Annotated in this window: 210 protein-coding genes, 2 tRNA genes, 32 pseudogenes and 1 riboswitch (2 of these 245 cut by a window edge); of the genes and pseudogenes, 146 read left to right on the top strand and 98 right to left on the bottom strand. The window is 37.8% G+C overall.

All coding sequences use genetic code 11. The features are described 5' to 3' along the window. The 17 genes and pseudogenes from N4G44_RS15790 to N4G44_RS15710 all read left to right on the top strand — a co-directional run. On the top strand, positions 1-356 hold the 3' portion of the coding sequence (locus N4G44_RS15790) for an EpsG family protein (RefSeq protein WP_474928243.1). The gene continues 91 nt to the left of window position 1, outside the view; the window shows 356 of its 447 coding nt (coding positions 92-447); its start codon lies off the left edge, out of view; the stop codon is at positions 354-356. Beyond that, a complete protein-coding gene (locus tag N4G44_RS15785; RefSeq protein WP_474928242.1) occupies positions 353-1,006 on the top strand; it encodes an EpsG family protein in 654 nt (217 codons plus the stop codon). The genes N4G44_RS15790 and N4G44_RS15785 overlap by 4 nt, the downstream gene beginning before the upstream one ends. A gap of 49 nt (positions 1,007-1,055) precedes the next feature. After that, a complete protein-coding gene (locus N4G44_RS15780) occupies positions 1,056-1,979 on the top strand; it encodes a hypothetical protein (protein WP_474928241.1) in 924 nt (307 codons plus the stop codon). Then, positions 1,979-2,380, top strand: coding sequence for a hypothetical protein (locus N4G44_RS15775; RefSeq protein ID WP_474928240.1), 402 nt, complete (start codon positions 1,979-1,981; stop codon positions 2,378-2,380). The genes N4G44_RS15780 and N4G44_RS15775 overlap by 1 nt, the downstream gene beginning before the upstream one ends. A gap of 1 nt (position 2,381) precedes the next feature. Continuing rightward, a complete protein-coding gene (locus tag N4G44_RS15770; RefSeq protein ID WP_474928239.1) occupies positions 2,382-2,930 on the top strand; it encodes a serine O-acetyltransferase in 549 nt (182 codons plus the stop codon). Beyond that, a pseudogene (locus tag N4G44_RS15765) lies at positions 2,930-3,795 on the top strand (glycosyltransferase family A protein). The gene N4G44_RS15770 and the pseudogene N4G44_RS15765 overlap by 1 nt, the downstream one beginning before the upstream one ends. Then, positions 3,795-4,871 carry a glycosyltransferase gene (locus tag N4G44_RS15760; RefSeq protein ID WP_474928238.1) on the top strand — a complete coding sequence of 359 codons (1,077 nt, stop codon included), beginning with the start codon at positions 3,795-3,797 and terminating at the stop codon, positions 4,869-4,871. Before N4G44_RS15765 ends, N4G44_RS15760 begins: the two are co-directional and overlap by 1 nt. Before the next feature lie 6 nt (positions 4,872-4,877). Then, on the top strand, positions 4,878-5,408 hold the full coding sequence (locus N4G44_RS15755; protein ID WP_474928237.1) for a hypothetical protein: 531 nt from the start codon (positions 4,878-4,880) through the stop codon (positions 5,406-5,408). An 852-nt stretch (positions 5,409-6,260) separates the two neighbouring features. Next, positions 6,261-7,118, top strand: coding sequence for a glycosyltransferase (locus tag N4G44_RS15750; protein ID WP_474928236.1), 858 nt, complete (start codon positions 6,261-6,263; stop codon positions 7,116-7,118). Position 7,119: 1 nt separating this feature from the next. After that, positions 7,120-8,016 carry an NAD-dependent epimerase/dehydratase family protein gene (locus N4G44_RS15745; RefSeq protein WP_474928235.1) on the top strand — a complete coding sequence of 299 codons (897 nt, stop codon included), beginning with the start codon at positions 7,120-7,122 and terminating at the stop codon, positions 8,014-8,016. Continuing rightward, positions 8,016-8,633 (top strand): MraY family glycosyltransferase, encoded by a 618-nt coding sequence (locus N4G44_RS15740; protein WP_474928234.1) that lies wholly within the window; start codon positions 8,016-8,018, stop codon positions 8,631-8,633. The genes N4G44_RS15745 and N4G44_RS15740 overlap by 1 nt, the downstream gene beginning before the upstream one ends. 23 nt (positions 8,634-8,656) lie before the next feature. Next, positions 8,657-8,977: a hypothetical protein gene (locus N4G44_RS15735; RefSeq protein WP_474928233.1), complete on the top strand. Its 321-nt coding sequence runs from the start codon at positions 8,657-8,659 to the stop codon at positions 8,975-8,977. Positions 8,978-8,989: 12 nt separating this feature from the next. Continuing rightward, the gene (rfbC, locus tag N4G44_RS15730; protein ID WP_474928232.1) at positions 8,990-9,535 is read left to right on the top strand and encodes a dTDP-4-dehydrorhamnose 3,5-epimerase; all 546 of its coding nucleotides are present in this window, start codon (positions 8,990-8,992) and stop codon (positions 9,533-9,535) included. 94 nt (positions 9,536-9,629) lie between these two features. After that, the gene (gene rimO, locus N4G44_RS15725) at positions 9,630-10,931 is read left to right on the top strand and encodes a 30S ribosomal protein S12 methylthiotransferase RimO (RefSeq protein WP_474928231.1); all 1,302 of its coding nucleotides are present in this window, start codon (positions 9,630-9,632) and stop codon (positions 10,929-10,931) included. A gap of 339 nt (positions 10,932-11,270) precedes the next feature. Further along, positions 11,271-11,921 (top strand): hypothetical protein, encoded by a 651-nt coding sequence (locus tag N4G44_RS15720; RefSeq protein WP_474928230.1) that lies wholly within the window; start codon positions 11,271-11,273, stop codon positions 11,919-11,921. A 46-nt stretch (positions 11,922-11,967) separates the two neighbouring features. Then, positions 11,968-12,696, top strand: coding sequence for a hypothetical protein (locus N4G44_RS15715; RefSeq protein ID WP_474928229.1), 729 nt, complete (start codon positions 11,968-11,970; stop codon positions 12,694-12,696). A 567-nt stretch (positions 12,697-13,263) separates the two neighbouring features. Continuing rightward, positions 13,264-13,635 carry a septal ring lytic transglycosylase RlpA family protein gene (locus N4G44_RS15710; protein ID WP_040997902.1) on the top strand — a complete coding sequence of 124 codons (372 nt, stop codon included), beginning with the start codon at positions 13,264-13,266 and terminating at the stop codon, positions 13,633-13,635. Positions 13,636-13,696: 61 nt separating this feature from the next. Here the strand turns inward: N4G44_RS15710 and N4G44_RS15705 are convergent, their stop codons facing one another. From N4G44_RS15705 to N4G44_RS15685, 5 genes and pseudogenes are all read right to left on the bottom strand, one after another. After that, positions 13,697-14,461 (bottom strand): exodeoxyribonuclease III, encoded by a 765-nt coding sequence (locus N4G44_RS15705; protein ID WP_474928228.1) that lies wholly within the window; start codon positions 14,459-14,461, stop codon positions 13,697-13,699. After that, on the bottom strand, positions 14,458-14,751 hold the full coding sequence (locus tag N4G44_RS15700; RefSeq protein WP_474928227.1) for a YciI family protein: 294 nt from the start codon (positions 14,749-14,751) through the stop codon (positions 14,458-14,460). Before N4G44_RS15700 ends, N4G44_RS15705 begins: the two co-directional genes overlap by 4 nt. A 109-nt stretch (positions 14,752-14,860) precedes the next feature. Continuing rightward, positions 14,861-16,404, bottom strand: a pseudogene (porX, locus tag N4G44_RS15695) (T9SS response regulator signal transducer PorX). 132 nt (positions 16,405-16,536) lie between these two features. Beyond that, positions 16,537-17,376, bottom strand: a complete 840-nt coding sequence (locus N4G44_RS15690; protein WP_474928226.1) for a S41 family peptidase — start codon at positions 17,374-17,376, stop codon at positions 16,537-16,539. A gap of 71 nt (positions 17,377-17,447) precedes the next feature. Then, positions 17,448-18,050 carry a hypothetical protein gene (locus N4G44_RS15685; protein ID WP_474928225.1) on the bottom strand — a complete coding sequence of 201 codons (603 nt, stop codon included), beginning with the start codon at positions 18,048-18,050 and terminating at the stop codon, positions 17,448-17,450. A gap of 344 nt (positions 18,051-18,394) precedes the next feature. On the opposite strand from N4G44_RS15685, the gene N4G44_RS15680 reads away from it, so the two are divergent. From N4G44_RS15680 to N4G44_RS15645, 8 genes are all read left to right on the top strand, one after another. Next, on the top strand, positions 18,395-19,621 hold the full coding sequence (locus tag N4G44_RS15680) for an HD domain-containing protein (RefSeq protein WP_474928352.1): 1,227 nt from the start codon (positions 18,395-18,397) through the stop codon (positions 19,619-19,621). Positions 19,622-19,693: 72 nt separating this feature from the next. Then, positions 19,694-20,725 carry a UDP-3-O-(3-hydroxymyristoyl)glucosamine N-acyltransferase gene (lpxD, locus tag N4G44_RS15675; protein WP_048502352.1) on the top strand — a complete coding sequence of 344 codons (1,032 nt, stop codon included), beginning with the start codon at positions 19,694-19,696 and terminating at the stop codon, positions 20,723-20,725. Further along, entirely contained in the window at positions 20,718-22,115 is a 1,398-nt protein-coding gene (locus N4G44_RS15670) for a bifunctional UDP-3-O-[3-hydroxymyristoyl] N-acetylglucosamine deacetylase/3-hydroxyacyl-ACP dehydratase (protein WP_040997891.1), read from the top strand. Before lpxD ends, N4G44_RS15670 begins: the two co-directional genes overlap by 8 nt. After that, a complete protein-coding gene (gene lpxA / locus N4G44_RS15665; RefSeq protein ID WP_474928224.1) occupies positions 22,116-22,910 on the top strand; it encodes an acyl-ACP--UDP-N-acetylglucosamine O-acyltransferase in 795 nt (264 codons plus the stop codon). 86 nt (positions 22,911-22,996) lie between these two features. Continuing rightward, positions 22,997-23,560 (top strand): elongation factor P, encoded by a 564-nt coding sequence (gene efp, locus N4G44_RS15660; RefSeq protein ID WP_474928223.1) that lies wholly within the window; start codon positions 22,997-22,999, stop codon positions 23,558-23,560. Positions 23,561-23,630: 70 nt separating this feature from the next. Further along, positions 23,631-24,533 carry a UDP-3-O-(3-hydroxymyristoyl)glucosamine N-acyltransferase gene (locus N4G44_RS15655; protein WP_474928222.1) on the top strand — a complete coding sequence of 301 codons (903 nt, stop codon included), beginning with the start codon at positions 23,631-23,633 and terminating at the stop codon, positions 24,531-24,533. Between the two features lie 91 nt (positions 24,534-24,624). Continuing rightward, positions 24,625-25,497, top strand: coding sequence for a succinate--CoA ligase subunit alpha (gene sucD, locus N4G44_RS15650; RefSeq protein ID WP_040997883.1), 873 nt, complete (start codon positions 24,625-24,627; stop codon positions 25,495-25,497). 20 nt (positions 25,498-25,517) lie between these two features. Continuing rightward, positions 25,518-26,186: a porin family protein gene (locus N4G44_RS15645; RefSeq protein ID WP_474928221.1), complete on the top strand. Its 669-nt coding sequence runs from the start codon at positions 25,518-25,520 to the stop codon at positions 26,184-26,186. 298 nt (positions 26,187-26,484) lie between these two features. Here N4G44_RS15645 and N4G44_RS15640 read toward each other — a convergent pair. From N4G44_RS15640 to N4G44_RS15630, 3 genes and pseudogenes are all read right to left on the bottom strand, one after another. Then, positions 26,485-27,794 (bottom strand): annotated as a pseudogene (locus tag N4G44_RS15640) (ABC transporter permease). Between the two features lie 5 nt (positions 27,795-27,799). Beyond that, positions 27,800-28,711: an ABC transporter ATP-binding protein gene (locus N4G44_RS15635; protein WP_474928220.1), complete on the bottom strand. Its 912-nt coding sequence runs from the start codon at positions 28,709-28,711 to the stop codon at positions 27,800-27,802. 104 nt (positions 28,712-28,815) lie between these two features. Further along, on the bottom strand, positions 28,816-29,166 hold the full coding sequence (locus N4G44_RS15630; RefSeq protein WP_474928219.1) for a T9SS type A sorting domain-containing protein: 351 nt from the start codon (positions 29,164-29,166) through the stop codon (positions 28,816-28,818). A gap of 118 nt (positions 29,167-29,284) precedes the next feature. Between N4G44_RS15630 and hemB the strand changes: the two genes are divergently transcribed. Beyond that, positions 29,285-30,274: a porphobilinogen synthase gene (gene hemB, locus N4G44_RS15625; RefSeq protein ID WP_474928218.1), complete on the top strand. Its 990-nt coding sequence runs from the start codon at positions 29,285-29,287 to the stop codon at positions 30,272-30,274. An 85-nt stretch (positions 30,275-30,359) separates the two neighbouring features. On the opposite strand, the gene N4G44_RS15620 is transcribed toward hemB, so the two are convergent. Both N4G44_RS15620 and N4G44_RS15615 read right to left on the bottom strand, forming a co-directional pair. Further along, the gene (locus N4G44_RS15620; RefSeq protein ID WP_474928217.1) at positions 30,360-31,088 is read right to left on the bottom strand and encodes a hypothetical protein; all 729 of its coding nucleotides are present in this window, start codon (positions 31,086-31,088) and stop codon (positions 30,360-30,362) included. Positions 31,089-31,236: 148 nt separating this feature from the next. Beyond that, complete coding sequence (locus N4G44_RS15615) at positions 31,237-31,536, bottom strand: TM2 domain-containing protein (protein WP_474928216.1); 300 nt, start codon at positions 31,534-31,536, stop codon at positions 31,237-31,239. 393 nt (positions 31,537-31,929) lie between these two features. Here N4G44_RS15615 and lptB point away from each other — a divergent pair. Then, positions 31,930-32,654: pseudogene (gene lptB / locus N4G44_RS15610) on the top strand (LPS export ABC transporter ATP-binding protein); the annotation flags it as partial. A 510-nt stretch (positions 32,655-33,164) separates the two neighbouring features. Continuing rightward, a complete protein-coding gene (locus tag N4G44_RS15605; protein WP_474928351.1) occupies positions 33,165-34,892 on the top strand; it encodes an ABC transporter ATP-binding protein in 1,728 nt (575 codons plus the stop codon). A gap of 189 nt (positions 34,893-35,081) precedes the next feature. On the opposite strand, the gene N4G44_RS15600 is transcribed toward N4G44_RS15605, so the two are convergent. Together N4G44_RS15600 and N4G44_RS15595 are read right to left on the bottom strand one after the other, a co-directional pair. Continuing rightward, positions 35,082-35,546, bottom strand: a complete 465-nt coding sequence (locus tag N4G44_RS15600; RefSeq protein ID WP_474928215.1) for a carboxymuconolactone decarboxylase family protein — start codon at positions 35,544-35,546, stop codon at positions 35,082-35,084. A gap of 77 nt (positions 35,547-35,623) precedes the next feature. Further along, a complete protein-coding gene (locus N4G44_RS15595; protein WP_474928214.1) occupies positions 35,624-36,193 on the bottom strand; it encodes a Crp/Fnr family transcriptional regulator in 570 nt (189 codons plus the stop codon). Between the two features lie 91 nt (positions 36,194-36,284). Between N4G44_RS15595 and N4G44_RS15590 the strand changes: the two genes are divergently transcribed. After that, on the top strand, positions 36,285-37,238 hold the full coding sequence (locus N4G44_RS15590) for a helix-turn-helix transcriptional regulator (RefSeq protein ID WP_474928213.1): 954 nt from the start codon (positions 36,285-36,287) through the stop codon (positions 37,236-37,238). Positions 37,239-37,516: 278 nt separating this feature from the next. Here the strand turns inward: N4G44_RS15590 and N4G44_RS15585 are convergent. After that, a pseudogene (locus tag N4G44_RS15585) lies at positions 37,517-37,993 on the bottom strand (DinB family protein); the annotation flags it as partial. Positions 37,994-38,178: 185 nt separating this feature from the next. On the opposite strand from N4G44_RS15585, the gene N4G44_RS15580 reads away from it, so the two are divergent. The 6 genes and pseudogenes from N4G44_RS15580 to N4G44_RS15555 all read left to right on the top strand — a co-directional run bounded on the left by N4G44_RS15580 (position 38,179) and on the right by N4G44_RS15555 (position 45,468). Next, on the top strand, positions 38,179-38,763 hold the full coding sequence (locus tag N4G44_RS15580; protein WP_474928212.1) for a hypothetical protein: 585 nt from the start codon (positions 38,179-38,181) through the stop codon (positions 38,761-38,763). A 243-nt stretch (positions 38,764-39,006) separates the two neighbouring features. Continuing rightward, a complete protein-coding gene (locus N4G44_RS15575) occupies positions 39,007-41,427 on the top strand; it encodes a TonB-dependent receptor plug domain-containing protein (protein WP_474928211.1) in 2,421 nt (806 codons plus the stop codon). 316 nt (positions 41,428-41,743) lie between these two features. Continuing rightward, a pseudogene (locus N4G44_RS15570) lies at positions 41,744-42,312 on the top strand (cob(I)yrinic acid a,c-diamide adenosyltransferase). Next, positions 42,302-42,931: a thiamine diphosphokinase gene (locus N4G44_RS15565; protein WP_474928210.1), complete on the top strand. Its 630-nt coding sequence runs from the start codon at positions 42,302-42,304 to the stop codon at positions 42,929-42,931. The pseudogene N4G44_RS15570 and the gene N4G44_RS15565 overlap by 11 nt, the downstream one beginning before the upstream one ends. 156 nt (positions 42,932-43,087) lie before the next feature. Continuing rightward, positions 43,088-43,966 (top strand): tyrosine-protein phosphatase, encoded by an 879-nt coding sequence (locus tag N4G44_RS15560; protein WP_474928209.1) that lies wholly within the window; start codon positions 43,088-43,090, stop codon positions 43,964-43,966. Between the two features lie 107 nt (positions 43,967-44,073). After that, entirely contained in the window at positions 44,074-45,468 is a 1,395-nt protein-coding gene (locus N4G44_RS15555; protein ID WP_474928208.1) for a type III PLP-dependent enzyme domain-containing protein, read from the top strand. 177 nt (positions 45,469-45,645) lie between these two features. On the opposite strand, the gene N4G44_RS15550 is transcribed toward N4G44_RS15555, so the two are convergent. Next, entirely contained in the window at positions 45,646-46,305 is a 660-nt protein-coding gene (locus N4G44_RS15550; protein ID WP_474928206.1) for an HAD family hydrolase, read from the bottom strand. A gap of 223 nt (positions 46,306-46,528) precedes the next feature. Between N4G44_RS15550 and speB the strand changes: the two genes are divergently transcribed. The 4 genes and pseudogenes from speB to N4G44_RS15530 all read left to right on the top strand — a co-directional run bounded on the left by speB (position 46,529) and on the right by N4G44_RS15530 (position 50,468). Continuing rightward, positions 46,529-47,386: an agmatinase gene (gene speB / locus N4G44_RS15545; protein WP_073060898.1), complete on the top strand. Its 858-nt coding sequence runs from the start codon at positions 46,529-46,531 to the stop codon at positions 47,384-47,386. Between the two features lie 68 nt (positions 47,387-47,454). Next, positions 47,455-48,314, top strand: a pseudogene (locus N4G44_RS15540) (bifunctional helix-turn-helix domain-containing protein/methylated-DNA--[protein]-cysteine S-methyltransferase). Positions 48,315-48,461: 147 nt separating this feature from the next. Continuing rightward, entirely contained in the window at positions 48,462-49,751 is a 1,290-nt protein-coding gene (locus N4G44_RS15535) for a toxin-antitoxin system YwqK family antitoxin (RefSeq protein WP_474928204.1), read from the top strand. Positions 49,752-49,859: 108 nt separating this feature from the next. After that, positions 49,860-50,468, top strand: coding sequence for an alpha-ketoglutarate-dependent dioxygenase AlkB family protein (locus N4G44_RS15530; RefSeq protein ID WP_474928350.1), 609 nt, complete (start codon positions 49,860-49,862; stop codon positions 50,466-50,468). A 243-nt stretch (positions 50,469-50,711) separates the two neighbouring features. On the opposite strand, the gene N4G44_RS15525 is transcribed toward N4G44_RS15530, so the two are convergent. The 3 genes and pseudogenes from N4G44_RS15525 to N4G44_RS15515 all read right to left on the bottom strand — a co-directional run bounded on the left by N4G44_RS15525 (position 50,712) and on the right by N4G44_RS15515 (position 53,723). Then, entirely contained in the window at positions 50,712-52,571 is a 1,860-nt protein-coding gene (locus N4G44_RS15525) for a CocE/NonD family hydrolase (RefSeq protein ID WP_474928203.1), read from the bottom strand. A gap of 243 nt (positions 52,572-52,814) precedes the next feature. Further along, positions 52,815-53,234, bottom strand: a complete 420-nt coding sequence (locus N4G44_RS15520; protein WP_474928201.1) for an SH3 domain-containing protein — start codon at positions 53,232-53,234, stop codon at positions 52,815-52,817. 7 nt (positions 53,235-53,241) lie between these two features. Beyond that, positions 53,242-53,723, bottom strand: a pseudogene (locus N4G44_RS15515) (BON domain-containing protein). Positions 53,724-53,945: 222 nt separating this feature from the next. On the opposite strand from N4G44_RS15515, the gene N4G44_RS15510 reads away from it, so the two are divergent. The 3 genes from N4G44_RS15510 to N4G44_RS15500 all read left to right on the top strand — a co-directional run bounded on the left by N4G44_RS15510 (position 53,946) and on the right by N4G44_RS15500 (position 56,533). Further along, complete coding sequence (locus tag N4G44_RS15510; protein ID WP_474928199.1) at positions 53,946-55,196, top strand: dicarboxylate/amino acid:cation symporter; 1,251 nt, start codon at positions 53,946-53,948, stop codon at positions 55,194-55,196. Continuing rightward, a complete protein-coding gene (locus tag N4G44_RS15505; protein WP_474928198.1) occupies positions 55,196-55,894 on the top strand; it encodes a phytanoyl-CoA dioxygenase family protein in 699 nt (232 codons plus the stop codon). The genes N4G44_RS15510 and N4G44_RS15505 overlap by 1 nt, the downstream gene beginning before the upstream one ends. A gap of 300 nt (positions 55,895-56,194) precedes the next feature. After that, complete coding sequence (locus N4G44_RS15500) at positions 56,195-56,533, top strand: hypothetical protein (protein WP_474928195.1); 339 nt, start codon at positions 56,195-56,197, stop codon at positions 56,531-56,533. Positions 56,534-56,695: 162 nt separating this feature from the next. Here the strand turns inward: N4G44_RS15500 and N4G44_RS15495 are convergent, their stop codons facing one another. From N4G44_RS15495 to N4G44_RS15485, 3 genes are read right to left on the bottom strand one after another with little or no spacing between them, the layout of a single operon-like run. Continuing rightward, the gene (locus N4G44_RS15495) at positions 56,696-58,228 is read right to left on the bottom strand and encodes a discoidin domain-containing protein (RefSeq protein WP_474928194.1); all 1,533 of its coding nucleotides are present in this window, start codon (positions 58,226-58,228) and stop codon (positions 56,696-56,698) included. Beyond that, the gene (locus N4G44_RS15490; protein ID WP_474928192.1) at positions 58,207-58,722 is read right to left on the bottom strand and encodes a glycoside hydrolase domain-containing protein; all 516 of its coding nucleotides are present in this window, start codon (positions 58,720-58,722) and stop codon (positions 58,207-58,209) included. The genes N4G44_RS15495 and N4G44_RS15490 overlap by 22 nt, the downstream gene beginning before the upstream one ends. Positions 58,723-58,766: 44 nt before the next feature. After that, on the bottom strand, positions 58,767-59,495 hold the full coding sequence (locus tag N4G44_RS15485; protein WP_474928189.1) for a hypothetical protein: 729 nt from the start codon (positions 59,493-59,495) through the stop codon (positions 58,767-58,769). A gap of 102 nt (positions 59,496-59,597) precedes the next feature. Between N4G44_RS15485 and N4G44_RS15480 the strand changes: the two genes are divergently transcribed. Further along, positions 59,598-61,940, top strand: a complete 2,343-nt coding sequence (locus N4G44_RS15480) for a TonB-dependent receptor domain-containing protein (RefSeq protein ID WP_474928187.1) — start codon at positions 59,598-59,600, stop codon at positions 61,938-61,940. A 273-nt stretch (positions 61,941-62,213) separates the two neighbouring features. On the opposite strand, the gene N4G44_RS15475 is transcribed toward N4G44_RS15480, so the two are convergent. Further along, positions 62,214-62,669, bottom strand: a complete 456-nt coding sequence (locus N4G44_RS15475; protein WP_474928186.1) for a hypothetical protein — start codon at positions 62,667-62,669, stop codon at positions 62,214-62,216. Positions 62,670-62,825: 156 nt separating this feature from the next. On the opposite strand from N4G44_RS15475, the pseudogene N4G44_RS15470 reads away from it, so the two are divergent. From N4G44_RS15470 to N4G44_RS15455, 4 genes and pseudogenes are all read left to right on the top strand, one after another. After that, positions 62,826-63,923: pseudogene (locus N4G44_RS15470) on the top strand (Mrp/NBP35 family ATP-binding protein); the annotation flags it as partial. 58 nt (positions 63,924-63,981) lie between these two features. Continuing rightward, positions 63,982-64,230 (top strand): NifU family protein, encoded by a 249-nt coding sequence (locus N4G44_RS15465; protein WP_002977212.1) that lies wholly within the window; start codon positions 63,982-63,984, stop codon positions 64,228-64,230. A gap of 153 nt (positions 64,231-64,383) precedes the next feature. After that, positions 64,384-64,950, top strand: a complete 567-nt coding sequence (locus tag N4G44_RS15460) for an NfeD family protein (protein WP_474928183.1) — start codon at positions 64,384-64,386, stop codon at positions 64,948-64,950. Positions 64,951-64,985: 35 nt separating this feature from the next. After that, a pseudogene (locus N4G44_RS15455) lies at positions 64,986-66,562 on the top strand (flotillin family protein). A gap of 138 nt (positions 66,563-66,700) precedes the next feature. Here N4G44_RS15455 and N4G44_RS15450 read toward each other — a convergent pair. The 6 genes and pseudogenes from N4G44_RS15450 to ppk1 all read right to left on the bottom strand — a co-directional run bounded on the left by N4G44_RS15450 (position 66,701) and on the right by ppk1 (position 73,927). Further along, positions 66,701-69,106, bottom strand: a complete 2,406-nt coding sequence (locus N4G44_RS15450) for a choice-of-anchor I family protein (RefSeq protein WP_474928349.1) — start codon at positions 69,104-69,106, stop codon at positions 66,701-66,703. A 444-nt stretch (positions 69,107-69,550) separates the two neighbouring features. Continuing rightward, positions 69,551-69,739 carry a hypothetical protein gene (locus N4G44_RS15445; protein ID WP_474928180.1) on the bottom strand — a complete coding sequence of 63 codons (189 nt, stop codon included), beginning with the start codon at positions 69,737-69,739 and terminating at the stop codon, positions 69,551-69,553. 271 nt (positions 69,740-70,010) lie between these two features. Then, positions 70,011-70,166 (bottom strand): hypothetical protein, encoded by a 156-nt coding sequence (locus tag N4G44_RS15440; RefSeq protein WP_155859154.1) that lies wholly within the window; start codon positions 70,164-70,166, stop codon positions 70,011-70,013. Continuing rightward, positions 70,163-70,816 (bottom strand): NAD-dependent epimerase/dehydratase family protein, encoded by a 654-nt coding sequence (locus N4G44_RS15435; RefSeq protein ID WP_474928177.1) that lies wholly within the window; start codon positions 70,814-70,816, stop codon positions 70,163-70,165. Before N4G44_RS15435 ends, N4G44_RS15440 begins: the two co-directional genes overlap by 4 nt. A 164-nt stretch (positions 70,817-70,980) precedes the next feature. Next, positions 70,981-71,858: pseudogene (locus N4G44_RS15430) on the bottom strand (Ppx/GppA phosphatase family protein); the annotation flags it as partial. Then, a complete protein-coding gene (gene ppk1 / locus N4G44_RS15425; protein ID WP_474928176.1) occupies positions 71,855-73,927 on the bottom strand; it encodes a polyphosphate kinase 1 in 2,073 nt (690 codons plus the stop codon). The pseudogene N4G44_RS15430 and the gene ppk1, both read right to left, overlap by 4 nt. 255 nt (positions 73,928-74,182) lie before the next feature. Here ppk1 and dnaK point away from each other — a divergent pair, with 255 nt between their 5' ends. From dnaK to N4G44_RS15360, 13 genes and pseudogenes are all read left to right on the top strand, one after another. Continuing rightward, complete coding sequence (dnaK, locus tag N4G44_RS15420) at positions 74,183-76,081, top strand: molecular chaperone DnaK (protein WP_474928174.1); 1,899 nt, start codon at positions 74,183-74,185, stop codon at positions 76,079-76,081. Between the two features lie 178 nt (positions 76,082-76,259). Beyond that, positions 76,260-76,367 (top strand): annotated as a pseudogene (locus N4G44_RS15415) (tail fiber domain-containing protein); the annotation flags it as partial. A gap of 630 nt (positions 76,368-76,997) precedes the next feature. Continuing rightward, positions 76,998-78,101, top strand: a complete 1,104-nt coding sequence (locus N4G44_RS15410; protein ID WP_474928172.1) for a tetratricopeptide repeat protein — start codon at positions 76,998-77,000, stop codon at positions 78,099-78,101. After that, positions 78,095-78,463 carry a helix-turn-helix transcriptional regulator gene (locus N4G44_RS15405; RefSeq protein ID WP_474928170.1) on the top strand — a complete coding sequence of 123 codons (369 nt, stop codon included), beginning with the start codon at positions 78,095-78,097 and terminating at the stop codon, positions 78,461-78,463. Before N4G44_RS15410 ends, N4G44_RS15405 begins: the two co-directional genes overlap by 7 nt. A gap of 460 nt (positions 78,464-78,923) precedes the next feature. Then, positions 78,924-79,298 (top strand): helix-turn-helix transcriptional regulator, encoded by a 375-nt coding sequence (locus N4G44_RS15400; protein ID WP_474928169.1) that lies wholly within the window; start codon positions 78,924-78,926, stop codon positions 79,296-79,298. Positions 79,299-79,622: 324 nt separating this feature from the next. Continuing rightward, entirely contained in the window at positions 79,623-80,288 is a 666-nt protein-coding gene (locus N4G44_RS15395; RefSeq protein WP_474928168.1) for a hypothetical protein, read from the top strand. A gap of 15 nt (positions 80,289-80,303) precedes the next feature. Beyond that, on the top strand, positions 80,304-81,074 hold the full coding sequence (locus N4G44_RS15390; RefSeq protein WP_474928166.1) for a hypothetical protein: 771 nt from the start codon (positions 80,304-80,306) through the stop codon (positions 81,072-81,074). Between the two features lie 5 nt (positions 81,075-81,079). Then, positions 81,080-81,385, top strand: coding sequence for a hypothetical protein (locus N4G44_RS15385; RefSeq protein WP_474928165.1), 306 nt, complete (start codon positions 81,080-81,082; stop codon positions 81,383-81,385). A 5-nt stretch (positions 81,386-81,390) separates the two neighbouring features. Then, positions 81,391-81,891, top strand: coding sequence for a hypothetical protein (locus N4G44_RS15380; protein ID WP_474928163.1), 501 nt, complete (start codon positions 81,391-81,393; stop codon positions 81,889-81,891). Between the two features lie 310 nt (positions 81,892-82,201). Then, positions 82,202-83,401, top strand: a complete 1,200-nt coding sequence (locus N4G44_RS15375) for a hypothetical protein (RefSeq protein ID WP_474928161.1) — start codon at positions 82,202-82,204, stop codon at positions 83,399-83,401. 53 nt (positions 83,402-83,454) lie between these two features. After that, positions 83,455-84,426, top strand: coding sequence for a hypothetical protein (locus tag N4G44_RS15370; protein WP_474928159.1), 972 nt, complete (start codon positions 83,455-83,457; stop codon positions 84,424-84,426). Between the two features lie 247 nt (positions 84,427-84,673). Next, on the top strand, positions 84,674-85,015 hold the full coding sequence (locus N4G44_RS15365; protein ID WP_474928157.1) for a hypothetical protein: 342 nt from the start codon (positions 84,674-84,676) through the stop codon (positions 85,013-85,015). A 49-nt stretch (positions 85,016-85,064) separates the two neighbouring features. Next, positions 85,065-85,424 carry a helix-turn-helix domain-containing protein gene (locus N4G44_RS15360; protein ID WP_474928156.1) on the top strand — a complete coding sequence of 120 codons (360 nt, stop codon included), beginning with the start codon at positions 85,065-85,067 and terminating at the stop codon, positions 85,422-85,424. Positions 85,425-85,477: 53 nt separating this feature from the next. On the opposite strand, the gene N4G44_RS15355 is transcribed toward N4G44_RS15360, so the two are convergent. The 9 genes from N4G44_RS15355 to N4G44_RS15315 form a co-directional block, all read right to left on the bottom strand. Beyond that, positions 85,478-85,837, bottom strand: a complete 360-nt coding sequence (locus tag N4G44_RS15355; RefSeq protein WP_474928154.1) for a prevent-host-death protein — start codon at positions 85,835-85,837, stop codon at positions 85,478-85,480. 337 nt (positions 85,838-86,174) lie between these two features. Next, the gene (locus N4G44_RS15350) at positions 86,175-87,641 is read right to left on the bottom strand and encodes a thiol-activated cytolysin family protein (RefSeq protein WP_474928153.1); all 1,467 of its coding nucleotides are present in this window, start codon (positions 87,639-87,641) and stop codon (positions 86,175-86,177) included. 2 nt (positions 87,642-87,643) lie between these two features. Further along, the gene (locus N4G44_RS15345) at positions 87,644-88,075 is read right to left on the bottom strand and encodes a thiol-activated cytolysin family protein (protein WP_474928151.1); all 432 of its coding nucleotides are present in this window, start codon (positions 88,073-88,075) and stop codon (positions 87,644-87,646) included. Further along, positions 88,027-88,713 (bottom strand): hypothetical protein, encoded by a 687-nt coding sequence (locus N4G44_RS15340; RefSeq protein ID WP_474928149.1) that lies wholly within the window; start codon positions 88,711-88,713, stop codon positions 88,027-88,029. The genes N4G44_RS15345 and N4G44_RS15340 overlap by 49 nt, the downstream gene beginning before the upstream one ends. A gap of 272 nt (positions 88,714-88,985) precedes the next feature. Further along, positions 88,986-89,585, bottom strand: coding sequence for a hypothetical protein (locus N4G44_RS15335; RefSeq protein WP_474928147.1), 600 nt, complete (start codon positions 89,583-89,585; stop codon positions 88,986-88,988). Positions 89,586-89,776: 191 nt separating this feature from the next. After that, the gene (locus N4G44_RS15330; RefSeq protein ID WP_474928145.1) at positions 89,777-90,172 is read right to left on the bottom strand and encodes a DUF7674 family protein; all 396 of its coding nucleotides are present in this window, start codon (positions 90,170-90,172) and stop codon (positions 89,777-89,779) included. A 48-nt stretch (positions 90,173-90,220) separates the two neighbouring features. After that, a complete protein-coding gene (locus N4G44_RS15325) occupies positions 90,221-90,352 on the bottom strand; it encodes a hypothetical protein (protein ID WP_474928143.1) in 132 nt (43 codons plus the stop codon). A gap of 79 nt (positions 90,353-90,431) precedes the next feature. Beyond that, a complete protein-coding gene (locus N4G44_RS15320) occupies positions 90,432-90,788 on the bottom strand; it encodes a DUF7674 family protein (RefSeq protein ID WP_474928142.1) in 357 nt (118 codons plus the stop codon). Positions 90,789-91,312: 524 nt separating this feature from the next. Continuing rightward, a complete protein-coding gene (locus N4G44_RS15315; protein WP_474928140.1) occupies positions 91,313-92,251 on the bottom strand; it encodes an AraC family transcriptional regulator in 939 nt (312 codons plus the stop codon). Between the two features lie 256 nt (positions 92,252-92,507). Between N4G44_RS15315 and N4G44_RS15310 the strand changes: the two genes are divergently transcribed. Next, positions 92,508-93,521 (top strand): nucleoid-associated protein, encoded by a 1,014-nt coding sequence (locus tag N4G44_RS15310; protein ID WP_040998481.1) that lies wholly within the window; start codon positions 92,508-92,510, stop codon positions 93,519-93,521. A gap of 130 nt (positions 93,522-93,651) precedes the next feature. Continuing rightward, entirely contained in the window at positions 93,652-94,542 is an 891-nt protein-coding gene (locus tag N4G44_RS15305) for a hypothetical protein (protein WP_474928138.1), read from the top strand. Between the two features lie 72 nt (positions 94,543-94,614). On the opposite strand, the gene N4G44_RS15300 is transcribed toward N4G44_RS15305, so the two are convergent. From N4G44_RS15300 to N4G44_RS15280, 5 genes and pseudogenes are all read right to left on the bottom strand, one after another. Next, on the bottom strand, positions 94,615-95,367 hold the full coding sequence (locus tag N4G44_RS15300; protein WP_474928136.1) for a succinate dehydrogenase/fumarate reductase iron-sulfur subunit: 753 nt from the start codon (positions 95,365-95,367) through the stop codon (positions 94,615-94,617). A 110-nt stretch (positions 95,368-95,477) separates the two neighbouring features. Continuing rightward, positions 95,478-97,393: pseudogene (locus tag N4G44_RS15295) on the bottom strand (fumarate reductase/succinate dehydrogenase flavoprotein subunit). A gap of 11 nt (positions 97,394-97,404) precedes the next feature. Further along, positions 97,405-97,845: pseudogene (locus tag N4G44_RS15290) on the bottom strand (succinate dehydrogenase cytochrome b subunit); the annotation flags it as partial. Positions 97,846-98,328: 483 nt separating this feature from the next. Continuing rightward, positions 98,329-98,685 (bottom strand): annotated as a pseudogene (locus N4G44_RS15285) (porin); the annotation flags it as partial. A gap of 420 nt (positions 98,686-99,105) precedes the next feature. Then, positions 99,106-100,154, bottom strand: a pseudogene (locus tag N4G44_RS15280) (linear amide C-N hydrolase). Between the two features lie 357 nt (positions 100,155-100,511). On the opposite strand from N4G44_RS15280, the gene N4G44_RS15275 reads away from it, so the two are divergent. The 4 genes and pseudogenes from N4G44_RS15275 (at position 100,512) to N4G44_RS15260 (ending at position 104,321) form a co-directional block, all read left to right on the top strand. Then, entirely contained in the window at positions 100,512-102,701 is a 2,190-nt protein-coding gene (locus N4G44_RS15275) for an ATP-binding protein (RefSeq protein ID WP_474928135.1), read from the top strand. A gap of 27 nt (positions 102,702-102,728) precedes the next feature. Next, positions 102,729-103,085, top strand: coding sequence for a hypothetical protein (locus N4G44_RS15270; RefSeq protein ID WP_474928133.1), 357 nt, complete (start codon positions 102,729-102,731; stop codon positions 103,083-103,085). Then, positions 103,082-103,279: a hypothetical protein gene (locus tag N4G44_RS15265; RefSeq protein WP_474928131.1), complete on the top strand. Its 198-nt coding sequence runs from the start codon at positions 103,082-103,084 to the stop codon at positions 103,277-103,279. The genes N4G44_RS15270 and N4G44_RS15265 overlap by 4 nt, the downstream gene beginning before the upstream one ends. A gap of 116 nt (positions 103,280-103,395) precedes the next feature. Then, positions 103,396-104,321 (top strand): annotated as a pseudogene (locus N4G44_RS15260) (malate dehydrogenase). A 265-nt stretch (positions 104,322-104,586) separates the two neighbouring features. Here N4G44_RS15260 and N4G44_RS15255 read toward each other — a convergent pair. The 9 genes from N4G44_RS15255 to N4G44_RS15215 all read right to left on the bottom strand — a co-directional run bounded on the left by N4G44_RS15255 (position 104,587) and on the right by N4G44_RS15215 (position 111,056). Next, a complete protein-coding gene (locus N4G44_RS15255; protein ID WP_474928128.1) occupies positions 104,587-105,525 on the bottom strand; it encodes an RDD family protein in 939 nt (312 codons plus the stop codon). Positions 105,526-105,627: 102 nt separating this feature from the next. Beyond that, positions 105,628-106,446 (bottom strand): alpha/beta fold hydrolase, encoded by an 819-nt coding sequence (locus tag N4G44_RS15250; protein ID WP_474928126.1) that lies wholly within the window; start codon positions 106,444-106,446, stop codon positions 105,628-105,630. Between the two features lie 223 nt (positions 106,447-106,669). Next, positions 106,670-107,182, bottom strand: a complete 513-nt coding sequence (locus tag N4G44_RS15245) for a hypothetical protein (protein ID WP_474928124.1) — start codon at positions 107,180-107,182, stop codon at positions 106,670-106,672. 25 nt (positions 107,183-107,207) lie between these two features. Next, positions 107,208-107,576: a hypothetical protein gene (locus tag N4G44_RS15240; RefSeq protein WP_474928122.1), complete on the bottom strand. Its 369-nt coding sequence runs from the start codon at positions 107,574-107,576 to the stop codon at positions 107,208-107,210. Between the two features lie 263 nt (positions 107,577-107,839). Further along, positions 107,840-108,577 (bottom strand): SDR family oxidoreductase, encoded by a 738-nt coding sequence (locus tag N4G44_RS15235; RefSeq protein WP_474928120.1) that lies wholly within the window; start codon positions 108,575-108,577, stop codon positions 107,840-107,842. A gap of 78 nt (positions 108,578-108,655) precedes the next feature. Further along, positions 108,656-109,252: a TetR/AcrR family transcriptional regulator gene (locus N4G44_RS15230; protein WP_474928118.1), complete on the bottom strand. Its 597-nt coding sequence runs from the start codon at positions 109,250-109,252 to the stop codon at positions 108,656-108,658. A 68-nt stretch (positions 109,253-109,320) separates the two neighbouring features. Further along, positions 109,321-109,854, bottom strand: coding sequence for a GNAT family N-acetyltransferase (locus N4G44_RS15225; protein ID WP_474928116.1), 534 nt, complete (start codon positions 109,852-109,854; stop codon positions 109,321-109,323). 23 nt (positions 109,855-109,877) lie between these two features. After that, entirely contained in the window at positions 109,878-110,270 is a 393-nt protein-coding gene (locus tag N4G44_RS15220; RefSeq protein WP_474928114.1) for a VOC family protein, read from the bottom strand. Positions 110,271-110,330: 60 nt separating this feature from the next. Further along, the gene (locus N4G44_RS15215) at positions 110,331-111,056 is read right to left on the bottom strand and encodes a hypothetical protein (RefSeq protein ID WP_474928112.1); all 726 of its coding nucleotides are present in this window, start codon (positions 111,054-111,056) and stop codon (positions 110,331-110,333) included. A gap of 103 nt (positions 111,057-111,159) precedes the next feature. Between N4G44_RS15215 and pafA the strand changes: the two genes are divergently transcribed. Next, entirely contained in the window at positions 111,160-112,806 is a 1,647-nt protein-coding gene (gene pafA / locus N4G44_RS15210) for an alkaline phosphatase PafA (protein ID WP_474928111.1), read from the top strand. A 53-nt stretch (positions 112,807-112,859) separates the two neighbouring features. On the opposite strand, the gene N4G44_RS15205 is transcribed toward pafA, so the two are convergent. Beyond that, on the bottom strand, positions 112,860-113,990 hold the full coding sequence (locus tag N4G44_RS15205) for a tetratricopeptide repeat protein (RefSeq protein ID WP_474928109.1): 1,131 nt from the start codon (positions 113,988-113,990) through the stop codon (positions 112,860-112,862). After that, positions 113,987-115,639, bottom strand: a complete 1,653-nt coding sequence (locus tag N4G44_RS15200; RefSeq protein ID WP_474928107.1) for a helix-turn-helix domain-containing protein — start codon at positions 115,637-115,639, stop codon at positions 113,987-113,989. The genes N4G44_RS15205 and N4G44_RS15200 overlap by 4 nt, the downstream gene beginning before the upstream one ends. Before the next feature lie 149 nt (positions 115,640-115,788). On the opposite strand from N4G44_RS15200, the gene N4G44_RS15195 reads away from it, so the two are divergent. Further along, complete coding sequence (locus N4G44_RS15195) at positions 115,789-117,105, top strand: T9SS type A sorting domain-containing protein (protein ID WP_474928106.1); 1,317 nt, start codon at positions 115,789-115,791, stop codon at positions 117,103-117,105. 73 nt (positions 117,106-117,178) lie between these two features. Here N4G44_RS15195 and N4G44_RS15190 read toward each other — a convergent pair whose 3' ends face one another. The 5 genes from N4G44_RS15190 to N4G44_RS15170 all read right to left on the bottom strand — a co-directional run bounded on the left by N4G44_RS15190 (position 117,179) and on the right by N4G44_RS15170 (position 120,277). Further along, positions 117,179-117,493 carry a barstar family protein gene (locus tag N4G44_RS15190; protein WP_474928104.1) on the bottom strand — a complete coding sequence of 105 codons (315 nt, stop codon included), beginning with the start codon at positions 117,491-117,493 and terminating at the stop codon, positions 117,179-117,181. A 43-nt stretch (positions 117,494-117,536) separates the two neighbouring features. Next, a complete protein-coding gene (locus N4G44_RS15185; RefSeq protein ID WP_474928101.1) occupies positions 117,537-118,049 on the bottom strand; it encodes a ribonuclease domain-containing protein in 513 nt (170 codons plus the stop codon). Between the two features lie 27 nt (positions 118,050-118,076). Continuing rightward, complete coding sequence (nadE, locus tag N4G44_RS15180; RefSeq protein ID WP_474928098.1) at positions 118,077-118,871, bottom strand: NAD(+) synthase; 795 nt, start codon at positions 118,869-118,871, stop codon at positions 118,077-118,079. A 219-nt stretch (positions 118,872-119,090) separates the two neighbouring features. Next, on the bottom strand, positions 119,091-119,627 hold the full coding sequence (locus N4G44_RS15175; RefSeq protein WP_474928097.1) for a GNAT family N-acetyltransferase: 537 nt from the start codon (positions 119,625-119,627) through the stop codon (positions 119,091-119,093). Positions 119,628-119,635: 8 nt separating this feature from the next. Next, a complete protein-coding gene (locus N4G44_RS15170) occupies positions 119,636-120,277 on the bottom strand; it encodes a leucine-rich repeat domain-containing protein (protein WP_474928095.1) in 642 nt (213 codons plus the stop codon). A gap of 52 nt (positions 120,278-120,329) precedes the next feature. Between N4G44_RS15170 and gldB the strand changes: the two genes are divergently transcribed. The 10 genes and pseudogenes from gldB to N4G44_RS15120 all read left to right on the top strand — a co-directional run bounded on the left by gldB (position 120,330) and on the right by N4G44_RS15120 (position 127,684). Next, a complete protein-coding gene (gene gldB / locus N4G44_RS15165) occupies positions 120,330-121,313 on the top strand; it encodes a gliding motility lipoprotein GldB (protein ID WP_474928093.1) in 984 nt (327 codons plus the stop codon). A gap of 142 nt (positions 121,314-121,455) precedes the next feature. Then, the gene (gene gldC, locus N4G44_RS15160) at positions 121,456-121,782 is read left to right on the top strand and encodes a gliding motility protein GldC (protein WP_474928092.1); all 327 of its coding nucleotides are present in this window, start codon (positions 121,456-121,458) and stop codon (positions 121,780-121,782) included. A 25-nt stretch (positions 121,783-121,807) separates the two neighbouring features. Further along, a complete protein-coding gene (locus tag N4G44_RS15155) occupies positions 121,808-122,368 on the top strand; it encodes a hypothetical protein (protein WP_474928089.1) in 561 nt (186 codons plus the stop codon). Positions 122,369-122,381: 13 nt separating this feature from the next. After that, positions 122,382-123,520 (top strand): annotated as a pseudogene (locus tag N4G44_RS15150) (cystathionine gamma-synthase). 20 nt (positions 123,521-123,540) lie between these two features. Then, positions 123,541-124,023, top strand: coding sequence for a nuclear transport factor 2 family protein (locus N4G44_RS15145; protein ID WP_474928087.1), 483 nt, complete (start codon positions 123,541-123,543; stop codon positions 124,021-124,023). A 5-nt stretch (positions 124,024-124,028) separates the two neighbouring features. Then, positions 124,029-124,481, top strand: a complete 453-nt coding sequence (locus tag N4G44_RS15140; protein ID WP_474928085.1) for an N-acetyltransferase family protein — start codon at positions 124,029-124,031, stop codon at positions 124,479-124,481. A gap of 45 nt (positions 124,482-124,526) precedes the next feature. Further along, positions 124,527-125,033, top strand: a complete 507-nt coding sequence (locus tag N4G44_RS15135; protein ID WP_474928083.1) for a DinB family protein — start codon at positions 124,527-124,529, stop codon at positions 125,031-125,033. Positions 125,034-125,226: 193 nt separating this feature from the next. Further along, a complete protein-coding gene (locus tag N4G44_RS15130) occupies positions 125,227-125,775 on the top strand; it encodes an L-threonylcarbamoyladenylate synthase (protein WP_474928081.1) in 549 nt (182 codons plus the stop codon). 105 nt (positions 125,776-125,880) lie between these two features. Next, entirely contained in the window at positions 125,881-126,225 is a 345-nt protein-coding gene (locus N4G44_RS15125; protein WP_474928079.1) for a nuclear transport factor 2 family protein, read from the top strand. A 40-nt stretch (positions 126,226-126,265) separates the two neighbouring features. Continuing rightward, the gene (locus N4G44_RS15120) at positions 126,266-127,684 is read left to right on the top strand and encodes a CCA tRNA nucleotidyltransferase (RefSeq protein ID WP_474928077.1); all 1,419 of its coding nucleotides are present in this window, start codon (positions 126,266-126,268) and stop codon (positions 127,682-127,684) included. 165 nt (positions 127,685-127,849) lie between these two features. Here N4G44_RS15120 and N4G44_RS15115 read toward each other — a convergent pair whose 3' ends face one another. The 4 genes and pseudogenes from N4G44_RS15115 to cdd all read right to left on the bottom strand — a co-directional run bounded on the left by N4G44_RS15115 (position 127,850) and on the right by cdd (position 131,619). Next, on the bottom strand, positions 127,850-128,893 hold the full coding sequence (locus N4G44_RS15115; protein ID WP_474928076.1) for a YncE family protein: 1,044 nt from the start codon (positions 128,891-128,893) through the stop codon (positions 127,850-127,852). Positions 128,894-128,906: 13 nt separating this feature from the next. After that, positions 128,907-129,476 carry a TonB-dependent receptor domain-containing protein gene (locus N4G44_RS15110; RefSeq protein ID WP_474928348.1) on the bottom strand — a complete coding sequence of 190 codons (570 nt, stop codon included), beginning with the start codon at positions 129,474-129,476 and terminating at the stop codon, positions 128,907-128,909. Then, entirely contained in the window at positions 129,455-130,765 is a 1,311-nt protein-coding gene (locus N4G44_RS15105) for a TonB-dependent receptor (RefSeq protein ID WP_474928075.1), read from the bottom strand. Before N4G44_RS15105 ends, N4G44_RS15110 begins: the two co-directional genes overlap by 22 nt. 31 nt (positions 130,766-130,796) lie before the next feature. After that, positions 130,797-130,972, bottom strand: a riboswitch (cobalamin riboswitch). A gap of 165 nt (positions 130,973-131,137) precedes the next feature. Further along, positions 131,138-131,619: pseudogene (gene cdd / locus N4G44_RS15100) on the bottom strand (cytidine deaminase). 103 nt (positions 131,620-131,722) lie between these two features. Here cdd and N4G44_RS15095 point away from each other — a divergent pair. The 17 genes and pseudogenes from N4G44_RS15095 to N4G44_RS15015 all read left to right on the top strand — a co-directional run bounded on the left by N4G44_RS15095 (position 131,723) and on the right by N4G44_RS15015 (position 145,819). Next, positions 131,723-132,773, top strand: a pseudogene (locus N4G44_RS15095) (NADH:flavin oxidoreductase/NADH oxidase). An 8-nt stretch (positions 132,774-132,781) separates the two neighbouring features. After that, positions 132,782-133,078, top strand: coding sequence for a DUF2752 domain-containing protein (locus N4G44_RS15090; protein WP_474928073.1), 297 nt, complete (start codon positions 132,782-132,784; stop codon positions 133,076-133,078). 176 nt (positions 133,079-133,254) lie between these two features. Then, positions 133,255-133,659 (top strand): type VI secretion system tube protein TssD, encoded by a 405-nt coding sequence (gene tssD, locus N4G44_RS15085; protein WP_048502252.1) that lies wholly within the window; start codon positions 133,255-133,257, stop codon positions 133,657-133,659. Positions 133,660-133,817: 158 nt separating this feature from the next. Continuing rightward, positions 133,818-135,749, top strand: a complete 1,932-nt coding sequence (locus N4G44_RS15080; protein WP_474928071.1) for a type VI secretion system Vgr family protein — start codon at positions 133,818-133,820, stop codon at positions 135,747-135,749. 1 nt (position 135,750) lies between these two features. Continuing rightward, positions 135,751-135,921 carry a hypothetical protein gene (locus N4G44_RS15075; RefSeq protein WP_155859170.1) on the top strand — a complete coding sequence of 57 codons (171 nt, stop codon included), beginning with the start codon at positions 135,751-135,753 and terminating at the stop codon, positions 135,919-135,921. A 64-nt stretch (positions 135,922-135,985) separates the two neighbouring features. Then, complete coding sequence (locus N4G44_RS15070) at positions 135,986-136,960, top strand: DUF2931 family protein (RefSeq protein ID WP_474928069.1); 975 nt, start codon at positions 135,986-135,988, stop codon at positions 136,958-136,960. A 53-nt stretch (positions 136,961-137,013) separates the two neighbouring features. Then, positions 137,014-137,379, top strand: a complete 366-nt coding sequence (locus N4G44_RS15065; protein WP_474928068.1) for a hypothetical protein — start codon at positions 137,014-137,016, stop codon at positions 137,377-137,379. Between the two features lie 53 nt (positions 137,380-137,432). Beyond that, entirely contained in the window at positions 137,433-138,434 is a 1,002-nt protein-coding gene (locus tag N4G44_RS15060) for a T6SS phospholipase effector Tle1-like catalytic domain-containing protein (protein WP_474928066.1), read from the top strand. A 53-nt stretch (positions 138,435-138,487) separates the two neighbouring features. Further along, positions 138,488-138,850 carry a LysM peptidoglycan-binding domain-containing protein gene (locus N4G44_RS15055; protein WP_474928064.1) on the top strand — a complete coding sequence of 121 codons (363 nt, stop codon included), beginning with the start codon at positions 138,488-138,490 and terminating at the stop codon, positions 138,848-138,850. Positions 138,851-139,029: 179 nt separating this feature from the next. Next, the gene (locus N4G44_RS15050) at positions 139,030-139,527 is read left to right on the top strand and encodes a hypothetical protein (RefSeq protein WP_474928063.1); all 498 of its coding nucleotides are present in this window, start codon (positions 139,030-139,032) and stop codon (positions 139,525-139,527) included. A gap of 16 nt (positions 139,528-139,543) precedes the next feature. Next, on the top strand, positions 139,544-140,584 hold the full coding sequence (locus N4G44_RS15045) for a hypothetical protein (RefSeq protein ID WP_474928061.1): 1,041 nt from the start codon (positions 139,544-139,546) through the stop codon (positions 140,582-140,584). Positions 140,585-140,586: 2 nt separating this feature from the next. Continuing rightward, positions 140,587-141,075 (top strand): DUF4280 domain-containing protein, encoded by a 489-nt coding sequence (locus N4G44_RS15040; protein WP_474928059.1) that lies wholly within the window; start codon positions 140,587-140,589, stop codon positions 141,073-141,075. Positions 141,076-141,139: 64 nt separating this feature from the next. Next, on the top strand, positions 141,140-142,996 hold the full coding sequence (locus N4G44_RS15035) for an OmpA family protein (RefSeq protein WP_474928056.1): 1,857 nt from the start codon (positions 141,140-141,142) through the stop codon (positions 142,994-142,996). A gap of 14 nt (positions 142,997-143,010) precedes the next feature. Continuing rightward, on the top strand, positions 143,011-143,748 hold the full coding sequence (locus tag N4G44_RS15030) for a hypothetical protein (protein ID WP_474928055.1): 738 nt from the start codon (positions 143,011-143,013) through the stop codon (positions 143,746-143,748). An 8-nt stretch (positions 143,749-143,756) separates the two neighbouring features. Continuing rightward, positions 143,757-144,572 carry a hypothetical protein gene (locus N4G44_RS15025; protein WP_474928054.1) on the top strand — a complete coding sequence of 272 codons (816 nt, stop codon included), beginning with the start codon at positions 143,757-143,759 and terminating at the stop codon, positions 144,570-144,572. A gap of 377 nt (positions 144,573-144,949) precedes the next feature. After that, positions 144,950-145,234 (top strand): hypothetical protein, encoded by a 285-nt coding sequence (locus N4G44_RS15020; RefSeq protein WP_474928053.1) that lies wholly within the window; start codon positions 144,950-144,952, stop codon positions 145,232-145,234. A 57-nt stretch (positions 145,235-145,291) separates the two neighbouring features. After that, positions 145,292-145,819, top strand: a complete 528-nt coding sequence (locus N4G44_RS15015; RefSeq protein ID WP_474928050.1) for a hypothetical protein — start codon at positions 145,292-145,294, stop codon at positions 145,817-145,819. Between the two features lie 206 nt (positions 145,820-146,025). Here the strand turns inward: N4G44_RS15015 and N4G44_RS15010 are convergent, their stop codons facing one another. The 3 genes from N4G44_RS15010 to N4G44_RS15000 form a co-directional block, all read right to left on the bottom strand. Continuing rightward, entirely contained in the window at positions 146,026-147,552 is a 1,527-nt protein-coding gene (locus tag N4G44_RS15010; protein WP_474928046.1) for an endonuclease, read from the bottom strand. Between the two features lie 245 nt (positions 147,553-147,797). Further along, entirely contained in the window at positions 147,798-148,325 is a 528-nt protein-coding gene (locus tag N4G44_RS15005; RefSeq protein ID WP_040998582.1) for a DUF4136 domain-containing protein, read from the bottom strand. 1 nt (position 148,326) lies between these two features. Next, the gene (locus N4G44_RS15000; RefSeq protein ID WP_048502239.1) at positions 148,327-148,509 is read right to left on the bottom strand and encodes a DUF5522 domain-containing protein; all 183 of its coding nucleotides are present in this window, start codon (positions 148,507-148,509) and stop codon (positions 148,327-148,329) included. 41 nt (positions 148,510-148,550) lie between these two features. Here N4G44_RS15000 and N4G44_RS14995 point away from each other — a divergent pair, with 41 nt between their 5' ends. The 7 genes and pseudogenes from N4G44_RS14995 (at position 148,551) to N4G44_RS14965 (ending at position 155,384) form a co-directional block, all read left to right on the top strand. Continuing rightward, entirely contained in the window at positions 148,551-148,886 is a 336-nt protein-coding gene (locus N4G44_RS14995; protein ID WP_474928041.1) for a hypothetical protein, read from the top strand. Between the two features lie 351 nt (positions 148,887-149,237). Continuing rightward, positions 149,238-150,148, top strand: a pseudogene (locus N4G44_RS14990) (1-aminocyclopropane-1-carboxylate deaminase/D-cysteine desulfhydrase). Between the two features lie 16 nt (positions 150,149-150,164). Further along, positions 150,165-151,225, top strand: a pseudogene (locus tag N4G44_RS14985) (glucosaminidase domain-containing protein). An 88-nt stretch (positions 151,226-151,313) separates the two neighbouring features. Beyond that, complete coding sequence (gene hemL / locus N4G44_RS14980; RefSeq protein ID WP_474928039.1) at positions 151,314-152,597, top strand: glutamate-1-semialdehyde 2,1-aminomutase; 1,284 nt, start codon at positions 151,314-151,316, stop codon at positions 152,595-152,597. 346 nt (positions 152,598-152,943) lie between these two features. Continuing rightward, positions 152,944-154,276: pseudogene (locus N4G44_RS14975) on the top strand (amidohydrolase). A gap of 269 nt (positions 154,277-154,545) precedes the next feature. Continuing rightward, on the top strand, positions 154,546-155,208 hold the full coding sequence (locus tag N4G44_RS14970) for an AraC family ligand binding domain-containing protein (RefSeq protein WP_474928038.1): 663 nt from the start codon (positions 154,546-154,548) through the stop codon (positions 155,206-155,208). After that, positions 155,193-155,384: a helix-turn-helix domain-containing protein gene (locus tag N4G44_RS14965; protein WP_474928347.1), complete on the top strand. Its 192-nt coding sequence runs from the start codon at positions 155,193-155,195 to the stop codon at positions 155,382-155,384. Before N4G44_RS14970 ends, N4G44_RS14965 begins: the two co-directional genes overlap by 16 nt. A 68-nt stretch (positions 155,385-155,452) precedes the next feature. Here N4G44_RS14965 and N4G44_RS14960 read toward each other — a convergent pair whose 3' ends face one another. Further along, the gene (locus N4G44_RS14960; protein WP_474928036.1) at positions 155,453-156,676 is read right to left on the bottom strand and encodes a hypothetical protein; all 1,224 of its coding nucleotides are present in this window, start codon (positions 156,674-156,676) and stop codon (positions 155,453-155,455) included. A 38-nt stretch (positions 156,677-156,714) separates the two neighbouring features. Beyond that, positions 156,715-159,192, bottom strand: coding sequence for a TonB-dependent receptor plug domain-containing protein (locus tag N4G44_RS14955; RefSeq protein WP_474928035.1), 2,478 nt, complete (start codon positions 159,190-159,192; stop codon positions 156,715-156,717). Positions 159,193-159,541: 349 nt separating this feature from the next. Here N4G44_RS14955 and N4G44_RS14950 point away from each other — a divergent pair, with 349 nt between their 5' ends. The 11 genes and pseudogenes from N4G44_RS14950 (at position 159,542) to N4G44_RS14900 (ending at position 170,440) form a co-directional block, all read left to right on the top strand. Then, positions 159,542-160,219, top strand: a complete 678-nt coding sequence (locus tag N4G44_RS14950; protein ID WP_027379708.1) for a response regulator transcription factor — start codon at positions 159,542-159,544, stop codon at positions 160,217-160,219. A 46-nt stretch (positions 160,220-160,265) separates the two neighbouring features. Beyond that, positions 160,266-161,296, top strand: a pseudogene (locus N4G44_RS14945) (sensor histidine kinase). A gap of 133 nt (positions 161,297-161,429) precedes the next feature. Further along, positions 161,430-162,029: an IS1096 element passenger TnpR family protein gene (locus N4G44_RS14940; RefSeq protein ID WP_474928032.1), complete on the top strand. Its 600-nt coding sequence runs from the start codon at positions 161,430-161,432 to the stop codon at positions 162,027-162,029. A 371-nt stretch (positions 162,030-162,400) separates the two neighbouring features. Next, on the top strand, positions 162,401-163,747 hold the full coding sequence (locus N4G44_RS14935; RefSeq protein ID WP_474928030.1) for an alpha-amylase family glycosyl hydrolase: 1,347 nt from the start codon (positions 162,401-162,403) through the stop codon (positions 163,745-163,747). A 180-nt stretch (positions 163,748-163,927) separates the two neighbouring features. After that, the gene (locus N4G44_RS14930; protein WP_474928028.1) at positions 163,928-164,362 is read left to right on the top strand and encodes a hypothetical protein; all 435 of its coding nucleotides are present in this window, start codon (positions 163,928-163,930) and stop codon (positions 164,360-164,362) included. A 259-nt stretch (positions 164,363-164,621) separates the two neighbouring features. Beyond that, positions 164,622-165,370: pseudogene (locus N4G44_RS14925) on the top strand (SDR family NAD(P)-dependent oxidoreductase). 121 nt (positions 165,371-165,491) lie between these two features. Then, the gene (locus N4G44_RS14920; RefSeq protein ID WP_474928025.1) at positions 165,492-166,286 is read left to right on the top strand and encodes a thymidylate synthase; all 795 of its coding nucleotides are present in this window, start codon (positions 165,492-165,494) and stop codon (positions 166,284-166,286) included. A gap of 83 nt (positions 166,287-166,369) precedes the next feature. Beyond that, a pseudogene (locus N4G44_RS14915) lies at positions 166,370-167,109 on the top strand (serine hydrolase domain-containing protein). Between the two features lie 79 nt (positions 167,110-167,188). Further along, a complete protein-coding gene (locus N4G44_RS14910) occupies positions 167,189-167,686 on the top strand; it encodes a hypothetical protein (protein ID WP_474928023.1) in 498 nt (165 codons plus the stop codon). A 1-nt stretch (position 167,687) separates the two neighbouring features. Continuing rightward, entirely contained in the window at positions 167,688-167,918 is a 231-nt protein-coding gene (locus N4G44_RS14905) for a hypothetical protein (protein ID WP_474928022.1), read from the top strand. An 11-nt stretch (positions 167,919-167,929) separates the two neighbouring features. Beyond that, positions 167,930-170,440 carry a M1 family metallopeptidase gene (locus N4G44_RS14900; protein WP_474928021.1) on the top strand — a complete coding sequence of 837 codons (2,511 nt, stop codon included), beginning with the start codon at positions 167,930-167,932 and terminating at the stop codon, positions 170,438-170,440. A 62-nt stretch (positions 170,441-170,502) separates the two neighbouring features. On the opposite strand, the gene N4G44_RS14895 is transcribed toward N4G44_RS14900, so the two are convergent. The 3 genes from N4G44_RS14895 to N4G44_RS14885 form a co-directional block, all read right to left on the bottom strand. Then, entirely contained in the window at positions 170,503-170,856 is a 354-nt protein-coding gene (locus tag N4G44_RS14895) for a cupin domain-containing protein (RefSeq protein WP_474928019.1), read from the bottom strand. 18 nt (positions 170,857-170,874) lie between these two features. After that, entirely contained in the window at positions 170,875-171,294 is a 420-nt protein-coding gene (locus N4G44_RS14890) for a DoxX family membrane protein (RefSeq protein ID WP_474928017.1), read from the bottom strand. 152 nt (positions 171,295-171,446) lie between these two features. After that, positions 171,447-172,238 carry a helix-turn-helix domain-containing protein gene (locus tag N4G44_RS14885; protein WP_474928016.1) on the bottom strand — a complete coding sequence of 264 codons (792 nt, stop codon included), beginning with the start codon at positions 172,236-172,238 and terminating at the stop codon, positions 171,447-171,449. 398 nt (positions 172,239-172,636) lie between these two features. On the opposite strand from N4G44_RS14885, the pseudogene N4G44_RS14880 reads away from it, so the two are divergent. Then, positions 172,637-173,964: pseudogene (locus N4G44_RS14880) on the top strand (hydroxymethylglutaryl-CoA synthase family protein). Positions 173,965-174,084: 120 nt separating this feature from the next. Further along, the gene (locus N4G44_RS14875; RefSeq protein ID WP_474928014.1) at positions 174,085-175,119 is read left to right on the top strand and encodes a hypothetical protein; all 1,035 of its coding nucleotides are present in this window, start codon (positions 174,085-174,087) and stop codon (positions 175,117-175,119) included. 222 nt (positions 175,120-175,341) lie between these two features. On the opposite strand, the gene N4G44_RS14870 is transcribed toward N4G44_RS14875, so the two are convergent. The 3 genes from N4G44_RS14870 to N4G44_RS14860 are packed head-to-tail and all read right to left on the bottom strand — an operon-like array spanning position 175,342 to position 177,227. Beyond that, complete coding sequence (locus N4G44_RS14870; protein ID WP_474928012.1) at positions 175,342-176,289, bottom strand: alpha/beta hydrolase; 948 nt, start codon at positions 176,287-176,289, stop codon at positions 175,342-175,344. A 13-nt stretch (positions 176,290-176,302) separates the two neighbouring features. Further along, entirely contained in the window at positions 176,303-176,515 is a 213-nt protein-coding gene (locus tag N4G44_RS14865) for a helix-turn-helix transcriptional regulator (protein ID WP_474928010.1), read from the bottom strand. 19 nt (positions 176,516-176,534) lie between these two features. Continuing rightward, a complete protein-coding gene (locus N4G44_RS14860) occupies positions 176,535-177,227 on the bottom strand; it encodes an AraC family transcriptional regulator (protein ID WP_474928008.1) in 693 nt (230 codons plus the stop codon). 178 nt (positions 177,228-177,405) lie between these two features. Between N4G44_RS14860 and N4G44_RS14855 the strand changes: the two genes are divergently transcribed. The 3 genes from N4G44_RS14855 to N4G44_RS14845 all read left to right on the top strand — a co-directional run bounded on the left by N4G44_RS14855 (position 177,406) and on the right by N4G44_RS14845 (position 180,975). After that, positions 177,406-178,935, top strand: coding sequence for an aldehyde dehydrogenase family protein (locus N4G44_RS14855; RefSeq protein ID WP_474928007.1), 1,530 nt, complete (start codon positions 177,406-177,408; stop codon positions 178,933-178,935). A gap of 507 nt (positions 178,936-179,442) precedes the next feature. After that, a complete protein-coding gene (adhP, locus tag N4G44_RS14850; RefSeq protein WP_474928005.1) occupies positions 179,443-180,477 on the top strand; it encodes an alcohol dehydrogenase AdhP in 1,035 nt (344 codons plus the stop codon). Between the two features lie 114 nt (positions 180,478-180,591). Continuing rightward, a complete protein-coding gene (locus tag N4G44_RS14845) occupies positions 180,592-180,975 on the top strand; it encodes a DUF779 domain-containing protein (RefSeq protein WP_474928003.1) in 384 nt (127 codons plus the stop codon). A 30-nt stretch (positions 180,976-181,005) separates the two neighbouring features. Here N4G44_RS14845 and N4G44_RS14840 read toward each other — a convergent pair. Beyond that, positions 181,006-182,204 (bottom strand): annotated as a pseudogene (locus N4G44_RS14840) (dicarboxylate/amino acid:cation symporter). Positions 182,205-182,297: 93 nt separating this feature from the next. On the opposite strand from N4G44_RS14840, the gene N4G44_RS14835 reads away from it, so the two are divergent. From N4G44_RS14835 to N4G44_RS14820, 4 genes are read left to right on the top strand one after another with little or no spacing between them, the layout of a single operon-like run. Further along, positions 182,298-183,215 (top strand): DnaJ C-terminal domain-containing protein, encoded by a 918-nt coding sequence (locus tag N4G44_RS14835; RefSeq protein ID WP_474928001.1) that lies wholly within the window; start codon positions 182,298-182,300, stop codon positions 183,213-183,215. A gap of 3 nt (positions 183,216-183,218) precedes the next feature. Further along, positions 183,219-183,521 carry a chaperone modulator CbpM gene (locus tag N4G44_RS14830; RefSeq protein WP_474928000.1) on the top strand — a complete coding sequence of 101 codons (303 nt, stop codon included), beginning with the start codon at positions 183,219-183,221 and terminating at the stop codon, positions 183,519-183,521. Between the two features lie 44 nt (positions 183,522-183,565). Beyond that, positions 183,566-183,847 carry a hypothetical protein gene (locus N4G44_RS14825; RefSeq protein ID WP_474927998.1) on the top strand — a complete coding sequence of 94 codons (282 nt, stop codon included), beginning with the start codon at positions 183,566-183,568 and terminating at the stop codon, positions 183,845-183,847. Next, positions 183,844-184,092, top strand: coding sequence for a hypothetical protein (locus N4G44_RS14820; RefSeq protein WP_474927996.1), 249 nt, complete (start codon positions 183,844-183,846; stop codon positions 184,090-184,092). Before N4G44_RS14825 ends, N4G44_RS14820 begins: the two co-directional genes overlap by 4 nt. A 190-nt stretch (positions 184,093-184,282) precedes the next feature. Here the strand turns inward: N4G44_RS14820 and N4G44_RS14815 are convergent, their stop codons facing one another. Together N4G44_RS14815 and N4G44_RS14810 are read right to left on the bottom strand one after the other, a co-directional pair. Then, positions 184,283-185,266, bottom strand: coding sequence for a PLP-dependent cysteine synthase family protein (locus N4G44_RS14815; protein WP_369840361.1), 984 nt, complete (start codon positions 185,264-185,266; stop codon positions 184,283-184,285). Between the two features lie 134 nt (positions 185,267-185,400). Beyond that, positions 185,401-186,630, bottom strand: coding sequence for an ABC transporter permease (locus N4G44_RS14810; RefSeq protein WP_474927994.1), 1,230 nt, complete (start codon positions 186,628-186,630; stop codon positions 185,401-185,403). A gap of 4 nt (positions 186,631-186,634) precedes the next feature. Between N4G44_RS14810 and N4G44_RS14805 the strand changes: the two genes are divergently transcribed. Next, positions 186,635-187,831 carry an exo-beta-N-acetylmuramidase NamZ family protein gene (locus tag N4G44_RS14805; protein ID WP_474927993.1) on the top strand — a complete coding sequence of 399 codons (1,197 nt, stop codon included), beginning with the start codon at positions 186,635-186,637 and terminating at the stop codon, positions 187,829-187,831. A 106-nt stretch (positions 187,832-187,937) separates the two neighbouring features. Here the strand turns inward: N4G44_RS14805 and N4G44_RS14800 are convergent, their stop codons facing one another. From N4G44_RS14800 to N4G44_RS14780, 5 genes are all read right to left on the bottom strand, one after another. Further along, a complete protein-coding gene (locus N4G44_RS14800; RefSeq protein ID WP_474927992.1) occupies positions 187,938-188,081 on the bottom strand; it encodes a hypothetical protein in 144 nt (47 codons plus the stop codon). 66 nt (positions 188,082-188,147) lie between these two features. Further along, a complete protein-coding gene (locus N4G44_RS14795; RefSeq protein ID WP_474927991.1) occupies positions 188,148-188,771 on the bottom strand; it encodes a DUF3575 domain-containing protein in 624 nt (207 codons plus the stop codon). After that, entirely contained in the window at positions 188,771-189,868 is a 1,098-nt protein-coding gene (locus N4G44_RS14790) for a thioredoxin family protein (RefSeq protein ID WP_474928346.1), read from the bottom strand. Before N4G44_RS14790 ends, N4G44_RS14795 begins: the two co-directional genes overlap by 1 nt. 257 nt (positions 189,869-190,125) lie before the next feature. Next, positions 190,126-190,198: transfer RNA gene (locus tag N4G44_RS14785), tRNA-Phe, on the bottom strand. Positions 190,199-190,343: 145 nt separating this feature from the next. Next, positions 190,344-190,709, bottom strand: coding sequence for a winged helix-turn-helix transcriptional regulator (locus N4G44_RS14780; RefSeq protein ID WP_474927989.1), 366 nt, complete (start codon positions 190,707-190,709; stop codon positions 190,344-190,346). 125 nt (positions 190,710-190,834) lie between these two features. On the opposite strand from N4G44_RS14780, the gene N4G44_RS14775 reads away from it, so the two are divergent. Both N4G44_RS14775 and N4G44_RS14770 read left to right on the top strand, forming a co-directional pair. After that, the gene (locus N4G44_RS14775) at positions 190,835-191,782 is read left to right on the top strand and encodes an alpha/beta hydrolase (protein ID WP_474927988.1); all 948 of its coding nucleotides are present in this window, start codon (positions 190,835-190,837) and stop codon (positions 191,780-191,782) included. A 10-nt stretch (positions 191,783-191,792) separates the two neighbouring features. Then, a complete protein-coding gene (locus N4G44_RS14770) occupies positions 191,793-192,359 on the top strand; it encodes a cysteine hydrolase family protein (RefSeq protein ID WP_474927987.1) in 567 nt (188 codons plus the stop codon). A 17-nt stretch (positions 192,360-192,376) separates the two neighbouring features. On the opposite strand, the gene N4G44_RS14765 is transcribed toward N4G44_RS14770, so the two are convergent. Both N4G44_RS14765 and N4G44_RS14760 read right to left on the bottom strand, forming a co-directional pair. Then, a complete protein-coding gene (locus tag N4G44_RS14765) occupies positions 192,377-193,504 on the bottom strand; it encodes a helix-turn-helix domain-containing protein (protein ID WP_474927985.1) in 1,128 nt (375 codons plus the stop codon). Continuing rightward, complete coding sequence (locus N4G44_RS14760; RefSeq protein WP_474927983.1) at positions 193,501-193,905, bottom strand: helix-turn-helix domain-containing protein; 405 nt, start codon at positions 193,903-193,905, stop codon at positions 193,501-193,503. The genes N4G44_RS14765 and N4G44_RS14760 overlap by 4 nt, the downstream gene beginning before the upstream one ends. Before the next feature lie 886 nt (positions 193,906-194,791). Between N4G44_RS14760 and N4G44_RS14755 the strand changes: the two genes are divergently transcribed. Further along, entirely contained in the window at positions 194,792-194,938 is a 147-nt protein-coding gene (locus N4G44_RS14755) for a hypothetical protein (RefSeq protein ID WP_474927981.1), read from the top strand. A 26-nt stretch (positions 194,939-194,964) separates the two neighbouring features. Further along, entirely contained in the window at positions 194,965-195,867 is a 903-nt protein-coding gene (locus N4G44_RS14750; protein WP_474927979.1) for a hypothetical protein, read from the top strand. Between the two features lie 249 nt (positions 195,868-196,116). On the opposite strand, the gene N4G44_RS14745 is transcribed toward N4G44_RS14750, so the two are convergent. The 3 genes from N4G44_RS14745 to N4G44_RS14735 all read right to left on the bottom strand — a co-directional run bounded on the left by N4G44_RS14745 (position 196,117) and on the right by N4G44_RS14735 (position 199,399). Continuing rightward, a tRNA-Phe gene (locus N4G44_RS14745) sits at positions 196,117-196,189 on the bottom strand. A 107-nt stretch (positions 196,190-196,296) separates the two neighbouring features. Continuing rightward, a complete protein-coding gene (locus N4G44_RS14740) occupies positions 196,297-198,138 on the bottom strand; it encodes a lysophospholipid acyltransferase family protein (RefSeq protein ID WP_474927977.1) in 1,842 nt (613 codons plus the stop codon). A 22-nt stretch (positions 198,139-198,160) separates the two neighbouring features. Beyond that, a complete protein-coding gene (locus N4G44_RS14735) occupies positions 198,161-199,399 on the bottom strand; it encodes an aspartate kinase (RefSeq protein ID WP_474927976.1) in 1,239 nt (412 codons plus the stop codon). A gap of 325 nt (positions 199,400-199,724) precedes the next feature. On the opposite strand from N4G44_RS14735, the gene fbp reads away from it, so the two are divergent. Further along, complete coding sequence (gene fbp / locus N4G44_RS14730) at positions 199,725-200,741, top strand: class 1 fructose-bisphosphatase (protein WP_040998657.1); 1,017 nt, start codon at positions 199,725-199,727, stop codon at positions 200,739-200,741. Next, entirely contained in the window at positions 200,741-201,745 is a 1,005-nt protein-coding gene (locus N4G44_RS14725) for an o-succinylbenzoate synthase (protein ID WP_474927975.1), read from the top strand. Before fbp ends, N4G44_RS14725 begins: the two co-directional genes overlap by 1 nt. Positions 201,746-201,754: 9 nt before the next feature. On the opposite strand, the gene N4G44_RS14720 is transcribed toward N4G44_RS14725, so the two are convergent. The 3 genes from N4G44_RS14720 to N4G44_RS14710 form a co-directional block, all read right to left on the bottom strand. Further along, the gene (locus N4G44_RS14720) at positions 201,755-201,913 is read right to left on the bottom strand and encodes a hypothetical protein (protein ID WP_474927974.1); all 159 of its coding nucleotides are present in this window, start codon (positions 201,911-201,913) and stop codon (positions 201,755-201,757) included. Between the two features lie 458 nt (positions 201,914-202,371). Beyond that, positions 202,372-203,172, bottom strand: coding sequence for an alpha/beta hydrolase (locus tag N4G44_RS14715; RefSeq protein WP_474927972.1), 801 nt, complete (start codon positions 203,170-203,172; stop codon positions 202,372-202,374). A 146-nt stretch (positions 203,173-203,318) separates the two neighbouring features. Then, the gene (locus tag N4G44_RS14710; RefSeq protein ID WP_474927971.1) at positions 203,319-203,501 is read right to left on the bottom strand and encodes a hypothetical protein; all 183 of its coding nucleotides are present in this window, start codon (positions 203,499-203,501) and stop codon (positions 203,319-203,321) included. Positions 203,502-203,633: 132 nt separating this feature from the next. Here N4G44_RS14710 and N4G44_RS14705 point away from each other — a divergent pair. The 3 genes and pseudogenes from N4G44_RS14705 (at position 203,634) to N4G44_RS14695 (ending at position 208,844) form a co-directional block, all read left to right on the top strand. Then, a pseudogene (locus N4G44_RS14705) lies at positions 203,634-205,321 on the top strand (glutamine--tRNA ligase/YqeY domain fusion protein). A 262-nt stretch (positions 205,322-205,583) separates the two neighbouring features. Then, positions 205,584-206,780 carry an MFS transporter gene (locus N4G44_RS14700; RefSeq protein ID WP_474928345.1) on the top strand — a complete coding sequence of 399 codons (1,197 nt, stop codon included), beginning with the start codon at positions 205,584-205,586 and terminating at the stop codon, positions 206,778-206,780. Between the two features lie 156 nt (positions 206,781-206,936). Next, positions 206,937-208,844: a TonB-dependent receptor gene (locus N4G44_RS14695; protein ID WP_474927969.1), complete on the top strand. Its 1,908-nt coding sequence runs from the start codon at positions 206,937-206,939 to the stop codon at positions 208,842-208,844. A gap of 30 nt (positions 208,845-208,874) precedes the next feature. On the opposite strand, the pseudogene N4G44_RS14690 reads toward N4G44_RS14695, so the two are convergent. After that, positions 208,875-209,836: pseudogene (locus N4G44_RS14690) on the bottom strand (YpdA family putative bacillithiol disulfide reductase). 116 nt (positions 209,837-209,952) lie between these two features. On the opposite strand from N4G44_RS14690, the gene N4G44_RS14685 reads away from it, so the two are divergent. Then, positions 209,953-210,597 carry a hypothetical protein gene (locus tag N4G44_RS14685; RefSeq protein WP_474927968.1) on the top strand — a complete coding sequence of 215 codons (645 nt, stop codon included), beginning with the start codon at positions 209,953-209,955 and terminating at the stop codon, positions 210,595-210,597. A 150-nt stretch (positions 210,598-210,747) separates the two neighbouring features. Here N4G44_RS14685 and N4G44_RS14680 read toward each other — a convergent pair whose 3' ends face one another. The 8 genes and pseudogenes from N4G44_RS14680 to N4G44_RS14645 form a co-directional block, all read right to left on the bottom strand. Beyond that, a complete protein-coding gene (locus tag N4G44_RS14680; RefSeq protein WP_474927966.1) occupies positions 210,748-212,055 on the bottom strand; it encodes a glycosyltransferase family 4 protein in 1,308 nt (435 codons plus the stop codon). Positions 212,056-212,061: 6 nt separating this feature from the next. After that, positions 212,062-214,607 (bottom strand): annotated as a pseudogene (locus N4G44_RS14675) (YfhO family protein). Positions 214,608-214,937: 330 nt separating this feature from the next. Beyond that, positions 214,938-215,987, bottom strand: a complete 1,050-nt coding sequence (locus N4G44_RS14670) for a DUF6263 family protein (RefSeq protein ID WP_474927964.1) — start codon at positions 215,985-215,987, stop codon at positions 214,938-214,940. Between the two features lie 93 nt (positions 215,988-216,080). Beyond that, a complete protein-coding gene (gene rlmB, locus N4G44_RS14665) occupies positions 216,081-216,830 on the bottom strand; it encodes a 23S rRNA (guanosine(2251)-2'-O)-methyltransferase RlmB (RefSeq protein ID WP_474927963.1) in 750 nt (249 codons plus the stop codon). A 70-nt stretch (positions 216,831-216,900) separates the two neighbouring features. Then, a complete protein-coding gene (locus tag N4G44_RS14660; RefSeq protein ID WP_474927961.1) occupies positions 216,901-217,293 on the bottom strand; it encodes a four helix bundle protein in 393 nt (130 codons plus the stop codon). Positions 217,294-217,323: 30 nt separating this feature from the next. Then, a complete protein-coding gene (locus tag N4G44_RS14655; RefSeq protein ID WP_474927959.1) occupies positions 217,324-217,797 on the bottom strand; it encodes a DinB family protein in 474 nt (157 codons plus the stop codon). Between the two features lie 395 nt (positions 217,798-218,192). Then, positions 218,193-218,279, bottom strand: coding sequence for a hypothetical protein (locus tag N4G44_RS14650; protein ID WP_474928344.1), 87 nt, complete (start codon positions 218,277-218,279; stop codon positions 218,193-218,195). Further along, positions 218,246-219,529 carry a peptide-N-glycosidase F-related protein gene (locus tag N4G44_RS14645; protein WP_474927956.1) on the bottom strand — a complete coding sequence of 428 codons (1,284 nt, stop codon included), beginning with the start codon at positions 219,527-219,529 and terminating at the stop codon, positions 218,246-218,248. The genes N4G44_RS14650 and N4G44_RS14645 overlap by 34 nt, the downstream gene beginning before the upstream one ends. Positions 219,530-219,663: 134 nt before the next feature. On the opposite strand from N4G44_RS14645, the gene N4G44_RS14640 reads away from it, so the two are divergent. The 13 genes and pseudogenes from N4G44_RS14640 (at position 219,664) to N4G44_RS14580 (ending at position 229,949) form a co-directional block, all read left to right on the top strand. Then, the gene (locus tag N4G44_RS14640; RefSeq protein WP_474927955.1) at positions 219,664-220,959 is read left to right on the top strand and encodes a hypothetical protein; all 1,296 of its coding nucleotides are present in this window, start codon (positions 219,664-219,666) and stop codon (positions 220,957-220,959) included. Positions 220,960-221,191: 232 nt separating this feature from the next. Next, positions 221,192-222,196 carry an AAA family ATPase gene (locus tag N4G44_RS14635; protein ID WP_073060603.1) on the top strand — a complete coding sequence of 335 codons (1,005 nt, stop codon included), beginning with the start codon at positions 221,192-221,194 and terminating at the stop codon, positions 222,194-222,196. Next, on the top strand, positions 222,196-222,654 hold the full coding sequence (locus N4G44_RS14630; RefSeq protein ID WP_073060600.1) for a GNAT family N-acetyltransferase: 459 nt from the start codon (positions 222,196-222,198) through the stop codon (positions 222,652-222,654). The genes N4G44_RS14635 and N4G44_RS14630 overlap by 1 nt, the downstream gene beginning before the upstream one ends. 63 nt (positions 222,655-222,717) lie before the next feature. Continuing rightward, positions 222,718-223,581 (top strand): DUF58 domain-containing protein, encoded by an 864-nt coding sequence (locus tag N4G44_RS14625; protein ID WP_265129890.1) that lies wholly within the window; start codon positions 222,718-222,720, stop codon positions 223,579-223,581. 46 nt (positions 223,582-223,627) lie between these two features. Next, a complete protein-coding gene (locus N4G44_RS14620; RefSeq protein WP_474927952.1) occupies positions 223,628-224,524 on the top strand; it encodes a BatD family protein in 897 nt (298 codons plus the stop codon). Continuing rightward, positions 224,517-225,509 (top strand): VWA domain-containing protein, encoded by a 993-nt coding sequence (locus N4G44_RS14615; protein WP_474927950.1) that lies wholly within the window; start codon positions 224,517-224,519, stop codon positions 225,507-225,509. Before N4G44_RS14620 ends, N4G44_RS14615 begins: the two co-directional genes overlap by 8 nt. Continuing rightward, complete coding sequence (locus tag N4G44_RS14610; RefSeq protein ID WP_474927949.1) at positions 225,509-226,516, top strand: vWA domain-containing protein; 1,008 nt, start codon at positions 225,509-225,511, stop codon at positions 226,514-226,516. The genes N4G44_RS14615 and N4G44_RS14610 overlap by 1 nt, the downstream gene beginning before the upstream one ends. A 158-nt stretch (positions 226,517-226,674) precedes the next feature. Then, entirely contained in the window at positions 226,675-227,367 is a 693-nt protein-coding gene (locus N4G44_RS14605; RefSeq protein ID WP_474927948.1) for a tetratricopeptide repeat protein, read from the top strand. Then, on the top strand, positions 227,367-227,696 hold the full coding sequence (locus N4G44_RS14600) for a hypothetical protein (protein ID WP_474927947.1): 330 nt from the start codon (positions 227,367-227,369) through the stop codon (positions 227,694-227,696). Before N4G44_RS14605 ends, N4G44_RS14600 begins: the two co-directional genes overlap by 1 nt. Before the next feature lie 38 nt (positions 227,697-227,734). Further along, positions 227,735-228,394, top strand: a complete 660-nt coding sequence (locus N4G44_RS14595) for a hypothetical protein (protein WP_474927945.1) — start codon at positions 227,735-227,737, stop codon at positions 228,392-228,394. Further along, on the top strand, positions 228,391-229,104 hold the full coding sequence (locus N4G44_RS14590) for a hypothetical protein (RefSeq protein WP_474927944.1): 714 nt from the start codon (positions 228,391-228,393) through the stop codon (positions 229,102-229,104). The genes N4G44_RS14595 and N4G44_RS14590 overlap by 4 nt, the downstream gene beginning before the upstream one ends. Positions 229,105-229,147: 43 nt before the next feature. Next, positions 229,148-229,749, top strand: a pseudogene (locus tag N4G44_RS14585) (MarC family protein). Positions 229,750-229,754: 5 nt separating this feature from the next. Next, complete coding sequence (locus tag N4G44_RS14580; protein ID WP_111960738.1) at positions 229,755-229,949, top strand: hypothetical protein; 195 nt, start codon at positions 229,755-229,757, stop codon at positions 229,947-229,949. Between the two features lie 12 nt (positions 229,950-229,961). Here N4G44_RS14580 and N4G44_RS14575 read toward each other — a convergent pair whose 3' ends face one another. Next, on the bottom strand, positions 229,962-230,686 hold the 3' portion of the coding sequence (locus N4G44_RS14575) for a chorismate-binding protein (protein WP_474927941.1). The gene runs 433 nt beyond the window's last position; 725 of the gene's 1,158 nt are visible here — the last part of the coding sequence; its start codon lies off the right edge, out of view; it ends in the stop codon at positions 229,962-229,964.

Raw genomic sequence — 230,686 nt, 5'->3', positions numbered from 1 at the left:
TTTTTTTTATAATTCTCGGAATATTTGCTGGTTCAAGATTTAATATCGGAGGTTCGGATTACATGGTCTATGAACTAATGTATGAAAATACTGATAAAGATTTTTCAGATGTTTTTTCGCCGGATTATTTCCTATTGATGGCAACGGAAAAAGGTTATATTGTTTTAATGTCAGTTTTTAACTATCTGGGTGCTGACTTTAATACATTTTTACTTTTTCTGGGAATAACATGTAGTATAGGACTCTACTTTATTTTCATCCGTTATTCCAACATATATGGAGTACTGTTAATGATTTTTTTGCTAAAGGATTTCTTTATTATTTCTTTACGGCACAGAGGCAAATTATTGCAATGATAATTTGTTGGCTCGCTATTAAGTTTGTAATAGAAAGAAAGTTTTTGAAATTTTTCTTAATGGTTATTCTTGCCTCTCTTTTTCATACGAGTGCTATAATGTTTCTGGTCATTTATTTTTTCTGTAATATAAAGATTGACAACAAAAAAGTAATTATTCTACTCATTATTTCCATTGCTTTAGGAGCACTTAAAATAGGTACATTGATAGGTATGCAAATTTCTAGTTTTTTACCTTTTGGTGCCGAAAAACTTACGGATTATCTGGAAGAAGAAGGAGCTGTAGGTGCAAATATTCTTAATTTTGTAGAAATCATTCCGGTTTTATTTATAATATTAATGAACAGACACAGAATAGAGAGTAAAATAAAATATTTCAATCTGTTTTTCAATTTATATGTTTTTTTTGTAATGATTACTTTTGCCTTCTATGACTTTGCGTTCATAGCTCGTTTAAAAGGATATTTTGTAATAGGATATATTGTAATACTTTCCTCATTATTATATATTCCTAATAAAAAAACAATAAGTATAGGAATATTGTTGATTTTAGCATTTTATTGTTTTGCTGTATATGCAAGAGAATTGCTTGTGTTTGATAACGGAGAAGGCTATCTTCCATATAAATCATATTTTTTTAAAGATTCTTAATATGACATATAGACGTTTTTCCCTGTTTTTTTTCTTAATCTGTTTTATCTTGTCATGTGCACAAGATAAGATCATTAATATTAATACATTTAATGTAAAAGGAGATGATCAAATAGATGATACTGCTGGCTTTGATACGGCCATAGAGTATATCAGCAAAAATGGAGGGACTCTTTATATTTCTAAAGGAAATTATTATCTGGATAATAAAAAAAGAACAAGAAAAGGAGTGTATGACCATAGTTATATATTTCTGATAAATCAAAGCTTTAATATTAAATTGGATAAAGAAGCAGTATTGCATTATGCCAATGACTTCAAAGGTTTCAGATTCAGATCAACTCAGGACCCCACTAGTAAAACCGTAAATAAGTTCAATGTTGAGATTGATGGTGGAATTGTAGATGCAGCCTTAAATTACAAAACAAAAGTTAAAAATAATCCGGACATGTGGGCTTTTGTAGGTGAAACATTAGACAGATTTAAGGTCACAAATATGATCATTAGGAATCATTATGGAACTTCGGGCATCGGTGCATATTCCAATAACTATACAGATATATCCGACAATACCTTTGAAAATGTTACTGGAAACCCTTATGATTATGTTGATAATCATGGTAATGGAATGTATTTAAATGGTGTTAAAAGTTATCTGATAAAAAATAATATAGTGATTAATAATATTCTTGAGACGCGAAGACTTGGAACGGTAGGGATCTGTATTGAAGGTAGTAAATCAGGAAATGGAACAATAACTAATAATACTGTTACAGGGTATGACAGAGCTATTCATGTAGAACTTGTTGATGGTACCGCAACAATTTATAAAAACTACCTGATAGGAAATTCTTCCGGTGTTGTTTTGTGGAATAATAATGGCCATATGCAAATCGTGGATTCTAATATAATTACCAATAAACAGCTGGATAAAAAAATAAGCCTATTCTTTATACTTCAGCTCCTATACTAATGCTTGGTTATGAAACAAATACGGGAACAATTATTAAGAATAATGTGATAACCATAGAGAAAGATTATTTTATTCCTCAGAATATATTACAAATTACAAGTAGTAATGTAAATGTGACAAACAATACTTTTTCAGATTTTTCAAAAAGCCTTTCATTATCTGTTGCGCAAGGTAGAGGTAATAAAGAAAGAGTTAAAGGAATAGTATTTACTTCAAATAAAGTATTAGGAAAAAGACTGGATGTTTATGATGGAAGTAATATAGATATTTCTGGGAATAACCTAGATATAAGTGAAATGGTATTGTCGTTTGATAACTCAGCAAACGTTTATAAGAAAAATATTGTTCCTAATGAGAAATTGAACAAAAATGTAGAAATATTAGGTAAATATTCAAAATAACATGAAGTTAAAGCAAATAATTAAATATATTAAGTCTGATCTTTACCGGTACACGGCAAGCGGATCTTTAAAATCTTTTATTATCCAGTATATGGTTAATAGAGGATTTAATTATTGTGTATGGCTCAGATTGTCACAACATCATAATCCCTTTTTCCATAAAATTTGTTTTGTTGTTCTAAATATTAAAAGAATTAAATACAGAATAGATATAAGCCATAAAACTCAAATAGGATATGGTCTTTATTTAGGACATTCCGGACCATTAGTTATTAATCCAACTACAATTATAGGGAATAACGTAAACTTATCACAATATACAAGTATTGGAGCAAATAACGGAAATGCTGCTGTGATTGGAGATAATGTATATATTGGTCCTAATGTTTGTATAATCGAAAATGTTAAAATTGGTAAAAATTCAACTATTGGTGCGGGAAGTGTAGTGACAAAAGATATTCCTGAAAATGCCACTGCTGTAGGAAATTATGCTAAAGTTTTAAACTATAACAACCCCGGAGAATATATTAAAAATAAATTTGTCGTATAATGTTATTAACTATTTTTACTCCAACATATAATAGAGGATATTTGCTTCAACGCTTATATGAGAGTTTATGCCAGCAAAAACTACAGAATTTTGAATGGGTGATTGTAGATGATGGTTCTTCGGATAATACCGAAAGTATTGTAGAAGAGTTTCAGAGAAAAGGGAGATTTCAATCCATTATCATAAACAAATTAATTCAGGCAAACATATTGCTATTAACCAAGGGGCTCTATTAGCTAAAGGTAAATTGTTCTTTATAGTTGATAGTGATGATTATTTAACAGAAGATGCTACCACTGTAATTGCTGATAAATACAAGCTTATTGAGAACAATGAGCTTTACGCAGGATTATCTGGCAGAAGAGGGTACTCTAAAACCCAGTATATCGGAACACAAAATGGTTATGATGATATTCATGCCAATGCTTTGGATTTTAGATTTAGAATGAAAATACAAGGGGATATGGCAGAAATTATCAGGACAGATGTATTGAGAAAGTATCCTTTTCCCTATATTGATGGTGAAAAGTTTTGTACAGAAGGTGTACTTTGGTACAATGTAGCATTACAATACAAATTCTTATGGTTTTCTGATATTATTTATATAGGAGAGTACCTTGAAGGAGGGCTCACAGATAATAATTTTAAAATAAGGAAGAATTCTCCAGAATATACATTGCTTTTTTATTCGGATTTTTCAAAAATGCCTATTCCGTTTATCCAAAAAATAAAAGCCAATATTAATTATTGGAGGTTTGCCAGGTTTTCCCAGAAATCTTTTTCTTATAAGTGGAAAAAAGTTAATCCATTATTTTCCTTAATAGGATTTCCTATGAGTTTATACTTTTTGATAAAAGAATCCTAATGAAAATTTTACACATAATAGACGGTTTAGGTACCGGAGGTGCGGAAAAACTATTAACAGAAATAGTTCCAGGTCTTGTAGAGGAGGGCTGTCAAGTTGATGTTTTATTACTCAATGGAGAAATAACCCCTTTTTATAAGAAGCTGGAAGACGGAGGATACTGCAATATATTTTCTTTAGGGAATAGGTTTTATCATCCATTATATGCCATAAAAATTATTCCATATCTCTCAAAATATGATGTGGTGCACGTCCACCTGTTCCCAGCTCAATATTTTGCGGCTATCGCAAAAATGATAGGAAATAAAAATGTTAAGCTCATTTTTACTGAACATAGTACTTCGAACAATAGGATAGAGAATAATAAATTCAAAAGAATTGAAAAATTCATATATAGTTTTTATAATAAAATTATTTGCATTACTCAGGGAGTTAAAAGCAAACTAATTGAAAAACTGGATATTCCTGAAGAAAAACTTGTGGTAATTGAAAATGGTATCAATATACAGGATATTAAAAATGCGCCAAAGGCAAACAGAATAGATTTTGGATATTCGGAGAATGACAGATTATTGATAATGGTTGCAAGTTTTCGTCCAAATAAGGATCAGGATACTCTTATCAGAACGCTATCATTATTGCCGGATAATTATAAACTGATTTTAGTTGGAGACGGTGGCGACAGGAGAGAGATTGTTAAAGGTTTGGCAAAAGATCTTAAAGTAGAAATTAGAATTAATTTTTTGGGAATAAGAGCAGATGTTTATTCACTGTTGAAAATGTGTGATATTGCCATTTTAAGCTCTCATGCAGAAGGTTTTGGTCTGGCTGCTGTAGAAAGTATGGTTTGTGGTATTCCTTTGATTGCATCCAATGTAGATGGTTTAGCCCAGGTTGTAAATGGAGGAGGAATACTATTTGAAAAAGGAAATGAAGAAGATCTAAAGTCAAAAATTATTTCCTTGGAAGATAAAGATTATTACAGTAAAGTTGCAGAGAGAGGTTTTGCTAAAGCATATGAGTTTGATATAAAAAAAATGATTCAAAGTACTCTTGAACTTTATTCGAGTTTATAGTCTGAAATGGAAATAGGAAAATCAAAAAAACTGTATGATACATTATTGTATCTCATCCCGGGGATTTTTGCCTTGGCATCTGTCCTGATTGTTAATCCTCCGATGATTTATGATGATTTACACCGTTTTTATGGTTTTTACAACGGGGTTAAAGAAATGCCGATCCGTGAATTTTGGAATGTCCTCAAGGATCTACCTGATTATATTTTACCAATTTATATATATATATTTTCTAAGCTAGGTATTCCCGTTAATTTTTTATTAGGTGCAATTACATACTCTACCGTTTTTATTATACTTAAAATAAGTGATCAGATACTAAACAAAACAGGTAAAAATACAATATGGGCTCAAATATTTATTATCACAGCTATTAGCATTTCGGGCCTATTATCCGGCGTTAGAAATCTGCATAGTATTGCTTTACTGTATAGCGCGATATATTTATTGGTTCACCAAAAATATTTAAAATCAGGTTTTATTTTTTTAGTCTCTGTGCTAGTCCATTTCAGTACTTTTTTTATCTTCCCGTTTTAGCACTATTAAAGCTCAGATTAAGAAGAATTCATTTATTGTGGTGGATTTCTTTTATTGGATTTCTTTTGCCTATTATCTGTCTCCCGTTTCAATCCGAAAAATTTACAAACTATAGTTCAATCCCTATAATTGGCAAACTACAACATTATACCTTTCAGAAGGATTATTATTTTAAATTGTCAATAAATAATATCAAAATTATATTAGTTAGCTTTTATAAGTTGAGCTGGTATTTATTTACATTGATTTTTTTATATTATCAGTTGAAAAATAAAAAAGAAAATATTTGGCTGAAGATTTTGTTTATTCTCTCCGCTGTAATGAACTTTACATTTATTTATTTGACTTTTTTTGAACGGGTTTCCTTTTTTGTTAAAATCTTGTTTGTGATTTGTTTGCTTCAGGAAAATATGATTAATTTTAAAATAAAAAAGGGAATTTTTATTTATTTTTTAGTCCTGTTTTTTTTTCAAGTACTGCTTTATATAGAAGGTTTGTATGATTTAATATAATATATAAAATATAATTAAAATTGAAGAAGTTTTAATTTCAGAATAAAAATACAATGAATAAAAAAATTTTACACGTAATAACAGTTTCTTTTGTTATTAATCATTTTTTTGGAAAACAATTTAAATATCTCCGTACAAAAACAAATAACGACTATTTTCTTGGATGTACACCATCTGATGAATTCTTTCAATTAGCGGATCCTCTCAAATACAAACCATTTTCTGTAGACGTCACAAGGAATATTAGTCCGATAACAGATTTAAAAGCAATTTATAAAATCTATAAATTCATCAAAAAGAATAAAATAGATACTGTCGTAGGACACACTCCCAAGGGGGGATGGTAGCGATGATCGCTGCTTTTTTTGCAGGAGTTCAGGATAGAGTTTATTTTAGACATGGTATTATTTATGAAACTAGTACAGGATTTAAAAGACTGTTGCTCAAGAATATTGATAGACTTTCAGGAAATTTAGCAAGTAAAGTTGTCTGTGTAAGCCATTCTGTAAAGAAAATTAGTGAAGAAGATCATTTAAATGCTCCATCTAAAAATATCATTTTGGGGATAGGAACCTGTAATGGAATAGATACTGAAAATAAATTTAATCCTGAGAAGCAAAATAATAGTTTAGTTGCAGATATTAAACAAGAGTTGGGAATCACTGATAAAGATTTTGTAATCGGTTATGTTGGAAGGCTGGTTAAAGATAAGGGAATTAATGAACTCATTGATGCCTGGAAGATATTAAGGGAGAAGCATCAGCACTTAAAACTTCTTTTAGTAGGACCTATTGAGGAAAGAGATGCCATCAGCGAAGAATCAAAAAGAATTATAAAGAGTGACATCAATATCATAAATACAGGATTTGTATTGAATGCAGCTCCATATTTTAATATAATGGATATTTTTGTATTACCAACTTACCGTGAAGGTTTTCCTACAGTATCTTTGGAAGCTTCCTCAATGAAATTACCTGTTTTAATTACCAAAGCGACAGGGTGTGAAGAATCCATTATTGAAAATCAAACTGGACTTTTTATAGAAAACGATCCTGCAGATATCATAGAAAAAATAGAATTTTATATTGAAAATTCTGAAGTAAAACGCCAGCATGGAGATAATGGAAGGGATTTTGTTAGACAAAATTTTGAAGAAACAAAAATTTGGGATCATATTCATACAAATTTAGGCTATTAAGATGAATGTAATTATTACTGGAATTTCCGGCTTTGTAGGCCAAAATTTATCCACATATTTAGAAGAGAACAACTGTAATATCACAGGCTTGTCGTTAAGAAATAATTGGAAACTAACCGCAAATATGGATGCCTTAATCCATCTGGCAGGAAAAGCTCATGACACAGCCAATACTTCGGAAGATGAAGAGTATTTTAAAATAAATACAGAATTAACGAAGAAGTTATTTGATGAATTTTTGAAATCTGATATTAAAGACTTTATATACTTTAGTAGTGTAAAGGCTTCGGCAGATACTGTTGAAGGAATTCTTGATGAAGATCATATATCCAATCCTCTGACGCCTTATGGAAAATCAAAACTTTTAGCAGAACAATATTTATTATCTAAAGAATTACCTGAAGGCAAAAGATTATTTATTATTCGTCCTTGTATGATTCATGGTCCTGGAAATAAAGGAAATTTAAATCTTTTGTATAAGATTGTTGAGAAAGGAATTCCATGGCCTTTAGCTTCTTTTCATAATCAACGTTCGTTTTTAAGTATAGATAATCTTAATTTTTTAATACTCCAAATTATTGAAAATAAAAATATTAAGTCAGGAATCTATAACTTTGCCGACGATGAATTTATTTCTACAAATCAGCTCATAAAAATTATAAGTAAGGTTTCTGGGATAAAATGTAGATTATGGAATGTACCAGCAGGATTGATCTCCTCTGTTGCAAAATTGGGGGACAAAATAAAAATGCCCCTAAATTCAGAAAGATTAAAGAAATTAACAGAAAGCTATGCAGTTTCTAATAAAAAAATAAAAAACGCATTAAATATAATTCACCTTCCGGTTTCAGCTGAAGAAGGATTAATAAAAACAATCAAAAGTTTTCAATCTAAATAATGGAATACATTTTTGTCACTGTCATTTTATTTATTTCAATACTGCTATATTTCAGAATTGCAGATAAATATAATATAATAGATAAACCTAACCACAGAAGTGCTCATACGCAAATTACATTAAGAGGGGGAGGCATTATTTTTCCTATTGCATTTATTGTTTTCTGCTGTTTTAATCTACAAATGGCTGTTGAACATTATTGGTCTTTCGGTTTGGGACTCCTCGCAATTTGTTCCATCAGTTTTATTGATGATATCAAAACTTTATCTAATAAAATCAGACTTTCTGTTCATTTGATTTCAGTAATACTACTTCTATACTTTACAGAAGCTTTTGTTTTGGTACCGTTTTGGGTTTGGCCAATTTTATTTGTCATTATAATTGGGACACTCAATGCTTATAACTTTATGGATGGGATTAATGGTATGACAGGAGTGTATAGTCTTGTTACCCTCTTATCCTTAGCTTATATCAATAAAGATATTGCTCAGTTTACAGATGAAAGCTTTATCATTTACCCAATTATCGCATGTGTCATTTTTCTCTTTTTAACTTTAGAAAAAAAGCAAAATGTTTTGCGGGGGATGTTGGTAGTATGGGAATTGGTTTTTGGGTAATCGGTCTTATAACTCTTCTTATTATGAGAAGCGGTGAGTACAAATATATTTTGCTACTTTCAATTTACGGGATGGAGGTTGTGCTTACTATTATTGAGCGAATATTATTAAAAGAAAATATATTTGAAGCACACAGAAGACATTTATACCAGCTTTTTGCTAACGAAAGAAAAGTGTCGCACTTAATAATTAGTTCTGTTTATGCAGTTTGTCAATTATTCGTTAATATATTTTTAATTCATTCACAACTTCCTGTTTGGGCAATTATTTTAATTATATTTATTCCTTCAGGCGGAATTTATTTAGTATTAAAATGGAAATTGAAAAAGGAGCATAATTTATAGAAAATACAAAAAATGAAAATAAAAGAAACCCCACTTAAAGATTGCTATATTATAGAACCAATAATACTTGAAGACGAAAGAGGCTATTTTTTCGAAAAGTTCAATGAGAAAAAATTTGAAGAACTGACCGGGATGAATGGACATTTTGTTCAGGATAATATTTCAAAATCTTCATATGGTGTACTTCGTGGAGTTCATCTTCAGAAAGGAGAACATGCCCAGGCTAAACTGGTATCGTGTCTGGAAGGGAAAGTTTTTGACGTAGCGGTTGATTTAAGAAAAGATTCACCAACATTCGGACAATGGTTCGGAGTTGAATTGACGCCCGAAAATAAACTTCAGCTTTATGTTCCCCGTGGTTTTGGACATGGTTTTTCTGTTTTAAGTGAAACAGCAATTTTTTCGTATAAATGTGATAACTTTTATAATAAAGATTCTGAAGGAAGTGTAATCTGGAACGATCCTGATTTAAATATTGATTGGAAACTTCCGGTCGATGTGATTCGACTTTCTGAAAAAGACAAGTCATTGCCTAAATTTTCTGAACAAAATTTTTAAATAATATATTGAAAACCACTTTCCTGAAGTGGTTTTTATTTTTTGAGTCTACTCTTTTATTATTTTGTATCTTTGCACACTCAAAATCAAAACGATGCGCACAAAATCTGTAGGGAAGAAGAAAATCAATGTTGTTACTCTTGGATGTTCCAAGAATGTATACGATTCTGAAGTATTAATGAGCCAGCTTAAAGCCAATGGAAAAGAAGTGGTTCATGAAGACCGCGGGGATATTGTAGTCATTAATACTTGTGGGTTTATAGACAATGCCAAAGAAGAATCTATCAATACGATCCTTGATTATGTAGACGCCAAAAACAGAGGTGAGGTCGAAAAAGTTTTTGTGACAGGCTGTCTTTCTGAGAGATACAAACCGGATCTTATTAAAGAAATCCCGGATGTTGACCAGTATTTTGGAACAAGAGACCTTCCGGTTCTTCTTAAACATCTTGGAGCAGACTATAAGCATGAACTGGTAGGAGAGAGGCTAACTACTACTCCAAAACATTACGCATACCTTAAAATTTCAGAAGGTTGCGACCGTCCTTGTTCTTTTTGCGCTATACCTTTAATGAGAGGTGGTCATGTTTCTACCCCTATTGAAAAGCTGGTTTTGGAAGCTCAAAAACTGGCAAAAAAAGGAACCAAGGAAATTATCCTTATTGCCCAGGACCTTACTTACTATGGTCTTGATCTTTATAAAAAACGAGCTCTCGGAGAACTGCTAAAAGAACTTGTAAAAGTTGAAGGTATAGAGTGGATCCGTCTACATTATGCTTTCCCAAGCGGTTTCCCTGAAGATGTTCTCGATATTATCCGTGAAGAACCGAAAGTATGTAATTATATTGATATTCCTCTTCAGCATATCAATTCAGATCTTTTAAAATCCATGAAACGTGGAACTACTCATGAAAAAACGAATGCATTGTTAGCTAAGTTTAGAGAAAAAGTTCCGGATATGGCTGTTAGAACTACTTTGATTGTTGGGTATCCGGGAGAAACCGAAGAAAGATTCCAGGAATTAAAGGATTGGGTAAGAGAGCAAAAATTTGATAGATTAGGATGTTTTACTTATTCTCATGAAGAAAATACAGGAGCTTACGTACTGGAAGATGATATACCGCAGGAGGTAAAAGAAGCAAGAGTGGAAGAAATCATGGAACTTCAGTCACAGATTTCCTGGGAAAAGAATCAGGAGAAGATCGGGAAAGTATTCAGATGTATTTTTGACAGAAAAGAAGGCAATTATTTTGTTGGAAGAACAGAATATGACTCACCCGATGTAGATAATACGGTTCTGGTTTCAGCAGCAGAAACATACATTTCTATAGGTGAATTTGCTGATGTTAAAATAACCTCGGCAGAAGAATTTGATTTGTATGGAGAACTGATCTGATAATCCGTATTTTACATCCAATATCTGATCAGGTGATTTTTGCTAATATTACTAAAATTTAACAGTATTTATTTAGATTGTGAATTTTAAATAGTATTGATTTTCAGTGTATTGTGTTTTTTATCGATAAATGTCAATTATTTTTTTTATATAAAATGAATAAATTTCAAAATTATATCTTAAATTTGCGCAATAAGCAATGTTTTAAAATCAAATGCTTCAATAAGTTGCCTTTCTGACAAGTTAAATGTCTAACCTTAAAGATGAGCACAAGTTGGGATGCATTTTCCGTTTTGGAAATATTGATGGAAAATAGTGTAATTTAAATCTTAAAAACTTATGAAAAAATTTTTATTAACAGCGACAATGCTCGTTGGCCTTTCGGCAGTTTCCAAGGCTCAGACAACGGGTCGTGTAGGTATTAACACAACTACACCAGCCGCAACACTAGATGTAGTAGCTAATACTACTGACAATGCTAGACCTGACGCCTTACTAGTCCCTCGTTTGTCAAGAGCTCAGTTAGCAGCTAAAGATGCAGCATATACGACTGCTCAAAATGGTGCCCTTACATTTGTTAATACTCTGGATGGTTCTGCAGCTGGTAAAACAGTGAATGTAACTGCAACAGGATTCTATTACTATGACGCACCAAACTCTGTTTGGGTTGCTGTAGGAGGAGGTGCTGCTGCCCCAACTCAGAAGTATGAAGCAATTAGAGGAACAGTTACTACAGTTACTACAGGAGCCTATACTGTTGCAGCAAACGATTATTTAATTGTAACAGCTGTTGCGGCAGGATTTGCTAATATTACTTTTCCTCCATTGACGGCTGCAGATGCAGGACGTACAGTGCTTGTATTTAACAATAACCCTTCAACTCAAGCAAATACTATTACTGGTATAGTAGGACAGGCTGGTAATAACTTTCTTAGAGGTAGAACATCAGTGGTTTGGACTGGAACAATTTGGGTAAGTGTTGGATTATAATATAAAATTCTGAGAAGAATAATTAATTTTTAAATTTTGTACAACGATGAAAAATATATTTAGCCTTTTACTATTAGCTGGACTTGGAACAGTCAGTTATGCTCAGGTTCTTACTAACCAGCCAACAAATGCTACCATTACAAACTCTAACGTTTTATTAGATGGAAGTACAAACTTCAGTACTGAATCTGGTGCTCAGCCATATGTTGGTAAAGGAGTTATTATTCCAAGTGTAGACTTGGTTAACTTCCAGTTTGATCTTACATTGGCGGATAGTGTTACTTTCCCAACTTACTTCGACGGTATGATTGTATATAACAATGCTACAGGAAATACCCTTACAACAGGTAACAGATCTTCAACAGCAACAGCCGTAACTCCTGGATATTACTATTTCTATAATCCAAATGGTGCATCAAACGGTAATGTAACTGCTGGAGTTTGGAGACCACTAGGTGGAGGTAGTGCTAAATTTGACGTAACCTCTGCTGAAACAGCTACGAATACATTAGTAGCAAGCAAGCAGGTTTATGCTATCAAAGGAACATTTGCCGCTACAGGAAGCTCGACAGCTGTAAATATTCCAGCACCGACTGGTATGACAGCTTTATACGGTATTACTATTTATAAAGCAGGTACAAACACTGTATATGACAGAAGTTTATACTCTTATACAATTGCTACTACTGCTGGAAATGCAATTACAGGTTCTCCAAGTATGTCAGTAGTATATCCTGCTGGAACATATGACTATGTAATAGAATATTTAAAATAAGATTAATACTTATTAATATACTATAAAACCAATGAGCAATCATTGGTTTTGTTTTTATATATACTTTGATTCGGGTTGTAAGAAAATCTTGCTTGTTGGTATTTAATTTGATATAATAACTGAAACATGCAAGAAAGTGATAGAAGAATAATAATTAAAAGAATTATCTGATAGTAAAGTCACTGTTAAAATAAATAGGTGTGATTTACTTTATAACTCAAAATAGCCTCTGTTAAAAGTGTTTCATATTACTGATATCTTAAATTATTTTAGTCTTCTACCTATCTAAAGCTATAGAACTATAATTTTTGTAAAAATATAAAACATTGAATTACAGTAATATACAATAATTGAATTTTGAATTTTATTGGCAAAAAGTTAAATACGTTAACTTTTAGGTATTTTTTTTAACGTTTTTTAACAGTGGTGTTTAAAACGCCTGATAATAGGCAGTTACAAGCCTAGTTAACATATTATTTACTTTTTGTTAACGGTTTTTAACATATGGAGTAGGGACTTTACAACATTCCTTATACTTTTGCTCCGTCAAAACCAATAAAATTCAAGATGATGAAAAGATTCATTCTCGTAATCATAATGATGATTTCAACCCTAGGTGTTTATTCTTTTACAGGTAACACCTTAGATGCGAAGAAAACAAGTTATGCATCGTACTACCACGATAAATTTAACGGTAGAAAAACAGCAAGCGGAGAAATTTTTAGTAATTCAAAGTTTACCGCTGCAAACAGAACGCTTCCGTTTGGAACCAATATTAGAGTTACCAATCTGAACAATGGAAAACAGGTGATAGTGAAGATTAATGATAGAGGACCTTTCCATGCATCAAGAGCATTAGATATTTCTAAAGCTGCGTTCGATGAAATCGGAGATACCAGTCGTGGTACCATTCCGGTTGAATATGAAATTGTCGACTAAATTTATGATTTAAATTTAAAAAGCCAGCTGATTCAGCTGGCTTTTACTTTTATATAGTCATTTAGACATTTAATTCCAATAAAGCAGGACAATGGTCTGAATGTACAGCTTCTTTTAATATAACAGCTCTTGAAAGCTTATCTTTTAAAGTATAAGTCGTAAAATTATAATCAAGTCTCCAGCCCTTATTTTTAGCTCTGGAATTTTGCCTGTAACTCCACCATGTATAATTATCAGGTTCACTATTGAAAAAACGGAAACTGTCGATCAGCTCGCATTCTTCAATAAAGTTAGTCATCCACTCCCTTTCCATCGGTAGAAAACCGGAAACGTTCTTTAAACGGACCGGATCATGGATATCAATTGCCTGATGGCAAATATTAAAATCCCCCGAAATAATAAGATTAGGAATAGTTTTTCTTAGTTCTTTTATATAAGCCAGGAAATCATGGCAGAACTGCATTTTGAATTCTAACCTATCGATATTGCTTGCAGAAGGAACATAAACCGAAATGACAGAGTATCCGTCAAAATCCGCACGGATGATTCTACCTTCATTATCATAGCTTTCAATACCGCAGCCGTATTCAACATGATCAGGTTTGATTTTTGACGCAATTCCGACACCGCTGTAGCCTTTTCTTACTGCAGAATGCCAATAACTATAGTAACCAACTTTTTCAAGACTTTCAATATCTATCTGATCGTTACCGGCTTTGCTTTCCTGAATACAGATAATATCCGGATCAGCAATCTTCAGCCAGCCCAGGAAATCCTTTGTAAAGGCAGCCCTGATTCCGTTAACGTTGTACGTGATTAACTTCATGGGTTTTTAATGAAAAATTTAAAGTGTTCGTTATATTTTGTGGGGAAAAATTCCGTGATATCATAATCTGCTATTTCATGAATATAAAATGGATCTTCTTTAATGATCTCCTGAACTTTATTTTTAGAATAGACATCCGCAAGTATGATTCCTCCTGTTCTTGGCTCTTTTCTGCCGGAAGCAATGAAATTTCCGGAACGGTAATATTTTTCAAGAAAATCGTTGTGCTCGGGGATAAAACGTTCTACATTTTCCAGAGAGGTTTTATAGGTCAGTGAAATAATAAACATTGTTTTTTTGCTAAGATATGAACTCTTCAAGACTATTAAAAGGAGTTGAAATAAGAAGCGGCAAAAATCATTCGATTTTTGCCGCCTTAAACCCAAAATTTTAAATAAACTACTTGGGTTCTAAAATACTGATAGGAATAATACATTCTTCCAGTGAAATGCCTCCATGCTGGTAGGTCTCTTTATAATAATTCACAAAGTGATTATAATTTTTCGGATAAGCCAGGAAAATATTGTTTTTGGCAAAAATATATTTTGAGCTTAAGTTTCCTTTAGGCAGGAACAGTTTTTCAGGGTTAGTCACAGCCCATACATCGCTGTCATCATAGGTTAAGCTCTTTCCTGTTTTGTAACGGATGTTGGTGGAGGTTTCACGGTCACCAACCACTTTGCTTGGTTTTTTAACATATACTGTTCCATGGTCCGTAGTAATTACGAGCTTATAACCATTTTCTGCTGCTGCTTTGATGATCTTAAGCAATGATGAATTCTCAAACCAGTTTAAGGTAAGGGATCTGAACGTTTTATCATCACGGATCAGCTGGTCTACGATATGATTATCTGTTTTGGCATGCGAGAGGATATCAATAAAGTTATAGACAATGACCAAAAGGTCGTTGTTTTTGTGCTGGTTGAAATCATCATAGATTTTTCGTTCAAAATCAGCATTCAGAACTTTAAGGTATTTCATAGATTTAGACCCTAAGCCGATTCTTTTCATCTGGTCTTCAAGGAAGTCTCGCTCAAATTCATTTTTATTTCCTTCCTCATTATCATTGAACCATTTATCCGGAAAGCGTTTCTCTATTTCAGATGGCATCAGTCCTGCGAAGAAAGAGTTTCTTGCATACTGGGTTGCGGTAGGGAGAATACTGTAATAATAATCCTCCGAAATTTTATTGTAGTATTTGGTGAATAGCGGCTCAATTACCTTCCATTGGTCAAAACGGAGATTATCTACCATAAGAAGGAGAACTTTTTCCTTTTCTACTTCCGGTTTTACTTTTTCTTTAAAAAGTGTGTGGCTCATCAAAGGTTTATCAGAGTCGGTAAGCCAGCCTTCGTAATTTTTTTCAATGAATTTGGCAAACTGGATATTGGCTTCTTCTTTCTGTGACTGCAGCAGATCGGAAAATTCATTATCCTCCACCTTATCAAATTTAATCTCCCAGCTTAATATCTTCTTATAATACTCTGCCCATTCCTGGTAAGTTCGGATATAAGAAAGCTCCATAGACAGGTTTCTGAATTCCTGCTGGTACTGAAGTATTGTTTTCTGCTCCACAAGATTATCCTCCTGCAGATTCTTCTTTAATGATAATAAAATCTGGTTAGGATTTACAGGTTTTAAAATGTAGTCCGCAATCTGTGATCCGATGGCTTCTTCCATAATATGTTCCTCCTCACTTTTTGTTACCATTACGATCTTTAAAGAGTTGTCTTTCTCTTTGATCATGGGAATGGCTTCCAGTCCCGAAATACCGGGCATATTTTCATCAATAAGCGTTAATGCAAACTTCTCCGAATCCATCAGTTCCAGAGCTTCATTCACATTGTTAACAGGGGTTACCTGATAACCTTTTTTTCTAAGAATACGATATGGGGTTTGAGTAAATCTATTTCATCATCTATCCATAATATCTTTTCCGACATAATTTATTTTTTTACATGGTTATTGCATCAAAATGTTGACCAATTCTTTTTAAATTCTCACAAATTAGAGATACCAAAAGTTAAATATTAGTTAAATGAAAACGCTGTCATTACTACTGATATTCAATTTCTTTAAAAACCGGTCTTTATATATTCTAAAGCCCTTTCCAGAACTTCATCTTTTTTGTTTTGTATCCCTTTTACAGTGGGTTTTATGATAATGTCCGGGATAATTCCTATCCTCTGCGTTTCCTTTCCGTCCGGATAATAGGCTCCGAGTCCTGTAAAGCACGTATCCAGATCAGCAATTTTAAACCGGATAACATCACCGTTGGCGCCAGAAGTATTACTTCCGATTACTTTGGCCTTCGGATGCTGCTTAAACATCATTGTTGTTGTTTCTGCCTGGCTTTGCGTATTCCCGTCTACCAGAACGATAACATTTCCTTTATAGTAATCCGGGTTCTTTTTGCCGATATTGTTTTTTAAGCTATAAAATTTACTCAAATAATCTGTCTCGGGGAAATTAAATTGATAATAAATTGTTTTTTCAGGAAGAATCAGTCTGCTCAAAGGAAAAATGGTCTGTTTAGGGTAGTTTCTGAGGTCAAAAATGATGGATGTTGTGAATCTTAAATCCCTATACATATCGTCCACATCGTTTTTTTCAAGAATGCCCATATTAACGTAGCCAATCTTTTTATCCACATCTAAAAATCTCCATTTGTCCGGAACAGCCGGCTTTTCTCCTGTTATATCTGTAAGGAGATAAGTTTTTGCTGTCAACGCCAGATTTTGTCCGTCACGCTCTATTTTAAGCGTGATAGAATCACTATTGCTGAACAGAAAAAGATTTTTCACTTTCGTGATCTTTCCCCAGGAATTGGAAGCGGGAACATATCGGGCAAAGCTATTAACCAGCTGAGGGATAGTCTTTCCATTTATATCATAAATAACGTCACCGGTGTTCAATGGTATTTCCTCATTGAATTTATTTCTTTTGATCTTCGTTACAACCAGTTTTCCTTCCGCATAGATATATTCTACAGGAACTTTTTTCTTCCATATTGATTGGTATTAATCAAAGGCGAATATAGAAAGGCATGGGAGTCATCAGTTTTTGTGACCAGTTCTGCAAGGGTCAGGTGATAGCTTTCATCATTGTCGATGATGAGGAATTTGGGAATCATCTCCGTTAATACATCATTCCAGTTCTCGTCGGTCAGATACTTGTAGGGAAAGAAATATTCTACAAAATTCCAGTATCTGAAAAGCTCCAAAAGCCCCGTCTTTTTTGAAATGAATTTTGAGCCGTAAGAGTTTTCATTCCTGAAGAAAACCTTTTTTCCGCCTCTTCCGAAATAGTGGCTGCTTCCTAAATTTCTATTGTTCTGGATAAATAGGAGCTGTTCGGTAACTGTTTTACTGAATATTTGTTCATTACTGATCCAGCCCGGGTCAAAGTTTCTCAGAAAATATATCTTCGTTTTATCTTCTTTCAGGCATTTTTTGCATTCTTCCACTTTTCCAAGACTGCCGATCCATTGGGAATATAATTCGTTCAGCTGGCTCTTATCTCGTATGTTTTCAAGCTCATCAATCTTTTGAAAAAGCTGCTGATCCCAATCAAAATTACCTTTGGCCACATGAGGATGATAATATTTCAAAAATCCCCACACCCTGCACAATGATTCAAGCTTTTGTACTTCTGATAGAGTCTGGGCGGAAAAAAGTAAACTGAAAAAAAATAAAATAAAAAGAGAAACTTTTCTCATTTAAAATGAAGGGTTATTAATAGATCAAAGATATATTTTTAAAACAGAATATGCAGAAAACATCTGTGCAAATCCTTACAATCTTTGTTTAAAAATAAAACATAGATTCATCAGAAAAATTTTATCTCTTTTAGCGAGCAGGAATTCTTTAACACCAATTTAATGACGCTTACAATTTAAAATTCCTAACTTTGTTTACTAATATTGAAGTTTCAATGCAGAATAAGCTAAAGATCATCAACGACCCCGTTCATGGTTTCATCAGAATCCCACATGAAATTTTATTTGACGTTATCGAACATCCTTACTTTCAAAGATTGCGGAGGATAGGGCAAACCGGTCTTCTGAATCTTATCTTCCCAGGAGCAACCCATACAAGGTTCCATCATGCACTGGGAGCGATGCACCTGATGTTTACAGCATTGGAAACCTTACGTCAGAAAGGTGTAAAAATTACAGAGGAAGAAGAAAAAGGGGCAATGCTTGCCATCCTGATGCACGATATTGGGCACGGACCGTTTTCTCATGCATTGGAAAATATGCTGATGGATGACTGGCACCATGAAAAGCTGTCTTTATTATTAATGAATAAGCTGAATAAGGAATTTGACGGTCAGCTTTCCGTAGCCATTGAAATGTTTCAGGGGAAATACCACAGGAAATTTTTCAATCAGCTTATCTCTTCCCAGCTTGATGTAGACAGGCTTGATTACCTGAACAGAGACAGCTTCTTTACCGGCGTCTCAGAAGGGAATATCAATACACAAAGGATTATTTCCATGATGAATGTTTGCAGCGAAGGCGAATTGGTAATCGATGCCAAAGGGGTATATTCCATTGAAAATTTCCTTACCGCCAGAATGTTTATGTACTGGCAGGTATATTATCATAAAACTTCGGCGCTGGCAGAATTTCTTTTGGTTAAAATCCTGGAAAGGGCCAAATATCTCATTTCTGAAGGGATGGACCTGCCCGCAGGAGAAAACCTGAAATATTTCCTGAATCGCGGTAAAAGCTCAGCGACCGATGAAGATATTTACAGATTTACACAACTTGACGATAATGATATAATTCATGCGATGAAATCATGGCAGGATTCTGAAGACTTTATTCTTTCCTATTGGTGCAAATGTGTCATCCAGAGAAACCTGCCTAAAACGGTTATCTCAACTCATCCTTTTAAGCGAAAATTCATTGAGGAAAAAATAAAAAATACCAATGAATTTTTCGGAATCAATAATGGAAAGGAGCTTGTACATGAGATTAAAAGAAAATTACTGCCTTATGATACCAAAAAACAGCCTATTTATCTGCTTCAGAAAAATGGTAAAAAAATAAGGCTGGAAGAGTCGCAGGACCAGCTGTTATCCGGGCTAATGGTACATAAGACGGCCAGGTATATTCTTACCTATCCGAGAGATATTTCTCAGATAATATCTTAAATAATCTTAAAATTCACGTTCCGAAAATCAAAAAATGTTTGCGAATTACAGAATTTCTTATCTTTGCAGAATATGGAATTTACAGCTTCGCAAATTGCAAGTTTTATTGACGGACAGATAATAGGCGACGAAAGTACGGTTATTACAGGGGTTTCACCAATTGAAAATGGTGAATCAGGACATCTTTCTTTTATAGCACAGGATCGATTTTCACATTTTTTAGATACCTCAAAATGCTCCGTTATTATTGTTTCGGAAAAACTTATAGATAAAGTTAATTATAATCCTACCTTAATTGTTGTAAAGGATGCTTACCTTTCTTTCCAGATTTTAATGAATCTGTACCAGGAAATGCAGGGGAGAAAAGAAGGAATCGAAAACGGTTCTTCTATTCATGATACTGCTGTGGTTGGTGACAAGGTGTACATCGGGGCATTTACTTATGTCTCGGAGAAAGCCAAAATCGGGGAAGGTTCACAAATTTATCCACATGTATATATCGGTAAAGGAGTTAAGATCGGTAAAAACTGTAAAATTGACAGTGGGGCCCGCATCTACGATTACTGTATCATCGGGGATAACTGTGTGATCCATTCCAATACGGTTGTAGGAGGTGACGGATTCGGTTTCCAGCCTACTGCAGAAGGATTTAAAAAGATTCCTCAGCTTGGAAACGTAATTATAGAAGATGATGTTGAGATTGGCTCAAATTGCAGCATCGACAGAGCTACCATCGGTTCCACCATTATCGGGAAAGGAACCAAGATCGATAATCTGATCCAGATTGCCCATAACGTAAAAATCGGTCAGAACAACGTTATTGCAGCACAGGCAGGAATTGCAGGATCTACTACTATCGGAGACTGGAACCAGATTGGCGGACAGGTAGGAGTGGTAGGCCATATCAAAATTGGTAATCAGGTGAAAATTCAGGCTCAGAGCGGCGTGAATTCCAGCGTTAATGATAAAGAAACATTGTACGGATCTCCTGCAATAAGCTATAATGACTATCTTAGAAACTATGTACATTTCAGGAATTTTACTGAAATTGTAAAGAGAATAAATAATCTTGAGGAGATCTCAAAAGATAAAACTAATGAGTGATATGCAAAAAACGCTCCAGAAAGAAGTAACACTTTCCGGAATTGGCCTTCATACAGGTAAAGAAGTAAAACTTACCATCAAACCAGCAAAAGAAAATACAGGATTTGTGTTCGTAAGAACAGATCTTGAGGGTCATCCCCAGGTAGAAGCTGATGTTAATTATGTAGTAGCAACAGAAAGAGGAACAACATTAGAGAAATTAGGCGTAAAAATCACTACCTGTGAGCACCTGTTGGCAGCGTTGGTAGGATGCGATATCGATAATGCCATCCTGGAAATGGATGCCTCTGAGCCCCCAATTTTAGACGGATCCTCAAAGTTTTTTGTTGAGGCTATTGAAAGTGTGGGAATCGCAGAGCAGGGAGTCGCCAGAGAATATCTGGTCATAAAAGAAGTGCTTAGCTATACAGATCCGGCTTCCGGATCGGAAATTACAATCATTCCATCAGATACTTACGAAGTAACGACTATGGTGGATTTTGGAACCAAAGTATTGGGAACCCAGAATGCCACTCTTAAAAATATTTCAGAATTTAAAGACGAAATCTCTTCTGCCAGAACGTTCAGCTTCCTGCACGAACTGGAAATGCTTCTGGATCATGGCTTGATCAGAGGTGGAGATATTTCTAATGCTATCGTCTATGTAGATAAGGATCTTACTCCGGATACTACAGAAAAATTGAAAAAAGCGTTTGGAAAAGATAATGTTTCTATCAGACCCAACGGTATTTTAGATAACCTTACACTGAACTATCCTAACGAAGCGGCAAGGCACAAATTACTTGATGTGATCGGGGACCTTGCATTGGCTGGTGTAAAGATAAAAGGGAAAGTTATTGCCAATAAACCGGGTCATTTTGTGAATACCCAGTTTGCCAAAAAACTGAACCGTCAGTGGAAGCTTCAGAAAAAGAAAAATGTACCTGATTTTGACCTTACCAAAGAACCTGTTTTCGATATCAACGGAATTATGCGTCTTATGCCGCACAGACCTCCGTTCTTACTGATTGATAAAGTTCTTGAACTTTCGGATTCCCATGTGGTAGGTTTGAAAAACGTGACCATGAATGAGCCTTTCTTCGTTGGCCATTTCCCTAAAGAGCCTGTAATGCCTGGAGTACTTCAGGTGGAAGCTTTGGCGCAGACAGGAGGAATTCTGGTATTGGCAAGCGTTCCGGATCCGGAAAATTACTCTACCTACTTCATTAAAATTGATAAAGTGAAATTCAAAAGAAAAGTAGTTCCGGGAGATACTATGATTTTCAAAATTGAATTGATAGAGCCTATCAGAAGAGGTATTGTTCATATGCAGGGATACGGATATGTAGGAGATACTGTAGCAGTAGAAGCAGAACTAATGGCTCAAGTTGCAAAAAATAAAGTTGATTAAATGATTCATCAATTAGCGGCCGTAGATAAACGTGCTAAAATCAGCAAAAATGTAATCGTAGAACCTTTTACTACTATTGCAGGCGATGTGGAAATCGGAGAAGGAACCTGGATTGGTCCCAATGTTACCATTATGGACGGGGCCAGAATTGGAAAAAATTGCAGAATTTTTCCGGGAACGGTAATTTCAGCCATTCCGCAGGATTTAAAATTTGATGGCGAAGATACGCAGGTAATTATTGGTGATGATACTACAATCCGGGAATGTGTTACCGTCAACAGAGGAACAAAAGCTCTTGGATTCACTAAAATTGGCAAAAACTGCCTGATCATGGCCACTTCCCACATTGCACACGACTGTGTTATCGGAGATCACGTTATCATTGTAAACGGCTGTGGTATTGCGGGACACGTAGAAATTGGCGATTATACCGTAATGGGAGGCCTAAGTGCTGTTCATCAGTTTGGTAAAATCGGAAAGCATGTCATGATTTCGGGAGGTACACTGGTAAGAAAAGATATTCCTCCTTATGTAAAGGTGGCAAGGGAACCGATGTCTTATGCGGGAATCAATTCAGTAGGATTAAGAAGGAGAGGATTCACCAATGAGAAAATTTTCGAGATCCAGAAAATCTACAGAACTATTTTCCAGATGAAAATGAACGTTTCTCAGGCTGTAGCCTATATTGAAAAAGAAATGCTTCCAACCGCTGAAAGAGACGAAATCCTTCAGTTTATCCAAAACTCACCGAGAGGTATTGTAAAAGGATATGGAACAGGTAAGGAAAGCAATTAAAAGCAGAACAGTAAAAAGGCAAAAAGGCGAATTTTTAAGAAACCTTATTGACTTAAAAAATTAAAATAAAAAGATAACATAAATTAATGGCAACAAGTAACGATATCAGAAAGGGACTTTGCATTGAGTACAGTAACGATATTTTTAAAGTAATAGAATTTCTTCACGTAAAACCTGGGAAAGGACCAGCTTTCGTAAGAACAAAATTAAAGTCTGTAACCAACGGGAAAGTAATTGATAACACTTTCTCTGCAGGACACAAAATAGACGAAGTAAAAGTAATCACCAGAAAGTTCCAGTATCTTTACGATGATGAGAATGGTTTCCATTTCATGAACAATGATGATTTCTCTCAATTATATCTGAATAAAGAAATGATTGAAAACTCACAATTCATGAAAGCTGGAGAAGAAGTAACGATCATTTTGAAAGAAGCTGATGAAACTCCGCTTTCTGCTGAACTTCCTCAATCTGTTTACCTGGAAGTGATTGAAGCTGATCCGGGAGTAAAAGGAAATACAGCGACCAATGCTCTTAAAAATGCAATCGTTGAAACCGGAGCCAGAGTAATGGTTCCTCTATTCATCGAGCCGGGAGACAAAATTAAAGTAAGTACAGAAGACGGCAGCTACTTAGAAAGAGTAAAATAATAATAAAATTTACATCAATTCGGTTTGCACTAGCATTCCGAATTTTATTTTTATAAGAAAACCAGTTGTTATGAGATTCCACTCTCCACAAAAGCTCAAAACTATTGCCGATTTAATAGGCTCTGAATTTGTAGGTCCCGAAGACTTTGAAGTGCTGGGAACCAACGAAATCCATATGGTAAAACCGGGAGACATTGTTTTCGTGAATCACCCGAAATATTATGATAAAGCCTTAAATTCCGCGGCTACAATTATTCTGATCGACAAAAAGGTAGAATGTCCGGAAGGAAAAGCACTTTTGGTTTCAGACGATCCGTTCAGAGATTTCAATAAAATCAATACTCACTTTACAAGAATATATAATTTCACCGAAGAACTTCATGATGTAGAAATCGGGGAGGGAACAAAAATCCATCGTACGGCTGTTATCGGAAATAATGTTGTCATCGGAAAGAATACTTTAATTTTTCCAAACGTCGTTATTGGAGACAGAACGGTTATTGGTGATAATGTTGTTATTCAGTCAAATACGGTTTTGGGAGGTGACGCATTTTATTACAGAAAGCTGAATGGGAATTTTGACCGTCTTATTTCCGTTGGAAATGTTGTCATTGAAAACAATGTAGAAATTGGGAATGGCTGTACCATCGACAGGGGTGTTACGGATTCTACGGTAATCGGGGAAGGTTCTGTTTTGGATAACCAGATTCAGATCGGGCATGACACGGTTATCGGAAAGAAATGTCTGATTGCTTCGCAGGTGGGAATTGCAGGCTGCTGTATCATAGGGGATGAAGTAACCCTTTGGGGGCAGGTTGGTATAGCTTCGGGCAATAAAATTGAAAGCGGATCTGTTCTGCTTGGGAAAACCGGAGTCAACAGAGATCTTAAAAAAGGAACCTATATTGGAATGTTTGCAGAAGATTTCAAAGGCTATTTGAAAAAAGAAGTAAAGCTGAGAAATCTCAAATAAACTATTCACTTGGTTTTGTCCAAAATCAAAGAAAAATAAGTAAATTTGTGAGCATTAATAAAATATTTAAATAAATTAAAACATCAATAAAATGTCAATTTTAGTAAACAAAGATTCTAAAGTAATTGTACAAGGATTTACAGGGAACGAAGGTACTTTCCACGCGGGCCAGATGATTGAATACGGAACCAACGTAGTAGGAGGGGTTACTCCGGGAAAAGGAGGATCTGAGCACTTAGGGAAGCCTGTATTTAATACAGTAGCTGATGCCGTTCAAAAAGCTGGAGCCAACGTAAGTATCATTTTCGTACCACCTGCATTCGCTGCTGACGCAATTATGGAAGCTGCCGAAGCGGGTATCAAAGTTATTGTATGTATTACTGAAGGTATTCCTGTAGCGGATATGGTAAAAGTAAAATCTTACATCGCTGACAGAGACTGCAGATTGATCGGTCCTAACTGTCCGGGAATCATTACTTCTGAAGAAGCTAAAATTGGTATTATGCCAGGTTTCGTTTTCAAAAAAGGTAAAGTAGGTATCGTTTCAAAATCAGGTACACTTACTTACGAAGCTGCTGATCAGGTTGTAAAAGCTGGTTACGGTGTTTCTACAGCAATTGGTATCGGTGGTGACCCAATCATCGGAACAACAACAAGAGAAGCTTTGGAACTATTCATCAACGACCCTGAAACTGAAGCTGTAGTAATGATCGGTGAAATTGGTGGTGGATTAGAAGCTGAAGCTGCAAGATGGTACAAAGCAAGCGGATCTACTAAGCCGGTTGTAGGATTTATCGCCGGACAAACTGCTCCTAAAGGAAGAACTATGGGACACGCAGGTGCTATTGTAGGAGGTGATGAAGATACGGCTCAGGCAAAAATGCAGATCATGAGAGACAACGGGATCAACGTTGTAGATTCTCCTGCAGATATTGGTGCTACTGTTGCAAAAATTCTAGGATAACAGATACAAAAACAAAACATATGAAAAAACTTTTATTAACCTCAGCATTGGCCCTTTCAACTCTGTCTTTTGCCCAGATCGACTTTGCAAATACAAGATTTGGTGTCACGGCAGGAGGTAACTATTCCAGAGTAAGAAATGCCCATAACCCTTCCGGTCCGAGATTCGCGTTTCAGGGCGGAGCTTTGGCTTTAATTCCTATCGGGAAGGCAAACCAGTTCTTTTTACAGCCGGAAGTCGTATATTACGGTGCTGGTGAAACCGGAAAGGACAAAGATGCCAAAGGGAAAGATGGTTATGATGCAGTATATGGTAACAATTATCTGAGCGTACCTATCTATTTTAAAGGATATTTTTCTGAAGCAGAATCAGAATTCTTTGGAATGATCGGTCCAAGATTTAACTTCCTGATGAATCAGAATGTTAAAAATGCTCCGATTGGCAGATCATATTACGATCCGGATGTTACCGATCCTTTATATCCGTCCGTAAGTGGAAAAGCTTCAAGCTTTAACTTTGCTTTAGGGTTAGGAGTAGGATACAGCTATAAGAGACAGCTGGAATTAGCTCTTAAATATGACCTTGGTCTTTCAGACACTTATCCTGATCTTGCCAAAGAAAAAGGAGGTACTGATAAGAGAAAGTCTGAGCAGGTACTCAGCCTTAGCTTAAGCTATATCTTTAAATAGAATAATAAGTTATTCAATTATAAAAAACTCCCGGAAATTTTAATTTCCGGGAGTTTTGTTTTTGTATAGTACTTTCTATTGGCTCATATATTGACCTAGGAAGCTGTAGCGTTAAAAAAATTTAAACTTGATCCGTTAAAAAATTTCCACTGTTTGAGTGCGGCCGGAATATTGATCTGAACAACAATAGTAAATCCGCACGAGTTTGGAAATTTTAGGAGCAAGTTTTAATTTTTAGCGAAAGATTCCAGTCTTGAATTTTTGGTTCTTTTTGTTTTAAGACAAAAGAACAACAAAACTACCCTTTAATCCACTTCCAGATCTCCTTCAAACTAGCCTTATTCCCATACATCAAAATCCCTACACGGTAAATCTTCCCTGCTAAGAATATCATGAAAATAGTGGTTCCCAGCAATAATGCAATGGATAAAGCAATCTGCCAGGCAGGGACGCCAAATGGGATTCTTGCAATCATCGCAACCGGTGAAGTAAACGGAATTATAGACAGCCAGAAGCCCAATGGACCGTCAGGATTGTTCATTAAGGAAAAACTCCCGTACATCCCTACAGTAAGCGGTAAAATAGCAAATAAAGTGAACTGCTGGGTCTCTGTTTCATTGTCTACTGCCGAACCGATAGCTGCATAGATGGAACTGTAAAAAATATATCCCAAAAGGAAAAATATAATGAATACAAAGATGATCAGAGGGAAATTCAGTTCCAGTAAACTGTGTGAAACCTGAGTGGCAATCTGTGTAACATCCAGCTTATTGGCCAGTTCCTCATTTCCTCCCGGAATATTTTTCTGGAAAGATGAAAATCCGGTATTTAAAATCAAGGCCCCTACAACAGACATTGAGATCCAGATCAGAAACTGAGTCAGGGCCACCAGGGTTACTCCCAATATTTTACCCATCATCAGCTCAAAAGGTTTAACTGATGAGATAATGATCTCTACCACACGATTATTTTTCTCCTCAAGAACACTTCTCATCACTCTTACTCCGTAAATAATGATGAACATGAAAGTCACATACATTAGCAGGATGCTCAGACCGCTTTTTACACCAAATGCAAGGTCGGAATCTTCTTTGTTATTATCAGAAACATTGATAGTCTTTAAAGTAAAGCCCTTGTCAAGATTGTTCAGCTGGGTTTCTTCAATACCAAGCTCCTTGATCTTTTCCTTTTTGATGACATCTGTAATATCAGAAACGATCTTCTGTTTGGTATCAAAGCCCATTTTGGCGTTTACAATAAGTCTTGTACTGTTTTCAAGTTCGTTATAGTTATGATCTTTTAGTTCAGGAAGGATCAGTATCCCATCCATCGACTCATTATCTTTAAGGTTATTGATCTTTGCCTTTTCATCAGCGGCGGAAACAAAAACATATTCAAGCTTATCATTGGATTTCAGCTGATTCCTGAAAAGTCCGCTTTTATCCACAACCTCAATGATGCTGTGGGATTCGTTTGCTTTAAACATCAGCCCGATTACCCCTCCAAATCCAATCACTAAAAGAGGAGCGAGTAATGTTAATATAATGAAGGATTTTTCTTAACCTGGGTAAGAAATTCCCTTTTTGTAATTAAAAAAATATTATTCATAAAAATTAAGGATGATTGCTTACCGCATTAATAAACACTTCGTTCATACTCGGGATTTTTTCGTCAAATGATCTCACTTTTCCTACATTGACAAGGTCCAGAAGGATGTCGTTTTGTCCGCTTTCATTTTTAAGGTCAAAAGAAACCAGATTGTTGTCATTAGAGAAATTAAAAATATCATAACTGGCTTTGAAATTCTCGAACTTAACCTCATCCACCTCGGAAAGAGTAACCCCGAAAATATTTTTCTTAAATTTTTCCCTAACGTCAAAAACCCTTCCGTCAATGATTTTTTTAGAGTTGTTAATCAGGGCCACATAATCACACATTTCCTCAACACTTTCCATTCTGTGGGTAGAAAGAATGATGGTGGTTCCGTTATTTTTAAGATCGATGATCTGATCTTTAATTAAATTGGCATTCACCGGGTCAAAACCTGAAAAAGGCTCATCCAGAATCAGAAGGTGCGGACGGTGCAGAACAGTGACTACAAACTGAATCTTCTGTGCCATTCCTTTCGAGAGCTCAGAAAGTTTCTTTTTCCACCACTGGTCGATGTGAAGTTTTTCAAACCATTTCTTAGCTTCATTTAAGGCATCATTTTTACTCATTCCCTTCAGTTCTCCAAAATAAAGAATCTGGTCACCCACACTCATATTTTTATAAAGTCCTCTTTCTTCCGGCATATAACCGATATCCCGGATATGGCTTGGGTTCAGCTTATTTCCATTGATGAATACCTCTCCGGAATCAGCCTGGGTAATTTGATTGATAATACGGATAAAGGACGTTTTCCCCGCTCCGTTCGGGCCTAGAAGACCATAAATACTGCCTTGGGGAACATGGATGCTGAAATCATCCAATGCTATCTTCTTTCCGGCACCATAGGTCTTTCTGATATGTTCAGCTTTAAGCATTAAATTGTTTTTACAATGAGTCTAAAAAAGTTCTGAAAGTTACGGAATTATTAAGGCAGAACAGTGGGAAAAGAAAAAATCCTGATGATTATCAGGATTTAATTTTATTGTTTTACGATTTGAGTAACCTTTTGGGTATTATCGCTTAAGATATAGCGAATCAGATATTTTCCGGGTTTCAGTTTTTCAATATTGATTTCACCGGAGTTCATGTTGACAGAATAGTTAGCTACCTGCGTTCCTAAAATGGAGTAAAAGGTTACACTTTTGATCTTTAAAGCAGAATCTTTCGCTTTGATCAGAAGGAAATCCTTTGCAGGATTCGGGTAAGCTACTAATACCCCGTCATCAGACTTCTGTGAAAGGGAACCCGGCTCTCTTAGCTGTGCTTGCATATTGTTGGAAAATCCAACGAAAGCGCCGATAAATAAAAATAAAAGTAAAAGTTTTTTCATCAAATTATAATTTCTCGAATGTATTAAAACAAAAATAAACAATTCTACAATCCTATACAATAGTTTTTTATATAAGTTGTAGTAAATTTGTAGAAACTTATTCAAAAAGTATTCCAAAATGATACATTCAAGAAATAGAAGGCTTAGAGTTAATGAATCTATCAGAAGTTTAGTAAGAGAAAACATCCTTACGACTGATGATTTTGTAATGCCTATCTTCGTAATGGAGGGCGAAAACCAGCAGGAAGCAATCCCGTCGATGCCGGGGATTTTCAGGAGGAGCATAGATCTGACGGTGAAAGAATGTAAGGAGCTTTTTTCCCTGGGGGTAAAATCGGTCAATCTGTACATGAAAGTGTCGGAACATTTGAAAGACAATACCGGAAAAGAAGCCTGGAACAAAGACGGACTGATGCAGCAGACGATCAAAGCAATCAAAGATGCGGTTCCCGAAATGATTGTGATGCCTGATGTAGCTTTGGATCCTTATTCCATCTACGGACACGACGGAATCATTGAAAACGGGAAAATTGTAAATGATGCTACCAACGATGCACTGGCAAGAATGTCCGTATCCCATGCCGAAGCCGGAGCTGACATTGTGGCACCAAGCGATATGATGGACGGAAGAGTTCTTACCATTCGTGAAGCTTTGGAAGAAAGCGGATTTACAGATGTTGGGATTTTGAGCTATTCTGCAAAATATGCAAGCTCGTTCTACGGACCTTTCAGAAGTGCTCTGGACAGTGCACCAAAAGATAATATGGAGATTCCGAAAGATAAAAAGACCTATCAGATGGATTTTCACAATTCCCGTGAAGCCATGAACGAAGTATTTAAAGATATTGATGAAGGAGCCGATATTATTATGATAAAACCGGGACTTCCTTATCTTGATATTGTTGCCAAAGTTCGTGAAGCCATTGATCTTCCGATAGCGGTTTATAACGTAAGCGGAGAATATGCCATGGTAAAAGCAGCTGCACAGAACGGCTGGCTGGATAATGACAAAACAATCATTGAAAGCCTTACCTGCTTCAAAAGAGCCGGAGCAGATATGATCTTTACTTATTTTGCAAAAGAAGCAGCAATGATTCTGAACAAATAGAAGTACTATTATAAAAAAATTAAAACACCCCAATCCGGGGTGTTTTAGTTTTTATGTGAAACATCTGTGAAGAAGTAAAAATTTATCACATGATGTTAAAATCTTTCCCTTTGGTAAACTTTGCCGCAAACGGCGCCTGATTTCCGGAATATTTTAAAACAAAATGTTTCTTTGTATCTGTATCTATTTTGGCGTCCACTTCCACATTCTCAGTCTGAAAGCTTACATCTAGTCCTACCCCTGATTCTTTTTCAAGAAAGATCTCCACACTTTCTGCGTAGAATAGGGAAGTACTCAGATAATTGAATTTAATATTTTTTCTGTAAGTCTTGGATTTACTTTGGGTAAACAAAGAGTAATTTTTCAGGATTTCAATTCCCGGAACATCAATATTGGTAATCCTTGATTTGGTTACTCCATTCACTCTTACTGAGAAACTCTTGGTGTTTTTAATATCTCCATTCACTCCGATATTAAAGAGGGAAGGAAGGGAGAGTCCGTATTCCACCATGCTTTCTTTGGTGAATTCGAAATCCGGGATTAATGCTGGATTCTTAGGGGTATTGATCAGCTGTTCTTTAACTGTATTAAGAAGATCTCCTGAAAACAGGTATCCGATGAGGTTGTTTCCTGTCGTTCTCCAGTTTCTCCCGTTCCATTCGAAGATTTCGCAAAGAAGCGTGTCTGTGGATGAGTGGGGAAGAAGATCCATATCCTGCCATTTGAAAACTTCTTTGGCATAAGGCCTTCTGTCTACGATATTAATCCCCAGATCCAGGGCAAGAAGATCTGTCAGGTCTTGATTATTCTGCATATTATTTAGTTCTTGATTTGGTAGGATAAAAATAGGGAAATAAAATAAATAGGCGAATTTGCTTATTAGCCTTTTGCGTTCTTAGTTTTATCAGCTTTCTTAGCCCTTTTGCCACTTCGCCTTTTAACCTTTTTGCTTTTACCTCTCCCTACAACCATCCTTTTCTCCCGTAAACATAAGTATCATCAAACTGTTTATCGCTCATGAACAGGTATAAAATCCCTTCAATAAAAGGAATGATAGAAGCTGCTCCAAAAGTGATGATGTTCAGAACAAGCTGGATGATCCCTTCTTTCGTATAGCCCAGATAGAATTTATTTAATGCCAGCCATCCGACAAGGATTCCCAGTATCGCTGCCGGAATTTTCTTTTCCGAGCGGTAAGGGACATTATTTTGAGGATTCGGATTCTGTGTGCCTTCTGTTTTTGTATAGCCGTAATTTTCCATTGTTGATGTATTGTGATGATTATAATTGCTTTTTCAATAAGTCGGAAAAAATTTCATGGAGTTACAAAATAACGGTATAAATATTTAATTTTTAAGGAAATATGATTAAAAATTAGATTTGTAAACATGCAGTATACATAGAAAAATAATAAGAAAAAAGAAATAAAGCAGTTGGTATCAGATCTGTCATCCTGAGCGGAGTTGAAAGATGCAATCAATAGGAACGGGCTTTAGCCCGTTTACAACAAAAATGTTAGGATCCACGGCTTTAGCCAAAATTTAAAATTCAATATTGGCAATCTCCGAATTACTAAAAAATAAATGACCATTCAAAAAAACGTTTACCATTTATAATCTAAAATTTGAATTCAAAAAAACTTTATCTTTGCTCCTATGATTTTACGAGGAGAAAACTTAATCAAGGAATACGGTCCGAAAAAAGTAGTAAAAGGCGTTTCTGTACAGGTAGAACAGGGAGAAATTGTTGGCTTGCTGGGCCCGAATGGGGCAGGAAAGACCACTTCATTCTATATGATCGTTGGATTGGTTAAGCCTACTTCAGGAAAGATCTTTCTGGATAAGCAGGAAATTACAAGCGATGCGATGTACCGCAGGGCCCAGAAGGGAATCGGATATCTTGCACAGGAAGCTTCCATCTTCAGAAAACTTTCTGTAGAAGAGAATATTATGGGGGTTTTACAGCTTACAAAATTGTCGAAACGTGAGCAGCAGATTAAATGTGATGAACTGATCGAAGAGTTTTCCCTGCAGCATGTACGTAAAAACAGAGGAGATCTTTTGTCCGGAGGGAAAGACGTAGAACGGAAATCGCCCGATGTCTTGCCACAAGCCCGAATTTTATCCTTCTGGATGAGCCTTTTGCGGGAGTAGATCCTATTGCGGTAGAAGATATTCAGAAAATCGTAAGAAGCCTCGTAGACAAAAATATCGGAATCCTGATCACGGATCACAATGTACAGCAGACCTTAGCAATTACAAATAAAACATACATTATGTTTGAAGGAAACATCCTGAAAGAAGGACTTCCGGAAGACCTGGCTAATGATCCTCAGGTAAGAGAAGCTTATCTGGGTGAAAACTTTGTTTATCAGAGTATTTTAGACAAGCCTAAAAAGAAAAAGTATATCTATAACATCTGGGCAGGTAATTTTGACTCAAAAGCACAATTTCAGGGGTTTGTAGATGAAAATTTCAGTCAGTTTGATGATTTGAGACTGATGTACGGCTTTGAAGACATTAGCTTTGCATCGCTTGCCAACTCTGAAATTGAGCATATCTTCAATGATATAGTGGACAAAAATGCTAATAATTCATTTATATTCCAAAGAAAAGAACTGACCACGCAATACACTCTGGAACAGGCAGAAGCTGAATCCAAAGCAGCAAGCAAACCGGAACTGCATTATCTTACAACGTATTTTTACGAAGGATAAAAGAACATCTGTCCCAAAAAGTATTTGCTGAAAAATAGAATAAAACGTACCTTTCTCTCTGAAACGGTACGTTTTTTAGTTAAAATAACTTCTATGGCAAAACCTTTTAACAGAACAGTCACTTTATTCGGGATTTATAAACAGCTTGTTCCGTTTATAAAACCTTACCGTTTAATGATTTATGGAACGTTGTTTCTTACCTTTTTGGGAGCTCTGGCGGCACAGGTCAATCCAATTGTTTTAAAATATACGGTAGATGAGGTAACCAAGCTTACCCATCTTCCACATCCTATGTCTGAGGGTATTCATATTCTGATCGTCATTTCCATCATTTTGCTGGGAAAAGAACTGCTTAATATTTTTATCAATTTCGGACAGAAATTTTATGGCGAAAAAATAAGGATCAATGTAAGTTCCGTCCTGGCACAGTCAGCTATTGATAAAATCCTGACGTACAGGGTTGCCTATTTCAACGATGAAAACCATGAATCCGGGAAGCTGCAGATCAGGATAGACCGTGGGATAGAAAGTTTGACAAGACTCGTACAGAATTTTTTCATCGATATACTTCCGCTTTTTTCCAATGCCATTATCGCTCTCATCATTATGTACATGCAGAATGTGTATGTAGGGATGGTTTCCACGATTATTGTGCCCATCTATTTTTATATCAGCTCATTACAGGCAAAGAAACTCTCAGGAGTGCGTCGTCAGCTTAGAAATCAGAGGGAAAGGAAAACTTCAGGACTTTTGAACCTGATTAATTCCATTATGGTCATTAAAAGTTTCGTCCGTGAGAAATTTGAAGGGAAAAAACAATATGATTTGCAGATGGAACTGATGGAAAGCCAGATGTTCACAAGGAAAACCAACTTTATCTATGATGGACTGAAAACTTTTATAGAACAGTTTGGGGTGGTTTTAATTATTCTTTTAACAGTTTATCTGGTACTCGATCAGCAAATGACAATTGGGGCTATTATGCTTCATATTATGCTTTTCAACAATATTTCGGCTCCCATCCGTCAGCTGCACAGGATTTACGATGATATGAACGATGCCATGATCTATGCGGAAGGCTATTTTGAAATCCTTAATGCCGATGACGAGAAAGAACCGAATGGCGCTTTTGTAGAAAAAGAGATCAAAGGTAATTTCGAATTAAAAAATGTAGATTTCAGTTATCCAAACGGTACCCAGGCTTTGCATAATGTTTCCATGAAAATAGAAAATGGGAAAACCACGGCTTTGGTAGGATTAAGCGGGGCCGGAAAATCTACGGTCATTAATCTTTTGTGTAAATTTTATCTTCCCGATTCAGGAGAAATCCTTCTGGATGGAGTCAATTTAGATGAATATGACAATACTTTCCTAAGGGACGATCTAGGCTTGGTACTTCAAAAGAACCATATTTTTCAGGGAAGTATTGAGGATAATATCCGTTATGGTAATATGAATGCCAGCTTTGAGGAAATTCAGGAAGCTTCAAAGAAAGCATACCTGCATGACCAGATCCTTGATCTTCCGGATGGTTATCAGCATGATGCCACCCAGCTTTCAGGCGGACAGCAGCAGAGAATTGCCATTGCAAGGTTATTCCTGAAAAATCCTCCGATTATTTTCCTGGATGAGCCAACTGCCAGCCTTGATGCCATTGCGACCGAACAGATTAAAAACTCCCTGGATGCCATCAAAGAAGGGCGTACTGTGGTTATTATTTCACACTCACTGTCTCAGATCCTTGATTCCGACACTATTTATGTAATGAAAAAGGGAAGGGTTGTGGAAAGCGGAACTCATGACGAGCTGGTTCAGCTGAACGGAACTTACCGTGAGATCTTTGATGCTTCTGCCAGAAGTTTAAATCTGGATAAGCTGGTCAGTACTTTTAAAGATAACTAATTTATTTCCCGCAGATCTCACAGATTTCACAAATCTTATTTTTCATATAAATCTGCCAAATCTGCCAAATCTGCGAGAGAATATTGCAGTATCATCTTAAAGTTTTTCCACATAAGATTAAATGCAAGGTTTTATCATAAATCTAATCAAAAGCACTCATGATAAAACTTTGCATTAAAAAAGATGAACTTACTGTGCCTTCTCAGCAACCTGATAAGTCCCCACCTCTGCTCCAAAAGCAATATTGATTCTGTTATAGCTATTGATGGCAATCACAGCCATAGTGAGATCCAGTATTTCCGTTTCAGAAAAATATTGGGCAACTTCAGAATAAATTTCATCGGAAACCTCTTTCCCGTTTAAAGAAGTTAAGGTTTCTGCCCATAGCAATCCGGCTTTTTCCCTGTCTGTGTAAAAAGAACATTCCCTCCAAGCGCTCACCAGGAATATTCGCTGTTCGGTTTCGCCTTTGGCTCTCAATTCTTTGGAGTGCATGTCCAGGCAGAAAGCACATCCGTTCATCTGGGAAACCCGGAAATACAGAAGTTCCAGAAATGAAACGTTCAGTGATGAATGCTGCAGCTGAGCCCCCATATGATGAAGGGCGTTTACAGCTTTGTTTCCCATTGCAAATGCATTAATTCTTTGTGACATAATAAATTGTTTTTTGATTAATTATATCGCAAATGTAGACTGTAATTTTCCGGAATTTTTTTACATATGATAAAAAACTATTTTTGTGCCCGGATTCTGCTTAGAGAAACCTGGGTGATTCCGATATAATCTGCCAGATCTCCCAGACTGATGCGCTGGATAAGGTCGGGTCTTTCTTTCAGAAAATTATTGTAACGTTTTTTGCCTTCATCTTCAAGCATCTCACTGATTCTTCCCATCATGTTGATGGGAGCTTTCCGGTACAGTTTACTGAAGAGGGTTTCTGCACTATGGTATTTTTTACATGCTTCTTCAATAACATTTTTATGAATACGGAGAACTTCGCAGGGCTCAAGGGCAACGATCATATATTTTGAAGGATTATCCGTTAAAAAACCGTTCAGCTCAGTGAAAAAGGAATTTTCAGAAAAGAAAGTCATGATGAAATCTTTATCACCATTATCAAAAAACAGTTTTACCAGGCCTTTTTCAAGGAAATAAAAGTATCGGCAGGTTTCGTCGCCTTTTAAAAGAAAATCGCCTTTCCGATAAGTTTTTAATTCTAAATTGGAAACCAAAACATCCATAACAGGCTGTTCGGGCTTGCTTATATTTTCAATAGTCCGGATAAAGCAGGTAGGATTCATGTTCAGATAAATAAAGATTTAAATATAAATAAAAAGCGGGTCAATTTATGTGATGTACCCAAAAAAGATTGATAGATTTGCCATATCAAATATGAACGATCACTATCTTAAAAAACTGGACAGGGTAACCGCTATTCTCACGCAATTACAGTCGAAGCCGACAGTAAGGGCGCAGGATCTTGCTGCCAAATTTGATGTAAGCATCCGAACCATTTACCGCGACGTGAAAACCCTTGAAAATGCCGGAATTCCCATTATAGGTGAAGCCGGAAACGGATATTCACTGATGGACGGCTATAAGCTTCCACCTATCATGTTTACAAAAGAAGAGGTGTTGAGTTTTATCACTGCCGAAAAGCTGATGCAGAAATTCTCCCATCAAAGTCTCGGAGCCCATTATCAGATCGCCATGGAAAAAGTCCGTTCTGTGCTTCGGAATTCAGATAAGAACCTCATTCAGAATATTGAAAAGCAAATTGATGTTTATAATCATCATACACAAGCGGATAGCAGTATCAAAAATGTGATTCCCACTATTCTGGAAAGTATCGCAGATAAGACTCAGCTGAACATTGAATACAAAACAGTTGATTCCCGGGTAACCAACAGGACCATCGAAGCGGTCGGTATTTTCTTTGAATTCAATTACTGGTACATCATGGCTTTTTGTACTATGAGAAAGGATTTCAGACAGTTTCGTGTGGACAGAATCCAGCAGATTTTCAAAACCCAGAATCCTTTTTCTCAGGAATACGGACAGATCAATGATTACAGAAGATATTCAAACGGGGAGAAAACAAGGGTGAGGATTTTAGTGGAAAAGAAAATAATAGGGCATATCGTTAATTCAAAAAGATATTATGGGTTTGTGGAAGAGAAGGAGACAGAGGATGGAATTGAAATGATTTTTGATACGGAATGGATAGAAGAAGGCTTCCCACGATGGCTGATTACTTTTGCAGATTTTGCAACCATTTTAGAACCGGAATCTTTAAAAGTGAAGCTTAGAAATCTCGTAGAAAATATTTCAAAAAAAGTAGAGTAAAAAGTATTGTGCCGGAGCAAGAGCAGAGCAGCATACTTTATTGAATAAACAATATAACTCCGGCTTCACGTATGTGAAGCCGGAGTTTTGGAAATTCATATAGTTTGAACAAAGAGATTTTAAACCAAAGACAAAAATCAAAACAACAAAATCGGGGTGTCTATATTTAATGAATGGATAATTTGAATGATTTTGATTCTGCCGGTTCTTCTTTTTGTCTGGATTGAATCATCATTTTCAGCCTGAATAAAGGCATTAATGATCCTAAAATCTCTCCCAAAAAAAGGGGGTTCAATTCCTAAAGCTCTCAGGTAGGTATATCCCTGACCTCTGTGGTGAATTTCGTTATCTACGAAGTAAAGAATGTTCTGGTACACCGGAAATTCATACTGACCGAATAAATTGAAAGTTTCCTGGAAACGCTCCTCTGTGATCTGGCTGAAATAATGATTGATCACTTCTGTTTCCTCGTCCCACTTTTTCAGGATATCTTCCTTCGTTTTCGGATTAAATCCTTCTTCATTATAAGCTTCCATGTTTTTGTTGATAATTCCTTTCAAAGCAGGTCCGCCGATGCTGATCAGCTCTACTGCAAGTTTGGCGAAAGGTCTCATTCCGCCTACAGAAAATTCAAATAATTCTTTCTCTGGAAAAGCTTCTATTACTCTTCTTGTCAGGTTTCTGTGTCCCTGCCAGTGCTCTAATAATTGATCAGATGTCATGAATTGTTTAGTGGCTGTTGCTGTAGTTGTCATAATTGTATTGTTTTAGTTTGTTATTGTTGATACAAAGGTATGACAGGGTTATGACAACAGTTTGTCAGTAGGATTTTAAGGTTTAAAAAATATTTTATTTCTTTATTAAAATATAAAAGGTTATTTCTCCGTTTAGATGTAAATTGCATGAATTAAGAACAATGCAACGCTATTAAAATCTCGAAATGAAGAAGTATATTTTGCCTGTTATTCCTGTTTTTTTACTGATCTCATGTAATAAAATTGAAGAGAAAATAGACCAGACCGTTCAGAAAACAACCGAAACTGTACAGCAGAAAGCTCAGCAGGCAGTGGAAGAAACTGTTAAGAAGACAGTCAGTGAATCCATTAATTCTTTAACGAATTCCCAGGACGTAAAATTTAACCAGGTATTTCCTAATGATGGAAAACCAATAGTTTCTGAAGATACCGGAAAGAAATTTAAATTTCCCAACGGTTCTGAAGGATATATCTTCAAATATAAATCCGATATCGCTGTCCTGCTTCCTTTTCTGGAAAAACAGCCTTCTGCCGATGAAAACAAATCCGACAAAACAGCCCGTAAAATAGACGGACAAAGCATCATTGACAAAATAAGTTTTGTCTCGAAATTCCTTCCTGAAAATACTTTTGATACCAGTTTCCTGGAAGATATCAAAAACGATAAAAATATAGAATATTATAAGCTGAAAAGGTTTCCCAATAGCAGTACAATAATCTATAACCCAAAAAACCAGACCATCATACAATATGTAGAGGTAAATAAATAATTTGTGAGTGGCCGGATTTATCCGGTCATTTTTTTATCTCTGATGTCTTTTATTCACTTTTTCAAACAGAATAAAAAGTTGTAACTATTATTAATAAACTGCTTAATGTTTTGTAAATCAAGTCTTACCTATTTTGTAGAATAATATGTATTGCATAAGTTGGGAAAGGGATTTTTATTATATTTTTATTTTTTGTATTTAATATTGATATTTTTATTAGATTTATTGAATTATTAACAATTTATGAAAAGAAAAATATTTAATAAAAAAATCTGTGTATTAGTATTAAGCGGCGCGGGTACAATGGTATATGCCCAGGAAGGTGTAAAAGAAAATAATATAGATGAAGTTGTGGTTACTACAGGTAGAACTAAGCCCAGAACCATCATTACATCAGCAAATCCTATTGATAATATTTCAGCAGTACAGCTAAAATCCACAGGACAAACTACTTTTGATAAAGCTTTGACGTACTCGGTACCGTCTTTTAATTCATCACAGCAAACCGTTTCTGATGCAACGGCTCATTTTGATCCGGCAGATTTAAGAGGATTGGGGCCTTCCAGAACATTAGTTTTAGTTAATGGTAAAAGAAAAAATCAAAGTGCTTTAATTTATGTAAATGATACGCCAGGAAAAGGTGAGGTAGGTACAGATCTGAAAAGTATTCCATCTGCCGCCTTACAGAATGTAGAAGTATTGAGAGATGGTGCATCTGCACAATATGGCTCTGATGCTATCGCAGGAGTAATCAATATTATTCTTAAAAACAGCGTTGGAAAAAGTACAGTTAATCTTTTTTCAGGGATTACTTCAAAAGGAGACGGCTTTAATATCGGAGCAGATTTCAATACAGGAATCAGAGTTGCAAAAAATGGAAGTTTGAACCTTACATTGGGATATTCTTCCCAAAATAGAACTAACCGTGCAGGTTCTGTTACAAAAGATGAGCTTTTTGGTGTTGATAATGCCTGGACACAGGCTAATCCCGGTTTAGGGATGATTATAGGGCAGCCGGAGACAAAAGTGGGTAATATGTTTGTGAATTTTGAACTACCGACAAGTGAAACAGGCAAATTTTATGCTTTTGGGGGTACAACTTACAGGAACGGAACCAGTTATGGCTTGTATAGGACACCCTATTGGGTAACTTCAGATTTTGGATTATTAACTCCAAAGGGGCAACCTTACAATGGATTTCAACCGGAATTTAAAACAGATGTTTATGATTATAATTTAACCTCCGGATGGAAGGGCATGTTTGGAAAATGGAGTTTTGATGGTAGTGCTACCTTTGGCTCTAATGCAGTAGATTATGTTGTAGGAAACACCATTAATACATCTTTGGGTGCCAAGTCACCAACCCGTTTTAAAGCAGGCGGTCATCAGTTTAGTAATATTATAGGAAACATAGATATCAACCGGAATTTTGGTACGTTTGTTTTAGGAGCCGGCGTTGAAGTACGCAATGAAAACTATCAGGCGAAGTCAGGAGAGGAAGCCTCTTATATCGGAAGTGGTGCGGAATCATTCCCGGGACTGCAGCCTCAGAATGAAATCAATAAAAATCGTCAGAATATTGGAGCTTATATGAATGCTGAATGGGATGTTACGAAAAATTTGTTATTGGGAGGAACGGTGAGATATGAAAACTTTAGTGATTTTGGAAATAATGTTTCCTGGAAAGGAAATGCAAGATATAAGTTGCTCGATGATAAATTGGTTTTCCGCGGGTCTGTTTCTACAGGATTTCGGGCACCTTCATTACACCAGATTTATTATTCCAATGTTCAAACCAAAATTACAGGGAATAGCGTAGCTAATCAGGGTACTTTTAACAATGACTCTCAAATTGTAAGATCTGATCTTGGGGTACCAAAATTAAATGCTGAAAAAGCCTTTAACATTACCGGAGGATTTGCTGTAAAACCTTTTAAAAACCTGACGATTACAGCAGATTATTATAGAATAAAAATTAAAGACCGGGTACTTTTCTCTGGAGATATTGGTTACAAAACCGGTGCTCCGGGTAGCCCGGATATCACAAACCCTGTGGAAGTAATATTAAACAATAATAAAATTACCTCCCTGAAGTTTTTCACCAATGCTGTAAATACAGTTACTGAAGGAGTAGATTTCGTCGCTAATTATTATACTTCCGCTATTGGCAAAGGAAGATTGGGAATTATTGCCGCTTTCAATTATAACGAGACTAAAATAGTAGATAATATTGCCGTTCCGCCTATTTTGGCTGAAAATGGTTACTCAGAAAACTTTTTTGATAGAAAAGAGCAATCCAGAATTATCTCTGCAAGGCCAAAAACAAAAACTATTCTTAGCCTTTCGTATGACATTTCAAAATTTAACTTTAACCTTAATAATACTTATTTTGGTTCCGTTACATGGCAGCATGCAACCGATCCTGCCAAAGATCAGACATTTTCAGGTAAGGTAATTACAGACATTGTTTTGACCTATAAAATCACCAAAGATCTTAAAGTTTCCGGAGTCGTAAATAATTTATTTAATATTTATCCGGATGTAATAGACAGCAAAGGAGACATAGTAACAGATCTTGGAGGAAGGTTCAAATATCCCTGGGAGGTCAACCAGTTCGGATTTAACGGAACAACTTTTCAGTTAAATGTTAATTATACTTTTTAATCTATAGAATTGTTTAAGCTTTACAAAACCTCAAAAGTCACAAAAGCTCTCATTTTAACACACTTTAATTCACATAAGATGAAAATCAAAGATTTTCACAAAACTTAAGTGAACTTCTTATGTATAAAGCCTGGCTCTAAAAAACTTAAGTGTTTAAACCTTTTGTGGCTAAAAATAATTTAAACAGCTTCGATATAGAAATCCACATATACAAACTGACATTAATTTCTAATGTCAGTTTTATTTTTCAGATCGGATAGGAAGCTATTCCTACATTTTACTTTTTACATTGTATAAAAAAAGGTATTTTAGTACTATGAAAATTTATACGAAAACAGGAGATAAAGGACAGACTGCACTATATGGCGGTACAAGAGTTTCCAAAGCCAGTGCAAGAGTGGACAGCTACGGAAATATAGACGAGCTGAACTCGTTCATCGGGATTGCGAAAAGTCATATTGAAGATGAGGAAGTTTTGAAGCAGTTAAAAAAATTCAGTTTGATCTGTTTACAGTAGGCTCAGAAGCTGCAACACCGGTTGATAAATTAATGCTGGCCAACGGAAAATCACGTTTACCTCTGATCATTTCAGATACGGAGATTGAAGAGCTGGAACAGTGTATGGATGCTTTTGAGGATAAACTGGAGCCGCTTCAATATTTTATTCTTCCGGGCGGTGGAAAACCTGCAACTTTTTTGCATGCGGCAAGAACCATTTGTAGAAGAGCAGAACGTTCTCTTGTTTTCTTAAATGAGTCTGAAGAAGTACGTCCGGAACTCATTAAGTATCTGAACAGGCTTTCAGACTATCTTTTCGTTTTGGCGAGATATATTTCAAAAATCAACAACGAACCCGAAGAATACTGGAATCCGAATGAGAGGTAAAGTATTGCTTTTTATCAACGGGGACGCCCCAAAAATACTTCCGGATGCAGATCAATACGAACTTATTGCCTGTACGGATGGTGCTTTCCACTATTTGAAAAATATGGGATTTCCTCTGGAAAAACTGGATTTTATTTCAGGTGATTTCGACTCTCACTCCGGGGCAGATGAAAATATTTATCACGAAAAGTTTATTCATACCCCCGATCAGGACAAAACGGATTTCCATAAGGCCCTTGATCTTATTCGGGAGCAGGGTTTTAGCACGGTCGATGTATTCGGAGGAAGCGGTGGTGAACAGGATCATTTTCTGGGAAATCTGACGGTCGCCTATACTTTTAAAGATAAAATGAACCTGAAATTTTATGACGAATTTTCAGAGTATTATTTCATTCCCTCAAGCTTTTCCGTAAAAGGAGTCAATAATAAAATGATCTCTTTATATCCTTTTCCATATGTTGAAAATATTATGACAAAAGGAGTTAACTGGCCTTTAACCAATGGCAGCCTAAGCATCACTTCAAGGATCGGAACCCGTAATTTTGCCGTTGAAGATGAAGTTTCCATTGAATATGAAAAAGGAGATTTATTAATTTTTATCGGGAAGAATTATTTGTAATTTAAGGATCAATAAAAAACTTTTCAGGAAAATCCTATCAATGGGAATGGCTTTAGCCCATTTAAAAAAATATAAAATCAATTTAGCCAAAACATAAAATTCCACATTAAAAAATCACAATCATTCGTGTAAATCTGTGAAATCTGTGGGCAAAAAATGAAAAATCCAGCCAAAATATCATTTTTAATCCTCTTATTATTCTGTATTTTCTCATGCAAAACACAGCATTTCGCAGCGCCCGAATACGGAAAAACAGAAAACGAAAAGCCTATTCAGATTAAAAAAGTACATAATTTCCGCACACCAGGAAATATCCGGAATTCTGAAGGAAGAACCTTAAAGGAAGGGACATTTTACAGAAGCGCCCATCTTCATCACCTGAAAAAAAGATCGTTCAGGGAATTGGAAAACTTGGGAGTAAAAGAAGTGATCGATCTGAGAAATTCAAAGGAGATCGCTGATAAGCCGGACCAGCTTCCAGACGATATCGTTTATAAAAAATATTCAGCTTTTGAAGATAAGGGAGATCAGCTGTCGCAGGCTAAAAAACTTGTTCTGAAGGGAAAGGTAAACGGTTCTGATGCCGACAAAAGAATGATAGATTTCTACCGGGAATATGTAACCGAAAACCCGGAAATGATAAGGAAAATAATCACTGAAATCCTGGAATCTGATCAGCCCGTTCTTTATCACTGTACAGCAGGAAAAGACCGCACAGGAATTATCACCGCTTTGATTTTAACCATTTTAAAATTTGATAAAGAAACGATATACAATGACTATCTCTTATCAAACAACTACAGGGAAAAACTCGTTCATAAAAGATTCCGTCTGGCAAATAATTTACATTTCCTCTATCCAAAAATGGACGTAAAAGTCCTTGAGAAACTGAGCTGGGTGGAAACGGCATATCTTGATGCTGCTTTTAATGAAATCAATAAGAAATATGGCTCGGTGTATGCTTATATTCAACAGGTTCTGGGGATTTCAGAGAATAAAAGGGAAGAATATATTAAGAAGTTTACAAATTCATAATCTTCTCAGGTTTTTGCCGGTTTCCGTTTTGAAATTTATAATAAATTTAACGCTTAAAAACCAAACTTTTTTAGCAATTTTGCATTTCGTAATTCACTTGTCAAGAAATGAAAATAAAGTACTCGGAACTTATTGATCAGACATTGTATTTTCCTACGGAAGAATTTAATGTTTCTGAGAACAATTTGTTATTTCACGATGTTCCTTTAATGGAAATCGTTGAAAAATTTGGCACTCCGCTAAAAATTAGCTACCTGCCGAGAATTTCTCAAAACATCCAGAAAGCGAAAAGCTGGTTCAGGGAAGCTTTTGAGAAAGCCGATTATAAAAAGAATTATACCTACTGCTACTGTACAAAATCCAGCCATTTCAATTTTGTGCTTGAAGAAGCTCTTAAGAATGACATTTCCATAGAAACTTCTTCCGCTTATGATATGGATATTGTAAAATCTCTTTACGAGAAAGGAAAAGTAGATAAAAATATTGAAGTCATCTGTAATGGGTTCAAGACCGATGATTATCTGGTGAAAATTTCAGAAATGATCAACAGCGGTTTTGAAAATATTACCCCGATCCTGGATAACTACCGCGAACTGGATAAGCTTACAGAAAGTATTGATACCACTTTCGATATCGGAATCAGAATCGCTTCAGAGGAAGAACCGAAATTCGAATTTTATACTTCAAGACTGGGAATAGGATATAGAGATATTATCCCTTATTACAGCCAGAAAATTGCAGAACACCCGAATGCAAGGCTGAAAATGCTTCACTTTTTCATCAATACTGGGATCAAAGACACTGCCTACTACTGGAACGAATTGTACAAATGTCTACGTGTATACGCACGTTTGAAGAAAATTGCTCCGGAAGTGGATTCACTGAACATTGGTGGCGGTTTCCCGATCAAAACTTCTTTAAACTTCGAATACGATTATCAGTACATGGTGGAAGAGATCGTTTCACAGATCAAAAAATTCTGTGAAGAGGAAGGGGTGGAAGAACCTAATATTTATACGGAATTCGGAAGCTTTACCGTAGGGGAAAGTGGTGCCAATCTTTATAAAATCATTTCTCAGAAGCGTCAGAATGACAGAGAAAAGTGGAACATGATCGATTCTTCGTTCATGACCACACTTCCAGATACCTGGGCCATCTCAAGACACTTCATCATGCTTCCGCTGAACAGATGGGAAGATACATATGAAAGAGTATTTTTAGGTGGATTAACCTGTGACTCAGATGATTATTATAATTCCGAACAGCATACCAATGCCATCTATCTGCCGGTTTTCAGTGATACCAAACCTCTTTATATCGGATTTTTCCATACAGGAGCCTATCAGGAAACGATTGGAGGGTATGGCGGTGTTCATCACTGTCTGATGCCGCAGCCTAGACACGTCCTGATCCAGAAAGATGAAAACGGTGAACTTCAGTATGAAATTTTCCGCGAAAAGCAGGAACCTGAAGATATTTTGAAAATTCTGGGCTATAAATAAAAGAGTGATTTTGTCATTGCGAGGAACGTAGTGACGAAGCAATCTCTCTTAATAATCTTAATCATTTAATCGTTTCTTAATGTTTAAATTTTAACCATTAAGATTTTTATTAAGGCTTAAGAATCATTAAGACCAGCTATAAAAAATAAAGCTCTCAAATCTGAGAGCTTTTATCATTTAGAAATATTTTGAAAGCTTGTCCAGTTTCAGTTCTTCATAATCCGAAACTACGATATCCGCTAAAGTGTAATCCTGATTTTTAGAATGGGGACTTCTGTAAGCTGCACAAAAAATCCCGGCTCTGTGTGCCGCAAGAATTCCATTGGTGGAATCTTCGATAACCATGCAGTTCTTTACAGGTTCTCCTGCCATTTCTGCTGCCAAAAGAAAAACTTCCGGATGAGGTTTGGATTCCTTCAGGTCAGCACCGCTGATTTTTCCGCTGAAATACTGTTCAAGACCGAATTTCTCAAACACCATATTAATGGTCGTCATCGTAGCGGAAGAGGCAAGAATGAGTTTAATTCCGTTTTCATGATAATGTTTGATGAGCTCTCTTACCCCAGCAATAAGATCGAATTCTTCATCAGTATCGAAATAATTTTTGAAGTGAGATCTTTTAATTTCGGAAAGAGTTTCATAAGTATCTGCTAAATTATATTTCCCGATCAGCGTTTCGAATACTCTTTTGGTGGAAGCTCCTGTAAAAGATGAGTACAGGTCTTCGGAAACCGTAATTTCCAGCCCGTCAAACGTTTTAAAATAAGCTTTTCTGTGCAGTGGTTCCGTATCTACAATAACCCCGTCCATATCGAAAAGAACAGCTTTTAAAGACATATTTTGTTTTTTGCAAAAATAAGGTTTAATATTTAAATGATAAAAGGAATAGGAGTTTGAAGATGGGAGTGGGAGCTTAAAATTTATAAAATAGCTTGTTTTTTCCAACATAGGTCTTTCGCTGCTTTCCAAAAACTTCCGGCCCCTTGCATCCTGCTTCCAACTTCTTTGTATCTTTGTGGAATCATTCAATCTTTAAATCATTTAATTTTTTAAATAAAACATGAGAACATACGCAGGAATTCCTGAAGAAAATGCAACATTAGAAAACTCTAAAGTAATGCTGGTAACCGTTCCTTACGATGGAACATCAACATGGGGTAAAGGAGCCGATAAAGGCCCGGAATTATTCCTTGATGCTTCTGAAAACATGGAGCTTTACGACATAGAAACAGGTACTGAACCTTACCTTGACGGGGTATACCTGGCGGGAGAAGTTTCCGAAAATTCTACGCCTGAAGCAATGACGGAAGCTGTATATCAGAAAACAAAAGAGCTTCTAAATAACGAAGGAAAAGTATTTACCCTTTTCGGAGGTGAGCACTCTGTTTCTATCGGTTCTATCCGTGCAGTAGGAGAGAAGTTTGAAAACCTTACCGTTCTTCAGTTGGATGCCCATACAGACTTACGTCCTGAATTTCATGGGTCTACTTCAAACCATGCTTGTGCGGTTTTTGAAGCTAACCAGAAGCATAATCTTGTTCAGGTGGGAATCCGTTCGATGGATGCGGAAGAAGCTCAATACCTGCCGGAAGGAAGAGTGTTTTTTGCCCATGAAATTGCCAATAATGACAACTGGATCAATGATGTTCTGGAAAAAGTTTCAGGAAACGTTTACATCACGATCGATCTTGATGCTTTCGACCCGTCTATTGCCCCTTCTACAGGAACTCCGGAGCCGGGTGGGCTTCAGTGGTATCCTACCTTGGAATTACTGAGAAAAGTATTTGAAAAATGTAATGTTGTGGCTTTCGATATCGTAGAATTAATGGATTCTCCGATGGCTAAGCCAACTGCTTTCCTTGCCGCTAAGCTATATTACAAAATGCTTGCTTACAATCATATTTATAACAATAACTAAACTTCGCAAGAATCGGATTTTTTCTGCCGTATATTCTTTGGAAATTTGTGAGGTAAAAAAGAAATACTATGTCCACACAAAATCAGATAGATTATAACAGAATTGCTAAAGCGATAGAGTATATCCGGAGCAATTTCAGGCTTCAGCCGAGTTTGGAGGAAGTGGCAGAAAATATTCACTTGAGTCCGGCCCATTTTCAGAAAATATTTACGGATTGGGCGGGAACAAGTCCGAAGAAATTTTTACAGTTCATCAGTCTTGAACATGCTAAAAATTTATTGAAGGAAGAAAAAGCAAGTTTATTCGATACCACTTATGAGACGGGACTTTCCAGCACAAGCAGGCTTCACGACCTCTTTGTGAAAATAGAAGGCATGTCTCCGGCAGAATATAAAAACGGCGGAAAAAGGCTGAGCATCAATTACAGTTTTTCCAGAAGTCCTTTTGGAGATGTAATGGCAGCATCTACGGAAAAAGGGATCTGTTATATGGCTTTTGAAGACGATAAAGAAACAGCATTGGGGAATTTATATGCTAAGTTTCCCAATGCTTCTTTTTTGAAAAACAGGATGCGCTTCAGAAAAATGCACTGTCCATATTCAATCAGGACTGGACTAAGCTCAATACGATTAAATTACACTTAAAAGGGACAGATTTCCAACTTAAAGTCTGGGAAAGCCTTCTGTCTATCCCAATGGGGAAACTGTCCACCTATGGCAGTCTGGCAGAGAAAATAGGAAATCCTAAGGCTTTCAGGGCTGTTGGGACAGCTATTGGCAGTAATCCTGTTGCGTTTCTTATTCCGTGTCACCGTGTGATCCAGTCTACCGGAAATCTCGGCGGTTACCGGTGGGGAAGTACCCGTAAACATGCCATTGTGGGATGGGAAAGTTCCAAGATCTATTCCGGAAATTCTGTTGTATTGTAATGTATTGGGCAAATAACTCAATCAATTTAGGTTTTGGCTAAAGCCCGTTCTTATTGATACTGTCTTTGAAAATTATTTGTCCGGTTTATGTTTTATGCTACCTTTAGATTTTAAAATATAGATTTTCGAACTGATAACATCTCATCAATGGATTTTGAAATTAAGAATGGGAAAGGTCTGCTTTCTATTAACTATGAACCCCAATATTACAGTGAAAGCCTTACCATAGGAAACAGTCCCGTACTTTTTCTTTGGGACGACTGTGATGATCCCGGAGATGAGAATTTGGTCTTGCTTCCTGTTGATGAGGAAAGTAAATATTTAATCAATAATACATTACAGGATATTGATCTGGATGTAGATTACACAGACCGTATCGAAGATTTATTTGATGTTTTACAGCCTTTGTTGCAGTTATTAAAAAACGGAAAATATCATCTGAGCTTTTCAGAACATAGATTACATAAAAGCTTTGGTCCCATAGCTGCTTTTGCAGAAGAAAGGCTTAACAGGGAAGAAGTAGAAAAAGAAATAGAAAAGTATAACGGGAAATTATATCAGAATAATATCTATGACTATACTTATCACGGCGAATACGACGGAACTTATCGGTTTAATGAATATGAACAGCCTTTCATAGCATGGAAATCCAGGGAAGAAACCAACATTAACCTTATACAGCATTATGAAAGTTTGATTTCTTCCGGAGCAAGGCCTTTTGCCATTATTTTTACCTCTGAATTTCTGGAGGATAACTATCTGCACGAATATATTCTGGACGGTCATCATAAGCTCTGTGCCTACAAAAACCTGGGAATTGACCCGCCATGTGCTGTAATTAAATTTATTGCGGAAGAAAAAGAGCAGCTTGGATTGGATTTGGAACGTATTTCTGAGCTGATCTTTCCGTGGCAGTTTAGCCACTTTTATAATAGCTGGGATGGAAAGGAGAAATATTTAAAGAATAACCCCGATAGTTTGCTCAAAAAGCATATTAAAAACGGATGGGTTAACTTTCTTTATCCTGATGGAAGAAAAAGAGGAGAAGGTTTTTATATAAATGATATTCCCGACGGCGATTTTAAATACTGGTATGAAAATGGAAAAATAAGTAATATCAAAAGCTTTTCTCTCGGAAAACCTGTCAGGAAGTCGGTATATTATCATGATGATGTAGCTGTTGATGATGAAAATCATGGAAATAAGGGCTATGAATTCATCTATAAAGATGGAGATCTCAGGATTACAAAGAATTGGAACGGGGAAGGGAAGATAGAATCCATTGCTATTCATGAAGCCAAAAGCATCAAATATATTCCATTAACGGATCAGGTTGTTTGGGAGTATTCCAGCGAAAGCTATAAAAACATCCTCAAACAGAGGAAAGAAGAGGGAATTAAAAAAAACTTGAAAAAGAAGAATGGGATCTGCAGTTAGCAAAAACCAGGAAACAGGAAAAAATATATGAATGGCTGAAGATATTGCTGGTAGTGGTCATTATTGTGGTGATTGTTATTTATTTTTTATAAAACTTAATTAATTATGATGAATCTGTTTGAGGAAATATCAGAATTCCCTTTAAATATTCTTCCGCATGACGGTACTGTGCATTATTACGGGAAGGTTTTCAATAAGGAAAAATCTGACTTTTTTTACCAATATCTGCTGCATCAGATCCCGTGGGAAAATGATGAAGCGATGATCTTCGGGAAATTAATTTTAACGAAAAGAAAAGTGGCATGGTTTGGGGATAAAGCCTTTGAGTATACCTATTCAAAACGCACCAAACTGGCAAAATTCTGGACTCCGGAGCTGCTGGAACTGAAAAGAAAATGTGAAGAAGTTTCAGGAGAAACCTACAATTCCTGCCTTCTGAATTTATATCATGACGGAAGTGAAGGCATGGCTTATCACAGCGATGGCGAAACCGATCTTAAAAAACATGGTGCTATTGCCTCCCTTACTTTTGGGGCAGAAAGAAAGTTTTTATTTAAACACAAAACAACCAAAGAAAAGGTGGAAATATTCCTGGAAAACGGAAGCTTGCTGATCATGAAAGGAACGACACAGGAAAACTGGCTGCACAGGCTGCCTCCGACTACAAAAGTGAAAACACCAAGAGTAAATCTGACGTTCAGGACGATCGAAGAATAAAATAAGGTGGCTTCGAGTGCCTCAGCCACCTTATTTTGTAGCAGATGTTTTCCAGTCCTTATTTCCTGATATATTTTTGATGTGTAATTCCTGCAATTTCCATGGGGCTGAGGCTCCCGGAGCCACTTGCATCCATAAAAAAACCGGTCGCTGAGGTTCTCGAAGCGACCGGTTTTTTAACATTTATAAGAGCAATGTTAATACTACATTGGTGGCTGAGGTACTCGAAGCCACCATAACTTTTTATTTCAAAATTTCAGCCTCGATAGAACTGTCATCATATACCTTAATAAATGCTTTTGTGTAATCCTTTTTTGTGGCAAAATTCGGATTTTCCATGAATTTCTGGGGATTGATTGCAAAAAGCGGCCACCATGTGCTGCTGATCTGGATCTGAATTTTGTGACCTTTTTTGAAAGTATGCATGACATCCTGAAGTCTGAAATTCACCGCTGTTTTCTGGTTCGGAACTAAAGCTTCCCCTTTTTCCCTTGAATTTCTGAACCTTGCCGGCATAATTTCACTTCTTACCATTTGGTGGTAGTTGGGATAGACCACACCGTCTTTCTTTTCTACAGGTTTAAAATCTTCAGGATAAACGTCAATCAGCTTTACAGCGAAATCTGCATCTGTAGAGCTGGAGGCAATATTCAGTTTAGCCATGATCTCTCCTGCAAAACTTATATCTTCCGTTAAAACATCTGTAGTAAAAGTCAGAACATCCGGTCGGCCTACTGCAAACCTCTGGTCTTCCGACATATAGTTTTTAGGCGTAAAGCCGTTGAAATCCTTTAGATTATCAGAACTCAGAACGGGATTGTTAGGATCGCTGTAATATTCTGAAAATCCTTGCCCTGCTGTGTTTTTTAAAGTGCCGTCTGCCAGATAGAAATTAATTTTCCGGGCATTTTTCGGAGGATAAGAGGCAAATTCTCTCCATTCTTTAGAACCTGTATCATACATCAGAGCTTCCGGAAGTCCGGCATCTTCTTTTGTGTTTCCCTTTAAATAGTGATTGAAAAACTTAGTTTCAATATTTTTTTGATAATATGTTGCAATGCTGTCCCCGAAATAGATCTGATTATGGAAATGTTTTCCTTGCTCCTGAGCCCACGCTCCGTGAGAGAAAGGTCCCATTACGATCGTATTTTTGGCTTTCGGACTTGTTTTTTCTATGGTTTTGTAAATATTCAAAGGTCCTGAAAGGTCTTCGGCATCAAACCATCCTCCAACCGTCATTACGGCATGAGTCACATTCTTCAAATGGGGAAGGAGACTTCTTTTCTGCCAGAATTCATCATAATTCGGATGGTTCATAATCTCGGTCATAAAGAAGTTGTTCTGATAGTATTTTTCATAGCCATCTTTTAAAGTGCCCATGTCTCTGTAAAACTTAAGACCGTCTTCCGAAGTCTGCTTTACAAAGGTATCCATATACCAGGCCTTGTTCTCCGGTTTTGTTTTCTGAACTCCGAAAACAGGGAATGTTCTGAAATACCCCAGCATAAATCTTCCGTTATGAAGAAAATCATCGTTCCAGAAATCAGAAATCGGAGCCTGCGGGGATGAAGCTACCAACGCAGGATGCTGCGCCAATATTCCTGCTGCAGTATAAAATCCGGGATATGAAGTTCCGTACTGACCTGCTTTACCATTATTGTCCTTCACATTTTTCAAAAGCCATTCGATGGTGTCATAGGTGTCTGTACTTTCATCTACATCTTTTTTGGTTTTTCGGTCTACCTGAGGAGTCATATTGGTGAAAGTGCCTTCGCTCATATACCTTCCGCGTACATCCTGGAATACAAAAATGTACTTATCCTTCATCAGGAACTGATTAGGACCCAGTTTGGTTTTGTATTCGTTTTCGCCATAAGGAGCAATGCTGTAGCAGGTTCTCTGCATCAGGAATGGATACTTGTTTTTGTTTGAAATGTCCTTTGGGATGTATATCGCTGTGAAAAGCTTTACCCCGTCACGCATCGGAATATAGACTTCCTTTTTGGTGAAATTGTCTTTTACAAAAGTATCCTTCTGTTCTGTGGTCTGTGCACGTCCAAGGATAAAAAAGAAAATAAATAAAATTGAAATATGGATCTTCATAAATAAAATTTACGGCTAATTTAAAAATAAATCACATCCGTTCTGCTGTATACCTCAATCTTTAACGAAAAATAAAAGAAAAATGAAAAATAAAATGTTGCAAAATAATCTACTCTCTTCTTTTCAGTATCATATAAAACACAAACATCTGCTTGATCTGCTTGATCTGCGAGAGATTATTATAAAAAAACATCCCCAAGTGGGGATGTCTGTATTGTTTTTTTGAAATAAGTTTTTCAAAAATTATGCTCTTAAATATCTTGAATAAGCATATCCTTCCTGACCGTCATCAGTTTTCACTTTCCACCAGTCATCAGAAGTCTGCTCGATTAAAGTTACCGATGAACCTTTCGCAGCTTTTCCTACTACAGCAGCTTCAGTAGAAGGCTCCTGTCTGATGTTCAGGTTAGAATCTTCAGTAGCAACTGTTAAAGAAGCACCTGAAGCCAATCCGGTTACCTGTACATCGATATTGATGTCTGAAGCGGAATAAGTAGAATCAATGGTTCCTAAAGCATTCCATACTGCGTCTTTTGCAGCTGTATTGGAAGCGCTTCCTGAAACATAAAGAATACCATCCTGCTCCTGAACCTGAAGATTAGAAATTCCGGCAGACTGTGCTGCTGAAACTACGCTTGAATATTTATCTTGTAATGTGCTCATCTTAAAATTATTTTACCACTAGATTATTGTTATACTTTCCGATTTTCAAAGCATCTACAGATTCTTTGATTTTTCTTGCCTGAAGGCCTGAAACATTTCCTGTAAGGGTAAGCTGTCCGTTTACAACTTCTACTTTTACAGAAGGGAAATCTTTAACAGCATCCTGAACTTTTTCTGAACTGCAGGGTCTACAGCTGTTGTAGTTTCTACAGGTGCAGCTGGAGCTGCTACAGTAGACATATCCATTACGTCTTTTACTCCGTTGATAGCTTTTAATTTTGCGATCATGGCATCTTTAGACTGCTGATCAGCGAAAGTTCCGCTTAAATGAGCAACTCCGTCTTTTACTTCCACAGAAGCATTGGGATTAGAAGTTACCACAGTTGTAGCCTGAGTCTGAAGATCGGCATCAGAAATTTTCTTTTTACAAGAAACCGCTCCAAAAGATATAGCTACAGCTAATGCAGACATTGCGATAGTTTTTTTCATAGTTGTATATTTATTAATGTTGTTAATACAATCAAATGTAATAATAAAATTTGTACCAAAAGAATAAAAACTCAATAAATGTTTCTTAAAATTTTTACAATATTTTCGAAATCAGCGATTTAATTTTAATGTATTATAAACTTAATCTTAAGTTAACCGGATTCAGACAAAATCTTGTACCAATTGAAAAACTATTATATTTGTGGGAATTGAACTATTTATATGAAAGGACAAAATAAACTTTTTATTGCCATTATCGTTGCACTTATCCTGGGAGTAGGAATCGGAGGTATGGTACACCTGCAGTATCCGGAGAGTGCGGAACCTTTTTCCAAGAATATCAAACTGCTGGGAACGGTTTTCATCAGGCTCGTACAGATGATCATCGCGCCGCTGGTTTTTACAACCCTGGTAGTAGGAATTGCCAAAATGAGCGATATCAAAATGATTGGAAGAGTAGGAACGAAAGCAATGCTGTGGTTTATTACGGCTTCCCTGGTTTCTCTTTTTATAGGATTGATGCTGGTGAACTGGCTTGAGCCTGGGCACGTAACCAAACTGCCTATCCAGGATGCCGCCGCTGCTGAAGATCTTTTGAAAACCAGTAAGAGTTTCTCTCTGGAAGACTTTGTAAAGCACATGATTCCTAAAAGTTTATTTGAAGCCTTTGCAACGAATGAGGTACTTCAGATTGTAGTCTTTTCCATTATGTTTGGGGTAGCACTTGCCAATTTGGGGGAAGAATATTCAAAACCGGTGGTTAAACTTTTTGATATCATTGCCCATGCTATTCTTAAAATGGTGGGTTATATCATGTGGTTTGCCCCGCTTGGTGTTTTGGGAGCTATTGCAGCTGTAGTGGCCGTGAACGGGTTTCAGATATTTAAAGTGTATGCAGTTTACCTCAGAGACTTTTTCTTTGCTCTAGGTGTACTTTGGCTTGTACTTCTCCTGGTGGGTTACCTTATTTTAGGAAACCGTCTTTTTGAATTATTAAAAAGAATCAAAGCTCCGTTACTGATTGCGTTCTCTACAACAAGTTCTGAAGCCGTTTTCCCGAAACTGGTGGAAGAGCTTGAAAAATTCGGATGTAATAACAGGGTAGTATCTTTCATCCTGCCATTGGGATATTCATTTAACCTTGACGGAAGTATGATGTATATGACGTTTGCTTCCATCTTTATAGCCCAGATCTACGGGATTGAAATGGAGCTGGGGCAGCAAATTACTATGCTTCTTGTGCTGATGCTTACCTCAAAAGGGATTGCGGGTGTTCCGAGAGCTTCCCTGGTGATTATCGTTGCGACATGTTCCATGTTTGGAATTCCGCCGGAAGGTATTGCTTTGATCCTGCCAATTGACCATTTCTGCGACATGGGTAGAAGTATGACAAATGTATTAGGAAATGCACTGGCGACTTCAGCCGTTTCCAAATGGGAAGGACAGCTTGAGAATACACCTCAGGAAGTTTGATGACACGGCAAAATTTACAAAGCCATAAAGAAATTGTTCTCAAAAATGGCTTTACAGTAATTAATTCGGTATTTACTGATGATGAAATCGAAAAGATAACAGAGGTTATTCAAAATACAGATACATCCGCAGAAAACTTTAGAAAATCTGATGACCTTTTCGCGGTGAGACAGTTTTTGAAGGAAGTTCCGGAAATTAAAAGTCTTGTGCTTAATAATAATGTCAAAGCTATTATCAGAGAACTTTTTGGAGAAAAATATTTTGTGATAAAAAGCATTTATTTTGATAAGCCGGAAACTTCAAACTGGTATGTTGCCTATCATCAGGATCTTACCATTTCGGTAGATAAAAAACTTGAAATGCCGGGTTTTGGTCCATGGACGACAAAGAAAAACCAGTTTGCTGTGCAGCCACCTCTGTCTGTTCTTGAAAATATTTACACCATAAGAATCCATCTGGATGATACCGACGAAAATAATGGAGCATTGAAAGTCGTTCCCGAATCACACGCCAAAGGAATTTACAGACCCGAGACTATTGATTGGAATGTGGAAACTGAAGAAATTTGCAAGGTAGAAAAAGGCGGAATTATGATTATGAAACCCTTAATACTTCACGGGTCCAACAGAACCACAGATGGAAGGAGGAGGAGAGTGATTCATATAGAATTTTCTGATATGGAGCTGCCGGAACAATGAGCTGGTCAGAAAAAAATAACTAAAATTCAGTAGTGAAATGCCATTAGAAAAAATAACTTTCCAAGCATTCATTCAAAAACTTCAAAAACCTGGACTGTAGTTATTAAGGTTTTATTTTCCATATTGGTGGTGGCACCGCTGCTGGTGATAGTAATGGCGGTATTTACATTGAATTCATGGGAAATTATATTAGAAGTTAAGATTTTAGTTGTTATACTGATAATATTAATTATTGGGCTGTTTGTATGGTGGCTGATTAAACAAAGACAGAAAAAAACAGGAAAGAAAATAACTCATGTAGTGATAGACGGCCAGGGAATTCACGATTACAGTAATGAAAATCTGGTAAGGTCAATAAAATATAGCGAGTTGATGCCCAATCCTGAAAACGGAAAATATGACGTATTTATTCCGATGGATCAGACAGATACGGATATGAATTTGTGTTTTTATTTGTTTGATGAGATGTTGAATAAAACAGTATTACAGGCTTTTAATTTAAATGCAGACTTTATCATTACTAATGGAAATGCACTGAAAAAACATTTTATAAAAGGAATTATTATTTTCAGACCTGACTTGAAAATTGCGCCTGGTGTTCTGGATTTGTACGGATTAGACGGAGAGTCTATTTTCTGAGATAAATAAATGCTTCTACTCCGCTCAGCATGACAATATTCAACATGATGTTTAAAATAATAGTATTAGAAATGTCATGCTGAGCGGAGTAGAAGCATCCTGATAAAAATAACCCCTTTTGATATGTTCAAAAGGGGTATTTTATACCATTTAATCCTAGAATTATTTCACAGAAATCTCATCCACAAAAATATGCGCTTCACCGCCGGCACCTTGGTGCCATGCCGGCAGTTTCCCGAAATAATAAGTTTTTACTTTGATATAGCGGGCTTCAGTAGGTAGAATTTCTGCTCCGAAATCTTTGATCTGTACTTTTTCATCTTTAGCATCAATCGTATTGTCAATGCTTTTCAGAAGAATAAAATCTTTACCGTTCATGGATGCATAATATTCTACTTTTTTAGGCATTAAAATCCATGCTTTGCTGTCCTGAAGATAGGTGGAAGATAGTTTTGTGATCTGCTGAGGTGATTTCAGGTCAATAACAGCTTCAAAATCCTGTCCCTGGTAACCCTGCCAGTCTCCTTTTCTCCAATTCACGTCACCATTAATTCCGTCGATAAGTGCCAGTTTCCCACCCGCGGTATACTGTGGATTTACTTTTGAATGGACGGTGATATCCCAGTAATTGGGTCTTCTGCTGAAATTGGCTACTGTTACCGAACTTTTCTCACCGTTTCTTTCCGAATAAGCTTGAACCTGTGTCGTTTTACTGATGGTGAACGGTCCTTTATAGGCTGTAAAGGTTTTTCTTACGTTTACATCACTGTCACTTAAGGTCATGTAATACACTTTATCACCAGGATTCAATGGAGTGATTTGTACTTTTGCAGAGAAATCGAAAATCCTGTCGGATGCAATTACCGGCGCAGCAGTCAGTTGCGGATATTTAAAATCCTTTGCAGGTTTGATATTTTCAAAGCCTAATTTCTGAAGCTCGACTCTGCCGGTATTTTTTGTAATCACTTTTGTAGTGCCGTCCTCAAGATGAATTTTAACCTCATCAAAATAAGGTGTGGTTGTTTGCCATTCCGGAAGTCCCGGAGTAACTGAGTAAATTCCCAGCGAACTTAAAATATACCATGCACTCATCTGGCCGCAGTCTTCGTTTCCAATAAGACCGTCCGGTGAATTTTTATAGAAATTATCAAGAATGTATTTAATTTTGGCATCTGTTTTTTCCGGTTTTCCTACATAATTGTACAGATAAGCGATGTGATGGCTCGGCTCATTACCTTGTGCATACTGACCCATTAAACCTGTAATATCCGCCTGCTCCCGGCCTGTGGTTTTATCCGGAGCCGTAAAAATAGCATCAATAAACTGTTCAAACTTTTCCTTTCCGCCATGGGCTGCGATCAAACCGGGAATGTCCTGCTGAACGGAATAGGAATAATGCCAGGAATTACCTTCTGTATAATTATTATTCACCTCCCTTGGGTCAAAAGGCTCATACCAGCTTCCGTTCTTTCTGGGCTGCATAAAACCATTGGCCGGATTATAAAGGTTTTTCCAGTTTTGCGAGCGTTTCATGAAATACTGATAATCTTCTTTTTTGCCTAAAATCTTTGCCATTTGTGCAATACACCAGTCATCATAGGCATATTCCACTGTTTTGGAAACACTTTCAGGCTCATCATCCATGCTGATGTAATTATTCTGCTTGTATGCATTTAAACCGAAAATATCCAGCATGGCAGAATTTTTGAAGCTTCAAATGCTTTTTCATAATCAAATCCTTTGATCCCTTTGGCCATGGCATCTGCAATTACAGAAACAGAGTGGTAACCGATCATACATTCCGTTTCGTTCGAGGCCAGCTCCCAGACCGGCAGTTTTCCTCCCTGTTCATATTGCTTGATAAATGTATTGATAAAATCTGCTGTTCTTTTTCTGTCGATCAGTGTCATCAGCGGATGAGCAGCCCTGAAGGTATCCCAGAGAGAGAATACGGAATAATAATCAAAACCGTTGGCTGTATAAAGCTTATTGTCCCGGCCCCTGTATCTTCCGTCCACATCCATATTGATGTTCGGCTGGGTAAAAACATGGTATAAAGCCGTGTAGAAAACAGAAAGTTTATCCTTATCATCCGATTTTACTTCAATTTTTGAAAGTTCCTTGTTCCAGTCGGATTCAGCCTGCTTTCTTACAGATTCAAAATCACCTGATTTTCCTTCTGCAAGCATATTTTTTTCGGTTCCTTCATAGCCTGTTGGGGAAATGGCTACTTTTACGCTGATTTTTTCTCCTTTTTTGACATCCGATGAGAAGGCCAGAGCCAGTTTTGTTCCGGTAAAAAGCTTATCCTCCTGCTTTCCGTTGACTTCTTTTTTGAAATTTTCATCGGTTTTGAAAACTCAATTCTGGCGTAGATATACTGGTTGGCTGCCCAGGCTTCACTTCTCCTGAAAACCTCAATGGTTTTATCATCAATGATCTTTACTTCACCTTGCAAAAGCTTATCCCTGTGGTTCAGATCCAGGATGATATGGGCTTTTCCTCCGTTATTAAAAGTATATTCGTGATAACCGACCCTTTTTGTAGTGGTAAGACGGACGTCAATATTGTTTTTATCTAATTTGACGGAATAAAATCCGGCGGATGCCTTCTCATTTTTATGTGAAAATTTAGATGAATAATCTTTGCTGTTCAGGCTCACATTTCCCATTGTTGGCATCAGCATAATATCACCGTAATCTGAAACTCCCGTACCATTCAAATGAGTGTGGGAAAAACCGTAGATCACACTATCCGAATAATGATACCCGCTGCAGCCGTCCCAGCTGCCGTCAATCCGGGTGTCCGGTGAAAGCTGTACCATACCGAAAGGAACAATAGCTCCCGGAAACGTATGGCCGTGGCCTCCCGTGCCTATGAATGGGTTTACATATTGAGAATAATCCTGGGAATAGATAAGCTGGGCAATGAATAGGGAGAAAACCGCCAGTCTGTTTTTCATAACATCAATTTATACCAACGAATATATTGAAAAAACTACAGAATACTATGTAACAAAAAAATGATAAAGATTGTCTTATTAAAAACTATTACTACAAAATAAATGAAGAGAATACTACTTTCGGTGGTTATGCTGTTGCCTGTACTTGCTTTTTCACAGCGTATAACAGGAAAAATTACACAAACAGGGAATTCGGGTTCATACATAGAAATCATAGCTTCTAAAGATCAGAAGAGGCAGTCTGCTATTTCGGATGAAAAAGGGAATTATACGCTTAAACTTCCTGAAAACGGAATTTATAATATCAGATTAATACAGGACGGAGCAGAAATATCCACATCAGATATTACGGTAAACGGCGACATAAAGCAGGACTTTTTCATTGAGAAGAAACAGGAAAAACAGATTGAAGGAGTTACGTTGACCGCCAGAAAAAAGCTTATTGAGAGAAAAGCCGACAGACTGGTCTTTAATGTCTCCAATTCTGTTGCTTCACAGGGAATGGACGGAGCCGAAGCTCTGGCAACCACACCACTGCTTAAAGTAGATGATAATTCAGGAATTTCTATTGCAGGGAAAAGTGGGGTTGCGGTAATGGTGAATGAAAGAATGCTTAATCTTTCGGGAAATGAGCTGGTGGCATATCTTAAAAATTTAAGGTCTGAGAATATTGAAAAAATTGAAGTAATTACCACTCCGCCGGCAAAATATGAAGCACAGGGAAACAGCGGACTGATCAATATTGTTTTAAAGAAAAACCAGAACCTGGGTTGGAGCGGAAGCCTTACCACAGGGCTTCAGCAGCAGACTTACACAGGAACCTCCAATAGTGCCACCATCAATTATCAGAATGAAAAATTGCGGGCATCACTGAAGTTGAGGCAAAATAAAAGTGAAAAACATGCCTATGAAAATTATACCATCGAAGGACCAGAAGGACTTAAAAGTTCTGACGACAGGAGGGATTTCGGAAACGGATTGGGAGGAGGCTTAAGTGTCGATTATCAGCTTAATCCTAAATCGAATGTTGGATTTATTTATGAGCAGGGAGTCGGGCATTCCAATATGGATATTACGAATACTTCGGATTATTTTCAGAACGGAAACTATACAAATACGCTTTCTACCTATGCAGAACACCGTGCGAAGAACAGACAGCAGACTATAAGTGCCTATTATGACCTAAAATTCGGTAAGCAGGACAATAAACTGAGCATTACGGGAAATTATTTTTCCAATATTCCGAAGAGCTTTATTGATTTTACCACAACGGAAAGTTCCGGAGACAGTTTTGTAGTAAGGACGCCTTCTACAGTCGATTATAAAATTTATTCAGGGCAGGCGGATCTTACATTGCCTTTTCAGTTTGTGAAGACGGAAACGGGAATAAAGTTTACCAATTTTGATAACAATTCAGACATTTCTTATCAGAATTTTACTGATGGAAGCTTTGTCACAGATCCTTTAAAAAGCAATGTATTTGAATACAACGAGAAGAATTACGCTGCCTATCTGAGCTTCGAAAAAGATTTCAATGAAAAATGGTCGGCAAAAGCAGGCATCCGTTATGAATATTCTACAGTAAACGGAAATTCTGTAACCTCAGGTCAGCAGACAGAAAATTCCTACGGAAAATTCTTTCCAACGGCTTATGTTACCTATAAAAGCAATGAGAACAATACATTCAGCTTAAATTATTCAAAAAGGATCAACAGACCAGGGTTCCGGGCGATTAATCCCTATCGCTGGTACATCAATGTTAACTCGTATTTTACCGGAAATCCTCTTTTGAAACCCTCTATCAATCATAATTTTGAGCTGTCCCATGTTTACAGAGGAAAATTGTCTACTTCAGCCTATTTCCAGAGAACAGTAGACGCATTTGACCAGCTGGTGAACCTTCAGGGGGAGAACCGTATCAGTACATTTGAGAATTTTTATAACCAGAACAGTATGGGAGTTACCATCAATTATTCAGATACTTTCTTTAAATTCTGGGAAGCCAATTATGCCGCGGACCTGTCTTATATGGAAACGAAAGTCTTTTCTACCGATGCCGCATCCAGAAAAGGAAGCAGTTATGATTTTAATTTCCAGAATAATCTGTCACTGAATAAAAGTAAAACGGTACAGCTTATCTTTAATTACTGGTTCCGGCTGCCATCCAATTCCGGGAATGTGTATATGGATTTTGCAGGAAATTTTACATCCGGACTTAAGCTGAACCTTATGGAAAAAAGTCTTCAGATGAATTTATTTGTTTCCGATATTTTCAAACAGTCGAGGAGCAGGGGAGAGATCTATTATACAACCGGAACTCATTATTACAATAATTATTATGATGCAAGAAGGCTTACTTTATCTGCAACCTATACTTTTGGTAACAAAAAAGTAAAAGGAACGGACCGTAATGTGAGATTTGATGAGAAAAACAGGGCTAATTAAAAAGATTGGTAGAAATTATTTTAAACTTAAAAAACTAAAGTGCTTAAAAGCTTGGTGTTTGAGTTTTTTGCCACAGATTTCACGAATGGACACAAATAATAAGGCTTAAAAAATGACGAACTTATATTTTGGCTAAAGCCTTGACGGATGTTTAATATATATAAAATGGGCTAAAGCCCATTCCTATTGAATAGTCAGCAATCTCAATCTTTCAATCTTTCAATCTTTCAATCTTTCAATTTTTTAATCTTTTAATCTTTTAATCTCAAAACCCTACACTTCTCCTTCGAAAAGATCATTCAAATAATTTTGCTGATATACTTCCGTACGTTCTGTTCCCAGAAATTTTTTCCAGGCTCTGGATTCATGGTAAACAATCCCCATTTCCCAAACACAATAAGTAGGAATGTGAATGTTTTTTCTGTCCCAGACCTCAAATGCTCCGGAACCGTCGTAATAAACGCTTTCCCATAGTTCGTTTTCACTTCTCCATGTGCAGACCAACAGCAGATAATTTTCGCCGCATCTGTGCATGATGACAAATCCGAGGTCATCTTTGTCCCGGAAATTTTCATCGGCAGTTTCAATACATGCTTTGGCATTGATGATATCCTGAGAAGAAATAACAGAAGGATCTTCTGCTAGGTTATACCATTTGAACCTGGTTCTGCCAAGAGTGAAAATTCCTTTGGGAGATGCATATTTAGAGGGATAGTCAGTTGCGCTCATAGATTCTGTTTTATCAAGGTGAAACGATATGATAAGGAGGAAGATAAGAAATAGACGGGCTTATTTTTGTCATCTTATTTATCACATCAGGTTATAGATTTTATTGATTCTAAATTATCGAAAAAATCCGTAAATTTGTGAACAATTTATATTTATATGTTGACGAAAGAAAAGGTTCAAGATTTCCTTAAAGAGATAGAAGTAGATGATTTGGTGAGTAATTTTCAGATTATTGGCAATGATGTTTATATTGACATGACAGCCCACTCACCAGCCATGCACGAAAAGAAAAAACTGGAAGCTGCCATGAAACAGGCTTTTGCCAGTGAGTTTGGTGAAGACATCCAGCTAAAACTTAAAATTGTTTCTCCGGAGCCTAGCGAGATCCAGCAAAGCCAGATCAAAGGCAAGCAGATTCCGGGAATTCAGAATATTATTGCTATTGCTTCCGGAAAAGGAGGGGTAGGAAAATCTACTGTGGCTGCAAATATGGCAGTTACTTTAGCCAAAATGGGTTTCAAAGTAGGATTACTGGATGCTGATATCTACGGACCGTCTGTTCCTACCATGCTCGATACGGAAGGAGAAAAGCCACTTTCTGTAGAAGTTAACGGAAAAAGCATGATGAAGCCTATAGAAAATTACGGGGTTAAAATGCTGTCTATAGGATATTTCTCAGGAGCCAATCAGGCTGTGGTGTGGAGAGGTCCTATGGCTTCAAAAGCTTTGAACCAGATGATCAGAGATGCAGCTTGGGGAGAGCTTGATTTCCTTTTGATCGACCTTCCTCCGGGAACCGGAGATATCCATTTGTCAATCATCCAGGAAGTACCGGTAACAGGTGCTGTGATTGTAAGTACACCTCAGCACGTAGCGTTGGCAGACGTAAGAAAAGGGATTGCAATGTTCCAGATGGAGAGCATTAATATTCCTGTTCTTGGATTAATCGAAAATATGGCGTATTTTACACCGGCAGAACTTCCTGAGAACAAATACTATATCTTTGGACAGCAGGGAGCTCAGTATCTTGCTGAAGATCTGGGAATTCCGGTACTGGGAGAGATTCCTTTGATTCAGAGCATAAGAGAAGCCGGAGACGTAGGAAGACCTGCAGCGCTTCAGGAAGGCTCTAAAATTGCAGAAATTTACACGGAAGCAGCAAGAAATATGGTAGAAAGCCTTGTAGAAAGAAACAAAAACCTTCCGCCTACTGAAGCTGTAAAGATTTCGACCATGGCAGGATGCTCGCCGAAAGCTAAAAATAATTATTTTCAATTAAGTTTGAAAAGAACCGAATTGAACGAAGAAAAATATGGAAACAAATATAACACACGAAGATACAGTAACGAGAGTAATGGAAGCTCTGGAAAGCATCAGGCCCTTCCTGAATAAGGATGGAGGCGATATTGAGCTTATTGACGTGAAGGATAACCAGGTTTTTGTAAAACTTCTGGGAAACTGCTCCGGGTGTTCGCTGAATTTTTCAACCCTGAAACTGGGCGTTGAAAATACAATCAAGCAACATGCGCCGGAAATTGAAAAAGTAATCAATGTAGAGTAAAAAATTACACGAAATATTTTTTAAAGACAGGTTTTTCAGCCTGTCTTTTTTTGTTTTATTACCATTATTTACACCTTTGCATCTGACTGTTTTATAGCGTTTTTTATTGGCTTTATTGATTATTTTTAGCTATATTTGTGAAAAACGCATCTTATGTTTGAATTTTTACAAAATTTAGAACCGCTTCATCAGGGGTTCTGGTATACGGCTATAGCGGCCAGTTTTATCTTTTTAATTCAAACGGTTCTTACTTTTACCGGAGGCGGTCACGGAGATGTTACACACGCTGATTTTAGTGGAGACAGTCATGCTGACAGCCCATTTCAGTTATTTTCTTTCAGAAATCTCATCAATTTCCTTCTGGGCTTCGGATGGAGCGGGGTAGCGTTTTATAGTTCAATCGGAAACAAATTACTGCTGATTTTTGTGGCTGTGCTAATAGGGGGCGGATTTATATTTCTGTTCTTTATCCTTATTATGCAGATTCTCAAGCTTACCGAAGACAATACATTTAAACAGGAAAATCTCATCGGAAGAGCAGGAGAAGTTTATCTTACCATTCCTGCAAATATGAGTGGCAAAGGGAAAATTACGATCTCTGTGAACGGAACCAGCCACGAACTTCCGGCCATGACAGAAGAAAAAGAAAATATTCCTTCCGGAGATTCGGTAAGGGTAACTTACATCTATGACAAGATCCTTGTCGTTTCAAAAATTTAATCATTACATTATCAACCATTTTATAAAAACTATTTATGGCAATACCAGGAACTCTTATTCTTACATTAGTTATTGTACTTGTATTATTCGTCACGTTCTTAGCCCTTATTTCGAGGTATAAAAGATGTCCGTCGGATAAGATTTTGGTTATTTACGGGAAAACGGGAGGCAGCTCTGCCAAATGTATCCACGGTGGAGGTGCATTTGTCTGGCCTGTAATCCAGGATTATGCTTATCTTGACCTTAAACCCATCTCTATTGAAGCTAATCTTACGAATGCCTTATCAAGGCAGAATATTCGTGTCGATGTACCTTGTAGATTTACCATTGCAATTTCTACGGAGCCTGATTCTATGGGAAATGCTGCGGAAAGATTATTGGGACTATCTCAGGAGCAGATCCAGGAGCTTTCCAAAGATATTCTTTTCGGACAGCTGCGTTTGGTTATTGCCACCATGACGATTGAAGAGATCAATTCAGACAGGGATAAATTTTTAGATAATATTTCTAAAAACGTAGATACGGAATTAAAGAAAATCGGTTTAAAGCTGATCAACGTCAACGTTACCGATATCAGAGACGAATCAGGATATATTGAAGCTTTGGGTAAAGAAGCAGCTGCAAAAGCGATCAATGAAGCGATCATCAGCGTTGCAGAGCAAACTAAGATCGGGGAAACCGGGAAAGCGGTTGCAGACAGGGAAAAGATACCCAGATTGCAGAAACACAAAGAGACAGGGATGTAAAAATTGCAATCACGAGAAAAGATAAAGAAGTAAGCATTGCTGCAGCCTTAAAAGATGAGTCGATCGGTAAGGCAGAAGCTGAAAAAGAATCCAGAATTGCGACTTCATTGGCCAATTCCATCGCTGTAAAAGGAGAAAACGAAGCAAAAATTACCATTGCCAATTCCGATGCCGAAAGAAGGGAAAAAGAAGCTGAAGCATTAAGAATTGCAACAGCGGCGGAAAAGGTACAGGCTGCAAGGTCTTTGGAAGAATCTTATCTTGCCGAGCAGAAAGCAGAAGCAGCAAGGGCGGAAAGAGAACGTGCCACACAGCAGGCGAACGTTGTAGTACATGCAGAAATTGCAAAACAAAAAGCGATCATTGATGCCCAGGCAGAAGCAGAAAAGCTAAGATTACAGGCAAAAGGAGAAGCAGACGCCATCTTCGCAAAAATGGAAGCTGAAGCAAAAGGTCTTTATGAAATCCTGACCAAACAGGCTGAAGGTTACGATAAAGTAGTACAGGCTGCGGGAGGCGATACTAACGGTGCCTTCCAGTTACTGTTAATTGAAAAGCTCCCTGAATTGGTTAAAACACAGGTTGAAGCCGTTAAAAATATTAAGATCGACAAAGTGACTGTTTGGGACAGTGGAAGCGGACAGGATGGAAATAGTTCTACCGCTAATTTTGTTTCCGGGATGATGAAAACAGTTCCGCCTTTAAACGATTTGTTTAATATGGCAGGCTTAAATTTACCGGATTATCTAAAAGGAAAGCCGGATGAGGTGAAGAAAGAGATTGTCACGATTCCGGAGAAAAAGGAGAAGAAGAATTTTGATGATATGAATCCGGAAAAACCGGAAACTGAGGCTCCGAAAGCCTAATGTCAAGATATTTTAAAACGCCTCGGGCGGAAAGCGAAGCTTTCCGCCCGAGGCGTTTATTTTAAATATTAGCAAATTTTTTCAAGAATAAAAAGCCCCGGAAAGCCGGGGCAATTTTAATCAACCAAATAATTTATTCTACTTTACAACGACTCTTTTTAATTGTCCTTCAGAAGTTTTTACAAGATAAACACCTGTGGAAAGCCTTGAAGTATCTATGGTTAAAGCATTTTTCTCATTTCCGAGCATTTTTCCTGACATATCATAAAGTTCATAGTCCTGAACCCTATTAAAGTAAAGCGTATTTCCCTTATTTACAGGATTAGGAAAAACATTGAATGGAGCTTTTTCTGTTTTTATTTCACCGGTTCCTAATGTTGCCGGAGAACTAACCTGATAAATGGAAAGTGTTCCGCTGATCTCATTGGCAATAACCACATAGCCTTTTCCTGTGGTAGTGTTCTCCGGAGCAATATAAGTAATGCCTTCAGGTCCATTGTCGCCGCCGTAAGCAGAGGTAGAACGTGAATGCTTATAATCTGTGAATGTAGGATTATTGGGATCGGTAATATTGTAAACCATTACACCACCAGTTCTTTCCAGTGTGATGAAAGCATACGTCTGTCCGTTAATGACAGCCAGAGCAACACCTTCCGGTTCAGGACCTTTGGCGCGGCTTCTGTTTTTAACTCCGTTGCTTTCATTGTCAGCATTGAAAATCAGAGGATGTTTGGCTGCAATATACCTTTCAAAACGGTCACCGCTGTCATAAACCAATTGTTGGGTATCGGCATTAAAAATTGAGAATGAGCGTGCTCCCAAAGCGGCAATTTCTTCAAAATCCGAGTCTGAATCCGTATTTCCGGTAGCACTGGAAACCCTGAATCTGCCTAAATTATGAGAAGCTTTTAAAACAACAGATGCCTGAGGAAATAAAACCGGATCTAGGGTATAGGTATTTGCACCTACTGTCGTTCTTTCACTGTATCCTGAAAGGTCCTTCTCATCTCCTTCATTGGCTGTTACGATATAATGGGTATTTCCTATTTTGTAATTCTGAACCGCATCAGGAATGTAATAGGCTTTCACCGGCCAGTTTGCAATGACTACTTCGCCATTATTGTCTGAAGCATCAAAACCGTTACCCGGAATGCTCATGTCCTTTTTACCCAAGCCCCAGATTCCTGTAATTGATTTGGTGGCTAAATTGATTTCTGCTATTGCATTATTTTCCTGAAGCGTAACCCATGCTTTCTGACTGTCTGAGCTTACAGTAACATATTCAGGTTCCAGGTCCTGGGAAAGCGTATTATTTGTTCTTACTTTTCTCAGTCCTGTTGCAGTTAAAGCAGCGACCTGAGAATCAAAACTGTTAAAATTTAGAGTCGTTACATTACTTTGAGTAAGATTTCCGATACCTCCTGAAATATCAATGATACTGATGGTGCCTTCCGGATCTACCGTGTAGGCATCATTCGGTTCCCCTTCATTGGCGGTAATTACTTTTGTCCCGTCCGGGCTGAAAGTGATCATGTCCGGGAGAGCACCCACAGTAACCTGTTTCAGGAAATTCCCGTTGATATCAAAGAAAACTACAGAGCCGTTCTGCTGCGGATCTGCATTAGGAGAAGCGGTCGCAATAATCCCGTTTTTAACGGCAATACTTGTAATTCCTCCATAGGGAGCCATATTCACTGTTTGGATCACAGATAACGAGCTTGGGTTACTGAAATCAATGATATCGAAAACATCTGTGAGGGAGCTGATGGTAAATAGCTTTTGGGTGGCCGGATCATGAACAACAATTTCCGTAGAACTATTGTTGTTTCCGGAAGGATCAAAACTTCCGAGGTAATTCAGCTGGATCTGCCCGGAAGGAACGGGAACGGGCTTATCATTATCCACAATATAAACGGTTGCCGTATTGTCCCCGGAAATCGTGGCACCTGCAGGATTTTCCAGACTTACCACAAAATATTCTGCCTGTTGTTCTTCCAGCGTATCATCAATGATGGGAATATTAACGGTATAGCTTGTTGTAGATGGTGTAATATTAATCGTCTGGTTGGCCAATGTAAAATCACTGCTGCCTGCAGTACTGAACGGAGCCGGTTTTACCACAAGGTTTACACTGGCTGCTGAAGGATTGGTGACATTGATCTTGAACGCCAGAGTTCCTGCATTTTCATCAACCTTAATAAAATTTTTATCCAGGGAAACCGTTGTCCCGGCTGTGGTGAAAGTGCTTGATGTAATAGCTGTCACGGTATTATCACTCAGGTCTTCTACCAGACTAGGTTTAAGGGAAAGATAGTATATCTGCCCGGGAATAAGGGGTGTTGAAGGAATTACAGTGATCTTGTTATTACTGAAAGTTGTTGTGAAGGGAACTGGAGTACCTGAAGCATTTCCTGTACGGAATTCTACAAGGCTTTGTGCATTAGAATCGGTGATCGCGGAATTATCTGCAAGTCTTACATTTTCGTTAAAAGAAATTGAAGGATTTACAGAGGTAGAAGCATTATTTGTTGTGAGTTGGGAAATAGGCTGTTGTCGGGGGAGTGGTATCTGTTCCTCCGGCAGCGGTGGCGTCTACTGTAAAATTGTCGAAACGGTTATTTCCTCCCGTTCCGCCTCCCGTTGCGGAAAATTCTACTTTTAATTTAAAATTCGGATTGTTGGAAACTCCTGAAACAGCAGAAAAATCAAAGGTAACCAGTTGAGGGTTGGCATCCTGGGGACTGACAGTCTGATAAGGGACAAAAACAGTTCCATCCGTTGAATAGGACCATGTCTGGGTTCCTGCCCCCTGTCCAGATCTTCTTGTGGTAAATTTTACAATAGGATTGTTGTATCCCGTTGTAGGAAGATTAAACTGTAATGCTCCTCCAATAGGATTGTTGAACCTTAAATGGGTTCCGGACGGATCATTGTTTCTGGCATTAAAGTTATCACTATCGAAATTCTGTCCGGTACCACCCGCAAAATCTATTTGGCTGGTTCCTCCGGCAAGAGCAGTAAGGGATCCGCTGACCAGAGTGGTGGAGGGGTTGTAATGGCTGCTGCGGACGTATTATTGTTAAAATTCCAGTAATGGATAAGTGTCTGTCCGGAAAGACCGCCCTGAAGGAAGAATGCGGCAATAACAGATCCTTTTAAGAGGTAATTGTTGATCATTTTTTACTTGCATTAGATTTATGCAAAAATGAACTTTATACATCGCAAGTATTTTAATGGAATTTTAAGAAATGTTTAATAAAAGGGTAGCGGTTGTTAGGGTAAAAGGGTTAAATGGCAAAAAGGCTAAAAAGCGAATGGATTAAATTGTGAGTAGCAAATGAGTCAGAGAATTAAGAATGGGAAATTATACCAGGTAAAATAATAACCCATGCTGAAAAATAAAGCAAATGGGCAAATCAGCGGTTTTGCCTTTGCCTTTTTAAGTATTTCACTTACTGATCTGGTTTCCTGAAATGTTCAGGGTTTTGTCTGCGGAAGATTTTCCTTCCATTGGGTGTTTCTGCATATAGAAATAGCCTGAAACAGCCATCAGAACCAGAAGTACAAAAACTACAAGAACTATTCTTTTTAACATGTCTCTCATATTGCTAAATTTTTAATGTCCCTAATTTCCAAAGTAGAGGTAGGATATCCTTTATGCACAGCGTTGATCATTGCTTTGCCCACTTCGTGTAAAGTTAACGATTTTGATGGTAATAAAACAGGAAAAAGCCAAATAAATGGTTTAAAGAACCATTTTACATTGATTTGACCCTCAACAGGTTTCATAAATCCGGGGCGGAAATTGAATGCATTCCTGAAACCCATTTTTTTCAAAGTGTTTTCTGTTCTTCCTTTTACCCTTGCCCACATCATCTTTCCACTTTCTGTACTGTCTGTAGATGCTCCGGACACATAATTGAATACCATGTCCGGGTTTTGGTTCAGAACAGCTTTGGCAAAATGAACCGTTGTATCATAGGTGATCTTTGTGTAATCCGCCTCATTCATCCCCACACTGCTGATCCCGGCACAGAAAAAACAGGCGTCATAACCCTTAAGATTTTCATCGTTCAGGTCTATGGATAAGAAATCGGGAACCAGATATTCCCTGAGCTTGGCATGTGTTTTCCCGGAAGGTTTTCTGCTTACGCTTAGAATTTCAGAGATATCAGGATTTTCAAGGCATTCCATTAAAACACCTTCACCTACCATACCGGTTGCTCCTGTAAGAATTATTTTGATTGGATTCATTTTTTTCTGTTGATATTATGTGAGACGTATTACTTTTCACTTTACTTTAAATTTACTGTAAAAATTTTAGATTTTAACATTTTTGTTTCGCTTGCAATGACGTCACATAAAAACAAAAACCGGCCAGAGGCTGGCCGGTTTCTATAGGGTGTCAGAAATTTATTTTTTTTGTGCAGTTGGCTGTAAATGTTATGGATCAGTCCATCTGCTACAGAAATTTTAGGAACAAATATCCTGTTGATGTCAGACCATGACATCACATTGTTAAAGATTCTCAAAGCATGGACCAGAACATCAGCACGGTCTTCCCTGAGGTTATGTTTGCTCATTCTTTCCTCTACAGAAAGTTCATTAAACTCTTTATATACCTTTTTAAGATGGGAAAGTGTCATCGGTTTTCCGTCTTTGGTTTTGCTCATTGAGAAAACCTTATTGATATTTCCTCCGGAACCGATGGCCACAATAGGTTTTTTACTGACAATATTTTTTTTGATTTCTTCCTTCATCTCATGCCAGTTGTCGGCAGATACCAGATTATTCAGAAGTCTGATCGTTCCGATATTAAAAGACTTTTCATAAACCATTTTTCCGTTTTCGTAAAAAGTAAGCTCTGTGGAGCCTCCTCCCACATCAATATACAGATAGGCAAATTCTTTATCGAGTCCTTCAGCAACGTGGTTTTCATAAATAAGAGTAGCCTCCTCATCTCCGGAAATAATTTCTATATTGATTCCCGAAGTTTCCTGAACCTGCCTGATGATCTCGTTTCCATTGGATGCATCGCGCATGGCACTGGTAGCACACGCACGGTAATGCTCTACCTTATAGATCTTCATAAGGTCGCTGAAAATTTTCATAGAATCCAGGACCATTTTTCTCTTTCTTCCCCGATCATCCCCATGGTAAACACGTCCATCCCCAGCCTTAAAGGAATTCTTAAAAGATTAAGTTTTATAAATTCAGGCTTTCTGTTGCTGATCTTTACTTCATTGATCAGAAGTCTGGCGGCGTTGCTTCCTATATCTATCGCTGCGATCTTCATTTTTTGCTTGTTTTAGCTTTTAAATATTTGTAGGTTTCTATTTGAGAGCGGCATTCCTTTTTATCATTCCTCACATACTCGTTGCTCAATTTTTTGTCTAAAATACGAGCTTTTACGTTATCTCTCAACTGAATGTCGAGAATATCTTTCAATTCCTTCTTAAGTTCCTTGTCCGTAATCTTTGCAGCGGCCTCAATTCTGTAGTCCAGGTTTCGCGTCATCCAGTCTGCGGAGGAGATATATAGATCTTCTGCTCCTTTATTATAGAAATACATTACCCTTGCATGTTCCAGGTATTCATCAACGATGCTTATTGCCTTTATTTTTTCCTTGAACTCTTTTTGGTTAACGGCACAGTAGATCCCTCTTACTATAGCTTTTGTAACCACTCCGGCTTTGGCAGCTTCATAGAGTTTTTCGATAAGAGCTCGGTCGCTCATAGAATTAATTTTGACAATAATTTCAGCTCTTCTTCCTGCTTTAGCTTCTTCAATTTCCCTGTCAATATGATGCACGATCTTTTCACGCATAAATTGCGGACAGATCATTAGATTTTTGCAGGTTTTCAGTACCGGAAGGAAGTCATCTTTCGGTTTTTTAAGGACATTAAACACTTTATTAATATCTGCCATAATGCCACGGTCTGCAGTCATAAGCAAATGATCACCATAGATTTTTGCTGTTTTTTCATTGAAATTTCCCGTACTTACAAAACCGTACTGTATGGTTTTATTATGTGATCTTTTCTTGATCACACATAGCTTGGCATGCACCTTTTTATTGGGAAGGCCTATAAGGACTGTGATTCCCTCAGGCTCAAACATTTCTTTCCACTGCAGATTGGATTCTTCATCGAATCTGGCTTGAAGCTCAAGCATTACCGTCACTTCTTTACCGTTTCTCGCCGCATAGATCAGAGCATTGCTGATCTTCGAGCTGCTGGCCAGACGGTAGGCGGTGATCTGTATGGATTTTACATCGGGATCCATTGCTGCTTCACGCAGGAGGTCAATAACCGGATTGTACTTGTGGTAAGGGAAAGTAAGCAGTACGTCTTCCTTCAAGATCACATCGGTTACCCTTTCGCCGTTTTCAAAGGCCTGATGGGTGAAAGAGGTTCTTTCCACAGGTCTCTCGTAGGCTTCAAAAACATCCGGGAAATCCATAAAGTGCTTGAAATTATGAATTTTTCCACCGGGAATGATGCTGTCTTTTTTTGTTAAATTTAATTTCCTGATCAGGAGTTCCAGCAGAGCCTTATCCATATCTTTATCAAAAGCAAAACGGGTAGGTTTTCCTTTCCTTCTGTTCTTCAGTCCTTTTTCTATTTTTTCTGCAAAATTGGTCCGGATGTCGTTATCCAGTTCCAGCTCTGCATCTTTTGTCACTTTAAAAGAATTCGCAGCAAACTCATCATAGCCGAAATAAGAAAATATATGGGGAAGGTTGAAAGTGATGACATCTTCAAGCAGCATGACGTTTTTCTCTTCCGGATCTTCCGTAGGCAGGAGGACAAATCTTCCCACAAAACGTGACGGAATTTCAATAATTGCATAATTACTGGAATACTGCCAGTCCTTTTTCCTCATAGCCACTCCAAGATAAAGACTTTTATCCCTCATATAAGGCATCGGCGTATTTTCATGAAGCAGGATGGGGATAACATTGGATTCCACCACTTCATCGAAATATTGTCTTACAAACTCTTTTTGTTTGGCCGTCAGGTTTTTTGGGGTCTTAATATACACTTTCAGATCGGCCATTTCTGCCTGGATGTGCTTCCATGTCTTATCAAAGTTCTGCTGCTGCCTGATCACAATTTCATTGATCCGCTGAAGGATTTTTGAAGGCGGCTGGTAGAAAGATTCCGCAATTACTTTTTCTTTAAAATCCATCGCACGCTTTAATCCGGCTACCCGTACCCTGAAAAATTCATCTAAATTGTTGGAAAAGATTCCCAGGAAACGTATTCTTAAGTGTAAAGGGACATTTTCATCCATAGCTTCCTGTAAAACCCTTTCATTGAAGGCAAGCCATGTAATATCTCGCGGATTGAAGTGTACTGACATTCTAAAGTATATATTTTATCAAAAATAGCAATTCGTATAGTTTAATTCACATTTCCAAGGTTAAACTTTAATTAATTTTTAAAAATTTTGCGTGTTCAAACTGTCTTGAATAATGTGATTTAACATAATATGGCGTATGTTGTAAGCCTGTTGTTTTTTGATTCTGTCATTTTGTCACAAAATAAGAGATGGTACAGATATTGAGAAATTGAGAGTGTAAATTAAAATATAAAAATTAGAAAAAATATAAATATTATGAGTAAAATAATTGGAATTGACCTAGGAACAACCAACTCTTGTGTTGCTGTAATGGAGGGAAAAGACCCTGTTGTTATCCCTAACGCAGAAGGTAAAAGAACGACTCCGTCTATTGTAGCATTCACAGAAGATGGTGAAAGAAAAGTAGGGGATCCTGCAAAAAGACAGGCTGTAACGAATCCAAAGAAAACTGTATACTCTATCAAAAGATTTATCGGTACTCATTTTAAGGAAGATGCTAAAGAAATTTCAAGAGTACCTTATGAAGTTGTAGCAGGACCAAATGATACTGTAAAAGTTAAAATTGACGACAGAGAATATACACCACAGGAAATTTCAGCGATGACCCTTCAGAAAATGAAGAAAACTGCTGAAGATTATCTTGGACAGGAAGTAACAAGAGCAGTAATCACTGTTCCGGCTTACTTCAACGATGCACAGAGACAGGCTACTAAAGAAGCCGGTGAAATTGCTGGTCTTAAAGTAGAAAGAATCATCAACGAGCCTACAGCTGCAGCTTTAGCTTACGGTTTGGATAAAAACCACAAAGATCAGAAGATCGCTGTATATGACCTTGGTGGAGGTACTTTCGATATCTCTATCCTTGATTTGGGAGACGGTGTATTCGAAGTATTGTCTACAAACGGTGATACACACTTAGGAGGTGATGACTTTGATGATGTGATCATCAACTGGATGGCTGATGAATTCAAAGCTGAAGAAGGTGTGGATTTAAAATCTGATGCTATTGCATTACAAAGATTGAAAGAAGCTGCTGAAAAAGCTAAAATCGAGTTGTCTTCTTCTCCTCAGACTGAAATCAACCTTCCATATATTACGGCTACGGCTACAGGTCCTAAGCACTTGGTGAAGACTTTAACCAAAGCTAAATTCGAGCAGTTATCTGCTGATCTTGTAAGAAGATCTATGGAGCCGGTTGCAAAAGCATTGAAAGATGCAGGTTTATCAACTTCAGATATCGACGAGGTAATCCTGGTAGGTGGTTCTACAAGAATCCCGATCATCCAGGAAGAAGTAGAAAAATTCTTCGGTAAAAAACCATCTAAAGGAGTTAACCCGGATGAGGTTGTAGCAATTGGTGCAGCTATCCAGGGAGGTGTATTAACAGGAGATGTAAAAGATGTATTGCTTCTTGACGTTACGCCACTTTCTTTAGGGATCGAAACGATGGGTTCTGTATTCACTAAATTAATTGAAGCGAATACAACCATCCCAACTAAAAAATCTGAAGTATTCTCTACAGCTTCTGACAACCAGCCGGCTGTAAGTATCAGAGTAGGACAGGGTGAAAGACCAATGTTCAACGATAACAAAGAAATCGGTAGATTCGACCTTACAGATATTCCACCGGCACCAAGAGGAGTTCCTCAGATCGAAGTAACTTTCGATATTGATGCTAACGGTATCCTAAGCGTATCTGCTAAAGATAAAGGAACCGGTAAAGAGCAAACAATCAAGATCCAGGCTTCTTCAGGTCTTTCTGATGAAGAAATCGAAAGAATGAAGAAAGAAGCTCAGGAAAACTCTGCAGCCGATGCTAAGAAAAAAGAAGAAGTTGAAATCTTCAATAAAGCTGACGGATTGATCTTCCAGACTGAAAAGCAGTTAAAAGAATTCGGTGAAAAACTTTCTGCTGATAAGAAAGCAGCTATTGAAGCAGCTCATGCAGAATTGAAAACCGCTTTCGAAGCTAAAAATGCTGACGATGTAAAAGCTAAAACAGAAGCTTTAGATGCAGCATGGATGGCAGCTTCAGAAGAACTGTATGCAGCAGGACAGCAGGCTCAGGGTGCAGATGCAGGAGCTCAGAATCCTGGAGGTAACGCAGGAGGTGCAGATGATGTACAGGATGCAGACTTTGAAGAAGTAAAATAATTATTGTTAATCAATAATAAAAAATAATTAAAAACCGCTTTAAACGAAAGTTTAAAGCGGTTTTTTTATTCACAAAAGTTTTCAAAATTTATTGATGAGACATTGATTAAAGGATGATCGTAACATATGCGGAATTTAAGGACAGACTGAATATGATCACTCAACTGAATCCGTAACCTATAAATATAACGAGAAATCAGGATATAAAGATCTGGACACGGAATATGTAGGTTTCATCGCACAAGACGTAAAGAAAGCTGCTCCTTATATTAAAGATTATAGATGACACTGGAAAAGCGGACTAAAAGATAATATTGGCGATTTGGAACAAATACTGTTTAAAGTAATTTTTGAAGGAATTATAGTTCTTATGATTGTGAATTATTTAAAAAATGGCATTAAATTTAATTATTCAATATTTTTTATTATTTATTATTTTTTTTGTAATTAATGTTTATGTATTTTAATATTTGTGATTTGTTTAATATTATGTCATTCTTTATTTTTATTTATCATTTGTATTGTATTATTTGATATATTTGGTTAATTGATTTGTTTTGTGAATTCGATTGAATTAAATATTATTAATTTGATGTATATCATTTTACTTAAATTAATTAATAGAAACTAATAATTATGAAAAAACCAATAATCCCAATTACTTTTCTTGCAGGGATCTTCGGTATGAATGCCTAAGTGGGCATAAAGACTATGGCTTCTTCAGCGGTTTTTCATGTAGAGCCAATAAATATTTCTTTTCCCAGATGGACAGAACAAATTTTAGTTTCCAAAGTAAAAATGCTGTATCAGAAGATTATTACAGCTTTTTACTTCAATATGTCACTGTTTTTAATAGTAATTTTTATCGACTTACTTTACAGTATGCAGGTAATTTTTAAAATGAATAAGCTAAGGAATGAAATTAATAAATGTGAAAGATAGAATGGCCCTGCTTTTCTTTTTATTGTTATCCTGTGTATTCTATACTCAGAAATGGTCCCCTGAGGAAATAGACCGTTTGCAAGAAAAAATAGGAAATCAATATATTCAGAAAGGTGAAATTTATGATGGAATTGAAGAGTCCAAAAAATCAATACAGCTATCTGAAGCGATAAATTATAAAAAGGGCCAGGCGAGGGGTTATATTCAGATGGTCGGTTTTCTTCATTCTCTGGGAAAATACAATGAAGAGCAGCTATACCTGCAAAAGGCAGAAGCTTTATCTTCTGAATATGACAATGATCCGGCATTATTGTCAGCACTTTTTGCAGCTTATGGAAAAAATTATCATGAACTGGGATTCATTGAAAAATCCAACGAAAGTTATGACAAAGCGATAAAAGAAGCTTTAAAAATAAGTGACCAACAGAAAAAGAGAAAACGTCTGCACTATATTTATGGAAGTAAGGCTGTGAATTTTGGATTGATTCAGTACAATGATTCTATGTACTATTATATTCATAAGGCCTTTAAAATTTTACCCAGAGTAGTGGAGGCAACCAACTTGACAAGCTATTTTCTTGATAAAAAGAAAAATCAGGATTCTGCAAAATTTTACCTGGATAAAGCTGAAGGACTATTGAGGAATTCTACGGAAACATTTGATCATCTGGTATTTAACTATATGTCCGGGCAGTATTATGAAAGCGTAAAGGATTATGATAAAGCTTTGGGATTCTATGAAAAATCTCTCAACCTGTCTATTAAAATGAACAGGCCAAAAAATATAATGAAGAATTATAAGGAAATTGCTGAAATATTCCGTCTTCAGAATAATGTTTATAAAGCCAATGAATATCTGGAAAAATATGCAAAGCTTAGAGACAGCATTACGAATACTAATTTAATAGCTTTACAGACCTCTGGCAAAAAAATTATTGAAGATGAAAAAAGACAAAACCAGAATTCAAACAAGAAATTGTATTATACTTTAGGAGTATTATTTTTGGGGATTACGGCGATAGTGAGCTTAGTGAGTTTTTCATATTACAGGCAGGCGAAGAAAAAGATCTTTTGCTGAAAGAAAATAAGACCGCTTTTTTGCAAAAAGACCTGCAGGTAAAAGAACTTGAGCAAAAAGTAAACGAAACTTTTGATGAGGTTGTACAATTAGCTAAAGAGAATCATTCTGAGTTCTGGGGACGTTTCCAGGAAGTGTATCCCGATTTTCGGGACAAAATTCTGGCGATCAATCCTACTCTGAAAACATCCGAACTTATATTATCAGCTTATATTTATTTGGGATTCAATACAAAGGATATAGCAGAGTATACTTTTAAAGCCGTTCAGACGGTAAAGAACAATAAATATAATTTAAGGAAAAGACTCAATATTCCTGCACAGGAGGATCTTACCATATGGATAAGAACTCAGGCAGGATAATGGTAAAACATTGACATACCCAAGTACAAGATCATATTCTCCTTTGGTGAAGAAATATATGATGGTTAAATGCTATTTTCCATGTTTATTAGGGGGTAAAGGTACTTTGTTGGTACCTTGTTTTTTTTGATTTCACCCCTGACTTCGTTTGCTTTGTGCTTTTAAAATTTCAAAACTCTAAAAAAGTAAACCCTAAAAATTAAACACTAATGGAAATGAAGAATACTTTGATCTTAGCAAGATTTCATATACATGCACAACTAGATATCAACCTTAAACTTTCAGATGCAGGCCATAATAACTGATATTTATCTAAATATCACGATCATTTATTGTCTTAAGAATTATTAATCAGAGTACTTATTGGGCATGCTATCAAAACAAAGCAAAAAAGGAAATAAAAAAAATTCAATACCTATTATATAATCATTGGAGGTGTGGCAACCGTTGTTTCATTGATGTGTTATTTATTCTTTTCTGTCTCCGAAGAAAAGGAAGAGAAAAAACTTCTTTATCCGAACAGAAAACAGATGAGGCCTTTGAAGAAATCATTCAGCTGGCAAAGAATAACAGTCCTGAATTTTGGGCACATTTCCAGGAAAAATATCCTGACTTTCGCAAAAAACTAATGGAGATGAATACCCATCTTAAAGTTTCTGAACTTATCTTCTGTGCTTACATTTATTTAGGCTTTAATACAAAAGATATAGCTAAGTATACTTTTAAAGCAGTTCAGACTATTAAAAACAATAAACACAATTTAAGAAAGAGACTCAATATCCCTCCAAAAGATGATACTGTATTATGGCTACGTCAAAAGATTGATGAATTGTAATTTGTTGATTTATAACTAATTGTGGTTTGAAGTACCTTCTTGGTACCTGTGTTTTTTGCTCAGAGTGAAAAATTTCAAGTGATTTGTCAGCAGAAACACAATGATAAGTTCAGGCTTATTGCTAATACAAATTAAGATGAAAATGTGATCATATCCAGCTTGTGCTAATATATTTTTTGAGGCATTCATAAGCCAACTGCAATACAATAGCTCAACGGATGCGTATTCTTCTTACTAAGGTAAAATACAATTCTAGAAACATACAATGAAAAAAATGTAATCTTTTTTGGGCTCATATTGACCCCTATGTTCTCATTTGCCCAAGTGGGTATTAAGACTGTTGCTCCCTCAGCCAGTCTTCATGTAGAACCCACGAGTATTTCTTCTCCTACCGGGATGGATGGAATCTTAATTCCCAAAGTAAAACTGTTTCCTGTTCCTCAGGCAAAAGGTCACACTGTTTTCTTATCTCAGCATGTTACGCTTCCCGATGGTTTTTATTATTGGGACGGCACCAGCTGGGTCACTTTTCTTAGCAATTATAACCGCCTTTACGATGATGCCATTTATGTGGCAACCGGAAGCGGATATTCAGCATCGGGAAATACGGAAAATATGGTGTTATTCAATACATTAAAAGCTTATGATCCCACAGGTTTTTCTGTTTCCGGGAATCAGATTACTGTAGGAAAGAGCGGGACTTATCTGGTCAGCTTTAATTCAGCACTAAAAAAAACAGTCGGTACGGTCAATGAGAACAGAGCTATCTACACTTACCGGATTAAAAAGAACGGAACAACAGTTTTGACAACTTCCAACTCCCTGACTAATGAAGGGACAACGGCTACCAGCGTTGCACTTAGCGGGATTTTGGATTTGGTTCAGAATGATGTTATAAGTGTAACCATACAAAAGACCACAGAAACAGGCAGTACTGTTTATACGGGATATGGAACTAATTGTATTACAATGACTTATCTTAATGATTAATTAATGCACAATACTATGAAAAAGATAACTGTATTTTTTTTAATATTTTCTATAGGCGTTTTGTTTGCTCAAAATGGGGTGGGTATCAATACAAGTACCCCCAAGTCTTTATTGGATATTCGTGCAAAAAATCCTAATGCTCCGGAAAACTCTGCAGGAATGTTATTTCCTACTGTCAGCCGTTTCTCGTCAACAGATCCTGCTCAGAACCAGAATGGGATGTTGGTATTCTTGGATAATGCCGGAACCGGCACTGCTGGTTTTGATGGCTACTATTTTTGGGATGATAACAAAAAATTGTGGCAATATATATTCCAGACCAAGATTTTAGGAAAAAATCTCTTTAAAACCATTGCTTCAGGAAGTGGCTTTCCGGTCATTGCCAGCGGGGATGCCAACATCAATATCTGGTTTAAAGCTCCATTCACAGCCTTGGAAGCACCGGATGCTAACTATACTTTACAGAATGGAGATGTTATCATCGGAAGAACCGGGAATTATTCTTTATTCTTCACCGGAGGTGTCTATAAAAATATGGGTGATCTTGGCGCTACAACTACAGAAGTGGGAATCTTTATAGATAATGGAGCAAACCCCGTACTTATCGCCAAATCCCCTTTGCCAGCGGCTGATAATGCTAAAAGGAGTACCAATCATACCATTTCGGATATTATAACATTGACCAAGGGACAGAGAATATCCGTACAGACGAGAAGAACCAACTCCTGTAATACTGCAGTTGGTCCGGAGTCAGTTTATACACTAACCTTATCTTATTTAGATTAACGATTATGAAAAATATATCAACCTTACTTATACTGGGGAACTTCTTTTGTTTTGGCTTACTGAGTTCTCAGGTCGGGATCAATACAAGTACACCCAAAACCACTTTGGAAGTCAAGACAAGAGATAAAGATAATCCTCTAAGCAATGAAGGGGTCATTGTTCCCCGGGTCACCTCTTTGAATGTAACGAGTACCAAAGATCATGGATTACTGGTTTTTCTTGATTCTGAAGATCCTCTGACTACTATTATTGAAAGGGGCTTTTATTGGTGGAATAATACCAGCAGTACCTGGATTCCCTTTTTTCGATGAACAAAATGACTAAGGATAGAACCATTACTTACGTAAGCTGTAAGAGTACCTTTGATGAGGGCCCTCTGACTTCGGTTTCGACCAATGTAAGAACCCTAGGCTTTGATGTCAATACGCTTATTGCGAATGACACCGGTAATTTTTCGGTGAATGGGGCCGGAGAACTGGTTGTAAACAAAGCAGGCACTTATCACGTGCAGGCTGTTATTTCTCTTCACAATGTCACGAACGGTAATAATGCAGCCCGTGATGCTTATGAAGGGATGGTCTTGGTCAATGGGGCAGAACCTGTTCCAAATCTTCGTACCGCATACGGGTTTCCCAGCGGAGGAACTGTTTTTGACAGTAATACCTCTATCTCAGGATTCGTAACGTTAAATGTAAATGACAGGATCCGGTTCTCGATCAACAGATATTACAGGGATGCCAGCTTTACTGACCCTGTCACAATTACCCCAAATAGTACCCTTTCTAACCTTACTTTACGGTATATGGGCAGTTTTTAAAAGGAATGAGTAAATAGAAGAGGTAAATGCGAAAAATATAATGATCTTTTATTTTGCATAAGTACTTTGTTGGTACCTGTATTTTTTGTTTAAACTTAAATATTTTAAGTGATTTGTAGGGTAAGATATAATGTGAGAAAGAATTACCCCTAACTATTTCATATCCCATAAGAAACAACACAAATTAAGATGAAATTGACTTGCACTCCATATTAATTTCCTATCAATAATAGGTTGGCATTAGTACCTCGCCTGTTTACAGGACCTGTTTTCTGCCATTTAATAAAACACAACGATAAAAAAATACACAATGAAAAAAAATGTAATTATTTTGGGAGCTATTTTGGTTTCCACGCTCTCTTTTGGACAAATCGGAATTAATACAGCTACTCCTAATCGAGATGCAGCATTGGATGTAGTATCTACCAACAAGGGTATTCTTAATACACGTATTGCACTAACTTCCACTTCAAGTCCCTTACCGCTTAGTGCTCATGTGGCAGGGATGATGGTATATAATACGGCTACTGTTTCTGATGTAACCCCCGGTTTATATTACAATGATGGTTCAAAATGGATAAAATCGAGTGCTGTTGCAGCAACTGCAACGACCAATGTATTAAGCAGCTCCGGGAATACCATGACCTCTGCAGTGAATGGGATAGCCCAAACTGCACCGATCATCAACAGCATAAGCAATACGGTTTCAGGAAATACACTGACCACTACGGTCAATGGAATTTCTTCAGGCTCTGTTACCCTTCCGCAGGGAGTGAATATTTATAATTCAGACGGGACACTCAACAGCGACAGGATGGTTTCTACCAACAATAAAATGCTGTGGTTTCAAAACGGCATCAGTAATTCAAATAACCATGTAGCATTTGATATTAACGTAGCTGTTCCGGGGAGTACGAGGCTTATCACCAGAGGAAGCTCCGGTTCATTAGTCAGAGCTTTGATTAATTCGAACCGTATGTTGGATATGGAGTTATTAAGCAATGGAACATCCAGATTACTATCCACAGGAAGCACAGAATTGTTTGTGGGAACCAATACTTCTTCAGGACCTTTAATTTTTGGTGTAGGAACAAACAGAGCTGTATTGGCAACCAACGGAAATTTCGGTATCGGAACGATTACCCCTTCCCAAAAACTGGATGTGGTAGGCAATATAAAAGCTACCGGTTCTCTGATGTCAGGAACGGCCACTTATCCTGATTATGTTTTTGAAAATTATTATAAAGGCACTTCGAAGATCAATAGCGACTATCAATTCAGAAAATTGGAAGAAGTAGAGGAATTCATTAAAAAAGAAGGGCATCTTCCAGGCTATAAATCTTTAGAAGAAATAAAACAAACAAACATGACTTTGGATGTTACCAAAAACTCCATTACCAATATGGAAAAAATTGAAGAACTCTATCTCTATGTTTTCGAATTAAAGAAAGAAATAAAAACTTTAAGAGAAAAAAATGTAGAACTGGAAAAATCTATTAATAAAAACTAATGACTAACAACCTTAGTGAAAATTTAAAATATGTTGAATTTAAAAAAATTATCATGAAAAATTTTTTATTTGCTGTCTTATTGATTTTGCCAGCTGCGATGTATTCACAAGCCGGAAATGTTGGAGTTAATACAATATTACCGGGTAGTACTTTTACCGTTAATGGTTCTATAGCAGGACAATATAAAAGGGTATCAACCTCTGCCATACTTGGGGTGAATGATTTTTATATGGCCTATAGTGGTGCTTCGGCAGGAACATTCACCTTACCAGCTGCAACGGCTGCGACTCCTGCAGCAGGAAATATATTGGGCAGGGTGTATTACATTAAAAATGTAGGAACTGCGCCTCTTACAATCGTAGCCAGCGGATCCGAACTCATAGATAATCAATCCGGTGCAGGAGTTTCAAGTGTCATTTTAACACCCGGAGGATATACGATGTTCATCAGTAAAGGAACAATTACCGGAACTACCTGGGAAGTAGGGATTTTAATCAATAAAACAATTCCTACCATTGCTGCATTGGGAGCTTCTGATACGGTTACTTATTCCGGAACTGCCTTAACGAATTTCAATAACAGTATTCCTCAGATTATTCCATTTTCTGTTGGCGATGTTATTGTGAATCAGGGAGGCTCTGCAGTTTGGAATGATGCAGGAGATTACTGGCAGATCATGGAGTCAGGAATTTATAAAATAGAGGGCTATGCTTATTTTGGAAGTGGAGGAGCTGTTTCAGGAACCGGAGCCTTTACAGGGATCAACCTGAATATTACGAAGAATGGGACTGCTCTTTCCAATATTATTGGCGGAAACAGGGGGAATATTGATAATGGAACTGCAGCAGCAGGAAACACGCCAATTAATGTGAATTGTATTGTACATCTCAATGCAGGGGACAAAGTATATCTTACAATGAACTGGGGTGCACTCAATAAGCCTACCACAGATGCACATATTTCAACACCTAATTCTTTGATTGAAAGCAGGAACTTCTCTCTACAGCAACTTTCTACTCCTTAACTTTCATGAAACCTATAGATATGAAAATAACACTTCATTTTGGAAATTACCTGATATCAGACGAATAAAACATTCACAAATTTTAAAAGCTGAGCATAGACAGGTGAATTAATTCAATATTAACATGAATAGAGATTTTAAAAATATTTATATAGGCTCATTGATCAAACAGAGGGTCTTAGAAACTGGAATTGAAACATCACGTATTTGTAATTTTTTCAAATGCAACAGTGAAGAAATAGAGCAAATGTTTTTACAGGAGCAACTGCCTACCGGCATTTTACTGAAATGGAGCAAATTACTTGAATATGATTTTTTCAGGGTCTATTCTCAGCATTTAATATTATATGCTCCACCCGGCAGCATCAATTACAATAGTTCATTAAAAGAAAAAGGATCCCAGCTTCCGCAGTTCAGGAAAAATATATACACGAAAGAGGTAATAGATTTCATTCTGGAATCATTAGAATGCAGAGAAAAAACAAAACAGCAGATTATAGATGAATATAAAATTCCTAAAACAACTTTATACAACTGGATAAAGAAATATGCTGCAGGAAATAATATAGAAGCTCTGGAAAATAAGTGAAACTATATTGCGAAAACTTCATTCTAAAAACAATCATTACCCAAGCACTATGGAAAATTCAACTCCTGATTATCACCGTATCTATAACGATATCATCAACAAAAAGTATCCTGCCAGAAAAGAAGAGTGTAAATTTTTACTTGATAAACAAACACTATCTGTACTAGACATCATTGAGCTTAACCGTAGAATCTTTGGTCTGTCAGATCAGCTGACAGAAGCATTTAATCAAAGCCACCGGTCTTACAATAGATCTTCCATTCTCAAGATTCTGGACTATCAGGAGAAAAACAAGTTAAATAATATGCAGCTTGCGCGGCATTTTAAGTTAAGCAGGAATACTGTTGCCAGATGGAGAAAACTATTTCTGGCTGTTTCAGATTATAATATCAAAGAAATGAAAAAATAATAAGCTTACAAAAAACAGCAGATATTGATTTTACAGATACATTTAATTAAAGATTAATTAAGTTCATAATTATCAATAACCATCTTTAAAATAAAATGGACATAATCCTGCTCAGCTTCATTCCTGTTCAGCAGTTTGTTTTTGTAATGATAAGAATTCAGTACTCTGATCAGTGTATGGTACGCCTCAAACTGGTCGCCTTTAACTTTGATCCTGGTATTGCCTTTTCTTGCTGCAATAATAGAATTGTCCAGAGTCCTTACTTTAAAGATTACTTCACATAATTTTGGATTGAAATTCATTTTCCCTACATATTTTTCAATGATATTAATCTTGAATGTATCAAATAAAATAGTATTAAAAACGATTTTCGAGCCGGGCTCCTGTGTGTTGAGTTCCAGCGTATATTTCATAAAGGATATTTTTACAAATTTATAAAGAAGCTGAAAGCGATCAAAGTGAATTGAAGAATTAAAATGATAAATTATCATAAAATTACAGATCGGCTGGCGTGCCTGGATGAAATATTGACTTAAGTGACTCTCTATCCGTAAGAACTGTTGAATCCAAAAAATACAGATTGCGGAAGAAACTGGAACTTTATAAAGACATCGATTTGAATAAATGGGTGGCAGAACATTAATCATTCCTATAAAATGAAACTCCCCGGATCGAAGATCCGGGAGTTCTCGTCAGATTAAACCCAAAAAATATTTTATAATCTGATCATGCATCTGTAAAGTTGCTGTTTTAGTCGATAACAATATAATTGTACTTGTCACTGGGTGCTAAACTGTATTCCACCTCTTCGGAATAGGTAGGAACCACTTCACATCCGAATCTTCCCCTTGGCACGCAAGGTCCGCTCTCACGGGACAGTACCTGGTTGGGAAGGCTCATGTTAATATTCATTCCGGCATTTTGAAGAACAATAGGCTCATTGGTGGTAGTGTACGTCCATGGTCCGTACATTCCGCTGTTTTTCACTCCCTTTTTAGTTACTTTATTGATCACAAAACGGATGGCAGGATGAGCAATCGTATTAGTCTGGCTCTTGCTTGAATAGAAATGCAGCTTTAAGTCAACATTTCTGTTGCGGCCGCTGGTAATATTTTCTTTTACAAGTTTTACGTACACCGGTGGATTTTTAATATCGAACTTAAAGGTGGTTTTCACCGGCGAATTATCTTTCAGGTAAGAATAAGAGCAGAAAATAGGAACACCAGGCTGGCTCTTGGAAAAAGTTCCTTTTGAAATATGATTCACAAAAGCTTCATATCCTTTGAAAGATTGTGCGGCCGTTACCCCACTTCCGCCTATTAAATAAAGATTGAAGTCTGCTCCGTTCAGGAAATTTTTTTCATCCTCTGTCAGATAGCTTTCTCCTTTTACAAACAGCTTGCTGAAGGATTCATTGATTGTTGTTCTTGCCGTTTCCGTCAGTTCATTCGTCTCAATCGTTAAAACTCCCATTCTTCCGTAAGATATAGAGCTTACATACACAGGCTCTACACCGCCGGTATCCAGATTGGTGTCATTGACAAGTGAACCGGCAGGAATATCCATATCCAGGGTGAAAGAAGTCTGGTAAAATTTCACATAAAATCCAGTTCTTTTTGCAATCATTCCCTCCTCAATATTGGTAGAAGAAGAATTTTTTCCAAACAGCGACCTTGTGTTTACATTAGATCCGAAAGCTACTTTCAACTCATCGTATGACGTAAACTGCTCAACACTGTAGCTAAGCGTTCCGTTTTGTGTAAAGTCGGCCGACTGGATATAATCCTGGACGAGCTGTCTGGTTTTAGATAAAGAAGGCTGGTCAATCGTAAAAGCTGTTTTCTTATTCAAAGCCGGAATAGACATTGAAACGGTCACTGGCTTTACTGAAGCAGTAATCGGCTTAAAATTCATATCCTGGATAGAATTTCCTTTCAGAAGGGAACCCGGGAAAATGTACATCTGAAGATGGGGCAGGACAATAGATTCTGAAGATTCAAATTCTTTGGTTTCCGTGAACTCCTCCAGATTGCCTCCTTTGGCAGACATGCTTCTTATTTTTCCGGATAATGCAGACGGATATGTTCCGAATGAAGTGATATTTACGACCTGAGGAGCGCGGGTCATTTCCTGGGCTTCTGTTCTGTCCAGTTCAGTGACACAACTTGATAAAGCAGCCATAGAGATGGCTGCCATTATATACATCAGTTTTTTCATGATTATTTTTCTACAGTAAACGTTGTGTAGTATACAGAGTTGTCTTCTGCATGAGCTGCTGTAAAGTTAATCGGAACTCCCGGAGCATTAGCCGTAAACTGGCCTCCGTTCACAATAAAATTAATGAAACCTGTATAGCCCTGAACTACCTGAACCGCATCAGAACCGATACCTCCCAGAATGTATACTTTCAGATCAGATTCTTCAAGGATTTTCTTACTCTGAACATCAATGCTGATAGAACCGTTTACCATTTTGGCATTTAATGCTGCCTTTAAGGCAAACGCTGTTTCGTTATAAGAATAATCGGATTCCAGGGAGATAATTCCCAGTCTTCCGTAAGTGATGGAATTGATATAAACCGGATTTTTAGAGGCTGCCAGATTCAGGTCAGATTCATTTTTGAAAATATTTCCATTATCCGGAATATCCATATCGATGGTGAAATTCTTCTGAGTGAATTTAGCAAAGATCCCGGTATTTTTTTCACCTTATTGTTGCTTCCGCTTACATCAATACTAAAAATACTTCCAATATTCACGTTAGCTCCAAATGCAATTTTAAGTTCGCTGTAATAAGAGAACTGTTTGATGTTATAATCAAAGGCAAGGGACTGCTGGCCGCTGAAATTAGCACTCTGCATCGCTTTGAATATGGAAGATCTCATGCTGGAGAGCGAAGGCTTTTCAATGGTGTCCACAATAAAATCGGACGGGAATGAGTAAGAAACCGTGATCGGCTTTACTGGATAAGAAATAGGAGTGTACGAAAGATTATCAAGGGTAGTTGAATTGTAAACCCCTCCGATAAAAGTTTTGTTGGGAGCGGTTACCACCATCTGGTCGCTGTTTAGTGTAACGGTGGTTGTTTTGGAAGTAATTTGCTGTCCGCCTACCGAAACTTCATCGTAATTTAAATACTTTGATGGCAAAGTGACTACAGGATTAAGTCCTTTCGAGGTCTTTGCGCCCTCTAAAATGGTTGGTGATTCTTCATTGATATCCTGACGACAAGATACAGAAGTGATACTGGCTACAACCAGTAGTGCCATGGGTAAAATGATTCTTTTCATGAGTTAAATTTGAGAACCCAAAAGTATTATTTTTACACGTATTGGTGAAATATATTCAGATTAAATAATTGTAAACCATTATTAATACAAGATTAATTTAATTTAATGGCTTGATTTTATTTAATATAGTTCTCTTTATAGTGATAAAAATCATGTTAAATACGGATGAAAAACAATAAAAACTCCCCCAATAAGTTGTTGGGGGAGGCTGTTCTCAGATCAAGTAATGTATGAAAGGATATTTCTATAATCTGATAACACATCGTCAAAATTTATAAAGAGCTGTAATGATAATCTATATTACTCCAAAGGATGTCATCTCCCGTCTCAGTCATTTCAGAAGGATTACTGAAAATACTGCTCCCGAAAATATCCTGATAGTCCGTAACCCCGAAAGTCACTTTCTGGGAAATAATCAAAGAGTTTACAGCTTCTCTCGGCATCTTCCTGATGTACTTCAAAGATCTTTTAAGGGTAAATGAAGCCTCACCTTTGTTGAAAATCCCGATAAAGCTCTTCCCATCGTTTTCATTAATGAATATCGAATCCTTTTCGATTTTCATAGGATAAGTGATATCCGCAGATGTTCCTGATATCAGTTGAAGGGAATTATTTTTCAGGTTAAGGTTTATACTTTTCCAGGCCGGTTCCTTGTAGGTGCTCCAATATGCATCAAGATATGATTCCGCAGGGTTGGTCTTATAACCTGAAGGGCCTTTGTATACTGAAATATTCTGTACCGTATATTTTTTGTACTGAAACCGGTACACTTCCTGTTCTGCAGGTTTCGGAGATTCGGTGATGCTATCATCATTTCCGCTGCACGAAAGCATTGGTAAAGCTGCAAGAAGAAACAGGAAAGGGTATTTCATCAGAAAATTTTTGCAAAAATATATTTTTTACACCATATGGTGAAATATTGTTAAAAAAATATCTGCCAGGCATAATAAAGAGCTTTAAAGTACCTTCACCCATCTTTACATGAAATAAATTCATACAGATTTAAATAAAAAGCTCCCCAGACATAATGCCTGAAGAGCCTATTGACAAATTAAATTATTTCTTACTTACCGAAAAAGATCTGGTCCTGTTTCTGCTGCTCGTTGTAAATGAGCTGGAAGCTGTCAGGCATATACTGGTAAAGCATTTTCCAGTGCTGATCTTTAGCATGCTTTTTAAAACTTTCAAGAGATCTTACAAACAGATTTTCGATGATGGTTCTCACATAAGAGTCCCCGTTTCTGTAGATCCAGTCCATCAGTTTAATGTGATGGGCCACAATATAAATTTTCGATTCCTGGAGCATATTCTTCAGATAATTGATCGTGGCCTGAATAACGCCGGCAAAGTTTTCCTGAACAGATAGCTGTGTGATCTCACTTCGGAGTGGCGGATAGAAAAATTTTAAGTATTCAACGGCTATTTTCTTATTGATAGCCTGCATTTGTACTTTCATCATAATTAATATTTTTCAGTATCTATCTTGCAGCGAAATGTATACCAAAATTTACAGCATGGCCGCAAAAATAAAAACTCCTATAATCACAGCAATGTGAGTCGCTAATATTTCCAGATTATGCCTGTTAGTCGTTGTTTTCAGTGTTTTCCAGTCGGATATTCTTCTGATTTTTGTTTTCATAACGTATTGAATTTGAGTGGTTTTAAAATTAAGTTAAAATGTGCTTTTGTAATGAAACAGATGAAAAATGATGAAAACTTTAGTTTCCATGACTGTAAATCTGTCTGGAATATATCTGTTGTAACTCCCTGGATAAGTGGTCAAAAATCATTTTTCTGTATTCTCTGCTGCATAAAACCGTGAAATTATCAAGGGAATAGACAAAAATTCCTTCTATGGCATTTTTTAAATTAGGATCTCCGTTCGTGTAAATTTTGTCCATTTTTTGGAGACTTTTGAATAAAATATTTCTGTCATTCTGTCGGACCATACTTTTGATACGTTCCGTGAAATTCCTGATCACACTGTAAGGATTCTGCTGGGTATTTTTTGTAAGTTCATTTTCAAAATCAGGAATCACTTCTGTAATTTCCTGAACGGCTTCCGAATAATTCATAGGTTTAATGATTTTGTTCTAAAAATTTGATTATAGCTCCCAAAATGAAAACAGCCCAGAAAGCAATAAGAAGCAGATGGTAAGGCTTTAGCCATTTGGGAGTTTCAGGTCCTCTGCTTTTTAATCTTCTTAACTTATCGATGCGGTTTAGCGTCTTAAGGTCCATAGTACATGTTTTGAAAATAATGAAGCCAATGGTATTCCTTGGAAAATTATTTTCTATTAATGTATTGTATATCAAATAATTATTGGTTTTATGTGAAAATCAAAGCACCTGAAATTCCTGTCAAAATGATAAGGTTCTTATCAAAATGAATCAGAAATGTATTTTATTGAAGATTGATCAATGCTTTTGAATTGCCGACTAAATGTATTTCCCGGAAACAACAAAGCTGCCTAAAATAGTAAGGCAGCTTCCATTTGTGTTTTTACCTTCTTACAGGTTCATTTACCGGCTGCAGCCGGTTTTGTATTAATACATTTGTGCTTTTGAATTTGAAATAATTTTTTTGAAGATGTACTGATTACAAAGATGTACCATTCGGTTGATTCCCAAAAGGTTTAAAGCAGACAAAAAATGGTAAAAAACGGACACTTCTATCCTTTATACGAGGTAGGAGTTTCCCTGTATGCTTTTTGAAATATTTGACAAGATTGGTCGGTTCTGTAAAATTCAGGGAATAAGCAATCTCTTTTATACTTAATTTTTCAAATAAAAGAAGACGCTTTATTTCAATAATAATCCTGCCGTCAATAACCTCTTTCGCAGATTTCTGGATGGCAGACCTCGTGATCCTGTTTAATGTTTTGGGAGTAATGGCCATGAGGGATGCATAAAAATCTACACTCCGGTCCTCAGAAAAAAATGTCTCAAGCAATTGCTTAAAGTGATAATATTGGGACAAATAGTGATTATTGGAAACAACATTGCTGTCCCTCTGTTTTTGGCGTTCCGAATAAATAAGAAACAAGCTGGCCAGTTTTTGTAAGCTTTCCTTTTTAGAAAATTCATAAGGTGATGAAAATTCTTCCTGAAGCAAAAACAGAAGCTGCATGATTCTGGAGAAAGTTTCCGGATCGGGCTTTACAAGGGCATTGGGAAGGGTAATGTCAAATATAGATGACTGGTTAAGGAAAGTAAGCTCATTCACCTGCTTATGGAAGAAATGTTCTGTAAATATCAGCATGTAGCCTTTGTATTGGGGATTGCTTTCATATTGCTGAATCTGCCCGGGAGCAATAAATAAGATACTTCCTTTTTCAAGCTTATATTCCTTAAAATCTACAAAATGCCTGCCTTTTCCTTCTGTAATAACCATCACACTAAAGAAATGGATGCGTTCTGTTTTACCAAAATAGGTCCAGGTGGTCAGCCTTTTAAACAATGCTTCCAATTCCAGCAGTTCACAGCCATAAGGTGCTTTCTCCTGATCGAATCTTATATTTTTAATGTTTTTTTTCAAGCAGAAAAAATTGAATTATAATTTAATAAAAAGTCAGATATATCTCTTAAAAATAATTATCCTGTCCATTGCATATTTTCAGGTTAGAAAATAACCAGTTGATAATCAATGATGTTTATCTGCGAAATACGATGGTTTAAAAATCTACAAAAGGTTTACTTCTTTTTTGCACAAATATACTGAGTCCGTGTAAATACTTTTCGCGTATTTTTTATTTGGAGATTCAAACAGTATCTTTGCAGCTCAAAATGATAAGATGTTTTCAAAAATTATAGTACATAGAGTAGGAAATAAAATTAACGGTGAATCTTTAACACTGTCTCAGGAAGAGCTGAAGCTGGAGGAAGGAATGGCAGAGCTGCTTGAAGATTATTTTTTAGGTTCCTTTAAATCAGAAGAAACCTTCAATTTTTACAGTGACACCTATCTGGTCAATAATCCGGTTTACAGTTCTGTGTCCGAGATTTTTGAAGATAAGGCAAAATTCGTTTGGGAATCTGAAAATATTGCAAAACATCTTTTTGAAGCCGCTGAAAATCCAAGAGTTCAGGGTGGAGAATTGTTTATTGTTTTGTTTGAAGAAGAAAGCGACCGTCCGGATAAAGTTGATAAAATAGGAATCTTTAAAACAGAAAAAAGAGAATCTTTCCTGAAAATTTCGCCTCAGGAAGAAACTTTCGACATTGAAAAAGACCAGGGAATCGGCTTGTCTAAGATTGATAAAGCAGCCTTAATCTACAACAATAACAAAGAAACAGGATATGTACTTTCCGTGGTTGACAACAACAAAAACGGAGATATGTACTACTGGTTCGAGGATTTTCTGAAGGTAAAGCAGCGTGACGACGAATATTTCCACACCCAGGAAGCCCTGATGGTATACAAAGATTATATCACCAAGCAGCTTCCGCAGGAATTTGAAGTTTCAAAAGCAGATCAGGCTGACTTTTTAAATAAATCCATCAATTTCTTCAAAGAAAAAGAAGAATTCAAGCTGGATGATTTTGCCAATGAAGTATTAGGAGACCAGCACGTGATTGAAAGTTTCGTAAACTTCAAGACAGATTATGAGCAGGACATGCAGGTGAATATTGCCGAAGAATTCCCGATCAGTGAAGCGGCTGTAAAGAAAACCCAGCGCCATTTCAAAAGCATCATCAAACTGGATAAAAACTTCCATATCTACATTCACGGCGACAGGCAGAAGCTGGAAATGGGAGAGGACGACAAAGGAAAATATTACAGACTTTACTTCGATAAAGAGGTGTAAAGATATCTCCCGTTCCATAATAATATCATAACTTTATTGCTGATTACAAAATAGCAGTTATGAAATTTATGATCATTTTCTGGGGGATTCTTCTCTTTTTTTCTGTATTCCTTTTCCGATTTTCATTTATATGATGAGTGAGGAACTTGCAACAGAACCGAGAAATTCATTAGCGATGAGCTATGGGTATCTCGGTTTTTCTTTGCTCATATGGCTGTATATAATTGTCTTCTTTATCAATATTCTTTTCATAAAAACCTTTAAAGAGAAGAATACTATTCAGTCCATTTTACAGAGCGGAATTCCAAGAGATGCCAAAATTATTGACTATAAACTTCTCAAATACATTCCTAAACAAAACATGAATCTCATTGAGGTTAAATTTTCTTTTCCTAACCTTAGCAATACGGTGATAGAACATAAAATGATGTTTCATGATTCTAAGCCTCACGAAAAAAGATTTGATGTGGGAAACAAAATAAAAGTATTGCTGAATCCTAAGGTATCCCAGGAACCCTACTTCATTTTAAGTGATCAGAAAGTCGGATTCAATACTTCCGGAATTGTTTTGAGAATCATTTTTACCGTATTGATGATGGCCTACATCATCGGTCTCTACTATTATTTCTACAGTCGGGAATCCTTCGATTTTGGCTGGAGGTTTCTAACCTTTATGCACCCGATTATTTTCAGTGGAGTAATGACCCTTATCTATATTTTGGTTTTTCAGTTACTGGTCAGCAAGCTTTTCAAAAATAAAAAAGAAGAGCGTATCCTCTTTTCAGGGAGAAATGCTGAAGCCAGTATTATCAGTGTAAGCCAGACAGGCCTTCTTGTGAATGATCAGCCGGAGATTATGTTTCAGGTAAGTTTTAAAGATTTCAAAGGAACCGAACATATTACTGTTTACAAAAAAATTGTCAGCCTCCTGAATCTCTCTTCTGTTCCTAAATACGGAACCATTGAGATTATGTATGACGAGAATGATCCGAAAAAAATTATGATCCCGAAAGGATTTTAAAAATAGAAAAAGTAAAAAGGAAGGATTTGCCAATCTACAAATCCTTCCTTTTACTTTTTCGCCATTTAGCCTTTAGCCCTTTCGCCTGAAGAACAATGCCCTGCTGTATTCGTAATTCATTCTCGCGATATTCAATACAGAAATTCCTTGGGGACATTCCACTTCACACGCTTCCGTATTGGAACAATGCCCGAATAATTCTTTATCCATTTGGGCAACCATATCCAGAACCCGTTTATTTCTTTCCTCCTTACCTTGCGGAAGAAGAACCATATGGGTAATTTTGGCAGATGTAAATAAAGCGGCGCTTCCATTTTTACAAGTGGCAACGCAGGCTCCACATCCGATGCATGCTGCGGAATCAAAAGCTTCTTCAGCGGTCTGATGGGTAACTGCAATGGCTGTGGCATCCGGAGCCTGTCCTGTATTAACCGATACAAATCCGCCGGAAGAAATAATTCTGTCAAAAGCTGACCGGTCTACTTTAAGGTCCTTCTTAACGGGGAAAGCTTCGGAACGGAAAGGTTCTATCAAAACAGTTTCACCATCTTTGAAAGATCGTAAATGAAGCTGACATGTGGTTGTATTTTTTAAAGGACCGTGGGCAATTCCGTTGATCATCATGCCGCACTGTCCACAGATTCCCTCACGGCAGTCGTGATCGAATTCTACAGGCTCATCGCCTTCAGTAATTAGTTTTTCATTTAAAGTATCCAGCATTTCCAGGAAAGACATGTGGGGATTCAATTTTTTCAGATCATAGCTGACCAGTTTTCCCTCGCTCTGCTTATCTTTCTGTCTCCATATTTTAAGGTGTAAATCCATGATTTTTTGTATTTGAATTGAGGTAAAGTAAAGAAAGCTTATAGAGCAAACTTGCCTATTCGCTGTTTTGCCCTTTTGCCTTATGCTTCCTTAGCTTTCTTCGCCTTTTATTATTTATAACTTCTTACCGTAGGTTGTATTTCTTCAAAAACCAGCGGCTCTTTGATCAGCTCAGGTTCTTGGTTTTCTCCTGTCCATGCCCATGCTGAGATGAACTGATATTCGGCATCATTTCTCAGTGCTTCACCATCCGGTGTTTGGAATTCTTCCCTGAAATGGGCACCACAGGATTCATTCCGGGTTAAAGCATCATAGCACATCAGTTCCCCGATCTCGAAATAATCAGCTACACGGCCGGCTTTTTCAAGTTCCGAATTCATTTTATCTCCCTGTCCTGAAACCCTGACATTGCTGTAAAATTCCTGCTTCAATTTCCTGATTTCTCCGATGGCATATTTCAGGCCTTCTTCATTCCTGGCCAGCCCACAGTAATCATACAACAGTTTTCCCAAGGTCTTATGAAAATAATCAACGGTTTTGGTCCCTTTAATGTCCATAAAACCCTGAATCTGCTGTTTTACATTATTTTCAGCGGTGTCAAACTCCGGGGCATCTGGTGAAATCTTTCCGGTGTGAATCTCCTCAGCCAAATAATTGGCAATTGTATAAGGTGCGATAAAATAACCATCTACGGAAGCCTGCAATAATGAATTTGCTCCTAATCTGTTGGCTCCGTGATCTGCAAAATTAGCCTCTCCCAAAGCGAAAAGTCCGGGAATAGTAGTCATCAGTTCATAATCTACCCAGAGCCCGCCCATCGAAAAGTGGGCAGAAGGGGAGATCATCATTGGTTCATTATAGGCGTCGTATCCTGTGATTTTAAGATACATGTCGAATAAATTTCCGTATTTCTCCTGTATTTTTTCCTTTCCCTGTTCTCTGATCGCTTTGGAAAAATCGAGATAAACAGCATTTTTAAAGGTCCGATTCCGAAACCTGCATCAATTCTTTCTTTGGCGGCACGCGAAGAAATATCCCTTGGGGCAAGATTTCCAAAGGCAGGGTACCTGCGTTCCAGATAATAATCTCTTTCTTCTTCCGGGATATCATTGGGCGGTCTGGTTTCATCTGCTTTTGAAGGAACCCAGATTCTTCCGTCATTACGCAATGATTCTGACATCAGGGTTAATTTAGACTGATAATCTCCCGACTGCGGAAGGGAAGTAGGGTGCACCTGGATCCAGCTCGGGGAAGCCATTAATGCTCCTTTTTTGTGAGCACGCCAGATGGCGGAACCGTTACATCCCATCGCCAGGGTGGAGAGGTAGTAAATTTTTCCATAACCTCCGGTTGCCAGAACCACTGCATGGGCTGCATGTCTTTCAATTTCTCCGGTGTCAAGATTTCTTACGATAATGCCTCTTGCTTTACCATCAATGATAACGAGATCAAGCATTTCATGCCTGGAATACAGCTGTACACTTCCTTTACCGACCTGCCTCATCAACGCCTGATATGCGCCCAAGAGCAGTTGCTGTCCAGTCTGTCCCCTAGCGTAAAACGTCCGGCTTACCTGAACCCCTCCGAAAGAACGGTTGTTAAGATAACCTCCGTATTCACGTCCGAAGGGAACTCCCTGTGCTACAGCCTGGTCGATGAGGTTTAAAGAACATTCTGCCATACGGTAAACATTGGCTTCACGGGCTCTGAAATCCCCGCCTTTTAAAGTATCTGCAAACATCCGGTAGACACTGTCGCCGTCATTTTTGTAATTTTTAGCAGCATTCACACCACCTTGTGCGGCTACAGAGTGGGCTCTCCTCGGACTGTCCTGGAAGCAGAATGATTTTACATTGTAGCCCATTTCTCCCAGCGAAGCTGCAACAGAGCTTCCTGCCAGCCCAGTTCCTACGACAATAACGTCCAGCTTTTTACGGTTGGCGGGATTGACGAGTCTGGCTTTCTTTTTATAGTTGTCCCATTTTTGCTCTAACGGGCCTTCAGGGATTTTTGAATTTAAGATCATGACTTTTTTATTTAATTGGCAGTAAAGAATACATAAACGGGCATCATTGCGAAACCGGTACTGATGATCACCGAATAAACAATGCCGGCGGTTTTGAACCATTGCACAAATTTAGGATGGTATAATCCCAATGTCCTCGTAGCACTGTAGATCCCGTGAATCAGGTGATAGCATAATGCAACCATTGAAATCACATAAATAATGACATACCACCATTCTTTGAAGACGGTTACCACAAGAATATACAGGTCTTTATTTCCGTTACTGTCCAGTGGAGGATTCCCGAATTTGTACACATACCAGAAATTCTGAAAGTGAATCACCAGAAAGATCAGGATCAGTGTGCCGAGAATTCCCATGTTTCTGGAAGTCCATGTGCTGGCTCTCCCTCGTCTTTCCGACTGATAATTGCCTCCCGATTTTTTATTTTTTAAAGTAATGATAAGTCCGTCCGCATTTTCATCAAGTTTCAATTCCTGTCCGTAATTTTTCAGGAATTCAAGACCGAACATCGGGGTAATGGTTTGTCTCGGATTGGAATTTACCCGGAAATTGGTATCCAGATATTCATACCGGCATGAGAGTTCAAAAGCGCTGAGGTTTTTATGATTGATCTCGTATCTCAGATTGGGAAGGAAATAGGCTCCCCGGATCAGGTATTGATCAGGATTTTCAGGTCTCAGTTCCGGATTTATGCTGTTGTACAATACATGATTGGTTGCCTGTTTGGCTTCCAGCTGCATATCCAGGCTCCATTTCGGATCAAACTGGATTAATGAGCTCAGGTCAATTCCCACTGCGTATACTTTTTTACTAAAAACTTCGCCAATACCGCCATTCAGGCCGACATTGAAATTGTATTTTTTTGACAGTCCGAAAACCAGTCTTGTAGAATACTGTTTGCCATTGTCGTTATCATTAATCTGATTTTTCCCGTTTCCATTAACGACTGAAACGGCATACTGAAATGGTATTTTCCCCAGCTGAAGCTGTCCGGTTGCAGAAAGCCCGATCTGGAAGCTCGTCCAGCCCAGTTTTCCAAATTCTGTATACTGATTGGACCAGTCCAGAGACTTGATGATGTCTATAGGATAAGTTTCTTCAATACCGAACCACGGTCTGAACTGCCCCACGGTGAAGGCAAGTTTAGGGTTGAATGTGTATTTCAGATAGGCATTCTCAAGGACCCTGCTTTTAGGATCATTTTTAAAATCGGCAAGATTGGCAAGGGCTACGACTTCCGTTCTTTTACTGATCTGCGCGCGTACCTGAACCCTCATGTATTTAAGCATAAAATTATTGCTGGTCCCTGATCCGTCTGCGTGATGAAGCCCGTTTACATCTACATCTTTTGCCATTCCCACGAGATAGCGTGCCTGGAAAAGGCCTTTGATCTGCAGTACAGGATATTTTACATTGTCTTCTTCCTGTGGAGGAGGTGTGGTCTTCAGAGAATCCTGATTTTGTGCATAAGCAGATAACCCGCAGGCCAGCATGCAAAGGATCAGGCTTTTCTTTTAATTGAAAAAAAGGCCATATCTATTTTTGTTTTTTACTGTGAATATTATTCTAACCACAACTTATTAACCTCCTGTCAAATCTTTGATTTGATACCACTTTGAATGATTTGAATAGCTTCGCGTTTAATCATAATCCGGGCATATTCAGAGTGTTAATTTGCCAGGTGTAAGAATGGTTGTGGTGTGAAATATCTATTTTAATCCTAAGAAAGTGAACGGTACAGATTCTTTGAAATTCGCATTGGATTTCCCGTTGTAAGTGTTATTATTACTCAGATCCAGTTTCATTACTTTGCCTTTGGAGCTAAGATCAAAATCTTTAAGATCTACCCAAAAGGTATTTGGCGTAAAAACCGTTTCAAAATAATATACAAGGTTTTTCTGATCAGAAACAGAACGCCATCTTGTTGACGAAATATTGGGTTCTGTGGCAGAAGTGATTCCGTAAGGAACAGAACAGTTTCTGATGACGCTGAAAACACTCGCTATTGCTGTACGGGTATCTGCAGTCTGAGGAATTGCATTGATGTAGTAAGAAGCCCGAACGAAACGGTCTGCAGCCCGGTTTGTTCCCGGAAGCATCACGGTTCCCGGAATCCCTTTCCAGTAATTGTTTAACGCTAGCTGTTCCTCAAAAACAGGAGAGTTGGTCATTACCGTATAAGATGGGTCATGATGAATAACCAGTTTACCGTCAATATATTCAAATACTGCATTATCTCCTGAAGCATCCGAAATGGAAAGATGGACGGTTGTAAATCTTTCTGTTCCCGGAATATAATCACTTACAATAACGAATGGCTCTTTTCGTGAGAATTCCACAGCTTCCTTTACTGTAGCAAAATTATCAAGATAATATTGTGCCCATAATGAAATTGCAATTCCCTTTTACTTCCTTTACCATCAAATTTTGGATATTGGGATTCTCCCAGCCAAAGAAGGTTGGCAACTAATCCTTTTTCGTTCATGCCGTCGGCTGAAGTAATATCCCAGGAAGAACTTACAAGACTTCCATATTTTGCAGTCCATTTTACAGATTTCGGACCTACCAATCCGTTGCGGTCTATTCCTTTGGGTAAAACCCATAAGTTACCAGGGATTTCATCACGCCAATCCATAGAGCGGGCTGTAATAACGGTATTTTGTGGCCCTTTGTAAACTACCCTTGTACATGCTTCTGATGGATTCCATAATCCTACGGAAAGGATAAGGGAAAATAAAATTAATGGGAACTTTTTCATAATAGTATTATTTGAATTTAAATTTTGTATTGAATTTATTGAGAATAATTCAATTAATTTTTGTTATATTCATTATTTGGTGATATAAATTTAATGAATTTTATTTGATTAAAATAATTATTTTAAGTGCCATATAGGATTCATGGGATGAATCATAATTGAAAAATTAAATTTGCATTTTTTTAAAATTTTCAGTATATTTTAAAGTAAAGCCTTGATTAATATCGAAAACAAGTGCCTAAAGCTGAAATGCAGTTAAATTTATAGGATTATAGTGTTGTAAGGGTTTAATGATTTAATACCACAAAGCAACATGGCGGTAAAAAAATCGTTATATTTGATAGATCAAAGAAATATATGAATTTTGTAGAGTGTCATGAGGAACCCATCCATATTCCTGGGTATATACAAAGTTTTGGATACCTGATTGGCATTGATGCAGAATCTCATTCCATCACTTTTTTCAGCCGGAATATTACGGATATATTCGGAATCGAAAATGCGGAACAGCTTTTTGAAAAAAACCTCATGGACTTTCCTGAGATCTTCCGTCCTGTTATTGAATCCGATCTGTACACTTCTCTGAACAGCTTTACAAAAAGAGAAAATGAAACCCATTTCGATAAGGTGTTTCTTGGCGAAAAGGAATATCATTTTTCTGTTTTCAGAAGCGGAAAGCATATTTTTCTGGAATTTGAAATGGTGTTGGAAAACCGTAATAAACGGATTTCTAATAAATATGACAATTTCTATGTCATAGATAACGAACAGGAGCTTTGGGATCAATTGCTGAGTACACTTTCTAAAATTGTGAATTATGACCGGATGATGGTTTATAAATTTATGATGGACGGTTCAGGAAAGGTGATTGCAGAAAAAAGAGATGACAATATGGAGAGCTATCTGGGACTTCATTATCCTGAATCTGATATTCCAAGACAGGCCAGAGCGCTTTATTTAAAGAAAAGAAAGAGAATATTCAGTAACGTATATGATGAAACAGTTCCGCTTATGAGCCGTTCTGAAGAAAACATAGACCTTACTTTTGTGGCTTCCCGCGGAATGTCTCCCATCCATGGGCAGTATATTAAAAATTCCGGGGCCACTTCAAGCTTCAGCATATCCATTATTATTGATGATCACCTTTGGGGATTAGTTACCTGCCAGAATTCGGAGTTTAAGCATATTGACCTTGAAGATAGGGTGCAGGCGGGGATTTTTACGGCTTTGGCTTCCAATGCCTATTCTTCTTTCAAATCTAAAAACGAACTGAAATACCGTCTGGAGCTGAATGAAAAAGCATCTCAGCTGAAATCGGAATTTTTAAAACATAATAATCTTTTCGACTCTCTTGCGGATAATAAGGGAAAAATACGAAAACTACCTGAATCAGATGGTCTCGCTATTATTTCTGAAGGAAACATAGTGAGCGTAGGGGTTGTTCCGGATTATGATATTATTGACGACATTGCCCATTGGGCCCTTGAGAACACTTCGGAAAGTATTTTTGTAAGCCGTAGTTTCCTGAAAGATTACGGACAGGAATTGAAACTTGATGAAAATGCGGCCGGAATCATTATTTACTTTATTGAAAGAAGTAAAAAAGAAATGCTGATCTGGTTCCGCAAAGAGTTTGACGAACACATCAACTGGGCGGGAAATCCTGCAAAGAAAGTAGAGGTGTTTTTCCAGAATGGTGAAGAGAAACAAATGGTTTCGCCAAGGACTTCTTTCCATATTTTTACTGAAAATATCAAAGGAAATTCAAAAAGATGGAACTCCAGAGATATCAGTGCAGTACAGGCTGTCCGTGATGTGATACTCGAAACCTCTCACAAACAGTATAATGCCATTAAGGCACTGAATAATGAGCTGAGAAAAGTAAATGAAGAGCTCGACAGTTTTTCATACACGATTTCACATGATTTAGGGACTCCTCTTACTGTGATGAAGCTGAATGCACAGATGCTGCTGGCTAATTTCGAAAAAACGGAAAAGAACAAAAATAAACTGACCTCCATTGTTGAAGAAATCGACAATATGGCAGAAATGATGCATGATGTGCTACAGCTCAGCCGTGCCAAACACAGCGAAATAGAGCTGGAACGTCTTCAGCCTCTGAATATGATCCGGAAGATTTCGGAAAATGCTAAAATTACTTTTGATACTCCAAAAACTATAGTTGATATCAATGAATGTCCTGATGTACTTGCAGATAAAACGATGCTTAACCAGGTTTTTTTGAATGTCATTAATAATGCGGTAAAATATACTTCCCATCAGGACGAACCCAAAGTGGAAATCTGGGGAACTGTGGAAAGCGAATCTGTTGTATACAGGATTTCAGACAATGGTATCGGAATTCCTGAGCAGGAAAAACATAAAATGTTCAAAATCTTTAACAGGATGGATAATGCCAAAACTTTTAAAGGAAACGGAGTAGGATTGTCCATTGTGCACAGAATTATGACACGTATCGGAGGAAATGTGGATTATGAAAGCAATAAAGAGGGAACTTGTTTTATTTTAACGTTTAAAAAACCGTAAATTTGAGAAACTTTAAAACCTTATTTTATGGTATCAGAGTATCTTAAACAAAATACGGCGGAATATCACTATGCTGCGGAGAAACTTTTTAATTCTGAAAAAATTTTTAATAAAACCTTCACATTAGAAGATTATAAAAAAATCATCAATACCAACTATCTGATGCTTCTTCACAGTGAAGACAAAATATTCAGAAGTCTTTCTGATAAATATTCGGAAAAACTTCAGCTGAACAACAGAAAGAAGCTTTCCCTTATTGAAAAAGATCTTGAAAGTCTTTCCCTGGAAAATCAGCCGGCTTCCCATCATCTTGAATTTGACAATGAGCATGAAGCTTTGGGCGCCATGTACGTGATCGAAGGTTCTACTTTAGGGGAAATGTGATCGCCAAACAGCTTTCTAAAACAGAAGGTTTTGATGAGGTCACTTTCAATTTCTTCGGATGCTATCAGGAAAATACAGGTCCCATGTGGAAGAATTTCAAAGAGGTTCTGGATACTGAAGTTACCGAGGAAAACTATAACGAAGTCCTTTCCGGAGCGAAAAAACTATATACGTTTTTACTGAACGTCAATTAATTTCACCGAAGCCCAATTAAATTCCTGAAAAATTGCTCACTTTTTCAGGAATTGTTAAATTTGGGCGTTTCAATTTTTAGACTCAACTAAAAAATAATTTAAAAAAAGTATACAATATGAAAGTAACTGTAGTAGGTGCAGGCGCTGTAGGAGCAAGCTGTGCAGAATACATCGCAATGAAAAACTTCTGTTCAGAAGTGGTTTTGGTAGACATTAAAGAAGGGTTTGCTGAAGGTAAAGCAATGGATTTGATGCAGACAGCATCACTCAACGGATTTGATACAAAAATTACCGGAACAACAGGAGATTACAGCAAAACTGCAGGTTCTCACGTAGCAGTAATTACTTCAGGTATCCCAAGAAAACCTGGAATGACAAGAGAAGAGCTGATCGGCATCAATGCAGGAATTGTAAAAGACGTTACTGCAAACCTTGTAAAACATTCTCCGGACGTGATCATCATCGTAGTTTCCAACCCAATGGATACTATGGCTTATTTAGTACACAAAACTTCAGGTCTTCCTAAGCACAAAATCATCGGAATGGGTGGTGCACTGGATTCTGCAAGATTCAAATACAGATTGGCTGAAGCATTGGAAAGCCCGATTTCTGACGTAGACGGTATGGTAATCGCTGCTCACAGTGATACCGGAATGCTTCCATTATTAAGCAAAGCTACAAGAAATGGTGTTCCTGTAACTGAATTCTTAAGTGACGAGCAGCAAAAGTACGTTATTGAAGAAACTAAAGTAGGAGGTGCTACATTAACTAAATTATTAGGAACTTCAGCTTGGTATGCACCAGGTGCAGCAGTTTCTGTAATGGTTCAGGCCATCGCTTGTGATCAGAAAAAATGATCCCTTGCTCTTTGATGCTTGAAGGAGAATACGGACAAAATGATATCTGTTTAGGGGTTCCGGCTATTATCGGAGCAAATGGAGTAGAAAAAATCGTCAACGTAACATTAACTGCAGATGAGCAGTTGAAGTTTGCTGAAGCGGCTAGTGCAGTAAGAGAGGTAAACGGAGATCTTAAGTTTTAATTGATTTAAGCTTTAAATAAAAAGACTCAGCGCGGCCGAAGGCCGCGCTGAGTCTTTTTATACCTGTTTCATCTATTTTGAAAATTTCAATATTTAAGGAAGTATTTACTGGTAATTCAGGCTGGAAATGATCATTATCAATTATGCCAAATATTTGTGTTTTAAATATAATTGAAAGTGTAGAGTTGTGTAAGGAGTCAATAAGTTTCGGCGCGGCCGGAGGCCGCGCCGAAACTTATTGACATTAATTTGTTTGGAAATGAGGTTATAGTTTATATGTTTCTCTCCACTTAAAAATAGGTTTGAAAACATTGTAGGAATAATTTTGTCTTGCGATACCAATATCGAATCCTGAACCGATTACTACATTTAATACATCCTGATCACTATCATAAACATTGCTGTTCAAAAATGTTTTAACAGCTTCTTTAATGATGGGATCGTTCTCCATGTGGCCGTTGTACTGCTGTTTCTTATCAGTTTTAATAGATATGGTATAGACAATTTGTTTGTTCCCAGAAAAGGAATTCATTGATATGGATGCCCTTAAAACATGATCTTGCTCTGAAACTTTTTCATAAACCGGAAGTAGTTTTTTGAGGTCACTGTTGCTGTTGTAACTATAAATTGATGTTGCAATTACAAGTAAAAGAAGACCGCCTGTGATGTAGAATGGCAGCTTCTTTGGTTGAGGCATCATGGTAACTGTACGGTTTCTGTGATCCTGAACAACATATGTTTTTGCCACAATATCATGCAGAGATTGCCTTGTTTCTTTATTGAAAATATAAAACACGATAATTCCCAGGCCTAAATTAAAAATAATCATCGATTGGATAATATTAACTACTGAGAATGTTGCTGTTCCTGTAATTTTAAATCCATTCAGAAAAAATGGAGCTGTAAGAATTAAGGCTCTGATAAATGATGTTTTTAAGCTAACCGTTTTTCCATCAATATCTGTGACCTGGATTTTCATTATTTTTTTACCGATAGTTTGTCCATTGTTTAGCCTGGAATTCAAAATTGAAAAATAGGCCAGAGAAATAAACCATCCTATTAATTTGGCTTCTTCGCCTAGAGAAATAAAGAAATTTTCGAAGACTGAACCCAATATAAATCCAAAAATTCCAAGAATAAGAGAATCGATTAATAAGGCCCAAACTCTTGGCCAGAATTTGGATAAGAATAAATTGTTTTCCATCGTTTATAATTTTTTAGTGGTCCCGAAATTAATGAATTTAAATTACTGTTTAAGCCTAAGCCTTGATTTTTAAGTGGAATGTGCTAATAAAAAATCTGAAACTCAACGATGTTTTTCCATAAACTCTCTCACTGCATCCACAAACTCCCTGTTTTTCTCATAATATAAAAGATGTCCGCCATCAATAACAACAACCTTTTGATCCGGAAAACGGAATGTTTTATAATGCAGGGTTCCTACGGCTTTATCCATTTTTCCGGTGATTACGAGGACCGGAACATGAATGTCTTTTGTGATTGGTGCATAATCAGCATAGTATTCAGGGAACTCTTTGGGTTTTGAAATCACGGCCATGCCAAAATCTATAATTCTTGGGTGAAGAGAATCTATTTTATCGGTTTGTCTGATGGTTTCAATATCTTCTGTAAGAAATTTATACCCGATTCTTTTCTTTCTTAAGGCTGCACTTACTTTTGATAGTTCAGTAGATAGGCTGTCCCTGGGAACCGGTTTATTCTGCAGTTGGAGAAGGCTGTTTCCGTATTCTATCTGTTCTTTCAGCGTTTCATCGTTGAGGAAATGAAGGGTGACATTAGCCAGAATTAATCCTTTTGTATGCTGAGGATATTTTTTGGCATAATTTACCGCTATAATTCCTCCGAAAGAATGAGCCAGCAGAAAAACCCTATCAAGCTTCAGATGCTTTCTTAATTCTTCGATGTCCCGAACCATCGCGTCCATATGGTAATTATCTGAAGTTCCGGAACTGCCTGATCCCCGTTGGTCCATATAGATCATCTGCATGTTTTTCTCAAGATTATTTCCGCCTAAAAGTTCAAAGGAAGGAAATCCCTGTCCCGGACCTCCGGGAACATAGATGCAGGCTGTTCCTTTTCCCGAAATCTTATAGTTGATTTTCACATGATCGGAAGTTTCAAAAAAGTATCCTTACCGCTGACCTGTGCCGAAACGGAAATGATGGAGATCACGAAGAAAATAAATAATGGAATTGTTTTCATATACTAATAACAAGTGAAAAGGCAAGTTTATTACTCAAAAAACTGTTTTCAGATTTTAAAAGAAAATGATTGAAAAAGGCAGACCCAATGACGGATCTGCCTTATATTGTCGTTGATGAATTGTATTAATTGATAAATACCACAACATTATTTCCTAAATAATTCCATGTAGCTGTAATACCGGTTGGAGTATTACCGCTGAAAGCTCCATGGTGGCTGTCAACATACCCGCAGTCTCTTCCAAGGTGGATCATTTCACCATTTGAAAAAGTAAGGCGTAATGATTGCCATGATGTAGGAGAGGTAATAACAGCTGGAATAGTAACTCCTGCAGACACATTATAAGTCTGGCTGGGGATAAATATTGCATCTGAGATTACTTTCCATTCATTGATGGCAGGGGTTACCAGATGGCTGTTATTGTATTGTGAATAAACTACAGTAGATGACGGCGGTAAAGCTGTTGCAGAATTTCCTTCTACAATAGGCTGGCAGTCCATGGGATAACTGTTGTCATTAGTGCCGATGAGGTTATAGGTAACACTCTGTGTCGAAAAATTATAAATGGTCATGCTTCCTATCTGGGCATATGCGAAGGTTCCGATTAATAATAAAAGGAATAGGGAAATATTTTTCATATTGATTATAAATTAAGCTTTAAGGTTATAGAGAATAATTAGTGTAATGATTCTGGAAAATTTCCATGGCCCATAATATGATTTTGGTTTTGTCACCATGGGTAGCCTCTTCAATTTGTTTATCTTTTATGCCTGTAGACTTTATAAGAGATTTTGCTGCAGGAAGAAGGGCTTCTTTTCTCTTTTCGCTTAATTGTGGAAACTGATATTCAGTGCTTTGTTTCTCATCACTCATAGGAAGATTTTTAGAAGTATTCATGGTGGTGATCGCACGTTTGAAATTCTGAACAGCTTCTGTTCTTTGATTTTCCTGAGTTACAGTCGGAATACTTTCATTATTGCACGACGTCAGGAATAAGCTGCATGCAATAGCAAACAAGAATGTTTTTTTCATAGTAATTAATTTTGTTTAGTTCGATAAATATATAAAAAATAAACAGTATTTCAATTATATGTGATAAAAATACTTATTATTTTTAAATTTGATTATTAAAATTAATCAATAATGCTTATTCGTTGTTTAGGGTGTAAAATGATCTGTTGGCGAAGTTTCACTGCTTAAATGAAGACAATATTTTAAATTTATATATAAAAAAAAGAGCGGTCTTAACCACTCTCATTATTTAATAATTACCTGAAATAACTTTGGATCCAGCCTTATTGATTCATCACATTAAAGGCACCTTCTGAGCCTGTAAAAAAGTTATTGTACAAGACTTCTGTATTGCCTACACGGACCTCGTAGGTGTCGTTGATAAGGCCGTTGACAAGACTGTCTGCTACCTCTGAAGGCGGAATACCATTCTCTTTTCCTCCGATTTCTGCCGAAAAATCTGTATTGACAAGAGGAGGCATCAGTTCAAATACTTTAACGGCAGTATTTTTAGCCAGTTCATACCTCAATAATTGAGTATAGGAATGAAGGGCTGCTTTTGAATCGGAATATGTCGGAATGTGTGAACCCGGAACGAATGCAACAATAGAAGAAACGTTAACTACTGCGGCATTTTCCTGATTTTTCAGTAAGGGTAGAAGTTTTTCAGTGAGACGTATTGGAGCGAAATAATTCGTTTCAAATTCAGCAGAAGCCTTGCTGTAAGTGTCTGAATTGTCGGAAAGCGTGTAAGTATAAGCGTGCCCTGCATTGTTGATGAGAATATTAAGATCCCCAAAGTTCACTTTAATTTCTTCTACCAGGGAATTTACATCCTCTTCACTGGTGATATCAGCCTGAATAGTAAAGACGTTTTCAAGACCATTTGCTGCGGCATCGAGTTTTTCTTTATTTCTTCCTGCAATAATAATTTTGTTGTCTTTGTTCAGCGTTTTTGCAATGGCTAGTCCGATTCCTGAGCCTCCTCCGGTAATCAAAATGGTGTTGTTGGTAATGTTCATGACATTTTTTAGGTATTAAATTAATAGTATTTTATATTGTACTAAATGGTACAAAATTGATTAAAAAATTTTAATTGATTATTTTAAGATTGATTTCAATAATGCCTTTAAGGATTTCCGGGAAGTCTCCATCCTTCTTGTGACATGGATTCCGTTCCATAAATTGCTTAGATGCCAACCTATAATTTCAGGATCTTCTGTACTGGAAATTTGTCCGTTTTTTTGTGCATTTCTTACAGTTTCTGCAAACAGACCCTGTAATTTTTTCAACAGCTGAGCGGTAATATTTTTTATTTTTTGATCTTTTTCTGAAAGTTGCACCAAGGCATTTCCTAAATAACAGCCTCGTCCCTTATCACAATCTGAAGCATCGGAAAGACTTAAAAAAAACTGTCTGATGAATTGTATTTTGTTTTCAGAAGCAGAGATACTGTCCGAAAGTTTTTGGTAGAAATGATCTGCAAACTGGGTAATAGAACGGATGTAAAGTTCCTGCTTTCCTCCTTTGAATGCCAGGTAAAAACTGCCTTTTCCTATGCCCATTGCACAAAGCAACTCTTCAGCCGAAGCCGTATCAAACCCCTTTTCGCTGAAAACTTCAGTCGCTTTAGCTATTGCTTGCTGTTCGTCGAATATTTTAGGTCTGCCTGCCATAGGAATTAATTGATGAAGCAAAGATAGATAATTGTACCATTTGGTACAAAATTAAAATATCAATAGCTTTTATAGTGTACGTCGATTATTTATAAATCCAGGGTCATAAATACAGCAGTTTCGTCAGTATCGTCATAAAGTCTCGTATTCAGTCCGGTAATACTGAAGCCCAGCCTCCTGTAAAACTGTATGGCAGGATAGTTGGTGTTCTGTGTTTCCAGTTCAATGATCCTGCAGTTTAAACTTCGGGCTTTCCGGACGGCATTTTTAATCAGTTGAACTCCGGCTCCCTGTCTCCTTAAATTTTCACTGACCAGAATATTCTCTATATAAAAGCTGTTGTTCCATTTCCTATGTTCACAAATGATCCAGCCGGATAATTTTTCATCCTCAAAAACTCCAAAAGAATGCCCTTTCTCAATGATTTCATTAAGTTCTTTAATTTCATCTGAACTGGTTTCCCAGACCTTAGTGTAGGGTATTGATTTTTCTTTCATTATAAATTCAAAAGAACCCGAAAATTCAACGGCAGAAACAGCAAGTATCTTATCCGTGGTGTAGCCGTTCATTCCCCAATCTAAGCTGGGATTGTTATTAAGTTTTTCTAGTTTTTTTATTTCCATGGAAACAAGACTGTTATTTCGGGTTATTGAATTTCTGTGCAGATTTCTACCAGATAATTGTTGGGATCTTTAATATACGCTACCTTCTGTCCCCAGGGTTTTACTGAAATATTCTCATACAAAACCGCTCCGTTTTTAATAACTTTTTCCAAAAGATCTTCAACACTATCAGTTGTGAATCCCAGTTCGATTCCGAAGGGTTTTTCTGCAGATTGAGAAGATAGAAACCCCTGTTTTATATTGGAGTTGGCAAGAGCTGCCGAAGCAAAAGAAAGACTGGTTTCTCCTGTAAGCAATTCTCCATAATCCTTTTCAGGAGTAATGAATTTTACAGGAATGTTAAAAGTGTTCTGGTAAAAAGCCATAGATTTTTCTACATCTTCAACGTACAGGATGACATATTTGAATTTGATCATATTTGATTTTACTTTTTGTTTAAAATATATTCTTCATCCATCATCAGCACCGGATGAGGATCATTGAAAGGATAATACTCCATTCCTCCAAAAAAACCGAAATGAAACGGATATTTCTGATTCAGTTGATTGATTTTTTTCCAAATGAGTTGATGGCGACTTGTTGAACTGTATTCTCCGTCTGCCTGCCGTTGGTAAAAAGACCATCAGATTACAATGATTATCAAAATCGCGGTCAAAATAATAAAGCACATGGATATTCTCTTCTATACATATTTCAATCAAATCATTGATGAAATCTTTTTTATGGGCTGAAGGGAGATTAAAGTCAATCCGTATGGAAAAATTTTCAGCGTTATTCTTTTTAAAACCTGAGCCTGTGAGCTGGATGAAGCGATATTCTATATTTTCAAATTTTTTCTGTTCAGGGGTGAAATTTACAGTTGATTTCGCCTCGAAAGAAGTGTTTAACGAAACAGCATTTTCATCAATCAATAATTTTTCTATTTCTGAAACCAACTGAAAATGATAATCGAAAAGCTGATAATCGCCTATGGAAATCATGAATTGGTGGCCATTGACCTTAATATTAATATAGGAGCCGCTGAATCTGAGGTGAAGTTCTTTTAGCTTATTTACAAAATTTTCAGGATGATCGACAGAAATTTTGGCTACAAGCTCTGCCGGATTGTTGGCATGACCTCCTAATCCTTGAGAAAATTTAAAAAATTGAAAACTGTATAGGTTTTCAGGAAATTTAAAATACCAGTATACACCTAATATCATTACCGCACTCGTTGGTTTAATGGATTGTCATCAAATTTAAATAAAATTTCACACTCCAAAACTTTCAAAACCCGTAAATTTGTCGTCAACAAAAATTTACCAGATGCTTAGGAAAATTTCAATTGCGGCAGCTGCCCTTTTGTCCGTAATGACAATCAATGCTCAGAAGAACAAAAACTCTCAGTTAGAAAGACCCAAATTGGTCGTAGGATTGGTGGTAGACCAGATGAGGTGGGATTACCTGTACCGTTTTTACAATAAATACGGGAATGATGGCTTCAAAAGATTATTGAATACAGGATATTCTTTAAATAATGTTCATATCAACTACGTACCTACCATTACAGCTTTGGGACATACCTGCATCTATACAGGTTCAGTGCCTGCCATTCACGGTATTGCAGGAAACGACTGGACAGATAAAGAAACCGGAAAAAACGTTTACTGTACAACAGATGAAAGCGTGCAGCCGGTAGGAACATCGAATACGAAAACAGGAAGCCACTCTCCTAAAAACCTTTGGTCTACAACCGTAACGGATGAACTAAGACTGGCAACCAATTTCCAGGGAAAAGTGATCGGGGTTTCATTAAAAGACAGAGCTTCTATCCTTCCTGCAGGCCATACACCGAATGGTGCTTTCTGGTTTGATGACAGCACAGGAAACTTCATTACGAGTACATGGTATATGAATGACCTGCCTCAGTGGGTGAAATCTTTCAATTCGCAGAACCTTCCTGAGAAACTAGTGGCAAATGGCTGGAATACATTACTTCCTATTAATCAGTATACAGAAAGCTCACCGGATAATTCTTCATGGGAAGGACTACTGGGAAGCGCCAAAACGCCGGTTTTCCCTTACAGCAATTTAGCACAGGATTATCAGGCTAAAAAAGATAATATCCGTTATACTCCTTTTGGTAATACATTGACACTGAAATTAGCAGAAGCTTCTGTAGAAGGAGAAAAATTAGGAGGAGACCAGATAACTGACTTTTTAGCGATTAATTTAGCCTCTACAGATTATGCAGGCCATAAATTCGGACCGAACTCTATTGAGGTAGAAGATGTTTATCTGAGACTTGACCAGGATCTGGCAGAATTTTTCAACTATCTGGATTCAAAAGTAGGAAAAGGAGAATATACTGTTTTTCTTTCTGCTGACCATGGCGGGGCACATTCAGTAGGATTCCTGAAAGAACATAAAATTGCGACAGGATTCTTTGGAGAAGGAATGGAAAAAGATATCAATCAGAAGCTGAAAGATAAATTCGGAGTGGATAAACTGATCAATGCCGTAGACAATTACCAGATCTATTTTGACAGAAAACTGATGCAGGACAATAAAATTGAACTGGATGATCTGAGAGACTTCACGATCAAAGAACTCCAGAAAGATCCTACTGTTTTATATGCAGTATCTGTGGATGAAGTTCAGGAAGCGACCATTCCGGAACCGATCAAACAGAGAATTATTAATGGGATCAACAGGCAGAGAAGTGGTGATATCCAGTTGGTTTCTCACGACTCAATGCTTCCTCCGTATTCCAAGACAGGAACTACGCATAGCGTATGGAATTCTTATGACTCACACATTCCTCTGATCTTTATGGGCTGGGGAATTCAGAAAGGAGAAAGTAACAAACCTTATAATATGACCGATATTGCTCCTACCGTTTCATCACTACTGAAAATCCAGTTCCCGAGCGGAAACATAGGAAACCCAATTACAGAAGCCATTGGAAAATAAAAATTACAAAAAAGCATTCCGCAAGGAATGCTTTTTTATTTTCACTTTTAACTTCACGATCTGATCAGTTTCTGAATCTCTTTCCTGTACTTCAGGTTCTCTCTTCTGATCCTGAAAATTAAAGAAAGCAACAAAGCGATGATAAGAATGCTGACCCCTCCGATAATTGCCATCAGATAGTTATAGTGATTCTTCATTGTACTGCTTTTTTTGAGTGTTTCCAGGTTATGATCGTTGATTGAATGATTAATAGAGCTTAGCTCATTCTGTTCCCTCTGAAAACGCATCTCAAAATATTTTTTACTGTAATTCTGATAAAGATCCGGTTTTCCTAAGGCCAGATAGTTGTCAGACATTTCTTTGTAAATCCCTTCATTCAGGATAAGGTCGCCGGTGTTTTTGCTGAGATCTTCAGCTTTTATCAGCAGCTGAAGAGCCGTTTCATTCTCATTCTTTTGTTTGTGCATTTCAGCCATTCCTTTTAATGCAAATGCTTCCAGACTTTTGGCTTTATTTTTCCGGGCATATTCTGCGGACCTGAGAAATGCCTGGTGGGCTTTTTCAAGCTGAGACAGATTAAGGTAACAATAACCGATATTATAGTAAACCACACTCATGTTGGAATAGGTTGTCTGCTTATGCTTTATCTTTTCAAAATTCCGAATGGAGATCAGGAACTTTTCCAGGGCAATTTCCGGGTTCGACTGGCTTTTGTAAATCATTCCGCGGATGGCGTAGCTTCTGGCTGTTTCAATATGCTTTTCAGGCAGGTCATCGGGCAGTTTGGCAAGAAGCGGCTCTGCTTCGTTAAGGGTTTCAAGGCTTTTATTGAAAAGTTCCATCTGCTGGTACTGTATGGCGGCGGAAATCAGGACGCTGGTACGGATCTTCAGGTCATTGGTTTTTTGTGCTGTTTCTTTAGCTTTTAAAAGATAGAGCAGGGACTGGTCAAAATCCCTTTTGGCAATATTGGCTGTAGAAAGCAGCTGATAAATGCCGATTTTCTTATGAACGTCATGTTCCTTCCCAAGAAGATCCTTGGCAATTCTGATGGCATTATCCGGATTATCGTAAATCTCAAGGCGGGCTTTTTTCATCAGGGTATCAAACGGGACATTCTGCCCGTAAACTGAAATGTTAAAGCATAAAAGAATGACCGGAATGATTTTTAATATAACTTTCATAACGTTCTGCTTTTACTGATTTCCTGGATATAAACATTAGGAGACATTCCGGTCACCGATTTAAAAATTGTGGTAAAGGCACTGTGTGAAGAGAACCCTGAATATTCTGCCAGATAACTGACCTTATAGTTAAGATAAACAGGATCCGTTCTCAGCAGGAGGGCAATGTGGTTAATCCTTAATTCATTAATATACCCGTTGAAATTTTTCCCTTTACTGTTGTTGATCACCTCGGAAAGATATTTTGTATTGACACCCATTTGTGAAGACAGCATGGAGAGTGTCATGTTTTTGTCAAGATAACGTTGCTGTTTTTCCCATTCTTCCAGTTTCTGCAGAATTTCATCTTCCTTTTCCTTGGAGATCTTATTAAGGTCTTTTTCATTGCTTTTACTGATAGCCGGTGCTTCCTTTATAGTATCCGGAATACTTTTTTGTGCAGTCAGTTCCTGCTGCTTCTGTTTTTCAAAAAAATCGAATTGTTTCTTAAGGTCTTTATGACTGCTTTTCAGGATCAGAAAGCAGATCAGAAGTCCTGTAATGATAACCAGGGCTCCTGTAGAAAGCCAGATTAAATTTTTCACTTGCTTTTGCTTTTGAAATTCCAGATTATTGTTCTGATTGGTTTCTACAAGTTTTACAATATAGCGTATCCCTTCTTTCGTATTTGAATCTGATTTCGTCCGGAGCTCACTGTAAAGTTTATTGTACTGATGATACTTTTCATCATTACGAAGAGCAAAATAGTTCTTGGATAACGATTCATAGATTTTTGCTTTTAAGCTGTTATAAGGAATGTTTTCTATCCTGGAAAGACCTTTTTCAAGCATTTCAACAGCAGTATGATAATCTTCCTTTAAAAAATAATACCGTGACAGGTTTTCATAAGCAAATGCCTGGAGAAACGGGTAATTTTTATTCTTTTCAGCTACCGTAAGTGTGTTTTCCAGAATATGTCTGGCTTCTTCCGGTTTATTTTGTTTCATCAGATAAGAAGCTCTGAAGATCCTGTTCTCCATCTTCAGGATTAGGTTTTCATGATTATTAAAGCTGAGGTAATGGTTACTTTTGTTGAGGTTTTCCAGGGCATTGTCGTAGCTCCTGTTGATCCCGAAGTTAATAGCCTGAAGCTGGTAAAGCTTGCCTGTAATGACATTCAGCCGGGGATTGTCACCTTTTAAGAGCTTATGATCGGATAAAAGACTGGTGATGATCTGTTGCGACTGGTGGTAAAGGTCCAGATTCTGATATTGATCAGCCAGATTATAATCACCGGCAATCTGAAGAAAATAAGACAGCTTTTCCTTTTCCCTTGAGTCTTCCTTCTGACTGTAGATATTCACAGACTGCACATAATCTCCCTTCATGGCATAGGCCTGGGAAATAATATTTTGCAGCACAATCCTATGTTCCGGATTCAGATCACTGATCAACAGGCTCTGGGAATAGTTGATGCATTCATCCGGATTCTGATATAATTTCTGAAAAGCTTTGTCTGCCAGAATACTGAAATCCGGCCCCGATTGTCCTTTGACAAAAACTAAGCCCAGAATAATGAGCAGAAACCTGATACCCTGAAGCAAAGCATTCCGGCAGAATAATGATTTTTTTTGTTTTTTTCTTACAGCTTCTTGATGATCTGTCCTCAAAGTAGATGTTTGTTATATGGTTGTATTTTAGTGTTTTACGTTTTTTACTCTTTTAAATTTCACGAATTATGCAAGTCAAAATCTTTTAAAAAGGTAAATATAATATTAATATTGTTTAAGCCAATTCAAAATATTAAACTTAAATAATTATGGAAAAAATTTACAACATCTCAATGAAAGCTTTATATACTTGCTTTCTGTTTGGATTTGCAATAACCAATGCGCAGCTTACTGTAATGGCATTGGGAAATTATACAGTTGGCGGTATTTCGGATGGTGGAATTGTCAGCATGCACACAAGTGCCGGTCAGATCTATAAGTGGGATGAGCTGAATGGTTTGGTTCAGATAGGCTCTATATCCAACGGATATCCCGCTGCCGGAAGAACGCTGATCACAGCTGACGGAACTAAAATAGGTTCTTCTATCACCAATACCGCAACTGGTTTTAATGAAATCTCAACCTATAATACGACTGCCAACACATGGACGAATCTCGGCGGACTGGTTCCTGCAGGCTGGGACGGCCATGTAAGCTCTACCTGGGGAATGACTTCTGATGGCAATACGATTGTAGGCCTGGGATGGCTTACTGCCGGAACCGCCCATGCCGTAAAATGGAATGCTGCAAGCGGAGTAACCGATCTTGGCAGCACGGTTCCCAACAGAAGCTCCAGAGCCAATGCCATTAATGATGATGGATCTGTGATTGTCGGCTGGCAGGACCAGGATACGGGATTCAGAAGCGGTGCGAAATGGGTGAACGGAGTAGAAAGCTTTATTACAGATACCAACGGCAATTACGTGGGCGAAGCTGGAGATGTTTCAGCTGACGGAACTACAATCATAGGTTCCGCAATGCCTAATCCATATGTTTGGAACAGCGTAAACGGCCTTAACTACATAACCCATCCAAATTCCTCAGCCTTCTTCAGAGGGGGAGCAACCGGAATTTCTGCCGACGGTAAAAAAGTAGTCGGATTTTTCAGAGCTTTTGGTGCGCCCCCGATGTCCGGAGAAGGCTTTATATGGACTGAGGCAGGAGGAAGGGTGAACCTGAATGATTATGCGGTAAGCATGGGAATCAACACCCAGGGAGTTAATATGGGACTTCCCTTAGCTATTTCAAGGGATGGAAAAAGGATTGCGGGAATGGGAACCAATGCCTCCAACCAGATGGTTGCTTTTTTTCTGGATCTTTCAAAAACACTGCTTTCAACCCATGAAAGTGCGCAACACAACAATACTGTATCCATTTATCCGAATCCTGTAAAAGATATTCTTCATATCAAAGGAATCAGCAGGATTGATAAAGCGGAAATTTATAATATGGTCGGTCAGAAAGTAAAAACAGATAATGCTGTGGAAAACAGAATAGATGTTTCTTCCTTATCAAAAGGAGATTATATTCTGCAGATTTTCGTGAAGGGGGAAACTTCACAAAGCTTTAAATTTATCAGACAGTAAAATAAAATTAGACCCACTTAGAGGCTTGACCAAAAAACTCGCAGAATTTCTGCGAGTTTTGTTTGTATGAAAATTATTCTTCATCTTCCAGGGTATCCTCATCTTCTTCATCTTCGTACTGCTCCAGATAATAAGTGAAGCTGAACCCTTCCGTTTCATCTTCTGCATCTTCAAGAGTTGTCAGAAGATCCTCAAAGATCTCCAGCTGATCGACCGTCATATTCACAAATTCAATGTGGAGCGGTAACTCCAGTTCTCCGGTAATCACATCGGAAAGAGCATCAAGATTATCTCCAAAATATTCAGGAAGGGCTATTTTTTCCTTTAATTGGGCATAAAAATCTTCATAATCTCCGATGTCGGTAAAATCGATATATATTGTCTTCATATTTTCTTTTTATTATTTAAGGTCTGTTCGCAATGACATTCAATCACTGTTTCTCAAAGCTCTTGTAATGGTTTTTAGTCAGGTAAACGTCCCCATTCCGGGTGAATATAATCCGGTCTGCATTCCGGTTTCCACAGTGGTAATTAACATCAGCTTCGTAATACTTTTCTCCCTGGGGAAGCTGATTTTCCCTGTTCCCGAATTTATCTCCGCCAATGGCTCTGCCTGGAAGCACTTCGCAGAGATTTCCCTTTGAAGCATTCCAGCCTAGTTTTCTTGCTTCATTTTTAGTGATATAATAATCAGGAAGCCTGTGATTCTGCTTTACATAATTAATGACCGTTTTCTCTTCTGTCAACTGATCAACGGATTGTGGAGAAGGGTTTCCGTTCGTATTTTGAGAACCTGAAGCACTTCCATAGCTGGTAATTTCTGTATTGGCGGTCTGTGCATTTTCTTTTTTGCCGGCAATAAAATTGTTGTAAATGTACATTGCAGACATTCCGAAAAGAAGCCCCAGGCAAATAAAAAAGACCGATCTTATTTTACCATTCATATAAAACTTATCCTTTATAATTTAAAACTAATCATTTCTCCATTCCTCAGGAATATCACAAACCGGAATAGGGTCTATCTTGTGTCTTGCCGCTTTATGCATTCTGTCAAAGATTAAAAATACCTCTTTGTCACGGCCTTCATAATCATCCGCAGTCTTGGTTCCGTATTCTTTCTGGATTTTTTCCAGTTCCGGATAAGTTGCGCCAATTTGCTGCTCATCCGTTCTGTCCACATCCCAAAGCCCGTCTGTAGGAATGGCTTCCTGAATGTTTTTCACCAGGTTTAAAGCTCTTGCAAGTGTATATACTTCCGTTTTGTAAAGATCTGCGATAGGGGAAACATCTACACCGCCATCGCCGTATTTTGTATAAAACCCGATCCCGAAATCCTCTACTTTATTTCCTGTTCCGCACACCAGAAGGCTGTTGATCTGCCCGTAATAGTAAAGGGTGAGCATTCTCAAACGTGCCCTGGTATTGGCGAAAGCCAGCTTTTCATTAGGATACAGATCATCCTTTACATCAAATGTTCTGTAAAGCTCCTCAAAAGCAGGCGTAAGGTTTACAGATAAGGTTTCTACATTGGAAAACCTTGATTTCAGGTTATTCATATGTTCCCAGGCACGGTTTACCTGATCCGGTTTCTGACGGATCGGCATTTCGATAAGAAGAGTTTTCAGTCCGGTCATGGCCGCAAGGGTAGAAACCACTCCGGAATCCACACCTCCTGATACGCCAATTACATAGCCTTTTACGTTAGCTTTTACGGCATAATCTTTTAGCCAGTTTACAATATGATCTATTACTTTCTGAGTCTGCATTTATTTATTTTTTAGTCTATTTCAAATTATTCAGGGTACTTTATTGCCTGTTTTACGTTTTTAAAATCTGTCTTTTACCACTTTCAGGGTTCAAGATGAAAGGAATTTCAAAATTACAGGTTTTTTTGTAATCAAACTTAAGATAATAATTTTCAATTCTGAAGATTCTTAGGTAAGCTTAAATACTGTTTTGATCTTTATTTCTTTTCCTATTTTGTTTTAAATATTCTGTTGAAGATATTTTTCGCGGCTGAGCTCATACCAGTTACAGATGCCATCAGGTTCTGTGAATTCACCGGTTTTTTCAAAGCCTAACTTATTTAAAATATGATTGGAACCTGCATTTTCCGAATGGGCATGGGCATAGATAACTTCCGCCTTCATCTGATGAAAACCCAGTTCCAGGGATGCTTTCGCAGCTTCCAGGGCATACCCTTTTCCCCATGATTCAGGCAGGTAACGGTAACCGAGATCAAGTACATTTTTATAACCGTTGATTTCTTCGGTCAGTAATTTCAGCCCGCTCCAGCCGATCAGGAGTCCGGTTTCCTTTTCAATTACAGCCAGCCTTCCTGTACCGTTTTCTTCATATTGCTTCTGAATCATTCGGATGACATTTAATGACTGGCTCTGTTCCGTAAGCACAGGAACTCCAATATATTTCATGACTTCAGGGTCCGAATCAAGCAGAAACATACGTTCTGCATCCGTTTCTTCAAGTTTTCTCAGGATTAATCTTTCTGTTTCTAGTTTCATAGTTTAGGTTACTGTTCAAATCCGAAAATAGTGACATCGGTTTTTGTCCCCTTCTTAATATCAGCTTCCTTCATAGGATTTCCACCTACATTCAGTGTTTGAAGGGCCGGATTTCCGGAAATATCAAGTTTCGGGATCTTATTATGTTCGACGTTTAATTTTCTTAAATTTTTAAGCGGAGTGATATCAATTGTTTTTAACTGATTTAAAGATAATGTTAATTGGTCAATTTTTGGAGTTTCCTTTAATGAAAAGGTTTGCAGAAGATTATTATCCAGATATAAAGAAGCAAGGCTTTTAAGACCTTCCGCCTTGAAAGAAACCATCTTGCATCCCGTACATGAAAACAGTTCAAGATGTGGCAAACCGGTAAGAGAAACATTGGAAATAGGGTTGTCATCAAACACGATCATCTTCGCATTGCTGAAAAGGAGCACATCATCCGCCGCAGTAATGCCTTTCTGAACAAGGAACAGATTGGTAACCATATCAGCTTCCAGCTTTTCCAGTGAGCCGTTTTTGTTGACATCAAAATTTTCGAGAGCCGCTTTTTCAAAGTTCTGATCCTTAAAATTAAGTTTTTGGGCACAGAACAGAGAAAATCCTGAAATAATAAGGCTTAAGGTTGCAAATATTTTAATTTTCATCATTGATTGTGTTTTAAATCCTTATTTTTGTTCACTTAAATTTCATGTAAAAATAATGAAGATTTTTAGAATTATTGCGCTTTCTTCCATTTTAGTTCTCGCTTTGGATTCCTGTAAAAAAGAACCGGACAACCAATGGAAAGTAGAAGTAAAAACTCCTGCTGAAAAAGTTGAGGTAACGGATATTTCCAAAGAATTTTATGACCAGAATATTCCTTTGGATCAGTTTAAGGCTAAATTTCCATGGTTCCAGGGGACGGTTTCCGATGCTGATTTTGGAAAAAGAAGGACGGATGCTGAAGAAATAAAGATTTACAAAGAAGCTGCCGGTAAAATAGATCAGGCAAAGCTTCAGAAAGAGCTTCAGGATTTGTTCTCTCATATCAAATATTATTTTCCTCAATTTAAAAGTCCTAAGGTTTACCTTTTCTCATCGGCACTTCAGATGGTTCAGGATCCTATTTTTTACGATCCGAAAGGAAACCTTCTTTTTATCGATATCACCGGATTTATGGGGGATGGAAATGCCAATTACAAAGGGTTGGAGCTATATTTTCAAAAATCAATGAATCCTCAGAATATTGTTCCCAAAGTATCTCAGATCTTTGCTGAAAATATCGTGACAGAATCCCCGGATCATCAGAAATTTATTGATAAAATTATCCTGAACGGAAAAATCATGATGCTCCAGGACGCATTTCTTCCCGATACGCCCGATTATCTGAAAATGAACTATACCAAAAAGCAGTACGACTGGGCTGTTGCCAATGAAGCCAATATCTGGAACTATTTTGTGGAAAGCAACCTGATTTTCGGGGATGATCCAAGGCTGGTGGAACGCTTTATTTCTCCCGGACCTTTTTCAAAATTCTATACGGAAATCGACAATGAGTCTTCACCCCAGATCGGAATCTTTACGGGCTGGCAAATTTGTAAAGCCTATTTCAGACAGAAACCGGAAACAAAACTGGTTGATTTTTTAAAGCTGGATGCTACCAGTATCTTCAATGAAGCGGTATATAAACCTAAAACACCGTAATAGTTAAAATAAATGATAACTTTCAAAGCCATTTGAAAGTTATTTTTTTTAATTTAATACCCCGTTTCGGGATGAAGAAACTCCGCAGAAATTTTGGATAAGCTGAAGAAGTATTAACTTTGCGGAAAAATTTTAGATTGATATGAGAAAAACTCAGATTACAATAGATGTAGAGCTGGATGAGAACCACATTCCTGAACATATAACATGGAATGCTCAGGACGGAGGCGTGGAAAAAGAAGAAACAAAAGCTACGATGATCTCGGTTTGGGACGACAAAGCAATGGAAGCTTTAAGAATCGATCTTTGGACGAAAGAAATGCCTGTGGACCAGATGAAAATGTTCATCCACCAGATTCTCATATCTTTAGGAAATACTTACCAGAGAGCAACCGGAGAGGAAGATGTTGCACAGTGGCTTGAGGAGATTGCAGAAGAATTTGCTGTGAAATCTGCGATAAAAATGTAAAACCACTACACCAATCACAAAATACATGAAGAAAACACTTTTACTTATCGGGACAATGATATTGTTGGTCTCTTGCAATAAAAAAACTGAGGTAAAGGAAACAAAAACCTCTGACTCTGCCATTCAGGCAGATAAACTCCCAGCCGCTGAAACCACAGCAACTTCAGAAACAGAAAAAGTTCCAGAAAATGCTGCATTGGATGTCGCTTTATTTAAAGAGAAAGATATTCCGGTAGTCATGTTAAAAGGAAGCCTCCATCCGCATGATATGGAAGGTGAATCTGTTATGGAGCTTGTTCCCAGCATGGATGATTTCATTAAAGGAAACGGCTCGGATATTGCTTATATAGATGATTCCCTGAAGAAAATCATTCTCAGGATCAACGGAAAGTTTGAAGAACTTAAGGAAACAGGCAAAGATCAGTATGAAAACAGTGAGTATCTGGTTTCATTTACAACAACTGTTCCTGATCAACTACCGGAAGAGATAAATGTTGTGACTTATGCTTTCAACGGAAAGCTTGAGGTAAAAAGAAAATCTGATAACATTTCAAAGAGCCTTGACTTTTTCATGGCAGGCTTATAAAAAATAAAATAGTATGAATTTTAATACAAAAGTAATTCACGGAGGGCAGCACCACGAGTCTGCAACAGGTTCTGTAAATGTTCCTGTATTTTTAACGTCTACATTCGCACAAAAAAGTCCGGGAGTACATTCAGGATACGAATATTCAAGAGCGGCCAACCCTACAAGACAGGCTTTGGAAGATTCTCTGGCAAGCATTGAAAACGGAGCGAGGGGGCTTGCTTTCGGTTCAGGACTTGCGGCCATCGACTGTGTTTTGAAATTATTAAATCCGGGCGATGAGGTAATTGCTGTAGATGACCTTTACGGAGGTACTTACAGAATGTTTACCAGACTTTTTGAAAAATACCAGCTGAAATTTACGTTCGTGAATTTTGATGATGTTTCCAAAATTGCTGATGTTATTACAGACAAAACCAAACTGATCTGGTTAGAAACTCCAACCAATCCGTTGATGAAGCTTGTAGACATTAAAGCAGTCGTTGAAATCGCTAAAGGAAAAGATATTCTTGTAGCTGTTGATAATACTTTTGCAACGCCATATATCCAGAGACCTATTGACCTCGGAGCAGATATCGTCATGCACTCGGCTACCAAATATTTAGGAGGGCATTCTGATGTTATTGCCGGAGCATTAATTGCAAAAGATGCTGAACTGGGAGAAAAACTTCATTTCATCCAGTTTGCAAGCGGTGGTATTCTGGGACCTCACGATTCTTACCTTGTTTTAAGAGGAATCAAAACCTTGGCATTAAGAATGCAGCGCCATTCGGATAACGGACTTGCTGTAGCCAAATATCTTGAAACCCATCCTGCAGTGGACAGGGTAATCTATCCGGGATTGGAATCTCATCCTCAGTATGAACTTGCCAAGTCCCAAATGAACGAACCTGGAGGAATGGTTTCTTTTACCTTTAAATCAGGGAAAAAGAAGATGCTGTGAAATTCCTTGAAAAAGTAAAGGTTTTCACTTTGGCAGAATCTTTAGGCGGGGTTGAATCTTTAGCCAATCATCCTGCATTAATGACGCATGCTTCTATTCCTGCAGATAAACGTGCAGAATTGGGTATTACAGACGATTTGGTTCGCTTAAGCGTTGGTATTGAAGATGCAGAAGATCTAATTGCGGATCTTGAAAGAGCTTTTTCTTAACCCTTTAAAATAAAATAATAATGAGAAAGATTTTGTTTTTTCTGATCTTAAGTTTTTTCAGTCAGATTAGCTATTCACAGGTAAAAACTACCGATGAATTGTATAAAACAGCCAAGAAGCTGGACAGCCTGATATTTGATATAGGATTTAATAAATGCGATCTTTCTCATTATAAATCTATAGTCAGTAATGATCTGGAGTTTTATCACGATAAGGGAGGGATTACTTCCGGAGAAAAAGCCTTTACCGCTTCCATTAAAAACAATATTTGCGGAGGCCCGAATAAAGTAAGACGAGATCTTGTCCCTAATAGCATGAAAGTGTATCCTTTATACAACAATAATGTTCTGTATGCCTTTGTACAGGAAGGGGAACATGAGTTTTTCGAATTTTACAACGGAAAATGGGTTCAGGGAAGTCGTGCGAAATTCAATATTTTATGGGTTTTGGAGGATAAGCAATGGAAAATGAAGAGAGTACTGAGCTACGATCACCATTTATAATCAATATGAAAAATACCAGAAAAGTTACGCTTGGAGATTTAAATCAATTAGCAGAATTATTCGATCAATACAGGATTTTTTATCACAAAGAATCCGATATTCCTTCCGCCGAACGTTTTCTCAGAGAAAGAATAGAGCATCAGGATTCTGAAATTTTTGTAGCGGAAAATGATGGTCAACTGACGGGATTCGTTCAGCTGTACCCTATATTTTCATCTACAAGAATGCAGCGTTACTGGTTGTTGAATGATCTTTACGTCAACCAAAATCACAGGGGAAAAGGGTATTCCAAAGAGCTTATTGAAGAAGCAAAAGACCTTTGCAGATCATCCAATGCCTGCGGAATTCTTCTCGAAACCGGAAAAAGCAATGATGTAGGAAATCAGCTTTATCCCGCATGTGGTTTTGAGCTCTATGATTCTGTGAATTTTTATGAATGGACGAACATAGAGAATTAAAGTGTACACTCATTGCTTATTACTCATCACTAATAATTAAAAGATATGTCAGATTTTCAAAAATACATCCAAAGATATCTTGATCAGATTCCTTCCGGAAGCTGGATTGAAGAATTAAAGAAATCAGGTGAGAAAACAATAGCTGTCTATTCGGATCTTACTGAAGGTCAGTCTCTTTTTGCTTATGCTGAAGGAAAATGGACCTTGAAAGAGCTTTTGCTGCATTTATCAGATACTGAAAGAGTATTTCAGTATAGGTTACTGGTTTTTGCCAGAGGAGACAAAGCAGCATTGCCAGGTTTTGATGAAGAAGAATATGCAGCTCATTCTTTTGCCAATAAAAGATCTCTGGAATCTTTACTGGAAGAATATAAAACCGTGCGGAAATCTTCCCAAATCCTGATTGAAAGCCTCGAACCATCTGCGCTTAAGAACATAGGAACGGCTAATGGAAATGAATTGACGGCAGAAACAGTCGGCAAACTAATTGTAGGACACAATTATCACCATTTGAAAATTATTGAGGAGAGATATTTGCCGGGATTGAAATAAAATCGGGATCCAATTTCAATGATATTATAAAATTCAATAGGAACGGGCTTTAGCCCGTTTTTTTTATAAATGATTTAAACGGCTTTAGCCAAAACCTAATATGGCGACCGAAAACCCAAACATTTACCCTCATATTTTTGGCTGAAATTCACCATTTCTTTACCTTTATACCCAGGTTTTAAACCTGAAAATTATGGAAAACATTATCGAAATATTAAAATCCGGCGGAACCATCCTTTATCCTACAGACACCATTTGGGGAATAGGCTGCGATGCCACGAATATAGAAGCTGTCAATAAGATTTTCGACATCAAAAAAAGGGAAAAAAACAAATCCATGATTATTCTTGTGGAATCTGAAAAGAGACTCCAGGAGCTTGTGGATGTTCCGGAAATGGCCTGGGAAATTATTGACATTAGTGAAAAACCGGTAACGATTGTTTATGAGAATCCCCGCGGGCTTCCGAAAGAATTGCTCGCTGAGGACGGAAGTATCGGAATCAGGCTTATAAAAACTGATTTCTGTAAAAAACTGATTACAAAGCTTAACAAACCTTTGGTTTCCACCTCGGCTAATTTCAGTGGCGATAAAAGTCCGTTGAAATTCTCCGATATTTCACCTGAAATTATTAAGCTGGTGGATTATGCTGTGGAAGAGGACCGGGAAAAAGTTTCAAAATATTCAGGTTCTTCCGTGATAAAAATATGGAGCGATAACAGGATTAAGGTTCTTCGTGAATAAAATCCCGTATTAAATATTCCAATTTAAAATCTTGCCCACGCATATCGGCAGGATTTCTTTTTTTAATTTCTATCTTTGCAGTCTTCAACTGATAAAAGACATGCCATGAACCACCAGAAGTTTGCTGAAGAATGGATCCGTGCCTGGAATTCCCATGACCTGGAAGATATCTTGTCCCATTATACAGAGGATATAGAGATCACAACTCCCATGATTGTAATGGCTACAGGTGGGAAAGAAAGTACATTGAAAGGTAAAGATGCCGTCCGGGAATATTGGAAAAAAGCACTGGATAAATTTCCTGATCTTCATTTCGAGCTGATACGCTCAACGGCAGGTGTAAATTCGGTAGCGTTGTTCTACAGATCTATTATGGATAAGCATGCTGTAGAGGTCATGTTCTTTGATGATGATGAAAAAATTAATAAAATGTACGCCCATTACGATTGATGGGAATGTATTGCTAGAAAAAGACGATCTATTATTAACGATGAAAATTAATCTTACCCAAAATAAAAATTTAAAACTGTTCAAAATCATTGCTGAGGCTGCGGAAAAAAACAGCCAGTCGGTATATATTGTCGGTGGGTATGTCCGCGATCTTCTGATGAAGAGAACAGCGTCTACGGATATCGATTTTGTGACGGAGCAAAGCGGGATTGAGCTCGCTCAAACCGTAGCACAGGATATTGATCCTAAATTAAAAGTTTCGGTCTTCAAAACTTACGGTACGGCCATGATCAAATATAAAGATCTTGAGCTTGAATTTGTAGGGGCCAGAAAGGAAAGCTATACCGAGAACAGCCGAAAGCCTGAAGTAGAAGGCGGAACACTGGAAGATGACCAGAAAAGAAGAGATTTTACCATCAATGCAATGGCAATTTCTTTAAATAAAGCTAATTTCGGAGAACTTGTTGACCCTTTCAACGGGGTTGAAGATCTTGAAAAAGGAATTTTAAGAACTCCTTTGGAACCTGCCCAAACCTATTCCGATGATCCTTTAAGGATGATGCGGGCCGTTCGTTTTGCTTCGACACTGAATTTTGTGATTGAAGAAAAATCCCTGAATGCGATCAGGCAGGAAGCAGAAAGAATCAAGATTGTTTCTATGGAAAGGATCATGGTAGAATTCAATAAAATCATGATGTCTAAAAAACCTTCCGTAGGGCTGGGATTAATGGAAGAAACAGGACTTTTAAAGCTGATCATTCCTGAACTGATAGAGCTGAAGGGAGTAGAAGAGGTAGAAGGCCAGACGCACAAAGATAATTTCTATCACACCCTTGAAGTGGTGGATAATATCGCTGAAAATACAGATAATTTATGGTTACGGTGGTCGGCACTTTTGCATGATATAGGCAAGGCACCTACCAAAAAGTTTGTTGAAGGAACCGGATGGACTTTCCATGGCCATGAGTTTTTAGGCTCAAAAATGGTAAAAACCCTGTTCAACAGGCTAAAACTGCCATTGGGAAGTGATATGAAATACGTACAGAAAATGGTAAAGCTTTCATCACGCCCGATTGCTCTGATCACAGATGATGCTTCAGACTCTGCACTGAGAAGACTCCTGTTTGATGCCGGTGAAGATCTGGAAGACCTTTTTACCCTGTGCAAAGCAGATATCACGACCAAAAACTCTAAAAAACAGGACAGGTTCAAAAAGAATTTTGAATATGTAGCGGTGAAGATCAAGGAAGTGGAGGAAAAAGACCAGGTCCGCAATTTCCAGCCACCGATTACCGGAGAAGAAATCATGCAGATGTTCAATCTCAAGCCCGGAAAAGAAATCGGAATCCTTAAAGAAAAAGTAAAAGAAGCCATTCTGGAAGGAGAGATCCCGAATGACAAGGAAGAAGCTGAAAAATTTGTGATTGCCGAAGCTGAGAAGCTGGGATTGAAAGCATAATTAAACTTAGAATAATATTAAACGGTTACGGCGGGACGAAGTCCCGCCGTAACCGTTTTACCTCTTAAAATAAAATCCGGCCGCTTCTTTGCAGAAGAGACCGGAAAAAAAACACAAATGATGAAAAAAATAAAAAATTATGTGATAATACCGGAGTATTAATTCTTAGTTAGGATAAACGGAGTTGGAACCTATACCCGAAGTGAATGATTTGATAATAGTTCCTGAAGTATTGTAAACTACAATTTTACTGTCCTGGGTAAATCCGTTGGAATCCGATGTGAAAATTTTATCGTTGATTACGCTGAATCCGTATAAAGCGGAATAATCATCAACACTGTTCGCTACGGTGAATAATGGTGATGAAGGAGCCGTTGTAGCGCTCATATCCATTCCGTATACTTTCTTTCCTGAAGTGAAATAGAATTTACCGTTGGAAATTTCAAGATTTTTTGCATCGGCAATTCCCGTTAAAGTAGTTGTTTTTGTAATGCTTCCTGTGCTTGATATCTGGTAGATATAAGAATTAGCGGCATCTGCAGCAATTGCGTATACATTTTGATTGTTGGAGATGATCTTGTTGATATTTCCGACAGGAAGAGTGATCGTAGACTGAACCTCGTTAGTAGAAGTATTGATGTAAGTGATCTTATTTCCAAAACCGAAAGAAGCATTCTGTACAAAAATATTGTTTCCGGCTTCCACAATTCTCTCGGCAGCATCCGTGAAAGCAATTTTTTTGATGAAAGAACGGTCTGAAACCCTGTAAATGCTTACATACTTATCGCCCATATATTTATCATTCGTTACATAAATATTATTGTTGGCAAAAGCCATATAGCGGGGAGAATTAAGTTCAGCGGTAATTTGGCCGTTCGCTTTAAAGTTGGAACGGTTGGCAATTTGGATTCTATTAGAATTATTCAGTAGAAGATAAGCATTTTCACCATTGAAGGCAATCATCTGTAAAACATCCCCCAGCTTTGAACCACCGTTATTAAATGCAAAAATGTTATCCTGTTTAAGGCTTAGGTCTGCGCTTACAAATGTTACGTCTGCCTCGGGCTTTCCGTAAGTCCCTTCATTGGCAATTAAAAAGCCGTTACCGTAGAATATTTCCTGCTCCTCAGTATTGTCACTGCTACAGGACACGATGCCCAGAAGAAGTGTAAAAGCAAAAAGAAGATGTAGAAGTTTTGTCAGTTTCATAATATTTTTAAGTTTAAAAATTAATTGTTGCATAAACACTGTAATTTCTTTTAGGCATCGGGTAAAGAGATACTGTCTGGTAATAGGTATCCGTGACGTTATTTACTTTAAATCCTAAAGTGTATTTCTTGAAAAGCGATGCAGAAATTCCGGCATTCAAAATAAAATATGGGTCAATCGCTACAGATCTTTTTTCGTCGGATGTTGTATACGTAAGGCCGTTGAACATTCCCTGAGCATATACTTTGAATAAAGAATATCCATACTCTATATTTCCGACTGCCTTGTGCATCGGAACATACATCCTCTGCAAATCAGTGTCTTTGTTGATCGATTTTGAATACGTATAGCCTCCGTCCAGCTTCAAAGCATGTTTACCAAAGGTTTTATTCCAGGTAACCTGAGATTCCAGACCGTAAGATTCAACCCTGTACGTATTAAATGGTGCCCAATACCCCAAAGAGGTCGGAAGCCAGTTGATCAGGTTTTTGATATCCATATAATAAGGGCTTAGAGCAATCTTAAAATCCCCAAAGCTGAACTCATGGTTCATATCAATATTTACAGAGGTTTCCGGAACCAGATCCAGATTTCCTCCCGGCTGCCAGTAAAGATCATTAAAAGAAGGGTATCTGAAGTTTTTGAAAAATTAATTCCTACATGATACCATTTCACAGCATTCCATTTCCCGGAAAAAGAATACAGAAGGGGAGAAGAGATGTCTTCTACAAAATCCTTCTTAATTCCTGCTTCGAAACGGAGATCTTTTGTAGCAAAATATCTTATTAAGCCGGATAAGGAACCTACATTTCTGCTGACAACCCCAATTCCTGATTGACTATTTTTGTCCGATTGGTAACCTTCACCCTTGTTCACCTGAAATTCCCCGATAGCATTGATGTTGATCTTTGGAGTGATGAAATAATTGAAATCATTCTTAAAAATGTAATTCTTTCCGTCTGCCCCACTTGCCTTAGGTTGGTTAATATCTGCAAAATACTGGAAATTATCCTCTGTGTAAGCCATTTTCAGACTGTTGGAAAGATTACTTTTGTTAATGTCCCATGCAATCAGGCTTCTTAAAGTCTGCACCTTATATTTCGTTTTATTACCGTTCAGTTCGAAAATAGGATAATGCTGGGAAGCATCAAACATCTGGTTTTGCCATGAAATAGTCTGGTGGTCAGCAATTTTATACGCTACGCCAATATTGACCGAAGTATTATAATATCTTCCGTTGGTATTATGAAACCCGGTATTTCCTACCACGAATTCAGGAACCTTGTAGTCATTTTGACTGGTTATATAGCTTCCTGAAACCTTTACACTCAATTTTTCATTGCTGAAAGCAGCCTGTGCAAAATTATTATAGGTATCAAAAGATGCCACCTCTGAAAAAACAGAAGCCTTAAAACCCCTGTTGAAATCTAAAATGTTATTTAAATGAATGCTTCCCCCGATAGCACCGCTTCCATATACAACACTTCCTCCGCCAGCTTTTATATCAATCTGATCATATCCGAAGAGAGGAATATTATTCACATCCCCTTGCCCCAAAAAGCTCGAGTTGATATTGATTCCGTTCCATACAAAAGCAGTCTGCTGAGCCGTTGTTCCCCGGAATGATGGTGAAGAAACAGCACCACGACCGTTTTCTTTAATGTAAATGGAAGACTGGAAGCGTAAAAGTTCAGATAGATTGGTTGAGTTTTTCTCAACATCTTCAGGAGTAATTGTACGGACCGGGTGAAAAAGTTTTGCTTTTTTCATCTGGCTGTCGAAAATATAAATAGTGTCAACAGCTTTCTCCTGTCCGAAAAGAAAGCCGCCAAAAGACGAACAAAGCAGTAATAAAGACCTTTTTATATCCATACTATTTTACTTTTCCTCCGAAAGTAATCCGTTTTTAGTTATAATTCTGGCAGGTCTCCTGACTTTCGCTTTCTGCACCTTCCCGTATGAACAGTGGTTTTTTGCAGAAAATCTTATTGCGATCTACAGTTGCGGGGACAGTTTGGGCATCGCACCCAATTCCCTATTATTTCCAAAATGCTGGAAACCAAAATTTTTGCAAAGATAACTTTTTATATGTATTTCACAAAAAGGGTAAAAAAATGAATGATAAGGTCAATAGTGAATGGTCAATTTTGCTTCGCAAGATAATACAGATATATGAATTGAATGAATTTTTTCAAACCAACTCTTCACTTGCAAAGCAAAATTTACAATTGACAAAATTTCATCTTACAAAAACGATGAATCAAAATAAAAAGGTAACAAATCCTTAATAGAATGCACCTTCACGACCTCATCATTCATGCTTGAAAAATAAAGGTCTATGTTTTCACTTTGTTTTGTCTCATATTCTATTAAACTTTGTCTGCATGCTCCACAAGGAGGGATCGGAGGATTTTTCTCATGGAATTCCTTTGGTCCGCCCACTACAAAAATCTTCTTGACCTTTACATCAGGAAAATTAGCAGCCACCCAGAAAAGAGTCGTTCTTTCCGCACATAGTCCTGATGGATAGGCTGCATTTTCCTGGTTGTTACCTGAGTAAATTTCACCGTTTTCCAGCAGAACAGCACATCCTACAAGGAAGTTCGAGTAAGGCGCATAGGCATTTTCACGGGCCTGTTTGGCACTCTCGAACAGTTTTTTTCTATATCGCTCAGTTCACTGCTGTTTTTAAAGTGCTCGTAACTGATCTGTATGTCTTTTTTCATATATTAGTCATGACTAAAAAAGGGGGCTAAAAGTACTCCTTTTTCACCAATTGAACAATGTTTTTTTATTCATCCATTAAATTGAAAATTCAAAAAAAATAAAATGCTGTATACACCAATAAAATTCAGAAATGTAGAACTGAAAAACAGATGGGTAATGTCTCCTATGTGTATGTATTCCTGTGAAAATGGCATGGCCAATGATTTCCATTTTGTACACTACGGGAGCAGGTCACAAGGAGGAACCGGACTGATCATGGTAGAAGCTACAGGCGTAGAGCCGCGGGGAAGAATCACCAATCACTGTATGGGAATCTGGAACGATCAGCAGGCAGAGGAACTGAAAAAATCGTTGACTTTGTCCATTCCCGTTCAGAAAGTAAAATAGGAATCCAGCTTGCCCATGCCGGAAGAAAGGGCTCCACGTGGAATAATATACAGATTCCCATAGAAGAAGGCTGGGAAACAGTAGCTCCCAGCGGTATTCCTTATCATCCCTCTGAAAGGATTCCCCATGCCCTCACTGTTGATGAGATCCGGGAACAGGTTCAGAATTTTAAAAATGCAGCTCAAAGAGCAGTAAAGGCCGGCTTCGATATCATAGAAATTCATGGTGCACACGGATACCTCATCCATCAGTTCTTATCGCCGCTTTCCAACATCAGAACGGACGAGTACGGGGAAGCTTTGAAAACAGGATCCGATTTCTGGTCGAAATTGTTGATGCTGTAAATGAAGTACTGAATGAAGATACCGCCCTTTTTGTAAGAATTTCCGGTACTGAGTATGCGGAGGGCGGATGGAATATTGATGACAGTGCCGAACTTGCCAAAGTATTAAAAGAACATTCCGTGGATCTGGTTGATGTTTCAAGCGGAGGAAATATTCATGGAGCAAAAATACCTGTGTTTGATGGATATCAGGTTCCTTTTTCGTCTCAGGTCAGAAGAGAAGCCGGGGTCAGAACCGGAGCGGTGGGATTGATTACCAAAGTAGAGCAGGCCGAAGACATATTGGAAAAAGAAGATGCAGACCTTATATTTATTGCAAGAGAGATTCTAAGGAATCCCTATATTGCTGTTCAGGGCTCCTTTGAAATGAAGGCTGACTGCTTCTTTCCCCATCAGTATACAAGGGCGAAAATTTCATCGTAACATAAAAAATGAAAATCGAAGACTTTATGCTTACCTGTCCCAGCAAGAGATTTCTGGGAATAGAATGTTTGGGATGTGGTGCCCAAAGGGCAGTTATGCTGGTATTTGAAGGGAAGTTTTCAGAAGCTTTTCATATGTATCCGGCAGTTTATACATTATTGCTGTTCTTTTTCACATTAGGCATGAGTTTCGCAGATAAAAAAAGAAAATATGGGAGTATTTTGATGGCCTTGGTTATTATCAATCTGGTTATTATGGTCATATCCTATTATTATAAACATTTTTATAGCCATTCTCATTTATAAAATAAGGAGAGACTATATTTTTTAATCCTTATGTAAGATGGGTAGAAAAAAGTCGTAGAATTACTACAAAATGTAAATCTATCGGGTGAAAATTTTTTAAATTAAAGCATGAAGTTTATCTTTGTTTGGACAAACTTTAAGAATCGTATAATCATTAATGATTAAAATGTAAGAATATGGCAGGAAATTCAAGAGGAATCTTAAAATTCAATGGAGGCGAAGGACAAAAATTGTTAAAACTTAACTATAACGTATCAAGGTCTACCGATGTTTCGGGACGTGTGGCATCCGACCCTTCGAATGCTTTGATCAAAATAACCATTGAAGCAACCGAAAAATCAGATATTCTGGAAAGTCTGTTGAACAGCAAATATAAACCAACCAGCGGTGAAGTTACATTCAATAAGTCTCATGAAGAGGGAACATTGATCACCCTGAAATGGGAGAACGGATACGTAATCCACCACGAAGTGGATTTTGATGCTATCGACAGCAACAATATGCTGGTAAGCTTTGTAGTAAGCGCAGAAAGCATTACCTATGGAAATTCACTATACGACGGATTCTGGCCATTAAGCTAGACCCGGAATAGTACAAAATACAAAGAGACTGTCCCTCAAGACGGTCTTTTTTTACCTGTTGTGAACACTATTTTCTAACAAGGAATCTTTGTTTATTCTCAAAAATTCCCGATTGGATGAATAATATACACATTTTAACACAAATCACTTTATAAAATATGTCTACTACACCAGAAAACTCAAGCGGAAAAGCTTTTCGACCGTCACAAAATGCAGACGGGGTATCCGAAAATCATCATGCCGGTATCAACCGTCTGGTAAAACTTTCCCTGGTTATAGAAGGAAAGATTATCAAATTTTATAAGCATTTTAAACTTAAGCAAAGTACCCAGCGTCATCATGAATTTACGCTTACCCTGGCTCATGATACCTTAGGGGGCCGACAGACCCATTCGCTGGAAGATGCCAATAAATTCCTTGGAAAACGCCTCACTGCAGTTATTTCCTATAAAGATATAGATAACAGCCCGGAAAGAACATTTGTGGGTATCATTACCGGAGTAGCTTTCAGCCAGGAAAAGATGAGCCTGGGGAATATTGTGCTTACAGGATGCAGTCCTACCATTCTTCTGGATGGTGCTTCTCATATCCAGAGTTTTGGAGGAAGCCAGCCGGTCAATATCGGAATCATTGCAGAAGAAGTTATCAAACAGGGAATTGATAAAAGCCGCTTTGATATCAGAGTTGATGCCAATAACTTCTCTCAGATTATCTACAGCAGCCAATACGACGAGACTCACTACAATTACCTCGCAAGAATGGCTGAAGCCTATGGCGAACAGTTTTTTTATGACGGTGAAGTGCTTCATTTCGGGAAACTTCCGCCTCAGAACAAACCTATTATCCTGACGTACGGAAGCAGTGCCAACGATATTAAAGTTGAACTGAAAGCGATTCACACCAAACCTCAGTTTTACGGCTATAACAGCAACAAAAATGAGAAGCTAACTTCCGGCTCTACACCTATTCAGCATGTGAGTGATATGGCGAAAACAGCTTATGAACATAATAACAGTATTTACAAAACTCCTGCGCTTCAGGTAGCTCCTATCAAAGCGTCCACCCACCTCGATGTGGAATACTCGCAGAAAAGTGCCTCGGGAAGTGCAGCAGTGAACGTTTTTTCCATTTCAGGAAATACAACGGTTCCATTCCTTCATCCGGGATGTATTGCAGATGTTCAGATGAGGAAGCAGGACTCCAATGAAACGTCCTATTTTACAAGAATCATGATCACGGAAGCTGAGCATGAGATCGACACTATAGGCCATTATAAAGGAAGCTTTGCAGGAATTGCGGCAGATACCGGATTTCTTCCCAGACCGGAATATAAAATCCCTAAAGCAGAACCGCAAACTGCAGTGGTAATATCCAATACAGATCCGGAAGGACAGGGCAGGATTCAGGTGCAGTTCGACTGGCAGACCAGCGATACTACACATTTTATCAGAATGATGAGCCCCGATGCGGGAGGAACAGATCAGATCACTCAAAACCGAGGATATGTAGCCATTCCGGAAGTGGGAGATCAGGTGATGGTCAATTTTGTCCACAGCCATCCTGACAGGCCTTTTGTAATGGGAGGAATGTTCCATGGTGGAGTAGCATTGGGCGGAGGTGTCAACAATCACCTGAAATCTATCCAGACCAGAAGCGGAATCAGAATTTTAATGAATGATGAAGAAGGAAGTGTGAAAATCATGGATCCGAGCGGGAATATCTACTTCATGGATGGTGCCGGGAATATAAGCATGAAAGCCCCTAAAAACTTTACACTGAATGCCGGAGATAATATCAATATCACCGCAGGAAAAGAAATTTTGATCAGTGCAGGAGAAGGAATCAACAGTTCTGCCAATAACAGTATCATTTCTACAGCAGGAAAAGATATTGTACAGACAGCTTCCGGTGATATCCGCGAATCTTCGGATACCAGAACTGAAATGGTGGAAAAAGAATTCAGAAGACAGTCTGAAACCTCCAATGAAATAGCCGGAGAGATATCCATGTTCAGCGAGCTTGAAAACATGACGATGCAGAGCGGTAAGATCGTGGAATTCAACAGTGCTGAAAAATCAAAACTTTTCTGATATGGCCATCATTAAAACAGCTAAAAATATACAGATAAAAGTCACAGACTCCTATCATCTGAGTGTGGGCAAGAAAGTTGAAAAAATTGCTCAGAAAATTAATGTAGAGGCACAGAAAAATAACCTTGTTTTGGCAAGCAACAAGAAAATAATGTCTCATGGAAACAAGTAAAATAAGAATTCTTATTCTTTTTATTATTAGTAGTTTCTCATTAATCAATTGTCAAAATAAAAAAATGGAACAGAAATACAGCTGGCTGGGAACCCTTTCGGCACCGGAGGAATACCCGATGGAAATTTATAAAGGAGCCATTATTGCAGATGACTTTACCTACAGCTTTGATGCCATCTGGGGTACACAGAATACAGGCTGGGGAAATGAAGGCGGAACCATGAGTGTAGAAACCAGCCAGATGGACATCCCCAACAAACTGGAATTTACATGGTATTCCCTGGTAGAAAATAAATTCTATACCGGAAAATGGGACCTGGATAAGCAGAAAATAAAAGATCTCTTTGATAAAGGCTTTATAGACCAGGACAATGGTAAGAAAACCACATACAGCAATTTTATTGTTGGCCTTGCACCCAAAGGACGGGTGGTTTTATGGATCAGTGGTCCGGGAAATCAGAAAGAAGTAGGTGTTTTTCAGGCTCATGATACTGTTATTACCAAAGAAAAGGCATACGAAAATGCACAGTACATGTTGAAAGATGGCTTTGCAGACAGAATGCTGAAAGATCCGTCCTATGAAACATTTAAGCCCGAAGTCAGAGCTAAAATAGAAAAAGAAGGCTATCCTGATCCGGATATTTACGAAGTGTACAGGGAAAAATATAACTGGAAACCTTCTGTGATCTTGCCGGAGGGCAGCGAATGGATCGATTTCGGATTTAATAATTATAACGGCGAACAGGAAAACCTTTTCGGAGAAAGCCTGAAGGCAGATACCTATAAACAAAGAGCTGTTCCGAAATTCTGCGGATTCTACTGGAGAGATAAGAATAAAAACAGATATGCAGTATGGATAGACTCTTTTGATGAGAAAGAAATATTTGACTTATTCCAGAAGCTCGGAAAAGAAAAAAATATAGACCTTACCATTAAAGTCCGTGAAAATAATTCAGGAGCTGTCCTGTCCTTAAAGAGCGGAAACGAAGAACTGCCGGTTACAAAAGCAAAGATCAGACTTTCAGGTAAAATAGAGTAGATTCCGGCTGTCAAAAGTTTACAAATCATCTGTCAATAAATAAAATAAGAACCATGCACAATAATAAATTTGGAGATTATACACCGGAAATATCCAAAGAGGAAGTATTAGACATTACTCTTGGGATATTTTTTGACGGAACTTTGAATAATAAAACCAACACTACAGAAAGAAGGAACAAAACCGCAGACTATAAAAAAAACGGAGGCAAACCCAGTGACAATAACAGTTATAATAATGACTGGAGTAATGTAGCACGGTTATGGGATAATTACGATAAAAACTTTGGAATCTATATAGAAGGAATAGGAACGGAAGATAAAGAAGAAGATTCCATGTTGGGCTATGCCTTCGGAACAGGTGCTACCGGGATCAGGGGAAAAGTGAGAAAAGGCTGTGAAGAGATCGTAAAAAAGTAAAAACGATCAAAAACTCAAAAAAAGCAGATAAAATAGCTGTTCTTACTTTTGATGTGTTCGGTTTCAGCCGTGGTGCTGCGGCTGCCCGTAATTTTGCCCACGAAATAGGAAAATCAAAATATAAAGCCAGAGCAACAACGGTTTCCCATGAAGGGATGACCGTAACTTCTTATTCAGACAGTGACGGAGATGCTGTAGAAGGCCAGGAGCTTCCAAAATGGGGGCATCTGGGACTTAAGCTGCAGGAGGCAGGGATTACTGTTGATGTACTGAAGATAAGATTCCTGGGGATTTATGATACCGTTTCTTCCTATTCCAAAAACTTTTCTCCAAAACCTAATTTTCACAATGACGTAGCAGAACTGGGACTGGATGACATCGGAAGGGCACAGACCGTTATTCATTTTGTGGCAGAAAACGAACACCGCGAAAACTTCGACCTTACCAATGTAAGCGTAGGAATAGAAAAAATATTTCCGGGAGTACACTGCGATGTAGGCGGAGCTTATGAAGACGGTCCGGAAGTGTGGGAAGAGGTAGAAACATCCTGGACAACCAGCACAAAATTAAAAGCATTACGGCAGCAGCTGATCAATGATGCATGGTATACCGATGAGGAACTTACCATTACCCCGGGCTTTTACCTCTCACTGAGAGGAGAGCGTAAATTCCTGAAAAAAGCTTACAGCTATATTCCTTTGCATTTTATGGCAGAACACGGCGTTCAGAAGACTGTTCCTCTTAAAATAAAAAAACTTACTGACGAAACCTATTCCATTTCATCAGATGAATTGCTGGTAAGGGTGAAAAACCGTTTGAGGCCTTATGCTATGGGAGATGGAAAACAGTATACCTTTAAAAGATACCATGATCTTAGGGTCGCTTATGGTGGAGCATCCATACCCGAACAGAAATATGCAAACTACCAGAGGGAAATGAAAGAGCAGGAAGACCTTAGAATACTTAGGAACAAATACCTGCACTGGTCGGCAAGAAGAGAAGGCATAGGAATGGATCCCACTTCTGACAGGGTAAGAGTGATCCATCAGGCTTAATACAAAACATTAAATAAGACATTCTGATAAAGAATACTGATGCCGGATTGCTTATGCAGAAATTTAATATACATACCGTCCAGAAAGGAGAAAGCTTAAAAAGTATAAGCCAGTTGTACAACCTCGATGCTCCTGCTTTAAAGTTATTTCATAATAACCACTGCGACGTAAAAGATATGATCCTGATTGAGCTTACAACACAGAAAGAGCTCTTTCTGCCGAGAACTGTGGTGACCGATAAAAACAGGTTGGTAAAGTTCGGGCGGGGCAACAGCCTGATCTTTCAGCCGGAAAACTCATTCATCAGATATGGAACGACCATAACTATTGAAAATGACGATCATAAAAACGAGCTGAAATATGAAACGTCAGTACGCTGGCTGAAAAAAGAAAAGCAGCTTCATTTTTTGAAATAGACAGAACTTCGAATCTGTATCTGAACGAAGAAGAAGTCAATGAAATAGCCGATCTTCTGGCATATAAAACTTCTAAAGTCTTATACCCGCTACAGATCAGTGTAGACGAGAAAGGAAGATTTAATGATATAGAAAATCTTTCCGTATTCAAAGAAAGATGGCCAGCCGTAAAAGAGGAGGTGTATAAAGAATTTGATGGCGAAACGGTAGATACCTACTGCGAAAAGATAGAAAAAGTAATCAACGAGCCTGATGCGATGAACCTTTACCTGAAAAACGATTATTTCATCAGAACATTGTTTTTCGGAACCTATCAGAGTTTCGGGCAGGATTACGAAACGGAGATAACGGAAAGCTTCCCCGTTGTGGATAATCCGGTAGAACCAAAATATAAAATAAGACTTGAAATCGATCCGCTGAAAGGAGAGACAGGCCTTGTTAATATAGAAGGAGAAGGAAAATTGAATGATGAAAGAAGCGTTTATGATTTTATCAACAAAGCCCCTTTTTCAATGATTATTGAAGACAGCCCGGTAATGAATGATGAAGGCAATTTCAGGGTGGTATATTACCTGAACGGGCAGGATTTACTTATAAAATCAATGTATTTAGAATGTGATATACAACTTGAGAAGAAAAAGAAAATAGCAGTAGTCATTGCGACACTCACTGAGTAATTAAAAAACGAATACAATGAAAATCAAACCAAATCATAAATTTTCCATCCTTGTTTTTATATTAAGCTTCAGCTTGTATTTCGGGCAAAAAACAGAGTTTAGTATCCCTAAGGACATCGAGACCTTACAAAATACAATCTTCTATTTTCAGAATGATTATACCAAAGATGAACCCAAAGCAGCCGCTGCATCGGACAAGGATTTTTCAACCACTGTCGATCTCTATGATCTGAAATATGACGGAGCTACCAAAAATCCTTACCTGGACCTGGCATTGAAAAACGGGGCTAAGCCCAAGCAGTTCATTCAACAGGCCATCTGGACCGTGAATATGAAAAAAATGTCCTCAAAAAACACGAAAGTCACGGTTTATCTCGAAAAATTGATTCCTGACAGTTGGTCCAAAAAAGAGGTTGATACGAAACTCACCAAATCTACAGGAAAACTGGAACAGGAAATCAAAGAATTTCTTATCAATTATAAACCGTCTGAGGCTGCAGAGGGGGCGGAAACAGCAGGTACATCATCAGCTGAAGCAGCCACTACCTATTCGGATACTCCAACCCTTGCCACGGAAGAGGGAACTCCAAAGCAGAAAAAAGCATCCAAAAACCTTCAGAATTTATTCAGTAAAAAACAGTTTATTACGCTGCCTGCCACATCTGTTGTGTTTACAAAGCTTTTACAGACAGATCCCAGTGAGCTGGAATGTAAAGACTGTAAAAACGGCAAATATTCCAGTTGGGATTTTGACGATTTCAATATGATCTACGCCAATATGAACGATGGGCGGGAATATTATGCCATTCAGTATTATGGTAGCGATATGGTTTCCGGATTACCTTATGGGCTTGTATTCAACGACAGTTCACCATCTGAATGCAAGCAGAAATTTGCACGGTACAATGCTAAGCTCTACCAAACTACGGTTGATACCGATGAAATGACATCCAGTGCATTAACGGTTGTTGCCTTCAAGATGAACTCCTCTTTTGTCCGTCTGGAATTCGGGAATCAATATTTAACCAGACTTGTAATTTCAAATAAAGAATTTTAACCATGGCAGAAAAACATATTGTAGTACAGGGTGCTCTATGCAAATGCCAGTTCGGGCAGATGCCGGACAAGCTCAAAGTGCTCTCACACCAGAAAGAATACGCCAACGATAAGGATGCTTCCAAAAAACTGATCGTTACCACGAAAGAAATAGGAGCCGCCACATTTGAAAAAAATACGTTCGGAAACTGTATAAAAATGGGGACTCCGCCGCCGCCCTGCAAGATCATGGTAACGGAATGGAAAGATTATTACGAAAAAGTACAGCTTAACAACGGCGGATACATCATCGTGGAAACAAGCAAAGCTGTCTGTGCCATTGCCGGAACACCTTGTATTGAGATCATAGATCATGGGCAAAGGACCGAAGGCAGTCCGCAGAATTTTAAGAATGCTGATAAAGACGTCCAGCAGCAGATCAATCCGTTGGTAGATGCTGAAGAAATGTATAAAGAACAGCCTGATTATGGTGGGCAGGATAGTGTAAACTAAACGATAAAGAAATGGCAAAAGGCGTAAAAAAATAAAGGTTACAAAAGGTAATTATTATCCGAAAATGTCTGTTCCGGGTCAGAGAGTCACCATTGTACCCAATCAGGAGGTGACTTTTCAGGTTGATGAATGGCTGCCGGGTACAACTGCTGAAGATAAAAAGAAACCCCTCATCTGGATGAGGCAGACCAATGACCGCAAAATTATCATCTACCAGGCTCCATCCGCTACAGGTTATAAATTCAAGATTGACAAACAATATTGCGGCAGCTATCAGTTCTATATCGAAGCCAGTTTTTCAGGTAAAAGAGATTCCAAAAACAATACAGGCCTTTATGTAAAAGGATGGTGTGAACCTAGGATCATTACCAGCAAATGGACTACCCAGCGGGGAAGCAAAAACAGCATCAAAAACCAGAATAAAACCAAGTTTATTTCCTACGGCCATATTGTTTACCTTAACCTTACAACGGAAGGTCTTAACGGAAATACCCTGACAGTTGAACTTTGGAACCAGCAGACCGCAAAGGCAGATAAGCTCGTCCATGTATACAATAATGTGCAGGTTATAGACGGCGAGGTCAATTTAAAAATAGAAAATACCTATTCCTGGATGGCTCATGTGGATAACATCCAGAATGTAGAAGAGTTTTATATCAAAGTAAAAGATTCCGCATCCAAAAAATACATTAAAGATAATCTCGGTGATGAGCTTCACGGCATTTATCTGAATGTAAAAAATAAAGTAATTACCACCAATGCCAATGTCAGCAAGAACCAGACTCCTACCAAAGTCTATAAACCGGACGTAAATTCCGTTCGTCAGGAGCCTTGTAAATTCGAAGTCATCAAGATCACAGAAAGTGAAGTGAAGGATGGGAAAGCAAGTAATACTACGGTTAAGGTTTTCGACAACGGTACAGGAATAAGAAAAGTACAGTCTGCTGCCCTTCAGGAAAAGATTGAGAGAACCATCTATTATAAATTCGATTCAACGGTAATAGACAAGAACGGGGAAGCCATTCTTAATAATGTGCTTAAATTTCTTCTCGAGCATAAAGATTCTACCATGAACCTTAGCGGTTATGCCTGTGTGATAGGAAAGCAGAATTACAATAAAGGACTGTCCCAGAGAAGAGCCGATGTGGTAAAGAAATTTTTTGCAGACGGAGGACTTGATCCCCGCAGGATCATTTCTGTCGGGAAAGGAGAAATAGACCCTACCGATGATAAAATGGGCAGGGACAACGTAAAATATAAAAATGAAAAAGACTACGAGAATAACAGAAGGGTAGATATTTCATTTGTATTCAACGCCCATGATGCCCAGACGATAAATTATGAAGTAGTGGCGCCTACCGAATCCACAAAGAAAGAGCTTACGATTGATATTGCAGGATACGAAACTAATGAATGTTTCCGCGACAGCAAAAACAAGCATAAAAAGCAGACCCTTATGGTTGATGTGGGGCAGGCCATTGATGCCGGAGATACCAAACAAACCTTTGGTACACCGTCTTTCCGGTACAAAGTCTATTCGAATATATCAAGATTGAATGTGGCTCCTATACAGTATATCTGGCCTTCAGCTACCAATCCGAACCAGTTTCATATGCATGTTCATAGCTGCAGATATTTCAGCAATGAAAAAAGGACCACGGTTTTAATCAAAGCCTATCCCGATATCAAATGGGAACTGGCGCTGGAATTCCAGGTGAATGTTTCCAACTATAAAGCGGCCAATATGCCCCCGGGAAATATCTATGCCAAACATCAGGAGAAAGCCAGGCAGGCGGGTTACAAAAGATACCGGCTGAACGAAACCGGAAAAGTTCCGATTTCCATAGGGGTAGGGCTGTCTGCAGAATGGGATGCCGGCAGAGAAAAAGGAGTTTCACCAACGAGTTTTCAGATAAGATAGAGATCGTTGCAAAGATGATTGCTACTGCTGTGAATATCGTTCAGAATGCCATCAATTACGCTCAGAGTGCCGCAAAAGAAACAGCAATTCCTGTTGGTTTTAATGTAAGATATCCTAAGTTTACAGTAGTAGGGAAGTGGTATCTGGAGAGAGTCAATGAGCGGGCAAACCTGAGTGTGATTGGGGAAGTTGGCTTTGGCTTCAAACCCCTGATAGGAGCTGAAGTTGTTATTGATATTATCGGTGCAGCAATTGCCGTCGCTTCTTACGGAGCAACAGGAAACCCTGCCGCCGCAAGAATTATTAATAAATTCAGAGGCGGATTGGAAAAACTAGGCGCTTCAGTTACCTTTACAGCTACATTCTACGGCGAGCTGGAAATGATGGTGGATGCCCTGAAAATAGATAGCATCAATGGAATCAATATGCAGGGTAAGACCACTATTGGCGGGAAAATGGGAGCTACCATAGAACTCAGTGTAAGTGTCGAGGTAGGAACTGTAAAAGGAACAAAAGTAAAGCCTATTGCCACATTTAAAGCCGCTGCCAAAGCAGATTCCTATTTTGGAGGAGATTTTGTCATAGATTCAGATACAACAGGATTATTTATCCAGCCTGTTCTGAAATTTTCCGGAGTTGTTCTTTCCGTAGAGATAGAAGGCGAAGTCGGCTGGTGGAAAAGTAACTTCAAAGTAGAAGAAAAGGTGCTGAAAGAAGAAACTTACTATATGGATAAAAAATATTTAACTTAAATTCAGGTATGCATAATTTTAAAAAGCCATTATACTCCGTATATCCCAGAATGTATTGCTCAGGAACCATCTATGTGAATGATGTTCCCGTTATAGACTGGTACGGAGATGAGACAAAAGAAGGAGGATTCGGAGGAGATACCATGATCAACCAGGCCCTGCTGCAAAGCGGGAAATACCAGGTGGTCGGGAAAATGTATCCGCGTTTGGGAAAAAATGTTTTGGATGAAGATGATATCATGTCCGTGGACTTCTTTTGTGCAGATTTAGACAACTGGAAGGCCTCCCGTTTTGCCTTTCGCCCTAAAATGGAATCTCCTTGGGACGGACTCACGGAAAACGTCAGCCACCCCACTTTTACGGTTGCCAGTGAAATAGAAGTAGAACTTCCTTTTGTATTGGACGGCTGGCAGCATTCCGTAGATTTTAAGGACATGAAAAAAGAAGACCTCTTCAGTGATGTTTTGAAATACTACAGGCAGATACGAGCAGTACTTGTTGAACATGATGCCGGTAAATACCTGGAAATGTCCCGGGACAAAATGAAACTTCAGGAGCAGGCTTTATACTATACCGAAGACCGGAAAAAAAGGTTTTTAGACAGTGCCGGCCAGTTATTTGGCCAGAATTTAGCTGTGGAAGAACTTAATGAAGCAGATTTGCAACTCGAAATTATGGGGTATGGTAAACTGGTAAGACTCATGAGAAAAGACGGATCCCAGCCCCTTCAGTTCAAAAGTCCGGATCTGGAAAAGCAAAGCAATATTGAAATGGAAGTCAAGCTTCACATGAGAACAAAAGAAAAAGGATTTAGTATTATTTAAATTCCCTGATGATGACTTTTTTGGAGGTTTGACTGCCGTGGTCGTTTTGCTTTCTGTGTTCCTGGGATACAGAATCTTTTCAAAAATTTCGGATAAAAGAAATCATTCCGGAAAAACAGGAAGTGTTGTTGAAAAAGCATTTCTTTTTCTTATTATTTCGTTGATAATGGTTTCCATCAATGCTCTGGCATTTATTTTATCCTACTCTTTTTTTGGGAGAAGGCATACAGAACTTATGATGAACCGGAGTATACCGCAACAGTAATAGGGTATAAGAAAGAAATCACCAAGGGTAAAAATTTTTCAAACTCCTCGTACACCGACAGGGTCGTCTTTTTTCCAAAAGTGGAATATACAGATGCCAACGGAAAAAAATAGTGAAGACCCTGGATATTACCAGCAATAATCCGCCCGCTCTGGGAGAGAAATTAAAAATTACAGATGCTGAAAATCAGGACAATACAAATGCTCTGCAGCTGGATTGGATCATGCTGGGCGCCGGAGGCATTTTTACAGGCGCTGCTGCATTCTTTGCTGTATTGCTCGCTACTTACAGCTCCTCATACGGAATGAAGAAAAGGATCATGTGGTCTTTGGGGGCAGCACTGGTACTCACTTTGATCAACGTATTCTGTCTGGTATTCATATATTTGAAACAGTAAAACAGTTGATCTGCCTATCAAAAGGCAATAGCATTAATAATCAAAATATAAAGTATTATGAAAAAAGGAAAGTTTTTAATATTGATTTTCGTTGTATTGATCAATATATGCTGTGGCAACAAGTCATTTGACCTCTCGTCCGTCTCTTTGGGAGAAGATGCAAAGAAATATGATTTTGAAAATAAAAACCTTTTTCTGAAAGATAATGGAAGCAAACCCGATGTAGTACAATATTATGCAGACGAAAACAAGGGCCTGACCTACAGCAGCATTCCTTTGGATAATACAATGGGAACAAGAATTACCGTATATAAAGGAAAAGTAGGAGCAATCGATACCAATGCCGCCGAAAAATATTCTTTGGAATTTGCTGAAAAGATAACTGCTAAGCATGGAAAGCCTACAGCAACAGTAACAGACAAAGCAACCGTAGATGCCAGGCTTGTAAAACCGATTTTTGAAAAGCTTAAAAAATATCTCCTGATAAAGTTTCATGGAACCAGGACGAAAAAATTCATTTACCTATCCTACATCTTTTTTCTGGGACGACGGGAAAAACTATTCAATCCTGAGTATTTCCATTGAAGACGATGGAACGATCAGAAACAAATACGTTACCGTTACCAAAGATGCATACAGGAATAATGCTGTTTTTGGGCTGCAATATCCGACTCCTCAGGCGTCTCCATGGTATAATTACATGAAATAAAAAAGAAAGAAAATTTTCCAGTAAAAAAATAAAAGCCGGCTCAAGAACATTGAGCCGGCTTTTTATTATTATTATTAAAATATTATTTCACGATAAACTTCAAAGGAGTCTGGTCAAGCTTTAAAATATAAATTCCCTGTTCAAGATTTCTGATCTTAATAGAATTTCCGTTTTTAAAAGGACTGCTAATCGTCTGAAGCGTTTTACCCTGAAGATTATAAATTTCTGCCTTTTGGATATTCTGCGTATTACCCTTTACAAAAATTTCCTGTCCGGAAATTGGGTTAGGGTAAACCTGAAGCTCCTGACTTGTAACTTCATTGGATGATATTCCCTGAGCTTGTCTGGCTGTTCCCGAATAGCACGTCCATTTAAGATCGTCTATAGCCACTCTGTTGCTCGATGAGGTATTCACAAGGCTTACGGTAACGTTTCCTGAAATATTGATGTTATTGATCGTCGTTGTGGCGACAGTAGCCCCGTAAGGTATTGTTCCTACCGTTGTTCCGTTTACTTTCACATCAAATGTTCCGTTGCTTCCCGAAAACTTAAGCTGCGTAGTCACCGTCAATGATCCGATACCGTTAGCTGAGCTTCCGGAAGTTAAAGAACCGTTTCTTACCGTAATAGCCTTTGTATTGATGGTCTGGTCCGTTCTTGCATCTGTGGCTGTCCATGAAATGCCGTTTGCCGACCATGTTCTTGTGGTATAGGAAGCTTCGGCTGCGGGAATCGTTTCAAAAGTTTCATTTACGCAGTTGGTTCCCGGGTTGGTAGGTGTTCCGGGATCAGTAGTTCCCGGGCTTGAACCCCAGATCTGATTGACATAATTAGGATTATCGATGAACGGATTTCTATTACCCTGATAAGTATAAGAAGCGTTATTTCTGTTGATCTCAGCCTGTGAAACCGGATCCTGAGCATGCCATGCCAGAAGAACATTCAGCTCCCAGGTCTGAAGTCCCGGAAATGCTGAGCTGCCCAGCATATTTCCTGAAGAAAAAGTAGAAAGTTTACTCTCATATCGCGTTACAAAATAAAAGATCATTCTTGCCACATCACCTTTAAACTCATCGATCGGTTCAAAAACAGTTCCTGCATATCCTGAAGATGAAGAACTGCCCAGTTTTGAGCCGTTCATGGAAGTAAATGTTGCCGAACCAACCTTTCCGAACGGATAATTACTTCTCATCCCGTTTACTTTTCCGTCTGTAGCTCTGATAAAATGAATGTCCGAAACCATTGGAGACGCCTGGCTGAACAAACTTTGAGGAACAATATGCTCCCTGTTATAGCAATTGCCCTCCGTAGAGTAGGTACCACATTGGTTTGTACCTGGTGTATATTTGTAAGGATCGGTTCCTGAAGGTTTCTCTGAATAGATATCCATAATTGAACCGTCATTTTCATAGGTCTTATCGATATCGGTGGTTTTATAACCTGTCCAAAGCCCATTGTAACCTTTGTCCTGATGTCCGTTGGTAATAATAGAACTTAATGCCGTTTTCAGCGCAGCACCGCTCAATCCGTTCGCTGAATTGTAATAACCTGCAGGAGCCTGGGCATTAGCAAACCCCGCTATTACAGTACATAAGATAAGTTTTTTCATACTAATAAAATTTTTGTAAGAATACTATATTTTCACGAATAAAAAATTACATTATTGTTAATTTTGAAATGTAGCGCATGCAGTTTAACCAATATCTCGGATGGACCATATTAATTTGATAAATAAGCTGAAGAAAGGATAAGGATTTAAGATGAATGAATTTAATGGTTAATATTTTTCAGCCATAAAAAATCCGGTACAGAAAACCGTACCGGAAAATATATAGATAATTGATTTAAATAAATTTATTTTCTCTGAGGAGGATAATTTTTCATGATTTCAGCCATGATCTCAGGAATCTGTCTCTGTTTGGCTTTAGGAGAATCTACGGAAATCCCGCTTCCGATACCCTGCCAAACCAGCTTGTTGGTTTTAGAATCGATAAGGTCTACGATCAGTGCTCCTTCGTTATAGTTGCTGGTCCATGTTCTGCTCATGCCTACGCCCCATCCGAAAGGGCCACCCCATCCCCACATTCCGTAAGGAGAATTGTTGGTAATATCCGTAATCTTTTTATGATTGGCTTTTACATTAACGATCAGGTCAGGATTTTCTCCGGATTGAAGCCCTTTGCTCTGAAGCTGTCTCGATAATTCATTTAAAACCCTGTCTTTATCAATATCATTCAGTTTCAGATCGTCGATTCTGATTTTGTATGTTTTGTAAGTCGTAAAATTAGCTGTTTCAGCGTAATCTGAACGTACCTGAAATGGACTGCACGATGTAAGGCCTAATGCAGCCGATGCCAACAAAATAAAAATATATTTTTTCATTTTATTTATTTTTTTTATCGTTTTTAATAAATGTATCAGTCTTTTTATCGTACCCGTAAGGACAGTGCCTGCAGCCGCTTTTACAGCAATACCCCCTTTTCAGATGGAATTTTTCCGTAAAAACCTTGTACCCCTGTTCATTGTAGTAAAAATCTTCACCTTCTTTGATGTCATATTGGGCCATAAGTTAAATCGCTAAGTCAAAAAAACTTTATATTTGTTAGTATGATAATTATATGCCAAAAGCCATTAAAAAGATTAAAAATCAATGGCATTGCTCTTTTTCCCTTTATCTTCATTAGGAAACCCGAAGATAAGGAAAATAAAGTACTTATCAATCACGAAAAAATCCATTTGAGACAGCAGCTCGAAATGCTCGTTATTTTCTTTTATATTTTTTATGTTATCGAATACTATTACTGGTTTTTCAAGCTGAAAGACGAATTTTTAGCCTATAAAAGAATTTCGTTTGAAAGAGAAGCGTATGCAAAGGAAGCAGACATGAATTACCTGAGAAAAAGAAAATTCTGGAATTTCAGGAAGTATTTTGTAAAAGATTAAAGATTAAAGATTAAAGATTAAAGATTAAAGATTAAAGATTAAAGATTAAAGATTAAAGATTAAAGATTTTTATTAAAATTCAATAGGGGTGGGCTTTAGCCCGCCTTATAAAAAATAAACCATCATTCATCCGGCTTTAGCCAAACCTAAAATAAAACACAAATTTCACAAATATAACCCCGAAAATATTTAGAGACTAAAAAGAAGAATTAGAAATATTATTTCCAAAATTCGTGTAAATCCGTATCATCCGTGGCTAAATTTAAACTCTTCTATCTAAAACCCGAAAAAATCATATAATTCACTAAAAAACAAATCACTAATTTTGCAGATAATAGTTAAACCATAAAAATGCTATTAACAGCCCCGGCAGAAGCTATTCCCATTCAGGAAATATCCATTCATCATAAGAATATAAAGCTCTTTATCAAAAGGGAGGATCTCATTCATCCCCAGATCTCGGGAAATAAATACTGGAAACTATTTTATAACATCAACACTTATCTTGAGAAAAATCCTGAAAACCCTTATATCATTACTTTCGGGGAGCATTTTCCAATCATATTGCTGCTGTTTCTGCCGTCGGAAATTTGTCTGGCATTTCAACATTGGGAATTATCAGGGGCGAGGAGCTGAAGGATAAATGGCGGGATAATCCAACTCTTCTGCTGGCAAAAAGAAACGGAATGAACCTGAAGTTTGTAACCCGTGAAGAATACAGACATAAGGACAAGCTCACCGAATTTCTACACAAAGAATTCCCGGATGCACTGATTGTTCCCGAAGGTGGAACCAATGAAGAGGCCATAGAAGGCGTTAAAATGATGCTCAATGACCAAACAAAAGATTTTGATTATCTTTGCACCGCAGTCGGAACCGGAGGAACAGTTGCCGGAATTGCAAAGTTTTGTGAAGAAGATCAGAAAGTTATAGGATTTAAAGTAGTTGATGATGCTTCACTAGGGAATAAAATCTCAGAATTAACTTCAGGACGGAATTTTAATCTAATAGATTCATGTTTTGGAGGTTATGGTAAAATAAAAGATGAAAACATCCGTTTTATCAATGAATTTAAAGAAAAGTACGGTATTCCTTTGGAGCCGGTGTATACAGGAAAAATGATGCAGAAAGTTTTCGAACTGATAGATGAAGGTTACTTTCCTGAAAACAGTAGGGTGTTGTGCTTTCATACCGGCGGACTGCAGGGTATAGAAGGAGCCAATCTGCTTTTAGAAAAACAGAATAGAAATTTAATTATATAAGTAAAAATTGAAAAACATGAAAAGACTTTTCTCCATCGTAAGCCTTTTAGTTTTATCAACATTCTCAGCCCAGACTTGGGCTACTGAAGACCAGTACATTCAGAAATTCGCTAAATATGCGGTAGAAGAAATGGAAAAGTACAAAATTCCAGCCTCTATCACATTAGCCCAGGGACTCCTGGAGACGGGAGGAGGGCAGAGCAGACTGGCTCAGGAAGGTAAAAATCACTTCGGTATAAAATGTAAGGAAGACTGGACCGGAAAAACCATGAAGCATACAGATGATGCTCCCAATGAGTGTTTTCGTGTCTACGATGATCCCAGACAGTCCTACGAAGATCACTCCATATTCCTGGCCACAAGAAAATATTATACAAATCTTTTCAATCTGGATATGAAAGATTACAAAGCGTGGGCTTACGGACTCAAAAAGCAGGTTATGCAACCAATCCACGTTATGCATCAATCCTCATTGGTAAAATTGAGAGATACAGGCTTTATGAATATGACAATACCAATTCCAAAGAAGTACTGTATGCCGTTCTTAAAATGTATCCTGATCTGAAAGACGACAGAACATTCATGGCTCAGCTGGAACCTTCCAAAATGTCGGTTAAAAAAGCTAAAGATCCTGTCACTGTTGAGGTTCCTTATAAGCAGACCTCTTATGCCCAGCAGCAGAAAAGAGTGGAAAGAATCAAAACAAAAGCTGAGATTCTTAATTCAATCCTAATCAAAAGCCACCCTAATGAAGGCTTAAAATACATTGTTATTCCTGAAGATACTACTGTAAAATTCATTGCAAATAAATTCAAAATAAGCGAAAGCAGGCTGGCGAAATGGAATGAACTGGATAGTGATGTTTTAAAGAAAAATGACATTGTCTTCCTTGAATCCAAAAATTCAGCAGGAAATACGGCCACTTATACAGCCGAAAATGGTGAAGATATGCATGATATCGCCCAGAAATTCGGAATCAAATTGAATAAATTATACGCAAAAAACAGGATGGACGAAGGACAGAAACCTTCTGCCGGCCAGCTGATTTATTTGATTGATAAAAAACCAAGAAACTAATTCAATAGTTGCTGATTATTGCTATCGGTTGACAATATAATGTTTACCGGTGAACGATCAATCAGCAGCCATCAACGATCAACAATAAATGAAATACCAAAGAAGTTCGGCTTTATTTGATGAAGCCTACAAATACATCCCGGGCGGGGTTAATTCTCCCGTGCGTGCTTTCAAATCCGTAGGAGGAGTGCCTGTATTCATGAAATCCGCAAAAGGAGCTTATCTTACCGATGCTGACGACAACACGTATATCGATTACATCAATTCATGGGGTCCGGCTATTTTAGGGCACACCCATCCTGAAGTTTTGGAAGAACTTAAAATCCAGGCTGAAAAAGGTTTCTCTTTCGGAGCCCCTACAGAACTTGAAACAGAAATTGCAAAATTCATCATAGAAAATGTCCCGAATATCGAACAGATCAGGATGGTTTCTTCAGGGACAGAGGCCTGTATGAGCGCCGTAAGACTGGCAAGAGGATTTACAAAGAGAGATAAGATTATTAAGTTTGAAGGCTGTTATCATGGGCACTCGGACTCATTCCTGATCAAAGCAGGAAGTGGTGCCGCTACTTTTGGCAATCCAAATTCTCCGGGAGTAACGGAGGGAACGGCTAAAGATACTCTTCTGGCCCGTTACAACGATTTTGAACAGGTTGAAGATCTGTTCCGCCATAACCAGGGACAAATTGCAGCCGTTATTATAGAACCGGTTGCGGGAAATATGGGGTGTGTGCTTCCTGAAAATAATTTCCTTCAAAATTTAAGAAAAATCTGTGATGAAAATGGGGCATTATTGATTTTTGATGAGGTAATGACTGGTTTCAGGCTGGCTTTCGGAGGTGCACAGGAATTATTCAACGTAAAAGCGGATCTGGTTACTTACGGAAAAGTAATCGGCGGCGGCCTTCCGGTAGGAGCTTTTGCAGGAAGAAACGAAATTATGGACCATCTGGCTCCAAAAGGCGGCGTTTACCAGGCCGGAACATTAAGCGGAAATCCATTGGCCATGAGAGCCGGATTGAAAACTTTACAGCTTATCAAAAATGATCCGGAATTCTTTAAAAGGATCAATAAAACAGCTGAAACGCTTGATTTCGGTATCGGTAAAATTCTGAATGAAAAAGGAATTCCCCATAAGATCAACAGAAAAGGTTCCATGATGTCTGTGTTTTTCCATACCAACAGAGTGTCTGATTTTGATGAAGCAGCAGCTTCCAATCATTCCCTTTTCAATAATTTCTTTCACCAGATGCTTCAGAACGGAATATACCTTCCGCCAAGTGGTTACGAAACCTATTTTATCAGTGATGCAATCAAGGATAAAGAAATCGATATGACGCTTGAAGCAGTAAGAAAGTTTGAATATTCTTAAGATATATAAGATAAATTACTATAAGACCGGATTTTATGATCCGGTCTTTTGTTTTTTACCACAAAAGGCACAAAAGTTTTTTTACCCTTAAGTTATTTTAAGTTCAAAGCTTTGGAAAAAAGAAGAGCACATAAGTTTTCTAGAAATCATAGGTTTACAGAATGACTAATATTCGTAGACCCTCATTCCCCTCCTCTGGAGGGGTGGCGAAAATTCAGAGAATTTTTGACGGGGTGGTTAAAACGCCTCTTCAGCAACAATCCAAATAAATCATACAGATATTGTAATAAACCGTACACTTCACTCAAAGCCATTCTTTCTATTTTTGTTATAAAATAGATTGGAAATGAAGACCCGTGGAAATACCATATCGCGCAAAGATTTTATAAGAAACTCAGCTCTGGCAGCAGCCGGACTCACTTTAATCCCCAATATTATGGCAGCATCCCCATTATTTGATCAGCAGAATATTTCTGAAAAAGGAAAATTTAGCCTTAAAAACGTTCGTTTGGAAACAGGTTTTGAATATGAAGAAGGAGAAGTAATTGCCACCAAAACCGATCTGTTTTATATTGAAATTGAAAATGGAAAGATCATTAAAGTAAGCCCGAACCAGCCCAATGGAAAAGCTCTTGATGCAAAGGGAATGCTGATGCTTCCTTCTTTTAAGGATATGCATATTCATCTTGATAAAACTTTTTACGGGGATAAATGGCAGGCAATAAGAAAAAGAACCGGGGAGTAAAAGGAATGATTGAACTGGAACAGAAAATGCTTCCCGAAATGCTGAAAAACTCAACATTCAAGGCGGAAAAAATGATTGAATTATTGCAGTCAAAGGGAACTTCCTTTGCAAGAAGCCATGTCAATATTGAACCGACTTCAAAATTACAATCCTTAGAAAACCTTCAGAAAGCCTTAGAAAATAAAAATAAAACCTTTGGAGCGGAGTTGGTAGCTTTCCCGCAGCACGGCGTATTTTATACGGATTCTGTGCCCTATCTCAAAGAAGCGGCTCAAATGGCTATAGACTTTATTGGTGGAGTAGATCCGTTTACCATTGACGGTGCCATCGAAAAAACGGTTGATTTTACGGTTCAGCTGGCTTTAGATCATAAAAAAGGAATTGATATTCATCTTCATGAAACGGGGAATCCGGTTTGAAAACAGTTGAATATTTAATTGAAAAAGTCAATGAAAATCCTTCCCTGAAAGGAAAAACATATCTGAGTCACTGTTTTATTCTGGCCAAACTAGATAAAGCAAAGCAGGAAGAAATTGCCGAAAAGTTGGCGCAGGCCCAGATCGGAATTGTCTCTACAATCCCTTTTGGAAGCTTGGTCATGCCAATTCCAACCTTGTATAAACACAATGTAACCGTATTGACAGGTAATGACAGTATTGTAGACCACTGGAATACTTTCGGGACCGGAAGCGTATTGCAAAAAGCCAATCTGATGGCGCAGCTTTACGGCTATTCTACAGAGTTTTTACTGTCAAGGAGCCTGAAACTGGCAACAGCCAATGTCCTTCCACTGGATGATAAAGGAAATCAGCAATGGCCCAAAGCCGGAGATCAGGCAGATTTTGTGCTGATGAATGCCAGTTGTTCTGCGGAGGCGGTTTCGAGGATTTCGGATGTTGAATCGTTGGTTTATCAGGGGAATGTGGTTTATTAAATCACCCCGTCAAAAATTCTCTGAATTTTTGCCACCTCTCCAGAGGAGGGGAATCAGGGTCTACGAATATCAGTCATTCTGTAAATCTATGATTTCCAGAAAGCTTAAATGTTCTTATATTTTTCTAAAGCTTTTGAACTTAAAATAACTTAAGGGTAAAAAAACTTTTGTGCTTTTTGTGTAAAAACACCCGGTCTAAGATGAAAATACCTCCATCCATTCAATTTTCCTGCATAAATTTCACTACTTTTAAAAGAAAATCAGACAGGGTGGGGCATACAGATCATTTTCCGGTTTTAGGGATTCAGGAGTTCAGTGAAAGCCGGCTTCATGACTGTCATTTGCTGTTTAATGAACTGCATGGTGAGCGCTCTATTGATGAACCCCACAAACATGATTTTTTTATCATTAATCTTTTTGAACACGGAAGAGGCAAGCATACTATTGATTTCACGGAATATGAAGTAAGGAACAGCCAGATTCATCTTGTTTTTCCGGATCAGGTGCACCAATGGGAGATTGAAAAGGAAACGGTAGGTTATCAGCTGATGATAAGCCGGGATTGGTTTGAGAGCTTTTTGCCCTCACTGAGGTTCTCAGCTTCCTATTATCGGAACCATCCGGTGATCAATCTTTCCCGGGAAGCTTTTGAAATTTTCCGTTATGAATTTCAGGCTATTCAAAAAGAGATCAGCGGTGAAAATGTATTTTGGGTATTGATTCAAAAACGAAGTGAGCTGATCGGGTTGCTGGTCAGTAAATCTGTAGAAGGGGCTTTTAAAGATTTTGAAAGGTATCATTCCAATCCTATTATTTCTAAGTTTCTACAGCTTATTGATGAGCATTTCAAAATGGAAAGGTCAGTTTCTTTCTATGCGGATAAACTAAATATTTCAGCCAATTATTTAAATATCGTCTGCAAAAAAATCTGAATGCTTCCGCTTCTTCTCTTGTCCAGGACAGGATTCTGCTGGAGGCAAAACGTCTTTTAAAGGTATCGGAAATGTCTGTAAAAGACATAGTGTATGACCTCGGATTTTATGATCACGCCAGCTTTTCTAAATTTTTCAAAGCACAGACGGGAATGACTCCGTCGCAGTTTAAATAATCATTCATACAAAAGCCACCGGGAAATTCCCGATGGCCATTTAAATTTGATATGAAGAAACTAGTTACTTATTGTAATCCTGCCAAAAGGTTTACTCCGTCTACTGTAGCCCATGCTCCAGGAGTTAGAGTTACTTTGGTAACAGTAGCAGTGTTGGTGAAAGTTTTTCCACCGTTTGGAGTAAATGCATATCCCCAAACACCTGCATTGTCAGAGTTTAAGTAAGTAAGAGGAGCAACCACTACTTTCCCTGTGTTTACCTGGCTTGTTTCTGTAGCAGCATCCTGAATCAGAACAGCATAAGCTTTTTGGGTTCCGATATTTTTATAACCGCTGATGTAAACGTTTGAGAAAATTCCCGTTCCCTGCTTTTTGAACTGGATAGCAGTAATTTCAGGTGAATTGGCAACCTCAGGATTTGTATTAGCGTCTCTGATTAATGTTATATTAGAGATTTTTGGGGCAACATTATCAACATTACTGGAAGATTCTATTTCCATACCGAAGTTTCCTACTCCTGTCTGGAAAGCATACCAGTTTGTGTTGTTTTGCCCGCTCCATGCATCCTGCCAGTCGAATGAATCATCATAGTTACCATAAGAAACGATATTCTTGGCACTTACAGTACCTCCGAAGAACTCATAACCGTCATCTGTCCCTTTGTAGGTTACAAGGTTTTCTAAGGTCGTACCTGCTCCTACAGCGTAGAATGTCATAGAATTGGTTTCAGAAGTACCGTCACCGATCTTTTTACCGGCATATTCTACTCTTACAAACTTCATAGTACCGGAATTTGAATTGGCATCAGTTCCGCCGTAGTAAACATTGTTACCGTCTTCAGAAAGAGCTTGTGTATTTCCGTTAATTGCTTTGATTGGAGCATTTCCGTAGATCGTGATTCCTCCCCAGTCTCCCGGAGTTTTAGTAGAAGTAGTGAATACAATTGGTTCAGAAGCAGTACCAACGGCATTGATTTTACCATCCTGAAGAACCACCAAACCACTTGTTTTAGTTGTTACGACATTGAATGTAGCTCCCGCTTCAATAGTAATAGTAGCGTTATTTGTAATTTTAACGATTCCGTCTAATGTATAGTTTCCTTTTTTGATAAGGATATCTTTTGTAATAGTTCCTGATAATGTTCCGCTTCCGCTTAATACACCTTCAGTAGTTCCCGGAGTAGTAACTGTAGTACCGTCTCCCAAGCCATCATTTACCTCGATAGTACATGAATTTAAGGCCAATGTTAACACGGCTGTTAACGATAATAATGATAAAACTCTTCTTTTCATTTTTATATACTTTATTTTATTTTTTTATTTAAATTTTTTTAGAATGTATAACCAACGGTAAGGTTGAAATTAACTCCTCTGAAATAGTCTGTGTACGTATTTACACCATTTGTTTCAACATTGTAATAGCTCTTTTCTCCTAATAGGATTTTATATCTGTTATTGAAAATATTTTGAATTCCTGCTTTTATGTTCCAGTTTTTTGAAATCTGTTCCTGGTATACAAAATCTAGCTGATGGAAAGGCTTTTCATAAAAGTTATCTGATCCGGAAGTTCCCACGGCATAGATTTTAGAGCCTGAAACGTTATATACAAGAGATAAAGTTCTGGTGAGATTATTTTTTGTTTTGGTCTCGTATTTTAAATCAGCATTGATTGTATATGGAGAAGCTCCCTGTAAACCTCTCTTGCGTAATTCTCCGGTATAGAAATTCGGATTTGGACGCTCCAGTTTTAGCTGATCTTCACTTCTTTCAACATCAGTGTACATAAAAGTAGCATTGGCACCTAAAGTAAATTTGTCTAATGATTCGGAAATTCTTCCTAAGTTCATTATCCCTTCAAGCTCTATTCCGGCGAGATCCGCTTTTTTTGCATTATAGAAAGTTACAGTTACCCCATTGGCATCTCCGGAAGAAACAAAAGATCTTTCAATCGCATTGTTGATTCTTTTGGCAAATAAGTTCACCGCAAACATTTCTTTATTGGTTGGGAAGTATTCCCATTTTAAGTCAAAGTTGTAGTTATCACTTAATTTGATATCCGGGTTACCTTTAATTGTTTCATTATCCGGGTTGATGTATGAAATTTCCATAGTTTCAATCAGGACCGGACGTGTAACCGTTTTACTGAAAGAGAATCTTAAATTATTTTTGGTATTAAGAGCCTTTTTAATGGAAAGTGACGGAAGAAATAAATCTCTTTCTTTGTTCAGGTTGGTCTTTTTGTCAGCAGCCTGCTCAGAAAAACGGATCAACGTCATATCATTCTCGTATCTCCCGCCGATCAGGATGTCCCAACTTTCCGTAGGTTTGTAGTTAAAGTTAATATATCCTGCATTCACGAACTGGTACATACTTGTAAAGAAGTTCGAAGCATCAGTTTCTTCCTGAAAAAAGAATCTGTTATTCGCCAAATCCTGGTTAAATTTATCCTGTGGAGAATTTTTATCAATAATGAAACTTTGCCCCGCAGTTCCGTTAGGTTTTCCGAAAATGAAACGGTAAGATGTTTTTCTCAGATCAGCAAAACCGTTATATCCAACAGATAATTGCATAGGATAATCCTTTCTGTCACCCTTTTCTCCTAAAAACACAGAATATTCACCATAAGCGGAGCCATAGAATCTGGAATTAACATCCAGATATTGACGGATAATATTACTTCCTCCATATGCTAAAAGCAACTGATTATCCGGCAGCATATTTCCGTTTGTATCCAGGCGGCTTCCTTCCAGTATTTTTCTGTCCGGCTGCTGATAGTTATTAATAACATAGCTTCCTCCTGCCTTTATCTGGTGTCTGTCACCAATTTTTTGAGAGGCAGTAAGCTGAATATTAAGGAATCTTGATAAATCCTGCTGGTTGGTACGGAAAAACCCGATATCCCTGTATTGAACCTGGTTGTTTTTGTATCCGTAATAATCTTCAATAATATTGTTTACATTCTGAAGATACATTGTGTTAAGGTTAATGGCTGTTCCCTTATTTTTATAACCCAACCCTAATAATGCAGAAGATTCTATTTCAAAATTATACTGCTTTCTTAATAGCTCGTTATTGAGGTTGATAATACCACCGAAGTCCTTAAACTGGTTTTTTGCTCCTTCTTTATAGGAATATTCAGAACTTTGATTTAATGAAAATAAAATACCAAGACTTCCGGTTTCACCGGCTTTCATTTTCTGTACTGTAGTAAAACCTAGGCTTGTATTAGGTAAAGACTTTATATTATCAACGTTCCAGCTGTCTTTAAACTGTGATAAAGATTCGCTTCCCGAAAATCTATAGTTGCTTGGTCTGGCATCTCTTATAGCCGATGGCAATTTTTTGTCTCTTGAATTTAGACCCAGGTAACCTGTAAAGCCATCTGCACCCTCGGAAACTTTAAATCCATCTCTGAAAGTACTCAAAGTATTCACTCCTACACTAAATTCTATCTTTGAAAAAGCTTTATCAATCGTAAGCGTTTCAATATCAAAGGTAGCACCTGCAAAATCCCCGTAAAGGTTAGAGTTGAAGGTTTTATAGATATTTAGCTTCCCTACTACGTCCGTCGGGAACTGTTTCAGGGCAATGATCTTCTGGAAAGGGTTATTGGAAGGTGAACCAAGCCCGTTGATCAATAAATAATTGTATCGTTCTTCAAGTCCTCTTACGAAAAGTCCTCTTCCTTCTACTGTAGTGATTCCCGTTACTTTCGTAAGTCCTTGTTCTACGTTGGAAATTCCTTTCCTGGAAATCTCTTCAGCACTTACAGCCTGCTTTTGAATAACCGCTTTCTTTTGTTCTCCCAATACGGCAGTTTCAGTTTTTTTGTTGCTGCTTCCCTGGATGACTACGCCATCAATTTTTTCTCCTTAACGATCGTGTCCTGCTTCGTTTCCTGAGCGTAAAACATTGATCCGGATAAAAATACGACTGCAATGCTAAGTTTATTAATTTTCATTATCTTACTTACTTTATTTACTAGATTCTTTCGGTGCAAAGGAATAAAAGATAAGTGGGGTAAGTGGTTTAGCGAATTTTAATTTTTTTTAACTAAACATTAAGAAAAGAATATTATTGTTAACTTTATGTGAACGATAATACATTTGTTCATCTGTGCTTTAAAATTTATTAACTTTGACTCAGCAAAAATTTAAAATGAACCAAAAGAAAATACTCTTAATAGACGATGAACTGGATATTTTAGAGATTCTGTCTTACAACCTGGAAAAAGAAGGCTATGATATCTATACAGCCACAAACGGTAACGAAGGAATAGATAAAGCTAAAGAGATTATTCCCGATCTTATCCTTTTAGATGTAATGATGCCGGAAAAAGACGGTATCGAAACCTGCCAGGAACTTCGTAAAGTAAAAGAACTGCAGAAAACACTTATTGTTTTCCTTTCCGCCAGAAGCGAAGAATTTTCCCAGTTAGCAGGATTTCAGGCCGGTGCCAATGACTATATTGTAAAGCTGATCAAACCGAAAATTCTTATCTCTAAAGTAAATGCTTTGCTACAGCTGACTTCTCAGGTTTCAGATAATGCCAAGCTTATTGAGATCGGGGATCTTGTAATTGATAAAGACAATTTCAGGGTTTCCAAAAGCGGACAACAGTTCCTTCTACCTAAAAAAGAGTTCGATTTACTTTATCTTCTTGCTTCCAACACGGAAAAAGTATTCAAAAGAGAAGAAATTCTTGAAAAAGTATGGGGAAATGATGTGATTGTAGGAGAAAGAACCATTGATGTACACATCAGAAGATTAAGGGAAAAACTGGGAATCAATACCATCCAGACATTAAAAGGAATCGGTTATAAGCTTATCGTTTAATAACTTAAATTCCTATCTTTACATAAACCTATAAAAACTTGTAAAATTGAAATTTTACAGACTTACACTCGTCGCCTCGTGTCTTCTGACACTGGTGATGTTTCTTTTAGTAATCATCTTCGATTCACTGAAGGATATCTATTACCAGACCCCTTTTTTTAAAATCGGTCTTTTCACCTGCCTGGTTCTCATCTTTATGATCAACTACGTAGTTCTTGAGCTTCTCTTCAATTATTACGGAAAAAAGCAGGTCCGCGGGCTTTCACAAATACTTCCGCAGGAAATTGTTCATGACAACGACGAAAATATTACCATTAAAGAGTTGGGAGAAAGATTTTCCGATCTTAACCAGCAGCAGGTAACCGAGATCGATATGATGAAGGAGATGGAAAGCTACCGTAAAGAATATATAGGAAACGTTTCCCATGAACTTAAAACACCCCTGTTTTCCATTCAGGGATATGTGGAAACCCTCAGAGACGGGGAGTTGATAACCTTACCATCCGCGACAAATACCTGGAAAGAATTGATAAATCAGTAGAAAGATTAATCGCCATTGTTACGGATCTTGATATGATTAACAGGCTTGAGGCAGGAGAAATCAGTATTACCGTTTCAAAATTTGATGTTAACCTTTTAATTAAAGAAATTTTTGAGCTTCTTGAATTTGAGGCCGAAAAGCATAATGCCACTCTACAGATTCAGACCCTCCATCCCCAGATCTTTGTAGATGCCGACAAGCAGAAGATTTCACAGGTTTTCATTAACCTTATTTCCAATGCCATCCATTATGCCAACAGACAGGAAGCCAAAGTTGCCGTAAAAACCAGTGTCCTTAAAAATAAAGTACTCATTGAAGTGATAGATAACGGGATGGGAATTAAAGCGGAAGCCCTTCCAAGGATCTTCGAAAGGTTCTACCGTGTGGAAACCAGTAGAAGCAGGAGAGAAGGAGGTTCCGGTTTAGGACTGGCCATTGTGAAGCACATCCTGGAAGCCCACAATGAAAATATTACCGTAGAAAGTGTCTATCTGGAAGGCACGAAATTCAGTTTCATGCTTGAGAAAAGTAAATAATTTTGGTAAAATGTAAGAAAAAAAATATTTTAAAAAATCCTGAAATATTTTTTTGTCACATGTCATTTATTATATATTTGCAACAGAGATTTATCATAATAATTAAGGCAAAAAAGTAATTTAAGAAACTGATATGGTTTACAAGATCCGCGTAATATTAGATGCGAAAGAGGATATTTTCCGAGATATTGAAGTGAAGGGAAAACAATCGCTATGGAACTTACATTTGGGAATTAAAAGTGCGTTCAGTCTGCAGGGCGATGAGCTTTCCACTTTTAATATGCTGGAAGATGACGGGACGATAGTTAAAAGCGTTCCTCTGGAAGATATGAGTGACGATGGTGATGGCGAGATTATGTCGGATGTCTACATTGATGAAGCTTTTGAAAAAATAGGCGACAAGGCTCAGTTCCAGTACGGGCTTCTTGATCTTTGGGAGCTGTATTGTGAGCTTGTGGAGATTATTGAAGAAACAAAAGGAGTTAATTACCCTATTACAGTATACAGATTCGGAAACGTTCCGTTGAAAGCACCAAGCAGAAGCGGAAACGCGGGAGGATCCAAAAAGAGATCGGCAATGCCGCTTATGGACGACGATTTCAGCTTTGATGATGACTTTGGAGGAAACACCACTTTCGAAGATGAAGATGACGACAGCTTCGATGACGAGGAAGAAGAAAACTACAACGATGATGTTTTCGAAGATGATGATGATAACGATGATGAAAGATAACAACATCTGAAAATAATATAAGCCCTGGATTTTTGTCCGGGGCTTTTTTATGTCAATAGTGAATTTTGTTTCACAAGTAAATGGTGAATTTTTTAACCAGGAAGCAAGCTTGAAAAAACTATGCAGGCAGAATATCCACCAGCCTAATCAGCGGCGCAGCCGCCATTCTTTGCCATTCTTAAAATAAAAAGAATCAAACATAAACTTTGCGTGAAAAACATCCGATTTCCCATAACTCTTATAATTCAAAATTAAACATCATCCACCTTAAAAAATCTCCTGCGACGCAAAATTCCCTCGCCAATTCCCGTTTTCCCTCCACTTTCTACTCTAACAAAAAAACATTCCTTACTTTTGCTAAAAATAGATGAATGAAGAAATTAATTCTATTAGCAATAATTGGCCTGGGCATTATTTCCTGCGCCACTCAAAATACGAAAAACACTATGGATCTGCCGAAGGAATGGAAGCACACCACCAATATTTATGAAGTAAACATAAGACAATATACACAGGAAGGAACCTTTAAAGCATTTGAAAAAGAAATGCCCCGCCTGAAAAAAATGGGAGTCAGAACCCTTTGGTTCATGCCGGTAACTCCTATTGCCCAGCAAAACAAAAAAGGAAGCCTCGGAAGTCCTTACGCGGCGTCAGATTATACCTCCATTAATCCGGAATTCGGAACAATGAATGATTTCAAGCATATGGTAAATGAAGCCCACCGTTTAGGATTCAAGGTAATCATAGACTGGGTGGCCAACCACACCGGCTGGGACCATATCTGGACAAAAACACACCCTGAATTTTATCTGAAAGATCCTGACGGGAAATTCCATATTGCCTCAGGAATGGACGATATTATCGAGCTGGATTATAAAAATCAGGAAATGAGGCTGGCTATGATCGACGCCATGAAATTCTGGGTCAAAGAAACCGGTATTGATGGCTTCAGATGCGACCTTGCCTCATGGGTAGAAGTAGATTTCTGGCAGCAGGCACGCCCCAAAGTTGAAAAAATAAAGCCGCTTTTCTGGCTGGGAGAATTTGATGAAATCGAAAGCCCTGAATACGGAAAAGTATTTGATGCCAGTTATTCATGGAAATGGATGCACAAATCGGCTGATTATTATAAGAAAAATGAGCCACTGAAGGAACTTACAGATCTCTTGAAGCAGTATTCCAATATCGGAGATGCTTCCATGAGAGCCTGGTTCACAGCCAACCACGATGAAAACTCATGGAACGGAACAGAATACGAAAAATACGGAGTTATTACCAAGCCTATGGCTGTATTCTCAGCAACCTGGAACGGTGTTCCTTTGTTGTATTCAGGGCAGGAGCTTCCCAACACGAAAAGACTGGAATTTTTTGAAAAAGACGCCATTAAATGGACAAACAACTACCAGATGGCAGAATTTTATAAAACCCTGCTGGAACTGAAAGCATCCAATCCTGCATTAAGAGGAGGGGATACCAATGTTTCGACCTATCTTCTGAATACAACTGCCAATGACAAAATCTTGGCTTATGTAAGGAAGAATGGAAAAGATGAGGTTCTGGTCGTCCTGAATATGTCAAAAGAGCCTGTAAACTTTACTATTGAAGATCAGAACCTTTCAGGAACTTTCCGCAATGTTTTCGACAAAACAAAAAGAGATTTTGACGGCGGAAAAGATTTCAGCTTCAAAGTTTCAGATTATGCAGTTTTTGAAAAATAAATTAAAGACTGAACATTTAAAGTTAAGAAGTAATTACACTTTTTATTCTGGATGATCGTTCAATAATTTTAAAATATTCAATAGGAGCGGGCTTTAGCCCGCTTTTTTATATACATTTGTATTCGGCTTTAGCCAGAATTTATTTAATTTGCAGGAACCATTTCACCAAAATTTCACGATATGAACAAACAGGAACTATTAAACATCATAAAAACAAAGATCAATGACAAGATTCAGTCTTTTGAAAACCTGATTGCAGAAACCAGGGCTTCTAATAATGATACCAAAAGTTCCATGGGCGACAAATATGAAACCGGACGCGAAATGCTTCAGCAGGAAATCAACAACCTTCAGCGGCAGCTTAATGAATCTCTGAATCAGCAATCCGTTCTTCAGAAAATAACAGCTGAAGCCTGTGACAAAGTTCAGAACGGAGCTTTGGTAAAAACAGATAAAGGACTCTTTTATGTTGCCGTATCTGTAGGAGAGATTATCTCAGAAAATCAGAAAATCATGACAGTCTCTGCAGAATCCCCGCTTATTAAGGCAATGTCAGGAAAAAAGCTGGTGAGACGTTTTCAGTTAATGCAGTTTCTCAAACTATCCGGTCGATAGAATAGTACTATTTCGCCTGATCTGCAAGCGGAATTGTTTTCCCTTTTCATATTAAGCATTTGATAAAATCCGATAAGATGCAATGTTCTATTGTTATTGAATTGTAAATTATTTTAACGTATTGAATTAATTTTTAAATAATTTGGCATTATTGGTGTAAAATTAAGAAAACTTTATTGTTAAAATTTCGAATACCATTGATTTTTGTGGTAAATTGAAGATAGTTATTTAAACAAAAAACATATTAAATTTTATCAATATGGGAATTTTAGAAAACAAAGTTGCACTGGTAACAGGCGCAGGTTCAGGAATCGGTTTAGCAGTGGCTCAGCTGTATGCTAAAGAAGGTGCAAAAGTTATCGTATCGGATATCAATGAAGAGCATGGTAAAGACGCTGTAGAAAAGATAAAGTCGGAAGGTGGGGAAGCTTCATTTATAAAAGCTGATACCTCCAGCGCAGAAGAAGTAGAAAACCTTATCAGAAAAACTGCCGAGATTTATGGAAAACTTGATATTGCATGCAATAATGCAGGAATTGGTGGCGAAGCAGCCTTAACAGGAGATTACAGCCTGGATAGCTGGAGAAAAGTCTTAGGTATTAATCTTGATGGTGTATTTTATGGCTGCAAATATGAAATCCTGGAAATGGAAAAGAACGGAGGTGGAGTGATTGTCAATATGGCTTCTATCCATGGGAGCGTAGCAGCACCACTTTCTTCGGCGTATACAACGGCAAAACATGCGGTGGTAGGGCTTACCAGAAATATAGGAGCAGAGTATGGACAAAAAGGAATCCGTTGCAATGCAGTAGGTCCTGGATATATTGATACCCCTCTTTTGCAAGAATTGGATGAAGACAAAAAGAATTATTGGTAGGAAAACATCCCATAGGACGTCTTGGTACAGCTCAGGAAGTTGCAGAATTAGTTCTGTTCCTGAGTTCGGATAAATCTTCATTTATAACAGGAGGATATTATCTCATAGACGGTGGATATACTGCTGTTTAATAGAAAAATAACATCAGCCCTATACAAAGCATTCATGAAAATGAATGCTTTTTTATGATCTGTGATAAGTGGAAATCGGTTAGATTTTTCTAAATTTGAACCATAAAAACCGCTTTCAGAAATGCAGAACTACCTCGAGCTTTTACAGCATATTTTAGACAATGGAACAGATAAAACGGATAGAACAGGAACCGGGACCAGAAGTGTTTTCGGGTACCAGTTAAGATACGATCTGTCAAAAGGATTTCCGATGGTGACCACCAAAAAAGTACACCTGAAATCCATTATCTACGAATTGCTGTGGTTTCTGAATGGCGATACCAACATCAAATATCTCAACGACAACGGAGTAAGCATCTGGGACGAATGGGCTGATGAAAACGGAGATCTGGGGCCTGTTTACGGCGCCCAGTGGAGAAGCTGGCAGGGAGCTGACGGAAAAGTGGTAGATCAGATCACTGAGGTGATAGACCAGATCAAAAAAAGTCCGGATTCAAGAAGGCTGATCGTTTCCGCATGGAACGCTGCAGAAATTCCAAATATGGCCCTTGCGCCATGCCACGCCCTTTTCCAGTTTTATGTAGCAGATGGAAAACTTTCCCTGCAGCTGTACCAGAGAAGTGCAGATGTATTTCTGGGAGTACCGTTCAATATTGCAAGCTATGCATTATTACTGATGATGGTTGCTCAGGTATGTGACCTTGAAGTAGGAGATTATATTCACAGTTTCGGTGATGTTCACATTTACAATAATCATTTCGAACAGGTGAAAAAGCAGCTTTCCAGAGAGCCGAGACCACTTCCTACCATGAAGTTAAATCCGGAAGTTAAAGATATTTTCAGCTTCAGTTTTGAAGATTTTACCCTGGAAAATTATGATCCGCATCCGGGAATTAAAGCTCCTGTAGCTATTTAAACAATTGAATATCCTGCCAAGAATGACTGTTGATATGTAACAAAACCTTATTTCTTATTACTTATCAGTTAAATCTTAAAGGGATGCTAAAAAAGTTACTTTTTATTTCAGCGATCGGTATTTCGGGTACCGCTTTTTCTCAACAAAACGTAAAGGAAAAACTGGGGAATTATTTCGATTCTCTGTTTGTTCATCATAAGGTAATGGGTAGTTTTGCTTTTGCAGAAAATGAACGCCCGACTTTTGTGAAAGTAGTTGGATTTGCGGATGTTGAAAAACAGCAGAAAGCCAATGTAAATACACAATATAGAATTGGCTCGATCAGTAAGACCTTTACTGCCGTTTTGGTAATGAAAGCTGTTGAGGAAAAAAGATTTCCTTAAATCAGAAACTTTCTGAATTTTATCCTGACATTCCCAATGCGGACAAAATTACAATTGAAAATTTATTACAGCACAGAACAGGGATTCACAACCTGACCAATGAAGCCGAATACTGGCAATACAATACAAAACCTCAGACAGAGAGCAGCCTGGTTAATATCATTAAAAAATATAAAAGTGATTTTGAACCGGGGTCAAAGTATGAATACAGTAATTCAAATTATATTTTGCTGGGTTTTATTCTTGAAAAAGTATACAAAAAATCTTACGCTGAATTAATTAAAGCTAAAATTACAAAACCGCTAAAATTAACCTTAACGGAAGTTGGAGGAAAAATTGATACTTCAAAAGATCAGGCAAAATCTTACCAGTTTACCAACGGAAAATACGAAGTTTCCAATGAAACAGATATGAGTATTCCGATCGGGGCGGGAATATAATCTCAACGCCAAGAGATTTGCTGGAATTCATTCTTGGACTTGAAAACGGAAAATTAATCAAAAAGAAAATGTTGATAAAATGAAAAATTTTATTGATAATTACGGATATGGTTTGGTGAAAGTTCCTTTCGATAAATATTCAGGATTTGGTCATACGGGCGGAATCGACAATTTCAGATCGGCATTGTATTATTTTCCTGATTTGAAAACTGCGGTGAGCTTCACAACAAATCAGTCCGATATGGATACCAACGAAATTTCTATCAAAATGGTAGAAGCAGCGATGGGAAAAGATTTTAAAATGCCAAGTTTTAAAACCCTTGAAATTCCGGAAGCTGATTTGCAGAAATTTGTAGGAAATTATGCAAGTCCGGGATTCCCTTTAAAAATTAATATCTTTATCAAGGATAAAAAATTAATGGCTCAGGCTACGGGGCAAGGTGAATTTCCTTTAGAAGCAACTTCTGAGACGAGCTTTAAGTTTGACATGGCCGGAATTGTTATCGATTTTTATCCTACGAAAAAACAATTCATCATCGTTCAGGGAGGAACAAAAAATACCTTTACAAAAGAATAAAATGAAATATTTAAAAATCAATACCGAAGAAACCACTGATCCTGAAGTTTTAAAGAACGCAATTCTTCAAATGAAAGGAGTGGTTTCCGTAGAAATCATAGACGATGAAAATCCCGAAAGCGAACTGAAAAAAGCTTTTGCCAAAACCAAAGAACAGCTCAAAAAAGGAGACTACGAAACCCTGGTTAATGATATTTTTGATATAATCACAAAAAATAACTCTAAAAAATAATAAAGTAATTAATGAAAAAGGCGATTTTGTCTATTGCTATACTCGGAATTTTCTTTTCCGCAAATGTATCGGCACAGACTGAAACTTCAGGAAGAGAAAAAGTATACAGAGCTACCCATACCAAAGTAACTGAACTTAAACATACCAAGCTTAAAGTAAATTTCGATTATCAGAAAGAGCAGATGAACGGTGAAGAATGGCTTACTGCCTCACCTTTTTTCTATCCTACCAATGAATTGACGCTTGATGCCAAAGGAATGTTGATTCATGAAGTGGCATTGGATATCAATGGGAAAAAATCTCCTTTAAAATACGACTATAAGGATGATGTTTTAAAAATCACCTTAGATAAGACCTATCAGAAAAATCAGGACTATACCGTCTATATCAAGTATACAGCACGCCCGAATGAAGTAAAGCAGGAGGGAAGTGCAGCCATTAATGATGCCAAAGGATTATATTTCATTAATGCGCAGGGAAAAGATCCTGATATGCCGACTCAGATCTGGACACAGGGTGAAACGGAATCTTCTTCTGCATGGTTCCCAACCATTGATAAACCCAACCAGAAGACTACCCAGGAGATCTATATGACCGTTCCTGACAAATATGTGACCCTTTCCAACGGCTTGTTAAAAGATTCCCAGAAAGAAGCAAACGGCTTAAGAACAGATCACTGGGTGATGGATAAGAGACATTCAACCTATCTTTTCTTCATGGGGGTAGGCGAATATGCTATTGTGAAGGACAAATGGAAAAATATTGCCGTAGATTATTATATTGAAAAAGAATACGAACCATACGCGAAACAGATCTACGGAAACACGCCGGAAATGATCGACTTTTTCTCTAAAAAATTAGGGTATGATTATCCCTGGGCGAAATATGCGCAGATCTCCGGAAGAGATTATGTAAGTGGCGCCATGGAAAATACCACAGCCACGCTCCACGGAAGTGATATCCTTCAGAAACCGGGACAACTGATCGATGAAAATACCTGGGAAGATACCATTGCCCACGAGTTATTCCACCAGTGGTTCGGAGATCTGGTAACCGCAGAAAGCTGGAGTAATCTTACTGTAAATGAATCTTTTGCCAATTATTCAGAATACCTCTGGAACGAATATAAATACGGAAAAGATCAGGCGGATTATCATCAGATGAAAGATGTGAATATGTACGTAACAACACCTGGAAATTTTGATAAAAACCTGGTAAGATTTAATTATGACTCCCGTGAAGACGTTTTTGATCTGGTTACCTATCAGAAAGGAGGCGGAATTCTTCACATGTTAAGAAATTATCTGGGTGACGATGCCTTCTTCGCAGGCTTGAATGATTATTTGAAAACATATGAATATCAGAACGGAGAAGCTCATCAGTTAAGATTATCCTTAGAAAAAGTTTCCGGAAAAGACCTGAACTGGTTCTTTAATCAATGGTATTTTGGTAACGGAAACCCGAAAATTAAATATTCTTACACTTTCGAACCTGTTAAAAAACAAATTGCTGTTGTTATCGAGCAGACTCAGGATCAGCCTTTCCAGTTTCCTTTGGCAATTGATGTTTATGACAACGGAAAGCCAAAAAGATATAATGTTTGGGTAAACGCAACAGCAAAAAATACCTTTAATTTTGATGTTTCTAAAAATGCAGATTTAGTAAATATCAATGCAGACGGAGTTTTACTGGCAGATATCACGGATACCAAAACTCCGGAGCAGAACCTGATGCAGTTTACCAACTCCAAAGAATTTAAGAGCAGATACAATGCCTTATCCGGTATAAAAGATCAGGTAGGAAAAAATCCTGCTGCCACAAAATTACTGGCTGCAGCATTAAAAGATCCGTATTTCAGAACAAGAATGAAAGCCCTTAAACTGATGGATCTTTCCAATCCTGAACAGATGAAAGCTTTGGGTGCAGATGTTGAAAAATTAGCCTCCAACGACCCTAAAACACTGGTTCAGGCTTCTGCTATTGCAGCATTGGCTAAAACCAAAGACAAAAAATATCTGCCGCTTTTTGAAAAAGGTGTAAATGCTGTTTCCAATGCTGTAAAAGGAAACTCTCTGAATGCTGTTTTAGCCCTGGATCCGTCAAAAGCCAATGCACTGGCCGATAAAATTGATCTGGAAGGTGCTTCAGACGAATTATTAGGGCAGCTGCTTCCGGTTATTGTAAAGAATAAAGTGACCTCGCAAATGGCTAATATTACTTCATTAGTGGCATTCTATCCGTTTATCAAGTTCCAGAATCCCGAATTAGGAAAATCCGCAGAAGAAGGATACAATTGGATTATGAGCTCGGATAATCTGAAAGCTACTGAAAACATTACAAAGATCATCAGCCATGCAAAAAGCCAGATGGGAGATAATCCTCAGGTAAAAATGATGATCTCTCAAATGCTCAAAGACGGTTTGAGTAAAAAAATGGACCTGTTGAAACAGAATCCTCAGAACGCTGCAAGCATTAACAAACAGATTGATGCGATCAACAAAGCTATTGAAGACTTTAAATAAACAGAATCCAAATTAAATATAAAAAGGTTGCCTTTTGAGGCAGCCTTTTTACGTTCAAAAGCTTAAAGAATCTCCACTTCTTCCGGCACAATAAAAAGAATCGTACAGCCCTTTTCAGATTTTACAGAGTGCTTAAAACCAGGTGGAGTATACAAATAATCTCCCTTTTCAAGTTGGGCTCCTGCAATAGTTGCCTCACCTTCCATGATCAATAGCTCCTCTCCGGCGGGATGATTGTGATAAGGGTAACTGGCCCCCGAATCAAATTTTAAAAGAATGCTGGTAGAACGATTTTTCTCCGGATCAAATTTTAAAGATTTCACAAAAATACCTTCATAATGAATTCCTTTTTCAATTAAAGGCTGCCATTCTTTCTGTTCTGTTTTTACGATGTAATCGTGGATGTTGGTGTTCATGATATATAAATTTAATTGTTATTGATGTAGAAATTGGTCCAGGCTCCATTCATAGCGGGAGAAAGTACTCAGGAGAAACGTCCCGGCACTGAATGCAAAGACAGAATAATCCAAAGGCTCTTTGATGCCGAAAGAAATACTCATCGCAACTGCAAATAATAAAGTGAGAATAGACGCGCACTTTGCTGTTGCTTTTACCTGATAACCTACAAGAAGCAAAATGCCAATTAATAATTCAGCAGCGGTCGACAATACTGCTATAATAGAGGCCCATGACTGGGGTAAAAATGAATTGGTTTCAGAAGTGTAAAGAACAAAATTTTTCCAGCCTGAAGATTGAGCTCCCCAAAGGCTCAACCTGCTGGCTACAGCAGATAAAAATCCTGCTGCCAGAGCTATCCTTAATAAAAAAACAGCGGTGTCCTGTTGAGTTTTCATACTATAATTTTTAGAGCTTAATTACAGGTACAAAGTTCAGCGAAAACCGTTGCCTAAAGAATAGACAATTCCGGAAAAAGCATGTAATATTTAAATGCTGAAAAGAAGAATAGGCCTGAAAGTTATGAGCTTCTTTTATTCAAGTGAAAAAACTAAATCTCCTTTACCGCCTTTTGATAATCTTTTGGAGAACGGGAAGTATGTTTTTTAAAGAAATTCGAAAAATAGAAAGGATCATTGAAGCCAAGCAGATAAGCGATTTCCTTCACCGATAATTTTTCATAGAGCAAAAGTCTCTTTGCCTCGGAAATAATAAGGCTGTAGATGACATTCTGAGCAGTTTTGCTGGTATGAAGCTTTGAAACCTCATTCAGTTTGGCTTCAGTGGTTTCAAGAATATCCGCAAAATGAGAGACCTGATAATTATTTTCAAAATTGTTTCTGACACTTTCCAGGAACTTTAGGAATAAAGCATCCGGTTTCCAGATTTCATCGCCGTTGGCAATTTTACTGCGGTTGATTTCTACCAACAGTAATTCCACCAGAGAATGCGTAGAGATCAGATATTGATAAGGCTGCTCGAGAATTTCTTTTTCAATGGTGTTCAATGTTTCAGTGAAAAAGGCAGGATGCTGTACGGTGATCATTTCATTCATTCCGAAATGACAAAAAAGTCCGTTGTGAAAAATAAGTTCAATATCACTGTCACTTTTACAGAAGAAATCAAGCGTAAATTCCAGCGCAGTAAGTTCTCCATCCACAGATTTTAATTGATGAAACTGCCCGGAAGTAATCGTGATAGTTTGTCCGGTTTTCAGAATAAAGATATTTTCGTCAACCAGAATTTCAGCACTTCCAATTTCGCACCAGAATAAGGTGTATCTGATGACCCGTCTTGGCTCAGGATGCCCTGTCTGATGAGAATATTTTTTTATTTCAATCATTTTAAACCTATTAGAGAATGGATGATCCGGTTTTATAACGTGTTGGAAAACAAATTTATCATGGACTAAATTACAAAATGTTTACCTAAATTGATGATCAACAAAGTTATATTGTCAAAGAAAAACCCCTAAATTCAACACCGGAAGAGATAACTGCTTTCATTGCCAAGCTTGGGAAATCCTCAAAACTGAGTAAAAGAGGAATCACAAACCATTGAGAAGGTATTTTTAAAGAAATAAAATAGAGTAAAAGGGATGAGGTTGTCCCAAAAGTCAAATAGTTTAACTTTTGGGATACCTCTTTTTTATGATTTTTGTATTTAAAAGAGAAATTATGCCCGGGAATTGAGGGATTATTCGAACATCATTTTATAAATTCGTATAAAAATTTAGAATAAATGACTTTTGGAATTGAGGCAGCGGGCTATTATGTGCCGTCTTTGTATTTAGAAATCAAAGATCTGGCGGAGAAAAGAGGAATTGAACCCGCAAAACTGGAAAAAGGATTAGGGTTGCATAAAATGGGGTTTCCCGATGTGCATGAAGATGCGGCTACATTTGCAGCGGAAGCTTTATTGAAGCTGATAAAAGATCATGATCTCAATCCCAAAGATATAGCCAGAATTTACCTGGGAACGGAAAGTGCTCTGGATGCGGCAAAGCCCACGGCTTCCTATGCCATGCAGATGGTGGAACAAGTACTTGAAAAGGAATTTGGCGAAAGATGCTTCAGGAACTGTGATGTAGTAGATATGACCTTCGCTTGTGTCGGGGCAGTGGATGCCTTACACAACTCTTTAGACTTCGTAAGGGTAAACCCGGACAAAAAAGCAGTAGTTATCGCCAGCGATTATGCTAAATACGAACTGGCTTCTTCCGGAGAATATACACAGGGAGGCGGTGCCGTTGCTTTACTGGTTTCATCAAAACCCGACCTTCTGGAAATTGACAACAACTGGGGGTGGCTACTGAAAGCGTTTTTGACTTCTTTAAACCCAGAAGAAACTATAACAAGAAAGACTTAAACTCAGCACCGGAAACTTTCCCGGATAAAATTGAAATTTTTACTGACGAACCTGTTTTTGACGGACAGTATTCCAATCAGTGTTACCAGGACAGGATCAGGGAAGCTTACCAGTATTATAAGGAAATTACAGGCAAAAATAAGCCTTACGAGGCCTGGAGGTACCTTATTTTCCATTTGCCGTATGCATTCCACGGTAAAAGGGTGTTTACAGAAATTTACAGCATTGAAAACGGACTTTCTTACGGAACTCCGGAAGAGCAGAAAGCAGTGGCAAAATCTGAAGATTATCTGAATTTTATTAATGAAAAGATTGAACGGTCACAGCGTGCATCTTCGGAAATAGGGAATATGTATACAGCTTCTATTTTTATGGCACTTCTTTCGGCAATACAGGTTTCATTCGATGAAGGAGAAGAGTTGGCTGGTACTGAAATCGGCTTTTTAGGATATGGTAGCGGTTCGAAATCCAAAGTTTTTGCCGGGAAAATCTCCGAAAACTGGAAAACTGCAGCATCTAAATGGAATTTGTTTGAAAACCTGAAAAACCGAACAGCCATTGATTTTGAAACCTATGAAAAATTACACAGAAAACAGCTTGAAAGTTCTGTTAATAAAAACTACAAAGGTTTCGGATTACAATCAGTAGAATATGAAAACCCTGTTTTGAAAGGAGCGAGGTATTATCATCATAACGACTAAAATTTTTGTTTATGTGTGATAAAAAAATTATGTTGGCATTCTTAAAAAAATAGTTAAATTTGCTCACTTTTTATTGAATTAATTTGATAAAAAATAAAATAATTTCTAAGCACATATTTTATGAAAAAAACATTATCAGTTCTTGGTCTGGCTATTGGTGGACTATTATTTTCTCAAGATATCCCATTCAGCAAATTATATGGTTATGGAGATCCGGTAAATTTTTATTTAGGAAGTTATCCTGTGACCGGTTCTTCTGGATTGGATATTAATTGGTATGGCGGGGTAAGACTTCGGACTTCTACAGGAGTAGGTTTTCAATTGCTAGAAAACGGGAACGTTGGAGTTGGGACATCAACTCCTTTAGCTAAATTTGATGTTAATTTTGGAAACGAAGATAAGGCCATTAGATTCTTTCAGCCTTCTACAACATTAAATCCTATTAATACATTGGTTTCTTCTCTGATGTTTACATGGTATGATAATCATGCAGATATAGGCATTATTAGAGGAGGTGGATATAATATTGTAGGACTTGGAATCAGGTTTAATGGCGGAGAAAAAGTAAGATTTACATCTAATGGAGATGTTGGAATTGGTACTGATGCTCCTGCATATAAATTGGATGTTGTTGGGAATGCTCAATTTCAGGATATTATAAGTGGCGGGTCAAATTCCTGGATTTTCCATACTCCTGATGATGGTAGGAAGTCAATACATCTTTCCCCAAAAAATGCTGCGAATACTGATTGGGATTGGGGGAAAGGGCTTATTATAAATGGAGAAAATGGAAATGCTCTAATACACGGTAAATTTGAAGCAAAAGAAGTGAAAGTAACCCAGACGCCAACCGCAGACTTTGTATTTGAAAATGAATATGATCTTCCAAAATTGGAAGATGTTGAAAAATTTATAAAGGAAAAGAAGCATTTGCCGGAGATTGCTTCAGCAAAAGTGATGGACAAAGATGGAGTGAATATCGGAGAATTTCAAATTAAACTTTTACAAAAAATCGAAGAACTTACCCTTTATTCTATAGAGCAGAATAAGCAGATTAAAAGCCTCCAGGAAGAAAATAAAACTTTAAAGTCTCAATCTGAAAAAATTGATAAATTAGAAAAGAAATTAGAACAGATTCTTGAAGAAAGGAAATAATTCTTTTAAATTTAAATTATAGTATAAGAGCAGAATAATCTGCTCTTTTTTAGTTATTCAAAAAATATCTTTCCGTTTTGATAACTTTTCGGGTAGCTCCTACAAGCTGCTTAAATACTCTTGTAAAATAATTTGTATCTGAAAATCCTGTTTTGAAAGGAGCAAGGTATTATCATCATAACGACTAAATTATCAGACCAATAAATATAGCAAAGCATTCTGTCACCGGAATGCTTTATTATTTCCAAAAGCCGTTATGCTGTGCCCAGTTTTTAAAAGATCCGGCCAGCTGCTGACAGGGCTTCCTTTTTTGCCCAATCCCCAGCCATGCCCGCCAGTCTGAAAAATATGCATTTCTGCTGGTACATGTACTTTATTTAAGGCTGAATACATCAAAAAACTGTTATCAACAGGAGAAATCTGATCATCAGCTGCCTGAGTGATGAAAGTTGACGGCATATTGTCATTAACCTGTTTTTCCACTGAATAGGCAATCTCTTGTTCTGTTGAAATATTTCCTCCAAGAATGCTTTTATAAGAATGGGTTTTATTATTAGGTGGAAGCATTGAGATTACAGGATAAATTAATCCTGCAAAATTGGGTCTGGCTGATAAACTATCTATACTATCAACAGGTTTGTAAAGTTTTTGATCAGGTCTTGCCGAGGTATAGCCTGCAAGATGTCCACCTGCCGAAAACCCCAGAATTCCTATTGTATTAGGATTAATATTATAGTTTCTTGCAAGGCTGCGGATTATCCTTACGGCACGCTGGGCGTCTTCAAAAGGGACATTTGTGGTTTTCCAGTTTTCCTGTGGCAATCTGTAAATAAGTTCAAATGCGGTTATCCCTTCAGATTGAAGCCAATTGGCAGCCGGAGTGCTTTCTTTTCCCAATTCAATGTGGGCATACCCACCTCCGCTGATCACTAAAATAGCAGTACCATTAGGATTCTTAGGTCTGTGGACAATTAACCTGGGATTTGAAACATTGGTGACAGATCCTTTATCACTGATTTTTTCAGATTCTCTGTGCCGTGAAACATCCGGCATGCTTTGAGGCCATAATGGAATTTGCTCCAGCGCAGGAGAAATCTTATATTTTTTATTGGATTGAGATTGGCATATAACAACGGAAATAAACCATACAAAAGAGAACAGGAATTTCATAATAGAAGAATGTCTAATCAGGATAGATAATCCCATTCTGGTAGCTTTTCGGAGTAACCCCTACAAGCTGCTTAAATACTCTTGTAAAATAATTTGTATCTGAAAATCCTGTCTGGTAAGCAGTTTCCTTTATGCTGATCTGTCCGGCCAATAACTCTTTAGCTCTATTGATTCTTTCCTGCAGGATAAAATCATTGGGGGAAGTTCCCAGTTCATCTTTAAACATTTTAAAAAGTTCGACTTGCTTACATAAGCCAGTTTAGCGATACTATCAATAGACAGCTTTTGATGAAGGTTTTTTTAATATAATCTACGGCGAAACCTATCCTTGATTTATTTTTGGCAATATTCTTTTCCACCATACTTCTGGCCTGGGTTTGCATTAGTCTGATTAGCAGTTCCTTCAATGCGAAATCTGCCATGATGTCCTTTTGGGAATTGTCATCCATAGCAATTCTCATGATATTATTGGTAGCAGAAGCAAGAGATTGATTGTTAAATAGAAAAAATTCATCCAGCTGGATATTCCATTGGGATGTTTCATCTGCTTTGGGAAGGCTGTAATTTAAATAGTTAAGAGAATTCTCTATAAATTCAGGATTAAGGCTTAAAGAAATGCATTGGGTCGGAGCTATATCTGCTTCAGGGAAATCGATCACCATCGTTTCACCGGGGGCGACAAGAACACTTTCTCCCGGGAAATAATCGAAATAATTAGTTTTATTATCCAGCTTCATATGTTTCTTGCCTCTCAGCATAGCGGTAAAAGCAATATTTTCAAAATGAAGTTTAACCCCGAAAGCGGCCTTATGGGTCTCGTAAATACTAAATTCACAGTTGTTTAGATTGAATTTTGTTTGGTTTTCAACAAGGTTCAATAACTGGCTCTCCTTCTTTAATTCAGGAGTGTTTAATAAAAATTTATTATTGTTATTCATTTCTAAACATTTTATACAACCCAATCACTCAAATATATAAATTTTAACTCTTCAGTGCTGTTAATAAAATTATAAAATTGAACGTCTGCACTATTTTAATATTTTTTTATACGATTGTGCTATCACTTTTTCTTGGGTAAATGTAATTTGGCATTACGAAAAATAAAATAATACTAATATGAGCACTATGACAGAACCGAAATCAGAGACCGCTTTCCAGTGGCCTGAATTCAAAAACAAATACGACAATTATATTGGTGGTAAATTTACCCCTCCTGTAAACGGACAGTACTTTAATGTGGTTTCCCCGGTGAACGGTAAAAATTTCACCCAGGTAGCCCATTCCTCTAAAGAAGATCTTGAACTGGCTGTCAATGCAGCAGATAAAGCATTCCAAACCTGGAAAAATACTTCATCTACAGAAAGGAGCATTATACTTAATAAAATTGCAGACAGGATAGAGCAGAACCTTGAATATCTTGCTATAGTTGAAACCATAGACAACGGAAAGGCGGTAAGAGAAACATTAGCGGCAGATTTACCTCTTGCCATAGACCATTTCAGGTATTTTGCCTCTGTAATCCGTGCAGAAGAAGGTTCTCACAACGAATTAGATAAAGACACAGTTTCCCTGATCGTTCATGAACCGCTAGGTGTGATCGCACAGATTATCCCCTGGAACTTCCCGATATTAATGGCGGTATGGAAGCTGGCTCCGGCCTTGGCTGCAGGAAACTGTGTGGTATTGAAACCTGCAGAAAGTACACCGGTTTCCATCATGGTTTTAATGGAAATCATCGGTGATCTTCTACCTGCCGGTGTTATTAATATCGTGAATGGCTTCGGAGCCGAATTGGGAAGAGCTTTGGTGACCAATCCGAAAGTATCAAAGGCTGCATTCACAGGATCTACCGCTACAGGACGACTGGTAATGCAATATGCAACGGAAAATATTATTCCTGTCACCCTTGAACTGGGCGGAAAATCTCCAAACGTTTTCTTCAGTTCGGTAATGGATGCAGACGATGAATTTCTGGATAAAGCCATTGAAGGAGCTGTTCTTTTTGCCCTCAACCAGGGAGAGATCTGTACATGTCCTTCCAGACTGTTGGTTCAGGAAGATATTGCGGACGCATTCATTGCTAAAGTGATTGAAAGAGTGAAAGCCATCAAAGTAGGAAACCCGCTTGACAAGACGGTCATGATGGGTGCCCAGGCCTCACAGATCCAGAAAGACAAAATTCTCTCTTATATCCAGCTTGGAAAAGAAGAGGGTGCAGAGGTTCTTGTAGGGGGAGACGTAAACAATGTTGGTGAAAACTTAGAAGACGGATTTTACATTCAGCCTACCATTTTCAAAGGAAACAACAGGATGAGAATCTTCCAGGAAGAAATCTTCGGGCCTGTACTGGCCTTTACCACTTTCAAAGATGAAGAAGAAGCGGTAAAAATTGCCAACGATACGATCTATGGACTTGGAGCAGGAGTATGGACCAGAGATGCTCATCAATTGTACAACATTCCACGCCAGATTCAGGCTGGAAGAGTGTGGGTAAACCAATACCACTCATATCCTGCAGGAGCGCCTTTCGGAGGGTATAAGCAGTCCGGAATCGGTAGAGAGAATCATAAAATGATGCTGGATCATTACCGTCAGACCAAAAATATGCTGATCTCCTACAATAAAAACAAATTAGGTTTCTTTTAATTTTTAAATATTAGGGCGTGCCCGTTTGCCCCGGCAGAGCCGGGGCAAAACGGTCGGGCTGTTCCAGGGCTTCACTTCGTTTCGGTGCTCCATTTCATTTCGCACCGGCTCGTTCCTCGCCGCCCTTCCTATCCCTCACGCGAAAAACCGTATTCCTTATCTGAAATATTCAGGTAGGCGGGAAATGTATTGCCTTTAAGGGATTCACAGTTATGATTGTGAAGAGTCAATTTTGCTTCGCAAGTCAATAGTCAATAGCTGACCGATAGTAAGATTCACAATTGACGATTCACCATTGACCATTTCAATGTGAAAAGTCAATTTGCTTCGCAAGTCAATAGTCAATGACAGACCGATAGTAAGATTCACAATTGACGACTCACCATTCACCATTTCGATGTGAAGAGTCAATTTTGCTTCGCAAGTCAATAGTCAATGACAGACTGACAGTAAAATTCACAATTCACCATGATCATCTAACTAATAAAAAACTAAACTCAGATAAATATGATTCCAAAAACAATGAAAGCTGCTGTAGTTCAAGGCTACGGACAACCACTGAAAATAGAAGAAGTTCCGGTAAGAGAACCCGGAAGATATGAAGTCCTGGTTAAAGTTATTGCCTGTGGGGTGTGTCATACAGATCTCCATGCTGTAGATGGCGACTGGCCTGCAAAACCCAAAATGCCTCTGATTCCCGGCCACGAAGGAGTAGGTATTGTCGTAGCATGCGGTCCTGAAGCGCAGGTGAAAGAAGGAGATGCAGTAGGTGTTCCATGGTTATACAGTGCCTGCGGATGTTGTGATTACTGTATCACCGGCTGGGAAACCCTGTGTGAAGCACAGAAAAACGGAGGCTATAGCGTAGATGGAGGCTTTGCAGAATATGTTATTGCAGATTCAAGATATGTAGGGCATTTAAAATCAGATGTTAATTTCCTGGAAATTGCTCCTATTTTGTGTGCAGGAGTAACTGTTTATAAAGGTTTAAAAGAAACCGAGACAAAACCCGGAGAATGGGTAGCTATCTCAGGAATCGGTGGATTGGGGCATGTTGCAGTTCAGTACGCGAAAGCAATGGGCATGCACGTTGCTGCAATTGATGTAGCAGATGATAAACTGGAACTGGCGAAAAAGCTCGGCGCAGACCTTGTAGTGAATGCGAAAAATACAGATCCCGGGGAATATCTGCATAAAGAAGTGGGCGGAATGCATGGTGCTTTAATTACAGCAGTATCTCCAATTGCATTCAAGCAGGGAATCGATGTACTCAGAAGAAAGGGGACAATAGCTCTTAACGGCCTTCCTCCAGGATCCTTTGAGCTTCCGATTTTTGAAACCGTATTAAAAAGAATAACAGTGAGAGGTTCTATTGTCGGAACAAGAAAAGATCTTCAGGAAGCGCTGGATTTTGCAAATGAAGGATTGGTAAAGGCAACGGTAACCTCTGCAAAGCTTGAAGATATTAATGATGTTTTTGATAAAATGAAGAAAGGTCAGATTGATGGCAGAATCGTGCTGGATATTGCCGGCTCAAATTAAATGATGATGGATTAATGTGCCCGGTGGATTTTTCTGCCGGGCTTTTTGAAACAATAAAAATAGGTAGAATCTTCGTATCTTAGAAGTAAACTTGTTGATGTAAAAGAACAAAAAATGGAAACCACAATATCAAGGCTGTCGGCCACAGAAAAAGCACTGGACGTTATTTTCGAACTGGAAAAGAAATATGGAGCACTGATGTTTTACCAGGCAGGAGGGTGCTGCGAAGGCACTCAGCCGCAATGTTTCGAGAAAGGCGGATTTTTTCCCCGTATGAATGATGCCATGATTGGTACCATTAATGGACATGAATTCTGGATCGACCGCGATTTATTCGAATACTGGAAATATTCACATTTTACCCTCGATGTTACAGAGGGTTTCGGTCCCGGAGGTTTTTCCCTGGAAACACCTTTAGGCAAAACATTTAAAGTCCATTACAGGCTTTTTACCCCTGAAGAATACAAAAACTTAGAGCCTGTAAAACGAAGCGAGTAGGTTAGATGAGCTTCTCCTGTTTTAAATAAATCAGACCTTCACAAACCGGTTCACAAACATAGCTGCGACAATATCTCCTACAGCATTCAGAACAGTGGCCAGTGGGTCTACCAGCGTACCGATAATCATCACAGCCGGAATGGCTTCCTGTGGTAATTTATATACCGAAATCATCAGCATTTCCCCAATATATCCGCCGTTGGGAATACCGCCTGCAACAATACTCACGAAAACCGTAATTCCTAAAGCAAGAAGCAAATTGGAGGGATCAAAAAATCTCTTCCAATGATCAGGAAAGCCACATATATTTTAATAATCGAAGACATCGAAGATCCGTTTTTATGAAGCGTAGTCCCGATAGGAATAACCAGATTGGCAATTGAATTTGGAATACCGATCTTAGAAGCAGCCTGAAGATTTGCCGGCATTGTGGCAAAGCTGCTGCAGGTGCTTAAAGCGGTAAGAGTAGGGTATACCGCATTGGACCAGAAGCTTTTGATTCCCTTTTGGCCATTAGCCATAAAAGCGTACAGCGAAAAGAAAACAAAGAAGTAAATAATTCCTGCAATATAATAAAGCCCCAGAGGTTTAGCATAGAAACCAAACAACTGTGGTCCCAGAGTCGCTACCTGATAGGCAAAATAAGCTCCAAGCCCGATAGGCGCAAGTTTCATGATCAATAAAAGCAATTCTTTCATCACTTCATATCCTGAAGAGATAAATACCCTGAACGGTAAGCCTTTTTCTCCTGATTTTCTGGCTGCAAAGCCCGTCATGAAGGCGAAAATAAGAAGGGCAAGCATATTTTGTCTCGAAAAAAGCTGAGTAAATTCTCCGACTGTAAAAAAGCTGACTATCCTGTTACCCCAATTTTCCTCAGACGCTGTTTCTGCAATTACCTCTGAACTGCCGGAAACCCCTGAAACAGGGAATAAATAGACCGCACAAATGGTAAAAACAGCCGCGGTTAGAATAAAAAACAGGAAAGTAAAGGCCATCACCAGAATGATTTTCCCGAACTTGGATTGCTGCTCAAGAGAAGCAATAGAATTGGACACGGCAAAAAATACAAGCGGCACCACACTTACAAAAAGCAAATTCAGGAATATATCTCCCAGAGGCTTAATGTATTCTACAATGCCCGGTGCAGTAATGCCTATGATGCTTCCTGCTATAATCCCAAATAGTAAAAGTATAATTCCCGAGTAATTTTTAAGAACCTCTTTCATTCAACGCTTTTTATCAAAGATAGGGTTATTTTTAACACTCTCTTATATATTTTTCAGGGACAAATTTCATAAATTTGAGTAAATATCGTTTCTATGGCTTATATAGATTACTATAAAATTCTAGGCGTAGATAAAAGCGCAACCCAGGATGACATTAAAAAAGCTTATCGAAAACTGGCAAGAAAGCTCCATCCTGATCTTAATCCCGACGACAAAGAAGCGGAGAAAAAATTCAAGGAACTGAATGAAGCCAATGAAGTGCTCAGTAATCCTGAAAACCGTGCCAAATATGATAAGTACGGGGAGAACTGGAAGCATGGGGAAGAATATGAAAAAGCCCAGCAACAGCAGCAAAGACAATATCAGCAGCAGAACTATGGAGGCGGAGGATTTTCCGGTGCTGATTTCGGTGAAGGTGAAGGTTTTTCAGATTTTTTCCAAAGTATGTTTGGCGGTGCAGGCGGTGGTTTTGGCAGAAGTTCAAGAGGCAGCTCTTCAGGTAAGTTTAAAGGACAGGACGTTCATGCTGAATTGAATTTAACCTTAAAAGACGCGGCACATACTCATCCACAGACTTTCGAGATCAATGGTAAAAAAGTAAGGATCACCATTCCTGCAGGGGTTTATGATGGCCAGCAGATCAAGCTGAAAGGTCATGGTAATCCCGGTTTTAATGGAGGACCGAACGGGGATCTGTACATCACATTCAATATTCCTGTTGATCCCAATTTTGAAAGGGTAGGTGATGATCTGAAAACAAAAGTTTCAATAGATCTGTATACCGCAGTTCTGGGAGGCGATGTAAAAGTGAATACACTGGATGGAAGCGTCAATCTGAAAGTAAAACCCGAAACGCAGAACGGAACAACAGTAAGGCTGAAAGGAAAAGGATTTCCGGTATATAAGAAAGAAGGACAGTCCGGAGATCTTTTCGTGACGTATGAGGTGAAATTACCTACCGGTTTAACGGACAAACAGAAAGAACTTTTTGAACAACTTAAAAATTCCTAAGCCATGAGTGAAAGAATATCACGGGAAGAACTCGTAAAAATATACAATGTAGAGATCACTTTTTTTGACGAACTGGTGGATGTTGGCCTGCTGAATGTAGAAACAGAGAACGAAATCCGTTATTTACTGTATGATGATTTGCCTGTATTCGAAAGGTTTACCAACTGGCATTACGATCTGGAAATCAATCTGCCGGGTCTGGAGGTAATTAATGATATGCTTTTAAGGATAAAGAAACTGAAGAAAGAAAATCGTGACCTGATGAATAAACTTTCTGCAATAAATGATCAATATGAAGATATTTGATTTAGTTTTGTAATCTTTAAAACAAATTAATATTTTTCTAAGAAATGAATGGAGAGAAAGTCATTAAACTTAATGTAAACAGAAAAGATTTCGAGGAAATTTATTTCAGCGGGAACCAGACAAGCTTATTTTTTTCACCAACTACCAGAGGAAAAACAATTACTACAGCGGTTGTGGGATTAATCCTGCTGATCCTTTTTTTCTTTAAAGGCGATTTAAGCAAAGAAAAATTCGGGATTCTGTATTTTGTGAGCTTTCTATTTCTGCTGTGTACGGTTTATCTTTCTTTAAGCATTAATAAGGTTTCCCGGTGGAAAAAGAAGTGAATAAATATTTAAAATCACTGGAAGATTCCAAAATATATGAGATCAGGTTTAATGATGAGACTTTTAACGTCAACCTTAATCACCAGGAAGAACTAAGCGAATGGGGAGATTTTAAAGACTTTGATGTTAATAATGAATTTATTTCCCTGGAAGGAAAGTTTAATTATATGTTCCCCCAAAAATCAATGAGCAAGGCGGATTACGACAGTCTCAAACAAGCTGTAAAAAAGAATATTAAGGGGTAAAATGGCAAAAAAGCTAAAAGGCTAAACGGCGAAGAGATTAAGGGTAGAAGTTAAACAGCAAAAATAGCTTCTTCATCTAATCTTAGAATTACAAATAAAAAAATCAGAGTGAACAACACCCTGATTTTTTTATTTGTAGAAAGTTGTAAGCCTCAGCAATTTAGCCTTTTCGCCCTTTAGCTTTTTGCCTTTACTCCAGCCACCCCATTTCCTTCATCCACTCATCATTGTAGATTTTTCCTACATATCTTGAGCCATGGTCGTGAAGAAGAACAACAATGACATCATCTTTCGTAAACTGATCTTTCATCTGAATTAACGAAGCAATGGCACTTCCCGCAGAATATCCGCAGAAAATTCCTTCTTCTTTAGCCAGTTTTCTTGCGTATATGGCACCGTCTTTATCTGTTACTTTTTCAAAATGATCGATCACAGACATATCGTAATTCTCAGGAATAATATCTTCCCCGATTCCCTCGGTGATATACGTGTAGGCGTGATCATAGTGAAGTTCACCTGTCTCGTGGAACTCTTTCAGAATAGAACCGTAAGTGTCAACTCCGATTACTTTGATCTCCGGATTTTTTTCTTTGAAGAATGTTCCGCAACCTGTAATGGTACCTCCTGTTCCGGCACCCACTACGAAATGAGTAAGTTTTCCTTCCGTCTGTTCCCAGATTTCAGGAGCAGTGGACTCGTAATGAGCGGCTCTGTTGGATAAGTTATCATATTGGTTCACATACCATCCGTTTTCTGTTTCCTTAGCCAGTCTTTTGGAAACTGAATAATAAGAACGCGGATCTGTAGGCTTCACATCTGTAGGGCATACAATCACTTCAGCTCCTACAGCACGAAGAATATCGCATTTTTCCTTAGATTGCTTGGAATTGGTTACAAAAATACATTTGTAGCCTTTGATGATGGCGGCAAGAGCCAGTCCCATTCCTGTATTTCCTGAAGTTCCTTCAATAATGGTACCTCCGGGTTTTAATCTGCCGTCTTTTTCGGCATCTTCTATCATTTTAAGAGCCATTCTGTCCTTTACAGAATTTCCGGGATTGAACGTCTCTACTTTTGCTAAAACCAAAGCAGGAAAATCTTCACCCAATACTTTGTTAAGCTTTACAAGAGGTGTATTTCCGATGGTTTCAAGAATATTTTTTGCGTATTTCATAAATGTTTTATAAGCGATGCAAAGATAAGGCTTTAAAAATTAGCTGCGTAATTTAAGATGATTTATAATGTGAATGGTGAATAGTCAATAATGAATGCTATTAAAATTGACAATTGACAATTCACCATTCACATTTAATTGTATTTAATCGCCTTAACCGGAGATATCTTACTGATCAGGTAACTCGGAATAATTAATGCCAGTCCTGAAATAATCAGAATTCCTACTGAGATGGAAATAATAGCAACAGGATTAAGGTCTACCGGCACTGTACTTACATAATAGTTTTCAGGATTAAGCTTGATAATACCGAAGAACTTCTGAATCAGGATCAAACCCAGGCCTATTGCATTGCCGTAGAGAAGTCCGGGGATCATGATGATCAGTGTATAATTGATGAAAGTAGCTCTTATCTGTGAATTGCTGGCTCCGAGGGTTTTCAGAAGCCCGATGGAATTGGTTCTTTCGATGATCAGAATTAAAAGGACCATGATAATATTGATCACAACCACAATCAGCATAATAATGATGATCAGGGCAATATTGGTATCGAAAATACTGATCCAGTCGTTGATTTGCGGGAATTTTTCCGTTGCCTTTTCCGCATAGTTTTTGTAGCCGATCAGTTTTTCAATTTCCGGAAAATCTTTGTCGATATCATTCACGTTTCTGAAGAAAATATCAAGACCGCCTATTTCGTCAGGTTTCATTTCCAGAATTTTTCTTACATGATTGATGCCGCCTATAACGAACTGCTCATCAATCATTTTAATATCCGTTTTATAAATTCCTATCACCCTGAAATTACGGTAAATAGGTTTCTGGTCTGCTTTTGAAAATACGGTGACTATACTGTCATTCACTTTCAGATGAAGATCATTGGCTATTTTCTGCGAAATAGTGACATCATTGTTGAAACCCTTTTCTGTTACTTTAGGAGTTGTGCCTGCAACCAGGAATTTTTTGAATCTCAGGCTGTCAAAATCTTTCCCGACTCCTTTGAATATGATTCCCGAAAAATTGTGCTCATTACGCATAATTCCTGTCACTGTTGCATATTTCTGGACACTTTCCACATCAGGAAGCTTTTTAATCTTCTGAATATCCAGTCCCTGATTATCTAAGACAGAGGTATTGTAAGAAGAATTGGATCTGGTAGACCGTACAGTAATATGTCCGCTAAAATCCGCCAGTCTTTCCTTAATGGCTTTCTTGGAGCCGAAGCCGGTAGCTACGGTAATTAAAGAAACAATGATCCCCAAAGCTACAGAAAGCCTGCCGATGAAGATGATAACTCTTGAAAGGTTATTTTTGTTATCTTTGGAAAACGCTATTTTTCTAGAGAAATATAAAGGAAATTTCAAGCTTATGAATTTAGATTTCAAAATTAAAAATTTACTTCTTATTTGCCTAATTTTTTTAGGAGTATTCAATCAATATTATTCTCAGACTCAAGTTCAACCGGATTTCAAAACGGGAGCAGACCAGCCTGAACTTTATCTGCCTTTGCTGAAGAACAAAACAATCGGGATAGTGACGAACCAAACGGGTTTGATGAGCGATAAAAGCTATGTGGTAGATTTTCTGGTGAAGAATAATATTAAAATTAAAACAATCTTTGCTCCTGAACATGGTTTCAGGGGAGATGCTGATGCCGGCGAAAAAGTAAAAAACGGAGTCGATACCAAAACCGGTATTCCTATTATTTCTTTATATGGAAACAATAAAAAACCAAAACCGGAACAACTAAAAGGGTTAGATGTCGTAGTCTTCGACATCCAGGATGTAGGAGTAAGATTTTATACCTACATTTCAACTTTAACCTATTTAATGGAAGCCGGAGCAGAAAATAATGTGGAAATAATGGTACTCGACCGTCCCAATCCGCATGATGGCTATACTGACGGACCGGTTCTGAAAAACAAATGGTCAAGTTTTGTAGGAATGCATGAAGTTCCTGTAGTGTATGGGCTGACGATAGGAGAATACGGAAAAATGGTCAATGGCGAAAAATGGCTGAAAAATGGAGTTCAGGCAAAATATACCCTGATTCCGATGAAAAATTATCATAAAAAACAGCGTTATTCTGTTTTGGATAAGCCTTCACCAAACCTTCCCAACGATAAGTCTATTAACCTGTATCCCAGTCTATGCTTCTTTGAAGGAACCCAGGTTTCCGTAGGAAGAGGGACCAATCTGCCATTTCAGATTTACGGATCTCCCTGGACGCAAGGGCTGCCGTATCAGTTTACACCCAAGCCAAATTTTGGGGCAAAAGATCCTTTCCTGAATGGAAAACTTTGCTACGGTGAAGATCTCTCTGCCTATCCGAAAGATCTTAGGGAACTCAATCTTGAATGGCTGATCAAATCTTATAAGGCATATAAAAATCCTAATCAGGGCTTTTTCCTTGAGAATTTGTTTTTCGATAAACTGGCCGGAACGGATGAATTCAGAAAGCAGATTATAGCCGGAAAATCAATTCAGGAAATCAGGGCTTCGTGGAAAAGTGATCTGGATAAATTTGAAAAGATCCGAAGCAAATATGTTATTTACGAGAACTGATTTTAAAAGTCAATAGTCAATTTGGCTTCGCCGGTCAATAGTGAATCGTTGAGTATGATAAAATTCACTGGAGAAGCCAAATTGACTATTAACCATTCACTTTTTATCAGTCAAAATTCTGTGGCGGCTTATTATCATTCTTTCCCTTATTAAGGATAAAAAGCCCAATAGATAAACCTATAACTCCGGCAAAAGCTGTCATTAATGCTCTTTCCAGTTTATCAGGCAGATCATTTCCGATATAATTCATTAAAAAAGAATCACAAATGTGATCACTGAAATGATAATATGATTTTTTCCGAACAGTTTCATGCTGTTATTTTAGTTTATAAGAGATCATTACGCCTCCTCTGTAAGGAAGGATTTCTCCGCTTTTGTTAAATTTCTTAGCCGATTCATATCGCTGGCCCGTATTACGGTCATATCCTTTGTAAAAATCCTGAGAGGTACCGATTGTTGCATACACATCGATATTCCAACGGTCTGATACTTTAAACTGGTAACCGCCTGTAACTCCCAGTATAAATGAAACTCCTTTTTGATATAAGTCTGATGAAACGAAAACTTCATTTTTATCATTAATGTAAGGAGAATTATTCCAATAATTCCATTTTTGAAGTACAAAAGCTGAGCCTGCAATATTCGCGCCTATATACCACTTGCTGAACGCTTCATTGAAATAATACCTGCCTTCGACAGATGCAGAGTAGTATTGGAATTCGTGTCCTGCAAAAGATTTCCAGGGAGATACCAAAACATCGCCCTGTATAGTAATTTTTTGACTCAATTGTTTTTCCAAACCAATATTGATGAGCCCGATCGGCGCCAGAAGTGCATTTCCTTTGATATAAAGACCTTTTTCCTGTTGCTGCTCTTGAGCTGTCAGCATTGCTGTGGACAAGAGGGTGATGGATGCGGTAAGAAATTTGTGTTTTAGCATTATTTTATTTGTTTCAATAATTCTTCTGCAAGCTTGGAGTCCTTATTGGTCTGGACAGCCATATTCTTAGACATTTCTGCGTAGTTTTTGGCCATTTCCTTATTTCCGGTCAGAAAATAAAGCTTTGCAAGAATGTATGTGTTTTCCGGTGTTTCGCTGCGCATTACAGATTTTTCAGCCCATTCTGTAGCTTTCTTTAAAGACGCAGGATTTTTGATATGCTCGCTGAATACCCAGGCCGCTCTGAGCAATTCATTAGGTTCAAATGCATCAGAGTTTTTATAATATACCAGGGCAGCTTTTTCAAATTCTGGAAAATTAGCATTTTGTTCGTAATAGCTTAGCTTTGTTTGGTTCAGTTTGGACTCGGCAAGCTGTTTTCCTACTAAAGGTTCAGCAGTTTTCATGAAATACTCATCGTTGATCCTTTTATTCTTATCATCGATAGACTGCTCTACGATTTTTGAAAGTTTCAATTGGTTATTGAACTCGTTGTAAGTTTCTTCGGGCAGATATTTGATAATTTCAGCCTTTCTTGAGGCAAATGTATTATAGTTGCTGTCTTCCGTTGATTTTACGAAGAACAGGAGAAAGCCTATTTCCTCTTTGGTGATTTCTTCGGTTTTCTTTTTGTTTTCAAAATAACGTTCGGAAGCTTTTTTAGCAAAATCATAATCTGAAGAAGAGTTCAGTTTCATAATGTTGATGAGGAATTCAGGATCTTTTTCTCCTTTGGCAAAACGCTCTTTTAAGGAACCTTTGTTATTACCGGGAGAATTGATATTCTGGGCCATGGCTACGAAAAGCCCCTCATCCATATAACCTGAATTTTGGGATACAAGATCACCCTCACCATTCAGGAACAGATAAGTAGGGTAGGAACGTACTCCATATTTGGCAGCAATTTCCCTTCCTTCCCCTTTTTCCATGTCGAATCTGGCATTAACGAAATTGGTATTGAAATAATCGCCTACCGTTTTTTTGGTGAATACATTTTTTTCCATCATCTTACAGGGTCCGCACCATGAAGCATAGGCATCGACGAAAACAAGTTTTTTTCTTTTTTTGCCTTTGCTATTAAGTCTTTGAACGGTAATTCATGAAACTGGATAGCTTCCTGAGCAAGTATGGCTGCAGAGCAGAAAACAAATATCCCGGAGATGATCTTCCTCATTTTCAAATTAGATTTGTTGGCGAAGATAGGTATTTTCCAAAAAATAGACGGTGAGTTTACCTGGGAAGGCTCTTTATTAACGAAACTTTAAGATTGTTAACCTTTATAGAAAAACAACGTTTACTAATTCCTGGGTATCTTAAAAACAAAAAAACCTCTAAATAAATTAGAGGTTTTAAGTGGTTTCTCCAGGAATCGAACCAGGGACACATGGATTTTCAATCCATTGCTCTACCAACTGAGCTAAGAAACCAATTATTCCGTTGTTTAACGTGGGTGCAAAAATAGAGCTTTTTGAGATATCGTGCAAGTTTTTTTTGCTAAAATGAAGAGTTTTTTTGCAGAGATAATTGTTTAGAATTCAAAACAGAGTATATCTTGTTGAATGTCAGCGTTAATTATTGCAGGCTGTTTTTTACTTTTTTATGTTCTTTACCCCAGGTTTCCAGCTCATCCAGAACGGGGATCAGTTTAATTCCTATTTCGGTTAATTCGTATTCTGCCCGGGGAGGTATTTCTGCATACATTTTCTTTGAGACCAAATGTTCTTCTTCCATTTTCTTAAGCTGCATGGTGAGCATTCTCTCGGTGATGTTGGGAATGCTGTTTTTCAGCTCGGAAAATCTCAGTTTTCTTTGCTTCAGGCAGTAGCAGATAGAAAGTATCCATCTTCCGCTGATCAGATTCACGGCGTAGATTTCCGAGCAGCTTTGTTCTAATTTTTTCTTATTCTCGTTATTCGTTGAAGACTCTTTAATACTCATACTTACATTTTTGTTCGTTCCACACAATTCATTGAGTCTTTGCAGACCCGATATTCATCATATAAATTTACAAAATAAAATAATGGGTGAAAACTTATAGCTATCATCCAAAAATTATACAAATAATGAATTTAAATAGAATTGATAGAGGTCTGAAGGAAAGTATAGACCGTTTTCCTTTTTCACTGGAAATTAATGAAACCGAATTTCTCAGCAATCCTGAGATCATTCAGAAAGAAAAAATACAGCTGGCAAAGGACAACCCTTTCATGGGGCCGGATGATATTAATGTGAACGATATTTTCATAGAAAGCTCTTTTGATCATCACCAGATAAGGCTTCATATTTATCAGCCGAAAAATTTTGATAAGACAAGAACGATCCTCTATTTTCATGGAGGAGGATACGTCTTCGGCCTTCCGGAACAGGTAGATCCCCAGATGTTTGAAATAGCAGAAAATCTAAATGCAACAATTGTTTCGGTTGATTACAGGCTTTCTCCGCAATACAGGTTTCCCATACCGATACTGGAAGGGTTTGATTCGCTGCAGTGGGTAATCAGGAACGGAGCCGAGCAACTTAAAATTGACCCGGAACAGATTGTTGTTTTCGGAGCGAGTGCGGGCGGGCATTTGGCTGCAGCAGTTACCCAGATGGCTAATGATAAAGGAATAAAAAATATAAAACACCAGTTTCTACTATATCCTGTGGTTCATAACAAGCTTGATACGCCTTCCATGAATGAATTCACAGATGCTCCTTTATGGAATAAAAAATATGCAGAAACCGCCTGGCTTCATTTTTTGGGACATGATGATAAAGATAAAAGCATTCGATATGCAGATCTTACGCGTTACGATGATTTCAGTAATCTTCCCGGAACAACAATAGTAGCCTGCGAACTGGATCCTTTAAGGGACGAAAATATAGAATATGCCAGCCTCTTATACCAGGTAGGTGTTAAAACCGAGCTGTGGGTGATCTCTGGTGCATTGCATGTATTTGATTTGTTTGATTGTCCTTTAAATGACAGATATAAGGAATTTCTTTACACCCGTATGTTTAATGATTAAAGAACAGAAAATGACAAAATTAAGGGATAAAAAACCGGCTCTGTTGCTGATTGATATACAAAAAGGATTTTTGGATGAAGAATACTGGGGCGGAAACAGGAATAAGGAAGCGGAAAAGATCAGTGGAATTCTATTGAAAAAGTGGAGGGAACTGGAACTTCCCATTTTCCATATCAGACACAGTTCCGTTAATCCGGAATCCAAGCTGCATGAAACTGATCCGGGATTTCAGTTTAATGACTATGTTCTTCCTCAAAATGATGAGCCTGTTATTACAAAAAATGTAAACAGCGCTTTTATCGGGACTGATTTAAAACAAAGAATAGATCAGCAAGGTATAAATACTCTTGTAATTGCAGGAATAACTACGAATCACTGTGTTTCAACTACTACGAGAATGGCCGGGAATTTTGGATATGAAACCTACGTGGTTTCTGATGCCACAGCAGCGTTTGACAGGATTGGAATTAACGGAGAGAAATATGATGCCGAACTGATTCATCTGACTGCTCTGGCTAATCTGAATGAAGAATTTGCTTCCGTTTGGAATTCAGAAAAGTTATTGCAGGAATTGTAAGGTAAAGAATAAGGTGATTAACTTAAAGGGATATTATTGCTTAAATTCTCAATAGTTTTCTGATAACTTTTATAGCTTTTAAATCCTACGATATATATTAATTCTTCGTCAGGGGTACCTTTATAATGAGGTGATAATTTAAGCTGTTTCAGTTCTTCAATCCTTAAACTATTGATGAAATGGTTGAAATTCATTCCATAGTTCTCATTGATAAAAAGGGATAGATAGGTTCTGTTGGTCCCCATATACTGCGTTACGTCCGATAATTTAAGCTCGCAATTCAGAAAAGGCTTGTGCTCCTGCAGATACCTTTCAAATTTTTCTTTATTGATTACTTCAGAATTATTGATCTTTTTCTTTACATCGGCTTTATGAGGAACGGATGAGGTTAAATAATTATCAGTGAATAAATTATAACTGAAAGTAGTAAGGAGAATAAAAGATATTATATTGAATGAAAAGATACTGGCATTATAAATAGCGGGTATATTGATAGAAATCAAACTCAGCAAAAAGTAGATGATGTTCATGGCTGTTAACAGAAAAACAATCTTTAAAACCGATTGCGCTGAATAAGTTTTATAAAGTATAGATCGATCAGACCCATTATTATGGAAAACGGCAATGGATCTTACAGACAGATATTGATAGAACAGAATGGTGAATAAGCTCATATACAAATCTACATTTCCGGGTTTCCGGAACCATATTATACTGTTTTCCGGATAAGTTTTTTCTATAGCCGGTTCATAATCAATATTCTGCAGTGCGAATGTTATTCCCAATCCTATTGTTAAAATAAGACAGATAGGGAATATATAGTTTTTGATTAAAAAATTCTTATCCCTCAGATTTCTTCCGGTTAACGCAGAGATAAACAGGTTCAGCAGGATAGGAAGTAAAGCCAGGCAAAATAAATTGAAGGCTCTGATACTTTCGATTGGCAGATTGTTATAAACTGAATGAATGATATGGGTTATATGCAGCATTCCCAGTACCAGTAAAAAACAAATACCGATAATGAATACTATTTTTGTTCTAAAAGGATGCTTCTGGCCAATTAATTTTCCCGGAAATAGAAAAACACAGAACACACTTCCGGAAACACAGGCAAAAGAAGACAGGAAAAGCAGATAAGATATCATCCTTTAAAATCTGTTGTTTGTTTTTCAGAGGCAGCTCTTACAGCTCTTAAATAGCTTCTGACACTTCCAAAGCCTGCTATCCGGGCAAGTTCTTCGGTAGATTTATTTTTATGTAAGGTTAATAATTTAAGCTCTTTTACTTCATTTAACCTCCAGTAATTCACAAACTGATTAAAATTCATATCATAGGTGCCGTTTATAAATTTCGACATATAGGTTCTGTTTGTATTAAAAATGAGACTGAGATCATCAATTTTAAAAGTAGGAATAAGATAAGGCTTTTGCTCATGAAAATAAGTTTCAAAATCCTTTTGGCTGAATATGATATTTTTCTGGTCATTTTGCGGTACAACTTCATTCAGATAAGATTCATGGAAAATATGTCCGGTAGGAGCAAGCACTGTATTATTTTTTAAAAGAGGCAGAAAATAATAATTTTTCTCCAATACATTAAATAAAATAATAATAAACAAAAGAGAGCTGAGAGTGAAAAATGTAGGAAGCATAAGGAAGCGATAACCCAGCAATATCTGGAGAGTAATAAGTACAATAAAGCATAGCTTAATTGCCATTAAAGAATAAAGCCAGTTAACAGTTTTATTAATATTCATTGTAATATTCCTTTTTTCTACTTCTCTCCTGTAAGAACGGATATACTTTAACGAAAGGCTGCCATAATATATTTGGTACAATAGGAAATACAATAAACAGTAGGGCATCATATACTGATTCATCTCTGTTTGAGACTTGATTCTGGGATAGAGTAAATAAAAGAAAAATACGGTAACAACAAATAATATAACCGGAAGTGTATAATTGAAGGCAGGTATAATCATTTTTTGTTTTTTGTTCGTTAAAAGAAAAATGAAATGGAAAAATAATACACTAACGCTTGCTGCATACAAAAATATAAAAGGATAAGCCTTCCCTTTTAGCTGTATTGCCTTGGTTTCCCTGAGCCCGATAAACAATCCGAATAAGGCCACAATACCAAAATACACTATTAAAACTTTTTTAATATTATTTTCCCGCTTGCTTTCCTTTTTGTTATAAGAATATATCAGAAGAGTACAGCATACGAGGGCGGGCACCAGACAGGAGTAGAGAAAAAAGTATTAGCAATATTATACACTGCGTTATTATTATCCCCTAAAATATAAATATTTTATTAATATTCAACTAGTTGTTTTCTAATTTACAATTTGTCATTCTTAATTTTGACAGTTTATTAGTTTAAAATCCTGTTGGTTTCATTTTTTTGTGCATTCAAACAAAAAATTATTTCACATGAAAAACTATTCCTTTCTACTTCTTACTTTATTTTCTGCAGGCTTTTATGGACAAGTTGGTATTGGCACGCCAGCGCCAGATAATTCTTCAATCTTACATCTTGATGTTACCTCTTTGCCTCCTGATGGGAAAAAGGTTTTTTAGGGCCAAAAGTTGCCCTTAAAACATCAGTGGATCAAATTACCGTTCCTGCTCCCGCAACAGGATTGCTGGTTTATAATTTAGGGACCGGCGGATTACAGACGGAAGGATATCATTACTGGAACGGAAGTGAATGGAGGGTTTTTAATTCTTCTTCCACAATTACCCCGTCAGTGCAGGGACTTAATTGCTCGGACGCTACTTTCAACCCACCTACTTTTATATCAGGAGTACCTTATAGCGGAGTTATGGTCATTCCATACTCCGGAGGTAATGGCGGAGCTTATGGTGCAGGAACGCCTGTAGCTTCTACAGGCAATACCGGATTAAGTGCAAAATTACGTCCCGGATATCTTTCCAATGGAAACGGGGAGCTGATTTATGATCTTACAGGAGTTCCATCCCAATCCTCTCCCAATCCGGCGATCTTTAATATAAGCTTTCTGAACCAGAACTGTGTGGCAAAACTTACTGGAGACATATTGAGAGTGGGGCAGGTATATGGATATTACAATAGAATCCTGCAGTCGGCAATGGCAGATGGGCAGTATGCCAGTACACTTACATCAGATCTTCCGGTGATAGAAGGGCTTAGAATTGATATCAGGAAAATAACAGGAGGATTTACTTTCGCACCTTATTTATATAATACATCATCAAATGCAATGGGGCTTAACTGGCAGGTGGAAGGATATTCATCAGGAACTACTGTGTCAGCAGCAGGAAATATTGCAGCTAACAGTTATCTAGATGTAGGACAAGGGAATACGGGAAGTTGGAATCCGTCTACAGCAAAAGTACTCAAAATGAATGTTGTCATGAACAAAGCCCGTTGGTACAGAATTGAATTTTACAGTGTATCTGATTCGCAAACGGCACCTACTCCGTCAGATTACCACAATATAAGAATAACTATTCAGCGTTTACAATAATCCAATTGTACGACAATACATAACGCTGTAATTACTCCATATCCCTAACCAAAACATAAAATTCTAAATTCACAAATGAATATATATATTTTTAATATCCGGTTAGGGATAGTTTTAGTTTTAAGACTTGTCTTTTATTTAGGAGATTATAAATTTTCATAAAAAAATTTGCTTTGGTCTGGAATTCAGATAAATACTGAAGAAATTATAAAAACAAAAAAACCTCTAAATAAATTAGAGGTTTTCAAGTGGTTTCTCCAGGAATCGAACCAGGGACACATGGATTTTCAATCCATTGCTCTACCAACTGAGCTAAGAAACCATTATATTTTTGTTGACTTACTTCGTTGTTTTAAAGTGATGCAAAAGTAGTAAGTTTTCTTATATGAAGCAAGTATTAACCGTACTTTTTTTCAATAAAAATAAAACTTACTGATTTTCAGCCGAATTATTTTCCTGTTCTTTTCTGATGTGGTCGCTCATCTCCTCCAGTACAGGCTTTATCGTACTTTCGGGAAGATCGCTGATGCGGATATACATCAATCCATCGATGGCATCATTAAAATTCGGATCTACGTTAAAAGCAATTACTTTTGCATTTTGTTTAATGTACTTTTTGATCAGAACTGGAAGCCTTAATTCAGGTTCAAGATCATCAATGATTTTGTCAAGCTTATTCAGGTCAGATTCCATTTCCTCAAAGAAAATATTTTTATCCCTGTCACGCAGCTTTACTTTATACTCATTTCTTGGGGTAATGTATTGTGCCACTGCCGAATCAAAATAATTCGAACGCATGAATTCAATCATCAGAGATTTGGAAAACTCAGAAAATTTATTCGAAATACTTACACCACCCATCAGGAACTTATGATCCGAATTTCTCAAGCAAACATGAACAATTCCTCTCCAAAGAAGGAAAAGCGGAAGCGGCTTCTGCTGGTATTCTTCACAGATGTATGCACGGCCCATTTCAATCACCTTTTTGAAGAACGGATGAATGTCTTGTTCAAATTCAAATAAAGAACTTGTGTAGAAGCCTTTGATCCCGTATTTCTTCATTACCTCTTTACCTAAAGCCATTCTATAGGCACCGGCAAGCTTCTCTGCGCTGTTGTCCCAAAGGAAAAGATGGTGATAATGCTTGTCATACTCATCCAGGTCAAACGGAAGATTACTTCCTTCGCCCACAGCACGGAAAGTGAGCTCCCTCTGGCGCCCGATCTCTCTCATGACAGAAGGAATTTCTTCGTAAGTCGTGAAGTAGATTTCATAATTTCCGTTACTGAACAGCATTTTATCCGTACCCTTCAGTTTACTGATGTCCTTAAGAATGTCCTCTTTAGGTGTTTCATCAATGATATTCTGTACAATATTTTCTTCTTTTAAAAGAGGAAATTTTACCGTTAAATTTTTAAGATTGATGCTCTGGGCCAATGATTTTCTCTTTTCATAATAAGATTTCATCATGTACACCTTACGCTTCAGGAATTCACCCAGTTCTTCAATGGTTTCCATTTCATCCATTGCTTTTACTGTGATGGGTTTTCCTATTCTTATTCTGATCGGTTTTTCCCTGTCATTCATCATTTCAGCCGGAAGCATCAGAGTCTGTAAACTTGGGTGAAGCTTGGCCACCTGGTAAAAAAGACGGCTGTTCTTAGCATGAAAATATAAAGGCACTACCGGAACCTTAGCCATTCTGATCAGCTTAAGGGCTGGTTTTTCCCAGTCTCTGTCGAGTATTTCTCCGTAAGGATTATTTTTGTTGGATACTTCTCCTGCCGGGAAAATACCTACACATCCTCCATTCTGAAGGTGTTTCAGGGTTTCCCGCATTCCCGAAGTACTGCTGTACGCATCTTTTCTGTTTTCAAACGGATTAACGGAGATCACATACGGCTCCATCGGTTTGATCTTTTCCAGAAGGAAATTTCCCATTACCTTAAAATCCGGACGTACTTCTGAAAGAATTTTGCACATCAATATGCCGTCAATAGCACCCAGCGGATGGTTCGAAACCAGAATAAACGGTCCTGTCTTTGGAATTTTCGCCAGGTCCTCTTCAAAAGCGATATAGCTTAGGTTTCTTTCTCTTACAAATGAGTCGAAAAAATCTTTGCCTTCCTTATCCTTTAATTTGTCGTATAATTTATTTACTTCATTTATTTTGGCAATGCTCATCACGGCAGAGGCAACCGGGTTCTTGAGGAACCCGATTTTGCTTAAGCCGGAAGCTGTGATAAGATCGTTTTTCGAAATTAAACTCATATGTGTTTAGTCGCAGTTAAAATTATTGTGTTACCATTTGAACCGTATTTTTGGAAATCTGTTCCAATAATACATTTTTTTCCTGGTAAAATTTATCAATATGATCCATATTTGCATTTCTTACTGTAAATAAAGATACATTTTTAACTGCTTCGGTTTTAAATATTTTTTGAAGTTCCTCATTAAACTCATCCACATTGCCGAATTTATCTTCCAGACATAAAGCCAGGGAAATAGCAGAATTCTGCATAAGAGACACTTTGATCTTGTATTTGGAAAGGTATCCGAAAATAAGGCTCATATGGTCTTCCGCAATGAAAGAAAAGTCTCGGGTTGATATTTTTAAAAGAACCTGGTTCTCCTTTAATATATAAGACTCTTCATGCTGGTTTTTGTCTGATCCTCCTACTTTCGTGCCTGGTTTGGTAGGATCTACGAAAGATTTTACATAAAAAGGGATATTTTTCTGCTGTAAAGGCTGCAAAGTTTTCGGGTGAATGACACTTGCCCCGTAATAAGCCATTTCAATAGCCTCTTCATAAGAAATATTGGAAAGAAGAGAAACATCATTGAATTTTCTCGGGTCCCCGGTCATTACGCCCGGTACATCCTTCCAGATCGTCATGGCATCGGCATTCAGGCAATACGCAAAAATAGCGGCAGAATAGTCAGAACCTTCTCTTCCTAAAGTTACCGTGAAATTATTATCATCAGAACCGATGAAACCCTGTGTTACGTAGCAGATATCCTTATTCAGCGTTGAAATGAATTCCTCTGTTTTGGCCCAGTCTACCACACCTTCCCTGTAAGAACTGTCGGTTTTGATAAAATCTCTGGCATCCAGCCATTGATTGGTAAACTGAATTTCGTTCAGGTATTCGCTTAGGATTTTAGTAGAGATCATTTCCCCGCAGCTTACCACCTGATCATAGACGAAGCTGTAATTAGGAGATTTGTTTCTTCTTAAGAAAGAATCGATATCATCAAAAAATAAATTGATCTCGGCAAAAACTGCATGGTTTTCAGGAAACAGACCTTCCGCAATCTCGATGTGTTTTCGTTTTATCTTTTCAATCTCAGTTTGATAGTTATCTTTCTTGAAATAAAGTTCTACAACCTTTTCCAACTCATTGGTCGTTTTGCCCATTGCTGATATCACCAGCAGACATTTGGCAAATCCCTGGCTTTGTAATACCATGGACACATTTTTTACACTTTCGGCATCTTTCACAGATGCGCCACCAAACTTGAAAATTTTCATTAATTTGTTTAAAATAAAATTGTTAGATTAAAAATTACATGAGTTTTTTACGGACGTCAAAATTAGACAATTACAACGAGATATGAAAGTATCTCCCTTTGGGAAGGAATTAAGATTTTATTAAAATTGAGACTTGATGAATATTATCAGAATTTCATTGATTTATTATCATCAAATGGGGATTAATCAGGTCATGATAATTTTAAGGATACCCTTTTGTTGGTTGTGTATCAGGTTGAAATACAGGGTGTAAGGTGTTTTCTAACAAAAGCTTTCTTTCTCCGATAAATTTTCCGAAATTTGGGGAAAACGTAAAAAGAAAAATATGTCAAATCAACCATTACAGACTTTAGGAGAATTTCTTATTGATAAACAGGACGACTTTCAGTATTCTACGGGTGAATTTTCCCGTCTGCTAAGTGCGATAAGATTGGCTTCAAAAGTGGTAAACAGAGAAGTAAATAAAGCCGGAATTGTAGATATAACAGGAGCTGCCGGAAATCAGAATATCCAGGGGGAAGAGCAGCAGAAACTTGATGTGATTGCCAATGAGATTTTTATTACAGCTTTGTCTCAGAGAGAGGTTGTTTGTGGTATTGCTTCTGAGGAAAATGATGATTTTATTGACATTAAATGCGGCGAAAACGGCCACCTGAGTAAATATGTTGTTCTGATTGATCCTCTTGACGGATCTTCCAATATTGATGTGAATGTTTCCGTAGGAACCATTTTTTCTATTTACAGAAGAGTGACAGAACCGGGAACTCCGGTCCAGTTAGAAGATTTTCTTCAGAAAGGGATAAACCAGATTGCTGCCGGATATGTAATTTATGGTTCTTCTACCATGATTGTTTATACTACAGGAAATGGAGTAAACGGTTTTACGCTGGATCCATCTCTGGGAACCTATTACCTTTCTCATCCGAACATGACGTTTCCTACAAATGGAAAAATCTATTCCATCAACGAAGGAAATTATATTAAGTTTCCTCAGGGGGTAAAGAATTATCTTAAATACTGTCAGATGGAAGAAGGAGACCGTCCTTATACTTCAAGATATATCGGTTCTTTGGTGGCAGATTTCCACAGAAATATGCTGAAGGGAGGAATTTATATTTATCCGTCTTACTCCCAGGCTCCGAACGGAAAACTAAGGCTGCTGTACGAATGTAATCCTATGGCATTCCTTGCAGAACAGGCTGGAGGAAAGGCTACGGACGGCTTCAGAAGAATCCTTGAAGTAGAACCTACGGAACTTCACCAGAGGATCCCGTTTTTCTGCGGAAGTATCCAAATGGTGGAAAAAGCTGAGGAATTTATGAGGATTGACAGTGTAAAATAATGACAGCAAAATATTTCAGATATTTATTGGAATTCAAACGCCCGAGCGGAACATCTCGCGGCGTTTTGCATGAAAAGGAAACCTTTATTTTCGAAGTTGAAGAAAACGGGAAAAAAGGGACGGGGGAATGTGCCGTATTCAGAGGATTAAGTTTTGATGACAGGCCGGATTATGAAGAGAAGCTGCAATGGCTTTGCGACAATATCAACCAGGATGACCAGTATCTGAAAGAACAGCTGATGGAATTTCCTTCAATATGGTTTGGATATGAACAGGCAATTTTAAATCTGAAGCACGGAGATCATCTGTATTTTCCAGGTGAATTTACCGAAGGAAAAGCGTCTATTATGATCAACGGACTAATTTGGATGGGAGATATTGATTATATGGAAGAACAGATCAGGGAAAAGCTTCAATTAGGATTTCACTGTATCAAACTGAAAATTGGAGTTGACTGGAAATCTGAGCACAGAATTCTTCAGGAATTAAGGGCAAAATTTTCAAAAGATGATCTGGAGCTTCGCGTAGATGCCAATGGCGGATTCAGCAGGGAAGAGGCGGAGATTGTTTTGCGCCAGCTTGCAGACCTTCATATCCATTCTATCGAGCAGCCGATAAAAGCCGGGAACTGGAATGATATGGCATCATTGTGTGCCGGAACTCCTACACCGATAGCTTTGGACGAAGAACTGATCGGGATTACTGATCCTGTTGAAAAGAAAAAGCTTTTAGAAAGCATTAAGCCACAATATGTTATTCTAAAGCCTGCTCTGGTAGGAGGTTTTTCAGGTTCAGACGAATGGATTTCTCTTGCGGAGGAGCAGAATATCGGCTGGTGGATCACCTCTGCTCTGGAAAGTAATATAGGCCTCAATGCTATTGCACAGTATACCTTCACAAAGAAAAATCCGATGCCGCAAGGTTTGGGCACCGGATCTCTATTTGTAAATAATTTTGAATCAAGTCTGGAACTCAGAAATGAGTTGTTATGGTTCAAAATATAGCCTTAATAGCTATGCAAATGAAGGAGGAGAATCTGCACAGGTTGGGCTACCCGCATGCTCAGCATCCCATGATCTGCAACATCTGAGTTTGGGATCCCAACTGTTGCATCCGATAGGAACAATTCCTCCTTTGATAACTTTTAAATCTGATTTGTTAAGTTTTCTCATGTGTTTCATAATAAAAGATTTTAATTTGTTTGGTAAGTAAATATCAACCTCTTTTTTTATTTCACAAGAATTTAACTTTAATTAACTAAATTCACTCCAAGAGGACTTAATTCCGAGGCTAAAGTCTTATTTTACGAACACAATTTTGAAAAAAGTATAATATATGAAAAACTGCTTCTAAATTGTAATAGAAGGTATTTCATATGTCAAACTAGGGTAAAGTAATACTAGGCTCGGATAAGCTTCTTGTTTATGAGTTAACATTCATTTTAAATCACGTCTTTTACGAAAATTGCTTCCTTAATATATCTCACTATATAAGAAAACTTGTTTTTAATTCTTTTCATGATAAAAGTGTATTTCTCGTTGTAATGAAATTTACAATCTTTATGCCAACTTAAGCACAGACTTTAAAGTTTAACATATGATTAATTTCATAACATTTTTTTAATTAATAATTAAGAAATAATTGTGAAAATATTTTCGTTATTTTTTAATCTTCCTGTGATTAAATTTCTATCAATTCCATATAAATTCTGAAAAATATCTTTTTGTACCACAGAGCTGGAAAGATATCCCCAATGGTTTCCGACTTCATATTTAAAGCTCTTCAGAATATCGTCTTCTACAAAAGTGCAGTCGATAACAGAAACAATATCTTTCAGCTTTTCAATATCACTTGGGCCGTTCTTGCCTAATCTTGGGGTAAGAATATTCTTGGTAAATTGTGAAATTCCAAGGATCGTATCTTTCCGGTTCAGATAAATAGAAATGCGGTTGGCAAGCAGGGGAAGCTTGTTATATGAATCTTCAGAATCTTCGAAAACCTTATAGGACACATCGGCATTTAAAAGTAGAACCTGATCGATAACACGCAGGATATTTTCTCTCTTAAGGCTGTACAGCATGCTTTGAAGAACTCTGTTTCCAAGAGAATGAGCCATGAGGTGGATTCTTTGGTTGCAGGGAGCCAGATCCCGGTTTGAAAAAATATCCTTTAAAAACTGGGTGTAAAAATAGAAAAGCCTCATCAGCGATGATCCCGAATTAATGCTTGAAGCTTTATCATCGAAATAAGTCAGTGGTACAAGGCTGCTAGAAGCGGGCCAGCTTACAAAAAGGATATGCTCTACAGGTGATTCCGGATGATCTATGTATAGTTTTTTAAGGTCAATGATGGCTTTGAGTTCATCATCAAAGTCATAAGCATATCCATGAATGAAAATCAGGACATCACTTCTGTCTTTGGTTGAGGACATGTTTTTATACAGTTCATAAAACATTCTTTGTGTCCCGCCAAGATTATTGGCTGTCAGCTTAGATTCTTTAATGCCTTTTTCGCTCTGTAGGACTTCCAGAACTTCCTCATAGCCTTGTTTTTCAGGCTCGGAAAATAGCTTGTAATCTAATATATTGCGGTTGGTATAGTCTTTTTCTTTTTGGCAGCAGCCGTTGGTTCTTGGTAGGTGTCAAAATTACATTTGGCAATCCTGAAATTGGGAATAGAGTATTCATCATTGGAAAATGAATCTGCTTTTTCGCCCTTATGCCGGACGATCTTACGATTGCTTAAGATATAAACAGCCATAGTCGGTAATTTTTAGAAACGGTTTTTAGTTTTATCTAAATTAATCAAAAAAGTTTGAATTATCATCGGATTACCACTAAATTATCATTTCCGTAAGCCCTAAATTTTCCGTAACTTTGTGAAACTTTTTTTATAAAAGCTAATTTAAATGGAAGAAGAAAAAAATCACTCAATTTTATTGAGCAAATTATTGAAGATGACTTGGCAAACGGACTGAAAAAAGACCAGATCCGTTTCCGTTTTCCCCTGAACCCAATGGATATCTGCACATAGGCCATACAAAGGCTATTTGCATCAACTTTGGTTTGGGAGAAAAATACAACGCTCCCGTAAACCTTCGTTTCGACGATACAAACCCTGAAAAAGAAGAGCAGGAATTTGTAGATTCTATCAAGAAAGACGTTGAATGGCTTGGTTTTAAATGGGATAAAGAGCTGTATGCATCCGATTACTTCCAGCAGCTTTATGAATGGGCCGTACAGATGATCAAAGAACGAAAAGCTTATGTAGATGAGCAGCCGTCTGAAGTGATTACCGAGCAGAGAAAAAATCCGGCAGAACCGGGAATAGAGTCTCCTTACAGAAACCGTCCTGTTGAAGAATCTTTAGATTTATTCGAAAGGATGAAAAACGGTGAATTTGAAAGCGGCTCAATGTCTCTCCGTGCAAAGATCGACATGACTTCGCCCAATATGAACATGCGTGACCCTGTGATGTACAGAATTCTGAACAAACCTCACCACAGAACCGGAACTGCATGGAAAATATACCCTATGTACGACTGGGCGCACGGTGAATCTGATTATATTGAACAAATTTCGCATTCGCTGTGCTCTTTGGAGTTTGAAAACCATAGACCGCTTTACGATTGGTATCTGGATCAGGTATATGATGAAGCCAAAGTAAGAAATAAGCAGAGAGAATTTGCAAGGATGAATGTTTCTTACATGATTACCTCCAAGAGAAAGCTTCAAAGACTTGTGGCTGAGAAAGTAGTGACAGGCTGGGACGATCCTAGAATGCCTACTATCTCGGGAATGAGAAGAAAAGGTTTCACACCGGCTTCTATCAAAAACTTTATTGAAAAAGTAGGAGTTGCGAAGAGAGAAAACCTGATTGAGATTCAGTTACTGGATTTCTGCGTACGTGAAGATCTGAACAAGGTTGCCAAACGCGTAATGGCAGTGGTGGATGCCGTAAAACTGGTTATTGAAAATTATCCTGAAGGTAAGGAAGAATGGCTTGAAACTGAAAATAATCCTGAACAGGAAAATGCAGGCACAAGAGAAATTCCTTTCTCAAGAGAATTATATATCGAAAGAGAAGACTTTAAAGAAGAAGCAAACAATAAATTCTTCAGACTGAAATTGGGCGGCGAAGTTCGTTTAAAATCAGCTTATATCATCAAAGCAGAAAGGGTAGAGAAGGATGAGAACGGCGAGATCACTACGATCTATGCTACATATGATGAAAAAAGCAAGTCAGGAAGCGGAACAGAAGAAAGCTTAAGAAAGGTAAAAGGTACGCTACACTGGGTATCTGCCACTCATGCCATCCCGGTAGATGTAAGAATCTATGACAAACTCTTTACCGTTGAGCAGCCTGATGCTGAAAAAGATGTGGATTTCCTAAACTTCATCAATCCGGAATCAGTAACTGTTATTAAAGGATTTGCAGAACCAAGCCTGAAAGATGTGGCGGTAGGAGAACCGCTTCAATTCCAGAGAATAGGGTATTTTACCAAAGATCAGGATTCTACGGCTGATCACTTGGTATTTAACCGTACCGTAACATTGAAGGACTCTTTTAAACCAGAATAATCTTAAATGATCTGATATATAAAAGGCAGGACTTCCCAAAGTCCTGCCTTTTTTGTTTTAATAAGTATAAATATGAATTCCTTGTAATGAGGTATATTTTTCTTTCTATCCATAATATCGATAAAAAGAAGAGATTTAGGAAAAGCCATACAGGCTGTTTTTTCTAATTTTATACCTTACTTGGTTTTCTTCAAAAAATAATATTGTGAAATTAATTAGCGTATATACGAGTTCTTTCAAAGGACTTTCGGAAGAGAGCTGGATGCTGGCTCTGGTTATGCTCATCAACCGTGCCGGCTCTATGGTACTTCCGTTTTTAGGAGTGTACATGACGGGTTATCTTCATTTCAGTATAGAAAATTCAGGAATTATCCTTAGCTTTTTCGGGATAGGTTCCGTATTGGGTTCATGGCTGGGAGGGCTGATCACTGATAAAATTGGAGAATATCGTGTTCAGAGTCTGAGTTTACTTCTTAGTGTGCCTTTATTTTGCTTAATCCCGCTTTTCAAAACAGAAGCAGGGCTGGCAGCTATTATTTTAATCCAGAGTATCGTCAGTGAGACTTTCCGTCCTGCCAATTCAGTAGCCATTACTAAATATGCTAAGCCTGAAAACATTACGCGGGCTTTTTCACTCAACCGGATGGCTGTTAACCTTGGTTTTTCAATCGGTCCTGCTTTGGGAGGGATATTGTCTGCCATTTCCTATGAATTTTTATTCTTCACCAATGCACTGGCGGCACTGTTAGCTGGATTAATGTACATCAGATTCTTCGGAAAACGGAATAAGCAGGCTTCATTGAAGCCGAAAAAAGTAAAGGAAGCCGTTGCTGTTAGAAAAGAGAATTCTCCTTACCGCGATGGGAAATTCCTGCTCTACAGCTTTTTCTGTATGCTTTTTTCGATTTGTTTTTTTCAGCTGTTCAGTACACTGACTATCTTTTATAAGGACACGGCCCATTTAAGTCAGCAAAGTATAGGATATATCCTGGGGTACAGCGGATTTCTGATCGTACTGTTGGAAATGGGCTTTGTACAGGTTGCTGAAAAATATTTCAGCCTTGCCTTTACCTTGTTTATAGGAACTGTATTGTGCGGGATATCTTATGCGATGCTGGCTTTTGATTATTCTGTCCTGACCCTTGTTGTTTCCATGACGCTTCTGTGTATCGGAGAGATCTGGACCCTTCCGTTTATATCTACAATAACTGCTTTACGCTCAGGTGAAAATAATCAAGGAGCTTATATGGGACTGAACGGGATATCGGTTGCCCTGGCTTTTATCATTACCCCATATGTCGGGACAATGACTGCAGACCGGTTCGGATTCAATATGCTCTGGATAGGAACCGGGCTGGTAGCTGTAGCTATTGCTGCCGGGTTTTATTTTGTGATTCCGTGGATGCTTAAAAAAGAGAAATTAAAAGCTAAAATTCGTAGGTTTTTACACCGTGCATAAAAATTACAGTAAAACTTTGCTAGCTTTGTGCTGATGATGAGATTATCAGCATTCTTTTTTATGTTCGCTGCACCATTTTTCTTTTCACAGAAAAAGGATACTGCTGTTCTTATATCTGAGGTGAAAATTGATGCCTATAAAAAGCCGGCCCCCTTTATGGCATCTACAAAATCCGTGACCGTTGTTTCTGAAAACCTACTGGAACTGAACCCTCCGGAAAGACTTCTGGAAGCTGTCAATCAGATTGCAGGAGCCAGAATGGAAGAGCGTTCCCCGGCCAGCTACAGGATATCCATACGGGGAAGCACTTTGAGATCTCCCTTTGGAGTGCGGAATATCAAAGTTTATCTGGATGATTTCATTTTGTCGGATGCCTCAGGGAATACCTATTTTAATGTGATTTCCCCGAAACTTATCAACAGGATGGAAGTCTATAAAGGACCAGAGAGTGGAGATTACGGAGCTGTCACAGGTGGAACGGTGCTTTTACAAACCAGAAGGGCTGATCATTTATCTGCCGGGATTTCAATAGGAAGTTACGGAACTTTTGAACAGAATTTTGATATTGCCCGTCAGTCAGGAAAACATTTCTTTGAGCTTTTTCAAAACTATTACCAGACAGATTCTTACCGAGAGCAGTCAGCTGTGAAAAGGAAGCAGATCTATCTTAAAGATCGTTTTACCTACGCTTCCGGAGCTTCACTCAATGCAATATTACTGCTTTCTGATCTGGATTATGAAACTCCGGGCGGATTAACCCTACAACAGATGGAATCTGACAGGAAACAGGCGAGACCTGTTGCCGGCGCATTTCCGGGAGCAAAGGAACAGCATGCGGGAATCCGTAATAAAATGATCTTGGCAGGAATTTCGCATGAAACTGCTATTAACTCCTACTTTTCACACTTTCTTTTAGTACAGGGCTCTTATATAGATTTTAAAAATCCTTTCATCACGAATTTTGAAAACAGATTTGAAAGAAATTTTGCCCTGAGGACTCATTTGAATTTTGAAAAAAACTGGGACCATATATCTCTTGCCTGGAGATTGGGATTTGAGGGAGGAAGTCAGAATATTCTGGTTAAAAATTACAATAACAATAAAGGAATGCAGGGCAATCCTCAGAATTTCGATCAGTTAAAAAACAACTCAGGCTTTTATTTCCTGTCACAAAAACTGAATTTTAATGAAAAGCTTTTTAGTGATATTTCTGTAAGCTTAAATTCCAATTCTTACGAGTGGGAAAGAATGTATCCGGTTTCAGAAGAAGGAAGGGTCAAATTCAAAAAACAGTGGCTTCCGAACATTGGAATTACTTATCTGCTGGGAAAAGGCTTTTCGGTAAGAGGAAAAGCAGGAAAAGGCAATTCGGCTCCTACGAGTGAAGAGATCCGGTCTTCCAATCAGGAGTTTAATGCTGATCTTGTTCCTGAATATGGCTGGAATAAAGAGATTGGAATAAGAAAGCAGTTTGGAAATGCTGTTTTTGTTGAAGGAAGCTATTTTGATTTCAGGATGAAAGATGCCATCGTACGGAGACAGAATGAAAGCGGACAGGAATATTTTGCCAATCAGGGAAATATTACCCAAAAAGGCGTGGAAATTCTTTTGGAGTCTAAAAGCTTTAATCTTAAAAATGACCTGTTCAGCAGTTTTAAGTTCCGGTTTTCCGGAAGTTTCTATGATTTTAAATTCAAAAATTACAAACAGCTGGATAATGATTTTTCAGGAAATGAAGTGACAGGAGTTCCGAAAACATCGGTAAGCAGTTTATTTAATTTTGTTTTTTTTAAAAAGCTTAGTGTAGGCTATTCTCATTACTACACCTCAAAAATACCTTTGAATGATGCCAACTCTGTATGGTCGGAATCAAGCTTTGTAGGAAATATCCGCATGGGAATCCCGATAAAGATTGACCGTGCCCAACTGAATGTGCACCTTCAGATTCAGAACCTTTACAATACAGAGTACGTTGCCGGTTTTGATATCAATGCTTTTGGAAACCGGTTTTACAATCCGGCTGCAAAAAGAAACTTTATGTTCGGGGCAAACGTAGAATTTTAGGAGATCCCGGTTACGCCTCAGAAACGAATATTACCTGGAAAGTATATTTCCTACGATCATCTGTGCATGAACGCGTGAGTTTTCTATAAACCAAAGGTGGGTGTCTTTTCCTCCGCAGACCACGCCGGCCAGATACAAACCTGGGACGTTGGTTTCCATGGTTTCAGGATGATATAGCGGATTGAGACAGTCACCCTGCAGTTCTATTCCTGAGTTTCTTAAAAATTCGAAATCGGGAAGATAACCTGTCAGTGCCAGAACAAAATCATTCTCAATTTCCCTGATTTCACCGTTTCCATCTTTGAAAATGACTGTGTTTTCAGTAATTTCTATCATTTCCGAATTAAAATAAGCTTTAATGCTTCCTTCTGCAATTCTGTTTTCGATATCCGGTTTTACCCAGTATTTTACATTTTCTGAGATTCCGGAGTGGCGGATAATCATCGTTACATCCGCACCTTTACGGTAGGTTTCCAGAGCAGCATCCACTGCGGAATTGCTTGATCCTACCACAACCACTTTCTGCTTGGCATAAGGATAGGGTTCCGTATAATAATGTTTAACCTTCGGCAGGTTTTCCCCAGTAATGTTCATCAGGTTTGGAATGTCATAAAATCCTGTGGAGATAATCACATTTTTTGCTTTATACACTGCTTTTGAGGTCTCAATATCAAAGATATTACCCGTCTTGGAAACTTTCAGGACTTTTTCATACAGATTAATATTCAGTTCTTTTTGGCGGGCAATTCCCTGGTAATACTCAAGAGCCTCCTGCCTTCCGGGTTTAGGAGCCGTTGAAATGAAGGGAATGCCATCTATTTCAAGTTTTTCTGCTGATGAAAAAAACGCATGTATAAAGGATAATGATATAAGGAATTCACGATGGTTCCTTTTTCTATGATCAGATAAGTCAGGTTATTTTTCTGAGCTTCAAGAGCACAGTTGAGACCGATAGGTCCGCCTCCGATGATGAGGATGTCTAAAATTTCCATAAGACAAATGTACTGAAAACGGTAATATGAGTTGAAAAATAAGCAACAGAACTTATCTATTAAAAGTATTGTATTGGCATTGCTTTTGGTGTTTTTTACAGTTAAAAAATTGAAAGATGAGAAAACTGATTATTCCAATTTTAGCATTGACTCTGGTAACAGCCTGTAAAAAGAATCCTGAGAAACCGGTTCCGAATGTAATTGATTCTATGGCACAAGCTAAGGAAAAGAATCTTGAGGAAGCAGCTCAAAAGAAAAAAACGGATGAGGTAGCTGTAAAGGCAGCCAACGACCAAATCCTGCAGGCTTTAAAAAGTAAAGATTATAAAACTTTTGCATCCTATATTCATCCGGAAAAAGGAATTACTTTCTCGATGTATGGCTTTGTGGATCCGAAAGAGGATCATCATTTCACGAAAGAAGATTTTGAGAAGTACCAGCCTACAAAAACCGTATTCAGCTGGGGAGCGCAGGACGGTTCGGGAGATCCTTACAAGTCAACCATTAATGATTACCTGTCCAAATGGGTATTTTCGAAAGATTTTACAACGTCCCATTATTCATTAAATACATTCCAGGGTAAAGGAAATTCACTGAATAACCTGAAGGAAATTTATCCGGGCAAAGATTTCACGGAAAATTTTATAAAAGGCACCGAAGAAAATGGGAAAATGGATTGGAAAACGCTGCGTTTTGTATTTGAGGAGTTCCAGGGAAAACAATATCTGGTGGCAGTTGTGAATGATCAGTGGACGATTTAAAATATCTGATTAATATATTTAAAGAATAATGCTTCGACTCCGCTCAGCATAACATCGCTAATACTGTAACCGCGAAGGTTATGAATTGTCATGCTGAGCGGAGTCGAAGCATCTATTTTATCGTCTATTGATTTTTCGGGTTTTGTTTAATTATAAAATCCCAACAAGCTTTTCAGTTAAATTTTTTCTTGAGAACTGTTCAATATTCTGAGTGTTTTCGAGAAGGTTTCCGTCTTTCCATAACTCAAATTTATGAAGGATAAATTCTTTAACTGCCTTAGAATCCTGATAGTTGAAATGCTTTCCTGCTCCTGTTTCTGAAAGTATTCTTGAGACATCAGCTTCATCCGGGCCAAAAGAAATGATCTGTTTTCCGGTGGCGAGATATTCAAATATTTTTCCGGGAATAATGCCTTTAGAAGATTTATTCGGAAAATTGGTGATCAGCAGAAGACTGGAATTGGCCATTTCTTCCACTGCTTTATCATGGGGAATATAGCCCAGATTCAGGAGGTGATCTTTCAGGCTTGAATTTTCTATAAACTGAAGGATTTTATCATCAACTCTTCCTACAAACTTCAGTGTAAAAGCATCTGCAAATTCTTTATTTTCCCTGATCAATTCATCCAATACCTTCCAAAGGTTTTCAGGGTTTCTTAGTTGCTCAAGGACACCGATATAGCTTAAAGTAAACGTTTCGTTTTTTTGACCTTTTACTATTTCACTCTTTTGCTTTTTGGCCTCCTCATCAAATCCATTCGTGATACAAACCGCATTGGCTCCTGCTTTCCTGAAATTTTCCGCATCTGTATAGCTGGTAGCCAGTGTAATATCAGCATTTTTAAAAATGGAACCTTCGAGCTGACGGTGTTTTCTGTCCGAACTTTTGGTGAGCTTTAAATGTTTATAATAGGAAATTTCAGTCCATGGGTCACGGAAGTCAGCAATCCATTTCAGGTTCGGAAACTTCTCTTTCAGTCCAAGCCCGATCATGTGAAGAGAGTGGGGCGGCCCGGAAGTTACCACCACGTCTATTTTGTTTTCTTTTAGATACTGTTCTAAAAATTTAACGGAAGGTTTTACCCAGAATACCCTTGCGTCCGGAATAAAGAAATTACCCCGCACCCAGATGGAAAGCTTAGATTTCCAGCTTTGGTTCTGGCCTACATCAAACTGCCCGGCTTTGAATTTCTTATTGCTTTTATTGAGCTTTTCCGCCAGCTGGTAAGGCTCCCAGATTTTGGTCTTTACGATCTCTATATTTTTGGGTACGTCTTTCAGAAGACTTTCATCGAGTAAGGGATAGCTTGGATTTTCCGGGGTGTAGATCACGGGATCCCAGCCGAATTCCGGCAGATATTTGGCAAACTTAAGCCATCTCTGAACACCAGGACCTCCCGCAGGAGGCCAGTAATAGGTGATAATCAGTATTTTTTTTGTTCCATTAACCTTGAACAATAAACTTTAAATGTTAAGCCGTTTTCTCAACAGGCTTCTCTTTTTCTTATTTTTATTCATCCAGAAGATCCCGAAGGCAGCCAGTGCAATAAATAATCCGAAGCATAACAGCGACAACCATTTCCCTTTTTCAATCACTTCAGGCTCGAAGACCATTCTGATGTTGTGGTTTCCTGCAGGAACATGTACGGCACGGAGCAGATAATCCGCTTTGATGTAAGGAACTTCTTTTTCGTCTACAAACATTTTCCAGCCGTGAGGATAGTAGATTTCGGAAAATACAGCAAGCTGAGGTGTTTTCGACTGGGATTTGAATTCCAGTTCGTTCGGCTGGTATTTCGTCAGGCTGATAAATGCTGTAGAATCTGCCTGTACAGGTTTACTGTTGAAATATGATTTATCTGATGCGGCGATAACAGCTGTTTTCTTACTGTCGATCACTCCGATAGATTTTATTTCTTCATCCGGCGTATTGACGAATTTCAGGTCGCTTACAAACCATGCATTTCCGTTGGCTTTAGGATTTGGCATTGCCTGAGGCTGTTCCGGCCCGCCCATAACCCAGTATTTTGCGTTAAGGAGATTAAGGACATTCGGTACTTTTACAGAATCCATGATCTGGAAGTATTCATTGATCACGTCATCATATCTTCTTAGTTTTACGGCATGATAACCTCCGATTGAAGATTTGAAATAAGAGGTATTGGTTTCGCTGAATGTTCCCAAAATATTGTTGAAAATCCTGTAGTGGGTTTTGTCTCTTTCAGCAATAGTTTCAAGGGTTTTATTAACGTTGACATTGGCTAAAATAGATTCTAAATTCGGGTTTCCCTGAACCTTTTCAGCCAGAAGATCTGAACTTTCCGTCTGGAACGGGTTTTCAGCAAAAACTTTGTCTACGTAGTTGGAATCATTCAGGTAACGCTTGTTTACCGTCCAGAGATCAAATAAACTTACCGCTCCAATGATGATGAGAGCAATATTCTGGCTCAGCTTCTTTTTCATGGCCATAAAAAGGACAGCTGCGGTGATAGCGACATAAATCAGAGCTTTGATAGCATCAATTCTGAATAGCTTAAATCTTTCATCGGTAAGATAATCCAACAGGAAAGGCGGGAAATAGGTCTTTTCGCTCTCTGTGTAAAAGCCAAGCAGTGATTTTCCGAAAATAAGGAGAATCAATAAAAGCCCTAAGGTTCCCCCGCTTACATACAGAAGAATTTTCTTTTTGTATTCCTCCGTCAGTTTTTCATCTGTAAAGAACCTGTAAATTCCGATAATGGCAATTAAAGGTAATAATAGCTCCACTACAACCAATATGGAAGAGGGTGCTCTGAATTTGCTGTAAAACGGAACGTAGTCGATAAAGAAATCAGACAGCGGCATAAAGTTGCTTCCCCATGCCAGCAAAACGGTTAAAACAGATGCTCCAAGAATCCAGTAACGGTATTTTTTCCAGGCAAAAAAGAAGCCTAATAAAGCAAGGAAACATACCACAGCTCCCTGATAGGCAGGGCCTGAAGTTCCGGGCTGGTCTCCCCAATAGGTTACCCCATTGAATCCTTTTGAAATCCGGTCCATTTCAGCCTGTGATCCTACATTTTCCTGGATAAGTTCCTGAACTCTGTTCATCATTTCTTTAGCTTCCGGTTCCTGGCTTCCGCCACCCATAAGCCTTGGAATGAAAAGATTCAGTGTTTCCAGTTTCCCGTAGCTCCACATCAGGATGCTGGTTTTATCCAGTCCTGATTGTCCTGAGGTATGGCTGTCGTTCGTTAAAATCTGCTTTCCACGTACGGTTTCTTTAATGTATTCGGAATTGGCCATAATCCTTTGGGAGTTCATCCCGACACCGATTGCACATGAAGCTGCAATGATGGCGGATGAAATAAGGAAATGCTTCATCGGAGTTTTTTCTGGATCGCTCTGATTAACTCAGACAGGAATAAAAATCCTAACGCCAGAAACAGGTAATAGGTCATCTGCGGGTGGTTGGCTGCAATCTGGAGCCCCATAAACAGGGTAGTGGTAATAAATCCCCAGATGTAGTTTTTCCTGATATAAACCAACAGGATTCCGGCAAGCAGCGGGGCAAAATACTCAATGGTATTTACTTTACCGTTGTGTCCGGCCGCAATGATAATATAAAAATAGGTGGATAACCCGAAGAAAGTGGCACCCAGCAGAGCGTACTTCCAATTTCTCACGGCTACCATTCCAAGGAAGAAGAATCCTGCAAAAAGAAGGAAAAGATAATTAACCGGTCTTGGCAGGAAGTTCAGGTTACTGTCTATCTTTTTGATGATATCCCCTTTGAACTGGCTTCCCATCTGATAGGTAGGCATTCCGCCAAACATGGAATCACTCCAGTAGGTTTCGTTTCCGGTATCGGCTCTGTAGTCAAGAAGTTCTTTTGCGCCTCCTCTGTACTGAACGATATCATGCTGAAAAAGCTGTTTCCCTGAAAAAACAGGGGTGGAGTATAAAAATGCTAAAACTATAAATACAACTAATGAAATTGCAATATAAATTAAGTTTTTATTTTTAGCCATGTGGGTTATTATCTTTTATTTCTTGGAATATTATCTATTGTCCTTCGTTTCTTTTACTTCTTCATACTCAACTGTTTCTGCGTCCCAGTTGAGGTTCTGTTTATTCTTATTCAAGTTGTGTATATCCTGCTGCTTACTATTTTCTTTAGGATTATTGAACCTGTAGCTGTAAAAGGTTTTAAAAAAAGCCTTTTCAGGATGTTCCAGACAAAGAAAATAATAATAGCTGTGAGTACTAACTCAAGAATGTACTTCATAATTTCTGATTTAAATTTAAAGTTTCCGGGTCACAGTGACAAAAACTCTGAGCCGGAAACTTTTTTAATTCATTTATTTTGAAGAAGGATTTACCATTACAGAAGATTTGGATGTACTTTTCATAGATTGTGACTGTTTTCCGTCTGAAATAGTCTCGATCTGTGTTGTTTTTACATCAATATTCTGGTTGGCAATCCATCCTGTACTTTGGTCAAACTTAATGGTTCCGTTCTGGGAAAGCTCACTGCTAAGGCTGTGGGTAATTGGACCCTGCGTTTTCTTTTCCGTTTTTTTAGGAATTCCTCCGGTTACGGAGATTTCCGCAGTACCGTTTCCTACGCTTTTCAAAACATAGTTTGAATTTACCTTAACGCTTCCGCTTGGGTCAGCATTTTCAGAAGTACTCCATTTTTCACCGATTTTTACTCCTTTTTTAGGAATAATCGTTAAATTTTTATTCAGCTGATCTTTCAGTACCTTTTCATTGAAAGTTTCTTTAAGACTTGCCACAACGCTTGCTTTCTGGTTGGCATCTTTGATAAGAGTTCCTACAGCAGTATTCACTTTATTATAAACAGCATCAAAACCTGTAATGGAGATCACATTTCCTTTGGTATCCATTTTCATGTTAAGCTTGTTTCCTGTAAGTGCTTTATTGATGTTCCAGATCATTTTCAGGTCATCTTCCTTCGGAATTGGCAGCTTGGTATCAACAATTACTGTTTTTCCCTGGGCGCTTTGTGAATTTCTTTTACCTACAAGATTAAGTGTCATGTCATACACATTCCCTTTGATATCATTCACTACGAAATTCATTTCATCTGTAGATTCGCTGGTTGCGGTAATGGTTTTTCCCTGAGGGTCCTCCATTGTTTTTACATCTCTCTGGTAAGTGGTAAGAGGGTAGGTCTTACCTTTTTCCAGTTTGAAGGTCTGAGTGAAAACTCCCGCAGAATCCTTGATCGCAGGATTTTCTGCCACTTTAGCCACAGAATCGGCAGGAACTTCTACAGTAACTGTTTTTCCTGTTTTAGGATCTACTTTAGTGATGGTTGCCGTTTCTTTTTTACAAGATATAAGGGCTATAGATGAGATAAGCATTGCTGCTGCTACGTTTTTCATTTGATTTTTTTAAATTAAAATTTTACTGATTCTGTTCTTTGCATCAATAACGATACCATAAAAACATCATAAAAGTACTTCTGCTCCGATTGATTAAAGATTTGGAGCCGCTACTATTTTCTGTCTTACCGCTTCATAAAGGATGGCCCCACAGGCTACAGAAACGTTAAGTGACTGTGTTTTTCCTTCAATAGGAAGCTTTATTTTTTCATCCGAATGATGCATTACTTCCTTAGAAATTCCTGTTTCTTCATTTCCCATTACGATAGCGCAAGGCTCTGTGAAATTTACGTCATAGATCAGTTTTTGAGCTTTTTCAGTTGCTGCAAATACTGAAATGCCGCTCTGCTGAAGGAAATCTACGGCATGGGCAAGATTCGGCTCCTTACAGATCTTAATATTATACAGCGCTCCGGCAGACGTTTTGATCGCGTCTGAATTGATCGGTGCCGCGCCTTTTTCAGGAAGAATAATAGCGTCTACGCCTACACATTCTGCTGTTCTGCAGATCGCTCCAAAGTTTCTCACATCTGTAAGCCTGTCCAGGATCAATAGGAAAGGAGTTTTCCCCTCTTCAAATAATTGCGGAACAACATCTTCCACTCTGTGAAACGGAACATCGGAAATAAAGGCAACCACACCCTGGTGGTTTTTTCTTGTAAAACGGTTCAGTTTTTCAATGGGAACATAGTTGGGACGAATTTTATTTTTAGCTAAAATTGTTTTCAGCTCAGCATAAATAGGACCTTGCAGTGCATTCTGCACAAAGATCTTGTCAATCGTTTTTCCTGCTTCTATAGCTTCAATTACGGGACGCAGCCCGAAAATAAAATCGTCTTTCATTGAAATGTCTATGTTTGTCTATTTAAGGTTCAATGTTCAAATGTTTAAAGTCCAGAGATTATACTGAATTTCAAGGTTTGTACTTTGTTCCTTTTAAATCTGTTATTTTTAAATATTTTATAAAAGAGCTAATCTTTTTGCTTAAAGTTTCTGTTCGTTCAAGTAAAGTTTCAAATAATTCCTGACTTATAAAGTTTCTGTCAAAAACACGGTATAGCTGTGATCTTGTTTCACCGCAAGAAGCTTTGGCAATGGAAAGAAATTGAATGAATTCTCTGGTGCCGTTTCTTTCAAATCCTTCAGCAATATTATCCATAATTGAACCTGATGAACTGTCAATCTGACTGCAAAGTTTAAAATTATTTTTAAGGTCGGTTCCTTGAATAATATTATAAATTTCTTTACAAAGTTCACGGGACAACTGCCAGATTTCTAAATCCTCAAATTTTCTTATTGTCCCCATAACTTTAAACTCTTAAACTTTAAACAGTAATTATCTCCCCTTCTCTCCGAGTATTGCTCTTTTCTGTGCCATGATGTAGCCGTAATGAAGGCTTTCATGCATATTATTGAAGATAATGGCATCCTGGATGCTTTTCAGGTCCATACCGAAACTTGTGGTGTATGGGGTGTAGTCTGAAAAGAAATCGCTGTCATAATCTTTCATTAAAATCTTTGAAGTTTCAGTGAGTAAAAACTCAAGGTCTTCCACTTCGGATTTTTGTACGTTCAGATTGGGAAGAGTGCCTTTTTTGTAGGTTTCGATCCAATATTTATCAATTCTGAAAGGATTTCCGCTCAGATAATAGTGCAGAAGCTGCTGGGTAGCAACCGTATGGGCAATATTCCAGTATATATTGTTGTTGAAACCGTCAGGAATCAGCAGAAGATCTTCGTAGGAAGTGTTCTGCAGAATACTTAAAAGGTTCTTTCTCACTTGTCTGTGTGCTTGAAAATGATAATTCATTTTGCAAAAATTTTAATCACCAAAAATAGTTTAATAAACTGGAAGTGACAATTTTTTGAAGAAAGGATTGAATTAAATGTTCTTAAACGATTAAAAAAAATGTTAATGATGACAGTTTTTTTGTCAATCATAAAAAAAACTCCCTGAAAATATCGGGAAATTTTTTTATTATTTTTCAGATTCATACAATATGAATAAAACTTTCAACTGTTAATATTGTAAAATTAAAGGAGGTATTGGTAAGAAATTACCAACTGGGACACCAATCATTTCAGTAGTAAAACCAATAATTAGTAGGATCAAATTCCCCTCCTCCGGAGGGGTGTCAAAAATTCAAAGAATTTTTGACGGGGTGGTAAAAAAATGGTGGCTGAGGTTCTCGAAGCCACCATTCTTTATTTCTTAATGATCTTATGCTTAAATGTTATCCCATCCTTCAGCACAATATTCAGAAAATAAACTCCCGTACTGTAAGCCGAAATATCGATCCTGTTTTCACCATGGGTTTCAGCCAGTTTTTTCCATCAATGCTGAAAATACTGATTGAAGCTACATCTGCCTTGGATCTGATATTGACAAAATCAGAAGAAGGATTGGGGTATATGCTTACATCTACGGTCTTAATATCTTTTACATCCAGAGCGGCATTGCTTTTTCCCTGCATGTAAACAGATAAATATACATCGCCTTGCTGCTGGTTAAAAACAGCTGTTGGTATCGTATGCTTCAGCGTGTGATTTCCGGCCGCGATGCTTGGCATTGTAAACCCTCGGATAGGGACTGAATTGCCCGGGCACCAGTTATTCCAGGAAGTCCACTCTGTAAGTGATCTTGGGGTTGCCCCATAAATTCCATTGCCTTGTGTATTGTAAACCCTAAATGGTTCGCAGGAAATTCCTCCGGGTGTATAGGTAAGCATTTGTACATCATCTATATACGTGTAGTTCTGCCTTCTAACATATTCTTCACCGCCACTGTTGGCTCCATGAGGAGTAGAGATAACGAAAAAATTGGCGTTGGTAACGGTATTGGGAAGATTGAAGCTGACAATTCTGACGGTTTCACCCGGAACATCAGTGCTGTTGTAATTATTTAACCTGTTATAACTTAATATTGGAACCACCGCATTGTAATCTGTAGGAGTAGCCCCTGTATCTGTGGAAAAGAAAGTAAGTGAACCGGAAAAAACATCAATTCTGCCTGCACATCCTGCAACCTGAGTCTGAGCTGCGTAAGGAACACCAAAAACATCCAGTTCCATATACATATCATAAGCGGTACGCAATGCAGCATCATGGAATATGCTGTACAGATTGCTTAAATCATATGTATAAGGAACCTCCAGAGGCGAACGGTTTTTACTCATGAAGGGAGTAATGTATCTGCCCACTTCAATTCTTTTCACATTGGTATCATCAATGGTATAAGTAGGCTGACTTTTAGGGACCATGGTTAAAAAAACACTTCCCAAACGGTCGTAATTATCACACAGAGCACCTATGGTCACTCTCATGGCTATTTTAGCTTTAAAAGAGTTGAGCTCAGCGTCTGTAAGTTTCCTTGTATATCTTGTATTTGATAGTCTGATGAGACCTGTAGGAACAGGGTTCGATACTGTGGCTGCATACCCGTCGTAATAAACTGCATCTGAAATCAGATTCATTCTGTTGGTGGTCTGTGATTTCATAAGGCCTGCAAAAAGGATACTCAGAAAAAGTAGTTTTTGATACATATGGTGGTGTTTATTACAAATATATTAAATATTAGTATAAGGTGTTGTTAAGTGTCGATTAAAATTCACAATTTAATGATAAAATTAAAATTTAATCATTAAATTAGCGAATCGTTCAATTTAAATTATTAATAATGAAAAAAATTCTACTTTTATCTTTGTTGTCAATAATATCAGTACTTAAGGCCCAGATCAGTTTAAACATTGGAAGCCCGGCTGTCGGGACGGCACCTGTAAGTAGTTTTTTTTCGTATTCTTATGTTCAGCAGATTTATCCTAAACAGGAATTGAATGCTTCGGCTGCAGGAAATATCACAGGCCTTACATTTTATGTAGATCCTTCGGCTACTATCAATGATTCTTCGGACTGGACTGTCTATATGGGGCATACTTCAAAAACAGCCTTTGCATCAGGAACAGACTGGATTCCCGCTTCTCAGCTCACTCAGGTTTTTGCCGGTGCAGTGACCAAGACTAATAATAAGGTTGAAATTACATTGGCAACGCCATTTGCTTATAATAACACGGATAATCTGGTCATTGCGGCAAAAGAAAATTCTCAGAGTATCGATATTAATAATTTTGACGAAGCTTTCCATGTGTATCCCCATGTTCCCAATTCTACCCTTTATTATAAAGGTGACCGTGCAGTTATTGACCCGGCATCTCCTCCCGGAGGAATAAGGGCGGATTACAAATCTTCTGTTACCATTTCAGGATTAACGCCTAAGCCTACTCCTGCATGTCCTTTTGTTAATTTCCCGGTTAATAATGCCCAGTTTATATCTTTAACTCCAAATTTTAAATGGCTTCCTGTTTCCGGAGCAGATTCTTATAAAGTTTCACTGGGAACAGGCGCGGGAGGAACTGATGTTATTAACCAGCAGACAGTGAATGCTACCGAGTTTTCTCCGTCAATACCTCTTAACCCGAATACCAGTTATTATCTGAAAGTTACTTCCGTTACGGGAAGCCTTCAATCTTCCGGCTGTTCGGATGTTGTTTTTAGTACGGTTCCTCCTGTACCCCTCAACGATGCGTGTTCCGGAGCTTTTGCAGCGTCAGCATTTCCTTATACCTATACCCAGAGTGATGCCATGTCTGCCACTAACAACAGCGGATTTATAACCACGTGTCCTGATGCAATGAATGATGGAACCTGGTTTAAATTTACCGGAGACGGTGGCCAGTTTACCGTAAAAATAACCATGCCTTCAGGTAGTACCTATGACCCTCAGATGGATATCTACAGCGGAGCATGCGGCAGTCTGACCTGTGTAAATGCGGTAGATAACGGCGGAGGTGGCGCAGCAGAAACCTATACCCTTACAACAACTGCGGGAACCGATTATTTTATCAATGTCGGGGCTTATGAAGAAACGGTTGATATGCCGGAAAATGTTTTTACCATCAGCATTACCAAACTTTAGTTTTTAAACATTTATTGCCATACTTTCAATGATAACAGAGTTGTCATTAAATCAATATGTCTTCAGAGAATCAAACTGTTTTAAAAGAAATCAGTACCACAAATTCCTGCTCCTTATTTGGATACATTATTAATAAAGGAATATTTAACAAACTTTAACTCTAATATGGCATTCATTATGTTGATTAATGCCAGTATTTATCAGAAATTTACCACCTATTTTAATTAAAGCTATGTCAGATACATATCAAGCTGAAGATATCCGCCAGTTGACGGAAAAAGTAAAAGAAAAGAATTACTTATTTTCCCTTCTCAGACAGGAAATCAATAAAGTGATTATTGGCCAGGAATATATGATAGACCGTCTTTTGGTAGGTCTTTTAGGTAACGGACATGTCCTTTTGGAAGGAGTACCGGGACTGGCAAAAACTTTAGCGATCAAAACCCTGGCAGAAGCTGTTCACGGTGAATTTTCAAGGATTCAGTTTACCCCCGATCTGCTTCCGGCAGATGTAGTGGGAACAATGATCTTCAATATCAAAGACAACGATTTTTCAATAAAAAAAGGTCCTGTTTTTGCCAATTTTGTTCTGGCAGATGAGATCAACCGTGCGCCGGCAAAAGTACAGTCGGCATTGCTGGAAGTGATGCAGGAGAAGCAGGTAACCATTGGTGATGAAACCATGAAACTTCCAAAACCGTTTTTGGTACTGGCTACCCAGAACCCAATCGATCAGGAAGGAACCTATTTGCTGCCGGAAGCACAAAGCGACCGTTTTATGCTGAAATGTAAGATAGACTATCCTAATTTTGAAGACGAAAGAACGGTCATGAGAATGGTTTCTACCTCTCACCAGCCTGTCATCAAACCGGTGATATCTCTGCAGGATATTGTAGACGCTAAAGAACTGATCAACCAGATTTACCTGGATGAGAAGATTGAAAAATATATTCTGGATATGGTTTTTGCAACCCGTTATCCTGAAAATTACGGACTTTCTGAGCTTAAAAATTACATAGGCTTTGGGGCTTCTCCAAGGGCATCTATTAACCTTGCTATAGCGTCCAGAACTTATGCATTCCTGAAAGGAAGAGCTTTTGTAATTCCTGAAGATGTAAAAGCTTTAGCACAGGATGTTCTAAGACACAGAATTGGTCTTACTTTCGAGGCTGAAGCAGAAGAAATTTCATCGGAAGAGATTATCAACAGGATTCTGGCAAAAATACAGGCACCCTAATGAGTGAGGTTATTATCCGAAAAGCTGTTCAGGAAGACTGCGCTTCGATGCTGGAGCTCATCCGTGAGCTTGCAGAATATGAAAAGGCTCTTCATGAGGTAACCATAACGCTGGATGAATTTACAGAGGACGGATTCGGAAAATCTCCGGTCTGGGGAGCGTTTGTTGCTGAAGTTAATGACGAAATTGTAGGGATTTCCCTATATTATGACAGATTTTCAACCTGGAAAGGAAGAAGGCTGTATCTTGAAGATCTTGTAGTGACCGAAAGAATGAGAGGCAAACAGATAGGAAAACTTCTGTTTGATGCCACTCTGGAATATGGAAAAGCAAACCAGTATAGCGGAATGGTTTTCCAGGTATTGAACTGGAACGAACCCGCCATTAATTTTTATAAGAAATACAGCCCGAAATTCGATGATGAATGGCTGAATGTTTCGATTGAATTGAGAGATTAGAAGATAGAAGAGTAGAACGTTACCCCACAACCCGAATCTCGTAACCAGAATTCCGCAACACATATGGAAATAAAAGATATTGTAAAAAAAGTAAAGCAGATAGAGATCCGTACCAGAAAGAAGACGGAAGCTTCACTTATGGGACAGTATCACAGTGCTTTTAAAGGGCAGGGGATGACGTTTTCGGAAGTCCGCCCATACCAGTTCGGAGATGAAATCCGCAGAATCGACTGGAACAAAACAGCCCGTTTCCGCGAACCGTTCGTAAAGGTAATGGAGGAGGAAAGGGAGCTAACGATGATGCTGCTGGTAGATATTTCTGCCTCTATGGATTACGGTACCAAAGGCCAGCTCAAAAGAGAATATGTTGCAGAAATTGCAGCCAGCCTTGGATTTTCTGCAGCCGGAAACAATGATAAAGTAGGCCTGATCCTGTTTGCCGATAAAGTATATAAAGTAATACCACCCCAGAAAGGGCGAAAACATATTCTTTCTATCATCAGTAATATTCTGACAGCGGATTATGTACCGGCAGTATCGAAGATCGATAAGGCCATGGAATATATGATGGGAATATTCAAAAGAAAATCTCTGGTGTTCCTGTTCTCAGATTTTGAAGATGATTATGATTCTAAAATGCTTCGTGTCGCTTCAAAAAAACACCAGCTTTTGGGGATGAGGATCTATGACGAGAAAGATAATGAAATACCTGATATAGGCTATGCTCTTTTGTACGATGCCGAAACAGGTAAAGAAGTCTGGGCCAATACTTCCAATGCAAGGTGGAGATACACATTTGCTGAAGCTCAGAAACAGAAAGTCCGGGCTCTGGAAGAAGATTTTGCCACCAGTTCGGCCAGTTTTATGAATATCAACACAGGTGCTGATTATTCAAAGCTGCTGTATAATTATTTCCAGAAGAAGTAAATTTAAAATAAATGAAGGCTCCGGCCGCAATTACAATCAGTTGAAATTGAAAAAAATACTTTTAATACTTTCTTTTTTAATCTGTGGAAACGCTTTTTCACAGATACTCTCTTCCAATTTGGAGAAGAAGACCCTTGCTTTAGGTGAAGTTAACCGTCTGGTCATTAAAATAGATAATATTCATGAGTTGCAGGTGGTTTCAGCTCCTAAAAATGAACTGCTTCCCTTCCATTTTGAAGAAATTAAAGACAGCATCGGACAAAACCAGAATTCCTACGAAAGAAAAATTGAATTTTCAGTATATGAAGAGGGAAAATTTACCATTCCCGAGCTGGAATTTAATGTCGGAGGTAAGATCTTAAAAACCATTCCTTACGAAATTGATGTCGTGAATACTGCCCAAAAAGGGGATCAGATCAATGACATCATGAACAATAAGGAGGTGAAGCTTGAAACAAAGGACTATTGGGAGCTTTATAAGTTTTATATTCTTGCAGCTTTGGCGGTTATTGCTTTGATTATAGCAATCATTATGTTTGTCAAATGGGGCAGAAAATCGAAAAGCTCTCCTGTCGTTGCCACTAATCAGACTTTAAAAGAACTGGATTCCCTGAAAAAGAAAAAATATATAGAAGGCGGCGATTTCCGTTCTTTCTATGTTGAATTAATAGATATATCAAGAAAATTCATTACCAGACAGTATCAGCTTCCTGCAGACGTTCTTCTTACAGATGATCTTATTGACGTCATGAAAAAGAATAATACCATCTCCCAGGAAAACGAAAGGATAGTGGAAGACGTCTTTTTAAGAGGAGATCTGGTAAAATTTGCCAAAACCTTCCCTGATCAGACCACGATGGAGAAAGATTTTGCTGATATCCGCGATTTTGTGAAGAGATCATCAAAAGATTTAGAATTTGAAAACTTAAGAAAGGATGTTTGATTTTGAATTTTACAGTCCGTGGTTCCTGCTGCTTTTCCTGCTGTTTATTCCTCTTTTCATAAAAGATGCAGGCGGAAAGCGGAAAAAAGGGATTAAAGTTCCTACTGTCCGGAATATGGATGACAGTGGAGGAATCCGTGCTGTGCTTGCTCTGCTTAAGATTTCAAAATATATTATTCTCTCTGCACTGATTATTGCAATGGCCAGACCGAGAACATTTACGGTTTCCCAGGACAGGGACGATACCAAAGGAGTCGATATTATGCTTTCTATAGACGTTTCCCTGAGTATGCTTGCCAAAGACCTCAATCCGGACCGTATTACTGCATTAAAAGATATCGCTGTAAAATTTGTGCAAAAACGCCCGAACGACAGGATAGGGGTTGTAGCTTATGCTGCGGAAGCTTTCACGAAAGTTCCGGTGACTTCGGATCATCAGGTTGTTGTAGATGAAATCAAAAATCTTAATTCTGCAGGCCTTGAGCCTGGAACAGCTATCGGAGAAGGACTTTCCGTAGCGGTAAACCACCTGATTAAAAGCAAGGCTAAAAGTAAAGTGGTGATTTTAATGACGGACGGGGTGAGCAATATCCAGAATGCCATACCTCCGCAGATGGCTGCGGAACTTGCCAAGAATAATAATATTAAAGTATACACCATCGGGATCGGAACCAATGGTTTTGCGCTCATGCCTACTTCACAGGACATTTTCGGAGATCTGATCTTTACGGAAACGGCAGTGACGATTGATGAAAATACATTGAGAGAAGTTGCACAGGTTACCGGAGGAAGATACTTCAGAGCAACTTCCAACAGCAGCCTGGAAGAGATTTATGATGAGATTAACCAGTTGGAAAAAACGGATATCAAGGTTTCCAAGCTGTACAATTATGATGAATATTTTAAAATTTTCCTTTGGATCGCATTGGGAATGCTGTTTTTCGATGCATTGCTGCGATGGGTATTATATAAATTTTTAAGCTGATGAGTTGGTCGTTAGGAAATTACTGGTATTTATTATTGCTGCTGCTTTTGCCACTGCTCTCTTTCTTTCTGATCCGTTTTTTGAGATGGAAAAAGAAAAGAAGGGAGATCTTTGCAGACAGTCGCTTTCATGACAGTCTATTTGAAAAAAGATCCGGGTTTACAAAATTCTTTCCCACTTTATACCTTCTGGGAACGCTTTTTCTGATATTCTCGATCATAGATCTGTTGAATGGTTCTGAAGAGGTGAAAACCAATCAAAAGCTTAATAATGTGATTTTTATGCTTGATGTTTCCAATTCAATGAATGCGGAAGATATAGATCCAAGCCGTCTTTCGGAAGCAAAGAATCTAATGACCGCCATGATGCAAAAGCTTAAGAATGATAAGATTGGAATTGTCATTTTTGCAGGGGAAGCCGTTTCCATTATGCCACTTACCACGGATTATGGTTCTGCGGAAACCTACATAAGTGCTGTAGAAACAAACTCAATGAAAATTCAGGGAACCGATTTCCTGAAAGGGATGCAGGCTGCTGTAGAGAAATTCAAAAATGTAAGCAAAGGCTCAAGGAAAGTTGTCCTGCTGAGCGATGGTGAAGATAATGAAGGCAATGATAACGCTGCGATACGGCTGGCCAATAAAGAAGGAATATCCATAACATCGGTAGGAATAGGAACGGATGAAGGCGCTCCGGTCCCGGAATACGTTTTCGGACAACTGATGGGCTATAAAACCGATATGGACGGAGGAACGGTGATTTCCAAAAGACAGACGGAAGCCCTTAAAAAAATGGCGGAATCTACGGGAGGAGATTATATAGACGGAAATAATATTAATGAAGCACCCGATAAGATCATTGATGCCATGAACAGAAAATCTTCATCTGCCCAGACGCTGGTGAAATCTCAGAATGCCAATCATTACTATCAGTACTTTTTAATAGTTTCTATTTTCTTTTTCTTTTTAATTTATATCTTGAATCCGAAAAAAGATTTCAATATTTAGTTTTTATACTTTGTTTATCAAGATTTTAAATAAGTACTTTAACCGAACTTTAACAAATAGAAGTCTGTTTATTAACATATAAAGGAATAATTTTGCAGGTAATGAATACTAAAATCATTTTTTTATCGTTTCTTATTGTTTTTACATTCTCAAACATATTGTCTGGGCAGGAAAACTATAGAACTTTAGTCTATGAAGGTAATCAGAAATTTAACGGGAAAGACTATGACAGAGCGTCTTCCAAGTATATGGAAGCCGTAAAAGTGAATGAAAAAGACTTTACCGCTCATTATAACCTGGGAAATGCTTTATATAAAAGCAAGAAGTATGAAGAGGCCAAAGCAGAGTTTGACAAAGCCCAGAAGCTTTCGCAGACGCTGCCGGATAAAACGGCTGCTCTTCATAACCTGGGGAATACGTATATGCAGATGAATCAGCCGGAAAAAGCAGCTGATTACTATAAGCAGGCTCTGAAACAGAACCCTTATAATGAAGCAACCCGGAAGAACTATGAAATTGCCAAGCTGAAAGAAAAAGAAAAACAGCAGCAGCAGAAAAACGAACAGAACAATTCAGGAAAAGGCGGCGGTGGAAATGATCAGAATAAAAATGATGATCAGAAAGGCGACAACAAAGATCAAAAGCAGGATCAGGGCAGCGGCCAGCAGAATGAAGGGAAAAGCGAGCAAGGAGACACTCCTAAGCAAAATCAGGATAATGAAGGGAAAATGCCTAAGAACCTTGAAAATGCTATATTAGATAAAGTGAACGAAAAAGAAAAAGAAACCGCCAGAAAAATCTTAAATAAGAATTCTTATTCGGTGCCGCAGAGCAACGAAAAAGATTGGTGATGCAGCAAAAACTGATTTACATATTATTCCTTTTGACCTCCGTAATTTCTTACGGACAGGTCAATCTTTTTATGGAATCTGATAAATCAGAATACAACGGAAAGGATATTGTAAACCTCACCATTGTTCTGGAGCTTAACGGTATCGATCTTGAACCGCAAACCCGTTTCCAGCTTCCCGACCTTTCAAAATTCAATATCATAGGTAGCGGATCAATGACCAATACATTGATCGATCCGGCTACCAATACACTCATTACCCAGAAGATTTCAAGAATTGCCCTTGAGCCGAAGAAAAAGGTAAAATCAAGATCGGGTCTGTTCTGGTAACCGTTAATAATAAAATTTACAAGACAGAGCCTTTTGATGTGAATATCAAGGATATCATTGATAAAAGATCTCTTGCCAGCAGTCTTTCCAATGAAGTCTATCTTAATATGGAGATAGAAGACCGCGAAGTGTATCAGGATCAGCCTACAGTAGCGGTATTGAAGGTTTATTCTAAAAATATGGACAACCTCAGAAAAGTGAAGGACGTTCATCTTCCCCGTCAGAATAATATCAATGTGCATCCTATCAGCTTCAGCAAATCGGAAATAGACCCTTCGGGATCAAATAATATGGCTTCGCAGGTTCTGGCTGTATTTATGGTATTTCCTAATGAAGCAGGATATGTGGAGGTTCCGTCTGTATCGGCATCGGTAAGCACCTATTCCAATAAGAATAAAATCCTTTCCAATAAGGTAAAACTTAATGTAAAAAGACTCCCTGAAGGATCGCCGGATTACTTTAAAAATGCGGTTGGGAACTTCAATGTGAGTGTATACAATGCATCAAAAGAGAAAATAGAGGTTAAAAAGCCGATTAATGTAGTGGTGAAAGTTTCAGGAGAAGGCAATCTTCCGGATATGCATCTTCCTAAAATTGTTTCTTCACCCGATTATGAAGTGTTTGCTCCTAAGATCACCTCTAAAGTAGTTCCTGGAACTACGGGAATGAAAGGGAGATTCTGGCCAATTATGTTGTGATTCCTAAAAAGGCAGGAGCTATTTCGATCCAGACTGAGAAATTTGCATTCTTCGATCCGGCCAGCCGCGAATATGTGGACCTTGGCCAGAAAACGCTAGACCTGAATGCTTTTTCCCATGACCAGATCTTGGAATCGCGTACTACCGTTGAGAAGGTAAACGAATATACCAACACGCTTCTTGAAACGGTTGACACACCGGTTCTGAAAACAACGACCTTTAAAGTAAAAGAAAAAAGTAAATTCCACTGGAATATCCTTTTAACCAATATTTCTATTCTTGTAGGGTTATTTATTATGTACCTGCTATTCAAGACTTGGCAAAAAAAACGAGCGTTAGTTAAAGAAACGGCATCCCCGAAACCGCTGGGTTCTGTGGCTGAAACGGAAAAGGAGATCAGAGAAACACTGAAAACGGATATTAATGATTATTTCAGCTATTTGGAAAATCTTAAAGATAATGAAGATTATCAAAAATTCTTTGATACCCTGGAAGAGATGGATATTGATGTAAGAAAACAGTATTTCCAGAGTTCTTCCCAGGATTTCAAACTCTTCCTGGAAAGCTACAAAGGTTCTGCGGTTGCTGAAGAATACAAGAATCTTTTACAAAGAATTCAGGTGGAGAAATACTCTCCTTTGAAATCTGCAGAAGGAATGGAGGATCTTTTAAAAGCAGTTGTTAATTTGTATTCACAGATTAGCAAATAATCAATTTTTTTCATATTTTTGCGAAATTTTTAATTACAAAGAGATGGAAATACTTAATGATTTTTCTATTAAAGAGATTGTTACCTGCTTTATGGTTCTTTTTGCCGTAATTGATATTATCGGCTCTGTTCCTATCATCGTAAGCCTCCAGCAGAAGTTTGGCCAGATAGAAGCGGGAAAAGCATCTATTACTGCCGGACTGATCATGATTGTTTTTCTTTTTGTGGGAAATAAAATCCTTAAGCTGATAGGAGTAGATGTGAATTCGTTTGCGATTGCCGGTGCTTTTGTGATTTTTATCATAGCCCTTGAAATGATCCTGGGTATCGAGATCAACAAAACTACGGAAGCCAAAGCTGCATCCATCGTCCCTATTGCGTTTCCGCTGGTTGCTGGGGCAGGAACTTTAACGACAACGTTATCGCTCAGAGCTGAATTTCACGATATTAATATTATTTTAGGAATTGTTCTCAACACAATTTTCGTATATTTGGTGCTGAAATCAGCGAAGTGGCTGGAAAACAAAATGGGGAGGCTACCCTGTCTATTCTTCAGAAAGTTTTCGGGATCATCCTTTTAGCGATTTCAATCAAATTATTCACCGCTAATTTTGCCCAGTTGGTGCAGAACTATATTAATTTTTAAGTATCATGCAGAAGTTTTATAAAGTATTTCTAGTTGTATTTATCGTTTTTATTGCCATCAATCTTTATGCATTAGACTGGCAGACGGATCTTTTATCAGAAGATAACCTGAAGTTTGTATTTTCAATTGCTTCAGCGGTTCTTGGCCTTATTTTGCTTTTTGTACTGGATACATGGAGCAGGATTGGTGCTAAGAAATAATTCAGAATCACATTATTCTATATAATATACCTCTTTCTTTGGAAGGAGGTTTTTTGTTTTCTGATGGAAGGTGGCTTCGAGAGCCTCAGCCACCAGTAATCTTGTACAAAGTTTTAAATGATAGCTTTTAAGCTTAATAGATAAATGAGAGAAAATAGTATAAGTAGAGAAAAAGTCGTAGGTGGCTGAGGTTCTCGAAGCCACCTTAAAAACAATGAGATTCTTTAAGATCGCTTCCGATTTCAGTTCCGTTTCCCTCCATTCTTTTTCCGGGCTGCTCTGGGCTGTGATGCCGCCACCTACGAATACGTGTACGGAATCTTTGTAAAGCCTTGCGCATCTTAAGTTGACAAAATACATGATACTTTCATCCGTTTCTACTTTAATAAAGCCGGCATATAGTTCGCGGGGAAATTTTTCAAGTTCCTGAATACTTCTTTTGCAAAAATCCTTTGGAATTCCGCAGACTGCCGGGGTAGGATGGAGTTCATTAATGAGGCTGTCCAGATCTTCAGGATTTATTTGGGCTTTAAAATCTGTTCGCAGATGTTTGATATTTCCCGAAATATGGTCGTAAGTCTCTGATATTTCTATATTTCCGGAATAGTTTCTAAGTGTATCCTGAATATAGGAAGTTACAGGCTTTTGTTCTTCAATTTCTTTTTCTGTCCATTCTTCAGATACGGGAAGTGTTCCCGCAAGGCTCATGGTTTCAAATTCGTGAGTTGTTTTGTTGA

It is taken from the genome of Chryseobacterium sp. GTID13 (assembly GCF_056172655.1).
Note: the sequence above shows the minus strand (reverse complement) of the source record. Positions and strands in the feature narration are given on the sequence as shown.

Bases quoted from the DNA above. Each gene is read 5' to 3' on its own strand.
- N4G44_RS15785 (WP_474928242.1), top strand. From the start codon at position 353: ATGATAATTTGTTGGCTCGCTATTAAGTTTGTAATAGAAAGAAAGTTT.
- N4G44_RS15775 (WP_474928240.1), top strand. From the start codon at position 1,979: ATGCTTGGTTATGAAACAAATACGGGAACAATTATTAAGAATAATGTG.
- N4G44_RS15770 (WP_474928239.1), top strand. From the start codon at position 2,382: ATGAAGTTAAAGCAAATAATTAAATATATTAAGTCTGATCTTTACCGG.
- N4G44_RS15760 (WP_474928238.1), top strand. From the start codon at position 3,795: ATGAAAATTTTACACATAATAGACGGTTTAGGTACCGGAGGTGCGGAA.
- N4G44_RS15755 (WP_474928237.1), top strand. From the start codon at position 4,878: ATGGAAATAGGAAAATCAAAAAAACTGTATGATACATTATTGTATCTC.
- N4G44_RS15750 (WP_474928236.1), top strand. From the start codon at position 6,261: ATGGTAGCGATGATCGCTGCTTTTTTTGCAGGAGTTCAGGATAGAGTT.
- N4G44_RS15745 (WP_474928235.1), top strand. From the start codon at position 7,120: ATGAATGTAATTATTACTGGAATTTCCGGCTTTGTAGGCCAAAATTTA.
- N4G44_RS15740 (WP_474928234.1), top strand. From the start codon at position 8,016: ATGGAATACATTTTTGTCACTGTCATTTTATTTATTTCAATACTGCTA.
- N4G44_RS15735 (WP_474928233.1), top strand. From the start codon at position 8,657: ATGAGAAGCGGTGAGTACAAATATATTTTGCTACTTTCAATTTACGGG.
- rfbC (WP_474928232.1), top strand. From the start codon at position 8,990: ATGAAAATAAAAGAAACCCCACTTAAAGATTGCTATATTATAGAACCA.
- rimO (WP_474928231.1), top strand. From the start codon at position 9,630: ATGCGCACAAAATCTGTAGGGAAGAAGAAAATCAATGTTGTTACTCTT.
- N4G44_RS15720 (WP_474928230.1), top strand. From the start codon at position 11,271: ATGAAAAAATTTTTATTAACAGCGACAATGCTCGTTGGCCTTTCGGCA.
- N4G44_RS15715 (WP_474928229.1), top strand. From the start codon at position 11,968: ATGAAAAATATATTTAGCCTTTTACTATTAGCTGGACTTGGAACAGTC.
- N4G44_RS15710 (WP_040997902.1), top strand. From the start codon at position 13,264: ATGATGAAAAGATTCATTCTCGTAATCATAATGATGATTTCAACCCTA.
- N4G44_RS15705 (WP_474928228.1), bottom strand. From the start codon at position 14,461: ATGAAGTTAATCACGTACAACGTTAACGGAATCAGGGCTGCCTTTACA.
- N4G44_RS15700 (WP_474928227.1), bottom strand. From the start codon at position 14,751: ATGTTTATTATTTCACTGACCTATAAAACCTCTCTGGAAAATGTAGAA.
- N4G44_RS15680 (WP_474928352.1), top strand. From the start codon at position 18,395: ATGCAGAATAAGCTAAAGATCATCAACGACCCCGTTCATGGTTTCATC.
- lpxD (WP_048502352.1), top strand. From the start codon at position 19,694: ATGGAATTTACAGCTTCGCAAATTGCAAGTTTTATTGACGGACAGATA.
- N4G44_RS15670 (WP_040997891.1), top strand. From the start codon at position 20,718: ATGAGTGATATGCAAAAAACGCTCCAGAAAGAAGTAACACTTTCCGGA.
- lpxA (WP_474928224.1), top strand. From the start codon at position 22,116: ATGATTCATCAATTAGCGGCCGTAGATAAACGTGCTAAAATCAGCAAA.
- efp (WP_474928223.1), top strand. From the start codon at position 22,997: ATGGCAACAAGTAACGATATCAGAAAGGGACTTTGCATTGAGTACAGT.
- N4G44_RS15655 (WP_474928222.1), top strand. From the start codon at position 23,631: ATGAGATTCCACTCTCCACAAAAGCTCAAAACTATTGCCGATTTAATA.
- sucD (WP_040997883.1), top strand. From the start codon at position 24,625: ATGTCAATTTTAGTAAACAAAGATTCTAAAGTAATTGTACAAGGATTT.
- N4G44_RS15645 (WP_474928221.1), top strand. From the start codon at position 25,518: ATGAAAAAACTTTTATTAACCTCAGCATTGGCCCTTTCAACTCTGTCT.
- N4G44_RS15635 (WP_474928220.1), bottom strand. From the start codon at position 28,711: ATGCTTAAAGCTGAACATATCAGAAAGACCTATGGTGCCGGAAAGAAG.
- N4G44_RS15630 (WP_474928219.1), bottom strand. From the start codon at position 29,166: ATGAAAAAACTTTTACTTTTATTTTTATTTATCGGCGCTTTCGTTGGA.
- hemB (WP_474928218.1), top strand. From the start codon at position 29,285: ATGATACATTCAAGAAATAGAAGGCTTAGAGTTAATGAATCTATCAGA.
- N4G44_RS15620 (WP_474928217.1), bottom strand. From the start codon at position 31,088: ATGCAGAATAATCAAGACCTGACAGATCTTCTTGCCCTGGATCTGGGG.
- N4G44_RS15615 (WP_474928216.1), bottom strand. From the start codon at position 31,536: ATGGAAAATTACGGCTATACAAAAACAGAAGGCACACAGAATCCGAAT.
- N4G44_RS15605 (WP_474928351.1), top strand. From the start codon at position 33,165: ATGATTTATGGAACGTTGTTTCTTACCTTTTTGGGAGCTCTGGCGGCA.
- N4G44_RS15600 (WP_474928215.1), bottom strand. From the start codon at position 35,546: ATGTCACAAAGAATTAATGCATTTGCAATGGGAAACAAAGCTGTAAAC.
- N4G44_RS15595 (WP_474928214.1), bottom strand. From the start codon at position 36,193: ATGAATCCTACCTGCTTTATCCGGACTATTGAAAATATAAGCAAGCCC.
- N4G44_RS15590 (WP_474928213.1), top strand. From the start codon at position 36,285: ATGAACGATCACTATCTTAAAAAACTGGACAGGGTAACCGCTATTCTC.
- N4G44_RS15580 (WP_474928212.1), top strand. From the start codon at position 38,179: ATGAAGAAGTATATTTTGCCTGTTATTCCTGTTTTTTTACTGATCTCA.
- N4G44_RS15575 (WP_474928211.1), top strand. From the start codon at position 39,007: ATGAAAAGAAAAATATTTAATAAAAAAATCTGTGTATTAGTATTAAGC.
- N4G44_RS15565 (WP_474928210.1), top strand. From the start codon at position 42,302: ATGAGAGGTAAAGTATTGCTTTTTATCAACGGGGACGCCCCAAAAATA.
- N4G44_RS15560 (WP_474928209.1), top strand. From the start codon at position 43,088: ATGAAAAATCCAGCCAAAATATCATTTTTAATCCTCTTATTATTCTGT.
- N4G44_RS15555 (WP_474928208.1), top strand. From the start codon at position 44,074: ATGAAAATAAAGTACTCGGAACTTATTGATCAGACATTGTATTTTCCT.
- N4G44_RS15550 (WP_474928206.1), bottom strand. From the start codon at position 46,305: ATGTCTTTAAAAGCTGTTCTTTTCGATATGGACGGGGTTATTGTAGAT.
- speB (WP_073060898.1), top strand. From the start codon at position 46,529: ATGAGAACATACGCAGGAATTCCTGAAGAAAATGCAACATTAGAAAAC.
- N4G44_RS15535 (WP_474928204.1), top strand. From the start codon at position 48,462: ATGGATTTTGAAATTAAGAATGGGAAAGGTCTGCTTTCTATTAACTAT.
- N4G44_RS15530 (WP_474928350.1), top strand. From the start codon at position 49,860: ATGAATCTGTTTGAGGAAATATCAGAATTCCCTTTAAATATTCTTCCG.
- N4G44_RS15525 (WP_474928203.1), bottom strand. From the start codon at position 52,571: ATGAAGATCCATATTTCAATTTTATTTATTTTCTTTTTTATCCTTGGA.
- N4G44_RS15520 (WP_474928201.1), bottom strand. From the start codon at position 53,234: ATGAGCACATTACAAGATAAATATTCAAGCGTAGTTTCAGCAGCACAG.
- N4G44_RS15510 (WP_474928199.1), top strand. From the start codon at position 53,946: ATGAAAGGACAAAATAAACTTTTTATTGCCATTATCGTTGCACTTATC.
- N4G44_RS15505 (WP_474928198.1), top strand. From the start codon at position 55,196: ATGACACGGCAAAATTTACAAAGCCATAAAGAAATTGTTCTCAAAAAT.
- N4G44_RS15495 (WP_474928194.1), bottom strand. From the start codon at position 58,228: ATGCTGGATATTTTCGGTTTAAATGCATACAAGCAGAATAATTACATC.
- N4G44_RS15490 (WP_474928192.1), bottom strand. From the start codon at position 58,722: ATGCTTGCAGAAGGAAAATCAGGTGATTTTGAATCTGTAAGAAAGCAG.
- N4G44_RS15485 (WP_474928189.1), bottom strand. From the start codon at position 59,495: ATGAAAAACAGACTGGCGGTTTTCTCCCTATTCATTGCCCAGCTTATC.
- N4G44_RS15480 (WP_474928187.1), top strand. From the start codon at position 59,598: ATGAAGAGAATACTACTTTCGGTGGTTATGCTGTTGCCTGTACTTGCT.
- N4G44_RS15475 (WP_474928186.1), bottom strand. From the start codon at position 62,669: ATGAGCGCAACTGACTATCCCTCTAAATATGCATCTCCCAAAGGAATT.
- N4G44_RS15465 (WP_002977212.1), top strand. From the start codon at position 63,982: ATGGAAACAAATATAACACACGAAGATACAGTAACGAGAGTAATGGAA.
- N4G44_RS15460 (WP_474928183.1), top strand. From the start codon at position 64,384: ATGTTTGAATTTTTACAAAATTTAGAACCGCTTCATCAGGGGTTCTGG.
- N4G44_RS15445 (WP_474928180.1), bottom strand. From the start codon at position 69,739: ATGATCAACAATTACCTCTTAAAAGGATCTGTTATTGCCGCATTCTTC.
- N4G44_RS15440 (WP_155859154.1), bottom strand. From the start codon at position 70,166: ATGAGAGACATGTTAAAAAGAATAGTTCTTGTAGTTTTTGTACTTCTG.
- N4G44_RS15435 (WP_474928177.1), bottom strand. From the start codon at position 70,816: ATGAATCCAATCAAAATAATTCTTACAGGAGCAACCGGTATGGTAGGT.
- ppk1 (WP_474928176.1), bottom strand. From the start codon at position 73,927: ATGTCAGTACACTTCAATCCGCGAGATATTACATGGCTTGCCTTCAAT.
- dnaK (WP_474928174.1), top strand. From the start codon at position 74,183: ATGAGTAAAATAATTGGAATTGACCTAGGAACAACCAACTCTTGTGTT.
- N4G44_RS15410 (WP_474928172.1), top strand. From the start codon at position 76,998: ATGAAATTAATAAATGTGAAAGATAGAATGGCCCTGCTTTTCTTTTTA.
- N4G44_RS15390 (WP_474928166.1), top strand. From the start codon at position 80,304: ATGAAAAAGATAACTGTATTTTTTTTAATATTTTCTATAGGCGTTTTG.
- N4G44_RS15385 (WP_474928165.1), top strand. From the start codon at position 81,080: ATGAAAAATATATCAACCTTACTTATACTGGGGAACTTCTTTTGTTTT.
- N4G44_RS15380 (WP_474928163.1), top strand. From the start codon at position 81,391: ATGACTAAGGATAGAACCATTACTTACGTAAGCTGTAAGAGTACCTTT.
- N4G44_RS15375 (WP_474928161.1), top strand. From the start codon at position 82,202: ATGAAAAAAAATGTAATTATTTTGGGAGCTATTTTGGTTTCCACGCTC.
- N4G44_RS15370 (WP_474928159.1), top strand. From the start codon at position 83,455: ATGAAAAATTTTTTATTTGCTGTCTTATTGATTTTGCCAGCTGCGATG.
- N4G44_RS15365 (WP_474928157.1), top strand. From the start codon at position 84,674: ATGTTTTTACAGGAGCAACTGCCTACCGGCATTTTACTGAAATGGAGC.
- N4G44_RS15360 (WP_474928156.1), top strand. From the start codon at position 85,065: ATGGAAAATTCAACTCCTGATTATCACCGTATCTATAACGATATCATC.
- N4G44_RS15355 (WP_474928154.1), bottom strand. From the start codon at position 85,837: ATGAAATATACGCTGGAACTCAACACACAGGAGCCCGGCTCGAAAATC.
- N4G44_RS15350 (WP_474928153.1), bottom strand. From the start codon at position 87,641: ATGAAAAAACTGATGTATATAATGGCAGCCATCTCTATGGCTGCTTTA.
- N4G44_RS15345 (WP_474928151.1), bottom strand. From the start codon at position 88,075: ATGGATATTCCGGATAATGGAAATATTTTCAAAAATGAATCTGACCTG.
- N4G44_RS15340 (WP_474928149.1), bottom strand. From the start codon at position 88,713: ATGAAAAGAATCATTTTACCCATGGCACTACTGGTTGTAGCCAGTATC.
- N4G44_RS15335 (WP_474928147.1), bottom strand. From the start codon at position 89,585: ATGAAATACCCTTTCCTGTTTCTTCTTGCAGCTTTACCAATGCTTTCG.
- N4G44_RS15330 (WP_474928145.1), bottom strand. From the start codon at position 90,172: ATGATGAAAGTACAAATGCAGGCTATCAATAAGAAAATAGCCGTTGAA.
- N4G44_RS15325 (WP_474928143.1), bottom strand. From the start codon at position 90,352: ATGAAAACAAAAATCAGAAGAATATCCGACTGGAAAACACTGAAAACA.
- N4G44_RS15320 (WP_474928142.1), bottom strand. From the start codon at position 90,788: ATGAATTATTCGGAAGCCGTTCAGGAAATTACAGAAGTGATTCCTGAT.
- N4G44_RS15310 (WP_040998481.1), top strand. From the start codon at position 92,508: ATGTTTTCAAAAATTATAGTACATAGAGTAGGAAATAAAATTAACGGT.
- N4G44_RS15305 (WP_474928138.1), top strand. From the start codon at position 93,652: ATGATGAGTGAGGAACTTGCAACAGAACCGAGAAATTCATTAGCGATG.
- N4G44_RS15300 (WP_474928136.1), bottom strand. From the start codon at position 95,367: ATGGATTTACACCTTAAAATATGGAGACAGAAAGATAAGCAGAGCGAG.
- N4G44_RS15275 (WP_474928135.1), top strand. From the start codon at position 100,512: ATGAATTTTGTAGAGTGTCATGAGGAACCCATCCATATTCCTGGGTAT.
- N4G44_RS15270 (WP_474928133.1), top strand. From the start codon at position 102,729: ATGGTATCAGAGTATCTTAAACAAAATACGGCGGAATATCACTATGCT.
- N4G44_RS15255 (WP_474928128.1), bottom strand. From the start codon at position 105,525: ATGGAAAACAATTTATTCTTATCCAAATTCTGGCCAAGAGTTTGGGCC.
- N4G44_RS15245 (WP_474928124.1), bottom strand. From the start codon at position 107,182: ATGAAAAATATTTCCCTATTCCTTTTATTATTAATCGGAACCTTCGCA.
- N4G44_RS15240 (WP_474928122.1), bottom strand. From the start codon at position 107,576: ATGAAAAAAACATTCTTGTTTGCTATTGCATGCAGCTTATTCCTGACG.
- N4G44_RS15235 (WP_474928120.1), bottom strand. From the start codon at position 108,577: ATGAACATTACCAACAACACCATTTTGATTACCGGAGGAGGCTCAGGA.
- N4G44_RS15225 (WP_474928116.1), bottom strand. From the start codon at position 109,854: ATGGAAATAAAAAAACTAGAAAAACTTAATAACAATCCCAGCTTAGAT.
- N4G44_RS15220 (WP_474928114.1), bottom strand. From the start codon at position 110,270: ATGATCAAATTCAAATATGTCATCCTGTACGTTGAAGATGTAGAAAAA.
- N4G44_RS15215 (WP_474928112.1), bottom strand. From the start codon at position 111,056: ATGATATTAGGTGTATACTGGTATTTTAAATTTCCTGAAAACCTATAC.
- pafA (WP_474928111.1), top strand. From the start codon at position 111,160: ATGCTTAGGAAAATTTCAATTGCGGCAGCTGCCCTTTTGTCCGTAATG.
- N4G44_RS15205 (WP_474928109.1), bottom strand. From the start codon at position 113,990: ATGAAAGTTATATTAAAAATCATTCCGGTCATTCTTTTATGCTTTAAC.
- N4G44_RS15195 (WP_474928106.1), top strand. From the start codon at position 115,789: ATGGAAAAAATTTACAACATCTCAATGAAAGCTTTATATACTTGCTTT.
- N4G44_RS15190 (WP_474928104.1), bottom strand. From the start codon at position 117,493: ATGAAGACAATATATATCGATTTTACCGACATCGGAGATTATGAAGAT.
- N4G44_RS15185 (WP_474928101.1), bottom strand. From the start codon at position 118,049: ATGAATGGTAAAATAAGATCGGTCTTTTTTATTTGCCTGGGGCTTCTT.
- nadE (WP_474928098.1), bottom strand. From the start codon at position 118,871: ATGCAGACTCAGAAAGTAATAGATCATATTGTAAACTGGCTAAAAGAT.
- N4G44_RS15175 (WP_474928097.1), bottom strand. From the start codon at position 119,627: ATGAAACTAGAAACAGAAAGATTAATCCTGAGAAAACTTGAAGAAACG.
- N4G44_RS15170 (WP_474928095.1), bottom strand. From the start codon at position 120,277: ATGATGAAAATTAAAATATTTGCAACCTTAAGCCTTATTATTTCAGGA.
- gldB (WP_474928093.1), top strand. From the start codon at position 120,330: ATGAAGATTTTTAGAATTATTGCGCTTTCTTCCATTTTAGTTCTCGCT.
- gldC (WP_474928092.1), top strand. From the start codon at position 121,456: ATGAGAAAAACTCAGATTACAATAGATGTAGAGCTGGATGAGAACCAC.
- N4G44_RS15155 (WP_474928089.1), top strand. From the start codon at position 121,808: ATGAAGAAAACACTTTTACTTATCGGGACAATGATATTGTTGGTCTCT.
- N4G44_RS15145 (WP_474928087.1), top strand. From the start codon at position 123,541: ATGAGAAAGATTTTGTTTTTTCTGATCTTAAGTTTTTTCAGTCAGATT.
- N4G44_RS15140 (WP_474928085.1), top strand. From the start codon at position 124,029: ATGAAAAATACCAGAAAAGTTACGCTTGGAGATTTAAATCAATTAGCA.
- N4G44_RS15135 (WP_474928083.1), top strand. From the start codon at position 124,527: ATGTCAGATTTTCAAAAATACATCCAAAGATATCTTGATCAGATTCCT.
- N4G44_RS15130 (WP_474928081.1), top strand. From the start codon at position 125,227: ATGGAAAACATTATCGAAATATTAAAATCCGGCGGAACCATCCTTTAT.
- N4G44_RS15125 (WP_474928079.1), top strand. From the start codon at position 125,881: ATGAACCACCAGAAGTTTGCTGAAGAATGGATCCGTGCCTGGAATTCC.
- N4G44_RS15120 (WP_474928077.1), top strand. From the start codon at position 126,266: ATGAAAATTAATCTTACCCAAAATAAAAATTTAAAACTGTTCAAAATC.
- N4G44_RS15115 (WP_474928076.1), bottom strand. From the start codon at position 128,893: ATGAAACTGACAAAACTTCTACATCTTCTTTTTGCTTTTACACTTCTT.
- N4G44_RS15105 (WP_474928075.1), bottom strand. From the start codon at position 130,765: ATGGATATAAAAAGGTCTTTATTACTGCTTTGTTCGTCTTTTGGCGGC.
- N4G44_RS15090 (WP_474928073.1), top strand. From the start codon at position 132,782: ATGAAAATCGAAGACTTTATGCTTACCTGTCCCAGCAAGAGATTTCTG.
- tssD (WP_048502252.1), top strand. From the start codon at position 133,255: ATGGCAGGAAATTCAAGAGGAATCTTAAAATTCAATGGAGGCGAAGGA.
- N4G44_RS15080 (WP_474928071.1), top strand. From the start codon at position 133,818: ATGTCTACTACACCAGAAAACTCAAGCGGAAAAGCTTTTCGACCGTCA.
- N4G44_RS15075 (WP_155859170.1), top strand. From the start codon at position 135,751: ATGGCCATCATTAAAACAGCTAAAAATATACAGATAAAAGTCACAGAC.
- N4G44_RS15070 (WP_474928069.1), top strand. From the start codon at position 135,986: ATGGAACAGAAATACAGCTGGCTGGGAACCCTTTCGGCACCGGAGGAA.
- N4G44_RS15065 (WP_474928068.1), top strand. From the start codon at position 137,014: ATGCACAATAATAAATTTGGAGATTATACACCGGAAATATCCAAAGAG.
- N4G44_RS15055 (WP_474928064.1), top strand. From the start codon at position 138,488: ATGCAGAAATTTAATATACATACCGTCCAGAAAGGAGAAAGCTTAAAA.
- N4G44_RS15045 (WP_474928061.1), top strand. From the start codon at position 139,544: ATGAAAATCAAACCAAATCATAAATTTTCCATCCTTGTTTTTATATTA.
- N4G44_RS15040 (WP_474928059.1), top strand. From the start codon at position 140,587: ATGGCAGAAAAACATATTGTAGTACAGGGTGCTCTATGCAAATGCCAG.
- N4G44_RS15035 (WP_474928056.1), top strand. From the start codon at position 141,140: ATGTCTGTTCCGGGTCAGAGAGTCACCATTGTACCCAATCAGGAGGTG.
- N4G44_RS15030 (WP_474928055.1), top strand. From the start codon at position 143,011: ATGATTGCTACTGCTGTGAATATCGTTCAGAATGCCATCAATTACGCT.
- N4G44_RS15025 (WP_474928054.1), top strand. From the start codon at position 143,757: ATGCATAATTTTAAAAAGCCATTATACTCCGTATATCCCAGAATGTAT.
- N4G44_RS15015 (WP_474928050.1), top strand. From the start codon at position 145,292: ATGAAAAAAGGAAAGTTTTTAATATTGATTTTCGTTGTATTGATCAAT.
- N4G44_RS15010 (WP_474928046.1), bottom strand. From the start codon at position 147,552: ATGAAAAAACTTATCTTATGTACTGTAATAGCGGGGTTTGCTAATGCC.
- N4G44_RS15005 (WP_040998582.1), bottom strand. From the start codon at position 148,325: ATGAAAAAATATATTTTTATTTTGTTGGCATCGGCTGCATTAGGCCTT.
- N4G44_RS15000 (WP_048502239.1), bottom strand. From the start codon at position 148,509: ATGGCCCAATATGACATCAAAGAAGGTGAAGATTTTTACTACAATGAA.
- N4G44_RS14995 (WP_474928041.1), top strand. From the start codon at position 148,551: ATGATAATTATATGCCAAAAGCCATTAAAAAGATTAAAAATCAATGGC.
- hemL (WP_474928039.1), top strand. From the start codon at position 151,314: ATGAAATACCAAAGAAGTTCGGCTTTATTTGATGAAGCCTACAAATAC.
- N4G44_RS14960 (WP_474928036.1), bottom strand. From the start codon at position 156,676: ATGAAAAGAAGAGTTTTATCATTATTATCGTTAACAGCCGTGTTAACA.
- N4G44_RS14950 (WP_027379708.1), top strand. From the start codon at position 159,542: ATGAACCAAAAGAAAATACTCTTAATAGACGATGAACTGGATATTTTA.
- N4G44_RS14940 (WP_474928032.1), top strand. From the start codon at position 161,430: ATGGTTTACAAGATCCGCGTAATATTAGATGCGAAAGAGGATATTTTC.
- N4G44_RS14935 (WP_474928030.1), top strand. From the start codon at position 162,401: ATGAAGAAATTAATTCTATTAGCAATAATTGGCCTGGGCATTATTTCC.
- N4G44_RS14930 (WP_474928028.1), top strand. From the start codon at position 163,928: ATGAACAAACAGGAACTATTAAACATCATAAAAACAAAGATCAATGAC.
- N4G44_RS14920 (WP_474928025.1), top strand. From the start codon at position 165,492: ATGCAGAACTACCTCGAGCTTTTACAGCATATTTTAGACAATGGAACA.
- N4G44_RS14910 (WP_474928023.1), top strand. From the start codon at position 167,189: ATGAAAAATTTTATTGATAATTACGGATATGGTTTGGTGAAAGTTCCT.
- N4G44_RS14905 (WP_474928022.1), top strand. From the start codon at position 167,688: ATGAAATATTTAAAAATCAATACCGAAGAAACCACTGATCCTGAAGTT.
- N4G44_RS14900 (WP_474928021.1), top strand. From the start codon at position 167,930: ATGAAAAAGGCGATTTTGTCTATTGCTATACTCGGAATTTTCTTTTCC.
- N4G44_RS14895 (WP_474928019.1), bottom strand. From the start codon at position 170,856: ATGAACACCAACATCCACGATTACATCGTAAAAACAGAACAGAAAGAA.
- N4G44_RS14890 (WP_474928017.1), bottom strand. From the start codon at position 171,294: ATGAAAACTCAACAGGACACCGCTGTTTTTTTATTAAGGATAGCTCTG.
- N4G44_RS14885 (WP_474928016.1), bottom strand. From the start codon at position 172,238: ATGATTGAAATAAAAAAATATTCTCATCAGACAGGGCATCCTGAGCCA.
- N4G44_RS14875 (WP_474928014.1), top strand. From the start codon at position 174,085: ATGAAAAAAACATTATCAGTTCTTGGTCTGGCTATTGGTGGACTATTA.
- N4G44_RS14870 (WP_474928012.1), bottom strand. From the start codon at position 176,289: ATGAAATTCCTGTTCTCTTTTGTATGGTTTATTTCCGTTGTTATATGC.
- N4G44_RS14865 (WP_474928010.1), bottom strand. From the start codon at position 176,515: ATGTTTAAAGATGAACTGGGAACTTCCCCCAATGATTTTATCCTGCAG.
- N4G44_RS14860 (WP_474928008.1), bottom strand. From the start codon at position 177,227: ATGAATAACAATAATAAATTTTTATTAAACACTCCTGAATTAAAGAAG.
- N4G44_RS14855 (WP_474928007.1), top strand. From the start codon at position 177,406: ATGAGCACTATGACAGAACCGAAATCAGAGACCGCTTTCCAGTGGCCT.
- adhP (WP_474928005.1), top strand. From the start codon at position 179,443: ATGATTCCAAAAACAATGAAAGCTGCTGTAGTTCAAGGCTACGGACAA.
- N4G44_RS14845 (WP_474928003.1), top strand. From the start codon at position 180,592: ATGGAAACCACAATATCAAGGCTGTCGGCCACAGAAAAAGCACTGGAC.
- N4G44_RS14835 (WP_474928001.1), top strand. From the start codon at position 182,298: ATGGCTTATATAGATTACTATAAAATTCTAGGCGTAGATAAAAGCGCA.
- N4G44_RS14830 (WP_474928000.1), top strand. From the start codon at position 183,219: ATGAGTGAAAGAATATCACGGGAAGAACTCGTAAAAATATACAATGTA.
- N4G44_RS14825 (WP_474927998.1), top strand. From the start codon at position 183,566: ATGAATGGAGAGAAAGTCATTAAACTTAATGTAAACAGAAAAGATTTC.
- N4G44_RS14815 (WP_369840361.1), bottom strand. From the start codon at position 185,266: ATGAAATACGCAAAAAATATTCTTGAAACCATCGGAAATACACCTCTT.
- N4G44_RS14805 (WP_474927993.1), top strand. From the start codon at position 186,635: ATGAATTTAGATTTCAAAATTAAAAATTTACTTCTTATTTGCCTAATT.
- N4G44_RS14800 (WP_474927992.1), bottom strand. From the start codon at position 188,081: ATGAATTATATCGGAAATGATCTGCCTGATAAACTGGAAAGAGCATTA.
- N4G44_RS14795 (WP_474927991.1), bottom strand. From the start codon at position 188,771: ATGCTAAAACACAAATTTCTTACCGCATCCATCACCCTCTTGTCCACA.
- N4G44_RS14780 (WP_474927989.1), bottom strand. From the start codon at position 190,709: ATGAGTATTAAAGAGTCTTCAACGAATAACGAGAATAAGAAAAAATTA.
- N4G44_RS14775 (WP_474927988.1), top strand. From the start codon at position 190,835: ATGAATTTAAATAGAATTGATAGAGGTCTGAAGGAAAGTATAGACCGT.
- N4G44_RS14770 (WP_474927987.1), top strand. From the start codon at position 191,793: ATGACAAAATTAAGGGATAAAAAACCGGCTCTGTTGCTGATTGATATA.
- N4G44_RS14765 (WP_474927985.1), bottom strand. From the start codon at position 193,504: ATGATATCTTATCTGCTTTTCCTGTCTTCTTTTGCCTGTGTTTCCGGA.
- N4G44_RS14755 (WP_474927981.1), top strand. From the start codon at position 194,792: ATGAAAAACTATTCCTTTCTACTTCTTACTTTATTTTCTGCAGGCTTT.
- N4G44_RS14740 (WP_474927977.1), bottom strand. From the start codon at position 198,138: ATGAGTTTAATTTCGAAAAACGATCTTATCACAGCTTCCGGCTTAAGC.
- N4G44_RS14735 (WP_474927976.1), bottom strand. From the start codon at position 199,399: ATGAAAATTTTCAAGTTTGGTGGCGCATCTGTGAAAGATGCCGAAAGT.
- fbp (WP_040998657.1), top strand. From the start codon at position 199,725: ATGTCAAATCAACCATTACAGACTTTAGGAGAATTTCTTATTGATAAA.
- N4G44_RS14725 (WP_474927975.1), top strand. From the start codon at position 200,741: ATGACAGCAAAATATTTCAGATATTTATTGGAATTCAAACGCCCGAGC.
- N4G44_RS14720 (WP_474927974.1), bottom strand. From the start codon at position 201,913: ATGAGAAAACTTAACAAATCAGATTTAAAAGTTATCAAAGGAGGAATT.
- N4G44_RS14715 (WP_474927972.1), bottom strand. From the start codon at position 203,172: ATGTCCTCAACCAAAGACAGAAGTGATGTCCTGATTTTCATTCATGGA.
- N4G44_RS14710 (WP_474927971.1), bottom strand. From the start codon at position 203,501: ATGGCTGTTTATATCTTAAGCAATCGTAAGATCGTCCGGCATAAGGGC.
- N4G44_RS14700 (WP_474928345.1), top strand. From the start codon at position 205,584: ATGCTGGCTCTGGTTATGCTCATCAACCGTGCCGGCTCTATGGTACTT.
- N4G44_RS14695 (WP_474927969.1), top strand. From the start codon at position 206,937: ATGGCATCTACAAAATCCGTGACCGTTGTTTCTGAAAACCTACTGGAA.
- N4G44_RS14685 (WP_474927968.1), top strand. From the start codon at position 209,953: ATGAGAAAACTGATTATTCCAATTTTAGCATTGACTCTGGTAACAGCC.
- N4G44_RS14670 (WP_474927964.1), bottom strand. From the start codon at position 215,987: ATGAAAAACGTAGCAGCAGCAATGCTTATCTCATCTATAGCCCTTATA.
- rlmB (WP_474927963.1), bottom strand. From the start codon at position 216,830: ATGAAAGACGATTTTATTTTCGGGCTGCGTCCCGTAATTGAAGCTATA.
- N4G44_RS14660 (WP_474927961.1), bottom strand. From the start codon at position 217,293: ATGGGGACAATAAGAAAATTTGAGGATTTAGAAATCTGGCAGTTGTCC.
- N4G44_RS14655 (WP_474927959.1), bottom strand. From the start codon at position 217,797: ATGAATTATCATTTTCAAGCACACAGACAAGTGAGAAAGAACCTTTTA.
- N4G44_RS14645 (WP_474927956.1), bottom strand. From the start codon at position 219,529: ATGTATCAAAAACTACTTTTTCTGAGTATCCTTTTTGCAGGCCTTATG.
- N4G44_RS14640 (WP_474927955.1), top strand. From the start codon at position 219,664: ATGAAAAAAATTCTACTTTTATCTTTGTTGTCAATAATATCAGTACTT.
- N4G44_RS14635 (WP_073060603.1), top strand. From the start codon at position 221,192: ATGTCAGATACATATCAAGCTGAAGATATCCGCCAGTTGACGGAAAAA.
- N4G44_RS14630 (WP_073060600.1), top strand. From the start codon at position 222,196: ATGAGTGAGGTTATTATCCGAAAAGCTGTTCAGGAAGACTGCGCTTCG.
- N4G44_RS14625 (WP_265129890.1), top strand. From the start codon at position 222,718: ATGGAAATAAAAGATATTGTAAAAAAAGTAAAGCAGATAGAGATCCGT.
- N4G44_RS14615 (WP_474927950.1), top strand. From the start codon at position 224,517: ATGTTTGATTTTGAATTTTACAGTCCGTGGTTCCTGCTGCTTTTCCTG.
- N4G44_RS14610 (WP_474927949.1), top strand. From the start codon at position 225,509: ATGAGTTGGTCGTTAGGAAATTACTGGTATTTATTATTGCTGCTGCTT.
- N4G44_RS14600 (WP_474927947.1), top strand. From the start codon at position 227,367: ATGCAGCAAAAACTGATTTACATATTATTCCTTTTGACCTCCGTAATT.
- N4G44_RS14580 (WP_111960738.1), top strand. From the start codon at position 229,755: ATGCAGAAGTTTTATAAAGTATTTCTAGTTGTATTTATCGTTTTTATT.